Annotated in this window: 188 protein-coding genes, 1 tRNA gene and 1 other RNA gene (1 of these 190 only partly in view); 31 read left to right on the top strand and 159 right to left on the bottom strand. The window is 45.0% G+C overall.

Features of this window, described 5'->3' with window-relative positions:
* The 8 genes from BW952_RS06705 to BW952_RS06670 all read right to left on the bottom strand — a co-directional run.
* Positions 1 to 617: aldehyde dehydrogenase family protein (locus tag BW952_RS06705; RefSeq protein ID WP_420809995.1), on the bottom strand; the 617-nt coding region annotated here is incomplete at its 3' end.
* A gap of 17 nt (positions 618 to 634) precedes the next feature.
* Positions 635 to 1,660, bottom strand: coding sequence for an inositol 2-dehydrogenase (iolG, locus tag BW952_RS06700; RefSeq protein ID WP_175607567.1), 1,026 nt, complete (start codon positions 1,658 to 1,660; stop codon positions 635 to 637).
* Positions 1,661 to 1,749: 89 nt separating this feature from the next.
* Complete coding sequence (locus tag BW952_RS06695) at positions 1,750 to 2,760, bottom strand: LacI family DNA-binding transcriptional regulator (protein WP_045850457.1); 1,011 nt, start codon at positions 2,758 to 2,760, stop codon at positions 1,750 to 1,752.
* A 71-nt stretch (positions 2,761 to 2,831) separates the two neighbouring features.
* Complete coding sequence (locus tag BW952_RS06690) at positions 2,832 to 3,797, bottom strand: sugar ABC transporter substrate-binding protein (protein ID WP_045850456.1); 966 nt, start codon at positions 3,795 to 3,797, stop codon at positions 2,832 to 2,834.
* A gap of 57 nt (positions 3,798 to 3,854) precedes the next feature.
* Positions 3,855 to 4,847 carry an ABC transporter permease gene (locus BW952_RS06685; protein ID WP_045850455.1) on the bottom strand — a complete coding sequence of 331 codons (993 nt, stop codon included), beginning with the start codon at positions 4,845 to 4,847 and terminating at the stop codon, positions 3,855 to 3,857.
* A gap of 5 nt (positions 4,848 to 4,852) precedes the next feature.
* Positions 4,853 to 6,403: a sugar ABC transporter ATP-binding protein gene (locus BW952_RS06680; RefSeq protein WP_045850454.1), complete on the bottom strand. Its 1,551-nt coding sequence runs from the start codon at positions 6,401 to 6,403 to the stop codon at positions 4,853 to 4,855.
* A 142-nt stretch (positions 6,404 to 6,545) separates the two neighbouring features.
* Positions 6,546 to 7,562 (bottom strand): inositol 2-dehydrogenase, encoded by a 1,017-nt coding sequence (gene iolG / locus BW952_RS06675; RefSeq protein WP_045850453.1) that lies wholly within the window; start codon positions 7,560 to 7,562, stop codon positions 6,546 to 6,548.
* Between the two features lie 98 nt (positions 7,563 to 7,660).
* Positions 7,661 to 8,656, bottom strand: a complete 996-nt coding sequence (locus tag BW952_RS06670; protein WP_045850452.1) for a LacI family DNA-binding transcriptional regulator — start codon at positions 8,654 to 8,656, stop codon at positions 7,661 to 7,663.
* A 132-nt stretch (positions 8,657 to 8,788) separates the two neighbouring features.
* On the opposite strand from BW952_RS06670, the gene BW952_RS06665 reads away from it, so the two are divergent.
* From BW952_RS06665 to BW952_RS06655, 3 genes are all read left to right on the top strand, one after another.
* Positions 8,789 to 9,247, top strand: a complete 459-nt coding sequence (locus BW952_RS06665) for a hypothetical protein (RefSeq protein ID WP_045850451.1) — start codon at positions 8,789 to 8,791, stop codon at positions 9,245 to 9,247.
* Between the two features lie 69 nt (positions 9,248 to 9,316).
* Entirely contained in the window at positions 9,317 to 10,006 is a 690-nt protein-coding gene (locus BW952_RS06660; RefSeq protein ID WP_045850450.1) for a response regulator transcription factor, read from the top strand.
* A complete protein-coding gene (locus BW952_RS06655; RefSeq protein ID WP_045850449.1) occupies positions 9,993 to 11,438 on the top strand; it encodes a sensor histidine kinase in 1,446 nt (481 codons plus the stop codon). Before BW952_RS06660 ends, BW952_RS06655 begins: the two co-directional genes overlap by 14 nt.
* Before the next feature lie 16 nt (positions 11,439 to 11,454).
* On the opposite strand, the gene BW952_RS06650 is transcribed toward BW952_RS06655, so the two are convergent.
* From BW952_RS06650 to BW952_RS06625, 6 genes are all read right to left on the bottom strand, one after another.
* The gene (locus BW952_RS06650; protein WP_045850448.1) at positions 11,455 to 12,417 is read right to left on the bottom strand and encodes a siderophore ABC transporter substrate-binding protein; all 963 of its coding nucleotides are present in this window, start codon (positions 12,415 to 12,417) and stop codon (positions 11,455 to 11,457) included.
* A 15-nt stretch (positions 12,418 to 12,432) separates the two neighbouring features.
* Complete coding sequence (locus BW952_RS06645; RefSeq protein WP_045850447.1) at positions 12,433 to 13,191, bottom strand: iron ABC transporter ATP-binding protein; 759 nt, start codon at positions 13,189 to 13,191, stop codon at positions 12,433 to 12,435.
* Positions 13,191 to 14,138, bottom strand: coding sequence for an iron chelate uptake ABC transporter family permease subunit (locus tag BW952_RS06640; RefSeq protein ID WP_045850446.1), 948 nt, complete (start codon positions 14,136 to 14,138; stop codon positions 13,191 to 13,193). Before BW952_RS06640 ends, BW952_RS06645 begins: the two co-directional genes overlap by 1 nt.
* Positions 14,131 to 15,081, bottom strand: coding sequence for an ABC transporter permease (locus BW952_RS06635; protein WP_045850445.1), 951 nt, complete (start codon positions 15,079 to 15,081; stop codon positions 14,131 to 14,133). The genes BW952_RS06640 and BW952_RS06635 overlap by 8 nt, the downstream gene beginning before the upstream one ends.
* Positions 15,082 to 15,179: 98 nt before the next feature.
* Positions 15,180 to 15,608 (bottom strand): MarR family winged helix-turn-helix transcriptional regulator, encoded by a 429-nt coding sequence (locus BW952_RS06630; RefSeq protein ID WP_045850444.1) that lies wholly within the window; start codon positions 15,606 to 15,608, stop codon positions 15,180 to 15,182.
* Positions 15,609 to 15,680: 72 nt separating this feature from the next.
* Positions 15,681 to 15,992: an antibiotic biosynthesis monooxygenase family protein gene (locus tag BW952_RS06625; RefSeq protein WP_045850443.1), complete on the bottom strand. Its 312-nt coding sequence runs from the start codon at positions 15,990 to 15,992 to the stop codon at positions 15,681 to 15,683.
* A gap of 190 nt (positions 15,993 to 16,182) precedes the next feature.
* Between BW952_RS06625 and BW952_RS06620 the strand changes: the two genes are divergently transcribed.
* Positions 16,183 to 18,309 (top strand): MMPL family transporter, encoded by a 2,127-nt coding sequence (locus BW952_RS06620; protein ID WP_414735791.1) that lies wholly within the window; start codon positions 16,183 to 16,185, stop codon positions 18,307 to 18,309.
* Between the two features lie 184 nt (positions 18,310 to 18,493).
* Here BW952_RS06620 and hflX read toward each other — a convergent pair whose 3' ends face one another.
* From hflX to nirB, 8 genes are all read right to left on the bottom strand, one after another.
* Positions 18,494 to 19,759 carry a GTPase HflX gene (hflX, locus tag BW952_RS06615; RefSeq protein WP_045850442.1) on the bottom strand — a complete coding sequence of 422 codons (1,266 nt, stop codon included), beginning with the start codon at positions 19,757 to 19,759 and terminating at the stop codon, positions 18,494 to 18,496.
* An 87-nt stretch (positions 19,760 to 19,846) separates the two neighbouring features.
* Positions 19,847 to 20,233 carry a DUF302 domain-containing protein gene (locus tag BW952_RS06610; RefSeq protein WP_045850441.1) on the bottom strand — a complete coding sequence of 129 codons (387 nt, stop codon included), beginning with the start codon at positions 20,231 to 20,233 and terminating at the stop codon, positions 19,847 to 19,849.
* Positions 20,234 to 20,390: 157 nt separating this feature from the next.
* Positions 20,391 to 21,212: an undecaprenyl-diphosphate phosphatase gene (locus BW952_RS06605; RefSeq protein ID WP_045850440.1), complete on the bottom strand. Its 822-nt coding sequence runs from the start codon at positions 21,210 to 21,212 to the stop codon at positions 20,391 to 20,393.
* Between the two features lie 65 nt (positions 21,213 to 21,277).
* Positions 21,278 to 21,559 carry an AbrB/MazE/SpoVT family DNA-binding domain-containing protein gene (locus BW952_RS06600; RefSeq protein ID WP_045850439.1) on the bottom strand — a complete coding sequence of 94 codons (282 nt, stop codon included), beginning with the start codon at positions 21,557 to 21,559 and terminating at the stop codon, positions 21,278 to 21,280.
* Between the two features lie 114 nt (positions 21,560 to 21,673).
* The gene (locus tag BW952_RS06595; RefSeq protein ID WP_045850438.1) at positions 21,674 to 22,276 is read right to left on the bottom strand and encodes an alpha/beta hydrolase; all 603 of its coding nucleotides are present in this window, start codon (positions 22,274 to 22,276) and stop codon (positions 21,674 to 21,676) included.
* A 78-nt stretch (positions 22,277 to 22,354) separates the two neighbouring features.
* Positions 22,355 to 23,104, bottom strand: a complete 750-nt coding sequence (gene cobA / locus BW952_RS06590) for a uroporphyrinogen-III C-methyltransferase (protein ID WP_045850437.1) — start codon at positions 23,102 to 23,104, stop codon at positions 22,355 to 22,357.
* 19 nt (positions 23,105 to 23,123) lie between these two features.
* The gene (gene nirD, locus BW952_RS06585) at positions 23,124 to 23,441 is read right to left on the bottom strand and encodes a nitrite reductase small subunit NirD (protein WP_045850436.1); all 318 of its coding nucleotides are present in this window, start codon (positions 23,439 to 23,441) and stop codon (positions 23,124 to 23,126) included.
* A 15-nt stretch (positions 23,442 to 23,456) separates the two neighbouring features.
* On the bottom strand, positions 23,457 to 25,868 hold the full coding sequence (gene nirB, locus BW952_RS06580; RefSeq protein ID WP_045850435.1) for a nitrite reductase large subunit NirB: 2,412 nt from the start codon (positions 25,866 to 25,868) through the stop codon (positions 23,457 to 23,459).
* A 182-nt stretch (positions 25,869 to 26,050) separates the two neighbouring features.
* Here nirB and BW952_RS06575 point away from each other — a divergent pair, with 182 nt between their 5' ends.
* The 3 genes from BW952_RS06575 to BW952_RS06565 all read left to right on the top strand — a co-directional run bounded on the left by BW952_RS06575 (position 26,051) and on the right by BW952_RS06565 (position 28,709).
* On the top strand, positions 26,051 to 26,377 hold the full coding sequence (locus BW952_RS06575) for a MerR family transcriptional regulator (protein WP_045850434.1): 327 nt from the start codon (positions 26,051 to 26,053) through the stop codon (positions 26,375 to 26,377).
* Between the two features lie 405 nt (positions 26,378 to 26,782).
* On the top strand, positions 26,783 to 27,985 hold the full coding sequence (locus tag BW952_RS06570; RefSeq protein WP_169714087.1) for a sensor domain-containing diguanylate cyclase: 1,203 nt from the start codon (positions 26,783 to 26,785) through the stop codon (positions 27,983 to 27,985).
* 184 nt (positions 27,986 to 28,169) lie between these two features.
* Positions 28,170 to 28,709, top strand: a complete 540-nt coding sequence (locus tag BW952_RS06565; RefSeq protein ID WP_045850432.1) for a tyrosine-type recombinase/integrase — start codon at positions 28,170 to 28,172, stop codon at positions 28,707 to 28,709.
* Between the two features lie 18 nt (positions 28,710 to 28,727).
* Here the strand turns inward: BW952_RS06565 and BW952_RS06560 are convergent, their stop codons facing one another.
* Positions 28,728 to 29,429: a universal stress protein gene (locus BW952_RS06560; RefSeq protein WP_045850431.1), complete on the bottom strand. Its 702-nt coding sequence runs from the start codon at positions 29,427 to 29,429 to the stop codon at positions 28,728 to 28,730.
* Positions 29,430 to 29,619: 190 nt separating this feature from the next.
* Here BW952_RS06560 and BW952_RS06555 point away from each other — a divergent pair, with 190 nt between their 5' ends.
* Genes BW952_RS06555 through mnhG form a run of 7 tightly spaced genes read left to right on the top strand, consistent with a single transcriptional unit; the run spans position 29,620 to position 35,337 of the window.
* On the top strand, positions 29,620 to 32,034 hold the full coding sequence (locus BW952_RS06555; RefSeq protein ID WP_045850430.1) for a Na+/H+ antiporter subunit A: 2,415 nt from the start codon (positions 29,620 to 29,622) through the stop codon (positions 32,032 to 32,034).
* On the top strand, positions 32,021 to 32,443 hold the full coding sequence (locus BW952_RS06550) for a Na(+)/H(+) antiporter subunit B (RefSeq protein WP_045850429.1): 423 nt from the start codon (positions 32,021 to 32,023) through the stop codon (positions 32,441 to 32,443). Before BW952_RS06555 ends, BW952_RS06550 begins: the two co-directional genes overlap by 14 nt.
* Position 32,444: 1 nt before the next feature.
* Positions 32,445 to 32,783 (top strand): Na(+)/H(+) antiporter subunit C, encoded by a 339-nt coding sequence (locus tag BW952_RS06545; RefSeq protein ID WP_045850428.1) that lies wholly within the window; start codon positions 32,445 to 32,447, stop codon positions 32,781 to 32,783.
* Entirely contained in the window at positions 32,776 to 34,260 is a 1,485-nt protein-coding gene (locus BW952_RS06540) for a Na+/H+ antiporter subunit D (protein ID WP_045850427.1), read from the top strand. The genes BW952_RS06545 and BW952_RS06540 overlap by 8 nt, the downstream gene beginning before the upstream one ends.
* A gap of 15 nt (positions 34,261 to 34,275) precedes the next feature.
* Complete coding sequence (locus tag BW952_RS06535) at positions 34,276 to 34,761, top strand: Na+/H+ antiporter subunit E (RefSeq protein WP_045850426.1); 486 nt, start codon at positions 34,276 to 34,278, stop codon at positions 34,759 to 34,761.
* Positions 34,758 to 35,042, top strand: coding sequence for a Na(+)/H(+) antiporter subunit F1 (locus BW952_RS06530; protein WP_045850425.1), 285 nt, complete (start codon positions 34,758 to 34,760; stop codon positions 35,040 to 35,042). The genes BW952_RS06535 and BW952_RS06530 overlap by 4 nt, the downstream gene beginning before the upstream one ends.
* Positions 35,043 to 35,058: 16 nt before the next feature.
* Positions 35,059 to 35,337 carry a monovalent cation/H(+) antiporter subunit G gene (mnhG, locus tag BW952_RS06525; protein WP_414735794.1) on the top strand — a complete coding sequence of 93 codons (279 nt, stop codon included), beginning with the start codon at positions 35,059 to 35,061 and terminating at the stop codon, positions 35,335 to 35,337.
* Positions 35,338 to 35,577: 240 nt separating this feature from the next.
* Here mnhG and BW952_RS06520 read toward each other — a convergent pair whose 3' ends face one another.
* Entirely contained in the window at positions 35,578 to 37,797 is a 2,220-nt protein-coding gene (locus BW952_RS06520; protein WP_052698403.1) for a Piwi domain-containing protein, read from the bottom strand.
* 284 nt (positions 37,798 to 38,081) lie between these two features.
* Here BW952_RS06520 and BW952_RS06515 point away from each other — a divergent pair, with 284 nt between their 5' ends.
* Complete coding sequence (locus BW952_RS06515) at positions 38,082 to 39,128, top strand: Rpn family recombination-promoting nuclease/putative transposase (protein WP_094031948.1); 1,047 nt, start codon at positions 38,082 to 38,084, stop codon at positions 39,126 to 39,128.
* 39 nt (positions 39,129 to 39,167) lie between these two features.
* Here the strand turns inward: BW952_RS06515 and BW952_RS06510 are convergent, their stop codons facing one another.
* From BW952_RS06510 to clpP, 18 genes are all read right to left on the bottom strand, one after another.
* Positions 39,168 to 39,557, bottom strand: a complete 390-nt coding sequence (locus BW952_RS06510) for a hypothetical protein (RefSeq protein ID WP_045850423.1) — start codon at positions 39,555 to 39,557, stop codon at positions 39,168 to 39,170.
* A 52-nt stretch (positions 39,558 to 39,609) separates the two neighbouring features.
* Positions 39,610 to 39,801 carry a hypothetical protein gene (locus tag BW952_RS19865; protein WP_414735793.1) on the bottom strand — a complete coding sequence of 64 codons (192 nt, stop codon included), beginning with the start codon at positions 39,799 to 39,801 and terminating at the stop codon, positions 39,610 to 39,612.
* 93 nt (positions 39,802 to 39,894) lie between these two features.
* Positions 39,895 to 40,188, bottom strand: a complete 294-nt coding sequence (locus BW952_RS06500) for a hypothetical protein (RefSeq protein ID WP_052698402.1) — start codon at positions 40,186 to 40,188, stop codon at positions 39,895 to 39,897.
* On the bottom strand, positions 40,175 to 40,348 hold the full coding sequence (locus BW952_RS19350; RefSeq protein WP_156149410.1) for a hypothetical protein: 174 nt from the start codon (positions 40,346 to 40,348) through the stop codon (positions 40,175 to 40,177). The genes BW952_RS06500 and BW952_RS19350 overlap by 14 nt, the downstream gene beginning before the upstream one ends.
* Positions 40,349 to 40,613: 265 nt before the next feature.
* Positions 40,614 to 40,980, bottom strand: a transfer-messenger RNA (tmRNA) gene (gene ssrA, locus BW952_RS06495).
* A gap of 78 nt (positions 40,981 to 41,058) precedes the next feature.
* Complete coding sequence (smpB, locus tag BW952_RS06490; protein ID WP_045850422.1) at positions 41,059 to 41,526, bottom strand: SsrA-binding protein SmpB; 468 nt, start codon at positions 41,524 to 41,526, stop codon at positions 41,059 to 41,061.
* A gap of 18 nt (positions 41,527 to 41,544) precedes the next feature.
* A complete protein-coding gene (gene rnr, locus BW952_RS06485) occupies positions 41,545 to 43,908 on the bottom strand; it encodes a ribonuclease R (RefSeq protein ID WP_045850421.1) in 2,364 nt (787 codons plus the stop codon).
* Between the two features lie 27 nt (positions 43,909 to 43,935).
* A complete protein-coding gene (locus tag BW952_RS06480; protein ID WP_045850420.1) occupies positions 43,936 to 44,682 on the bottom strand; it encodes an alpha/beta hydrolase in 747 nt (248 codons plus the stop codon).
* 64 nt (positions 44,683 to 44,746) lie between these two features.
* Positions 44,747 to 44,980 (bottom strand): preprotein translocase subunit SecG, encoded by a 234-nt coding sequence (gene secG / locus BW952_RS06475; RefSeq protein ID WP_045850462.1) that lies wholly within the window; start codon positions 44,978 to 44,980, stop codon positions 44,747 to 44,749.
* 189 nt (positions 44,981 to 45,169) lie between these two features.
* A complete protein-coding gene (eno, locus tag BW952_RS06470) occupies positions 45,170 to 46,465 on the bottom strand; it encodes a phosphopyruvate hydratase (RefSeq protein ID WP_045850419.1) in 1,296 nt (431 codons plus the stop codon).
* A gap of 15 nt (positions 46,466 to 46,480) precedes the next feature.
* A complete protein-coding gene (gpmI, locus tag BW952_RS06465; RefSeq protein ID WP_045850418.1) occupies positions 46,481 to 48,016 on the bottom strand; it encodes a 2,3-bisphosphoglycerate-independent phosphoglycerate mutase in 1,536 nt (511 codons plus the stop codon).
* Entirely contained in the window at positions 48,009 to 48,770 is a 762-nt protein-coding gene (gene tpiA / locus BW952_RS06460) for a triose-phosphate isomerase (protein WP_045850417.1), read from the bottom strand. Before tpiA ends, gpmI begins: the two co-directional genes overlap by 8 nt.
* A 27-nt stretch (positions 48,771 to 48,797) precedes the next feature.
* Positions 48,798 to 49,979, bottom strand: a complete 1,182-nt coding sequence (locus BW952_RS06455; protein ID WP_045850416.1) for a phosphoglycerate kinase — start codon at positions 49,977 to 49,979, stop codon at positions 48,798 to 48,800.
* Positions 49,980 to 50,118: 139 nt separating this feature from the next.
* Positions 50,119 to 51,126, bottom strand: a complete 1,008-nt coding sequence (gene gap, locus BW952_RS06450; RefSeq protein WP_045850415.1) for a type I glyceraldehyde-3-phosphate dehydrogenase — start codon at positions 51,124 to 51,126, stop codon at positions 50,119 to 50,121.
* A 71-nt stretch (positions 51,127 to 51,197) separates the two neighbouring features.
* Positions 51,198 to 52,226: a sugar-binding transcriptional regulator gene (locus tag BW952_RS06445; RefSeq protein ID WP_045850414.1), complete on the bottom strand. Its 1,029-nt coding sequence runs from the start codon at positions 52,224 to 52,226 to the stop codon at positions 51,198 to 51,200.
* Between the two features lie 153 nt (positions 52,227 to 52,379).
* On the bottom strand, positions 52,380 to 52,625 hold the full coding sequence (locus BW952_RS06440; protein ID WP_045850413.1) for a glutaredoxin family protein: 246 nt from the start codon (positions 52,623 to 52,625) through the stop codon (positions 52,380 to 52,382).
* A gap of 10 nt (positions 52,626 to 52,635) precedes the next feature.
* On the bottom strand, positions 52,636 to 53,964 hold the full coding sequence (rpoN, locus tag BW952_RS06435; protein WP_231581360.1) for an RNA polymerase factor sigma-54: 1,329 nt from the start codon (positions 53,962 to 53,964) through the stop codon (positions 52,636 to 52,638).
* Between the two features lie 78 nt (positions 53,965 to 54,042).
* Positions 54,043 to 54,648, bottom strand: a complete 606-nt coding sequence (gene clpP / locus BW952_RS06430) for an ATP-dependent Clp endopeptidase proteolytic subunit ClpP (protein WP_045850412.1) — start codon at positions 54,646 to 54,648, stop codon at positions 54,043 to 54,045.
* A 221-nt stretch (positions 54,649 to 54,869) separates the two neighbouring features.
* On the opposite strand from clpP, the gene BW952_RS06425 reads away from it, so the two are divergent.
* A tRNA-Arg gene (locus tag BW952_RS06425) sits at positions 54,870 to 54,941 on the top strand.
* Between the two features lie 248 nt (positions 54,942 to 55,189).
* Here BW952_RS06425 and BW952_RS06420 read toward each other — a convergent pair.
* From BW952_RS06420 to dcuS, 19 genes are all read right to left on the bottom strand, one after another.
* Positions 55,190 to 55,453, bottom strand: coding sequence for an HPr family phosphocarrier protein (locus tag BW952_RS06420; RefSeq protein WP_045850411.1), 264 nt, complete (start codon positions 55,451 to 55,453; stop codon positions 55,190 to 55,192).
* Positions 55,454 to 55,470: 17 nt separating this feature from the next.
* Complete coding sequence (whiA, locus tag BW952_RS06415) at positions 55,471 to 56,421, bottom strand: DNA-binding protein WhiA (protein WP_045850410.1); 951 nt, start codon at positions 56,419 to 56,421, stop codon at positions 55,471 to 55,473.
* A gap of 28 nt (positions 56,422 to 56,449) precedes the next feature.
* The gene (locus BW952_RS06410; RefSeq protein WP_045850409.1) at positions 56,450 to 57,412 is read right to left on the bottom strand and encodes a gluconeogenesis factor YvcK family protein; all 963 of its coding nucleotides are present in this window, start codon (positions 57,410 to 57,412) and stop codon (positions 56,450 to 56,452) included.
* Positions 57,409 to 58,290: an RNase adapter RapZ gene (rapZ, locus tag BW952_RS06405; protein ID WP_045850408.1), complete on the bottom strand. Its 882-nt coding sequence runs from the start codon at positions 58,288 to 58,290 to the stop codon at positions 57,409 to 57,411. Before rapZ ends, BW952_RS06410 begins: the two co-directional genes overlap by 4 nt.
* Before the next feature lie 22 nt (positions 58,291 to 58,312).
* Positions 58,313 to 58,771 (bottom strand): NUDIX hydrolase, encoded by a 459-nt coding sequence (locus BW952_RS06400; RefSeq protein WP_045850460.1) that lies wholly within the window; start codon positions 58,769 to 58,771, stop codon positions 58,313 to 58,315.
* 243 nt (positions 58,772 to 59,014) lie between these two features.
* Entirely contained in the window at positions 59,015 to 59,968 is a 954-nt protein-coding gene (gene trxB, locus BW952_RS06395; protein ID WP_045850407.1) for a thioredoxin-disulfide reductase, read from the bottom strand.
* 100 nt (positions 59,969 to 60,068) lie between these two features.
* Entirely contained in the window at positions 60,069 to 61,580 is a 1,512-nt protein-coding gene (locus BW952_RS06390) for a tetratricopeptide repeat protein (protein ID WP_045850406.1), read from the bottom strand.
* Positions 61,581 to 62,282: 702 nt separating this feature from the next.
* The gene (hisIE, locus tag BW952_RS06385) at positions 62,283 to 62,912 is read right to left on the bottom strand and encodes a bifunctional phosphoribosyl-AMP cyclohydrolase/phosphoribosyl-ATP diphosphatase HisIE (protein WP_045851554.1); all 630 of its coding nucleotides are present in this window, start codon (positions 62,910 to 62,912) and stop codon (positions 62,283 to 62,285) included.
* Positions 62,909 to 63,667 carry an imidazole glycerol phosphate synthase subunit HisF gene (gene hisF / locus BW952_RS06380; RefSeq protein ID WP_045851555.1) on the bottom strand — a complete coding sequence of 253 codons (759 nt, stop codon included), beginning with the start codon at positions 63,665 to 63,667 and terminating at the stop codon, positions 62,909 to 62,911. Before hisF ends, hisIE begins: the two co-directional genes overlap by 4 nt.
* Positions 63,664 to 64,395, bottom strand: a complete 732-nt coding sequence (gene hisA / locus BW952_RS06375) for a 1-(5-phosphoribosyl)-5-[(5-phosphoribosylamino)methylideneamino]imidazole-4-carboxamide isomerase (protein WP_045851556.1) — start codon at positions 64,393 to 64,395, stop codon at positions 63,664 to 63,666. Before hisA ends, hisF begins: the two co-directional genes overlap by 4 nt.
* The gene (hisH, locus tag BW952_RS06370; protein WP_045851557.1) at positions 64,392 to 65,030 is read right to left on the bottom strand and encodes an imidazole glycerol phosphate synthase subunit HisH; all 639 of its coding nucleotides are present in this window, start codon (positions 65,028 to 65,030) and stop codon (positions 64,392 to 64,394) included. Before hisH ends, hisA begins: the two co-directional genes overlap by 4 nt.
* Entirely contained in the window at positions 65,031 to 65,624 is a 594-nt protein-coding gene (gene hisB / locus BW952_RS06365; RefSeq protein ID WP_045851558.1) for an imidazoleglycerol-phosphate dehydratase HisB, read from the bottom strand.
* A gap of 18 nt (positions 65,625 to 65,642) precedes the next feature.
* Positions 65,643 to 66,908, bottom strand: a complete 1,266-nt coding sequence (gene hisD, locus BW952_RS06360) for a histidinol dehydrogenase (RefSeq protein ID WP_045851562.1) — start codon at positions 66,906 to 66,908, stop codon at positions 65,643 to 65,645.
* A 6-nt stretch (positions 66,909 to 66,914) separates the two neighbouring features.
* A complete protein-coding gene (gene hisG, locus BW952_RS06355; RefSeq protein ID WP_045851559.1) occupies positions 66,915 to 67,553 on the bottom strand; it encodes an ATP phosphoribosyltransferase in 639 nt (212 codons plus the stop codon).
* Positions 67,553 to 68,734, bottom strand: a complete 1,182-nt coding sequence (locus BW952_RS06350) for an ATP phosphoribosyltransferase regulatory subunit (RefSeq protein ID WP_045851560.1) — start codon at positions 68,732 to 68,734, stop codon at positions 67,553 to 67,555. Before BW952_RS06350 ends, hisG begins: the two co-directional genes overlap by 1 nt.
* A gap of 124 nt (positions 68,735 to 68,858) precedes the next feature.
* Positions 68,859 to 69,773, bottom strand: coding sequence for a DUF4003 family protein (locus tag BW952_RS06345; RefSeq protein WP_045851561.1), 915 nt, complete (start codon positions 69,771 to 69,773; stop codon positions 68,859 to 68,861).
* A gap of 663 nt (positions 69,774 to 70,436) precedes the next feature.
* Positions 70,437 to 72,080 (bottom strand): SLC13 family permease, encoded by a 1,644-nt coding sequence (locus BW952_RS06340; RefSeq protein ID WP_045850839.1) that lies wholly within the window; start codon positions 72,078 to 72,080, stop codon positions 70,437 to 70,439.
* A 207-nt stretch (positions 72,081 to 72,287) separates the two neighbouring features.
* Complete coding sequence (locus tag BW952_RS06335) at positions 72,288 to 72,995, bottom strand: response regulator (protein WP_045850838.1); 708 nt, start codon at positions 72,993 to 72,995, stop codon at positions 72,288 to 72,290.
* Between the two features lie 5 nt (positions 72,996 to 73,000).
* Positions 73,001 to 74,578 (bottom strand): DcuS/MalK family sensor histidine kinase, encoded by a 1,578-nt coding sequence (dcuS, locus tag BW952_RS06330; protein ID WP_045850837.1) that lies wholly within the window; start codon positions 74,576 to 74,578, stop codon positions 73,001 to 73,003.
* A 473-nt stretch (positions 74,579 to 75,051) separates the two neighbouring features.
* On the opposite strand from dcuS, the gene BW952_RS06325 reads away from it, so the two are divergent.
* Complete coding sequence (locus tag BW952_RS06325) at positions 75,052 to 76,440, top strand: right-handed parallel beta-helix repeat-containing protein (protein ID WP_139325424.1); 1,389 nt, start codon at positions 75,052 to 75,054, stop codon at positions 76,438 to 76,440.
* 69 nt (positions 76,441 to 76,509) lie between these two features.
* Here the strand turns inward: BW952_RS06325 and BW952_RS06320 are convergent, their stop codons facing one another.
* The 35 genes from BW952_RS06320 to BW952_RS06150 all read right to left on the bottom strand — a co-directional run bounded on the left by BW952_RS06320 (position 76,510) and on the right by BW952_RS06150 (position 109,927).
* Positions 76,510 to 78,624 (bottom strand): sensor histidine kinase, encoded by a 2,115-nt coding sequence (locus tag BW952_RS06320; RefSeq protein WP_052698442.1) that lies wholly within the window; start codon positions 78,622 to 78,624, stop codon positions 76,510 to 76,512.
* Between the two features lie 9 nt (positions 78,625 to 78,633).
* The gene (locus BW952_RS06315; RefSeq protein ID WP_045850835.1) at positions 78,634 to 79,719 is read right to left on the bottom strand and encodes an HD domain-containing phosphohydrolase; all 1,086 of its coding nucleotides are present in this window, start codon (positions 79,717 to 79,719) and stop codon (positions 78,634 to 78,636) included.
* Positions 79,720 to 79,849: 130 nt separating this feature from the next.
* Positions 79,850 to 81,283 (bottom strand): carbon starvation CstA family protein, encoded by a 1,434-nt coding sequence (locus tag BW952_RS06310; protein ID WP_045850834.1) that lies wholly within the window; start codon positions 81,281 to 81,283, stop codon positions 79,850 to 79,852.
* A 152-nt stretch (positions 81,284 to 81,435) separates the two neighbouring features.
* Complete coding sequence (locus BW952_RS06305) at positions 81,436 to 81,930, bottom strand: acyltransferase (protein ID WP_045850833.1); 495 nt, start codon at positions 81,928 to 81,930, stop codon at positions 81,436 to 81,438.
* Positions 81,927 to 82,583: a pyrophosphatase PpaX gene (gene ppaX, locus BW952_RS06300; protein ID WP_045850832.1), complete on the bottom strand. Its 657-nt coding sequence runs from the start codon at positions 82,581 to 82,583 to the stop codon at positions 81,927 to 81,929. Before ppaX ends, BW952_RS06305 begins: the two co-directional genes overlap by 4 nt.
* Positions 82,580 to 83,482, bottom strand: coding sequence for a nucleoside recognition domain-containing protein (locus BW952_RS06295; protein WP_045850841.1), 903 nt, complete (start codon positions 83,480 to 83,482; stop codon positions 82,580 to 82,582). The genes ppaX and BW952_RS06295 overlap by 4 nt, the downstream gene beginning before the upstream one ends.
* A 35-nt stretch (positions 83,483 to 83,517) precedes the next feature.
* Entirely contained in the window at positions 83,518 to 84,342 is an 825-nt protein-coding gene (gene lgt / locus BW952_RS06290) for a prolipoprotein diacylglyceryl transferase (protein ID WP_045850831.1), read from the bottom strand.
* A gap of 17 nt (positions 84,343 to 84,359) precedes the next feature.
* Positions 84,360 to 85,298 (bottom strand): HPr(Ser) kinase/phosphatase, encoded by a 939-nt coding sequence (gene hprK / locus BW952_RS06285; protein ID WP_045850830.1) that lies wholly within the window; start codon positions 85,296 to 85,298, stop codon positions 84,360 to 84,362.
* 173 nt (positions 85,299 to 85,471) lie between these two features.
* The gene (locus BW952_RS06280; RefSeq protein ID WP_045850829.1) at positions 85,472 to 85,819 is read right to left on the bottom strand and encodes a phage holin family protein; all 348 of its coding nucleotides are present in this window, start codon (positions 85,817 to 85,819) and stop codon (positions 85,472 to 85,474) included.
* Positions 85,820 to 85,844: 25 nt separating this feature from the next.
* Positions 85,845 to 87,044, bottom strand: coding sequence for a DUF4097 family beta strand repeat-containing protein (locus BW952_RS06275; RefSeq protein WP_045850828.1), 1,200 nt, complete (start codon positions 87,042 to 87,044; stop codon positions 85,845 to 85,847).
* A 66-nt stretch (positions 87,045 to 87,110) separates the two neighbouring features.
* A complete protein-coding gene (gene uvrA, locus BW952_RS06270) occupies positions 87,111 to 89,963 on the bottom strand; it encodes an excinuclease ABC subunit UvrA (protein WP_045850827.1) in 2,853 nt (950 codons plus the stop codon).
* Positions 89,964 to 89,973: 10 nt separating this feature from the next.
* Positions 89,974 to 91,950 (bottom strand): excinuclease ABC subunit UvrB, encoded by a 1,977-nt coding sequence (uvrB, locus tag BW952_RS06265; RefSeq protein ID WP_045850826.1) that lies wholly within the window; start codon positions 91,948 to 91,950, stop codon positions 89,974 to 89,976.
* 121 nt (positions 91,951 to 92,071) lie between these two features.
* Positions 92,072 to 92,857, bottom strand: coding sequence for a sulfite exporter TauE/SafE family protein (locus tag BW952_RS06260; RefSeq protein WP_045850825.1), 786 nt, complete (start codon positions 92,855 to 92,857; stop codon positions 92,072 to 92,074).
* Between the two features lie 20 nt (positions 92,858 to 92,877).
* Positions 92,878 to 93,231 (bottom strand): rhodanese-like domain-containing protein, encoded by a 354-nt coding sequence (locus tag BW952_RS06255; protein WP_045850824.1) that lies wholly within the window; start codon positions 93,229 to 93,231, stop codon positions 92,878 to 92,880.
* Positions 93,232 to 93,280: 49 nt separating this feature from the next.
* On the bottom strand, positions 93,281 to 93,541 hold the full coding sequence (locus BW952_RS06250) for a metal-sensitive transcriptional regulator (RefSeq protein ID WP_045850823.1): 261 nt from the start codon (positions 93,539 to 93,541) through the stop codon (positions 93,281 to 93,283).
* A gap of 108 nt (positions 93,542 to 93,649) precedes the next feature.
* Positions 93,650 to 93,886 carry a CsbA family protein gene (locus tag BW952_RS06245; RefSeq protein ID WP_045850822.1) on the bottom strand — a complete coding sequence of 79 codons (237 nt, stop codon included), beginning with the start codon at positions 93,884 to 93,886 and terminating at the stop codon, positions 93,650 to 93,652.
* A gap of 68 nt (positions 93,887 to 93,954) precedes the next feature.
* Positions 93,955 to 94,593, bottom strand: coding sequence for a YfbR-like 5'-deoxynucleotidase (locus BW952_RS06240; protein WP_045850821.1), 639 nt, complete (start codon positions 94,591 to 94,593; stop codon positions 93,955 to 93,957).
* A 168-nt stretch (positions 94,594 to 94,761) separates the two neighbouring features.
* Positions 94,762 to 94,890 carry a protein YhfH gene (gene yhfH / locus BW952_RS06235; RefSeq protein WP_076496227.1) on the bottom strand — a complete coding sequence of 43 codons (129 nt, stop codon included), beginning with the start codon at positions 94,888 to 94,890 and terminating at the stop codon, positions 94,762 to 94,764.
* Between the two features lie 371 nt (positions 94,891 to 95,261).
* The gene (locus BW952_RS06230) at positions 95,262 to 96,455 is read right to left on the bottom strand and encodes a PDZ domain-containing protein (RefSeq protein WP_045850820.1); all 1,194 of its coding nucleotides are present in this window, start codon (positions 96,453 to 96,455) and stop codon (positions 95,262 to 95,264) included.
* 91 nt (positions 96,456 to 96,546) lie between these two features.
* Complete coding sequence (locus BW952_RS06225) at positions 96,547 to 97,677, bottom strand: trans-sulfuration enzyme family protein (RefSeq protein WP_045850819.1); 1,131 nt, start codon at positions 97,675 to 97,677, stop codon at positions 96,547 to 96,549.
* A gap of 89 nt (positions 97,678 to 97,766) precedes the next feature.
* On the bottom strand, positions 97,767 to 98,306 hold the full coding sequence (locus tag BW952_RS06220) for a redoxin domain-containing protein (RefSeq protein WP_045850818.1): 540 nt from the start codon (positions 98,304 to 98,306) through the stop codon (positions 97,767 to 97,769).
* A complete protein-coding gene (locus BW952_RS06215; protein WP_139325423.1) occupies positions 98,303 to 98,872 on the bottom strand; it encodes a hypothetical protein in 570 nt (189 codons plus the stop codon). The genes BW952_RS06220 and BW952_RS06215 overlap by 4 nt, the downstream gene beginning before the upstream one ends.
* Before the next feature lie 133 nt (positions 98,873 to 99,005).
* Complete coding sequence (locus BW952_RS06210; RefSeq protein WP_076496225.1) at positions 99,006 to 99,113, bottom strand: YjcZ family sporulation protein; 108 nt, start codon at positions 99,111 to 99,113, stop codon at positions 99,006 to 99,008.
* 119 nt (positions 99,114 to 99,232) lie between these two features.
* On the bottom strand, positions 99,233 to 100,597 hold the full coding sequence (locus BW952_RS06205; protein WP_082084603.1) for a murein hydrolase activator EnvC family protein: 1,365 nt from the start codon (positions 100,595 to 100,597) through the stop codon (positions 99,233 to 99,235).
* A 36-nt stretch (positions 100,598 to 100,633) separates the two neighbouring features.
* The gene (gene ftsX, locus BW952_RS06200) at positions 100,634 to 101,518 is read right to left on the bottom strand and encodes a permease-like cell division protein FtsX (protein WP_045850815.1); all 885 of its coding nucleotides are present in this window, start codon (positions 101,516 to 101,518) and stop codon (positions 100,634 to 100,636) included.
* A complete protein-coding gene (gene ftsE / locus BW952_RS06195; protein ID WP_045850814.1) occupies positions 101,508 to 102,194 on the bottom strand; it encodes a cell division ATP-binding protein FtsE in 687 nt (228 codons plus the stop codon). Before ftsE ends, ftsX begins: the two co-directional genes overlap by 11 nt.
* Before the next feature lie 173 nt (positions 102,195 to 102,367).
* A complete protein-coding gene (locus tag BW952_RS06190; RefSeq protein WP_052698441.1) occupies positions 102,368 to 103,459 on the bottom strand; it encodes a Ger(x)C family spore germination protein in 1,092 nt (363 codons plus the stop codon).
* Positions 103,456 to 104,541, bottom strand: a complete 1,086-nt coding sequence (locus BW952_RS06185; protein ID WP_045850813.1) for a GerAB/ArcD/ProY family transporter — start codon at positions 104,539 to 104,541, stop codon at positions 103,456 to 103,458. The genes BW952_RS06190 and BW952_RS06185 overlap by 4 nt, the downstream gene beginning before the upstream one ends.
* A complete protein-coding gene (locus tag BW952_RS06180; protein WP_045850812.1) occupies positions 104,538 to 106,013 on the bottom strand; it encodes a spore germination protein in 1,476 nt (491 codons plus the stop codon). Before BW952_RS06180 ends, BW952_RS06185 begins: the two co-directional genes overlap by 4 nt.
* A 590-nt stretch (positions 106,014 to 106,603) precedes the next feature.
* Entirely contained in the window at positions 106,604 to 106,978 is a 375-nt protein-coding gene (gene cccB / locus BW952_RS06175) for a cytochrome c551 (protein ID WP_045849730.1), read from the bottom strand.
* 147 nt (positions 106,979 to 107,125) lie between these two features.
* Positions 107,126 to 107,995 (bottom strand): DUF421 domain-containing protein, encoded by an 870-nt coding sequence (locus BW952_RS06170; protein ID WP_169714085.1) that lies wholly within the window; start codon positions 107,993 to 107,995, stop codon positions 107,126 to 107,128.
* An 11-nt stretch (positions 107,996 to 108,006) separates the two neighbouring features.
* A complete protein-coding gene (locus tag BW952_RS06165; protein ID WP_045849728.1) occupies positions 108,007 to 108,213 on the bottom strand; it encodes a DUF1657 domain-containing protein in 207 nt (68 codons plus the stop codon).
* Entirely contained in the window at positions 108,210 to 109,229 is a 1,020-nt protein-coding gene (spoVAD, locus tag BW952_RS06160; RefSeq protein ID WP_045849727.1) for a stage V sporulation protein AD, read from the bottom strand. The genes BW952_RS06165 and spoVAD overlap by 4 nt, the downstream gene beginning before the upstream one ends.
* Positions 109,229 to 109,708 (bottom strand): stage V sporulation protein AC, encoded by a 480-nt coding sequence (spoVAC, locus tag BW952_RS06155; RefSeq protein ID WP_045849726.1) that lies wholly within the window; start codon positions 109,706 to 109,708, stop codon positions 109,229 to 109,231. The genes spoVAD and spoVAC overlap by 1 nt, the downstream gene beginning before the upstream one ends.
* A gap of 12 nt (positions 109,709 to 109,720) precedes the next feature.
* Positions 109,721 to 109,927 carry a DUF1657 domain-containing protein gene (locus BW952_RS06150; protein WP_045849725.1) on the bottom strand — a complete coding sequence of 69 codons (207 nt, stop codon included), beginning with the start codon at positions 109,925 to 109,927 and terminating at the stop codon, positions 109,721 to 109,723.
* 136 nt (positions 109,928 to 110,063) lie between these two features.
* On the opposite strand from BW952_RS06150, the gene BW952_RS06145 reads away from it, so the two are divergent.
* On the top strand, positions 110,064 to 111,038 hold the full coding sequence (locus BW952_RS06145) for a M23 family metallopeptidase (protein WP_052698376.1): 975 nt from the start codon (positions 110,064 to 110,066) through the stop codon (positions 111,036 to 111,038).
* Between the two features lie 36 nt (positions 111,039 to 111,074).
* On the opposite strand, the gene prfB is transcribed toward BW952_RS06145, so the two are convergent.
* From prfB to flaG, 8 genes are all read right to left on the bottom strand, one after another.
* Positions 111,075 to 112,173, bottom strand: a protein-coding gene (gene prfB / locus BW952_RS06140; RefSeq protein ID WP_139325422.1) for a peptide chain release factor 2 whose coding sequence is annotated in 2 segments (ribosomal slippage) — positions 111,075 to 112,100 and positions 112,102 to 112,173 — 1,098 coding nt in all. Because the reading frame shifts where the segments join, the coding sequence is not laid out codon by codon here.
* Between the two features lie 64 nt (positions 112,174 to 112,237).
* Positions 112,238 to 114,748, bottom strand: a complete 2,511-nt coding sequence (secA, locus tag BW952_RS06135; protein ID WP_045849724.1) for a preprotein translocase subunit SecA — start codon at positions 114,746 to 114,748, stop codon at positions 112,238 to 112,240.
* Between the two features lie 96 nt (positions 114,749 to 114,844).
* Entirely contained in the window at positions 114,845 to 115,894 is a 1,050-nt protein-coding gene (locus BW952_RS06130; RefSeq protein ID WP_045849723.1) for an SEC-C metal-binding domain-containing protein, read from the bottom strand.
* A 103-nt stretch (positions 115,895 to 115,997) separates the two neighbouring features.
* Positions 115,998 to 116,549: a ribosome hibernation-promoting factor, HPF/YfiA family gene (gene hpf, locus BW952_RS06125; RefSeq protein WP_045849722.1), complete on the bottom strand. Its 552-nt coding sequence runs from the start codon at positions 116,547 to 116,549 to the stop codon at positions 115,998 to 116,000.
* Positions 116,550 to 116,696: 147 nt separating this feature from the next.
* Positions 116,697 to 117,041 carry a flagellar protein FliT gene (gene fliT, locus BW952_RS06120; protein ID WP_045849721.1) on the bottom strand — a complete coding sequence of 115 codons (345 nt, stop codon included), beginning with the start codon at positions 117,039 to 117,041 and terminating at the stop codon, positions 116,697 to 116,699.
* Complete coding sequence (gene fliS, locus BW952_RS06115) at positions 117,041 to 117,445, bottom strand: flagellar export chaperone FliS (RefSeq protein WP_045849720.1); 405 nt, start codon at positions 117,443 to 117,445, stop codon at positions 117,041 to 117,043. Before fliS ends, fliT begins: the two co-directional genes overlap by 1 nt.
* A 22-nt stretch (positions 117,446 to 117,467) precedes the next feature.
* Positions 117,468 to 119,321, bottom strand: a complete 1,854-nt coding sequence (gene fliD / locus BW952_RS06110) for a flagellar filament capping protein FliD (RefSeq protein WP_045849719.1) — start codon at positions 119,319 to 119,321, stop codon at positions 117,468 to 117,470.
* A gap of 16 nt (positions 119,322 to 119,337) precedes the next feature.
* Positions 119,338 to 119,712 carry a flagellar protein FlaG gene (flaG, locus tag BW952_RS06105; protein ID WP_045849718.1) on the bottom strand — a complete coding sequence of 125 codons (375 nt, stop codon included), beginning with the start codon at positions 119,710 to 119,712 and terminating at the stop codon, positions 119,338 to 119,340.
* A 169-nt stretch (positions 119,713 to 119,881) separates the two neighbouring features.
* On the opposite strand from flaG, the gene BW952_RS06100 reads away from it, so the two are divergent.
* Complete coding sequence (locus BW952_RS06100) at positions 119,882 to 121,993, top strand: choice-of-anchor I family protein (RefSeq protein WP_076496222.1); 2,112 nt, start codon at positions 119,882 to 119,884, stop codon at positions 121,991 to 121,993.
* Positions 121,994 to 122,110: 117 nt separating this feature from the next.
* Here the strand turns inward: BW952_RS06100 and BW952_RS06095 are convergent, their stop codons facing one another.
* From BW952_RS06095 to recQ, 17 genes are all read right to left on the bottom strand, one after another.
* Positions 122,111 to 123,082 (bottom strand): ring-cleaving dioxygenase, encoded by a 972-nt coding sequence (locus tag BW952_RS06095; protein WP_045849717.1) that lies wholly within the window; start codon positions 123,080 to 123,082, stop codon positions 122,111 to 122,113.
* 13 nt (positions 123,083 to 123,095) lie between these two features.
* The gene (locus BW952_RS06090) at positions 123,096 to 123,512 is read right to left on the bottom strand and encodes a MarR family winged helix-turn-helix transcriptional regulator (RefSeq protein ID WP_045849716.1); all 417 of its coding nucleotides are present in this window, start codon (positions 123,510 to 123,512) and stop codon (positions 123,096 to 123,098) included.
* Positions 123,513 to 123,605: 93 nt separating this feature from the next.
* A complete protein-coding gene (larC, locus tag BW952_RS06085; protein WP_045849715.1) occupies positions 123,606 to 124,433 on the bottom strand; it encodes a nickel pincer cofactor biosynthesis protein LarC in 828 nt (275 codons plus the stop codon).
* Complete coding sequence (gene larB, locus BW952_RS06080; RefSeq protein WP_045849714.1) at positions 124,430 to 125,176, bottom strand: nickel pincer cofactor biosynthesis protein LarB; 747 nt, start codon at positions 125,174 to 125,176, stop codon at positions 124,430 to 124,432. The genes larC and larB overlap by 4 nt, the downstream gene beginning before the upstream one ends.
* Before the next feature lie 255 nt (positions 125,177 to 125,431).
* Positions 125,432 to 126,247, bottom strand: a complete 816-nt coding sequence (larE, locus tag BW952_RS06075) for an ATP-dependent sacrificial sulfur transferase LarE (protein WP_414735777.1) — start codon at positions 126,245 to 126,247, stop codon at positions 125,432 to 125,434.
* An 85-nt stretch (positions 126,248 to 126,332) separates the two neighbouring features.
* A complete protein-coding gene (locus BW952_RS06070) occupies positions 126,333 to 126,974 on the bottom strand; it encodes a YitT family protein (RefSeq protein WP_045849712.1) in 642 nt (213 codons plus the stop codon).
* Positions 126,975 to 127,221: 247 nt separating this feature from the next.
* A complete protein-coding gene (gene pdxA / locus BW952_RS06065; protein ID WP_045849711.1) occupies positions 127,222 to 128,226 on the bottom strand; it encodes a 4-hydroxythreonine-4-phosphate dehydrogenase PdxA in 1,005 nt (334 codons plus the stop codon).
* A gap of 20 nt (positions 128,227 to 128,246) precedes the next feature.
* Entirely contained in the window at positions 128,247 to 129,452 is a 1,206-nt protein-coding gene (locus tag BW952_RS06060) for a hydroxyacid-oxoacid transhydrogenase (RefSeq protein WP_045849710.1), read from the bottom strand.
* 12 nt (positions 129,453 to 129,464) lie between these two features.
* On the bottom strand, positions 129,465 to 130,898 hold the full coding sequence (locus tag BW952_RS06055; protein ID WP_045849709.1) for an aldehyde dehydrogenase family protein: 1,434 nt from the start codon (positions 130,896 to 130,898) through the stop codon (positions 129,465 to 129,467).
* Between the two features lie 19 nt (positions 130,899 to 130,917).
* On the bottom strand, positions 130,918 to 132,183 hold the full coding sequence (locus BW952_RS06050; protein WP_045849708.1) for a nickel pincer cofactor-dependent isomerase, group 22: 1,266 nt from the start codon (positions 132,181 to 132,183) through the stop codon (positions 130,918 to 130,920).
* Between the two features lie 30 nt (positions 132,184 to 132,213).
* Positions 132,214 to 133,491 (bottom strand): TRAP transporter large permease, encoded by a 1,278-nt coding sequence (locus BW952_RS06045; protein ID WP_045849707.1) that lies wholly within the window; start codon positions 133,489 to 133,491, stop codon positions 132,214 to 132,216.
* A gap of 2 nt (positions 133,492 to 133,493) precedes the next feature.
* Positions 133,494 to 134,009, bottom strand: a complete 516-nt coding sequence (locus BW952_RS06040) for a TRAP transporter small permease (RefSeq protein ID WP_045849706.1) — start codon at positions 134,007 to 134,009, stop codon at positions 133,494 to 133,496.
* Between the two features lie 60 nt (positions 134,010 to 134,069).
* Positions 134,070 to 135,092 (bottom strand): TRAP transporter substrate-binding protein, encoded by a 1,023-nt coding sequence (locus BW952_RS06035; protein ID WP_045849705.1) that lies wholly within the window; start codon positions 135,090 to 135,092, stop codon positions 134,070 to 134,072.
* A 13-nt stretch (positions 135,093 to 135,105) separates the two neighbouring features.
* Entirely contained in the window at positions 135,106 to 136,410 is a 1,305-nt protein-coding gene (locus tag BW952_RS06030) for a four-carbon acid sugar kinase family protein (RefSeq protein WP_231581290.1), read from the bottom strand.
* Positions 136,411 to 136,577: 167 nt separating this feature from the next.
* Positions 136,578 to 138,464 (bottom strand): sigma-54-dependent Fis family transcriptional regulator, encoded by a 1,887-nt coding sequence (locus tag BW952_RS06025; protein ID WP_045849703.1) that lies wholly within the window; start codon positions 138,462 to 138,464, stop codon positions 136,578 to 136,580.
* A 197-nt stretch (positions 138,465 to 138,661) separates the two neighbouring features.
* A complete protein-coding gene (locus tag BW952_RS06020) occupies positions 138,662 to 139,606 on the bottom strand; it encodes a RecB family exonuclease (protein ID WP_052698375.1) in 945 nt (314 codons plus the stop codon).
* The gene (gene recQ, locus BW952_RS06015; RefSeq protein WP_045849702.1) at positions 139,599 to 141,686 is read right to left on the bottom strand and encodes a DNA helicase RecQ; all 2,088 of its coding nucleotides are present in this window, start codon (positions 141,684 to 141,686) and stop codon (positions 139,599 to 139,601) included. The genes BW952_RS06020 and recQ overlap by 8 nt, the downstream gene beginning before the upstream one ends.
* 235 nt (positions 141,687 to 141,921) lie before the next feature.
* Here recQ and BW952_RS06010 point away from each other — a divergent pair, with 235 nt between their 5' ends.
* The 5 genes from BW952_RS06010 (at position 141,922) to BW952_RS05990 (ending at position 147,722) form a co-directional block, all read left to right on the top strand.
* On the top strand, positions 141,922 to 142,839 hold the full coding sequence (locus tag BW952_RS06010; RefSeq protein ID WP_045849701.1) for a proline dehydrogenase family protein: 918 nt from the start codon (positions 141,922 to 141,924) through the stop codon (positions 142,837 to 142,839).
* Between the two features lie 12 nt (positions 142,840 to 142,851).
* Positions 142,852 to 144,396, top strand: a complete 1,545-nt coding sequence (gene pruA / locus BW952_RS06005) for an L-glutamate gamma-semialdehyde dehydrogenase (RefSeq protein ID WP_045849700.1) — start codon at positions 142,852 to 142,854, stop codon at positions 144,394 to 144,396.
* A gap of 126 nt (positions 144,397 to 144,522) precedes the next feature.
* Entirely contained in the window at positions 144,523 to 145,986 is a 1,464-nt protein-coding gene (putP, locus tag BW952_RS06000) for a sodium/proline symporter PutP (protein ID WP_045849699.1), read from the top strand.
* 14 nt (positions 145,987 to 146,000) lie between these two features.
* Complete coding sequence (locus tag BW952_RS05995) at positions 146,001 to 147,230, top strand: PucR family transcriptional regulator (RefSeq protein WP_045849698.1); 1,230 nt, start codon at positions 146,001 to 146,003, stop codon at positions 147,228 to 147,230.
* Between the two features lie 30 nt (positions 147,231 to 147,260).
* On the top strand, positions 147,261 to 147,722 hold the full coding sequence (locus tag BW952_RS05990; protein WP_045849697.1) for a low molecular weight protein-tyrosine-phosphatase: 462 nt from the start codon (positions 147,261 to 147,263) through the stop codon (positions 147,720 to 147,722).
* A 193-nt stretch (positions 147,723 to 147,915) separates the two neighbouring features.
* Here the strand turns inward: BW952_RS05990 and BW952_RS05985 are convergent, their stop codons facing one another.
* Entirely contained in the window at positions 147,916 to 150,012 is a 2,097-nt protein-coding gene (locus BW952_RS05985; RefSeq protein ID WP_045849696.1) for a methyl-accepting chemotaxis protein, read from the bottom strand.
* Positions 150,013 to 150,197: 185 nt separating this feature from the next.
* On the opposite strand from BW952_RS05985, the gene BW952_RS05980 reads away from it, so the two are divergent.
* Together BW952_RS05980 and mmuM are read left to right on the top strand one after the other, a co-directional pair.
* Positions 150,198 to 151,031 carry a basic amino acid ABC transporter substrate-binding protein gene (locus BW952_RS05980; protein WP_082084553.1) on the top strand — a complete coding sequence of 278 codons (834 nt, stop codon included), beginning with the start codon at positions 150,198 to 150,200 and terminating at the stop codon, positions 151,029 to 151,031.
* Positions 151,031 to 151,972, top strand: coding sequence for a homocysteine S-methyltransferase (gene mmuM, locus BW952_RS05975; protein WP_045849695.1), 942 nt, complete (start codon positions 151,031 to 151,033; stop codon positions 151,970 to 151,972). The genes BW952_RS05980 and mmuM overlap by 1 nt, the downstream gene beginning before the upstream one ends.
* A gap of 665 nt (positions 151,973 to 152,637) precedes the next feature.
* Here mmuM and BW952_RS05970 read toward each other — a convergent pair.
* The gene (locus tag BW952_RS05970) at positions 152,638 to 153,255 is read right to left on the bottom strand and encodes a histidine phosphatase family protein (protein ID WP_045849694.1); all 618 of its coding nucleotides are present in this window, start codon (positions 153,253 to 153,255) and stop codon (positions 152,638 to 152,640) included.
* 18 nt (positions 153,256 to 153,273) lie between these two features.
* Complete coding sequence (allB, locus tag BW952_RS05965) at positions 153,274 to 154,623, bottom strand: allantoinase AllB (RefSeq protein WP_045849693.1); 1,350 nt, start codon at positions 154,621 to 154,623, stop codon at positions 153,274 to 153,276.
* A 135-nt stretch (positions 154,624 to 154,758) separates the two neighbouring features.
* On the opposite strand from allB, the gene BW952_RS05960 reads away from it, so the two are divergent.
* Entirely contained in the window at positions 154,759 to 155,232 is a 474-nt protein-coding gene (locus tag BW952_RS05960) for a hypothetical protein (RefSeq protein ID WP_076496221.1), read from the top strand.
* Positions 155,233 to 155,307: 75 nt separating this feature from the next.
* Here BW952_RS05960 and BW952_RS05955 read toward each other — a convergent pair whose 3' ends face one another.
* Positions 155,308 to 155,808 (bottom strand): DoxX family protein, encoded by a 501-nt coding sequence (locus BW952_RS05955; protein WP_045849692.1) that lies wholly within the window; start codon positions 155,806 to 155,808, stop codon positions 155,308 to 155,310.
* 382 nt (positions 155,809 to 156,190) lie between these two features.
* Between BW952_RS05955 and istA the strand changes: the two genes are divergently transcribed.
* The 4 genes from istA (at position 156,191) to BW952_RS05935 (ending at position 159,526) form a co-directional block, all read left to right on the top strand.
* The gene (gene istA / locus BW952_RS05950) at positions 156,191 to 157,741 is read left to right on the top strand and encodes an IS21 family transposase (protein ID WP_045849691.1); all 1,551 of its coding nucleotides are present in this window, start codon (positions 156,191 to 156,193) and stop codon (positions 157,739 to 157,741) included.
* Positions 157,738 to 158,496, top strand: coding sequence for an IS21-like element helper ATPase IstB (gene istB / locus BW952_RS05945; protein WP_045849690.1), 759 nt, complete (start codon positions 157,738 to 157,740; stop codon positions 158,494 to 158,496). The genes istA and istB overlap by 4 nt, the downstream gene beginning before the upstream one ends.
* Before the next feature lies 1 nt (position 158,497).
* A complete protein-coding gene (locus BW952_RS05940) occupies positions 158,498 to 158,710 on the top strand; it encodes a hypothetical protein (RefSeq protein WP_045849689.1) in 213 nt (70 codons plus the stop codon).
* Positions 158,711 to 158,911: 201 nt separating this feature from the next.
* Entirely contained in the window at positions 158,912 to 159,526 is a 615-nt protein-coding gene (locus tag BW952_RS05935) for a hypothetical protein (protein ID WP_231581288.1), read from the top strand.
* Between the two features lie 197 nt (positions 159,527 to 159,723).
* Here BW952_RS05935 and pseC read toward each other — a convergent pair whose 3' ends face one another.
* The 34 genes from pseC to BW952_RS05765 all read right to left on the bottom strand — a co-directional run.
* A complete protein-coding gene (gene pseC, locus BW952_RS05930; RefSeq protein WP_045849688.1) occupies positions 159,724 to 160,869 on the bottom strand; it encodes a UDP-4-amino-4,6-dideoxy-N-acetyl-beta-L-altrosamine transaminase in 1,146 nt (381 codons plus the stop codon).
* The gene (gene pseI / locus BW952_RS05925) at positions 160,869 to 161,915 is read right to left on the bottom strand and encodes a pseudaminic acid synthase (RefSeq protein WP_045849687.1); all 1,047 of its coding nucleotides are present in this window, start codon (positions 161,913 to 161,915) and stop codon (positions 160,869 to 160,871) included. The genes pseC and pseI overlap by 1 nt, the downstream gene beginning before the upstream one ends.
* Positions 161,912 to 162,895 carry a UDP-2,4-diacetamido-2,4,6-trideoxy-beta-L-altropyranose hydrolase gene (gene pseG / locus BW952_RS05920; RefSeq protein ID WP_045849686.1) on the bottom strand — a complete coding sequence of 328 codons (984 nt, stop codon included), beginning with the start codon at positions 162,893 to 162,895 and terminating at the stop codon, positions 161,912 to 161,914. Before pseG ends, pseI begins: the two co-directional genes overlap by 4 nt.
* The gene (locus BW952_RS05915; RefSeq protein WP_045849685.1) at positions 162,896 to 163,618 is read right to left on the bottom strand and encodes a cytidylyltransferase domain-containing protein; all 723 of its coding nucleotides are present in this window, start codon (positions 163,616 to 163,618) and stop codon (positions 162,896 to 162,898) included. It abuts the gene before it with no gap.
* Complete coding sequence (gene pseH, locus BW952_RS05910; RefSeq protein ID WP_045849684.1) at positions 163,615 to 164,151, bottom strand: UDP-4-amino-4,6-dideoxy-N-acetyl-beta-L-altrosamine N-acetyltransferase; 537 nt, start codon at positions 164,149 to 164,151, stop codon at positions 163,615 to 163,617. Before pseH ends, BW952_RS05915 begins: the two co-directional genes overlap by 4 nt.
* Positions 164,148 to 165,353 carry an acyl-CoA reductase gene (locus BW952_RS05905; protein WP_045849683.1) on the bottom strand — a complete coding sequence of 402 codons (1,206 nt, stop codon included), beginning with the start codon at positions 165,351 to 165,353 and terminating at the stop codon, positions 164,148 to 164,150. Before BW952_RS05905 ends, pseH begins: the two co-directional genes overlap by 4 nt.
* Positions 165,354 to 165,357: 4 nt before the next feature.
* Positions 165,358 to 166,422, bottom strand: a complete 1,065-nt coding sequence (locus tag BW952_RS05900) for a LuxE/PaaK family acyltransferase (protein ID WP_045849682.1) — start codon at positions 166,420 to 166,422, stop codon at positions 165,358 to 165,360.
* Complete coding sequence (locus BW952_RS05895) at positions 166,419 to 167,783, bottom strand: AMP-binding protein (protein WP_045849681.1); 1,365 nt, start codon at positions 167,781 to 167,783, stop codon at positions 166,419 to 166,421. Before BW952_RS05895 ends, BW952_RS05900 begins: the two co-directional genes overlap by 4 nt.
* Positions 167,784 to 167,825: 42 nt before the next feature.
* Positions 167,826 to 168,569, bottom strand: a complete 744-nt coding sequence (locus tag BW952_RS05890; protein WP_052698373.1) for an SDR family NAD(P)-dependent oxidoreductase — start codon at positions 168,567 to 168,569, stop codon at positions 167,826 to 167,828.
* Positions 168,570 to 168,580: 11 nt separating this feature from the next.
* Positions 168,581 to 168,829: an acyl carrier protein gene (locus BW952_RS05885; RefSeq protein ID WP_231581293.1), complete on the bottom strand. Its 249-nt coding sequence runs from the start codon at positions 168,827 to 168,829 to the stop codon at positions 168,581 to 168,583.
* 4 nt (positions 168,830 to 168,833) lie between these two features.
* Positions 168,834 to 170,015 carry a glycosyltransferase family 2 protein gene (locus BW952_RS05880; RefSeq protein WP_045849678.1) on the bottom strand — a complete coding sequence of 394 codons (1,182 nt, stop codon included), beginning with the start codon at positions 170,013 to 170,015 and terminating at the stop codon, positions 168,834 to 168,836.
* 105 nt (positions 170,016 to 170,120) lie between these two features.
* Positions 170,121 to 171,221, bottom strand: a complete 1,101-nt coding sequence (locus BW952_RS05875) for a glycosyltransferase family 2 protein (RefSeq protein WP_045849677.1) — start codon at positions 171,219 to 171,221, stop codon at positions 170,121 to 170,123.
* A 6-nt stretch (positions 171,222 to 171,227) separates the two neighbouring features.
* The gene (locus BW952_RS05870; RefSeq protein WP_045849676.1) at positions 171,228 to 172,343 is read right to left on the bottom strand and encodes a DegT/DnrJ/EryC1/StrS family aminotransferase; all 1,116 of its coding nucleotides are present in this window, start codon (positions 172,341 to 172,343) and stop codon (positions 171,228 to 171,230) included.
* A 7-nt stretch (positions 172,344 to 172,350) separates the two neighbouring features.
* A complete protein-coding gene (locus tag BW952_RS05865) occupies positions 172,351 to 172,932 on the bottom strand; it encodes a GNAT family N-acetyltransferase (protein WP_045849675.1) in 582 nt (193 codons plus the stop codon).
* On the bottom strand, positions 172,925 to 173,341 hold the full coding sequence (locus BW952_RS05860; protein WP_045849674.1) for a sugar 3,4-ketoisomerase: 417 nt from the start codon (positions 173,339 to 173,341) through the stop codon (positions 172,925 to 172,927). The genes BW952_RS05865 and BW952_RS05860 overlap by 8 nt, the downstream gene beginning before the upstream one ends.
* Positions 173,342 to 173,373: 32 nt before the next feature.
* Positions 173,374 to 174,375 (bottom strand): dTDP-glucose 4,6-dehydratase, encoded by a 1,002-nt coding sequence (gene rfbB, locus BW952_RS05855; RefSeq protein WP_045849673.1) that lies wholly within the window; start codon positions 174,373 to 174,375, stop codon positions 173,374 to 173,376.
* A gap of 19 nt (positions 174,376 to 174,394) precedes the next feature.
* A complete protein-coding gene (locus BW952_RS05850) occupies positions 174,395 to 175,129 on the bottom strand; it encodes a sugar phosphate nucleotidyltransferase (RefSeq protein WP_045849672.1) in 735 nt (244 codons plus the stop codon).
* Between the two features lie 237 nt (positions 175,130 to 175,366).
* Positions 175,367 to 177,136 (bottom strand): hypothetical protein, encoded by a 1,770-nt coding sequence (locus BW952_RS05845; protein WP_045849671.1) that lies wholly within the window; start codon positions 177,134 to 177,136, stop codon positions 175,367 to 175,369.
* A gap of 175 nt (positions 177,137 to 177,311) precedes the next feature.
* Positions 177,312 to 177,617 (bottom strand): acyltransferase, encoded by a 306-nt coding sequence (locus tag BW952_RS19790; protein ID WP_269430722.1) that lies wholly within the window; start codon positions 177,615 to 177,617, stop codon positions 177,312 to 177,314.
* A gap of 244 nt (positions 177,618 to 177,861) precedes the next feature.
* On the bottom strand, positions 177,862 to 178,686 hold the full coding sequence (locus BW952_RS05835; protein ID WP_045849670.1) for an SDR family oxidoreductase: 825 nt from the start codon (positions 178,684 to 178,686) through the stop codon (positions 177,862 to 177,864).
* A complete protein-coding gene (locus tag BW952_RS05830) occupies positions 178,683 to 179,390 on the bottom strand; it encodes an acylneuraminate cytidylyltransferase family protein (RefSeq protein ID WP_045849669.1) in 708 nt (235 codons plus the stop codon). Before BW952_RS05830 ends, BW952_RS05835 begins: the two co-directional genes overlap by 4 nt.
* Positions 179,383 to 180,291: a Gfo/Idh/MocA family protein gene (locus tag BW952_RS05825; protein WP_045849668.1), complete on the bottom strand. Its 909-nt coding sequence runs from the start codon at positions 180,289 to 180,291 to the stop codon at positions 179,383 to 179,385. The genes BW952_RS05830 and BW952_RS05825 overlap by 8 nt, the downstream gene beginning before the upstream one ends.
* 37 nt (positions 180,292 to 180,328) lie before the next feature.
* Entirely contained in the window at positions 180,329 to 181,279 is a 951-nt protein-coding gene (locus BW952_RS05820) for a Gfo/Idh/MocA family oxidoreductase (RefSeq protein ID WP_045849667.1), read from the bottom strand.
* Entirely contained in the window at positions 181,279 to 182,223 is a 945-nt protein-coding gene (locus BW952_RS05815; protein ID WP_045849666.1) for a Gfo/Idh/MocA family oxidoreductase, read from the bottom strand. Before BW952_RS05815 ends, BW952_RS05820 begins: the two co-directional genes overlap by 1 nt.
* Complete coding sequence (locus BW952_RS05810; RefSeq protein ID WP_045849665.1) at positions 182,216 to 183,286, bottom strand: nucleotidyltransferase family protein; 1,071 nt, start codon at positions 183,284 to 183,286, stop codon at positions 182,216 to 182,218. The genes BW952_RS05815 and BW952_RS05810 overlap by 8 nt, the downstream gene beginning before the upstream one ends.
* Entirely contained in the window at positions 183,262 to 183,912 is a 651-nt protein-coding gene (locus BW952_RS05805) for an acetyltransferase (protein ID WP_045849664.1), read from the bottom strand. Before BW952_RS05805 ends, BW952_RS05810 begins: the two co-directional genes overlap by 25 nt.
* Complete coding sequence (neuB, locus tag BW952_RS05800; RefSeq protein WP_045849663.1) at positions 183,905 to 184,978, bottom strand: N-acetylneuraminate synthase; 1,074 nt, start codon at positions 184,976 to 184,978, stop codon at positions 183,905 to 183,907. Before neuB ends, BW952_RS05805 begins: the two co-directional genes overlap by 8 nt.
* The gene (locus tag BW952_RS05795) at positions 184,979 to 185,650 is read right to left on the bottom strand and encodes a PIG-L deacetylase family protein (protein WP_045849662.1); all 672 of its coding nucleotides are present in this window, start codon (positions 185,648 to 185,650) and stop codon (positions 184,979 to 184,981) included.
* Positions 185,647 to 186,534, bottom strand: a complete 888-nt coding sequence (locus BW952_RS05790; RefSeq protein WP_045849661.1) for a methionyl-tRNA formyltransferase — start codon at positions 186,532 to 186,534, stop codon at positions 185,647 to 185,649. Before BW952_RS05790 ends, BW952_RS05795 begins: the two co-directional genes overlap by 4 nt.
* The gene (neuC, locus tag BW952_RS05785; protein WP_045849660.1) at positions 186,535 to 187,701 is read right to left on the bottom strand and encodes a UDP-N-acetylglucosamine 2-epimerase; all 1,167 of its coding nucleotides are present in this window, start codon (positions 187,699 to 187,701) and stop codon (positions 186,535 to 186,537) included. It abuts the gene before it with no gap.
* Positions 187,694 to 188,863 carry a LegC family aminotransferase gene (locus tag BW952_RS05780; RefSeq protein WP_045849659.1) on the bottom strand — a complete coding sequence of 390 codons (1,170 nt, stop codon included), beginning with the start codon at positions 188,861 to 188,863 and terminating at the stop codon, positions 187,694 to 187,696. Before BW952_RS05780 ends, neuC begins: the two co-directional genes overlap by 8 nt.
* Entirely contained in the window at positions 188,860 to 189,855 is a 996-nt protein-coding gene (locus BW952_RS05775) for an NAD-dependent 4,6-dehydratase LegB (protein WP_045849658.1), read from the bottom strand. The genes BW952_RS05780 and BW952_RS05775 overlap by 4 nt, the downstream gene beginning before the upstream one ends.
* Before the next feature lie 73 nt (positions 189,856 to 189,928).
* Complete coding sequence (locus BW952_RS05770; RefSeq protein ID WP_045849657.1) at positions 189,929 to 190,984, bottom strand: SGNH/GDSL hydrolase family protein; 1,056 nt, start codon at positions 190,982 to 190,984, stop codon at positions 189,929 to 189,931.
* 14 nt (positions 190,985 to 190,998) lie between these two features.
* Positions 190,999 to 192,154 carry the final stretch of a 6-hydroxymethylpterin diphosphokinase MptE-like protein gene (locus BW952_RS05765; RefSeq protein WP_052698372.1) on the bottom strand. The gene runs 1,700 nt beyond the window's last position, so only the last 1,156 of its 2,856 coding nucleotides appear in the window; the start codon falls outside the window, past its right edge; the stop codon is at positions 190,999 to 191,001.

The following is a 192,154-nucleotide window of genomic DNA, read 5'->3' as shown; positions in this document are numbered from 1 at the left end:
AGCACGCCGTCAGGAAGACCGGCTTCTTTAAACAAGTCGACCAATTTTGCCGCGAGCAACGGTGTACGCTCGGATGGCTTCAAAACAAATGTATTTCCGCATGCAATCGCCAGCGGGTACATCCAGCATGGCACCATCATCGGAAAGTTGAACGGGGTGATCCCGCCAACAACACCCACCGGATAGCGGTACATGCCGGACTCAATGTTCGTGGCGATATCCGGAAGCTGGCTGCCCATCATGAGCGTCGGCGCCCCAGCGGCAAACTCGACGCATTCAATGCCGCGCTGCACCTCGCCCATTGCTTCCGACAGGCTTTTGCCGTTTTCAATCGTAATCAGCTTCGCCAGCTCTTCCCAGTTGTCGACGAGCAGCTGCTGGTACTTGAACAGGATGCGGGCACGCTTTGGTACAGCCGTTTGCGACCAGGATTGAAACGCTTTCTCAGCCGCTTCGACTGCCCGGATGACGTCCTCTTTTGACGATAGTGGCACCTGCGCAATCTCTTCACCGGTTGCCGGGTTCACGACCGTTTCGAATTCACCTGATACCGAGTCCACCCATTCACCATTAATATAATTTTTTAGTTTTTCTACATTTGCTTGAATCATGTTCATTTCCCCTTTCGGATAAGTTATTGGAGCACTGATGATGCGTCTGAATAAAGCTTAACAGGCATGCCTTTTTCGAATGATTCCTTCGCTGCCCGGGCAATCCGCTCAGCTTGAAGACCGTCAAAACCACTACAGCTTACTTCTTTATTTTCTGAACACGCTTTCGCAAATTCAATAACTTCATCTATATACGCTTGTGTGTAACGCTCCAGGAAGAAATAAAGCGGTTTCTCTTTTGTTACGTGATCGGCTGTTGAGACTTCGACACTCGTCGGACGGTTGTTGTCTGCCTGAGCAGCTCCCTTATTCCCGAATACTTCAAGCCGCTGATCATATCCATAAACAGCTTGCCGGCTATTATCGATAACCCCTAGCGCACCGTTAGCGAACTTTAATGTAACAATCGCCGTATCAATATCGCCTGCCTGGCCAATTGCTTCATCAATCAATACAGTCCCGGCTGCAGATACTTCGACCACCTCACTGTCCATAATGTAGCGGGCCATATCAAAGTCATGAATCATCATATCCATAAACAGTCCGCCTGATGATTTAATGTAGTCAACGCCTGGCGGCTGCGGGTCGCGTGACGTGATGCGGATAATATGCGGCTGGCCGATGTCACCGTTCTGGACAACGGAGCGGACCTTGCGGAAATTCGGATCGAAGCGGCGGTTAAAGCCGACTTGAAGTTTTACACCTGCTTTTTCTACTTCCTTCAGTGCTGCTTCTGTTTCTTCCACTGAAAAGCTGACTGGTTTTTCACAGAAAATGTGCTTGCCGGCGGCGGCGGCTTCTTTAATGATCGATGCATGTGTTGTTGTCGGAGAGCAAATGAAAATCGCATTGATTTCTGGATCGTTAAGCAGGTCGCGGTAATCTGTCGTTAATGTCTCAATGCCTTTTGATTCGGCCCATTCTTTTAAATGATCGATTACGACATCGGACACACTTTTCACTCGAATTTGCGGAATAAGCTTTAAATTATCTACGTGCAACTGTCCGATTCTTCCTGCACCAATCATTCCTACTGTTACTGTCATAATGATTCCTCCTCAATTACTATACCAATATATTTTTAAGATTAAGCGCTTAACTAACTACTGTAAAATAAAACCCGTGCTGGCTACGGGCTTTATTTAGTATTTGAAAGATCTAGGACAGAAGCCCGCTCGATCAGCTCTGGAGAAAGCATAATGCGGTGTCCGGCCATCGTCGACCGTTCGATAGACTGCAAAAGCTGATGAAACGCGTAGCTTGCCAGCTCCTCGATCGGCTGAGCAATCGTAGTAAGCCCTGGATCGACAATTTCAGCATGAATGGTATTGTCAAATCCGATAACGGAAAGGTCTTCTGGAATTCTCAATCCTGCCTTTCTTGCTTCATTTATTAAGATAACAGCGATTAAATCGTTTGCTGTAAAAACAGCTGTCGGCTTTTCATCCAATGATAAAAGGTGCTGGGCCGCCTGACGTGCCTCCGTGATCGTAGAGCGAGTGTCTATTATAAATCTTTCCTCAAGATCTATCCCTTCTTCGGCCAGCGCCTGCTGAAACCCGGACAATCGCGCCCGGCCTGACTGACGTTTTCGTTCGACAATCATGCCCAGCCTGCGATGCCCTTTTTTCACCAAATATTGTCCGGCGATATACCCGCCCCGCACATTGTCAGTTGTGACAACGTTTGAAGCAACCGACAACTGATCTACAGAAAACAGCAGCAAAGGAACCTGGCGCTCGCTCAATTTTCGAAACGGCTCCAGATCGTTCGGCTCTGTCGCCATAATCACGCCATCCACCTGCTTTTTTAACAGCAGGTCCAAGTATTCCCGTTCACGCTCACTTTTGTAGTCCGTCGCGCACAAAATAATCGCATAGCCCATTTCTCTTGCTTTATTTTCAAGAGCGCGTGCAACCTCCGCAAAAAATGTATTCGCAATATCTGGAACGAGAACGCCAATCGTAAACGTTTTCTTTCCTGTTAAGGCAGCAGCCACACCGCTCGGATGGTAATCCATCCGGTTAATAATCTCCAACACTTTTTTTCGTGTTTTTTCACTAATTCTGCCGGTGTTATTTAAAACCTTTGAAACAGTGGCGATCGATACTCCCGCTTCTTTGGCAACGTCATAGATCGTCGGCTTCATTTCCTATCATACTCCTCTGGCTATTCCTTTCTTCTAGCTTACCATGAAAACAGCCAGAGCAAGAAATCTTCTTATTTCGAAATGCTCTTTACAAAATCAAGCTGCTCCTGGGCATTTTCTTCTGTAATAATATCGATGCCGCTGTCAATGCGCTCTTCCACTGTTTCACCGTTAATCGCTTTCAACGCATTTTCTACTCCCTGATAGCCCATATTATAAGGACTTTGAGCAATCGTTCCAGCGAGCCCTCCACCTAGAATAGATTCAACGGCTTCCTCTGTACCATCTGTTCCAATTACTTTTGTGTCCATGCCCTTTGCTTCTACTGCACGTAGAACGCCAAGAGCCATGTCGTCAGTGGCTGCGAATACACCTTTTACATCCCCATCTTTCTCCATTATGTTTTCCATAACCGACATGGCTTTCGTTTTGTCACTGTCTCCAGGTTGCTCTGCTACGACGTCCATTCCAGCTTCTTCAAGTGCTTCTTTTGCCCCTTTAATTCGGTCATCTGTTGCTGGGTTTCCAAGGGCCCCTGCAATCAAGGCTACTTTATCTCCTTTTTGAAGCATGGAAGCGAGCAATTTCCCGCCTTCCTGACCCGCTGTGAAGTTCTCTGTACCAATAAAAGTCGTTTTGCCTTCAAATTCGGCGTCAGAGTCAATTAATAAAACTGGAAGATCGGTTTGAGCGGCCTGCTCTAATACCGGAACAACGGTATCAGGCTGTGATGGAGACACAACGATAGCTCCTGGCGACTGGCTGACTTGATCCTCGAGCATATTCACCTGCTCAATCACTTGAGATTCTGCTGATGGACCAACAACTGTCACATCGACACCTAATTCTTCACCTGCCGCCAGAGCTCCCGCTTCAACGTATTTCCAATAAGGACTGGAGAGCGTTTTCAAAACGACGGATACGCTTTCATTTCCACCACTGCCTGAATCCGCCTCTCCACTATCGCTACAGCCTGCTGTGAAGGCTAGACAAGAAAGAATAGCTGCTGTCCCAAATACTTTGAATGGTTTTTTCATAATGATTGTTCCCCCTGTATTATAAAATAGGTTAAGCGCTTTATCAAGTGGCAAATTTTAATTTTTCTTACTGTTTCTTTGACGAAGAACGTCAACATACACAGCTGCAATGATAACGATCCCGATAACGGCCATTTGAAAATCGGCTGATACATTCAACAAGTTTAAGCCATTTCGCAGCACCGCTATGATCATAGCACCAATTAATGTACCCCAAACTGTTCCGACTCCGCCGAAAAAGCTGGCGCCGCCGATAATAACCGCCGCAATCGCATCCAGCTCATAGGATAAGCCTGCCAGCGGAAAAGCTGAATTGACACGTCCAACCATGACAAGCCCTGCAAGACCGGCCATCAAACCGCTAATGGTATACACAATAATTAATACGCGGTCGACATTAATACCGGATAAGTGCGCTGCTTCTTTATTGCCGCCAATCGCATAAATGTAGCGCCCGGTCTGTGTTCTTGTTAAGAAAATATGAAAGACAATATAAACCCCGATGACAAGAAGGAAGCTGACCGGAATAGGTCCGACAAACTCACGTCCTAAAAATTGAATCAAATAGGGGAATCCGGCAATTGGCGCTGCAGCTGTAATAATCAATGCAATTCCACGTGCGATGTTCATCGTTCCAAGCGTCGAGATGAATGGGTGCGGCAAACGAAGCTTCGTCAGCAGTAAGCCATTTAATAAGCCAAAAGCCGCTCCAACAGCCAGACAGACGATAATGCCAAGCACAGGGCTCATGCCCATATTCACAGACACAATCCCCATCGTCATGATGGAAATGGCTAAAATGGATCCTACTGATAAATCAATACCTGCTGTTAAAATCGGCAACAGCATACCGATGGCCAAAAGCGCATTAATCGAAGACTGGCGGGCAATATTCATCAAGTTGTTCACAGTTAGAAATTTATCAGACAAAAAGGTTAAAACGACCGTTAAAATAATTAATCCAATTAAAGCGCCAAACTTGCCAAGAAAATGCTTAAAGGATTTTTTCTCGCCTACTGGCTTTTCTTTTTCTATCACTGCTTCGCTCATTTTCTTTACCCTCCCGTAGCTGCTATTAATGGTTTTTCAGCTGCATCCGCTGTCCCTGTAGCCGCTTTCATAATTCGTTCCTGTGTTGCTTCGTTGCGAGGAAGATCAGCGGTAATCCTTCCTTCACTCATGACAAGCACTCTGTCGCACATACCAAGGATCTCAGGAAGATCAGATGAAATCATCAGCACAATGGCACCGTTATCCACAAGCTGGTTCATTAGCCGGTACACTTCAACTTTGGCTCCAACATCAATTCCCCTGGTTGGCTCATCGAATATAAAGACCTTCGCATTCGTGCAAAGCCATTTGGCAATGACCACCTTTTGCTGATTGCCGCCGCTTAGTTTCCGTGCATGCAAATCAATATCGCTTGGGCGAACTTTGAGCTCCTTCACATAGTTGTCTGCTTCATCACGGATACCTTTTAAATTCACTAAATTGGACTTATTTTTGAATTTCTTCATATTAGCAAGGCCAATGTTAAAGTCCAGCGGCTGGTCAAGAAGAAGCCCTTCGCTTTTTCGGTCTTCCGTAATAAACGCCATTCCCGCTTTAATCGCATCCTTCGGTGATTTTATCTTCACCTGTTTTCCATCAATAAATAGGTTTCCGTGTTCACGTTTATCGGCGCCGAAAATGGCTCTGGCCAGTTCCGTTCTTCCCGCACCAACTAACCCAGAAATCCCGACAATTTCACCGTAGTGAATTGAAAAATCAACAGGTGCCTCAGTCCCTGCTACTTTTAAATTTTCAACACGAAATCCTTCACGGCCAGGCTCAAACGATTTTTTCGGGTACTTCTCATCTAACGACCGTCCGACCATCAGTTCAATCCAGTGATCAGTTTCGGTTGTTTTTACGGGCAGCGTCTCAATTTTATAGCCGTCGCGCAGAACGGTAATGCGGTCACCCATTCTTCTGATTTCGTCGAGTCTGTGTGAAATAAAGACGATAGCAATGCCTCTTTCAGTCAACTGCTCTACACAATCGTACAGCTGCTCCACCTCTGATCCACTTAAGCTGGCCGTCGGTTCATCCATAATGATCAGTTTCGCATCTAGGGTAAGCGCTTTAGCAATTTCCACAAGCTGTTGCTGGCCGATGCCAAGCTCCCCGAGAATTTGATCCGCAATCTTCGGATCCTGCCCGAGCATACCAAGAGCACGTTCCGCTTCCTTTTTCATTTTTTTATGGTCAATCATCGACATTTTGCCGCCCTTTTTAATTTCACGGCCCAAGAAAATGTTTTCATATACCTTCAGTTCCGGGATCACGTTTAGCTCTTGATAAATCGTCGCGATCCCAAGGTTCATTGCATCAACAGGGTTGTTTACCTGAACCTGTTTCCCTTCCCAGTACACTTCCCCTGCATCCTTTTGATATGCGCCTGTCATAATTTTGATGAGTGTTGATTTTCCAGCGCCATTTTCGCCAAGCAATACATGAACTTCTCCAGCGGTCACTTCAAGGTCGATCCCCTTAAGCACATGATTTTGATTAAAGCTCTTTTTGATTCCCTTCAATTCAAGAAGACTGCCAGCATGAACTGCCATTAAAAGACCCCTTTCCAGCATATTTCGCTTCAAAATTAAAGAAAGCGTTTTCTCAACTTATTTGAATTATAAGTTGAGACTTGTATTATTTCAACTATTATTTTGAATTTTTTGATTTTCCTTGCTCTTTAGTCCATTTTCATTAGTGGATTGTCAGCTTGTCAAACACCTTAACTTTTTCTCCTGTCTGAAACGACTGCTTCGCCGCCAATGCAATTTCCAGCGCCCGGACGCCATCCTTTGCTGATACAGGAGATGTTTCATTTTCACGCACACGTTGAATAAAAGCATCCATTTCGATTGTATAGGCATCTGAGAAACGAACAGGAAAACTCGGCAGCAGGTCGTGCGTTTTTCCAGATTTCGTTAGTATATGCACATGATGCTGCTGCAGGTCACCGATAAAAAGCGTTCCTTCCGTTCCAATCACCTCGGCTCGAATATCATACCCGTAATGCGCATTCCGACTGGCTTCCACATCGCCGGCTGCTCCTGTATTGAATTCCAGATATGTTAAGGATTGATCGACATCGCCGTACTTTTCCATAAACGGATATTTCAAAATCCGTCCGTGTGCCGAAACAGCTGTTACCTCAGCATTCATTAAATAACGAGCAGCATCAAAATCGTGAATAGCCATATCGACAAATATGCCGCCGCTATTCGGGATAAATGATTCATGCGGCGCATCGGGGTCGCGGGAAATTCCACGGTAATAAATAGGCTGACCAATATCGCCCGCGTCAATCCGTCGCTTTGCTTCTACATAGGCTGGGTCAAACCGTCTCATAAAGCCAACCTGGCAAAACAAATTTGTTTCCTGTATCCGCTTTTCAATGGCATATGCTTCTTCTAGATTAATCGTCAGTGGTTTTTCTACGAAGACTGCTTTTCCGGACTGTGCGGCTTTTTGGAGCAGGTCATAGTGTGTACTCGTTGGAGAAGCGATTATAATCGCTTCGACTGCTTCATTTTGAAACACCTCATCAGGATTCACAGTAAAAGACGGCACCTCCAATTCCTGCGCCACTTTTGCTGCCATATCTTTGTTTTGATCGCAGACAATGTGCAGCTCCGCGCCACGAATTTTTGATACATTGACAGCATGCCAGTAACCAAGGCGGCCAAGTCCAATTACAGCTGTTTTTACCTTTTTCATTTTTTCTCCTCCAATTTTATAAGAGTTGATTAATCGATTAATCAAAAGTGAAGCGCTTTCCTAAATGGATCATAGCGCATATTATTCTTTTTTTCAATTTATTTTTTTCTTTTTTGCGCAGAAACTCTTTCAACAAGTGCCGGAGGATACACAGCCGCTTTCCTCACATCTCTCCCGCTCTTCATTTTGTCAATGAGCAAATCAATCCCTTTATAGCTGATTTTTTTTACCGGCATTGAAATGGCGGTTACCTGAGGTGACACAATTTCACACAAAAACGTATTATCAAGACCGATGACGGACAGCTCAGCCGGAATGGACAGGTTTAACTCTCTGGCTGCTTGAATTATGCCGACAGCAATCACATCATTCCCTCCAAAAAGAGCGGTCGGCTTTTTTTCTCGAATGACCTCTTTGGCCACTTTTTTTGCCCGTTCAATGGATGCTTCTGCAAAAAAAACAGGCGGTGCATTTTTGCCCAATTCCTGAAATCTCTTTTGAAAACCTGTTATACGGCCAGGGCTGCTGAGCGAGTCTTTTTCAGCGATCATGGCCACGTTTATGTGGTTTAGTGATACTAAGTAATCCGCTGCCATCTGCCCTGCCTGCTCATCGTCCCCTGTTACACTGTCAAATTGAAATTCATTCCGCTCATGGGCCAGACAAAGTGACGGAAATCCCTCCTGTTCCAACTCTTGTAACAGCTGCTCATTTTGAAATTTTGATGTAATAATAAAACCATCTACATTTTTTTGACGGAGGATGTCAGCCTGCACACGTTCTTTTTGAGGGTCATTTTCTGTGCTGCACATAATAATGCTAAATCCGCATGCCTGGGCTCTTTCTTCCGCATACTTCACGTATTCCATATAAATCGGGTTCAGCATATCCGGCACAAAAAAACCGATTGTTCGTGCCGGTTTTCCCTTAAGGACGGATGCTGCTAGATTAGGACGATAGTGAAGCTCATCCATCACCTTTACTACTTTTTTTCGGGTTTCTTCCCCCACCCGCCCCCGGCTGTTTACAACATTTGAAACGGTCGCCGCTGAGACACCGGCTTTTTGTGCAATATCATAAATTGTTGGCTTCATAAGCCGATCCATCCTTTTTTCTTTTCATTATAACAAGAAAAAACAAAAAATTTACTCGATTGACATGTACTTGACATAATTCTCGGGTACAATGAAATCATTAAGTAAAGGAATTGTACAGGAGGAAGAATGATGAAGAAGAAAACAATGTCATATGTGATGACGGGCGCGCTCTCCATCACCATTTTAAGCGGCGTTCCCTCTTCTCCAGCTCAAGCCGCTTCCCCTCAGTTAATTAAAGAACAAGCGGCACCGGCCGTTACACGATCTGGAACAAAAAGCTTTGCGGAGGTCATTGCGGATCAAGCAGCGGCACTTGGCATTCATATTGAAGGCGATGATTTAGAGACAGCGGCGAAAAAGGTTCGGCTGGCTAAGCTTCAAAAGCAAGCGGACTACTACGGCATTGAAACAGAGAACAAAGAAGAAAAAGCGCTGCGCCTCCAAATTAAAAGAGCGCACGAAGTAGATGTACATAACATGGCGGATTATTTCGGCATTGAAACAGAAGGACAGCGTGTAAAAGAAATTATTGCGTCTATTGCAGATGTAAACCCGGAAGCGGCACAGCAATTAAATGGATTTTATTAAAACCGGCCAACCTTGGTCGGTTTTTTCTCACAATGAAGCCCATGTTTCAGCAGAAAGGAAAGATGAACGATGCAAACGATTTTAATAGCAGAAGATGAACCCGCCATCAGCCAGGTACTGAAGGTGTATTTAGCGAAAGCCGGCTTTCAGGTGATTCAAGCGTTTAACGGGACAGAAGCTGTAAAGCAATTCCACCAGGTGTCTCCTGCTCTTGTCCTTCTCGATGTCATGATGCCTGGCAAAGACGGCTGGGCGGTATTAAAAGAAATTCGAGCGTCCGGAAGCTGTCCGGTTATTATGCTGACGGCGCTGAATGATGTGAATTACCGACTGGACGGCTTAAACAGCGGGGCGGATGATTATATTTCCAAGCCTTTTATCGCAGACGAGGTCGTGGCGCGTGTCAGGGCGGTACTGCGCCGGTCGGAGGAAGCACCAGTCCGGACAAATGATCAAGTGCATCAGTACGGAAGCTTAACGATTGACTTTACAGCGCACCGTGTTACTTTGGCCCAAAAAGAGATCGCGCTGACGCCACGCGACTTGTCGCTTCTCCTATTTCTAGCTTCGTCACCGAACCGGACATTCACACGTGACCAGCTGCTGGATGAAGTATGGGGGCACGATTATGATGGCAGTGACCGCGCTGTTGATTTATCAGTGAAACGCATTCGCAAAGCGCTGGCGAAATGGCCTTCATCTGAAGGGGAAATTAAAACATTGCGCGGATTGGGGTATCAATTTGTTGTTGACGAGTAAAAAACGGCGCATTTCGCTGCTGCGTTATTGGACAACAAGATATGCAATTACATTAGCCATCGGTCTCCTTGTCCTCGCCATGCTGTCTGTTGTCTGGATTCGGCACACGACGCTTGAAAACCGTCTCGATGTCTCCGAGTTTTTGGCAGCGGAATTAGCGGGGCGGATTGCGGGCAGCCAGCAGGGCAGTGAAGGACGCACAAGCGCGGCCTACCTCGATCAGGACATGCTCGACGCACGGGATGAGCTGATGAAGATGGAGTCTCCCCCGTCTATCTTTATTACCGATGCAGGCGGCACGATTTTGTCAGAAGGCGAACAGGATTTGTATGAAGAAAACGCGTTTCCTTCCTCCGTGTTGGAAAAAAACAGTGATGTTCAAACGTTTTCCGGCTTGAAGAACGATATGCTCGTTTATTTAATCAAAAAACCAATAGTCGTCGATGATGTTACGTTCGGGTGGGTAGTGATGCTTCAGCCGGAAGACGAATTTGCGGATCTGAATGACGAATACCGGCTGCTTGCTCTTCTCATTATCGGCAGCGGGCTGCTTGGATGGGCGGCCATTTACATTTTATCGCGCCGCCTTTCCCGGCCGATTAGTGCCGCCGCTGCAGCCGCAAAAGAAATCCGCAACGGCAATTACGGCGTCTCCCTCATTCCGTCCAAAGCGAAGGAGCAGGAAGTGTATGACCTCGTAACCTCCTTTAATGATATGGCCGTACGGCTTGAACAGCTTGAAGCGATCCGCGCTGAACTGCTGGCCGGTGTCACACATGAGCTGAAAACACCCGTTACGTCAATCAGCGGACTGCTTCAAGCGGTAAAAGATGATGTGGTGACGGGCGATGAAGCCAAGGAATTTATCAGGATTTCATTAAGCGAAACGGAACGGATGCAAACGATGATCAATGACTTGCTTGAATTTAATACATTTGCAGCGAACGCCTTGCCCGTTTCAACGGCCCCGCACGAATTAAATGAGTTAACGAAAAGGATTGTACACGAATGGAATCTGGCCCGTAACCCAGAGGGGATTCCCGTTCATTTCCAGGCGTACCTGCACGATTTGCTTGTCCTGATGGACCCCGACCGCTTTCGCCAGATTATGATGAACCTGCTCAACAACGCGGCTCATGCCATTGAAGAAAAGGGACAGATGACGATTACGGTTCGAAATGAAGACCCATGTGCCCTTGTTGACGTATCCGACACGGGAATCGGCATCCCGGATTCCGAGCAAACGCTTATATTTGAACGTTTTTACCGGGGTGAAAACAAGAAATACAAAGTGCGCGGCCTCGGACTTGGCCTGCCATTCAGCCAGCTGCTGGCCCGAGCGATGGGCGGCGACCTGGAGCTAAAAGAAACATCCCCGCTCGGCACCACCTTTACACTGAAAATGAAAAAACAAAACCGGCCCCCTAAATAGGAGCCGGTTTCTTTTTTTACTCTGAAATGCCCTGTTCGATTTCATCTGCCTGTGCCATCACAGACTGAAGTCCGCCGCCTGACAAGTACCAGATGTTCGGATCAAGGTAAACGACATTGTCGTTTGATACGGCTTTTGTTCCCTTCACAAGGTCGTTTTCCACCACCTGCTTCACGGACGATTCTCCTTCTGTCACAACCGCACCACGGTCTACAACAAACAAGTAATCCGGATCGGTTTCAACAAGGTATTCAAACGAAATACTTTGTCCGTGTGTGGATACTTCCAGGTTCTCATCGGCTGCTTTTACACCGAACACATCATGAATGATGCCAAAGCGTGAAGCCGGGCCATACGCACTGATCTTGCCTTCATTCGCCAAAATCACAAGACCGTTTCCTTGTAACGCCGATGCTTTCTCATGAAGCGCTGCTACTTTTTCATCAATAGCAGAAAGCTTTTCTTCTACTTCTGCCTCCTGATCAAAAATCTGGCCAACCGTTGTTGCGTTTTTCTTAAAGGATTCCATGTAGTTCGCCGTGTCCACTCCCAAATAAATGGTTGGGGCAATTTCAGCAAACTGGTCGTACAGATCCATTTGACGGCCGGAAATAATAATTAAATCCGGGGCCAGCTCATTGATTTTCTCAAAATCAGGCTCTTTCAGGCTGCCCGCATTTTCATACTTTTCATCTTCAAACTGTGACAAGTAATCCGGAATGTTTTCTTGTGGGAGGGCAACCGGCTCAATGCCAAGCTCCGCCATTGTATCCAGTGTACCAAAGTCAAAGACAACAACTTTTTCCGGATTCACGGGTACTGTCGTTTCGCCAAGCTCATGCTTTACCGTTACTTCTGATGGTGCTTCATCGCTTTCTGCCGGCTCCGCTGCTCCTTCTTCACCTGAAGTGGATGAGCCGCACGCTGCTGCAACCATTGCAAAAAGAGCCATTACGAGTAATAAAAGATATTTTTTCATTGGTTTCTCCTTTAATTAGCTGAAATACACGCATATTTTTTGATTATTGATTTCCTGAATGGGCATTTCCATTCCATACACTTGCTTTAATACCAGGCTTGTCATAATGTCATTGACCGTTCCCTGCGCTTCGATTTTGCCGTCCTTCAGCGCCACGATGTAATCGGAATAAACCGAGGCAAAGTTAATGTCATGGATGACGATCAGCACCGTTTTGCCCAGCTCATTTGCCAGTCTGCGCAGCACCTTCATAATTTGAACGGAATGCTTCATGTCCAGATTATTCAGCGGCTCATCGAGTAAGATGTAGTCCGTATCCTGCGCAATCGTCATCGCAATAAACGCGCGCTGCTTCTGGCCGCCGGACAGCTGGTCCAAATACCGGTCCTGCATATCTTCGAGCTCCATATAGCGAATCGCTTCATCGATATACACTTGATCTTCCTTCGTCAGCTTTCCTTGCGAATACGGAAAACGGCCGAATGACACAAGGTCGCGGACCGACAAGCGCAGGCTCAAATGATTCGACTGCTTCAAAATGGCGATTTTTTTCGCCAGCTCCCGGCTTTTCGTTTCATTCACCTTTTGCCCATCAATAAGCACTTCGCCCGTGTCCGCATTCATTAAGCGGCTAATAATGGACAAAAGCGTACTTTTCCCGGCGCCGTTCGGACCGATAAACGAAGTGATTTTGCCCTTTTGAATCGACACAGAGACATCATCCACTACTGCTTTTAATCCGTAAGATTTCGAGATTGATTTCACTTCTACCATTATGATTTGCTCTCCCTTAACAATAAGTATATGAAGTAAATGCCACCGACAAAGTTAATGATGACACTGAGCTGTGTTGAAAACGTAAACACATGCTCGACAAGCACTTGTCCAGCCGAAAGGGCGACAATCGAGACGAGGGCGGAAGCGAAGATAAGCACCGAATGCTTATATGTTTTAAACATTTCATACGCCACGTTCACAACGAGCAGCCCAAGAAACGTAATCGGTCCAACGAGTGCCGTTGCCACGGAAATGAGCACGGCCACGATCACGAGCAGACGCTTGACGGTATAGTCATAATCCACTCCCAGGTTCACGGCTGTTTCTTTCCCGAGCGATAAGACGTCCAAATACTTCACAAATTTCATCATGTACAAGAGAACCACCGCTGTGATCACACTGGCCATGACCAGCACGTCTGTCTGGATGTTATTAAAGCTCGCAAACATCCGGTCTAGAATAATTTGAAATTCATTCGGATCAATCAGCACCTGCATAAACGAGGTGAAACTGCCGAAAAACGTTCCGACAATCAAGCCAAGCAGCAGCAAAAAGTAAATGTTCTGCCCTTCCCGTTTAAACAGAATGCGGTATAAAACAAGAGCGAAAACGATCATAAAGCCTAGCGAAATCGCAAAATTCACCTGCTTGTTCATCACCGTCAAGCTAGTTGAGCCGAGAAAGAACACAAGCGTTGTTTGCACGAGCATATAAAGCGAATCAAGCCCAATAATGCTCGGCGTTAAAATCCGGTTGTTCGTAATCGTTTGAAACAGGAGCGTCGCAATGGCAATAACTGTTCCGGTGAGAACAATCGCCGCCATTTTCTCTGCGCGTCTTGGCAGTGCATAGTCCCAGTTCGCTCCGAGTTCAATAAACATAAAGCCTGTAATCGAGACAGCCGCCAGCACAATTAACAGTATCAGTTTCCCTTTTTCACGCATAATCCCGTCTCCTCATCAGCAAGTAAATAAAGATGCCGCTCCCGATCACGCCAACCGTTAAGCCGATTGGAATTTCGTACGGGAAGATGATGATTCGTCCGAGAATATCGCAAAACAAGATAAAGACGGCTCCAAGCAGCGCTGTGTCAAACAAGCTGTTTTTCAGATTATCGCCCCGGTAAAGAGAGACAATGTTCGGAACGACAAGGCCAAGAAATGGGATCAGTCCGACCGTCAGTACAACAAGTGTCGTTGACAGGGCGACGATGATCAGCCCAACATTCACCGCCTGCTTATAATTTAATCCCAGGTTTTTCGCAAAATCTTCGCCGAGGCCGGCAATCGTGAACCGGTCAGCAAATATGTACGCAATCATCACAAGCGGAATGCTGATGTACAGCATTTCGTAACGGCCGGCCGTAATCATCGAAAAATCTCCCTGCAGCCAGGCTGACATGTTTTGAATTAAGTCATGCTTGTACGCAAAAAAAGTCGTAATCGAGCTGATGATGTTCCCGAACATGAGCCCGACGAGCGGAATGAAGATCGGGTCTTTCATTTTGATCCGGTCAAGAATTTTCATAAACAAAAATGTACCGACTAATGAAAACACAAAGGCAACGATCATTTTTTCAAACGGGCTTGCCGATGTAAACACAATAAGCGCGATTAAGATCCCAAAACGGGCCGAGTCCATCGTGCCCGCCGTTGTCGGCGAAACGAATTTATTGCGGCTCAGCTGCTGCATAATAAACCCGCTGATGCTTAGCGTCACACCTGCAATTAAAATACTGATCAGCCGCGGCACCCGGCTTTGCCAGAAGATTTGTGTTTGATGATCGTCAAACCGGAATAAATCCAGCGGTGAAATGCGGGTGACACCTACGAATAACGATGTACATGATAGTGCAATGAGCAAGAAAACCAAATAACGTTTTTTCATAATTTGTCCTAACCTTTATATTGCCGAAAAGAGTGATAGAGATATTCATTCTCAATTGACTACAAAAATATAAATGCCGATTATAAACCGGCACGCGTTCAAGACAAGTTGCGGCGAATCTGATCCAACGTCCTCAGACATTCTGCAAACACATCCGGATCAATACCGGAAGAGGCATCTTGAATCGTCTGCTCGGCAATGGCTGTGTATTCATCTTGAAGCCGTTTGCTTTGTTCCGATAAAAACACAAGATTGATCCGCTTGTCAGTCGGATGAGGCCGTCTTTCAATCAGTCCGCTCCGTTCCATGTTCGCAACAAGTCGCGATACACTCGGTTCATCCCGCTCATTTAACGAAGCGAGCGACTGCTGCGTTTGTCCGTCCCGATCAAATAATCGGCTGAGCACCTGCCATTGTTCATGTGTAATCGGGTAGCCCTTTAAACGGAAATACTGGTTCAGCCTATTCGTCATCAGCCGTGAGCCTTGAAACAATTTATACCCAAGTGATTCATCGAGCTTGTACATCACCATTCTCCTCTAACAGCTTTTCCACTTTATTGTAAAGGAAAGAACTTGTCGGCGCAAGTACATATCCGACTAAACAGACAGGTTTGATGAAACTTCTGTGAACGTCTCATTCGTAAAGTCCACGATATATGCCGGTTTTTCTTTTTTCTGACGGTGACCGGCTACATGAATCGGACTTTTCTTCCAGCCTTTATACGCTTCTTCCGTTTCCCAGCGAATCGTTACAATCACTTTTTCCTCTTCTTTGTTTCGTGTACGGACAAGAATGCGCTTGTCAACAGAGCCGTCCATCTCCGCCATCGCATTTTTCCCCTGAAAATCTTCAACAATTAAATGCCCGGTTCCAGGCTTGACCGTAATAGTTTTCATTTCAACAAACATTGAGCTCCTCCTTGCTTTTTAAATGAGAATAATTATCACCTCTTTATTATATTGATAATGATTTTCACTGTCAATGATTTTCCGCATATCGACGGAAAAACGATTCCAGCCTCCACAACAGCTCTGCGTTTTCAAAAAAGCAGATAATCGATTAAGATAGATTCATAGACTTAAAAAAGGAGACATTGATTTGACTAACAAGCCGTTTTTTATTCGATCGTGGAAAATGATTTTAATCGTGTGGCTGATTGCTGCTGTTGTGTTCGGCTTTTTCGCTGCGTCGCTCCCCTCCAAGCTTGAAGGCGACGGCTTTCGTACAGATGGGGATTATGAAACCGTGCAGAAAGAACTTTATGATACATTCGATTTCCCTGAAAACACTCTGCTTGTCCTGTTTGAGAAGGAGGAGGGTGAATCGGCGGATGACTTTCATTCAACAATCGATTCTGTGTTAAACAAGATCGAGAATGACGTTTCTCCTTCTGCTGTTGATTCGCCGCTTTTAAAAGAGGAGTGGCTGAAGGAAGAGGTTGCGTACGCGGCTGTGCACTTTGACGATGAATCCATTCAAATGGACCCTGTTATCGAGGACGTCCGATCTATTCTTGCACTGGAGGAAGGCGTTTCGTTAACCGGCGGACCGGTGATTTCCAAAGATATTAATCAGGCGAGTCAGGACGATTTAAAGCGGGCGGAGTTAATCGGACTGCCTGTAGCGCTTATTGTGCTAGTGCTTGCGCTAGGCTCCGTGGTGGCGTCCATCCTGCCGCTTGTGATCGGCGGTTTAACGATCGTCATTGGCTTTGGCGTGTTATCGTTCGTCGCTGACTATATGGACCTGGCCATCTTTATTTTAAACATTGCCCCAATGCTTGGTCTTGCACTTTCGATTGATTTTTCGCTTTTGTACATTAACCGCTTTAAAGAAGAGCGCGCGAATGGACGGACGATTGACGAAGCGCTGAGCATTGCGCAGTCTAAAGCCGGTCATTCCATTTTGTTCTCGGCTCTTTGTGTGTTTATCGGCCTCGGGTCTGTCCTGTTGATTGACATTGATATATTCAAAAACGTCGCCATTGGCGGCATGACGGTTATTGCGATTGCGGTTATCGCGTCGATGACACTGCTTCCGGCTTTATTGAAGCTGCTCGGTGACAGGATTAACAAATGGCAGCTCATCCGTCCAAATCCCGAAGCGTCCAATCGCTGGCGCACGTTTGCCGGGTTTGTCATGAAGCGGCCGGTGATCATTGCCCTGCTTGCGCTGCTGCTTCTTGGTGCCGGTATGATCCCGGTGAAAAATATGAATCTGGCCATACCAGCAGCTGAATCTCTTCCAACTACGTTTGAATCACGGACGGCGTTCGATACGATCGAGAAGGAATTCATGCAGGATGCCGCTTCAACTGTTTATGCCGTGGCAGAGCGTGAAGACGGCTGGCTTGATGCAGAAGGTCTCGCTGTGATGAAGGAGCTGCAGGGCCAGCTTGAACAAGAAGAAACGGTAACCGGCGCTGAAACGCTTTTCACAGTCAGCGGCCAAACCGATCCGGAGCAGCTTGCTGCACTGCTTCAAGCACCAGAGGCAGCCGCACAGCTTCAGCCTGCTGTTGACGGGTTTGTCAAAGAGAACCAGCTTTTGATTCCTGTTTCTCTTGATGCTGAAGCCGATTCAGATGAAGCACAAACCGCGGTTCGGGACTGGAGCGAGGCGGAATGGCCGGTTGACGTCACATTTGGCGGCCAGCCGAAATTTAACCAGGAGCTGTATGATGAAATCTTCAGTAAAATCGTGCCGGTTCTGTCCGTTATTTTAATTTCCACCTTTTTTATTTTAATGATCGCCTTTCGTTCCATTATCATACCGCTTAAAGCGATTTTGATGAACGTGATCAGTTTAGCCGCGACATTTGGCATTCTCGTCTGGCTGTTCCAGGGCGGCCACTTCGGAATGGATCAAGCGGATATTTCCCTTATTTTGCCCGTCCTTGTCTTCAGCCTCGTGTTCGGCCTGAGCATGGATTATGAAGTGTTTTTGATTTCGCGGATACGGGAGTATTACCTGGAAACACGTGATAATACGTATGCGACGGTGGAAGGGCTGGCCAGCACGAGTAAGATCATCACATCCGCTGCCTTGATTATGATTGTGATTACCGGTGCGTTTGCCTTTACAGGCGTCGTGCCTGTGAAACAGATCGGCATTGGTATTGCCATCGCTATTGCGATTGACGCCACCATCGTCCGGCTGCTGCTCGTTCCAAGCTTGATGAAGCTGCTTGGCACAGCCAACTGGTGGATGCCATTCCGGCGGTAACCGTACTGACTTGAAGATGATGTATCGCTGGTATATTTTGTTGAGCGCCGATATAACGTGAGCGATCGCCGATATGTTCATATATCGGCGATCAGCACGTACTTATCAGCGGTCTCCTCCATATACCGGCGTTACACGCAAAAGGCCGAACGACTGTGATCGTTCGGCTTTTTGGGCTGGTCTATTATAAAACAAACCGCTTGTATTTTTCGTAGTCAGCCTTGCTGCACTCCACAATAAGCTTTGTGCCGTTTTCCTCGTATTCCGTTTGCATCACAGCGGCATGCTCGTTTAAATACGAGACGACTTCGCCATCGTCAAACGGGATCAGCATCGTACAGCGGATGTAATCCTTAAACAGGTGGCGCTTCAGTACGTCTGTCAGCTCCAGAATACCGGCTCGTTCCTTTGCCGATAAATAAATGGATTCTCCTGCTGCCCTCGGATAATCGACACCAGCAAGGTCTGCTTTGTTGTAGGCATAAAGCACAGGTACATCAGCTGCCCCGATATCCGCCAGCGTTTTATCTGTAATATCCATCATCGTTTCAAATTGCGGACTCGACACATCAATCACATGAATCAGCACATCCGCCTCTGCCGCTTCTTCGAGTGTTGAACGAAATGCTTTGACGAGATGATGAGGAAGCTTATTGACAAATCCAACGGTATCTGCGAGCAAAAATGTTTTTTTATCCGGCAGCTCGATGCTCCGGACCGATGTATCCAGCGTCGCAAACAGCATATCCTTTTCAAACACTTCCGCTCCGTCACCGTTATACGTTTGAAGCATCGCATTCATAACGGTTGATTTGCCTGCATTTGTATAGCCGACCAGTGCCGCTATCGGCATATTGTTTTTTTGCCGCTGCTTGCGCTGCACCGTGCGCTGCTCGGAAATTTTGGCAAGCTCCTTCCGCAAATAGGCGATTTTCGACTCGATTTTCCGGCGGTCGAGCTCAAGCTTTGTTTCACCCGCTCCCCGGTTTTTGAAGCCGGAGCCGCCTCCCTGCCTGCCCAGTGCTACATAGGTGCCGACAAGCCTCGGAAGCATGTATTGAAGCCTCGCCATTTCCACCTGCAGCTGCGCTTCCTTCGTTTTTGCACGCCGTCCGAAAATATCCAAAATCAGCATCGTCCGGTCAATTACTTCACAATCAAGCTCTTTTTCAAGGTTGCGGATTTGCGAGGGCGACAGCTCACTGTCAAAAATGACAACATCCGCTTCCATTTGCTCTGCCAGGTTTTTTAATTCCTCTGCTTTTCCCGTCCCCATGTAAAGAGCCGGGTGAACGCGGGGCAGGTTTTGTGTCAGCTCTCCCCTCACGTCAATGCCGCACGCTTCCGCCAGGTTTTTCAGCTCTTCCATTGAATAAAGAAAATCTTCGCCGCTGTCTGTATTTACACCGGCCGTAATCCCTTTTAACTGCTCTGTTTTCGTTTCATTCATTGACTGTCCTCCATTATAAAAAAACCGCAGACGGCTGCCTGCGGGATCAATTCGTGCTGTTATTTTATCATGTGCGGACTTCGTAAATCAAACGCGGTCAATAGCCGCCTTCATGTTCGCTTCCACATTTTCCGCAATCGTTTTTAAGGTGTCATCCGCTGAGTCCACTTGTGTAATGAGCATGGTTGGGCGCGGCATGCCAACCTTCACCTGTCCATTTTCTTCGTAAACCGTGATTTTACAAGGTAAAAAATAACCGGCGAGTGGATTCTCAGTTAACACTTTTTTCGCTTCCCCCGGGTTGCACACCTCTAGAATTTTGAAGGATTGATCAAAATCGAGCCCTTTTTCATTTAATTTTTCTTTTACATCAAAGGACCAGAGCACGCCGAATTTTTCCTTTTGAAGCTCTTCTTCAATACGCTTCGCCGCTTCGTCTACCGTTCCGCTTACCTCTTTTGTATAGTGAAACATGTTATCGCTCCTTTCGATTCTTCCTTCCTATTGTACCCGGCATGGTACTGATTAAACAAAATGTGCTGGCGCGGTTTATCATTTATCCGCTTGTATCAAGCCGTTGCCAGACAACTGAAAAAAATCCGAACAGAGACATGTCCGGATTTTTCATTTTTTATAGAAAAACAAAGTAAATCACAGCAGCGAGCACAATCCGGTAAAGGGCAAATGGAATGAGCTTCACGCGGTTAATAAGCTTTAAGAAAAATTTAATCGACAGGAGTGCAAATACAAAAGCACTGATAAAGCCAACGGCGAAAAACGGCATGGCGTCTGCAGTGAAATACTGCCAGTTTTTCAAAAGGGACAAAAAGCTTGCTCCTGCCATGATCGGCACAGCCATAATAAACGTGAAGTCAGCCGCAGCCCTGTGGCTCATGCCAAGCAGCACACCGCCTGAAATCGTCGAGCCGGAGCGGGAAAAGCCTGGCCATAAAGACAAGCATTGAATCAGCCCGACCGTCAGCGCCTGTTTGTATGTAATCTGATCCACCGTTTCAATCGTCCGCTTATGGCCGCCGAACAAGTCAGCCGCAATCATGAGAAACGCACCTACCACAAGCCCGATCAGCACCGTTTCTGTTGAAAACAAATGCTCATCAATGTAATCCTCAAACAACACACCTAAAATTCCCGCTGGCAGCAAGCCAACAATAACATGCGTTAAACGAAGCCGGCCGCCCTGGCCGCGTGTTTCTTTTTTTAATCCGAGCAGATCAATAAACCGATCTTTGAACACAACGACAACCGCTAAAATTGAACCGAGCTGAATGACAATCTTAAACGTATTTGCTGCATACTTTCCGAGAAATTCATGTGACTGCAGCCACATATCATCGACAATAATCATATGTCCCGTAGACGAGACCGGTGCAAATTCCGTCAGCCCTTCGACAAGGCCAAGGATCACCGCTTTTAACAGAGTGATAAAATCCATTTTCGTTCTCCTTCATTAGATTTCCACTCTTTAAAGTAGCACACTTTCAACTGTACGCCAATCGTTTACTGTTTAGACCTGTATTCTTTCAAAAGCAGCATGGCCGCTTCTTCACTTAAATCAATCCCACCGCTAAAGGGCTGGCATTTTGTTGATTCAATCCCTGTCACATAGCACATTTTCATTTCCCCTGCGTGATCCGGCCATTTTTCGATCATCATTTCTCCATGACGCACCGTAATCAGAACCCGGTCATCGGGGTGAATATCCATTTTTCTTCGGACTGACTTTGGCAGCACTACTCTCCCCTGCCCATCTACTATGCGCTTTGACATCAATTGAATCATATTCCACCTCTTTCAACAGGATAATTCCACTATTTCACATTCCCTTTTCATTGTCAAAACACGATAATTCAACAAAAAAACCAGAAAGAAGACACGCTTCTCTCTGATTCCTGTTTAACCGATATGTTCTTTATACCATTTTGCTGCAGCCTGCACTTCTGTACCGGACAGCATATGGCCGTTCGTTTCCCAATGAACCGACACAGCTGCGCCTGCACCCTCGAGCAGCTGTGCCAGATCCTCCGTTTCTGATGCCGGACAAATCGGGTCGTTTTTCCCAGCCGTAATAAAGACAGGAAGCGACTTCGAATCTGGAAGATCAATGCCTCTTCTCGGCACCATCGGATGATGCAAAATAGCCCCTTTCAACGAATGCTCAAAGTGAAAAAGCAGGCTTGCGGCAATGTTCGCCCCGTTTGAATAGCCGACTGCCACTACTTCGTTTCGGTTGAACCCATACTCAGCCGCCGCATCATCTAAAAAGGCGTTCAGCTCCTTGGTGCGAAAAATTAGATCCTTTTCATCGAATACCCCTTCAGCCAGCCTTTTGAAAAAACGCGGCATTCCATTCTCCAGCACATTTCCGCGCACACTTAAAACGGAGGCGGCTGGATCAATTATTTCAGCGAGCGGCAGCAAATCCCGCTCTGTTCCACCCGTTCCATGCAGCAGCAGCAGAACACGGCTGCCCGTTCCTTGTTGAAAAAGATGCTTCATCTCTTTTTCCACCCTTCATTATCTCGAATTAAAGATAATGGTACAGGACGAAGAAAAGAGAGTCAACCGTTTGGTGTTTTAAAAAGCAGCCGCTGCCATTTCACGCTGCAGCTGTGCACGGCAGTTTACAACGTCTCCGACGACAATAACGGCCGGATTGCCGATCGCCTGCTTTTTGGCTTCGGCAGCGATTTGACTGAGCGGCGCTGTGACCACGCGCTGAGCCGCCAGCGTTCCCTGCTCGATGACCGCCGCCATCGTTTCACTGTTCCGCCCATGCTGAATGAGCGCTTCAGCGATGCCAGCCAGGTTTTTCATACCCATATAAATAACGAGTGTATCCACCGAGACCGCTAGTCCGGACCAATCCGTTTCCTGCTTTCCTTCCATCTGATGGCCGGTTACGACAGCAAACGAATTGCCATATTCCCGGTGCGTCACTGGAATGTCCGCATACGCAGGGGCAGCGATTCCTGCTGTGATGCCCGGCACGATTTGTACAGGAATGCCGAACTTCCTGACATATGCCGCTTCCTCACCGCCGCGTCCAAAGACGAATGGATCGCCTCCTTTTAACCGGACCACACATTTCCCTTTTGAAGCGAATTTAACAAGCAGCCGATTAATCCGGTCCTGTGTCATAATATGATTGCCCGGGAACTTGCCGCAAAAAACGCGGACGGCCGATGGCTTTGCTTCATTCAATAACTCTTCGTTTACGAGCCGGTCATAAAGAATAACGTCAGCTTGTTGAATCGCCTTTAATGCCTTCACCGTCACCAGCTCCGGATCTCCTGGTCCTGCTCCTACAATATATACCTCACCCATCGTCGTCCGCCTCCTTTTCTTAAAGATATAAATAAACGTCGTCGTTTTCGATGACCGCTTTGTATGAGGAAACGCAGCCTTCATCCGGCGCCTGCACCTTGCCGTCTGTTGTGCAGATTTTCCAGTCGTGCATCGGGCAGAAAACGTGCTCGCCGCTGACGATCCCTTCCGCAAGTACACCGCCCTTATGCGGGCAGCGGTTTTCAATCGCAGTCACTTTTCCATTTCCTAATTTAAAAACAGCCAGCTCCAGCTCCCCGATCCGGACCGTCTTGCCCATTTTCTCAGGCAGATCATGAATCGATGCGATTTTTACCTTTTCCAATGTTTTTTCCATGTGTACGGCCCCCTTTTAATTGGTTGTGCTGACGAGTTCTGTTTCAAACAATTCTTTTTTCGTTTTTTTGCTTTCAATGATTTCTTTCCACGGATCCTTCGTCACAGACAATGCCTCGTCAATGCGTGCGTTGAATGCATCACGAGTGGCTTGATCAGCCAGCACTTCTTTAATGTGGTCAAGACCTACACGCTCCACCCAGACAGATGTACGTTCGAGATAAGCAGCATCCTCGCGGTAATATTGCATAAACGCGCCGATCATTTCCATGACTTCTTCATTTGTTTTCACTTTGCAGAATAGGTCTGCGGCACGCAAATGTGTTCCGCCGTTGCCGCCTACATAAATTTCCCATGCCCCGTCTACACCGACTACGCCGATATCCTTGATGCCTGACTCTGCACAGTTTCGCGGGCAGGCAGATACAGCCATTTTCACTTTATGCGGTGTACCGATCCGTTCGAATTTTTTCTCCATCATGATGCCCATGCTCATGGAATCCTGCGTACCGAAACGGCAGAAGCTTTCTCCTACACATGTCTTTACCGTACGGAGCGTTTTGCCGTATGCATAGCCAGACGGCATATCCAGGTCCGCCCACATGCCTGGCAGATCCTCTTTCTTTACACCAAACAAATCAATCCGCTGGCCGCCGGTTACTTTAATAAGCGGCACACTGTACTTGTCTGCCACGTCCGCAATTTTGCGAAGGTCTTCTGCTGAGGTTACACCGCCGTACATCCGCGGCACGACCGAATATGTGCCGTCCTTTTGAATGTTGCCGTGCATGCGCTCATTAACGAAGCGTGACTCTTTTTCATCTTCGTATTCTTTCGGCTTCAGCATACCAAGGTAATAGTTAAGCGCCGGGCGGCATTTCGAGCAGCCCCCGTCTGTGTTCCAGCCAAGAACATTCATTACTTCACGTGTATGAGACAGGCCTTTTTCGCGAATCGCTTCGACGACCTCGTCCCGTGAAAGCGTTGTACAACCGCAAACCGCCTCTTTCTGATTCCCTTTTTCAAACTGGTCGCCAAGCGTGTGAGCCAGCAAGTCAACTACAAGCGGTTTACAGCCGCCGCATGACCTCGAAGCGCTCGTGCAGGCTTTTACTTCATCTGCTGTCGTTAAGCCGTTTTCTTTAATCGCACAGACGATGTCGCCTTTTGATACCCCGTTACAGCCGCAAATCAGCTCACTATCCTCCATGGATGCCACCAGGCTTGCGCCGCCAGCCGCTTCCTCCGGTGCTCCGAGGTATTCCTCTACGTCCGACTTCTTATTAATAAGACGAAGCAGCTTATTGCCTTCACTCGTATCACCGAACAGCACCGCACCGGCCATCTTCCCGTCGCGAATCAATACCTTTTTATACGTACCCTTCCAGTCATCAAACATCTTGATCGTTTTTGTTTCATCGTCTTCCACAATTTCGCCGACTGAGAATACGTCTACACCTGATACCTTCAACTGTGTTGATAAAACCGATCCCTCGTAACCGGCTGCGGGCTCTTCGCATATGTGTGCAGCCATTGCTTTTCCTTGCTCATAAAGCGGTGCGACCAGTCCGTAAACGACTTCACGGTGTTCTGCACATTCACCTACTGCATAAACGTCTGGAATATTCGTTTCCATATAATCGTTGACAAGAATGCCGCGGTTTACAGCAATGCCGCTGTCCTTCGCCAGTGCAGTGTTCGGACGGATGCCGACGGCCATGACGACAAGATCGGTTTCAATTTCTTCTCCGTCATTAAACCGGATGCCTTCCACGCGTCCATCCCCAGTGATTTCCGCTGTCTGCTTTTGCATCAGGAAATTCACGCCTTGCTTTTCCAGCTCTTTTTGAAGCATTTTCCCGGCTGTTTCATCCAATTGGCGCTCCATTAAAAAATCAGCCAGGTGAATCACATTGACCTCCATGCCTAGGTTCAAAAGACCTCGGGCTGCTTCTAATCCGAGAAGTCCTCCGCCAATGACGGATGCTTTTTTATATTCCTTTGATGCATTAATCATCTTTTCACAGTCTTTAATGTCGCGAAATGCCGTTACGCCTTCTTTTTCATGACCTGGAACCGGGATAATAAATGGAAGAGAGCCTGTCGCAATAATCAGTTTGTCATATGCTACTTTCCGATCCTTCGAAGTGTATACCGCTTTTTCCTCCGTATCGATGCGCGCGACTTTTTCCCCCGGGTACAGCTGAATATTGTGGTCCTCATACCAGTTCCAGTCATTTAGTGTAATGTCTGCAATTGTCGTATCTCCTTGAAGCACCTTTGACAATTGAATCCGGTTGTAGTTCGGATACGGCTCTTCGCCAAAGATTGTAATATGAAAACGATCCGGATCGATTTTTAATAATTCTTCAATGGACCGGACACCGGCCATTCCATTTCCAATTAAAATGATTTTTTCTTTTGTCATCTGAACATCCTCCTTGGTGGCTGTTGATAGTCTTGATTATAAAAAATTTAAAAGAAGTAGTCACAATAAATGTTATATAATCTTACATAGAAATTGATGAGTAAGAAAATATAACATAAATTTGTTACATAATTTATACATTTCATTTATAATAAAGAAGTATCCCATTTTGAGGTGATTCCATGACAGAAGATGAGAAAAGCTACAAAACGAAAAAAGTCATTACCATCGGCATCGTCAGCGAACTGACCGGTCTGTCAGAACGTCAAATTCGCTATTATGAAGAACGCCAGTTGATTTTCCCCGACCGCTCTCAGCGCGGAACGAGAAAGTATTCTTTCGGCGACGTAGAGACATTAATGGATATCGCCAATCAGATGGAAGACGGTGTGCGGACGTTTGAGATCAGACAGGAAATGAAGAAAAAGCCGGATGAGGAAAAGCTGAAGCGAAGCATGATCAAAGGTCAGCTGAATGCACGCTTTGGCATTCAAAACAAATTCAAATGAAAAAAACACTCGGAATAAAAAAATTCCGAGTGTTTTTTTATATGCGCTGCACTCTTCAGCCAGACGAATAAATTCTATAGATCGCCTTTTAAAGATGTGCTACTATTTAGATAAAAAAGGAACAGTTATATGAAGAAAAATAAAATAGCAGCTTTCTCCCCTCCCTTTTTTTCTGCACAGCAGGGCGACAATCATCATGCTTTTCATCAACAGCTAGGACTGCTTCTCTTTTCTCGGCTCCGCCTCGTTTGTTTGATCGCTGTATGTTCTTATCCGTTTTATTTGACTTTAGACGTCTACTTTCTGCGAGTAGGAGATAACCAATTCAATTGGGCAATCCTGTCGTTCATGCATTTTATTTCATTTTTCGTATCCTTGCTGTTTTTGGTTTTTCGGTCCTCTTTAATGAATCGGTCAAAAACAAATAGTCAACATCTGCTCAAGTATGTTTATTTCTTCTTTGGTTTTTATATTTTAATCGGCGCTTCCGGGTCGCTTAACAGTCAGTTTCTTACAGACAACATTTATTCTTATTTAATTTTATTAATGGCTACAGCGATTATTTTTCCGATTCCTCCCGAACAATCAGCTGTCATCATAGGAGCTATTCATTGCTTTTTCTTAGCTGGATTGTTTATGATTGAAGGCTTTTCACTTCCAGCCATCGTGGATATGATCAATTCATCTGCAGCAGCCGGCATTTCACTTTTTCTTTCTTCCACCTTTTATTTCTACCGAAAAAAAGAAAGCGAAAACCATCTTCAATTGTTCGAAAATGAAAAAACATTTCGCCGCTTGTTTGATATGAACCCGCACCCACTCATTTTAGCCAGACTTTCTGACCATCAGGTTGTCCTATTAAACCAGCGTGCGTCTGACTATTATGAGGGAACCGGTCTTTCCGAAAAAGGAATCGATCTCTTTTTTAAAGATTCACATGAGCTGCGTACGATCGTCGATGTTCTAAAAGAGAAAAACAGCATAAAAGGCTATTTAACGCCGCATTTTGATCCTCTGAAGCCAAATATCTGGATTATGTTAAACTTTGAAATCGTCGATCATTTCCAAGAGCCCTGTTTGTTGATCGGCACCACAGATGTAACCACATTTAAGGCAGAAGAAGAAAAGCTATCGGCTCATGCCTTTGTTGATGAGTTAACGGGCACCATGAGCAGAAGAAAAGGTCTGAATATCCTCTCAAGCCTGATGAACAGCAGGCACTCGCAGTCTTTCACCATTTGTTACATTGATATCGATCATTTGAAAAAGGTAAATGATCAGCACGGTCATAACAAAGGCGATCAGCTAATTAAGACCATCTCAGGAATAATCCAAAAGAAAATCAACGACGACGACATCCTTTTCCGCATGGGTGGTGATGAATTTGTCATCATATTCCCCGGACAGACCCCTTGTAAAGCAAATCAAGTCTGGTCGGCGATTCAGAAAGAATTCAAGCGCATGAATCAGACCTCGCAGGAACCATTTACACTATCCGCAAGCCACGGCACCTGCTATTATCAGTCGGGGATGAATGTCTCCGTAGAAGAGCTGCTCGAAATGGCCGACCAGCAAATGTACAACGAAAAAAGAGAGAGTAGACAATAACGTCCGCTTCACAAGCAGGCGAACCATTTAATTTGACTAAAACGGGTGCTTTTCAGCCCGTTTTTTTATCGTTTCATGACCTTTCACCTGATGAGAAAAAGGAGTCTGGACAGCTGCTCCTCATTTGCAATGTTACATAAATACATGTTAGGCTTATATTATGTAACATGAAGGAGCGGGAAAAGTGGAGTATGTAAATCCGATTAAAAGCATCCGAAAAATCAACTCGATTAAAAAAAATTTAAAGGAACGGTCAAGCCGGGATTACGTTTTGTTTGTTTTAGGCATTAACACCGGCCTCAAGGTGAGCACTCTGCTTTCACTAAAAATCAGCCAGCTTGTGAAGGAAGATGGGGCAATTGAATCGTTTTTGCTGATCGATGACCAGAAGATCTATATTAACGACCAGGTCAAAGCGGCCCTCGGCTTCCACCTGCACCATACATCCCCGCCGCACGACAGCTACTTGTTTCAATCGCCGAAAAGCGGCCTGCCGATTACGCGTCAGCAGGCGTACCGGGTCATTAATGAAGCGGCGCGAAAAGCAGGCATTAACGATCAAATCGGCACCCACACATTGCGGAAGACATTCGGCTATCACGCGTATAAAAAGGGCATTGCCATCTCTCTGATTCAGGCTCGCTTTCATCAGCAAAGCCCTTCAGATACGCTGCGCTACATCGGAATGGATGATACGGATCAGCGAATTGACGTGAATCTCTAAAAAAAGAACCGCCAGATCTTACTCTGAGGGTTCTTCATCGTCAAACTTTTCTTCTTTAATCGCAGAATGAATGGTTGTCGGCTCTGTAATTTTTTCATCGGTGACATGCAGCTGGCACGTCCGGTTTTCTTTCATAAATTTAAACACACCATTATTAAAATCCGTACCGGTTTCCTTGTAGAAAATCCCTTCAAACAGGACATCATCTGAATAGGCAAATTCGATGCGATGCCCATCATCTGCTTTAACAAGATACGCTCTTGTCCCGTTATCAAACAGGTTGTCATCATCTTCAACGGAACGGTCAATCGACACGATATGGAAGTCGACGAACGATATTTCCCGCATTAGCGTGTTAACAAATGAGCCTTTTTTAATTTCTTCCCACCGGCTTTGCGGAGACTGGCCCAAAATAATTTGTGTAATGTCCCGTTCACGCGCCACTTCTGCAATGACTTTGGCAGGCGGCCGTTTTTCATGATCCCGCAGAATAAATTCTTCTGCGCCGCACTCTTCCGCAAGGGCTTTCCATAAGTCGATGTATCCTGCTTTGTCCGCGCTTAAATCTCTTTGCGCCGCAGACTCTACGTTCAAAATGTAGAGCGGGCAGTCCAGCATGTTCGCAAGCTTGGCTCCTCTTTTGATGAGCCGTTCACCGTTAGGACCATAATATGCACAAACTAATATGCTTTCGTCCATCCGTGCCCGCAGTTTTTTCACTATTCTTCACCTCTGTATAATGATCTTCTATGCATCTATTGTACAGCTTTCATTCGATCAAAGCGAAAGCGTTTCTTTTTTATCCCGACTGTTAGATTAAAGGTCACCGCGCAAAATTTCAACCTTTATTTTTGATTGAACCAAAATTGACCAAAACCAACCCGATAGTCAGAACAAAGGAGGGAATCCAATGACGCTTATTCATTACCTTATTCTTATGCCCATTCTAGCTGCTGCTTTCATTCCGCTGCTTGGCGTAGGGGCGCCGAAGCTCCACCTTGGCTGGGGAGCGATCACCGTACCGATTTTATTGTTCAGCTTTTTTGTTTCATATGTACCAGCCATTGCAAGCGGCGATGTTTTCTCAGCCTCTGTTGCCTGGATGCAGGCGCTGGACCTTCATTTCGCCATTCATTTAGATGGGTTAAGTCTCATTTTTACATTGCTGATCACCGGAATCGGCAGCCTCGTCGTGCTGTATTCTATCTTTTACATGTCAAAGGAAAGAGAATCACTTGCTCACTTTTACGCCTACTTGCTCCTGTTTATGGGCGCAATGCTTGGCGTTGTCCTGTCAGACAATTTAATGGTTTTATACCTTTTTTGGGAATTAACCAGTGTTTCTTCTTTTTTGCTGATCGCCTTCTGGTTCCGTCGCAAAAATTCGCGTTACGGTGCACAAAAATCATTTCTTATTACAGTCGGCGGCGGTATTTCGATGCTTGTCGGGTTCATCATGCTCCACGTGATGAGCGGGACAAACAGCATTCAGGAAATCATTGCGATGAGAGACACGCTTCATGAGCACTCGTTATTCGTTCCTGCTCTCGTATTGATTTTAATTGGTGCCTTTACGAAATCCGCTCAATTCCCCTTTCATATTTGGCTTCCTGATGCAATGGAAGCACCGACTCCTGTGAGCGCTTATTTGCACTCAGCAACGATGGTGAAGGCCGGCTTGTTTCTTGTCGCCCGCTTTACACCCGTTTTTGGCGGTGAAGCCACCTGGTTCTGGCTTGTCAGCGGCGTCGGCATTTTCACTATGTTCTGGGGGTCATTCTCGGCAGTAAAGCAAAAAGACTTAAAAGCGCTGCTCGCGTACTCGACCATCAGCCAGCTCGGATTGATTATGTCCTTGTTCGGTCTTGGATCTGCTGCGCTTCAGGGCGGCGCTTCAACCGAATCGGTTCTTTATACAAAAGCTATTTTCGCCGCACTTTTTCACCTGGTGAATCATTCGACTTTTAAAGGTGCGCTGTTTATGATCGTCGGCATTGTCGATCACGAAGTTGGGACGCGTGATCTCCGCAAGCTCGGCGGGTTGATTGCCTTTATGCCGGTCACATTTTCACTTGCCGTGATCAGCAGTTTTTCCATGGCCGGCCTGCCGCCCTTCAACGGCTTTTTAAGTAAAGAAATGTTCTTCACTGCTGTACTGAACGCCAATCAGATGACCCTTTTTTCGATGGAGACGTGGGGTCTTCTGTTCCCAATCGTTGCGTGGATTGGCAGTGTTTTCACGTTTGCTTACTCGATGATTCTCGTTTTCCGGACATTCCTTGGTCCATACCGTCGCGAAAAATTGGAGAAAACACCGCATGAGGCACCGATCGGCATGCTGATTTCACCAATCATTTTATGCGGACTGATTGTTCTGGTCTTTTTCATGCCCAATCAGCTGAGTCATTACCTGCTTTCTCCTGCCATGAACAGTATCCTGCCGACGTATGCCAATATGGATGGGCTTATTCCACACATCTCCGCCTGGCACGGATTTAACCTGGAGCTGCTTATGACTATTGGTGTGGCGGTGATCGGGGCGGTCGCTGTGAAAACATTGCGCTATTGGTACCTTGTGTATGACTTTTTCCCGGAGCACCGCAGCATCGACAGCGGCTACCGGTGGATGCTTTCGGCCGGAGAGAGATTATCTCATCAGGCAACCAGCCGATATATGACCGGCTTTCTGCGCCATTATTTGTATTACATTTATGGTTTCCTGCTGCTTATCACCGGCGGCACACTCTTGTTGTCCGGCAGCATCATCATTGATCCTTCCGGTGATGCCCCTGTGGCTGTTTACGAGGTTATTATTGTCCTCGTGATGGCGGCGGCGGCCATCGGCATACCCTTTACGAAGTCGCGCATGACCGCTGCTTTATTAAATGGGGTGCTTGGCTATTCGATTGCAATCTTCTTCGTTCTCTTCCGGGCACCGGATTTGGCTTTAACGCAGCTTGTCGTCGAAACGGTCACAACCGTGCTGTTTCTGCTTTGCTTTCACCATCTTCCTGAATGGTCGAGGGAAGAGCGCTCGCTCAAGGTCCGGCTGCCGAAGCTTCTAGTCTCCATTGGAATGGGCGCTTTAACGGTTTTGATCGCTCTTTCCGTTCAAGGAAACCGGCTGTTCGATTCTATTTCAAGCTACTTTGAAGATTCCTATGATCTTGCCGGCGGACGAAACATCGTCAATTCCATTTTAGGAGATTTCCGGGCATTTGATACGATGCTCGAAGTTGTTGTTTTGTTTATTGCCGGTATTGGCGTTTACACGCTCGTTACATTAAAAGCACCGAAAGGAGAGGACGAACGTGAGAGAGAATGATGTCATTTTGCAAACTGTATCCAAAATCGCCGTTTTTATTATATTAACATTCGGCGTGTACTTGTTTTTAGCCGGCCATCACCATCCAGGCGGCGGCTTCATCGGCGGGCTGACTCTTTCCTCCGCTTTCGTTCTATTATATTTGTCCTTTGATGTGGAAACAGTTAATGCCGGCATTCCGCTTGACTACCGGAAGCTGGCTGCGACCGGCGTTCTCATTTCCGTTTGCACCGGCATGGGCTCTCTTCTGTTTGGAAGTGCTTTTTTAAGCCAGACGTTTGCTTATTTTAATCTGCCGCTGTTCGGCAAAACTGAGCTCGCCACGGTTGTCCTGTTTGAAGCCGGGGTCGCCCTCGGTGTGATTGGCGTCGTCGTCACGATTATTACAAGCATTAGCGGGGAGGTATAGGATGGAAACGATCATTATTTTATTAGTAGGCGTTCTCGTCTCTGTCGCCACTTACTTATTGCTTTCAAAAAATGTAATACGCGTTGTGCTTGGAACCGCGCTCCTGTCCCACGCTGTTCATTTGCTGCTCCTGACAATGGGCGGACTGAAAAGGGGCAGTGTACCGATTTTGGGTGATCAGCCGGAAACGTACACCGATGCTCTTCCGCAGGCGCTTATTTTAACAGCCATTGTCATCAGCTTTGCAGTGACTGCTTTTTTTCTGGTGCTTGTTTTCAGGACGTATCAGCAGACGAACACGGACAACCTGCATGAATTAAAGGGGGCAGATAATGAATAACATTCTCGTTTTCCCAATGATTCTGCCTATTGTTGCAGGTGTTGGCCTCTTGTTTTTCCGGACAAGCCGAAGCATTCAGCGCTGGGGAAGCATCGCCGCCATGACAGCTGTTTTTTCGATCAGTCTCTTTATTTTGACCACCGTTTTATCGGACGGCATTATGCGCCTGGACTTCGGCGAATGGCTGCCTCCATTTGGCATTACCTTTGTCGCGGATGCGTTTGCGATGCTGCTCGTTTCTGCAGCTTCACTCGTATCGATTTTGTGCTTGCTGTATGCGGCTTTTGCCAGAGACGAACAGCGGGAGCATTTCTTTTTATATCCCTTTCTCCTGCTGCTGACTGCCGGTGTTAACGGTTCGTTTTTGACCGGGGACCTGTTTAACTTATTTGTATGCTTTGAAGTTATGCTTCTTGCCTCTTACGTCCTTATGACGCTCGGCGGAGAACGGCGGCAGCTCGTTGAAGGGGTGAAATACATTTTAATCAATATTTTATCCTCCTGGCTTTTCCTGCTCGGCATCGCCTATATATACGGGACGCTTGGAACGCTGAATATGGCTCATTTGTCCCTTCGAATTGCGGAAGCCGGCCAGCCGCCGCTTTTGACTACAATCAGCATTTTGTTTCTAGTCGTTTTTTCATTAAAAGCAGGTCTTGTTCTTTATTTTTGGCTACCCGGATCGTATGGAGCCTTGCCCACTGCTGTGTCCGCTTTGTTTGCAGCACTGCTCACCAAGGTAGGTGTTTATGCGCTATTCCGGACATTTACGCTGCTGTTTTACCATGAGCCGAACATTACCCACACGATCATCGGCTGGATGGCGGTCGCCACAATGATTGGCGGAAGCATCGGTGCCATTGCCTATAAAGATATTCGCAAAATCGCTTCCTATAATGTAGTGATTGCGGTCGGTTTTATGCTCGCTGGCCTTGCTGCTTTTAATCTGGAAGCCATTGAAGGTGCGATTTACTATTTACTGCATGATATTCTCGTGAAGGGGCTGCTCTTTCTTTCTATTGGCTCTATTATTTATGCGACTGGCAAAACGAGGTTTGATGAAGTAAGCGGCTTGATTGTCAATTACCCGCTGTTCGGCTGGATGTTCTTTGTCACCATTTTATCATTGGGCGGCATTCCCCCATTCAGCGGCTTCCCGGGTAAAATTCTGATTGGCCAGGGCTCGATTGCCGCCGGAGAATATGTGCTCGCCGCCGTCGCCTTCGCCTCAAGCCTGGCAGTGCTTTACTCCTTAATCCGCATCTTTTTATCGATGTTCTGGGGAGAGATGTCCATCCGACGCAAGGACCAGGTGCCGCTGACAAAAGGCCGACTGGCTCCAATTCTCATTTTGACACTGCTGACCGCCGGGCTCGGACTTGGAATGAATCTGCTTTCTCCCTACGTATCTGAAGCGGCGAACGTGCTCATGAATCCTGAGCTGTACATTAATAAAGCATTGAATAAGCCATTTTAAAAAGGAGGGACGCCATTGCCTGTTCAATTTCTCTTAAACTTGTTAATTGCTGTGTTATGGGTGTTTTTAAAAGATGCGGATACATTTGAATTTCCTGATTTCGTGACTGGCTTTTTAATTGGAATCGTCATTATTTTCTTTATGCACCGCTTTTTCGGCACTCCCTTTTACCTCATCCGAGCTTTTGCGATGGTCAGGCTTCTCTGGATTTTCAATTACGAGCTCTGGACATCGAGTCTGCTGATCATGAAGCAAATTCTTTTGCCGAATACCTCTTTTGAACCAGGTGTCTTCACGTACGAAACAAAGCTGAAAACCGACTGGGAGATTACCGCGCTTGCCCTGCTGCTTATGCTGACGCCGGGCTCTGTTGTGCTCCGCATTTCGCCCAGCGGCAACGAATTTCTCATTCATGCGATGGACGTCAAAGAAACAAAGCCGCTCGTTCTTAAATCCATTCAAGTATATGAAAGCATCATTCTGGAGGTGACAAGACCTTGACTCAGCTTTTTTTCAATGCGGGAATCGTTTTATTCGGCACCGCCATTGCCCTGTCACTTGTTCGTGTTTTCAAAGGACCGACATTGCCGGACCGCGTCGTAGCGTTTGATGTGATTGGCGTCAACCTGATCTCGATCGCTGCCGTGCTCAGTGTCATTCTTCGCACAAAAGCCTTTCTGGAGGTCATTTTAATCATTGCCATTTTGGCCTTTATTAGCACCGTGGCATTCTCGAAGTACATTGAAAGGGGCGTTATCATTGACCGAAAACGAAATCGTTGAGCTGCTGGCTGCGTTCATGGTCCTCTTAGGCGGAATCGTTGCCATCATAAGCGCTTATGGCATTATCACGCTGCCTGATGTTTATACACGTTCCCATGCCGGAACAAAAAGCTCCACCCTCGCCGTTTTACTGGCGCTGACCGGCGTCTTTATTTACTTTTGGTCTGCCGAGAACTATATTAGCATCCGCCTCGTCCTCGGCATTGTGTTTCTTTATTTAACCGCTCCGGTCGCTGGGCATCTTATTTGCCGGGCTGCCTATCATTCGGAAGAAACGAAGGACCCTGAGCAATAAACTAAAAAAAGCGATTCATCAGCTAGCTGACGAATCGCTTTTTTATCTTTTTTTCCACCTTAACATGCTCATTTTCTTAATAATGAGTATGTTTATGGAGTAAAATACATACTGATCATAAGCTAAACATACTCATTTCGCAATAATATGAGTATGTTTAACACGAAACCGGTTGTACATAATAATAAAAATAAACAGCCCACTTCCACTCGAATTCCGAATGGAAATGGACCATTGATTTCAAACAAACGGCAAGTGTGTCCCATTCGTTGTCCTCGGCGCTACCTGGCCGCGCTGATAAGCGGTCGAACTTAAATCCGCATAATGAATAGTCGCCGGAAGACGCATTTTGTTTACAGCGTGAATGTGCATGAAGGACAGGTCGTAGCAGTCCTGAATGATCTGCTTAAATGGCAGCGTATTTGTCAGCTGTACGATTTTCACCGGCTGGGCCATGCCAATCGTTTCGCGCGGGTTCGTGGAACATAAAAAGGCTTCCTGATTCCGGACATAGCAGACCCCTTGCTTCGTTTCAAATTTCCCCGTTTCATTATTGTAAAAAGCCATGCGCCGATTTGGCTTTTTTATGACTTCCACGATATCATACGCTACATTCCGATCTTTGAACAAACGCCCGACAAGTTCGCTGCTTTCGCGCCACTTGCCGTCGCGGTGGATCGTCACATGCTTCGGAAAATGACCGAATTGCTTTTGATACGAATAAAGCACTTCTGTTATGATTTCGTTTAACGTCGGCTCATCTATTTTCTCTCCCGCCAGCACCCCGTTGAGCGCTGATTGCTTGATCAAATGCCCATTGCTGCCAATGACATTCATAATGCCGGCGGCGCTTTTTCCGTCCTCATGGCTGACATCAAGGCCGATAAAGCAATCTGAATGCGCCCGCTCTGCCAGCACCCACGGCTGCATGCCACTTTTCACATAAATCCCTAACAAAATATTAAATACCGGATAAGACAAGCTGTCGTTTTTCACGATGTCAGCTACTCTCTCACACTCTTTTTCATCATTCACATTAAAATCCGTTAATTGGTGTCTTGTTAATGCATATTGAAACGTTTTGAGAACTTTTTCAGTGATGATCTGCGATGAGATGTCCCATTTCCCGCCAAACTGACGCTTAAATTCGTTGTACAGCTTGTTTGGAAGCTTCGTTAAATGTTCTTCTGTCATCAGCGCCAGAACCGTTGTGTCCGTAAACACGTTTTCTAACTCGCGTATCTCCCACGAAAAGTGCTGGAAAAAGGATTCATTCAGCTTTCCTTTAATGTGCTTTGTTTCGTGGCTGATCTTCATTATTACACCGTTTTGTTCCGCTATTTTCTGAAGTACCTTCACAAATTGAAAGACCAGCTTTTTCGACAAGCCAAGAGACGACTCTATTGCTTCATCGAAAAAAATGGACAGCGTGACCGTACCGCCCTTGAACAAAGGTCCGTTTTTCAATCCATAAATCGGCTTGTTGAATCGTTTGTTCGTGAATACAGCCGGCTCGGACAAGGTCATTAGTTCATATTGATTTGCTTGAAGAAGAAAGGGACGCTTCTCAAACTGTAAATAAGAAAATACACTCAGCAACTTTTTCGCCTGCTCCAGCTGCTTTCGCATGCGCTCATCCGGCTTGAGCTTTAACACATCCATAATCTTTTTCGCTTCAAACGGCTTCATCGTTTCAAATGAGCAGAGGGGTTTTAACACACTTGCCGCATAGCTAAGGCTGTCACCATGCAAAGGCTTTGCGTAAATCACCTTTACATTCTCGTGCAGCGTATCGGCCATTTTCTGATTGCCTTTATCCACATAATACTGATGAATGGGCTTTTTCAGCTTCGGACACATATCCATAACCGAATACGGTGCGATCTGCTCCACTTCATACGTATAATTGTTCCACACATCGCTGTGCACGACCTTCAACCCCTCTTCAACCACTTCGCCCTGCTCCAGCATTTGCTGAAGGGTCACTTCATATTCAAATTTATGCGTCATCGCAAAGCCAATATGAACACGGTTGTTCAAGACATTCACATGAAATGAAAGTGCAGGATAAATTAAAATTCTTCCCACTCTTTTCGGCTCCCATTCCTGCAAATCGGCTCCGACTCTTTTTAACTTCAGCTTTTGCTGTCCCGCTGTCAGCAGCCCTTCCTTCAACAAACGCTCAAGCAGTGATCGCTCAAACGGATTATCGGGATCAATCGGTTTTTCCTGATACGATAACGGCTCAAATCCGGCATAATTCACTACCGGCTCAAGAGTCGCAATTGTGCTTTGATTGTAGGCAACCGCCATATAGCCATTGGCTCGTTTCCATTCCCGGCAAATATCAGAAACCCCTTCATACTTTTTCAAAGGATTGTCTACTGGAAATTCGTACACGTGCAGATGGATGTCGCTGGCTAGCCCAATCGCCGTTGCTTCGGTTATATATGGTTCCAAATTTAATCACTCCTCCGGAACATGTAAATGTCCTTTACCAACATTATACAATCAAGCAATATAATAATTGTTAATTTTATCTAAATTTTTGTATGGATTTGGGATATAAATAGGGGATTACGACTTCATTTTTAACCTCATGTAAACTTTCATTATTCAAAAAAAAAATTAGAACATACATTCCAAGAGTGTGATACAATAAATGCGAACATGCGATCTTTATTCAATAGTATTTTTCGTCTGATAAAACTGCCATTCAAAAATCAAGTAGAGGGTGAATATTAATGAAAACGAACGTGCTGAAACGAATCCCGCTAAACCGTCTGATGGATTTGAAAATTGACTATGCTTTTAAACAGCTGTTCGGCCAAGAGAAAAACAAGGATATTACGATTGTTTTTTTAAATGCCATTTTAAAGCGAACAGGATCAGCACGAATTCGTGATCTGTCATTGCAAAACACAGAAGCAGGCGGTGAGTATGAAGAAGACAAGCAGTCACGTCTTGATTTACTAGCAGTCACAAATGCGAATGAGTGGGTTAACATTGAAATTCAGTTTACAAACAAGTACGATATGGTTAAAAGATCCCTCTACTACTGGTCTGGCGTCTACCGCTCGCAGCTAAAAAAACGGATGGGCTACAGAGAGCTGCGACCCGTCATTGCGATAAATATTTTAAACTTTGACATGCTTGAGCACACAAAGCGGTTCCACACAACATTCCATTTACATGAGGACGAAGAATTATTTAAACTGACAGACACACTAGAACTTCACTTCATTGAAATGGAAAAACTGATGCGAGATTGGAAAGAAAGTCGACTGAATCCACGTGACGATGTAATGGCACGCTGGCTTCTGCTGCTGGGTATGGTGGATCACCGGAATGACCACATCTATAATGATATCTTCAATGAACTGGAGGCAATTGCGATGAAGGACGATACATTGCACAATGCATTCGAAAACTGGGAGCGCCTTAGTCTGACACAGGAAGAAATGCTTGCGTATGAAGCCCGCTTAAAACGGGTCCTAGACGAAGAAGCCGCTGTGCGAGAAGCAGAGCTTCGTGAACAGGAAGCAAGAGAACGGGCCCTTCAGGAAGGTATGGAAGAAGGACGAAAAAAAGGCCTTGAACTGGGACGTGAACGAGGACTCAAACAAGGACTTGAACAAGGGCTTGAACAAGGGCTTGAACAAGGGCGTCAACAAGAAAAAGAAGCTACGGCACGCCTTCTTCTCGCAGAGGGGTTTGATGTGTCAACGGCTGCCAGGCTTTCACGACTGAAAGAAGAAGACGTGCTGCGGATTCAAAGAGATGAAAAATGAAGGAAACAAAGCCTGCTTGTGATATGCAGGCTTTTTTCTTCATTTTTTTGTTCGTATTCGATAAACTTGAGCAATAACCTCTTTTACACTATTCAGTTTTTCTTTTGTATCTATCACTTCCAGCGGGATCACGACTTCATTGTTTTTCACTTTAAAGCGCCGCATTTCCTTTAAATTGAAGAAAAGCAGTTCCTCGACTTTCCTTTGCATCTCGATACCAAGTGTGCTGGTATTGTCTTTGGGCGCCACGTACAGAATAAGACACTGATAGCTTTTTGCTCCGTGCAAGGCTGCAAACCTCGGCTGAATACCGTAAGCAAAGGAGCGCGGCTGATAGCTTAAGATCAGGCTTTTGGCAGCCATCGTGTACGTGATATCGAAGGAAGACAAGTATTGATGAAGGTCGTTAAATGGGATCAAATTGTTCATTTCTTTCTCCTCTCTTTTTAGAAAACGATCACTTTAAGAGGTGAATGCTACATCAATTCATTTTTACAAGAGTCTCTTTGAAAAGCTTTTCTAGCATTCTTTGGTTATAAACCGATTGAATCATGGCATTCATATACTGTTCTTTTTTCATTTCATTGCACTTCCACGAAAATCCTCTAACAGAAGCAAATGCGTGGGTAAATAAACGAATCGTACGCCCATTTCCTTCTCTAAAAGGGTGAATAATATTTAATTCACTTTTAAAATAAGCTAATCGGTCGGCAGCCTCTTCAATGCTTTACCAATGCTGTTCGATCATCAAATCCCTAAGTAAGCGCTAATATTCGCTTGTGATATATTGAGCCTGACAAAACCTTGTACTCCCTTTCATCAGTTGCACATCTCGGATCTTCCCTGCGAATGTGTATATATCTTGAAATAAATGACCATGTAAAGAAAGCAAGGATGGCAAATCAAAGTTTAGTAATCTAAACTCACCTTTCTCAAACTGCAAACTTCTAACAGTAAATGCATATTGCTCAGCTATTTCAAGTTCATCAGCATTTTTAATTCCTAACTTATTCTGCTGTAATAAATACTCTTCATTTTCACCAACATTATTTTTGCCCAAGCTTGATCACTTCTTTAATCATAGCTGGTGTTATGTTTTTTCCGCTATTTACCGCGTCAATAGCACGTAATTCCACCTTTTCATTTATGGTGAAGTTTTCTAATTTTAAATTTTTTTCAACACGCTTATACATATCAGAATTAAGGCTGATCTTATCCAAGTAGAACCCTCCCATATTAATGATCGAATTCAATTTTCTCTTCCTTATATTATATCATGCATGAGTCACTTTATCCTTCTTTCTCCAAAGTGAGAAACGGTGTCCATCCCCAGCCCATACTAAAGCATTAAAGAAAAACAGCACTTCGTCATGTAGAAGCGCTGTTTTACCATACTTTATCCCTTCACCGTGCGACACTTTAGCGGAGCGGGGGACTGACACCACAAAAAAAGCCCCACCTATACAGGCAGGGCTTTTCGTTAAAATATGGAGACGGCGGGAGTCGAACCCGCGTCCAAAGGCAACGGCACTTAAGCGTCTACGGGCGTAGCTGCACTACTTAAGTCTCGCCGGATGAACTGCCGTACAGCAGGCGTTTCAACCGGCCAGCCTGATTGGTCTCTTCTCTCATCCCCAGGCGGAGGAATCAAGCGTAGTCCGTTAAGAGTGAGCCCCGTACCCGACTGCACGGACAACAGCGGAGGGAGCACAGGCTAACCTAAATTTAATTAGGCAGCTTGTAGTTGTGGTTGTTGTTTGCCAGTTATTATAGGCAAGTGCGTTTTGACAGAGCCGACCCTCTGGCCCGCAGCCTAAGCTCGAACTACCCCTGTCGAATCCGTAACGTCCCCTTGTTAAAAGGGTGTCCGTCCGGAGCGTGGTGCTCAGTTTTTAGACAAGATTTATTATAACGCAATTTGCAGAAAGACTCAACCCTTTTGCCTGTCGCGGAATGCGCGTTCAATGTCCCGCTTTGCTTCCTTCTGCTTCAAGTCTTCACGCTTGTCATATTTCTTTTTCCCACGAGCGAGACCGATTAACAGCTTGGCGTAGCCATCCTTTAAATAGAGCTTCAGCGGCACGATCGAATAGCCTGTTTCTTTTGTGTCGCCGATCAGTGAATTAATTTGCTTCCGGTGCAGCAGCAATTTTCTTGTCCGCAGCGGCTCGTGGTTGTGAATGTTTCCTTGCTCATACGGGCTGATGTGCATGTTATGGACGAATAATTCACCATTCCGGATGCGGGCGAATGAATCTTTTAAATTCACTCGTCCCGCACGGATTGCTTTAATTTCCGTGCCTAGCAGCACAAGGCCCGCTTCATACGTTTCTTCGATAAAGTAGTCGTGGCGCGCTTTTTTATTTTGCGCAAGCACTTTTCCTTCTCCTTTTGGCATGGGCGGCTCCTCACTTTCTTACTTGCGTTTCTTTTTCTTTGGAATGCCTTCGTAAAACTTCCGCTTTTTCTTTTTCTTCGGCGGCTGGTTGGACCATTCGCCGCCTGTCTCCTTTAAATCCGGACGGGCAGGCTTTTTGACGGGTTTTTCTTCTTTTTTCATGATTTGCGCTTTTTTGCCTCGGCTGCGCGGTTTTTTGTCTGCCTTCACGTCATTGCGATTTGCTCGTGTGCGCTGCTTTTTCATGCCGACAATTTCAAAGTCAACGGACTGCTCTTCTTTGTTGACGTCGCGGACACGAACGGTAATTTCATCGCCAATGCGGTAAACACTTCCCGTCCGCTCACCGATCATCGCAAAATGCCGCTCATCGTACCGGTAATAATCATCGGTTAAATACGAAACGTGCACAAGGCCTTCGATCGTATTTTCAAGCGCCACAAACATACCGAAATTCGTGACCGAACTGATGACTCCATCGTACTCTTCACCGATTTTGTCAAGCATATACTCGGCTTTTTTCAGTTCATCTGTATCCCGTTCAGCATCAACGGCGCGTCGTTCCATGCTCGACGTATGATCGGCAATTTCCGGAAGGCGGGCATCCCACTTAGCCTGTGTCGGCTGTGACAGATCACCGTTAATTAAATACGTGCGGATGAGGCGGTGCACAATTAAATCCGGGTAGCGGCGGATCGGCGACGTAAAGTGTGTGTAGAACTCAGCCGCAAGACCAAAGTGACCAAGGTTGTCAGCGTTGTATTTCGCCTGCTGCATCGACCGGAGCATAACTGTTGAAATAACACCCTCCTCCGGTGTCCCTTTTACGCGTTCAATGATTTCCTGAAGCGCCCGTGGATGAACAGAGTTGGCTGTGCCTTTCACGTTCAAGCCAAAGTTGGTCAGAAATTCAAAAAAACGCTGGAGCTTGTCTTCCTTCGGGTCTTCGTGAATCCGGTAAATGAACGGGACATCCATCCAGTGAAAATGCTCCGCCACCGTTTCATTGGCTGCCAGCATAAATTCCTCGATCAGCTTTTCCCCGACCGAGCGTTCCCGAATCACGACGTCTGTCGGGTGTCCGTCTTCATCGACAAGTACCTTCGCTTCTTTGAAGTCAAAGTCCACAGCACCGCGCTCCGTCCTTTTTTGGCGCAGGATGGCTGCCAGCTCTTCCATTCGTTCAAATAAGGGAACGAGCGGCTCGTATTTCGTGCGCAATTCCTCATCCTGTTCCGCCAGTATGCGGTTGACATCTGAATACGTCATTCGTTCCGTTGTACGGATGACACTGTCAAAAATTTCGTGGCTGACTATTTCACCGTTCGGGCTGATTTCCATTTCACACGACATCGTCAAGCGGTCTACTTTCGGATTTAATGAACAGATGCCGTTTGAGAGTCGGTGAGGGATCATCGGAATTACCCGGTCAACAAGATACACACTTGTGCCCCGCTCATATGCTTCCTGATCAATCGGTGAATTTTCCGTCACATAGTGGCTGACGTCGGCAATATGAACACCGAGCTTGTAGTTGCCGTTATCGAGCTTTGTGACGGTTACAGCGTCATCAAGGTCCTTAGCATCAGCGCCGTCTATTGTGACAATCACTTCATCACGGAGATCGCGGCGGTTCTGAATGTCTTTCGGATCAATTTCATCAGGGACGGCATTTGCCTGCTCCAATACAGCATCGGGAAATTCCTGCGGCAGCCCGTGCTTGTAAATAATCGACATAATGTCCACGCCGGGATCATTTTTATGGCCGATAATCTCTTTTACTTCGCCTTCTGCCGCCTGTCTTCCTTCCGGCCAGCGGGTGATGTGAACAACGACCTTGTGCCCATCAATCGCACCAGCCGTTTTTTCTTGCGGAATAAAGATGTCGGCGGTGAACTTTTTATCATCTGTTTCCACAAATCCGAAGCTTTTTTTGTCAACGAACGTGCCGACAATATCCGTCTGGCCACGCTCTAAAATGCGGACGACCGTTCCTTCACGCCGTGTCCCGCTCGGATCTTCTTTTGTTACCCGAGCAAGAGCCGTATCGCCATTAAGCGCCCCGTTTGTTTCATGCGGCGGAATAAAAACATCATCCATTCCCTTTTCTTCCGGAAGCAGAAACGCAAATCCTTTTGCGTGTCCGGAAATTTTCCCGCGCACGAGATTCATTTTTTCCGGCAGTCCGTAGCGATTCGCACGGGTGCGGACCACGAGACCCCGCTCCTCCATATAAACGAGCGATTTTACAAAGTCTCGAAACCCTTCCGATCCTTCAATGCCTAAAACTTCTTCGAGCTCCTGAACGGTCATCGGCTTGTATGATTCTTCCTTCATGTATGTCAATAACCGGTCAACAATTTTTTCTATGTGCTGATCCATGCGAATCCGCCTCCTCTGTGGCTCCGTTTACACTGTCCAGTCAAGCTGTTCAAGAAATTCGAGTATGTCCTTATGAAGCTGCTCTTTTTCCTTATCAAGTGTAATGACGTGGCCGGATTGTTCATACCACTTCAGCTGCTTCTCATCAGTTTCGACGCCTTCATAAATAATGTTGGCGCTGTTTGTATCGATCATCTGATCCTGCCGTGCCTGCACAACGAGAACAGGAGCGTATATGTGATCAATATGGTTTCTAACATCTTGAACAAGGTCACGAAGCGCGTTTAATGTATTCATCGGTGTTTGCTTAAATGCCTTTATTTCTTCTTCAATAATGTCAGCGGATTTTCCTTCAAACTTTTTAAATCCCCGCGCGTATTCCACCACTCCATTGTACATCGTTTGTTCGTCTTTCATCGTCATTGGTGCACACATTGGAACAATACCCTTTACAGGCTTAGTATAACCGAGTTTCAAGCTAAAAACACCACCGAGCGACAGGCCGCAAACGGCGATTTCTTCATACCCGAGATCAACAAGATGCTGGTAGCCATTCAAGGCGTCCTCCCACCAGTCTTCAGGCCCTGTTTTCACAAGCTCCTCCGGCGGCACAGCATGTCCTTTGTAATGAGGTGCGTGTGACGTGTAGCCATTTTTCTCAAGGAAACGGCCAATCATGCGCACGTCCGATGAATTTCCCGTAAATCCGTGCAGCAGCAAGACAGCACGTTTTCCTGCTTCAAAAGTAAACGGTTCTGGCAATGTTAATTTCATTTTTATCGTTCCTTTCGTTATATCTCCATACAAAAAAGGCGATTCAGCCGAATCGCCTTTTTAATTACAAACCAAAGTAAGCAAGCGCAATGGTTAAAACGAAAAACAAGACAGACAACACGACGGTTAAGCGATGCAGCACAAGATCAAGACCCCGCGCTTTCTGTTTTCCGAATAACTGCTCTGCACCACCGGAAATCGCACCGGAAAGCCCTGCGCTTTTTCCTGATTGCAGCAAAACAACCGCGATGAGCGAAATCGCTACAATCACGAGCAGTACAATAAGCACTGTATGCAACATAATGTTACCCTCCATTAAAGACGAACTCATAGTTAAGAACATTGTACCATATGAGGAACACATACGCAAAAAAGCCCGGCGGCGACCGGGCTTTTTTCTAGCTTCCGCAAGGCAAGATGCAGCAGGCAACCCCCTTAAGATCACCTGTCTGCATGCTGCCGCTGCTTTTCTTTATGTTAGAAGCAATTATTTTTTCAAGTTGTAGAACGTGTCATTTCCAAGGTACTGTGCAAGTTCAGCCAGGTTATCTTCAATGCGAAGAAGCTGGTTGTATTTCGCTACACGGTCTGTACGAGACGGTGCACCTGTTTTAATTTGGCCAGCGTTTGTTGCAACAGCGATATCCGCAATTGTTGCATCTTCTGTTTCACCAGAACGGTGAGAGATAACCGCTGTGTAGCCTGCACGTTTTGCCATTTCGATTGCATCAAATGTTTCAGTCAATGTACCGATTTGGTTTACTTTGATGAGGATTGAGTTGCCTACCCCGTTTTTAATGCCTTCAGACAATTTCTTCGTGTTTGTCACGAACAAGTCATCTCCAACAAGCTGAACACGGTCGCCAAGGCGCTCTGTCAATAGCTTGTGGCCATCCCAGTCGTTTTCGTCCAAACCGTCTTCGATTGAAACGATTGGGTATTTGTTTGCCATTTCTTCGTACCAGTCAACCATTTCAGCCGATGTTTTCACAACGCCCTCACCTGAAAGATGGTATTTGCCGTCTTCTTTGTTGTAGAACTCAGAAGAAGCAGCATCCATAGCCAATTTGATTTCTTCGCCTGGCTTATAGCCTGCTTTTTCAATTGCTTCAATGATCGTTTGAAGAGCTTCTTCATTTGAACCAAGGTTTGGTGCAAATCCGCCTTCATCTCCAACCGCTGTGTTCAAGCCTTTTTCATGAAGAACGGCTTTCAGGTTGTGGAAGATTTCTGCGCCCATACGAAGCGCTTCTTTAAATGTAGGCGCGCCTACAGGCATGATCATAAATTCTTGAATGTCAACGTTGTTATCTGCATGCTCGCCGCCGTTTACGATGTTCATCATCGGAACTGGAAGCTGCTTGCCGTTTACGCCGCCAAGATATTCATAAAGGTAAACGCCGTGGTAGTCTGCCGCTGCATGAGCAACTGCCATCGATACACCAAGAATGGCGTTGGCGCCAAGCTTGCCTTTGTTTTCTGTACCGTCAAGCTCAATCATTGCTTTATCGATGCCGATTTGATCTGTCACAACAAAGCTGCCCACGATTTCTGGTGCAATCACTTCATTTACATTTTTAACAGCCTGCTCAACACCTTTGCCAAGGTAGCGGCCTTTATCGCCGTCACGAAGTTCTACTGCTTCGTATTCACCTGTAGAGGCACCTGATGGAACAAGTGCGCGGCCGAATGCGCCTGATTCTGTGTATACTTCTACTTCAATCGTTGGATTGCCGCGTGAGTCAAGTACTTCGCGTGCATAAACGTCTGTAATTACTGGCATGGTTTAGTCTCTCCCTTATTTTTGGATTAATGATGTTCCAGTCATTTCAACTGGCTGTTCCACGTTCAATAAATCAAGCATTGTTGGAGCCAAATCGCCCAGGATTCCTCCATCGCGCAGTGTTACGCCCTCTTTTGTGACTATCACTGGCACCGGATTCGTCGTATGAGCGGTCATTGGGTTTCCATCAACCGTGATCACTTCATCGGCATTGCCATGGTCAGCTGTAATAATCGCTGTGCCGCCCTTTGCCAAGATTAAGTCTACCACTCGCCCTAAGCATTCATCAACTGTTTCCACCGCTTTAATAGTCGGTTCAAGCATTCCAGAATGCCCAACCATATCCGGGTTGGCAAAGTTTAAGATGATCGCATCCTGCTTATCGCCTTCAATTTGAGCAAGCAACGCGTCCGTCACTTCATAAGCGCTCATTTCTGGCTGCAGGTCGTATGTTGCGACTTTCGGTGAGTTCACTAAAATGCGTGTCTCGCCCGGAAATTCTCCTTCACGCCCACCGCTCATAAAGAACGTAACGTGCGGATATTTTTCCGTTTCTGCAATACGGAGCTGACGGAGATTATGATTTGAAAGCACTTCTCCAACCGTATTCGTTAAATCCGTTTTGTTGTACGCAATCACGCCTTTTACAGTTCCTGAATAAGGCGTCATGCACACGAAGAACAAGTTTTTCGGAAGGAACTCTCCACGGTCGAAGCCTTGAAATTCTTCATTTGTAAAGACATTCGCCAATTGGATCGCGCGGTCCGGACGGAAGTTAAATAAAATAACAGCGTCGTTATTCTGCACTTTCGCTACAGGCTGGCCTTCCTTATCCGTGATCACCGTCGGAACGAAAAATTCATCTGCTACACCTGCCGCATAAGAAGCTTCCAGCGCTTCTAGCGGATCATGAAACTTCGGTGCATCGTTTTGCGCAATCGCATCGTATGCTTTTTGCACACGATCCCAGCGGTTGTCGCGGTCCATTGCGTAATAACGCCCTGAAATGGTCGCAAACTGCCCAACACCCAGCTCGTCCATTTTCGACTGTACGTCTTCAATATACCCTTTGGCTGTTTTCGGACCTACATCCCGTCCGTCTAAGAAAGCGTGAACGTATACTTTTTCAAGGTTTTGCTGTTTCGCAAATTCAAGAAGTGCTTTTAAATGGTCAATATGGCTATGTACACCGCCATCAGAAAGCAAGCCGAACAAATGTAGGGCTGTGCCGTTTTCTTTCGCATAAGCTGCCGCTTTTAAAAACTGCTCATTTTGAAAAAACTCTCCATCGCGAATCGCAATGTTGATGCGCGTTAAGCTCTGGTACACAACACGCCCTGCTCCAATGTTCATGTGGCCTACTTCTGAATTGCCCATTTGTCCGTCCGGAAGACCCACCGCTTCGCCGCTTGCTGTTAGCTGTGCATGAGGGAATTGATTCCAGTAACGGTCGAAATTCGGCTTATTAGCCTGTGCGACCGCATTTCCGCTCGTTTCCGCCCGGCAGGCGAACCCGTCGAGAATAATGAGCGCAACCGGTCCTTTAGCCATTGTTTACAGCCTCCAGTAAAGCAAGGTATGAAGCCGCGTCCAGGCTCGCGCCGCCGACTAATGCGCCGTCGATGTCTGGCTGTGCCATATATTCAGCAATATTTTCAGGCTTTACACTGCCGCCGTATTGAATGCGGACTGCATCTGCCGCTTTATCTGAGTAAAGACCGCGAACGGTTTCACGGATTTCTTTGCACACTTCATTCGCATCAGCTGATGAGGATGATTTGCCTGTACCGATTGCCCAAATTGGCTCATAGGCGATAACAGATTCGCTCACTTGCTCTTCAGACAATCCGTCAAGCGCTGCTTTAATTTGGCCTGAAACAAATGCATTTGTTTCACCAGCTTCACGCTGTTCCAATGTTTCGCCGCAGCAGATAATTGGCGTCATGCCATGGTTAATAATCGCTTTTGCTTTTTTGTTTACTGATTCATCAGTTTCGGCAAATAGTTCACGGCGTTCTGAGTGGCCGATAATGACATACTCTACACCAAGGTCTTTTAATGCTTTCGGGCTTGTTTCGCCAGTGAATGCCCCATTGTCTTCAAAGTGAGCATTTTGCGCACTGATTTTCAGTTCTGTTCCTTTTGCTGCTTCTACAAGCTGACCAAGAAACAGCGCCGGAGAACCAATCACACTGTCTACTTTTTCTGAAGATGGTACTTTCCCTTTTACATCGTTTGCGAATTCAAGTGCTTCGCCAAGCGTTTTATTCATTTTCCAGTTTCCTGCAATAATTGGTTTACGCATGAATAAATCTCCCTCCAACTTTTAACATTACTTGTCGTCTAGTGCTGTTACGCCCGGAAGTTCTTTGCCTTCCATAAACTCTAATGATGCACCGCCGCCTGTTGAAATGTGGCTCATTTGATCAGCAAGATTGAATTTCTCAACTGCTGCTGCCGAATCACCGCCGCCGATCACGGAATAGGCATTAGACTGTGCCAGCGCTTCTGCCACGCCTTTTGTTCCTTTAGCGAATTTATCTAATTCAAATACGCCCATCGGTCCATTCCAGATGACAAGCTTCGAGTTCTTAATCGTTTCAGCATACAGTTCGATCGTTTTTGGACCGATGTCAAGTGCTTCCCAGTCAGCCGGGATTTCATCGATTGGTACGATTTTTGTGTTTGCGTGCTCACCAAAATCATCCGCTACCGTTACATCTACCGGCATTAAGAATTTAACACCTTTGTCCTCTGCTTTTTTCATAAACTGCTTTGCAAGATCGATTTTGTCTTCTTCAAGAAGAGACTTGCCGACTTCATGGCCAAGCGCCTTCACAAATGTGTAAGCAAGACCGCCGCCGATAATCAAGTTGTCGACTTTATCTAGAAGGTGATCAATGACACCGATTTTGTCTTTTACCTTTGCCCCGCCGATAATCGCTGTGAATGGGCGTTCCGGATCCGACAACGCTTTGCCGAGTACGTCCAATTCTTTTTGAACTAAAAGACCCGATGCAGACGGAAGGAATTTCGCAATGCCTTCTGTTGAAGCGTGCGCACGGTGAGCCGCACCAAATGCATCATTTACATACACATCAGCAAGTGCTGCGAATTCTTTCGCAAGCGCTTCGTCGTTTTTCTCTTCGCCAGGGTAGAAACGAACATTCTCAAGAAGTAAAACGCCGCCTTCATTCAACTCAGCAATCGCTGCCTGAACGCTTTCTCCGTATGCTTCGTCCACTTTCACGACAGGCTGGCCAAGCAATTCTTCCAAACGCTTGCCGGCAGCTGTCAGGCGCATTTCTTCATTGACTTCACCTTTTGGACGGCCAAGATGGCTCGCTAAAATGACTTTTGCACCTTGCTCAGATAAATATTGAATCGTCGGAAGTGCCGCACGAATGCGTGTATCATCTGTCACTTCTCCATCCTTCATCGGCACATTGAAATCAACACGGCAAAAAACGCGTTTGCCCTTCAGATCCAGATCTTTAATCGATTTTTTGTTCATTGAGAAGACCTCCATATCATTGGTTGACAGACAAAAAAAAGGGAGCGGGGATTGAATCCCGCTCCCCGTTTCACCTTTTCATTATAGATGGTGAACTGTTGATTTCCAAGCCGAAGCCTGAAAAACAGCGTGTTTTAAATTAAAGACCTTTTTTCGCGATGTAGTCAACAAGGTCAACAACGCGGTTTGAGTAGCCGTTCTCGTTATCGTACCAAGAAAGAACTTTAATCATGTTGCCTTCCATAACCATTGTTGAAAGAGCATCGATTGTTGAAGAAGCTGTTGAGCCATTGTAATCAGAAGATACAAGCGGAAGCTCAGTGTAAGCAAGAATGCCTTTCAAATCGCCTTCAGCTGCTTCTTGAAGCGCTGCATTTACTTCTTCAGCTGTTACATCTTTCTTCAATTCAGCAACAAGGTCAACAACAGATACGTTTGGAGTTGGAACACGCATTGCCATACCGTTTAGTTTGCCTTTCAATTCAGGAAGCACAAGAGAAACGGCTTTCGCTGCACCTGTAGATGTTGGGATCATGTTCTCAGCTGCTGCACGAGCACGACGGTAGTCAGAGTGCGGCAGGTCAAGAATTTGCTGGTCATTTGTGTAAGAGTGAACAGTCGTCATCATTCCGCGAACGATACCGAATTTTTCGTTCAATACTTTTGCAAATGGAGCCAGGCAGTTTGTCGTACAAGATGCATTTGAAATAACCTGGTGGTTAGCTGCATCGTATTTATCTTCGTTAACACCCATAACGATTGTGATATCTTCATCAGATGCCGGAGCAGAGATGATGACTTTTTTCGCTCCGCCTTCAAGGTGTTTCGCAGCGTCTGCACGCTTCGTGAAACGGCCAGTTGATTCTACAACAACTTCTGCGCCGTTTGCTCCCCAAGGAATTTGAGCTGGATCGCGTTCAGCTGTTACTTTTACGCGCTCGCCGTTTACAACGATTGTATCGCCATCAACTGTTACGTCTGCGTCAAGTGTGCCGTGAACTGTATCGTATTTCAATAGGTGTGCAAGCATATTTGCATCTGTAAGGTCGTTGATTGCTACTACATCAACTTCCGGATTTTTAAGTGCTGCGCGGAATACGTTACGTCCAATACGTCCAAAACCATTAATACCAATTTTTACTGCCATGAGTGTTTTCCTCCTCAAATTTGTTTATCAAACCGCCAGTCCATTTTGAACTGCCGGGTGTTCGCATTAAGTTATTCCTGGTCAAGCAATTCCCGTGCCGCTGCTTCATCCGTCACAAGAATATCAAGCTTCGGTGATCCGTTTAAATATGAACGAATCGCTTTTCCTTTTGATGCACCGCCTGCTGCCGCAATCACGACTTTTGCATGCTGTAAATCTTCGAGTTTCAAGCCGATTGTTGATAATTTTTGAATCACTTCGCCTTCCTTGTTGAAGTAGTAGCCAAATGCTTCTGCTACCGCTTCCTGACTTTCGAGCATTGACAGTTCAGCTTCCGGCGACTTCCGGCGTTTTGCCATTGAGATCGCATTGCCGATCCCATGAAGAACGATGTCGGCTGACTGAATCATGCTAACGGCTTCCTTGATGGCCGGCTCCTGCAGCAAGGACTCACGCACATCCGGGCTAATCCGCTCCGGGGCGTACAGAACACGGTGTGAACCGTTTGTACTTTGTGCCATTAATGCGGCGACGGTATTTGCTTCATTGCGGACATCATCGCCAATTCCGCCTCGTGCCGGCACAAATAATACGTTCTTTCCTTCTGCGAAATCCGGTTTCATCGTACGGGCCGCTTCAGCCATCGTTGAGCCTCCCGTTACAGCGATGATAGTCTTTCCGCTGAGACGGCTCTTTATACGGCTGACACATGCTTCACCGATGGATTTCTTCACGAATTCCGATTCGTCGCAATTGCCCGGCACAATAACAGCTTCTGATAGATGATAGCGGGATTTTAATTCTTCTGCCATAGAATCAATGCCTTTAAGCTCCAGCATCAGTTCTTCAAGCTCCCTCACAACATCCATACCCGATTCTGTTAATTTCATGCCAGATGCACTGAAATCGAGTAATCCGCGTTCTTTCAAAAACTCCGCTTCGCTTCTGACGACGCGTTCGGTCATACCGAGTGACTGGGCAAGCGTTCGCCGTCCCGCTGTCCCGGCAATCCGGACCGCCTGCAAAAGACGATAGCGTTTTTGCATAATGTCAAGCAGGTCCGGTACGAGCTGCTGTTGAATATTCAAAATTGGTTTCATATTCCGAGCTCCTCTTCGGTCTTTTGGGTTTCATTTCGTCCCAAGCAAAACACTAAGTGTCCCACTCGGCCAAAAAAAATTTCCCTGCTCACAACTTCATTGTAGCAGGGCAGTATTTAAAAATCAACGAAAACAGACCGTTATTTGTTTAAATTATTTGTTAATTTTTCGTTTCAGTTTCATGAAGGCATCGGCGTAATCGACGTGACCGTAAGCAATGATTTCTTCTTCTGCCTGCAAAACAGGAATCATTAATCCGTAGGCTTCCGTCCATTCGTCTTTTTCTTCAATGTTCTTTTCTTGTATGGAAAGGCCCAGGTCATCCGCAATCAGCTGAACGATGAGTTTCGCTTCCTCGCACAGGTGACAGCCCGGCCGTGTGTAAAAATCGATGTTCATAGTCGCTCCTTTATTCGTATCGCTTCCGCTTTGAGGAAGAGGGGATGTTTAATTGCTCCCGGTATTTTGCCACAGTGCGCCTTGAAACCACAAGCCCTTCTTCAAGCAGTGCGGAACAAATCACTTGATCCGATAAAGGCTTTCTCTTATCCTCCCCTGATACTAGTTCTTGAATGCGGACCTTTATTTGACTGGAGGAAGCTCCCTCCCCGTTTTCCTGCGATGCAGTCATCCCGGATGGAAAAAAAGCTTTTAATTCATATGTGCCATACGGCGTCTGCATGTATTTGCCACGGACCGTGCGGCTGACAGTCGATTCATGTATAGATAATTCGTCCGCTACTTCTTTCATCGTTAAAGACTGAAGCGATCCGGGACCTTCGAAAAAAAAGCGGCGCTGCTTTTCCACAATTTTTAATCCAACACGCTGAATCGTCTGCTGACGCTGTTCCAGACTTCTCATCAGCCACTGATAATCCTTTTCCTTTTCCCTCACGAACTGCTTCACTTCTTTGTCTGCATATGAAGCCATTTCATTAAAATATTCTTTTTCGAAAACGACCTTTGGCAAATCGTCATCAAGCAAATGCACGTCAATAACGTCACCTGACAGCGTGACAGAAAGATCCGGACGTACGTAAGAAGACGAACTTTGATGAAAAAGTGCTCCTGGCTTCGGGTTTAACGTTTTAATAAAGTCCGCTGCCTGCTGAATCTCTTTTAATTCCACACTCAGCGCTTTGGCGAGCGGCTTCCATGTTTTGTTCGCAAACGCTGTAAAGTGGTTGCGCAGGATCAATTCTGCCAGGAATGGTGCATCGAGACACCGCTCCGCCTGCAAAAGAAGACATTCCTGCAAATTCTGCGCGCCAATTCCGGCCGGCTCCATCTGCTTAATCTGCTCCATGACAGACCGGACAGCCTGCTCCTTTTCATTCAGCAGACGGGCTGCTTCTTTCTGGCTAATGGCTATATATCCGTTCTCATCCATGTTATCCAAAAGAAAGACAAGGATGCGTTTATCTGTATCAGGCAGGTCGATCAGTTGAAATTGTGTCTTCACGTAATCGGCGATTGTATAGGAGTCATCTGCAATATGCTCAATCCCGCTTTTTTGGGCCGGTTTTTGGGATGATTGAATACGCTCTTTTTTATAAAGCGCTTTCAAATCTGGTTCTTTCAGCTGGATAAATGGGTTCTCCACAGCCTTGACTTCTAAAAACTCCGCCAGTTCCTGCGCAGAGTACTGGAGCAGTGCAATTGCCTGAGTCAGCTCTTGTGTCATAGCAAGCTTCATCGACTGCTGCTGCCAGAGCCCCGGCTTCATCTGCATATTCATCGTATCACTCCCTCAATGTTATTATACAGTTTGGGTGTGTAAAAAAAAAGACCTGCCGCAGCAGGTCTCGCGCTAGCATTATTTGTCTTCTTTTTGAGTGGCTTCGCTGCGTGTAACGATATGATCAACAAGACCATATTCTTTTGCACGCTCAGCTGTCATAAAGTTATCGCGGTCTGTATCACGCGAAATGACTTCAAGCGGCTGGCCTGTGCGTTCTGACAGGATTCCGTTTAATTTTTCACGAAGGAACAAAATGCGTTTTGCTGCAATTTCAATTTCAGTCGCCTGTCCCTGCGCTCCGCCAAGCGGCTGGTGAATCATGACTTCACTGTTCGGAAGGGCATAGCGCTTGCCTTTCGTTCCAGCTGCCAAAAGGAAGGCACCCATTGACGCCGCCATACCGATGCAAATCGTTTGAACATCCGGCTTGATAAACTGCATTGTATCGTAAATCGCCATACCCGCTGTGATGCTTCCGCCCGGGCTGTTAATATAAATAGAAATGTCCTTCTCCGGATTTTCCGCTTCAAGGAACAAAAGCTGGGCTACGATTGAATTGGCTACATTATCATCAATGCCGCTTCCAAGCATAATGATGCGGTCCTTTAATAGTCGTGAATAAATGTCATACGCGCGCTCACCGCGATTTGTCTGTTCAATAACTGTAGGAATTAAGTTCATACTGTGGTTCCTCCTTATGAATAACTGTATTGTTTCACCATCATACAATTCAAGGTCAATGAAGGTCAAACATTATGCTTTCTTCTTTGTACGTTTTCTTCTTTTCCCTTCGAAAATCCTGCTAAACAAGCGTTTTTTTCTTTCTGTGAATATTTTTTCAACTGACTATTGCTTTTCTACAGGGCTTCCTCTATAATCTTAAATTGTACTACAAAACACATGTCCTCGTGGTGCAACGGATAGCACGCAAGCCTCCGAAGCTTGAAATATAGGTTCGATTCCTATCGAGGACGTACCAAAAACCCGCCGTCTTTTTGAAAAGCTGGCGGGTTTTTTCTATGTACGGATAGTTCCTTTATGACCGGTAAAGACGAAGATGTGACTGATAAACGAATTGATCTGACCGGTAAAAGTGTTTTACCGGTCAGATCAGGGCAATTATCGGTCACTTCAGCTGTTATTTGGACTCGATTCTTCCTACCATCTCGTCGCTGCTATACACAAAGAGTCCTGCCTCATTTGGCAGGACTCTTCATTTTTGTTACATCCACTCTTCCCGCTCAACCAGCGCGGCCATCGTATTGACCGCTTCCTCACTGTCACGGCCTTCTGCGCTGATGGTGACTTCTTCGCCATTGCTCAGCGCCAGGCTCATGATGCCCATAATGCTTTTTGCATTGATTTTCTTTCCGTCTTTTTCAAGAAAAATCTCGGCGTTAAACCGGTTGGCTTCTTGAACGAATAGGGCAGCAGGTCTCGCCTGCAAGCCGGATTTCAATTGAACCTGTACTGTTTTTTCTGCCATGCGCGCCACGTCCTTTTTTATTTTTCCAATGCCACTTCACCGGCTCGGATTTTGTCCGCGATTTCATCTATTTTGCGAAGGCGGTGATTGATGCCTGATTTGCTGATGGCAGACCCGGACACCATTTCACCCAATTCCTTTAATGTCACATCCTGATGAAGCACCCTCAGCTCTGCTATTTCACGCAAACGGTCAGGCAAAATGCCGAGTCCGACGGTTTGATCAATAAACTTTATATTTTCGACCTGGCGTAATGCCGCACCGATCGTTTTATTCAAATTGGCAGTTTCACAGTTCACCAGCCGGTTCACTGAGTTTCTCATATCCCGGACGATGCGGACGTCTTCAAAGCGCATAAGTGCACTGTGCGCTCCTGTGATGCTAAAGAAATCGGATATTTTTTCTGCTTCCTTCAAATACGTAATAAACCCTTTTTTGCGTTCGAGCGTTTTGGCGTTTAAGCCGAATGTATTCATAAGCGAGCAAAGTGCTTCATTATGCTCTTCGTACATCGAAAACACTTCGAGATGATAAGAAGAGGTTTCCGGATTATTCACCGATCCTCCTGCCAGGAAGGCTCCTCTTAAATAAGCCCGCCGGCAGCAATCCTTCGCTGTAATCCGGTCAGAAATCTGATAAACAAAGGCAAAACCATCTTCTACAATACCGAGGTCTTCGAGGATGTGCTTTGCTTTTTCTTTTAACCGGACAATATATACATTATTTTTTTTCAAGCGCATTTTCTTTCGGACGAGCAGTTCAACCTGTGCTTCGTAATTCCGTTTAATGAGTACGTAAATACGGCGGGCAATGGCCGCATTTTCCGTTTGAATATTGACGACAAGCTGTCGATTTGAAAAGGAAAGAGAGCCATTCATCCGAATTAATGCGGACAGCTCGGCTTTCGTGCAGCACCCGCTCGTTTCAATCGTCGTCAGTTCCTTTTTTGTTTCTGATGCAAAAGACATCATTATCTACTCCTCTCATGATGTCCGTTTACCGTTTCGGGATGAGGCGCACCAGTATGTCAGCGACTTTCGCCGTATCGTGTCGAATCGCTGAATGCTCAAACGTGAGAATATCATCAAAGATGGCATTCAAGCCAAGCTCCTTCAGCCGATCCACATCGTAAATGACGGGCTTCGCCATTTCTTCTTTGTAAAGCTCTTGTATATCAGCCGGCACCGGCTCTTTGTTCACCAAAATGGTATCCATAAACGCACATTTCATGTGGTCATAAATCGCCCGAACGTGATCAGAGGCGGTGAAATCCAGCGTTTCCCCTGCCTGGGTCATCAAGTTGCAAATGTACACCTTCTTTGCGGTTGATGCACATACTTCTTCTCCAATGCCCGGAACGAGCAAATTGGGAAGAATGCTTGTGTACAAGCTTCCTGGTCCCAATATAATCATATCTGCTTCGCGAATCGACCGAATGGTTTCTGGAAGCGGTTCAATTTTCTCCGGCGTTAAAAACACATGCCGGATTTTTTTGCCGGAGTACGGAATTTTCGATTCGCCTGACACGATCGTGCCATCTTCCATTTCGGCATGAAGCACGACACTTTGATTCGCAGCAGGCAGCACCTTGCCGCGGACATTCAGCACGCGGCTCATTTCCTGAATTGCATGGCCAAAATCGCCTGTAATGGACGACATAGCGGCAATCATTAAGTTGCCTAGCGCATGGCCGGATAATTCGTTATTGGCTGAAAAGCGGTGCTGAAACAGCGATTCAACAAGCGGCTCTACATCTGAAAGCGCCGCGAGAACATTGCGAATATCGCCAGGCGGCGGAATATTCAGCTCGGTGCGGAGCCTGCCTGAGCTTCCTCCATCATCTGCAACGGTGACAATGGCCGTTAAATCGATCGGATGGCGCTTTAAGCCCCTCAGCAGGACAGAAAGACCTGTCCCGCCTCCGATGATCACGACCTTTGGCTGTGGCGTCTCTGTCATGCCTTTGCAGCCTTTCGCTTATCGATATCACGGTGTGTCACCCGCGTTTTGAAGTCATCCTTAAAGTAGTTCGCCAGATACTCAGACAGTGCAACAGAACGGTGCTGTCCGCCTGTACAGCCGATGGCGATCACGAGCTGTGCTTTTCCTTCCATTTTATAATGAGGAATCATGAACGTCAGCAAATCGGTCACTTTTTCTAAAAATTTCTGCGTATCGTTCCACTTCATTACATACTCCGCTACATCCGCTTCAAGACCCGTTCTCGGCCGCATATGCTCAATATAATGCGGATTGGGCAAAAACCGCACGTCAAACACGAGATCTGCGTCAATGGGAAGACCGTGCTTAAAGCCAAACGACATGACATTCACCGTAAACGACGCCTGTTTATTCGGTGAAAATTCCCGCATAATATTTTCACGTAAATCCTTTGGCTTTAGCTTAGACGTATTAACAATCATATTGGCCCGTCCACGCAGATCATTCAGCAGTTCCCGTTCCTGATGAATACCGTCAAGCGGCCGGTCATCACGGGAAAGTGGATGTGTCCGGCGCGTTTCTTTATACCGGCGCACGAGCACTTCGTCTTCAGCATCTAAAAAAAGCACCCGCGGGGCGGCATTCAGTGTTTCCGCCGCTTCGTCAAGGGCGGTTTGCAGGTGGTCGAAAAACTCACGGCCCCGCATGTCCATCACAATCGCTACTTTTTTCAGCTTTTGACCCGAATCCTTCATGAGCGTCAAAAATGGCTGCAGCAGCGTGGGCGGCAGGTTATCCATGCAATAAAAGCCGAGATCCTCAAAGCTTTGCACCGCGACCGTTTTCCCGGCACCGGACATACCTGTTATAATCACAAGCTGCACATCATTCTCCATATTCATTCCCCTTTCTTCACATTCAACTTGGGTCTAAACGATAAGATATTAATTCAAATTCCGGTGTATACGTAAAAGCGCCATATAAAAGACCCGTTCCGTGCACCATGTATTCGAGCAAATGACGATCTCCCTCCGCCATCGGAAGCTCCTTTAATTCTTCAATCGGCTTCCAGTATAAATCCCCTTCTCTTGTCACCGTGAGAGGGCTGCCGTCTGCCTGATCAGCGAAAAAAGTAAACATCATCCATTCGTCCATTACTTTTTCGCCATCTTTAATAATAAAGGTGAAGATTCCCTTCACATTCGGATTTCGCAAATAAAGGCCGGTTTCTTCACGGTATTCTCGAATCACCGCATCACGCACGGATTCACCCGGCTCCATTTTCCCCCCTGGCGCTACCCACCAGTTGCGGCGCGGCTTTTGCATTAAAAGCACTTGTCCGTCTCTCATTAGAACACAATTTGTGACACGCTGCACAATAACACCCCCATCAAACTGCCAACAGATATTTCCTTTATTATAAAGGTAGAGGTGAAGATCCGCAACGGTGCCGGGTGTTCTTTTCGAAAAGCATTCTTCGTTCTCTTTATTCGCGCACAAAAAAGGGACTGCCTCATGCTGAGACAGTCCTGTGTAAAAAAGCTGCAGGGGGCAGTTTGATTACTCTCTTACTATACCACCCGCATATGTCAAAATGATGACGAGAACGTAAAAAGTTGATTACGCTTTGACACCCAGCTCTTCTTTTAATTCTTCAATGAAATGCTGAGCTGCCTGTGCCGCAATACTGCCGTCGCCTGTTGCCGTAACAATCTGACGAAGCATTTTTTCGCGAACGTCACCCGCGGCATATATACCAGGAATTTTGGTTTCCATTTTTTCGTTCGTTACGATATAGCCTTCATCATTCGTGATGCCAAGATCCAAAAATGGCTTCGTTAATGGCACCATTCCGATGTAAATAAACACTCCATCAGCAGGGAATTCGCGCTCTTCGCCGTTTTCCGTTGAAACAAGCGTCACGCCGCCGACTTTGCCGTCTTTTTCGTTGATTTCCTTTACGGTATGGCTCCAGATAAAGTCTACCTTTTCATTGGCAAATGCGCGGTCCTGTAAAATCTTTTGCGCACGAAGCTCATCACGCCGATGCACGATCGTTACTTTTTTAGCGAATCGTGTTAAATAAACGCCTTCCTCCACGGCAGAATCGCCGCCGCCGACGACAACAAGGTCTTTTTCTTTAAAGAATGCCCCGTCACATACCGCACAGTAGGATACACCGCGGCCGCCGAGTTCATTTTCACCGGGCACGCCGATTTTCTTGTACTGGGCACCGGTCGTAATAATGATCGCACGCGCCTTGTACTGTTTAGACCCGGCATTAATGGTTTTGTATTCTTTGCCGTCCGTGATGGATTTAATATCACCATACGCATATTCTGCGCCGAATTTTTTTGAGTGGTCGAACATTTTTGTTGATAGCTCAGGGCCCAAGATGTGATCATAACCCGGATAGTTTTCCACTTCTTCCGTATTGGCCATTTGTCCGCCCGGAACGCCGCGCTCAATCATTAATGTAGACAGATTCGCACGCGATGTATACACAGCAGCGGTCATTCCTGCAGGACCCGCGCCGATAATGATAACGTCATATACTTTTTCTTCAGCTGTCATAATGAACTCTCCTTTATGGTCAAAATAAATACCCTTATTCGTATTTATGAGTTGATACTTTTATCGTACTGAATTTCATTCACTTCGTCTATCATTCTGCTCAAAGAAGGTGTTCTCGAATAAATTTCGCGTATTTTTGCACAGTCGAAACCGATACGCTATATTTTTCCCCGGCTTCCGCCTGGCTAAACGGCTCACCGCGAAGTTTTCGCCAGACGTATTCAACTGCTGCAGCGAGTCCGGCCGGTTTTGACATGTTCACCTTTTGATACTGCAGCTCCAGAAAAATCGAAAACCACATGAGCAGCAGGCCCGCTTCTTCCTTTCGAAGCGGACGAAAGTGCCTGTACAAAATCAAAGCCGTTTCGTGCGCAAGTCTCGTGTTCATTTCAACGAGCAGCGAGTCATCAACCGGCATGCCCAGACTATTCGCCATGTATATCTTTTCATGCGGCTGCAATTCGTCAATATCACAAAAGTCCGGATGCGTCATTACTTCCTTTTGGTCAGCTGACAGCGACAGCAAAAAAAGACCAAAAAGCCGTTCTTCCTCCCGCTCCCCGTTTAAATACGAAACGATTTCTGTCACATTCCGTTCGATTTCATCTGCGCTGCCGGAGGTGCTCCACGGCTCAAGACCTTCTTTTTCAGGGCTGTTGCGGATGACCTTTTCCCAGGCAGACTTTGCGGTTTGCGGATGATTGGTGTGATGTGCGGCATAAGCAAGCCAGTAATAAAACCCCGCTTCTCCTTCAAACCCATTTCGCTGAAGCTTTTTCAGCCAGCGGAACGCATCGTCATACCGGCCGATCAGCGCAAAGGTAGCACCAATTTTAAATTGCTGGTCTGGAATGAGCGGCTGGATTTTCACCAATTGATCCGCTAAATCGTCCAGCTGCTCCTGCTTTTTTTCGTAAAAATAAAACACAATCTTGTTGCAGATCGCATGCAGGTTTCCTGGATTTCGCTCCAGCACATCCTCCAGCACACCGTGCGCTTTTTCAGACTGACCCAGATAAAAATATGCGAGTGCCAAATTGTTGTAGGCCGCCCAGAAATCCGGATATTTCTGCACAGCCTCCTCCAAATGCGCGGCTGCTTTAGCGAAATGCCCGCTTTCAAGCAAATACCTCGACTCCTCCTGCAGCTCCATCATATCGTCCTGCTCAGATAAATCTTCAAACGCCTCATCGCTGTCGAGTGTAATTAAATCCAGCAAATCCTCCGCGTCTTCCTTGTACTCTCCCTGCTTGTCGAGATCAAGATACATTTGAGCGTGCCGGTATGCTTCCTTGAACGAACCGATATGCGCGTAATTATTAGCAAGAAAGTAATGGCACTCCGTCATATGCGGATCAAGGTCTTCTAACACAAAATGGAGCAAGCCGTTTGACTGCTCATAATGACCAAGCTCTGTTTCCACAATGGCGAGCTGGCAGGCAATAACCGGCTCCAGCGGCTCGAGGTCCATTGCCCGTGAAAGATACTTTTTCGCTTTTGGCAAGTCCCTTTTTTCAAGCGACTTCATTCCTTTTATATAATAAAACTCTCCTGTCGGAAAAAACGAGACAACATTCTCTTTTTGATTCCGGCGAATTGAGTCATTCTCCATGAAAATCCTCCGTACGTTCTATATGATTAACTTATGTAGTATATCATACGTACGTTGAGAAAAGTAGGCGCATTTGAATACAAAAAAAGGCTGAAGCATAACAGGGAGGTCAGCCCTTGAATTCGTACGATCTGGTAACTGAAAGCCTTGATTCTTCTTTTTTCTGGAAAAGCACACACAGGGGCTCCGGGCTGCCGGCTCCGCTTTTCTATGTGGCGAACGCTGAACCAGCCCAAAGTGCGTGGCTGTTTCAGCCTGTCCGCTCGTCACATGGAAGTCTCCGCCGGCCCCCCTGCGCCCGTTGCGGTTCTGATAAAACAGGGAGGATATAAAGCTTGAGAACGGCTTGTTTTCAATGTCTAACAAGTGGTTATATAAGAAGACCCTTTTCTTTTTTCACACGAATAATTGAGAGTGGTTTGTTGTTTCGCATTTAGAAAGCTTAATTTTAGGTTCTACCAGCTGCTTGTCCTCCACACTAAGGGCGGCTGGCGCAGGACGGAGACTCGGGAGGGATCAGCGGGGAAGGTGAGATCCACTTTTGGAGCGTCGTGCTCCAAAAGTTAGCTCACCGCCCGGACTTTGCTCGTGCAAGCACGGTAGCTTTGAAAAAGTGGATTTTCACCTGTTTTTCACTGACAAATTCTTTTTTAACATCATGAAAAGCCGGTCTTGGACAAGACCGGCTTTTCTTTCAAGCTGTTATTCTTTATCTTTGCCTTCGTGGCGGCGGGCGAGGACGGATAGGACGTCGTCGAGTGCCAGGTCCTGCTCACGAAGCAGAACGAGCAAGTGGTACAGCAAGTCCGCTGCTTCCCATTGCAATTCTTCCTTGTCGCGGTTTTTGGCCGCAATAATAACCTCGGCTGCTTCTTCCCCGACCTTCTTTAAAATCTTATCGACGCCTTTTTCAAACAAGTACGTCGTATACGCGCCTTCCGGACGGTTTTTCTCGCGGTCTGCGATCACCTGCTCCAGCTGCTGCAAAATGGAGTATGGAAGAGAGACATTGTCATCTCCGTAAAAAGGGGCTTCAAAGCAGCTTGTCGTGCCTTTATGGCAGGCAGGTCCAGCTGGTTCCACTTTTACGACAATCGCGTCCTTATCGCAGTCAAACTGCATAGACACCACTTTTTGCGTGTTTCCGCTTGTCGCGCCCTTGTTCCACAGCTCTTGTCGCGAACGGCTCCAGAACCACGTTTCGCCCGTTTCCATCGTTTTTTGAAGAGAGTCTTTATTCATATATGCAAGTGTCAGCACTTCATACGTTGTTGCATCCTGCACGATCGCAGGGACGAGCCCTTTTTCATCAAATTTCACTTCGTCCATCATCGGACATTCACCTCTGCATTTCGCAAAAATTGTTTGACTTCTCCAACGCCTGTTTCTTTATAGTGGAAAATAGAAGCCGCAAGCGCTGCATCAGCCTTTGCTTCTGTAAACACATCCAAAAAGTGCTGTGCGTTCCCGGCACCGCCTGAGGCGATCACCGGAACCGATACGGCATCACCAACTGCTTTGGTCAGCGCAAGATCGAACCCTGCTTTGCTGCCGTCTTCATCCATGCTCGTCAGCAAAATTTCGCCGGCGCCCCGCTCCACTGCTTCCTCGGCCCAGTCCAGCACAGTACGTTCTGTCGGTGTCCGGCCGCCGTGCGTATACACGCGCCACGTACCGATCGATTCATCATACTTGGCGTCAATCGCAATGACAATACACTGCGAGCCGAAAAACGCGGCACCTTCATTAATTAAAGCCGGATTGTTTACAGCCGCTGTGTTTAATGATACTTTATCCGCGCCCGCACGTAAAATCCGTTTCATGTCGTCGAGTGCGTTAATGCCGCCGCCGACAGTAAATGGAATCGCCAGCTCCGATGCCACCGCCTGCACAACATCGACCATCGTTTTGCGCCCTTCTACTGACGCTGAAATATCGAGGAAAACAAGTTCATCTGCACCCTGCTCATCATACACACGAGCAAGCTCGACCGGATCACCGGCATCGCGAAGCTCGACAAACTGAACGCCTTTTACAACGCGTCCTTCCTTTACATCAAGGCATGGGATGATCCGTTTCGTCATCATTCGCCAGCCACCTCGAGCGCTTCCTTCACTGTAAAACGGCCTGTATAAATCGACTTTCCGCAAATAGCGCCTGACAAGCCCTCTTTCTTAAAGGCCGCCAACGCGCGCAGATCATCCAGTGAGCTGACGCCGCCTGATGCAATCACGCTTTTGCCCGTTTCACGCGCCAGTTCAGCTGTTGCTTCTGTATTCGGTCCCGACAGCATGCCATCGTTCGCAATGTCTGTGAAAATAAAGGTCTCAGCGCCCGCTTCAGCAAATTCTTTTGCCAGGTCAACCGCTTTAACACTGGATGTTTCCAGCCAGCCGTGTGTCGCGACGAAGCCGTCCTTTGCATCGAGGCCAATCGCGATTTTATCTCCATATGTACGAAGCCATTCTTTCACAAGGTCCGGCTCTTTTACCGCAAGGCTTCCGATAATGACACGGTCTACGCCATTATTCAAATAATGAAGGACGTCTTCTTCTGTGCGGATGCCGCCGCCGATCTGTACTTTGGCGTTAAGCTTTTGTGCTGCTTCAATGACAAATGTATCGTTTACGCGCTGGCCATCCTTTGCTCCATCTAAATCAACCATATGAATCCATTCGGCACCCTGCTCCACAAACGATTTCGCCATATCAAACGGTGAGTCGCCGTATACAGTTTCCTGATCATAATCGCCCTGCACGAGGCGGACACACTTGCCGCCGCGCATGTCGATTGCCGGGTAAATAACAAAACTCATAGTAGTTCCTCCGATCGTTCCATCGCTTTCGCAAAATTCGTTAACAGCTGCATGCCGGTTGCGCTGCTTTTTTCCGGGTGAAACTGCATACCGGATACATTTCCCTGCCCGACAACAGCCGGTACCTGCACCCCATATTCCGCACTCGCGAGCAGCGCTTGTTCATCGATGCCGTCCGCATAATAAGAATGTACAAAGTACACATAGCCGTCCTGAATGTCATGAAGAACCGGTGCCTCCTGATGGAAATGAAGCTTGTTCCAGCCCATGTGCGGCACCTTCAGGCGTTCTCCGTTTTGATCACGGTCCGGAATGCGTACAATCCGTCCCTTCAGCAGTCCCAGCCCTTGAAAGCGTCCGTTTTCTTCGCTTTCTTCAAACAGAAGCTGCATGCCGAGGCAAATGCCCAAAAGCGGGCGTCCGCTGTCGACATATTGATGAATAAACTGGTCCAGTTCTTTTTCCTGAAGCCGGGCCATCGCATCTTTAAAGGCACCTACACCGGGCAAAATAACCCCTTTTGTTTTGTTCAGCTCTTCCGGGGAATCGCTGATTATATACGGGACGCCAATCCGCTCCAGTGCCTTTGATACACTGAACAGGTTGCCCATGCCATAATCAATAATGCCGATCATTTACAACATCCCTTTCGTTGACGGTACGCCTTTCACACGCGGGTCAATCGTCACCGCTTCGTCAATCGCACGCGCCATCGCTTTAAAGACCGCTTCAATCATATGATGCGTATTTGTTCCGTAGTGGATAATGACATGAAGATTCATTCGTGCTTCCAGCGCAAATTTCCATAAAAATTCATGCACAAGCTCGGTATCAAATGTGCCGACCTTTTGAGATGGAAAATCAGCTCCGCGAATTTCAAAATGCGGCCGGTTGCTTAAATCGACGACCACCTGCGCAAGCGTGTCATCCATTGGGACGAAAAAATTTCCGTAGCGCTTAATGCCTTTTTTGTCGCCAAGCGCTTCCTTCAGCGCCATGCCAAGCACGATGCCAATGTCCTCTGTTGTATGATGATCATCTACCTCCACATCGCCATCCGCCTTCACCGTCAAATCAAAATGACCGTGGCGTGTAAACAAATCCAGCATATGGTCCATAAACGGGACGCCTGTTTGAATATCCGATTTTCCTTCGCCGTCCACTTCAAAGGCTAAATCAATTTTTGTTTCACCTGTATAGCGTTTCAGTTCCGCATTCCGATTTCCCATTTTCTCCGCCTTCTCTCTTTATTCGTTACGCGCTTCAATGGCGCGGGCATGTCCTTCTAATCCTTCAAGCCGTGCGAAAGCAGCGATTTTCGCCCCGTGCTTGTCAAACGATTCCTTGCTGTACATAATGATGCTTGATTTTTTCATAAAGTCATCGACGCTTAAAGGACTAGAAAACCGGGCTGTTCCGTTTGTCGGCAGCACGTGGTTCGGTCCGGCGAAATAATCGCCTACCGGCTCTGATGAAAAACGTCCGACAAAAATGGCGCCGGCATGCTTAATGTCTTTTACATAGTCAAGCGCATTTTCAGTTATCACTTCAAGGTGCTCCGGTGCGATCTCATTAATCGTTTGAATCGCTTCTTTCATTGAGGAAGCAATATAAATCGCTCCGTGCTGTTCAATCGATGGACGTGCAATGTCCGCTCTTGGCAATGTTGCAAGCTGCTTTTCAATCTCATCCGCAACACCCTGTGCCAGGCTTTCAGACGTAGTCACTAAAACGGCTGACGCGCGCGTATCATGCTCAGCCTGGGACAGCATATCAGCCGCCACTTCTTTTGCAGAAGCTGTTTCATCTGCCAGAACGGCAATTTCACTCGGACCGGCAATCATATCAATGTCCACATCACCGAACACGTCTCTTTTCGCCAGCGCGACAAAGATGTTGCCCGGCCCGGTAATTTTGTCCACTGCTTTGATCGATTCCGTCCCGTAGGCAAGCGCCGCCACTGCCTGTGCACCGCCCACTTTAAAAATGTCCTTCACACCTGCAATGTCTGCGGCGACCAGCACGCCAGCCGGCAGCCGCCCGTCTTTTCCAGGAGGAGAAACCATCACAATGCGCTCCACGCCTGCCGTTTTAGCTGGCATGACATTCATTAAAACAGAAGAAGGATATGCAGCGGTTCCGCCCGGCACGTATACACCGGCTGAATCAAGCGGCGTCATCTTCTGGCCGAAAACAGAGCCGTCTGCATTTGTATACAGCCACGTTTCACGCTTTTGCTTTGCATGAAAGTCCGCGATGTTCTGTGCGGCTTCGCGAATGATTTTAATCATCTGGTCATCAAGCGCTTCGTACGCTTCATTGATTTCTTCCTGCGTCACCTTTAAGCTGTACAATTTCGCGCCATCGAACTTTTCGGTATACGCGAAAAGTGCCCGGTCTCCGTTATGACGAACGTCCTGGACGATATCCCGTACGATGCGCTGCTGCTCGTCTGTGCCGGCATCAACCGAACGTTTAATAGAAAGTCCTGTTGTTACTTGTTCGATTTTGATCATCGCTTATTGCACCGCCTTTTCTTCAATCGTCTCGGTTAAACGGCTGACGAACGTTGAAATCTCCTTGTTTTTCATCCGGTAGCTCACAGGATTCACAACGAGGCGTGACGTGATCTCTACAATCGTTTCGTATTCAACAAGCCCGTTTTCACGAAGCGTTTGACCCGTTGACACAATATCCACGATTCGGTCTGACAAGCCGATTAACGGCGCCAGCTCAATGGAACCATTCAGCTTAATGATTTCCACCTGCTCGCCTATTTCACGGAAATATGCAGATGCAACAGTTGGATATTTCGTCGCAATTTTCGGCGCTACTTCATTTAAAGATGTATCCGGAAGCCCTGCCACGGCGAGGTAGCAAGGACTGATTTTCAAATCAAGCAGCTCGTACACATCGCGTTCTTCTTCCAGTAACACATCCTTGCCGGCAATGCCGACATCAGCAACACCGTGCTCAACATAAGTGGCAACATCCATCGGCTTCGCTAGGAAAAAGCGCATGTTTTCTTCCGGTACTTCAATAATCAGTTTGCGCGACTCGTCCAGCTCAAGAGGAAGCTTGTAGCCGGCTTCCCGCATGAGCGCTGCCGCTTCTTCAAAAATCCGGCCTTTCGGCATCGCAATTGTTAGCATTGACATTATTCGGTCCCCCCTGTTGATTTACCGACAAAAAACGTCACACTTTTGCACGTTTGGGTAAAGGTATCAACATCTTCTACACCCGCCACGTCTTGAAGAAGAACGTCTTCTCCTGCTGCGCGGCGTTTTTGCGCTTCCTGGATCGCTTCGACGCGCCGCTCATTGCTGAATAAAACACAATGAACACCCGCTTCTTCTTCAAGCTGCTCCAGTGCTTCCAATAAGAAATCCACGCGAAGGCCAAACCCTGTTGCTCCCGCAGGACGTCCAAACTTCTCAAGAAGGTCATTGTAGCGACCACCATTGCCAACCGGCGCCCCGACACCATCAGCATACACTTCAAATACAAGACCCGTGTAGTAGCTCATATGGCTGACAAGGGGCAGATCGAACGTCACATACTCATCAACGCCGAACTCCTGCAGGCGGCTGTAGACGGTTTTTAACTCATCCAGCGCTTCAATGCCTGCCGTTCCTTCGATCAATTTCACTGCTTCATCGAGACAGTCCAGGCCGCCTGACAGATTTAAAAATTGAAGCAGCCGCTGCTTGTCAATCGATGACAGCGCCAGGCTTTTCACATGCTCACGGTAGCCGACATAATTTTTTTCGTATAAAAAGCGGCGCAGCTGTTCGGCACGATCTTCTGTCCCGAGAATTTGGCGGAATAGCTCGTCTGTGAAGCGAATATGGCCGAGTGACAGCTGAAACCGCTCAAGTCCCGCTTCCTTCATGACAGAAACAAGCAGAGCGATCACTTCCGCGTCCGCACTGATCGTGTCATCTCCAATCATTTCAACGCCGATTTGTTCAAATTCAGCTGCCCGTCCGCCTTCACGCTGCTGAGCGCGGTAGACGCTCGCTGAATACGCGAGACGAAGCGGTACACGCTCCTTAAGCAATTTCGCCGCTGCTACCCGCGCAATAGGCGCCGTCATATCCGGACGCAATACGAGTGTATTTCCCTGCTGGTCAAGCAGCTTAAACAGCTGGCGATCCAAAATCGCAGACGCATCGCCCACTGTTTCGTAATATTCAAGTGCAGGTGTTTCGATGAAACGGTAGCCCCAGCTTCTCATTGCACGCTCAGCTGCCTCTTTTACCTTGCGTTTCGTTTCATAAATGTGCGGAAGCGTATCGCGCATCCCCACCGGCTTTTCAAACATTAACAGCTTTGACATCTATTTTATCACCCGATCGTTTGTATTTTACTTTAGTTCGCTAATGTACTAAAGGTTTATTAAATGTAGTTTAACGGTTCTGACAATTCACGTCAACCCCTTACCGTGCTCAAATTAAAAAGGGTTAGCTGCCTGTAGAAGAGGACGCCGCTACTGCACTGGCAGTGGATGCCGCCAGGACGGCCTGCTGGGACTGAATCATCGCCTGAACAGCGGCGGTTAAACCGGCTGCTGATTCGATCATCGCCTGTGAAGCGAAAATCGAAGCAAGAGTAACAGCCATCTCCTTTGACCATTTGAGTGCAGGAGAATGCCGCAGAGCAAGCGCCGTTTGAACACATTCCTCGATATCGTCGGACAAAGCCATCATGCCAACCGCAGGATAGTGCATTCCTTTTATTTTCAAGCCGTTTTTTTCAAACTCCTGCTTCACGTTTAACACGGCTTCAGCCGTTTTTTCGTTATACAGGCCATTGGCAGCCAGCATGTTTGCTAAAAACTGAAGATCATTTCCCTTCCAGAATCCATGGTTGTTGAAAAAACGATAATAAGCTTCCGACGCATCCACGAGGTCTGTCACGCTTTCAGATCGGTTGGCCATGACAACAGCGGCAGGATAGTCTTCATTAGAGGTTAAGAATACGTGGAACCTCTTCATTTCATTATAAATGTTTTTAATGCGCTCCGGGTGTGTGGATGAATCCAGCAAAAATGCCGCAATATATGTGTAAGGAGAGGATCGAAGCCCGGCTGATCGAAGTGTTTCATATCGCTTCTGTAAATGTGTGATCATTTCGTCAGGATCGCCTTCCTTTGACAGCAGCAGTCCCGCCATTGGAAAATGGATGGTGCGAAGCGGTGAAAAGAAGGAGCCTGCTTTTTTTAATTTAACAGAGAAATTCATATATTCTTGTCCGTTTATGAGCTCGTTTCTGGCCGCAAACTGGGCCGCTGTCAGCAGAACGAGCCGCTTGTCAACCCACTTCCCCGCTGTCTGGCGCAGCACTTCTGCATTTCGTTCCAACAACGTTATATCCATCTTGAACCCTCCCAAGTCGTTTCTTTTCATTACGAAAATAAACCTGAAAAGTTCCACAAAAAACCATCTTCTCTGAATCGAAGACGGTCTTTTGCTCTTGAAATAAGAATGTATCTATGAAAACCAGGTGACAGTTTCTCTTTTTCAAAGTTACTGCGCTTGAGCGAACACAGTTCGAGCGGCTTCTGCAGGACTTCGCGTTCGGAGGGGCGGGCGGTGAGCTAACTTTTGTCGCTTCGCTCCAAAAGTTAGCTCACCTGCCCCGCTGATCCCTCCCGAGTCTTCGTCCTGCGCCAGCCGCCCTGGTGGGAGGAAAGCATCGTCCGAAAATCAAAAAAGGAAAGGATCTGATCCAAAAGACAAAGAAAACCCACTTCAATGCATCCCGAAATAGAAAAAAGCATTTTGAAAGAATATCTGTCTTATCTATATAAATTGAACAATCGTTTTTCTATTTTGACCGATAAAATAAAGGAAGTGACTGATAAACACATCTATCTGACCGGAAAAAGTGCTTTATCGGTCAGATGATGAGGGTTACCGGTCACTTCCACCACTATACGCACCAAAATTCCTTAAAAAACAACTGTATTCCCTGGACACGTTAGTTTTTCAACAGCATGAGACCGTCTTCTCTAAATAGAAGACGGTCTCATTTAATGATTATTTAAAATCCGCCGGGAACATGGAAATGTCTACGCCGAACACAAGTGGCATAATCAAATACATGGCGCCGACAATCAGTACAATGGCGAACATATTAATCCAGAAGCCGGCTTTGACCATCTCTGGAATGGTAATTTTGCCGGTTGCGAAAATGATCGCATTTGGCGGTGTGCCGACTGGAAGCATGAACGCGCAGTTCGCTGCCATTGCAGCTGGCATCATTAAGATGAACGGGTGAACATTCAATGCTAAGGCGAGCGCAGCAAGAACCGGCATGATCATTGTCGCTGTCGCTGTATTGGATGTAATTTCTGTTAAGAATAAAACAAATGTCGTCACACATACAACAACAAGGAACATGGATAAGCCGTCTAATACTGTCAGCTGATCCCCGATCCATACGGCAAGACCTGTTTCACCAAAGCCCGCTGCTATGGCAAGACCGCCACCGAACAAAAGCAAAACGCCCCACGGCAGGTCACGTGATACCGACCAGTCTAACAATGCGCCGCCTTTGTTCTTCGATGGAAGAATAAACAGCAAAACCGCTGCTGTAATCGCAATCATCGCGTCACTAATACCTGGAATAATGTCGACCCAGAGGAATGTGCGCGTAATCCACATAAACGCTGCGAACAAGAAAACCGCCAGCACTAATCCTTCTTCAGAACTCATTTTCCCAAGCTTTTTCTTTTCCGAGCGGATCAGATCCATTCCGCCGGGAAGCTCTTTGAATTTAATTGGGAAGGCAATGTTAACCAGGTAAAGCCAGGAAACAATAAGTAAAACAAAGACGACTGGCGCCGCCACAAACATCCAGTCAGCAAACGAGATCGTGACGCCATACAAGCTGTTGATAGCTGCAGCCATAATAATGTTTGGCGGTGTTCCGATTAACGTTCCAAGTCCGCCGATCGTTCCAGCAAATCCGATACCAAAAATAATCGTTTTCTCAAAGCTGTGAATATCGATTGACTTGTCACCTGATTTTTTCACAATTTGAGCCGCTTGATACGTGATAGCGGTTCCAATCGGGATCATCATCATAACTGCTGCAGTGTTCGATACCCACATCGATAAAAAGCCGGTCGATATCATAAAACCGAGCACGATTTTTTTTGAGCCTGTTCCCATAACCGCAACAATGTTCATCGCGATCCGTTTGTGAAGATCCCATTTTTCCATGGCCATCGCAATCATAAAGCCGCCGAGGAATAAGAAAATAATCGGATCACCGTAAGCGGAAGCAGCTAAATCTCCATCCAGTGCTCCTGTTATCGGCAATAAGATAATCGGTAAGAGCGACGTAACCGGAATCGGAATCGCTTCTGTAATCCACCATACAGCTACCCAAACCGTTACAGCCAATACTGCTTTTGCTTCCGGGTTTAAGCCGGCTGGCGAAAAAAAGAATAAAATAGCGAAAAACAAGAGTGGACCAAGCAAAAAACCAACCCATTGTGACGGCTTCATATACCGCTTTTGTGGATCATTCGGACCGTTCGCTCCTGAATGAGCATCCTCATTACTTTCTTCCAATTTTGAATCCGCTTTCTTTGGCAATGCAAAAAACAAAAGCTGTTTTATTTTATCGTGTGCATTCCAGCATTCATTCCAGACTGTTGTCGCAAATTGCTGCATGTAAAACCCTCCCCCTTTTTGTTGTCACAGTTTGTTCATAACTGAAGTCTACTGGATAACAGGCTGGAAGAGAGATTAAAAAAGAAAAGAAAGCATTTTGTAAATAAAAAAAGCAAACGCTTACATAATGATTTTCTTATCCAACCGCAAAATTCATTACCGCAAAGGACAGTCTCCATCATAAAAGAAGACTGTCCCACCGTTTTCTTAAATATACTTTAACATGTGCTCCCGGCCCGCTTCATGAATTTGATAGCGGGATTGGGGCCGTCCGACAGAGCCGTACAAAACGTCGGAGGTGAGAACGCCCGCCTCCTGTAGAAACGACAAATATTTCCGGACAGAAACACGGGAAACCCCGGAGGCGAACGCAATGTCTTCCGCTGAAAAGTCTGCCTGCTCCGTTTCTTGAATCGCTGTCCAAACAATCGACAGGGTTTCTTTTGTCAGCCCTTTTGGCAATTCGTGCAGCGGAGCAGATTGTTCTGAACGAAAAAGCATGGCATCAATATCACTTTGCTTGAATTGGGCCGATTCGCTGAAAAAACGCCGCCGCTTTTCATATGACAGCAGCGCCTGCTGAAAGCGCTCGAACTGAAAAGGTTTAATGATATAATCCACCGCCCCAAGCTGCATGGCTTTTCGAACGCTGTCCATGTCGGTCGCGGCACTGATCAGGATCACATCTGCTCTGGAACCGGTCGCCCGCAGCTTTTCAAGCACTTCAAGCCCGGTCATTCCCGGCATGTAAATATCAAGCAAAATTAAATCCGGCTTTTCAACCGCCGCCCTCCTCAGCACGTCTTCAGGCTTTGATGCCACACCGATTGACTCAAATCCCGCCACTGATTCGACATAGCGGCGGTTTAACTCTGCGACCATCGGATCGTCTTCTGCAATTAATAACCGAATCATCTGCTTCACTCCTTTCGTTCAATGGGGATGACCACTTCAACGATGGTACCTTTTTGTTTTTCTGACATCACGTAAATCGTCCCATCCAGCTGCTTGACACTTTCCTGGACAAGGAAAAGTCCATAGCCCCGCCTGTTGCCTTTTTCCGAGCGCCCTTTGTCAAAAATGCCTTCTGTCGACTCCATTCCTTTCCCATGATCCTTGACCTCTATGGTTAACAGCCCTTCTTCAGCGTCCATAAAAACAGTAACCGGCCGCCCGTTCTGATCCGTTGCATCCAGCGCGTTATCAATTAAATTCCCTAATATCGTAATTAATTCATGGGATAAGCGGCTGTTTTTTTGATCAGGCAAAAACGATTCAGCTGCAAGCACAACCTCTTTTCCCTGCTCTGACGCAAAGCTCATTTTTGCCAGTAAAAAGCCGGCCACAACCGGGTCGTTAATTCGCTTGGACAAATACCCGATATTATCCTGATAACGGATATTAATCTCTTGTATATAAGCAGGGAGCGCATCAAATTGCTTAATATGAACCATCCCCATAATGACGTGCAGACGGTTCATAAATTCATGCGTCTGTGCCCGCAGCGCTTCTGCATACATTTCAGTCCCGCTCAAGCGCTCTGCCAGCTTTTTCATTTCCGTCCGGTCTCTCATTGTCGTGACAGCCCCAATCACTTTTCCCTTTAAAAGCAGCGGAGAGCTGTTAATAAAAAAGACGGTGCCGTTAATCTCCAGCTCTTCGTCCAGTAAGCGCTCGCCACGCTCCAGCACGTCTCGGAGCGGAACTTTCGGCATGATCGATTCGGCTTTTTGCCCCTCGAATGGCCCGAGTAGCCCTGTTTTTCGCAGCAGGGAGGCAGCTGCGTCGTTTAAAAGGGTAATCGAGCCCGTTTGATCCACTGCGAGAATGCCTTCGTGGGTTGATTCCAGCATCACACTTCGTTCTTCTAAAAGCTGGGCGATTTGCTCAGGCTCCATTCCAAACATCACCCTCCGAACCCGCTGACCTAAAAACAATGCGCCGGCCAATCCTACAGTCAAGCCGGCTGCAACGCCGGCATATATCATGCGCCGGCTGTCCACGACCGCTTCCTGGATTTTTTCCAGAGTGATGCCGACCGCTACAGCCCCAATCTGCTGGCCTTGTGCAGAATAAACAGGAGTGAAGTAGCGGACAGACAGCCCAAGGGACCCTTCCGCCGTTGAAAGATGCTCTTTTCCGTCAAGCACCGGTCCTTCATCGCCTCCCTGGAACGGCTGGCCGATTAAGCCCGGGTCCGGATGAGACAGGCGAACTCCGTTTTGATTGAACACGGTAATATAATCAGCGCCGATTTGCTTTCTCGTTTTTTCAGCAAATTGCTGGACAGCTTCCTCGTCGATGCCGTCAAGTCCTTTTTTAATAATAGAGGACTCCGCCAGCAGCCTGGACGATGTGCGAACCGTTTCAGTTAATTCCGCACGCTTTGATTCCGCCACATCGTGTGCAATCAGCCAGTTTGTCAGCCCTAACGCAAATGTGACGACCGAGATAACCAGCAGTACGATAGATGCTTGTAATGTTAATTTTCGAATCATGCTGCGTCCCCTCCCGCTTTCATAAGCGTCGCAGATTTTTGATTCGTCCGCAATACTTAATTTAGAAGGCGCTGGCTATTTTGTAGTCCGAACCTCCGTTTTTTAAAACAGGTCTTTTTGTTGCGTCAATTCGTGCTATGATGTTGAAGAAATGCTCTCCCTTGACAATTTCTGACCTCAAGTCACAGAAATTGACAGCTCAATGTCTTTGTTTTGGAAGAGAGAACAAAATGCAGAGAACGGATTAATTTTGCTATAGATGAGAGAGAAAAGTGCAGAAACAAAATCCAGACCGACCGGATGGATGCGATTCGAAATCGCTCACTCCCGGCCGGCTTTTTGTTTTGTCCTGTGGCGGACAAGTAGAGAACCGCTTCAAATCATTGCGCTCCAAGGCAGGCAAGTTTAATAGATGAGGAGGATTGAAGAAAAGCAAACGGCTTGATTTAAACTCTCGGAGGTATGTGAAGAAAATGAAGTATGCAAAAAAAATATGGGCTGCCGGCTTGCTGTCAGCTTCTATACTCGCCATGCCCTTTATGGCTGAACACACGGAAGCAGCCACAGTGAATGTGCTGCAATATGGCGCTAAAGCAAATGACAATGCCCTGGATACACCTGCTATCCAAAAAGCCATAGATGCTGCTGCCTCTGCCGGCGGCGGCATTGTCGACATTCCTGCCGGCACATTTGATTTAGCTGTTAATTCATCAGGAAACGGTCTTATGCTGAAAAGCAACGTGCATCTTCGGATGGACAGCGGAACCGTTTTGAAATTAAAAGCAAACAGCCTGCAAAACTACCGGTTGCTCAATGTCTCCAATGTGCAGAACGTTAAAATTACCGGCGGCACACTGATCGGCGACCGCGCCATTCATACCGGCAGCGGCGGCGAATGGGGACACGGTGTTCACATTATGGGCAGTGCCTCCTCTATTTACGTGTACGGCGTCACCGCTAAAAATTTTTGGGGTGACGGCTTTACCGTGGAGAACAATTTTGAAACGGTCAAAAAAGTACCGAACGATGTCGTCATTGACCGGGTAACAGCTGATCATAACCGTCGCCAGGGTCTGTCGATTGTCGCCGGCCGAAACATTACCGTCACAAACAGCCTCTTTAAAAATACGAATGGTACGCTGCCTTCTTCCGGCGTCGATCTTGAACGGGACCCGCCTTACAATCTGCCGCTTGAAGGAGTTTCCATCCGTCATAATATTATGGAGAACAACGCAGGCTACGGCTTGATGTTCGCATACGCAGACGGAAGCAGGGCAGAATACAACATTATCCGCAACAATAAAATGGGCGGTGTGCTGCTTGGCCACTCCCATGGCAACACGGTTGCCGGAAACACAATCGCCAACAACGGCGGTGATGTATCTGAATCCTACTACAGCAACGGCGTGCTCATTAATTACGGGCAAAACAATGCTGTGCATAACAACATCATTTCCGGAAGCATCAAACGGGGCGTATACGCGTTAAATGGCGTAAACGGAAATAAGATTACCGCCAATAAACTGACAAGTAATCAATCTGTTGGCATTGAAACATACGGCGGGACAGGGATGACTATTACCAATAACCACCTGTCGTCTAACAACGGGACCACACGAATCAGCAACGCAGCCGCGTCTACTGTATCGAACAACGGCTCTTCCGTTGCCTTTACAGCGCCAGCTCAAACACCAGGACCGATTGCCGCGTCAACTGCACCAGCAGGCGGTGCGTCTGAGCAGAGAACAGCATCTGCTGTTGAGACTGCTTCTACACGGCTCGAGCTGAAAGCAGCGCTTGCTGAAACAGACCTTTCCCCAACTGTAAAACGGGCGATTTTACTTTATCGTTTTTCTAAATAAGTTGACAAGCTTTCAACCGCCTGATTTTAAAAACAGCACGGGTTTCTTTTCAGAAGCCCGTGCTGTTTTTTATGCTTTTGGAAGAATAATATGGAAGGTGCTGCCTTTCCCTTCGCTGCTTTCCACTTTAATCTGTCCATTCATTAATCCGACAAGCTGTTTTGTGACCGCAAGACCTATGCCGGTCCCTTCAACAACACTCTGTCCTTCATTCATTCGACGGAACGGCTCGAAAATAGTTTCAAGCTGCTCAGCCGCAATTCCTTTTCCGGTGTCCTTTACGGAGAAGATGATGGTTTGCTCATCCGCCCGGCACCTGACTGTGATGGTTCCGCCTTCCCGATTATACTTAATTGCATTCGACAGCAGATTTAGCATAATCTGTTTTAACTTCATTCGATCTGTCAGCACATAAACCTGCTGGCAGCTCTCGCATTCACAGAGCAGTAAAAGATTCGACGCACCTGCTAACGGCCTGACAAGATTCTCTACCTCTTTCCATACCTCATTTACTAAAACGGGTTCCATGAAAATCGGCATTTGACCGGCCTCAATGCGCGCCAGATCCAGCACTTCATTAATCAGATCAAGTAAATGGCCGCCAGCTTTAATAATTTCCCCTACATTTTCTTTCTGCGAATCACTCAGTGGCTCAGCAGGGTCAAGCTCCAGCAGCTGCGCAAATCCTAAAATAGCATTCATTGGCGTTCTCAGCTCATGGCTCATGCTGGACAAAAATTCTGACTTGGCATTACTCGCTTTTTCTGCTTCTTTTTTAGCCGCAACGAGCCGTTCATTTGTTTCTCCAAGACGCCGGCCCATCGCCAGAAGCTCCTCAGCCGTATGATCCAGCTCCAGCACCCGAAATTCCTGCTTTGGCTGCCGGTATACGCCTTCGCCAATTCGCTTAACCATATGACTGATATCTTCAAGCGGCTGTGACACCTTCCGGCTCATTCTGCGGGAATTCCGGTATAAAAGAAGGAAAAACAGTAAATAAAACAAAATGAGCCCGGCAATCATGTACACACCGATCGAATTTAGCCGGCTGCTCGTATCGTCAATTTTCGAAAAAACAGCTTCCTCATCGACGACAATAAACAGTTTCCAGCCTGTTTCTGGAATGGTCGCCCATGACATGTACTGTGTCTCACCATTGAGCTGAACATCCGAGACCCCTTCTTCGCGGTCTTCCACAAGACGGCTAACCTCCTCCAGGTCATTCCGTTTATGCACGTTGAACTGTTCCGGCTTAAATGTATCCTCCCGAACAGCACTTTCATACGTATACTCTTTTAACTCCTCAAGCCCCCATGTCTCTTCCCCCGCTTCAGGCAGAGCAAGAATGGTTCCGTCCTCGCTGACGAGAACCCCGTACCCGTTCCACGGCAAATTCAAATTTAATACTTCTTTTGTAATCGTATCAATCGTTACGTCAATGCCGACTACGCCCTCTAAAAAATCACCCTGATACACCGGCGCAAGTGATGAAGCCATCCACCCGTTTCCAGCCGGATCCAAATAAGCATCTGTCCAGACGACTTTGCGCTCCGGATTGTTTTTTACATCCGCTTCATAATAAAAATTATAGGAGGCAATGTCCATTTTCGGCGGATACTGCGTCAGCACATCAAAATACGGATAAATAATATTAAGCGAGTCGTATGAATTAAAGTACACAGCGGCCGCAAGCGGCTGTGACTGCTGCAGCTGCTTCATAAACTGCTGAACGTCCGGCGCTGCGAGCTTTGCAGCTTTTTCTCTTTCTTCCTTTCCTATCGGAGCAAATCCACTGTAAAAAAGAGCCGCTCCCCCATCCAAACGGTCACGGGTCGAATAATAGACACCATCCTCCGAATAAGCAAGCCGGCTTCTGTCTTCTAGATCGATTCGGTCATCTGATAAAAAAGCAGCTTGCATGTGCTGACGGTACAGATCTGTTGCATGCCCGATTCCCTGAAGCTTCGTTTGAATGTTTGCTGCTTCCTGCACAGCCCGGTGGGACAATTCATCTTTTGTGCTGTCTTTCAGGAAATCAACCGTTACCTCCTTCGACCACGTATTCGCTGTAAAATAAATACCGATAAACACCAGTTCAATTGCAATGAGCGGAATCAAAGCTGTTTTTAAAAAAGAACGCCAAATCCACTGCATTAACGAATATTTCTCTATTGGCTTTTTCATGCTCGCAGCCTACTTTCGTAATGATTCCACTGAAAAATCGTCTATAGCTGGCCGTTGTTCAGCATATTGGCTGAAAATCATCCGGATATCCGGCAGAGCCTGTTCAAACGCCCGTACCACCTCCGGCTGAAAGTGAAGACCGGATGCCTCCTGAATATGAGCGGCCGCTTTTTCGAATGACCACGGCTCCTTATATGGTCTTGCCGAGGTAAGCGCATCAAACACGTCAGCTACTGCCGTAATACAGCCTGAAAGCGGAATCTCCCTTTCCTTTTTGCCATATGGATAGCCGGTGCCATCCCATTTCTCATGATGAGTCAGTGCAATTTCTGCTGCCAATTGAAGAAGATTCGACGAGCTTCCTTCTAAAATGCGGGCACCGATGACCGTGTGCGTTTTCATCACCGCCCACTCCTCTTCTGTTAGTGGACCGCTTTTCAATAAAATCAAATCTGGTATCGCAATTTTCCCTACATCATGCATGGTGCTCGCAAATTGAAGCAGCTCTGCTTCTTTTTGATTGTACCCAAGCTGCAGCGCAATTTCTTTCGTATATAAGCTCATGCGAATAATGTGATCGCCTGTTTCATTGTCACGGGAATCGACCGCTTTCCCTAGCCGGTGAATAAGTTCTATCTGTAAATTCGCTAGCTCTTTTGTGCGCGCCGCGACTAGTTTTTCTAGCTCTGCATTTCGATTTTTTTGCTTTTTCCGCAAGACAGTTAATTCCAGTGTATTATGAATACGCATAACGATTTCTTCCGGATCGAAAGGCTTTGTAATAAAATCTCGCGCTCCAAGCTTGAGTGCTTTCCGTTTGCTGTCTGGATCATGCTGTGCTGTAATCACAATCACGGGAAAGCCCTCTTTATGAATGCTGTTCTGAAGCTGTTCGAGAATTTCAAATCCATCTATATAAGGCATCCGTAAATCGAGCAGCACCAGATCCGGCTGTTGTGTTTCAATGATGTCCATCACGACACGTGAATCAACTGTGGAAGTTAAGTTTTCAAACCCGTTCATCCTTAATATTTTTTCTAAAAGCAAAACATTTGGCGGAGTGTCATCAACAATTAAAATCTTCTGCGTAAGCATGCACAGCGCTCCTTTTATATATATACTACTTTTGTACTATGCATTTCTTCTTTTGTCGATGAGAAATATCACTTTTCGACAAAACGAAAGGCATTCTGCATTTGCAGAATGCCTTACTAATTTAAGTGATTTAAGAGGCGGATACCGAGAGTTCAGACTCCATTCGTTTAAAACGAACAATTTGCCTTGCGTACAGCGCAATAACGATAGCGGCAAGTGTAAAGCCAATGGCCATCGATACTCCGTAAGCAAGTCCGAATCCTTCCGGCGCGTAAAAGATATACGTGCAGACAACGCCAGTCATGAACATCGCAGGCACACCGGCAATCCAGTGATTCTTCCCTTCCTTCAGCAAGTAGGAAACAGCGGTCCACAGCATGACTGTCGCAACGACCTGATTGGTCCAGCCGACATACCGCCATAAAAAGGAATAGTCAATGGTTGACAAGTAAAATGCAGGGACACTGACAACGATCGTCATGAAAAGCGGCATCCCTTTACGGTCCATGTTCACAAAGCCTGACAGCCAGTCCGACAAAATCATACGAGATGAACGAAGAGCCGTATCGCCCGTTGTGATAGGCAGGATGATGACACCCAGAATGGCTAAAATCCCGCCGAACGTACCAAGAAGAGAAGTCGAGATTTCATTCACCACGCCGGAAGGCCCCCCGGCAGCAAGCGCCTCTCCAAGACCTGCTGTCCCGCCAAAAAACGTCATGCCGGCAGCCGCCCAGATTAACGCGATTACGCCTTCGCCAATCATCGCGCCGTAAAAGACTTTTCGCCCTTCCGACTCTTTCTTCAGTGTGCGTGAGACAATCGGGCTTTGCGTCGAGTGAAAGCCGGAAATCGCACCGCACGAGATCGTCACCATAATCAGCGGCCAAACCGGCATATCGCCCGGATGAAGGTTCGCCAGTGTCAGCTCCGGAATTGGCTTGCCGCCAAACAAAAGCGCTACGCCAATCGCTACGGCCATTACCACCAAAATCACACCGAAAATCGGGTACACTTTTCCGATCACTTGATTCACCGGCAAAATCGCCGCCAGCAAAAAGTAAGTGAAAACGAGAATGAGTGCAGCCATAAAACTGAGCGGTGTCAGCTGTGCAATGAGTTGTGCCGGACCTGCTGTAAACGCAGCCGCCACCAGCACCATTAAAACAAGTGAAAAAACATTAACCGCCGATTTGACGGCATTTCCTAAATACTTGGCTACAAGTGCAGGAAACTGCGCGCCACCATGCCGCAGTGACAGCATGCCTGAAAAGTAATCATGAACAGCTCCGGCAAAAATACAGCCTGCCACAATCCAAATAAAAGCAACCGGGCCATATAAGGCGCCTGCAACCGCTCCAAAGATCGGACCAAGACCCGCAATGTTCAGAAGCTGAATAAACCAGCCCTTCCACCACGGCATTGGCACATAATCCAATCCGTCAGTTTTCTCATAAGCTGGCGTGGGCTGGTCATCGTTAATGACAAACACACGCTCAACGAATTTCGCATAAAATAAATACCCGCATAAAAGAAGAGCAATTGCTGATAGAAAAGTAAACATAGATGAAACCCCCTGATGTAAAAGAACTGTTTCACTATTTTATATTCTGAAAAATTAAAAAACAACCTATTTTTTAAAAAATCTGTTTATTTATGCGCTTTTTTTATTTACAAAATTATTGTTGTATTTTATTTCGCCATAATAAAACGGCCTCAGCTGTCAGCTGAGGCCGTTTTGATCATCATTGGATTCCCCCGGGCGAACGCACCGGGCGGAACATCTTTATTCACGAGCGTCATGGCGGATACGACCGCACCGTCGCCGATTTTGACACCAGGCAAGATCGTTGTATTTGCACCGATCATCACACGGTCACCGATTACAACCGGGCCAATCCGATATTCATCGGTTAAATATTCATGCGCCAAAATGGTTGTATTGTAGCCGATAATCGTATTGTGTCCAATTGAAATCTGCTCCGGGAACATAATATCCGGCACGACTTTATAAGCCAGGGCTGTGCCATCGCCAATCTTCATGCCAAGCAAACGACGGTACAAAGCGTTTTTCAGCCGTACAAATGGAATATAGCGCCCCGCTTCGATGACCAGTGTATTTTTAAACGTTTTCCAGAACGAAACGGTTTGATAAATGTGAAAAAGCGGATTGGCTCCGTCCTTTAGCTTATACCGTTTCGTCCGTCTCATTTCTGGTTTGCTCCGACCTGCAAAATATCGAGCAAGTCGGCCATAGATTCCAGCATATAATCCGGGTTGTACGTATTTAAAAAGTCACGGCCTTTTAATGACCACGCCACACCCGCTGTTTTCACACCGGCGTTTTGTCCGCCTTCAATGTCATGATAGTTGTCGCCAATCATCAGCGCTTCCTCCGGCGATGCCCCGAGTGCAGCAAGCGCTTTTTGAACAGGCTCCGGATGCGGCTTTGCGTGCTTGACGTCATCGAGCCCGACAACCACATCGAAAAACGACTCCATGTTCGTCAGCTTTAATCCTTTTAAAATCGTTTCATGAATCTTCGTCGACACGATCGCCATTTTAAAGCCGTTTTCATGCAGCGTCCGGATGGTTTCGTAAACACCTTGAAACTCCGTAACGAGTGCATCGTGTTTTTCATGGTTAAATGCCCGGTAGTGCGCGACCATTTCCATCGTCCGTTCTTTATCAAGCGCTTCAAATGTGTCAATAAGCGGCGGTCCCATAAACGGATACACATCCTCCCGTTCATATTGCCCTGGAAAATAATGATTTAATGTGTGAAGAAACGACTCCACAATTAATTCGTTTGTATTAATTAATGTGCCGTCTAAATCAAACAGCAACGCGTTTAGTTTACTCATAAATGGACAGCTTCCTTTCTACTTTCCTGTTGAGGGCGCCCCCAAAGCCGCGCGACAACCATCGTTAGCACAACAGCCGTCACAATGCGAATGAGGAACAGCGGCCAAACAGGTATACCGAGTGGGATAAAAATAAGCGTATCTTCAATGACCGCGTGACAGGCGACAAGAAAGATGAATGCAAGCGTCACATCACGCCTGCTGACCCCATCCTCTTCCACCGCCTGAATCATAACAGCTGAGCCCATCGCAAGCCCAATTAGCAGACCCGATGCAAGCGTCATCGATGTATTTTCCTTCATACCAAGAAAGCGTGTCGCAGGTGCGACCGCTCGTGAAAAAGCGTCCAGCCATTTTAAATCCTTTGCGAACTGAATCATGACCATAAGCGGAATCACGATCATCGCCAGCTGCAAAACACCAAATGTGGCTTTTTGCAAACCAAGCAAGCCAATGCCCGCCCATGTAGTTGGCTCAGCGGCTGCTTCCGGCACCATCCCATACTGGGCGATTTCGCCGCCTCCCTGCCAGACGAGGTTAATCACGATCCCCGCTGTAATAGCAAGGCCGAGACGAACAGCTAAAATCACCCACATTTTCACGCCAACCTTTGTCGCCACAATCGATTCCACAAACAAATTGTGGGAAAATGACAGCATCATGGCAAGAATAAACACTTCCTTCACTGTCAGCTCCAGCGATAAAATCGCGCCGATCGCTGCGTACAGGTTCAAGACATTGCCGATGACGAGCGGAATCGCTGCATCACCAGACAAGCCAAAAATACCCATAATCGGACTAATAAGGGCAATCACCCACGGTAAAACCGGTGTGAATTGCAAAATAGTCACAACGAGCGTGATCGGGAAAATGACTTTCCCGAGTGTCCACGTCGTCATTAAGCCCGTTTTCAAGCCTTTAGCCAGCGTTCCTTTCACGGTGCGATCGTCCCTTCATTCGTCTGATCCGCATAACGTGGCAATGCGTACTTTATCCGGCGGAAAACAAGAATGAACGCAGCCACAACGATGAGCGTTAGTGACAGCACCTGGGCAATCCGCAGCAAGTCAGCCACCATTAAGCTGTCCGTGCGCATCCCCTCAATAAAGAAACGGCCAATCGAATACCAGATCACATACGATAAGAACAATTCCCCACGCTTCGGATTCACTTTGCGAAGCAAGAGCAGCAGCGCAAAGCCAATTATATTCCAGACCGACTCATAGAAAAAGGTCGGATGATAATATGTACCCTCTATGTACATTTGATTCACAATAAAATCGGGTAAATACAGCCCTTCCAAAAACGAGCGGGTTACCTCTTCGCCGTGCGCTTCTTGATTGATGAAGTTGCCCCAGCGGCCAATCGCCTGACCTAGAATAATCGAAGGGGCTGCAATATCAGCCAGCTTCCAAAAGGAAATATTCTTCTTTCTTGAAAAAACAATAGCGGTTATCACTGAGCCGATCAAGGCGCCATGGATGGCAATGCCTCCATTCCAAATCTGAATAATCGCACCCGGATTTTGAGAATAATAATCCCATTCAAACAGCACATAATACGCACGCGCTGAAATGAGCGCAATCGGAATCGCCCAAATAAGCAAATCAGAAAAGGTTTCCTGTGGAAGACCAAGCCTGTCCCCTTCTTTTGACGCCAAATAAAAACCGAGCGCAATGCCGATTCCGATAATAATCCCGTACCAGTGAACTTGAAAACTGCCGAGTTCAAAGGCAATCGGATTTAATGGATAATCCAAAGTTCTCCCACTCCTTATTACTGCTTATTGTCAATGCCGGCATCATTAATCGCGCCAGCCAGTTTATCTGTAAATTCCTGCGCCGCATTCACGCCCATCTGCTTCAAGCGGAAGTTCATGGCCGCTACTTCAATGATGACAGCTAGATTTCGGCCTGGGCGAACAGGCAGTGTGATTTTGGTAATTTCCGAGTCCAAAATTGGCAGCTTGTCTTCTTCAATGCCAAGTCGATCATACTGTTTGTCTGGATCCCAGAGCTCAAGGTTTACATTTAACGTGATGATTTTATGGGAACGGACCGCCCCTGCTCCAAACAAGGTCATCACATTAATAATGCCAAGTCCGCGAATTTCAAGCAAATGCTCGATTAATTCGGGGGATGTCCCGACGAGACGCCCAATATCCTCCTGGCGAATTTCCACGCAGTCATCGGCCACAAGGCGGTGTCCACGTTTTACAAGCTCCAGCGCTGTTTCACTTTTACCGACGCCGCTTTGTCCGGTGATGAGCACACCGATCCCATTAATATCAACGAGAACACCATGAATAGCGGTTGTCGGTGCCAGCATCGATTCCAGGTAATTGGTCAGCTGACTTGAAAATTTGGTGGTTGTCATTTTTGAACGCATAACTGGCACAGAATAAGCCTCTGACGCTTCAATCAGCTCAACCGGCACACTGAGATTTCTTGAAACGATGATCGCCGGCGTTTCATAATCGCACAGCTTATCCATCCGTTCCTTTTTTTCAGCCGGACTGAGGCGCTGAAAAAAAGACAGCTCCGTCATGCCGATTAATTGAACCCGCTCCGCCGGATAGTAATCAAAAAAACCGGCAATCTCCAACCCTGGACGAGACAGATCACTTAACTTGATTGGGCGGTGCAGCCCTTCTTCCCCACTGACAAGCTCTAAACTAAATTTCTCCAAAAGATCAACTGCGCGCACTTTTGGCATTTTATTCCCTCCTATCCCATAAAACGAATTGACTCCATTGTACCATGTTTCGATCTAAAAACTGATGATTCAATTTCACCTTCCGCCGGTTTCTTGCTGTTCATCACGCAAAAAAACCGAACGATTGCGGTATTCCGCAAGATCGTTCGGTTATCTCGATGGACCTTCATCATTTATCGTCTTCTTAAAATAGTCGCATACAGCACCATATTGACCAGCGCCATTAAAACAGCAATGACCAGTGCCAGGCCGAAGCTTTCAATTTCAAACGCATAGCCCATAATGCTGTCTGTCATTAACAGGGTGGCTGCGTTGATCACGAAAAGAAACAGCCCGAGTGAAATCATCGTGATCGGCAATGTCAGCAAAACGAGAATCGGCCGGACAATGCCGTTTAAAACGGATAAAACAAGGCTGGCAATCACGGCGTGGAAAAAACTGTCCACATGCAGTCCGGGAAAATAACCAGCCAGCGCCACAAATAAGATGGCATTAATGAGGACGCCTACCAACCAGCCCATTGTAAAAACTCCCTTGCTTTTTAAATTAAATACCTGCTCCGAATGAATCATCCGAATGGTCCGGTCCTGGCGGCGGTGTTTGACGCAAGGAAGACATGCGCAGTGTGACAGATCCTGTTTTGGTTTCAGCATCAATCGTCAGCTGGCGCCCGTCTAGCAGATTATCACTTTCAAATTTCAGTGATTTTTGAATACGTTCATCTTTTTCCGTCACATTCGCCATACCTGTTTCCGGAACAGTGAGGCGACCGGCTGTTGTCCGCATCTCCCCCTTTACGGCCAAATCCTGCGGAACGTACAGTTCAACGTTGCCCGTCATCGACTCGGCGCGGACGGCTTCTGCTTGATCCGTTTTTGCATCGTACAGGACATTCCCGTTAAACGTCTGCAGGTCAGCGAAGCGGTACGTCCCAACCATATGAATCGCGCCATTAAATGTGTTCAGCTCAGCCCGTTCCCCTTCGCAGTCAATTAATCGAATCGGCCCGTTGCCTGTTTCTGCTTCAATCACCGAAATGCGGCTGCTTTTCAATTCAATCTTTCCGTTTCCAGAACGGACTTCGAGCTTATCTGCTTTCACATCACGCATGTCGAATGCTCCATTAAACAGTTTCACAGAGACATCCTCCAGCTCGCTAGACGGAATATAAAGCGTAACATCCGTTTTCATCAGCTTAAGTCCAACAGAAAAAGAAAGCTTATCTTCCCGTGCATAAAAAATACTGTTTTTCAAAAACGATTCTCTCGCTTCTTCTTCTGTGGCGGCTCCGTACACCTTCACATGGCATTCAGCTTTTACGCCTTCTCCATCCCACGGACGAATTGTAACAGCGCCATTGGCCGTTTCAAGCTTTAAGCGATGCGGCTTTGCATCCTGCTCATGAAAAACATGCGTAAATTCAGCACCTTTACCAACGAATGGAACTTCCACATCTTTTAAACGCTGCATAGCAGACTGCATGAATTCAAAGATCTTTTCTTTTGACTGGGTGACGGTTTCTGTTTTCGGACGCTGGCCGCTCATTTTTTGACCGAATTTCTCCAGCTCTTCAAAAATACTGCCGAGTCCTTTTGAGCTTTCCGCTGACTTTGTGGATGAGTAACGCGTATCTGTTTTGGAAGAGGCATTGTTTTTCTCCAACGCTTCAATCAACTTTACTGCTTCATCCGCTGAAATAATTCCCGACTCCAACATTTTCAAAATTCGCAGTTTTTCTTCGCTCATTCGTTGTAAACCTCCCGTTTTTTGTACCTGTTCGTTTATACGAATCTGCCGTCAAAAGGTTTCATTTTATTTTGCTTGTACCGCCATTCGTTCCCGGTCACGTTCTAGAATTTTCTTTAAATAGTATCCTGTATGGGATTCCTTCACTGCCGCTATGTCTTCCGGTGTACCGGATGCGACGATGGTGCCGCCTTTATCGCCGCCTTCAGGTCCAAGGTCCACAAGGTAATCTGCTGCTTTAATGACATCAAGGTTATGCTCAATGACGAGCACCGTGTCCCCGTTTTCCACAAGGCGCTGAAGAACGTCAAGAAGCCGGGCAATGTCGTCTGTATGAAGACCGGTCGTCGGCTCATCCAAAATGTAAAATGAACGGCCGTTCGAGCGCCGGTGCAGCTCAGATGCAAGCTTGACACGCTGCGCTTCTCCTCCTGATAAGGTAGTCGCAGGCTGGCCGAGCGTAATGTATCCGAGCCCTACATCAACGATCGTTTGGAGCTTCCGGCTGATTTTCGGGATGTTTTCAAAAAACAGAAGCGCATCGTCTACGGTCATTTCTAAGACATCCGAAATGTTTTGGCTCTTGTATTTCACTTCAAGCGTTTCCCGGTTGTACCGTTTTCCATGGCACACCTCGCACGGCACATAAACATCCGGCAGGAAGTGCATTTCAATCTTGATAATTCCATCGCCACGGCACGCTTCACAGCGGCCGCCTTTCACATTAAAGCTAAACCGGCCTTTTTTATAGCCGCGCACCTTCGCTTCATTTGTTTGCGCAAACACGTCCCGGATATCGTCAAACACGCCTGTATACGTGGCCGGATTCGAACGTGGTGTTCTTCCGATTGGCGACTGGTCAATATCAATGACCTTTTCTAACTGGTCAATCCCCTTCACTTCTTTATGGGCCCCTGGACGCGCCTTTGCTCTGTTCAGTGACTGGGCCAGCTTTTTATACAAAATTTCATTGATTAACGTACTTTTGCCGGAGCCTGACACGCCTGTAACGGCCGTAAACAAACCGAGCGGGAATTTCGCTTTTACGTTTTTTAAGTTATTTTCCTTCGCTCCTGTGACCTCGATCCAGCGGCCGTCCGGCTTGCGGCGTTCTCCCGGCAGTGGAATAAACTTCTCGCCGGATAAGTATTGGCCGGTGAGCGATTTTTTATTGTCCATTACTTCCTTCGGTGTACCGGCGGCAATGACTTCACCGCCATGTACGCCTGCTCCCGGTCCAATATCGATTAAATAATCCGCAGCCATCATCGTGTCTTCATCGTGTTCAACGACGATCAGTGTGTTGCCGATATCACGCATATTCTGCATCGTTCGAATTAACCGGTCATTGTCCCGCTGATGAAGCCCAATCGATGGTTCATCAAGAATATAAAGGACGCCCGTCAAACGAGAGCCGATCTGCGTCGCGAGGCGAATCCGCTGTGCTTCTCCACCCGACAGCGTTCCAGCCGCACGGCTCAGCGTTAAATAATCAAGACCGACATCAATTAAAAAGCCGAGACGCTCACAGATTTCCCTTAGTACAAGACGGGCAATCTGCATCTCCTTTTCTGTAAGCACGATGTCTTTAAAGAAAGCGGCTGCTTCTTGAATCGAAAAATCCGCTACTTCTGAAATGGTTAAACCATCAATTTTTACAGCGAGCGTTTCTTTTTTCAAGCGCTGGCCTTTACATGTTGGACACTTGGATTCTCCCATATACTTTTCCATCTGGTCACGAATGTAATCAGAGCTTGTTTCTTTGTAGCGCCGTTCAACGTTGCTCAGCACCCCTTCAAACTGAATGCTGTTGTCACGGATTTGGCCGAAATCATTTTCATAGCGAAAACGGATTTTATCTCCTCCAGAACCGTTTAAAAGCGTATCCGTTTGATCAGCAGGCAAGTCTTTCCACGGTGTATCCATATCAATATTGTAGTGCTGGCAAACGGCCTTCAGCAGCTGCGGATAATATTGAGAGCTCACCGGTTCCCACGGGGCAATCGCGTTTTCATTTAATGTACGGTCTTTATCTGGAATGACGAGATCAACATCCACTTTTTTCTTCATACCCAACCCATCACAGGACGGGCAGGCACCGAACGGGCTGTTAAACGAGAACATTCTCGGCTCCAGCTCGCCGACTGAAAAGCCACAGTGCGGGCAGGCATGGTGCTCACTGAACAGCAGCTCCTCTTCACCGATGACATCAATGATGACGTTGCCTTCACCGAGACGCAGGGCTGTTTCAATTGAATCAGCCAGGCGCGCCTCCACCCCTTCCTTCACGACGATCCGGTCAATGATCACTTCGATAGAGTGTTTTTTGTTTTTCTCCAGTTCAATCTCTTCCTCCAGGTCGCGCATTTCACCGTCAACGCGAACACGCACGTACCCCTGGCGCTTCACATCCTCGAACACTTTTGCGTGTGTGCCCTTTCGTCCGGAAACCGCCGGTGCGAGAACTTGAATTTTCGTCCGTTCACTGAGCTCCATGACACGGTCCACCATCTGTCCAATGGTCTGAGACGTAATTTCAATCCCATGAATAGGGCAAATCGGACGTCCGACTCTCGCATACAAAAGACGCAAATAGTCATAGATTTCAGTCACGGTTCCCACGGTCGAACGCGGATTACGGCTCGTGGTCTTCTGATCAATTGAAATCGCCGGTGACAGACCTTCAATAGAATCAACGTCCGGTTTATCCATTTGCCCTAAGAATTGGCGTGCATAAGCGGACAGCGACTCCACGTAACGCCGCTGCCCCTCTGCATAAATCGTATCAAACGCAAGCGAGGACTTTCCTGAGCCCGACAGACCCGTCAACACGACAAGCTGGTCGCGGGGAATGGTAATATCGATGTTCTTTAAATTATGGGCACGGGCCCCTTTTACTGCTATATGATCAATGGCCATGTAAGCACCTCTATTCTGATTTAAGCTCAAATAATGCATCGCGAAGCTCTGCTGCCCGCTCGAAATCGAGTGATTTGGCCGCTTCCTTCATTTCTGCTTCGAGATTCATAATGAGTTTTTGACGTTCCTGCTTGGACATTTTTTTGCCCTTTGTTTTGGATGCGTACGTTTCTGTATCTTCCGCTGCCTGTGTCGCACGGATCACATTCCGAATATCTTTTTGAATCGTCATCGGTGTCACGCCATGCCGTTCGTTGTGCTCCTCTTGAATTTCACGACGCCGTTTTGTTTCACTGATCGCCTTGGTCATGGAATCCGTCATTTTATCTGCATACATAATGACTTTTCCTTCCGAGTTACGGGCAGCCCGGCCAATCGTTTGAATGAGAGAACGCTCCGAACGGAGAAACCCTTCTTTATCCGCATCCAAAATCGTGACAAGGGACACTTCCGGAATATCAAGTCCTTCACGAAGAAGATTGATGCCGATCAGTACGTCATATTTACCAAGACGCAGGTCTCGGATAATTTCAATCCGTTCCAGTGTTTTGATTTCTGAATGAAGGTATTGCACTTTGATGCCAAGCTCTTTTAAATAGTCCGTTAAATCTTCAGACATTTTTTTCGTTAGCGTCGTGACGAGCACCCGTTCATTTTTTTCGATCCGTTCATTGATTTCACCGATTAAATCGTCAATTTGTCCTTCAATCGGGCGCACTTCAATCTTTGGATCAAGCAGCCCAGTCGGCCGGATAATTTGCTGTGTCATTTCCGGCGTATGCTCCAGCTCATACGGGCCTGGCGTCGCTGATACGTATATAATTTGATTGATGTGATCTTCAAACTCCGTAAACGTTAAAGGGCGGTTGTCTTTCGCAGACGGCAGGCGGAAGCCATGGTCAACCAGCACCTGCTTACGCGCCTGATCCCCGTTATACATACCGCGAACCTGTGGCAACGTTACGTGCGACTCATCAATCACCATCAAAAAATCGTCCGGAAAATAATCCAGCAATGTGTAAGGTGTGGAGCCTGGCGGGCGCAGCGTCAAATGGCGCGAGTAGTTCTCAATCCCAGAACAAAAGCCCATTTCCCGCATCATTTCCAAATCGTATCGTGTCCGCTGCTCCAGACGCTGTGCTTCTAGCAGCTTTTCTTCCGAGCGAAGCACCGCAAGACGCTCTTCAAGCTCCTGCTCAATGTTTCCAATCGCAATATTCATTTTTTCTTCCCGCGTAACAAAGTGGCTTGCCGGGAAAATGGCGACATGTTCGCGGTCGCCCATAATTTCACCCGTTAATGCATCCACTTCCCGAATCCGGTCAATGTCATCACCAAAAAATTCAACCCGGATACACTTTTCGTCTCGTGACGCAGGGAATATTTCAACGACGTCACCACGCACCCTGAATGTACCACGCTTGAAATCAATATCATTTCGTTCATATTGAATGTCGACCAAACGGCGAAGCAAGTCATTTCGGGCGATCTCCATGCCGTTTCGAAGTGAAATCACCATTTCTTTATATTCTTCCGGCGAACCGAGGCCGTATATGCACGAAACAGACGCAATGATAATCACATCATCGCGTTCAAATAAAGAAGACGTGGCCGAATGACGAAGCTTATCAATCTCATCATTGATGCTGGCGTCTTTTTCAATAAAGGTATCCGTCTGCGGGACATATGCTTCCGGCTGATAGTAATCGTAGTAGCTGACAAAATACTCTACCGCATTGTCTGGAAAAAATTCTTTAAATTCACTGTACAGTTGTCCGGCGAGTGTTTTGTTATGTGCAATCACAAGCGTTGGCTTTTTAATTTCCTGTATGACGTTTGAGATCGTAAATGTTTTTCCTGTGCCGGTCGCACCGAGCAATGTCTGGTGCTTTTTGCCACTGCGAATTCCTTCTGATAATTCCTTGATCGCAGCTGGCTGATCTCCTTCCGGCTTGTATTTAGAAACTAACTGAAATGGCTGAGCCAACGTACAGGCCTCCTGTCTTAAACCGTTCTTTTCTTTATATAGTTCCCATTTTACCATGATCAAAACAAAAAAAGCCAGCAAAAAGCACACACTTGTTCGGAGTGTGTGCTTTTGCCGCTTTTCATCCTAAAATATCGATCCAGATTTTAATGGCTGTCCCAGCGATTAAAACCGCTAACAGCCACTGCAAGACTTTTACATTCATTTTTTGCCCGGCTTTGGCTCCAATAGGCGCTGCAAGAAGACTGGCGATGACCATAATCACGGCAGGCCAGAGCATGACCTGTCCTGTCATCAGCTTTCCGGCAGTTGAGCCGATGGATGAGATAAACGTAATCGCAAGTGACGTAGCAATCGTCATGCGGGTCGGGATTTTCAGCACCGTAAGCATGACTGGCACCAGTAAGAAGGCACCGGCCGCACCCACAATTCCAGATCCGATCCCGACAATAAAGGCGAGTCCTGCTGCCAGCCATTTATTGAACTGCAGCTGGTCAAGAGGACGATCATCTAAATTTTTCTTTGGAATAAACATCATGATCGCTGCAAGAGCCGCTAAAATGCCATAAACGAGATTCACGGATTGCTCGGACATCCCGCTTGAGCCGAAGCCGCCAATAAAGCTTCCTGCCAGGATAGCCGCACCCATATGGATAATGAGTGTTTTATTTAAATAAGGACTTCCTTTATAGGCCCATACACCGGCTATAGTAGCGAAAAAGACTTGTACAGCGCTTATGCCCGATACTTCATGTGCGGAGAACGCGGCAAATCCGAGAAAGGGCGGGATAAACAAAAGCATCGGGTATTTAATGATTGAACCGCCGATCCCGACCATACCGGATAAAAAGGAACCGACAAAGCCAATTAAAAAGATGGTAATGATAAAACCTGCTGACCAATCCATGATGGTCCTCCTTCATTCATTTACTGTGCACCCATGCCGCCAGACACATTGGATACCGTAAATCCTTTTTTCTTTAACAATGCAGCTGCTTTAGCGCTGCGCATGCCACTCTGGCAAATAACGGTCACTTCCCGCTGTGGATCAAGCTCGCCTAGCCTGCTGCTCAGCTGCTGCAGAGGAATATTTTTAAATGGCTTTAAATGGCGCCCGCCATATTCCGCAGGTGTTCTCACATCAATAAACTGCCTGCTTTTGTCAGTGAATTCTTTTTTTAAATCAGCCGGCGCAATTTGTCTGATGCCCTTTGCCGGCATCATTGTTTTTACAGCCCGATATACGACAAAAGCAAGGATCGCATAAAATAAAATGTCCATTTTATCTCCTCCCAAATACTTAACGGGGTATTTTTGTATTCAAAAAAAATTATCGGCTTTTCACTAGCAGGTCGACTGCGTCTTTCACGACACTGTTTGTTTCTTCCCCATTTACAATACTAGTACGGACGCACTGCTCCAGGTTTTCACTGACAATAAGTCCAATGGTCCGGTCAATGGCGCCCTGCACAGCACTAAGCTGGGTCACAACGTCCCGGCACTCCTTGTCTTCCTCCATCAGCCGCATAACACCACGCAATTGTCCTTCAAGCCGTTTCATTCTGTTTTGAATGCTTCTTGAATATTCCATGTTCATCCCTCCGCTTATTTTACCACAAGGGGTATTAACTTATTTTCTATAATACCCTATACCCTATATAAAAGCAAACAAAAAAACACACTGATTTTTTTCAGTGTGTTAATTCAGCTTTACCTTCAGGCTTTTCATCATCCGGTTGGACATCCAGAGACCGGCAGTTAAAGAAAAAGCATCAATGACGATTAAATCCCACGTGTGGGTATATCCTTTGTAGGCGGATGCGGCAATAAGCGCGACTGTTAAAATGAGACCGAGAAACTGGTTGTATGTCACGCGCGAAAACAATATGACGAGCAGGGCGGGCATAAACAGGGCCAGAATCATTTTATCAACCATCAGATCCTCCTAAGCATAAGCGTTTTCTTTTATCATAACGGATTTTGCGTTATTCGAAAAGACCTGTTTCATTCCGAGCGGCTGATAATGCGCTCGGTTAAATCCCGAAGCTCGCTGTGCGGCATAAACTTCTCCGCCAGCATATCAGGCATAATCTGCTCAATAAAATAGGTAACACAATGCAAATCCTGAAAACGCAAAATCGTATTGAGCGCTTCTTCATAAATTTCGAAAAAAAGCGGATCGGGATTCCGTTTTAATATTTCGCCGTACGCTTCATACAGTAAATCCACTTTATCCGCTACAGACAAAATCCGGCCTTCAAGGGTTTGATCCTTCCCTTCTTTTAACCGTCGAAAATAGGCTTCATGAAATTCAGCCGGAAATTCCGCTTCGATAAAACGGCGGGCCATTTGTTCTTCCACTTGTGAAAAAAGTTCTTTTAATTCCGCCGTTGCATACTTAACGGGCGTTTTAATGTCGCCGGTGAATAACTCTGCATAGTCATGATTCAAGGCTTTCTCGTAAAGTGAGCGCCAATCGACCGTTTCGCCATTCATTTCTTCGACGGTTCCTAAAAACTGCGCAATTTTTGTCACTTTAAATGAATGGGCCGCCACCGTATGAGATTGGAACTTAAATTTTCCCGGCAGCCGGTATAAATGTTCAAGATCTGACAATGTCTTAAAATATGTGTGAACCCCCATGACACCACTCCTTTACGAAGAGTCTTCTGCCGTCTATGCGAAGAAGAGCAATTCTTCTGTTTACGCTATTGTATCGACAAATTGGCAGAAAAAAAAGAAAAATCCACACTGTTATATGACAAACAGGCGGATTTTTCAAATGAATTCGGTTACATGTTTCAATATCAATTATTCCTCCACTTTGCTCAAGCAGCGCTCGCACTCTGTATGATACGACTCGTGCTGCTCCATCATCTGTGCACCGCACTGGCAGCACTCTTTCCCTGGAATGTTACGGTAAAATTCTAATGGCATCATGATGATGTCCCCCTTTAATTTTAATTGGTCTTGCTGTTGAATTCATTGTATTATAACAGAATAAATAAGTCAACATCTGTTATATAATAATTTTCAAAAAAGAAGGATTTTCTGCGACCATATCAACGGTAACTGTTTGTTAACGCTGATATAAAGGGTAGAACGCCGATATGGTAGTGATATCAGCGATAAACTGATGAATATCAGCGTTATTCTCGTTTTATCGGCGATCGTCTCTCCTGTCGGGATACAAACTTGTACACAGCCAGGCTGCGGATCAAAAAGAAAAGCCGAACGACTGCGATGTTTTCGCAAAATCGTCCGGCTTGTTCTTTTATTGAAAATTCTTTATTGCTGTTTACGTTCACTCATTAATCGGTAAAAACCGAATCATCCATGTACTCTTTTTCTTCCGGTGCAAACAGCAGACCGAGCTCATGGTGTTCATTTTCATAAATAGAACCTTGCACAAAACGGAGCTGGCCGTTGTTCCCAATCACTTCGAGACGGCAGTACGCCGCATTTTTCTGCAGGGCTTTATAAAATTCCGGCTCTGATTGGATCGGCACATCATTCACCTTTGTAATCACCTCTCCGATATCAAGACCCATTTTCCGCGCAGGTGTAGCCGGCAGGACACCAACAATCATGATGCCCTTTGATTGAGTCGTAAAAAAGTACGGACGGTGTTTTTCGTAGCTGTAATGCCGGCGGGAAATGGCGATGCGGATCATAATGGCAAATGCGATGGACACCGCTGACAGCGGCCAGAGCCAATACGACCCTGCGGCAAGCAGAAGTGCCACGATTCCTGCTCCCGTCACACTTCTTCCGGTTGACTGAACAGCAAGTGCAGGCAGCGTACTGCGAACCGTCATGGAAAAGCCGATTAAAAAAGGAAACAGCACAAGGTAATAATTCTCTGCCCCGATTGGCAAGACCGGCCACCAGTCCGCAAAGGATTCGAGCGGGCGGCTTCCCGGCACTGGCAAGAAAACGGGGACAAGCCAGAGACGGCGTGCCAGATGGACTGCCGCCCTTTGCCCTCTCTTGCTGACTTCTGTACGGGGCGATGTCCCCTGGTAGCCCCGTTTGCGTATAAGGACTCCTTCCGCGATCATAAGAAGCGCCGTTAATACCGACAGGATGGTTAAAATGGGATGAAGCTGAAGCGGCTCGAATGAAATAAAGGCATACCCAAGCTGCTCCGAAAAAAAGAAAATAATATAAGCGGCTGATAATGTCCAGGCCGGCGACAGCAGAAAAAATCCACCCATGCTAAAAATGATAAACAGAGCGGCTATAAAACTCAGTAAGTCTGCTGGAAGCGCCAGCCCCAGTCCCAGTGCAGTGACGGAGACAATGGCACCGACCGCCAGACTGGACGGCAAAATAAACCGTATTTCCTGATAGATATCATATACGCGTGTATCAAAATCTTTGCGTTCGCGTGCGACACGGAACATGCCGATGATAAACGCAAGGATAAACGAAAAATAAAAGATGGGATGAAGCAATAATCGTCCTGTAGCAGCCAACAGCTGCATAAGCCAGTCTAAAGCCATAAAAGTCCCTCCAGAGCGTTGCACAAAAGTCTTTCTCTCTATTGTATCAGAAAGCCTGTGCAATCGTTAACAGACTTATGGCGCTTTTTCATCAAGCCTTGTTTAACGCTCCTTCAAGCTGGGCGATTATGTCTTCTGCTTCCTCAATGCCAATTGAAATCCGAACGGTTTTTTCAGAGACACCGACTGCTGCTTTTTCCTCTGCCGTTAAGGAACGGTGAGACGTGCCGAATGGCCACGAAACGGAGGTTTCAACCCCTGCCAAGGACGGCACAATTTGAATCCAGCCAAGTGAGCGGAAGAAAGCTGATTCATCCGCTTGATCCGCCAGGTGAATAGTGACAATGGCGCCATTTCCTTTTTCCGACACCGCTTTTGGATAAAAGACTTCCTTTACCTTTTCCTGCGTGCTCAGCCAGTCTGCTACTTTCTTTGCATTTGATGACTGGCGTTCCATGCGGAGCCCGAGCGTTTTAGCTCCACGGCAGGCAAGCCATGATTCAAACGGGCTGAGATTCAAGCCGATATTGATCACCCGTTTTTGCGCTTCTGCTATGTATTCTTCCTTGCCGACAACCACACCCGCTGATACATCGCTATGGCCGCCGATGTATTTTGTCGCTGAATGGACAACAAGATCCGCGCCCAGTTCAAACGGCTTCACAAGGTACGGTGTAGCGAATGTATTGTCTACCATAAACACGAGATTGTTTTTCTTCGCAAGAGTAGACATCGCGTTCAAATCTTCCACACGCAAAAATGGATTGGCAATCGATTCCGTGTACAAAATGACCGTTTCCGGACGAATTGCCGCTTGAATCGCTGCCTGATCTTCAAAGTCGACAAATGACGCTTGAATGCCCATTCGTGCCAATTCTTCCTTCAGCATATAAAAGGTCCCGCCGTACACGTCGTGCGCTGCAACGATGTGATCGCCATTTTTCGCTACCGCAAGAATGGCCGCCATAATAGCGCCCAGTCCGCTTGAAGCTGCCACACCAGAAGGCGCTCCCTCAAGACGTGCGGTAACAGCCGCCAGTTCATCTGAATTCGGATTGCCGCATCTCGTATATAAATAAGAGCCGTCGCCGTTATAATGTGCTTCCATGTCTTCCAGGCTATCAAATGTAAAAACCGATGTTTGATAAATGGGGGTAATCTTGCTTTTTATCGTGCCCGGCACCTTCTCGCCGTGCACCGCTTTTGTATTAAATGAATCCATCATTTCCACTCCTTTTCACTCACCTGTTCATTATATTCCGAAAATTGAACAAAAACAAATCCCCCTTCTTCAGAGGGGGATCGAGCTGATTACTTGATTAACTCCTGCATCATCGGCTCATCCATCGGCCCGACAATTTTTTGATGAACCGTCCCATCTTCGTTCAGTACATACGTAGTCGGAATCGTGTACACTTCATATGTCTCCGCAACCGTACCGTCCGCATCCATCAAAATGGGAAAGGTTAACTCGTACTGCTTGGCGAAGTCAGCAGCTTTTTCTGTGCTTTCTTCTAAATTCACAGCCAGTATCTCGACGTCCTCCGGCTGCTCCTCATAAAACGCCTGCATATGAGGCATTTCTGCTTTACACGGCGGGCACCACGTCGCCCAGAAATTTAAAAACACCTTTTTCCCTTTGTAATCGGAAAGATTCACCTCTTCACCATCCATCGTCTGCAGCTTGAAATCCGGCGCTCTGTCGCCAAGGGCAATACCCGTTTGATCATCACTAACAGCAATGCCGGTTGAATCAATTTCTGTTACTTCCTTGCGGTCATTGTACAAATTAAAGCCGGCAATGCCGATCAGCAGCACAATTAAAAGCACACCAAACCATTTTTTGTTCATGTTTTCTTCCTCCAAACGATCAAATAAGCTGTTACGATTATGTATGCAAGGGCGGTGACGCTTATGAGCTGATCCTCTGCTGAGAAAAACAGCAGCTGCCAGAAAAGCAGCAGCACGAGCGCACGCTCAATTCCTTCCTTCACCACAAAGAAAAAAAGAAGACTTCCCGCCGCTTGAACGGCGTGCCAATACGTCCATTCACTGCTTAAAAAAGCAAGGGCAAGCGGATAAAGGATCATCACAACGGCCCAAACGAGCAGCGATTTATGAGTGGACATCTTTTTCCTCCACATATAGGCAAGCGCAGCGGCAAGACCGAGAACAAAGCCCTTTGTTCCTCCATTAAAATAAAGCAGCGACAGCGGAGCTTCTATGACCAGCTCCAATTGAAACAACACAACACTTACTTTCCAAACAGCAATAAACAGGAAAAATGCGTTGCTTATGTGCTCAGAAAACGATTTTCCGAGCTTCATGCGGGCATACAGCCACGAGCCGAACAGCGCAATCGCTGCTGCCGGCTGTACAGCAGGAAGTGTTACATTCCCAATTTGAACAATATCCATTTTCACGATCCTTTCCATCATAGCATACGATGATTCTCTCTTCATTATATACATATACCCGTATGAAAAAGTGTCGATTCTCCGATAATCCCAGCAAAAAGAGGCTGCTTTTCCGCAGCCTCTCACCCCTTAATTAGCTTCCCCAGCCAATATACGCGGCACCGACAATAATAAGCAAAATAAACAACACGACTACCAAAGCAAAGCCGCTTCCGTATCCGTTATCTTTATGTTCACCCATGTTTATTCCACCTCCTTCTCCACTACACTTACATCGTATGCGCAGAGGAAAAAGTTGAACGGGCTCGGCACCCATCTATGCAAAAAAGGACCTGTCTCCGAATAGGAGACAGGCACCTGTTAAAAATTAATGTATTGAGCGGGGTCAACCGCATTTTCTTTTCCAACCGTCCATGGACCTTTATGAATTTCAAAATGCAAATGCTGGCCGTATGAACGTCCTGTGTTCCCCATGTAGCCAATCGTCTGGCCCTTGGATACACTGCCGCCATTCACCAGGCGCTCAGACAGATGAGCGTAAACGGTTGTGTATACTTGTCCGTTAATCGAATGGGAAATCAAAATCGCATTTCCATAAGTATCCGAATAATACGAACGGCTGACAACACCGTCTGCGGCTGCAACAATCGGTACACCGCTTCCGGCTTGAGCAATATCCACACCTTTATGATCCCCTAACGAACGCTGGCCATAACCTGATGTGAACGTTCCCTGTGCCGGTCGCATAAACATGCCGCCCGAATCTGCAGGTGCTGCCTGAACAACGGGTTCCGCTTCAGGCTCTGGCTCTGAGGCGGCTGCTTGTGGGACAGAAGCTGATGCGGCTGATGCGGAAGCCTTCGCTTTTGCTTTTGCTGCTGCGGCTGCGGCAGCTTCTTGCTCCGCTTTCTTTTTAGCCGCTGCAGCAGCTGCTGCGGCACGCTCTTGTTCAGCGATGCGCTCTTTTTCGGCTTGAATAGCGGCTTGAATGGACGCCTGCTGTGAATCCAGCAGCTCTTGTTCTTCTTCAAGGTTCAGCTTATGATCATGAGCCTCGTGTTCATCTGCAACGAGCCCCTTCATCACATTGTCTTTCTCTGTCCGCTGCTTTTGAAGCTCCGCATTCATTTTTTCAAGCTCCGCCAGCATCTCTTCCAAACTGGCAAGCTGTTCTTTTACTTTCCGTTCGCTTTCTTCCAGCTGCTTTTTATCGTTTTCCTGCTGCTGCAAAATATCCTTGTCTGCATTGACAAGCGTCGTAACGGCTGTTGCCCGGTTGACGAAATCGCTGAAGCTTTCCGCTCCTAAAAGGACGTCAATGTAATTAGCCGAGCCGCCGCTTTGCTGAATCGAGCGGGCACGGTCTTCTAGTACAACCGTACGCTCAGCAATGCGAATCTTCAACTCTTCAATTTCTGCTCGAAGCCGCTCGATCTCTGCTTTTGTATCGGCAATCTCTTGCTCCTTTGCCCGAATCTTTGATTCTGACTCTGTAATCTTGCTGTCTAATTGACGAATTTGGGCGGTTACGCTGTCCTGCTCCTTTTGAAGCTCTGTAATCGTTTGTTCTTTTTGTGTAATGCTGTTTTGAATATCAGATTTCTGTGATTCAATTTGCTGCTGACGCTTTTGAAGATCTGATAAGCTCTCAGCAGAAGCCCCCCCTGCAAGGCTGAATCCGAGTGACGCTGCAACTGCAAACGCCGTAAATGAACGTCTTTTCAACTGATTGACCCCTCTCATCCCTGTACGTTTTTTTCTTTATACATTCAAAAAGCGTCTGACTGAAATAAAGCTGCCCCAAATGCCGATAAATACGGCAATGGCGAGCATAAGTGCGGTTACTGGCACGACGAGCGGAATATAGCCGAGAAACTCAATAAAATGAGCAGCCAGCTTGGCCGAAATCGCCTGTTCCGCATAATAATATCCAACGGCTACAGCTGCAATTGGAATAATAGAGCCAAGCAGACCAATCCACAATCCTTCTAGCAAAAACGGCCAGCGGATAAACCAGTTTGTTGCGCCGACGAGCTTCATAATCTCAATTTCTTTGCGACGGGCAAAAATGGTGATTTTAATTGTATTGGAGATAAGGAACATCGCGGTAAACAGAAGGCCTGCTACGAGGACAATGCCGACGTTTCGTGCGGTTTTCATAAAGCTGAATAAATTTTCAACCTTTTCTTCTCCAAAGACTGCTGTTTCCGTTTGTTCAAATTGCTTAATTTTCCGCGCTGCGTCCGGTGTATCCTGTGGACGCGCTGTTTTCACGATAAATACATCATATAGCGGATTGCTTTGCTCAAACAAGGTAAAGTCGCTGCCCATATCATTAATTATGTTCTGCAGCTCCTCTTCCTTGGATGAATACGCGACGCTTTCCACTTCCGGAAGTCCTTCTATCTGGGTTCTCAGCTGCTCTTTATCGGCTTCTGTTGCATCAAGTTTAACGTGAACACGGACTTCGACATCATTTTCAATGTCAGTTCCGATTTTATTCAGGTTTAGCATGATGACCAGGAAGATACCGGTCAGCAGCAACGTCACCGTGACAGCTGAAACAGCCGCAAATGTCATCCAGCCGTTGCGGCGCAGGTTTTTAAAACTTTCTCTAAAATGACGACGGAATGTTCTAGGCTTCATAGCCGTAATCACCCCGCTGTTCATCCCGGGCAATGCGCCCATTTTCGATCGCAATGACGCGGCGGCGAATCGTATTGACGATGTCCTTGTTATGGGTCGCCATCACAATTGTCGTCCCGCGCTCATTGATCGTTTCAAATAATTTCATAATATCCCATGACGTATCCGGGTCCAGATTCCCTGTCGGCTCATCCGCAATTACGACTTTCGGATTGTTGACAATTGAACGGGCAATCGCGATCCGCTGCTGCTCACCGCCGGATAATTCTGTCGGCAGCATACGGGCTTTATGCTTCAAACCGACTAAATCCAGTACTTCCATGACGCGCTTTCGGATCACAGCCGGCTCTTCCTCTATCACTTCAAGCGCAAACGCCACATTTTCATACACATTTAGAAGCGGCAAAAGCTTAAAGTCCTGGAAGACGACGCCCACTTTTCGGCGAAGCGCCGGAATCGACCGAGCCTTTAATGTTGCTGTATTAATACCGCCTATCACCACCGTACCGCTTGATGGTCTTTCTTCACGGTATACTAATTTAATAAATGTCGACTTCCCGGCACCGCTCGGACCGACAATATAAACGAATTCCCCTTGCTTTATCGTGACGTCAATCCCTGAGAGTGCAGTGACTCCATTCGGGTATTTTTTTGTCACGTCCTTCATTTCGATCATTGAATCACCTTGTTTCGTTAATTCGGGCGGTTCTATACCCTGATTCGCTGCCCAAAAAACATTATAGCACTCTTTCTTTTGTCACAATGAAAAGAATGTGTTACAGATTCATTTCATCACGTAACAAAAATCGACAATATTCAACAAAAAAAAGAACGTCCAATAAATGGACGCTACAAAATAATGCCATTGCCAATAATTTCGACGTTTACTTTTACGTTTATGTCAGACTCTGGATACGCATTCGACCAATCCATCTTTTCGAATTGGTCTGGATCTTTTGCAATGATTCTTCTGCCGATGCCCATCGCATCACAATTGGCCTCCTGCAGTTTACGGACCGTCCGCCCCATCAGCCGCTCAAGCTCCTTTTCTGTTGTTTCATTAAGAGTTTTTATTTTTTCCTCTTGATCTAAATTATCTGGCGGGTATTCTAATACACTGATCTGCACATTCATGTCGATATCCGTTTTCACTTTTTGATCAGCTGCTACATCGACCTTCAGTTTTGTTTTTACTTTTTTAACTTCAACGGTCATATGGTCTTGTTCCCCTGCCGGCAGTGTGAAGCTCAGTTCTTTTTGTTTTTTATTCATCATCATTAAAAGAGCAGATGTTTCATTGGCCGAAATTTCACCTGTCATCTTCCGGTCATGAAACAGGGCGGTTCCTTTTATTTTAGCCGACTGATCGTTTTCTTCATACGCAATGATGGGGAGCATTGCATCTGTTCCTTTATCAAATAACGGAGAACAGACCAGCTGCAAATTAGTCAACGGAATAATAGAGCGGTCTTCTCCGCTTTCAATCAGTTGCCTGTAATAACGGCTGAACAGTTCTTCTCCCTTAATTTCATGCTGAAAGTAAGAGGATGCTTCTCCTTCCGTAACCACCACTTTGGCATTTAATGGACTGGACGGATTTCTGTACAATGCATCTAACAAGGGATAAATATCCTGTTTGGCGGTTTCTGAGCCGATCATCAGCACGCGAAGCTTCGACATGTCCAGCCCGCCGCCAATTTTTTTATCGACTGAAGCTGCACTTTGTCTGAACGTGTGACCGGATCCTGTTAAAACCTGCTTTGTTGTCGCAGGCGTCATTTCCGTACCCGCTTCTGGAAACGCCATCGTTACGTCCACTTTCCCCTCTTTCGGAACATCAACGCCCGTCGCAAATGTTAAATGGGCATCCTTCAGCTGGCGTTCATCCCAACACCCAGCTGTTAAAAGCAGCAAGGGCAGCATAAGCAGTAATCCTTTCAACTTGTTTCCTCCTTTTTCTTTCGAAGCAGGGCTACGACCCAGATGACAAAAGGAATGGCGAATAAAAACACCGGTGACGCCAGATTGATTTTTCCTCCGTAGGCGTCCAAATCAAGAGGGCTTTTGATCAGCAATGCTGCTGGAATCGATAGCACAGCCAGTGTATAAACCGAGGACCTGTGATTGGATGCTTTCACCAAAATAGCTGCTCCAGATGCAGCCATATATAAATAGCTCATAAAAGAAGTGATAGCGAACACGGCCCATAACGACAAAAAGACGAGATCAATCCGTTCAATAATGGTTAGCTCAACGGCTTTCACCATATAAATAACCGGCTCAGGGACAATTTTCAGCTCTTCGTCACTAAAAAACGCATACGAGAACAGAGCAAGCGCTGTGTATATAATGGTTGAAAAAAGACTTGCACCCGCCGCTATCTTCCATTTTGTTTTAACAGGCGCCTTCGTTAACGGAAACAGCCACAGCAAAAACTCAAACCCTGACAGAGAAAATAACGCCTGCCCGGACCCTTTCAAGATCGCTTTTGCACCCTCTGATCCAACCGGCAGGATATTGTACCAGTTCAAATATTGCACCATAAACACAAACACCATTAAAATACCGACAAGCAAAAAGGAAGCGAGTACATAAAAACGGGCAATAACCTGTATGTTTTCACGGATAAGATAGACCGTAATGCCCGCGGTTATAACGGCAAAGACAAGCGGAGGTGTCCTCGGGAACACCCAAATAGACGTAAAGATTAAAAAATTGGATAAAACCTGAATAGACGTGAAAAAAAAGAAAAGAGTAAACAAAACAATCATCAAACGGCTTAGCCATTTTCCAATCACAATCGGCATGTAATCATACAGCGTTTTATCCGGGAAGCGGGCAGCAAGCGCGACCATGACAAGCGTTCCGATTTGAACGAAAAGGCCTGCGAGTAATATAGACAGCCAGCCGTCCTTCCCGGCTATTTCATGAACGACAAAAGGCAGAGACAGGATGCCAATGCCGATTTGCGTTTGAACAATTATGAAAAACAGCTGATGCGGTTCAATCATGCGTGTTTTCATTTGTCTGCCCACTCCCGCGAATCATTTTCCTTTACGTTTTCCTGGGCAGAAACGTCTACAGGACGGGTATTTTGTCGCCATACAGACCGGCGGATGAGTGTATCCTTCAAATCGGCCACCCGCAACGGCGCTGCCGGCGAGAAATAGGGCTTGCCTAGAGATTCTAGCTTGCACAAGTGGATAAACAAGATCATGAAGCCAAAGACAAGGCCGTAAAATCCGAAAATCGATGTGGCAACCATGAGCGGAAACCGAAGCAGGCGCAGTGATGTATTCATTTCACTAGAAGGCACAACAAAGGAGGCAACAGCCGTTAACGCGACTACAATAATCGTAATATTCGAAACGAGTCCCGCACTTACAACCGCATCTCCAATGACCAGCCCGCCTACAATCCCAATGGTTTGGCCGATTGGTGTCGGAAGGCGGATACCGGCTTCCCGAATCAGCTCAATCGTCAGCTCCATAAAGAGTGCTTCTAAAAGCGGCGGGTATGGAAGCTCTTCAATCGACCCTTTCATTTGAAGAACGAGTCCGCCCGGCACTACTTCAAGGTGAAAGCTCACAACCGCAATGTACAAAGCAGGCAGCGCCACCGCGATCATAAAGGCAAACAGACGAAGCAGCCGATAAAAGGAGCCGGCAATGGACCGGCTGTTATAATCATCCGGCGACTGATAAAAAGAAAAAAACGTGACCGGCAAAATGAGACACGTTGGACTCCCATCGCCAAAAAGCAAAATACGCCCCTCCAGCAAATTTGCCACTGCCCGGTCCGGCCGCTCTGTATTCAGCAGTTGAGGAAAAGGAGATAACGATGAATCCTCCACCATCTCCTCCACATATCCGGGGCTAAAAGCCATATCAAGGTCGATACACGAAATACGCCGCTTCATTTCCTTCACCAGCTCCGGGTCTGCGATGTCTTTCTGGTACGCAATCGCCATCTTTGTATTTGATTTTTTTCCTTCTATCGTGTATTCGATTACCAGCTCCTTTGTCTCCACACGCCGCCGAAGCAAGTATATGTTTGTACTTAAATTTTCGACAAAACCGTCGTGAGCGCCCCGGACGACCTTTTCGTTCATCGGTTCGGTAATCGCCCGCAGCGCCACTTTCTCGGAACCGCATACGCGGCACGTCCGGTCGCCCTCGAAAAACACCAATACCTTTCCTTGAAGCAAGGCTTGAGCTGCTTTATCATGATTCTGCGCTTCTGTGAATTCCAGAACGGTTAACGCATCAGACGGCTCTTTATAAGAATGGACGGACAGCGGACGCAATATGTGCTCTTCCACACGGGTCGCATCAACGAGTGTTTCAATATAAACGAGAACACCCGATGTCTTTCCGAATGTAAAGGGTCGATTTTTCAGATCACTTGACTGGCTGAATAAATGTGTAAACTGATCGGCGTTCTCCGCTGGATGCTCAGAGAAAGGGCCTGGAGCCTCTCGTTTCCGCCAGGACATCGTCTTTTCCCCCTTTTTTTAGTAGGGTGCGGAAAAAACAGCCTTTTTATGCACAAAAAAGAACCGGCAGTGGACCGGTTCTCATAGTGTTGAAAAAAACTGGTCAAGAGGAACCAGATGTTTTTTCGAGATTGTTTCCTTTTTCTTAGCAAGGAATAGGCTGTTTTTCTCAAAAAGAACATTCAGGGGCTCCGGGCTGCCGGCTATTCTTGAAAACATGTGACATCGAGAAGGAATCCCGCTTTTCCTATATGATGGAAATCAGGAGGTTCTCATCGCTTTCTTTCCACTCAGAACCATTTCCATTTTTAATTTTGCAATCTGCTCTTCCTCCCCACCAGGGCGGCTGGCGCAGGACGAAGACTCGGGAGGGATCAAGCGGGTCAGGTGAGATCCACTTTTGGAGCGTAGCGACAAAAGTTAGCTCACCGCCCGCCCCTCCGAACGCGCAGTCCTGTAGAAGCCGCCCCGACTATGTTCGCGCAAGCACAGTAACTTTGAAAAAGAGAGAACGTCCCCTGCTTTTCATTAACACATTCTTTTTTGAACAGGAAAAGAACCGGCACAGGGCCGGTTCTTCTTTAGGTTTCTTATTTTTTTTCTGACAGCCAGGCTGCAACGGCCTGTGCGTCTTCGCCTTCTACAACGTTCGGCGGCATTTGCCCTTGTCCGTTTTCAATGACGCTTAAAATGTCTTCCTCGCTCATTTTTGATCCAATTGTGTCAAGTGCCGGTCCGAATCCGCCTTCCAGATTGCCGCCATGACAGCTTAAGCAGCTCTGCTTATATACTTCTTCGCCAGCGGAAGCAGTTGTTTCTTCTGCACCCTCATCTGTTGCCGGCGCTTCTGTTTCGGTCTGTGGCTCTGTTTCCTCAACCGCCGCATCCTCTTCTCCGCCTCCGCACGCTGCAAGCGCAACGGACGAGCCAAGTATAAGTGCCAACACTGATTTTTTCCATTCCATTTTACATGTCCCCCTCATGAACTGGTTTTAACTCCTTTGTTAGTATACCAAACATACCCATTTGCGTAGACGGTCATACGTGACGAAAAAGGCAAGATTGACTTCTACCTTTTTCATTCCCTTGCCGCCTGAAAAGAAAACGCCCCCTCACCCTTTTAACAGGGGATCGAGCTTTTTCAGGACCTGCTGCAGACGTTCGCTATGTAACGAGTACATGGCCTTCGCGTCTGCTGCTTCCGTCGCGAGCGCAAAGGATTCCAAATCGGCCTGGCACTTTTTCAGCGACGCTAAAAGCATTTCCTTCTCCTGTGGAGGCGGAACATCCAGCTTGTCATCAAACACATCCACCGTCAGCTGCCCGGAGGAATCCACCTGCGCCAGAAAAATGTTATCAACGGTCAGCCCCAGCTTATCGATTTCCCCCATCAGCCAGCCGCGGTTTAAATTGATCGTGGCCAATGGTTCATCGAGAATTTTCCCATCCATAATAACGGTTTGCGGCTCCTTCACAGGCGGGACCTTTATTCCGAGCATATTTAATGTAATCGGCTGGTTTTCCTTTTTTAAGAGAACGCTTAAATCACCTGACGCCTCCAGCACCGCAAACTCCACGTCCGCTACTTGAAACACATCCTTTTGACGCAGCAGCTCGAGCAGCTCATCTGTTGAATACCGTTCCTTTTTCAGGTTTTCTTCCATAACCTTGCCGTTTTTAATGAAGACAACCCCTTTTCCTTCGACAAGTGTACGGAACTTCTTGCTTTTCATTGATAGAAGTCCGACGAGAAAAGGGACGAATGTAAACACAACGACACCGACGATTCCGTGGAAAATATTCCGGTCAAGACCTGTGACGACCTCCGCCCCGATACTTCCGACGGTAATGCCTGTTACGTATTCAAAAAAAGACAGCTGTGACAGCTGCTTTTTCCCGAGAAGCTTGGTCATAACAAACAACACTAGTAAAAACAGCAGCCCGCGCAGACCGACTTCCACCCATTCTGGCACGGCACCCACCTCCTGGCCTTTTAAAATCCTTTGTACTCCGCCTCCTGCCGTTCAAGCTCCCCGACTCTGCTTTTCACATCTTCAACAGTATCACTTACTGTCATCATCGCTTCGTGAAGAGTTTGCCTGGACTCATCATCCTGCGCAAGAAGCGCCATCGTCGAAAGACCGGCTTCGATGTTTTTCAAGCTCGCTAAACACTGTTTCACCTCTGCTGCAACGGTCATGATCCCCTCTCCTTCACCATTTCAATGGACACGGCATGGGCAATACACGGAATAGACTCTCCCTGCTGATATGTTAGCGGGGACAGGAGGGCGCCTGTCGCAACGACAAGCAGCCGCTTCAACTCGCCCCTTTTCATCCGGTTCAGCAAGTGCCCGTATACGACGACCGCCGAGCAGCCAGGGCCGCTCGCCCCCGAGAACACAGGCTGGCCCTTCCTGTAAATCATCATTCCGCAGTCCTTATACTGATTTTCCTGAATCGGCGTACCGTGCTTTTCAAACAGTCGAAGGGACACTGTATGTCCGATTTCTCCTAAATCGCCCGTGACAATCAAGTCGTAATAAGAAGCATCAATTCCCCGGTCTCTTAAATGGGATTCGATCGTTTCAACCGCAGCCGGTGCCATCGCCCCGCCCATATTAAACGGATCAGACAGCCCCATATCGATGACCCGCCCAATCGTCGCCGATGTGACTCGCGGTCCATCGCCTTCTCCCGCCAATAAAGCGGCGCCCGCTCCGGTCACGGTCCATTGCGAGGTGGGCGGCTTTTGGCCGCCATATTCAGTCGGATAACGAAACTGCTTTTCCACAGCAGCGTTGTGACTCGATGCACCGGTTAAAAGATAATCCGCCCCTCGGCCATTCATAATCATCGCTCCGAGCGCAAGGCCCTCCATCGAGGTGGAGCAGGCCCCGAACAGTCCGATGTAGGGGGCACCAAGCGTCCGGCAGGCCAGGCTCGTCGGCGTGATCTGATTAATGAGATCCCCTCCTAATATAAACTGAACCTGTTCCTTTCGGAGACCGCCTTTTTCCATCGCTTTTTGACAGGCTTCTTCAAACAGGAGCCTGTGCGCTTTTTCATACGATTCCTGCCCGATCCATAAATCCTCGTGCAGCAAGTCAAAGTCCTCCGCAAGCTCTCCGTTTGCTTCAAAAGGACCGCCAACCGTACCTGTTGCGAGAATAACAGGCTTCCGGTCGAATTCCCACGTTTGATGACCCTTCAGCATTACAGCCCACCCCATTGTGTTAACAGTGTTTTAATCGTCGCTACAATAAACGCGGAAAACACACCGAACAAAATCACCGAGCCGGCCAGCTTAAACATGTTTCCGCCAACACCGAGCACGAAGCCTTCCGTCCGGTGCTCAATCGCAGCGGAAATCACCGCATTGCCAAAGCCCGTGAGCGGAACAGCGGAGCCTGCTCCCGCAAACTGGGCAATCCGATCATAAACGCCCGCACCCGTTAAAATCATCGCAATAAAAATCATCGTACCGGCTGTCGGATTGCCCGCCGTCTGCTCGGTGAAATCAAAAAAGAAAATAAAAAAGTATTGAACGGCCTGGCCAATCGCACAAATCAAGCCGCCCACCAGAAATGCATTCACACAGTTTCGAAGCACCGGCCGCTTTACTTCAACCTGCTTTTGCAGCGCCTGGTATTCCTGCTGGACCGGCGTCAGCATCTTTTTTTCATTATCCGCCATGATACTTCCCCTTTACGATTGCCGGTATTGCGGCTCTTCCTGCATCATTTGCTCAATGCGCGGTCCGAATTGATCAATGATTCCTTGCGTTTGCTTTGCCGCCTCTTCATAGAGTGTTTTCGCCTGCTGATTATCGGTGCTGAGCGAAAAGGTTTCAAAGCTTGCCTGCACCGTTTTAAGGCCGGCCATTGTTGTTTTTACATCATTTATTACGGTCATTGTGATCTTCCTCCTTTTTCATCTGAACAGTGATAGCGTGGCAAAAAAAAGGGCTGTTTATTCAACCAATAAGTAACAGGCCATTTTACGGGCAGGATGGGTACACTACTTTTCGTAAACGAACGGAGGGGTATGAATGGCAACTCGGAGATGGCTGATCGGGGCAGGCTTTGTGTTTTATTCCTTTTTTGCCCTGCCTGCTTCCGCAGAGGAACGGCTAACAGAACGAATGGCATTTTACGAAAAAGTGGAAAAAACCATGCTGATTCCATGGTATTACATGGCCGCCGTTGATCAATATGAACGCAATATCCAGGCGGTTCGAGATGATATTCCGGATAAAGACGGCCCCGCTGCTATCCACTTTTCACGCTCGTTCTGGTCCGGAAAGCTAAACCCGGTCAAAGAAAACACCTCACCAGCCCTTCTTTCTTTTTTTGGCGGAAAAGGAGCGGATGGCAACGCCGACGGAAAAGCCGATCCAAATGATCCAGATGATATCTTTGCGACAATGGCGCACGTGCTGACGAAAAATGGCTACAGCGAAAAGGACATCAAAAAATCGTTAAAAAGCTATTACAAAAAAGATGAAACGGTCAATCAGATTTTGACCATTGCCGCTCTTTATGAGCACTTCGATACGATTCAGCTTGATGATCACTCGTTTCCACTGCCGCTCGGGCACGATTATAGCTACCGGAGCACGTGGGGAGACAATCGCGGCTGGGGCGGACGGCGTATTCATGAAGGAACTGATTTGTTTGCCTCTTATGGTGTCCCGGTGCAGGCTACCACATACGGCATCATCGAGGTGAAAGGTTGGAATGAATACGGTGGCTGGCGAATCGGGCTGCGGGATGCACAAAACGTGTATCATTACTATGCTCACCTGTCCGGCTTCGCTGAAAACATGAAGGAAGGCATGATTGTAAAGCCTGGAACTGTCCTCGGCTACGTCGGCAGCTCCGGCTATGGAAAGCAAGGAACATCCGGCTTGTTTCCGCCTCATCTTCATTACGGTATGTATAAATACAACGGCCGGACCGAATGGGCATTTGACCCGTATCCATCGCTTTCTCACTGGGAGCAGACAGACCGGCAAAAGAAATAAAAAAAAGCTGCCTCGGCTGAGACAGCTTTTTTTTGCTTATAGACGTGATCGGAGGTAGGCGTTGATAAACGCACTGATGTCGCCATCCATAACGGCCTGGATATTCCCCGTTTCTTCGTTTGTCCGATGATCCTTCACCATGGAGTATGGATGGAACACGTATGAACGAATCTGGCTTCCCCAGCCGATTTCCTTTTGTTCGCCGCGGATTTCAAGAAGCTCGGCTTCCTGCTCCTCCAGGCGGCGCTGATACAATTTCCCTTTAAGCATTTTCATCGCATGCTCACGGTTTTTAATCTGTGAACGCTCGGTCTGGCAGGTCACGACGACTCCTGTCGGAATATGGGTAATCCGAACAGCTGAATCGGTCGTATTGATGTGCTGCCCGCCGGCGCCGCTTGCACGGTACGTATCCACTTTTAAATCTTCCGTGCGGATATCAATTTCAATTTCCTCATTGAATTCGGGCATCACTTCACACGATACGAAAGACGTGTGGCGGCGGCCTGATGAATCAAATGGTGAAATCCGGACAAGACGGTGAACGCCTTTTTCCGCTTTTAAATAGCCGTATGCATTATGTCCCTTGATCAAAAGCGTCACGCTTTTCACACCGGCTTCGTCGCCTGGCAGATAATCGATCGTTTCCACTTTAAAGCCGCGTTTTTCCGCCCAGCGCGTGTACATCCGAAGCAGCAATGACGCCCAGTCCTGGGACTCCGTGCCGCCTGCGCCAGGATGCAGCTCAAGGATCGCATTATTTTTATCGTGCTGCTCACTAAGAAGCATTTGAAGCTCATACTGCTCAAGCCGCGCACTGAATTGTTTCATTTCCTCAATAAGTTCCACATGCAAATCTTCATCGTTTTCTTCTTTTAGCAATTCATGCGTCATCTCAAGGTTTTCTTGTGTTTCGACAAGGTCTTTGTATTCATTAACCATCTCTTTTAGCGCATTTGATTCGTTGATAACCGTTTGTGCGCTATTTTGATCGTTCCAAAACTCAGGGTCAAGCATGCGGTCTTCAAGCTCCGCCATTCGTGCCTCTTTGTTTTCTAAGTCAAAGAGACCCCCTGAAGTCCGCCAATTTTTCGGCTGAATTGTCTAGCGTATTGCGAATTTCAAATAGTTCCATCTGTTCCACCTCGGGTTAAATTTAAAGTTTGTCGAACGTGCCTGCATGTTGTCCTGGCGAGGTATTATTCCTCCGCACCGTGACAGTTTTTATATTTTTTGCCGCTGCCGCACGGGCATAGCTCGTTGCGTCCGATTTCCGGCGCTTTGCGAAGCGGTTTTTTCTTTTTGACGCCTTCGTCTTCTTTTGGATTTACCGCCTGGCCCTTTGCGACTTCCTGCCGCTCCAGGTTGCTGCGGATTTCCGCTTTCATCACATATTTGGATGCTTCTTCATTGATGGCTGTAATCATTTGCTCAAACATCGCAAAGCCTTCATTTTGATACTCGCGAAGCGGATCAATCTGGCCGTAAGCACGCAAATGAATTCCCTGGCGCAGCTGGTCCATGGCATCGATATGGTTAATCCATTTCGAGTCAACCGCACGAAGCAAGACCACCTTTTCAAATTCACGCATTTGTTCCGCGCCAAGCTGCTCTTCACGCGCATTGTAGCGGGCCATTACTTTGTCCGTAATGATGCTGCTGATGCCATCAAGATCCTTGCCGCGCAGCTCGTCAGCCGTTACCGCATTTTCCTCAAGTAAATTGGCGTTCACCGCGTCCGCAATGCCTTCTGCGTTGAATGGCTCCCCGGCTTCATCATCATTTGCATGAGCCGCAATCGTGGCTGCGATCGCTTTAATGACCATGTCTTCCAAAATCGCACGCAAGTTTTCTGACTCAAGCACTTCATCACGCTGCTTATAAATAATTTCACGCTGCTGGCGCAATACATCATCATATTCAAGAAGACGTTTCCGTGCGTCAAAGTTGTTGCCTTCTACCCGCTTCTGGGCAGACTCCACAGCACGGGACACCATTTTGCTTTGAATCGGCTGCGTGTCGTCCATGCCAAGCTTCGACATCATCGACTTCATATTGTCCGAGCCAAAACGGCGCATTAATTCATCTTCCATTGATAAGTAAAACTGTGTGACACCCGGGTCGCCCTGGCGTCCAGAACGTCCGCGAAGCTGATTATCAATCCGGCGTGACTCGTGGCGCTCGGTCCCGATAACCGCTAAGCCGCCGAGTTCCTTTACGCCCTCGCCAAGCTTAATATCCGTTCCGCGTCCGGCCATGTTCGTGGCAATCGTCACAACGCCAGGCTGACCGGCATTTAAAATGATTTCCGCTTCACTTTCATGGTTTTTCGCATTCAATACGTTATGCGGAACGCCTTTTTTCTTTAAGTGGGCAGAAATGAGCTCGGATGTTTCAATCGCAACGGTGCCGACTAAAACGGGCTGCTTTTTCTGGTAGCGCTCATAAATGTCTTCCACAACCGCCATAAATTTGCCGTTCATCGTCGCGTAAATCAAATCCGCACGGTCATCACGGGCAACAGGACGGTTTGTCGGAATCGCAATCACGCGCATGTTGTAAATATTGCGGAACTCTTCTTCTTCCGTTTTCGCCGTTCCGGTCATACCGGAAAGCTTTTCATACATACGGAAGAAGTTCTGGAAGGTGATGGTCGCCATTGTCATGCTTTCATTTTGAATGTTGACGCCTTCTTTTGCCTCAATGGCCTGGTGAAGCCCATCCGAGTAACGGCGTCCTTTCATTAAACGGCCGGTAAACTGGTCGACAATCACGACTTCGCCGTCCTGCACAACATAATCAACGTCACGGTGCATCGTGACACGGGCTTTTAGCGCCTGTGTAATGTGATGATTCAAGCCGACGTGTTTTAAATCGAATAAATTCTCAATGCCGAATGCTTTTTCCGCTTTCGTCATCCCTTCTTCTGTTAACAAAACGCTTTTCGTTTTAATATCAACAGTGAAGTCTTCGTCTTCCTTGAGCGTACGTACAAAAGCAAACGCATGAATGTACAGCTGTGTGGACTTTGCGGCCTGGCCAGAGATGATAAGCGGTGTCCGCGCTTCATCCACCAGGATGGAATCGACTTCATCGATAACGGCATAATGAAGCGGGCGCTGAACTTTATGCTCCTTGTAAACGACCATGTTATCGCGCAAATAGTCAAAGCCGAATTCGTTGTTTGTTCCGTACGTAATATCAGCTTCGTACGCTTCTTTTTTCTGTTCCTTCGACAGGCTGTTTAAGTTCAAGCCCACTGTCAGGCCAAGAAATTCGTAAAGGCGGCCCATCTCTTCTGCATCACGCGACGCCAAGTATTCGTTGACTGTGATGACATGAACCCCTTTGCCGGAAATCGCATTTAAATAAACCGGCATTGTCGCCGTCAGCGTTTTCCCTTCACCGGTTTTCATCTCGGAGATATTGCCTTCATGAAGGGCGATCCCCCCCATAAGCTGAACACGGTACGGATAAAGACCGAGCACCCGTTTTGCTGCTTCACGGACAACCGCAAATGCTTCCGTCAGGAGCTTATCCAGGGATTCGCCTTTTTGATACCGCTCTTTGAACTCTTCTGTTTTTGCTTTTAGGGCCAGATCAGAGAGCGCTGCCGTTTCGTCAGCCAGCGCTTCCACTTTTTCTGCCATTTTCTCAAGCTTTTTAACTTCTTTTTTATTTGCATCAAATACTTTATTTAATAAACCCATTTAAAACGCTCCTTTTCAGGTTCAACAGGGCGAAACCTTCGCATTTTTCCTATTTAATAGTACCATGTCTAAGGATGCGCGTACACTCATACGGTTTTATTTTTGGCTGTTCACTGCTGCCTGAAGCTTTTCCTCCAGAACAGCCTCCATCTCTTTTTGCCGCTTTGAAAGTGTAGAAGCAGAAATGGCATAGCGGCCGGCAATGGCTGCTTTGGATTCTTTTTGTTCCACTAATCCGTGCGCCTGCAGCAGTCCGATTAAAGCGGCCGTAAAGACTTCCGGCTTCCGGACCGCTGGATCTTCCTTCACGCAGTAGTAATTCCAGAGCAGTACAGCCATTTGTGTAACCGGCTGGCCCAGCTGTTCGTTTTGGAAGGATGATTCAATGTGTTCTGCCGTCTCGCGATGGGCATCCTTTTCCCATGTCAGTGTTGTTAAATCAACTGCTGAATGATCCTGTTCATACACCTCAAACAACGTGTTCATCACACCTACAAAGTCTTGCGTGTAAAACGCCTGTGAGTCATCAAACGGTGACTCCTCGAATTTCGCTTGAACCGCTTTCGTCATGGCTTCCGCATGTGCTGCTTCAAAATGAAAATCGGTCATGAAGAAGGTATGATCTCCTTCGTGAGGCAATAAAGCCCCCGTCACAAACGCGCCGACTAAATCAACACTCCGCAGCGCACGAATCGAGTGTGTTTCATTTGTTAGAATATCCCGGACCTGATAAACCGGACCGTCACAGGCTTCAATGACACCCGCTATAAAGCGGTAATCAAGCCAGGATGAGATGATTTCCGCTGTGCGCTGGCGCGGGATAGTGGGGACGCGCTTTTTCACAAACTTTGTTAAAATCGTTTCATTCTCTTTGATTGTCCGCGTTAAAATCGCCCAGATTTCAAACGTCACTAAAAACACCTGTTCATTTTGCCGAAGCGTTTCATTTGACTGAAGCAGCGGCTGAAATTCTTTTTTCAGCATGGCCGAATGGTTTTCCATCGCATAATCGATGAGTTCCCGCTGCATTTCACTCGTTTCTTCGACGAGCACCTGCACAATCGCCGCTCCTTCTGTTTTTCCACAGCACTTTTTATATTTTTTCCCGCTGCCGCACAGGCATGGGTCGTTTCGTCCAATTGACATTGATTGTTTCCTCCTCGTGCAAAATCACGCTCTCTATCATACCACGAATTGTGAACACAAAAAAGAAGCCCCCGAAAGACGCAGGGCTTCTTGTATGTTTTCGTTAGTTTGTTTCAATCAGTCCGTACTTGCCATCGCTTCGTTTATACACGATGTTCGTGCCGTTGGTTTCCGCATCTGTGTAAATAAAGAAGCTGTGTCCAAGAAGGTTCATTTGAAGAACGGCTTCTTCTGAATCCATTGGCTTCAGATCAAATTGCTTTGTGCGGACTACTTGCATATCATCATTTTCTTCTTCCGCTGCTCCATTTTCAGCCTGCACCGCGAAATAATCCTGCGGCTCGCCTTTTTCACGGAACTTGCGGTTCACTTTTGTTTTATGCTTGCGGATTTGGCGCTCCAATTTATCCGTAATCAAATCAACAGCTGCATACAAATCCGGGTTGCGCTCTTCTGCGCGAAGAACAAGATTTTTCATTGGAATGGTTACTTCCACTTTTGCATTTGTATTATTGTACGTTTTTAAATTGACATGCACATTCGCATTAGGAGTTTCGGTGAAATAACGCTCCAGCTTGCTGATTTTCTTTTCTACGTGCTCACGGATTGCCGGAGTCACTTCAATATTTTCACCACGAATGTTATAGTTCATCATGCTAGAACTCCTCCTTCAACTAATTGCTATACTCTTAATATTCTTTACATACCCTTCATAATCCTTCTTAATCCTTAAAAAAATTTGTCGAATTTTCAAATTATTTTTTGTATAAAAAGAACCGGGCTTATTCAGCACCGGATCTCATTAATTTCGTTTATCGTAAAACACACCATCCGGCTGCAACGCCTCATACGGATTCGAGTACTTGCCCATTGATTGCTTTTTCACGTTCACTTCACGCAGATCCATTTGAACCGAGCGGCTTAATTGCTGAAGGCGCGCTTCAATTTCCTGATTCATTAAATTAATTTCGCTTCCAAGCTGCTTTTCTTCTGCGGTAAATGGAGGCTGAATCGAAGGCAAAATCGTCTCGCGCTGATCTAAAAGCTCTTCTACCTCTTCAATTTGACTGTCACGATCCTGCGCGGCTGCCTCAAGCAAATCGAGTAGCCGCTTCGTCATTTTGTGACAGTCATGAACGGGCGTCATTACACCCGGCCGCCGGCGCCCACTTGCTGGATGCGGCGGTTTTCTTGAATGACCTGCTTCCACGTATCACGGAATTCCGTCACAAACTCTTCCACTTCTTTTAAAATCGCCGGATCATTTTTAATGTTCGCTTCCACCAGGCGCTCATGCATAAACTCATAAAGAGCCAGCATGTTTTTGCCAAGATCGGTGTCCGCTTTAAGCGTAATGCTCAACTCACGAATAATTGCCTGCGCTTTTTGGACATGCAGATTTTTTTGTTCAATATTATTTTCAATCATTGCTTTCTCTGCATAACGGATAAACTTAATACATCCGTTATAAAGCATTAGTGTTAATTCACCAGGGGACGCAGTGTTGACTGAGTTGTTAGCATATGCTTGCTGTGGATTATTCATAGCCAAAATAAAGACACTCCTTTTTTCATTAGAACGAGCTAAATTGTTGCATCAAGTAAGAGGACTGAGAATTTGCTTGCTGAATCGCTTTCTCCATCGCGGTAAACTGGCGCCAATAGCGGTCTTCCACTTGCGTCAGACGGTCTTCGAAGCTATTTATTCGATTGTCAAAATCAGAAAGCTGACGCCCCAATGTGAATTGTTGATTAGTAGAACCCGCTATCCCTGCTTTATCCTTCAATTGATTAAAAGATTTTATTACTGTATCGGATAACCGACGAATAATTCCTTGCTCACTGACAGGTGATGTACTCGCCCCTCCAATGAACAAAGCTTCAACGGCTTCCGGATTATCTGCAATCGCTTTTTTTAATTCTGATTCGTTAATTTCAAGCTTCCCGCCAGCTAAATAATCTTTGGTAGTTTTAATCCCAATTTCTGAAATTTGATTATAGTCAGAATTGGTCTCACTGTTTGTAACAGTTTGTGAAAAACTAAGCCGCATTGATGACAAAAGGCTGGACAAAACCGAATCTCGTCTCAATAAGCCGCTTTTCGCTTTTATTTCCCATTGTTCCTGTTGCTTTTCACTTAATTGCTCTTTTTGTTCATCTGTTAAAGGCGTGTAAGATCGATGCCGTTCTTCAGATAGCTTAGATTGAATGGAAGCAATCATTGCGTTATACTTTTCAACAAAATCTTTAATATTATTGAAAATTGCATCCGTGTCTCGATTGACAGAAAGCGTCGCGGTCCCTCCAGTACCTGCTTGTTTTAAGGTAACTGTCACACCATTTATTTCAAATGTATTGGTAGATCGATTTGTATCTAAACCATTGATTTTAAATACGGAATTCTCGCCTAATACTGCAGGTGTACCACTTGTATCTAGCTTCAATGCAGAAGTTACAAAGTTATTTGACGCCTCGCTTATGCCGTCTGCATCTTGATCATAATTTCCATTTGAAATTGTAATGTTGTTTCCAGAATTAAAATCACCAGTTTCTTTTTGCATCACTGACAACTGGTTTGTTGCCGTATCGAAGAACATAGAAACGCCTGCATCCGATTTATTAACTTTCGAAATAAGCTGATTGAATGTTTCCGTGGACTGAACAAGGAACTTTTCAGTAACATCCTGAGAAGACCCTTTAGTTGTGATAGCAAAATCCACGTATTTATCATCGGCTGTGCCCTTGGCAATATAGTTAATTTCTACTGATGCACCAGAAACTACTGTTTTGCTAAAGGTAATTTTTCCATTCGCATCGATAGAGGCTTGATTTTGAGCTGGATCCAATGCCCCGCTGACTAACTGATATGCTGTTCCATTTACTTTAACGGACATTTTGTTATATTCGCTAGATTGGATGGAATTAGGCGTTACTTCCAGTTGAAGATCATTGTCTCCCTCCCCACTGAGCACAGCAGAACCCACCTTTCCATCACTCCAAGTCCATGTTCCATCAAATGAGCTTTCAAGATCTTTTAGTGATTTAGATGTATCAAAGTTAGATTCACCGGCTTTTTTCAATGACCCTGACGACACCCACGTTTCTGCTTTCGCCAAACTCGTCACGTCTGATATTGAATAAGATCCTTGTGAAGCTGAAGTTGATGCTGTGGCGGTTGCCAGAGCTTCATTAGAAGATGACACTGAACTTGCCCGATATTTTGATGTCTGGAGCATACCAGTTATCGATGTTAAATTTTTAAAATCATTCAAAAGAATATTCATTTCTCTATACTGATCACGCTGCCATTCAACAATTTGTTTGCTTTGTTTTATTTTATCAAGTGGTAAGCGTTGAGCTTTCATCATATCGTTTACAATTGCCTCAATATCCATTCCGCTTGCCATTCCGCCTACTCGCATTACCATAATAATGTCCTCCCGGTTACGCTTTTTTATCGAATAAAAGCCCAATAAATTCGTTCATAGCTGCATACATATCCATTAATTTCTTAGACGGTACTTCCCGTATAACTTCTTTGGATTCATCGTCTACAACGACTACATAATATTCTTTCAAATCATCGTGGTATTCAAATTGAACGTGTCTCTTTGATGGAATAAGAACTTCATTGACATCTTCAACAAATCGCTGCATGTCTTCTTCTTTTATTGCATACATTTCTTCTTGCAAATTTTGAACTTCCTGTTCAGAACCCACATTTTTTTCTTTTTCAGCTTTTGATAACTCCTGTACTTCCTTTAGCTGTATTGATTTCTCAATTGTATTTGCAACGCTCCCACCTACACGTTCAATCATCGTCTTGCCTCCTCGATGCACCTTTTTTCTTTTCTTTATATCGGTTTATTTTCTCGTTTGTTAAGCAAATTCTGGACAATTCATCTGATTTTACAAAACGTTTACATTGAATTCATACGAATCTCATAGGAGAACGGTATGCTAAAAAGAAAAAAGTGAGGGAATTCGATTGAAAAACTGGATCAAATGGACAGCCCCTGCTGTTTTAACAGCGTCAATTTTAACACCTCTATCAGCTGATGCCGCCTACAAAAACGACATCACGGTCAAAAAAATTGCTTCGTACACATCAGGCACTGCAGATGAAGACGGCGGCGTGGCGGAAATTGTGAAATACCATGCCGGCTCTAATTCGTTTTACGTCATCAACGGCAAGAACCAGAAGATTGATATTGTGTCGCTCCAAAAAGGAACGATGGAGAAAAAGAAAGAAATCAGCATACCGGAAATCGTCAATTCTGATACGTTCGTTTATGGAGATGTCACGAGCATTTCCATCTATGAAAATCATATTGCCGCAGCAGTCCAGCATGAAGACTATACGAAAAATGGCAAAATCATCGTCATGGACCTGGATGGAAATGTGCTTCATTCCTATGAAGCTGGCATTCAGCCGGATATGGTGACGTTTACCGACAATGGAGACTACATATTGAGTGCAAATGAGGGCGAGCCGCGTCTTGGCCTTCAAAACGGCGTTGATCCGGCAGGTTCGATTACGATTGTGAAAACAGCCGATCACTCAGTCAAGCAGGTGGCCTTCACAGATGAATCCGTCATTGCAGACGACGTTCACATTCGAGCCGGCTCTGCTGCGACCGACCTCGAGCCGGAATACATTGCTTTATCGAGCAATGGAGAAACAGCTTACGTAACACTGCAGGAAAACAATGCGGTCGCAGCTGTTGACGTAGAAAACGGCACTGTAAAATCGGTTCGCTCTCTTGGCTATAAAGACCATGCCAAGGAGGAAAATGCACTCGATGCAGCACGTAATGGGGAAATAAACATTGAAGCGCTGCCGGTACTTGGAGCATATATGCCGGATGCGATTTCCACGATTACCGTCAACGGAGAAGATTACTTGCTGACTGCGAATGAAGGCGATGCAACTGAATGGGAAGAGTTTGTGAACGTCGCAGACTTTGGCGACTGGAAAGAACAAGTGCCGGACAGCCTGCTTGCTAAAACCGATCAATATGACAAACTGGAAGTACTGACGGACCGTGGCACGGACGCCGTTTACACCCTTGGCAGCCGTTCGTTCTCCATCTGGAAAGCGGACACGATGGAGCAGGTGTTTGACAGCGGCAGCGATTTTGAAACGATCACAGCTGAGCGTTTGCCAGACTACTTTAACTGGTCGAATGATGACGACGAAATGGACAAGCGCAGCGCCAAAAAAGGACCGGAGCCGGAAGAAATTAAAACGGGGATTGTAAACGGCAAGCTCGTAGCGATGATCGGCCTGGAGCGTATTGGCGGCGTGATGACCTATAACATTTCCGATCCGGAAAACCCGACCTTTTTAAACTATACGAATACACGTGATTTCAGTGATAAAATCGCCGGTGATGTAGCGCCGGAAGGCTTTGACTTTATCCCGGCTGAACAAAGCCCGACGAAAAAGCCGATTCTGCTTGTTGGAAACGAAGTGAGCGGTACGGTTTCTGCACTCGAATACCGCGGTGCATCGTCCATCGGCAAGAACGCCTACATTAATGGTTTTACCGACGGAACATTTCGTCCGGACCAGCCGGTTACCCGTGGTGAATTAACGGCTTTTCTAGCAGAAAATCTTGCTATTACCGGCTCCGGTTCACCGTTTAAGGATGTGCCGGCAGGAAGCCGCTTCGCCGATTCTATTGCAGCTGTGTCCGCAGAAGGCTTGATCAGCGGCAAATCCAACGGCACATTCGGTTCAGCCGACCCACTAACACGTGCTCAGTTTGCGGCGATTGTGAGCCGCTATATGGATTCGGTTTGTGAGGATGCATCCTTTGCTTCATATTGCGCTGCCGTACCATCTACATTGGACTATACAGATATGACAGACGATCACTGGGCTGACGAGGCCATTTACAACGTATCGATTGCTGAACTCATGAACGGCTACAGCAACGGCGAATTCCGTCCGGAAAAAACCGTGACGCGTGCGGAAGCTGTTAAGGTTCTTCATCAATTGTTCCAGCGTGAAGCACTCAACGACAACGAAGCAACCTTCTCAGATGTGCCGGTCGACCACTGGGCTTTTGATGAAATTGAATCAGCTGTAAAATAATCATTCAAAAAAATCCGAACGAAGGCGAAGTTACAGCCTTTCGTTCGGATTTTTTACTTTTTCAGCCCTCGTCGCGATTTTCCTCGACAACGATCCTGATCGAGCGGATTATTCACATTATTTTTTAGTCGGCAGCGGCTTCAGCTTCGCTTCAATCTGCTCACGCTTCGGCTCCAAAAACGGCGGCAGGGCCAGTGATTCCCCAAGATGCTCTATATCCTCATCGGTATCAAAGCCCGGTCCGTCTGTTGCCACTTCAAACAGAATGCCATTTGCTTCACGGAAATAAAGCGATTTAAAGTAAAAGCGGTCGACAAAGCCTGAGTTGCCAATTCTTGCTTCCCGCAGCCGCGTAATCCATTTCCGCAGTTCTTCTTCATCCTCCACTCGGAAAGCGACGTGATGCACACCACCGCGGCCTGGACGTTCAGGCGGCAGATCGGTTCGTTCTTCCACGTGCACTTCAGCCCCAGTACCTCCTTCTCCTGTTTCAAACACAACGACATCCGGCTGTCCTTCTGCCGGCGATGGATAACGGTTCACTTCACGAAAGCCCATCAGCTGTGTTAACACAACAGCCGTTGGTTCAGCAGACGGAACCGTTAAATGAATCGGCCCCAGGCCAACGACAGCTGCTTCGCTCGGCACCGGACTTTTCGCCCAAGGTGTGCCGCCTTTCACGCCTTGATCATGTTCATCAGAAACAAGAAAAAAGCGCTGTCCTTCAAAATCCTGAAACGGCAATGCTTTGCGCCCACCCTGGTCGATCACATCCTGATGCGCGACATCGAATTCATCAAAGCGTTTTTGCCAGTAAAGAAGCGCTGCGTCATCCGGTACTCTCAGTGAAGTAGCGGAAATCGAATTGTTGCCGTTATGGTTCTTGGCGGCCATGGGAATTTCGAAAAAAGTCAGCTCGGTGCCCGGATTTCCTTTTTCATCTCCGTAAAACAGATGGTAAACCGATGTATCGTCCTGATTCACGGTTTTTTTGATGAGACGCATGCCCAAAACGTCCGTATAAAACGTCACATTTTTCGCCGCATTGGCGGTAATAGCTGATACGTGATGAATCCCTTTGAATTCCATTCGTAGTCTCTCCTTATGATTCCAATTTTTTGAGCAGCTCATGCAGCTGCTTTTTTTCATCAAACGAAAGGTTCTTAAACTGATCGGCTTGAAATTGCTCCTGCGCTGGCAAAACATCCTCCAGCATTCTTTTTCCTTTTGGTGTGAGGGTGATGTATTTTGTCTTCCACTCCCGCTCCCGCTTCACCCAGCCGAGCTGCTCCATTTTGGCCAGCATGTGTGTCACATTTCCTTTTGTGACGAGCAGCTTTTCAGCAAGCTCCTGCTGGGAAATGGGCTCGCTTGCCCCAACCTGCGCCAGCACATCAAACTGCGAAATGGTTAAATCCCATTTTTTCAAATGCTGATTGGACCTGCGGATGCTTTCATGATAAAAACGGGACAGCCGAAACCAGGCCAGAATACTGATCATGCGCTCCCGCTTCTGCATCTGGCTCACTTCCTTTTAATTTATACAATCAGTTTAATATTAAACTGATAAATAGGCAATAAAAAAAGCTCGCTTTTTTATAAGCGAGACTTGTTACGTATCTGTTCCGATCACAACTCTTAACACATTCGGATGGTCTTTAAATGTTTTCGTGCCTGCGCCGTAGCCGATTTTTTCTACCGTCATGGATGGCATCGTGCCGAATGAATGGGCCAGAACTGCCGCGATAGCAGCCCCCGTAGGCGTCGCAAGCTCGCCTTTAATGGATGTCCGGGCAACCGGCACTCCTTTTAAGATTTCTAGCGTAGCAGGCGCCGGCACTGGATATGTTCCGTGGTCAATGTGAATATGCCCGCTGCCGGTTGGGATCGGGGAGCAGTAGATTTTTTCAATCCCAAGCTGGTCAATCAAAATCGCCGCTCCGATAATATCGACGATTGAGTCAACGGCACCCACTTCGTGAAAATAGACGCGCTCAAGCGGCAGCCCATGAATCTTTCCTTCCGCTTCGCCAATTTTTTTGAATATAGCGAGCGACATTTTTGTCACCGCTTCATTAAAGCCAGCTGCTTCGATCATTTCTGTAATTTGTTTATAGGCTCTATGATCATGATGGTGATGATGATCGTGTGAATGACTGTGTCCATGGCCGTGGTCATGATCATCGTGAGAATGCGCGTGGTCGTGTGCATAACTATGATGATGCTCATGCGCTTCTTCATTATGAAAATCTACATCAAATTTAACGGCCGTAATGCCGTTTTTGTTTACGCTTTTTTTCGAAAGTGTATATTCGCTTTCGATGTTCAGCTTTTTTAGCTCTTCTTCCATCCTGGCAAGATCCGCTCCGGCGTCAAGCAACGCGCCGATCACCATATCGCCGCTAATGCCGGAAAAGCAGTCAAAATATAATGTTGTCATGTTGTCTCTCCTTTATAGGCAAGGCGGTGAATGAGCACCGCGTTATAAGCTGCGCCAAATCCGTTGTCGATGTTCACGACGCTGACGCCGGACGCACATGAGTTGAGCATCGACAACAGGGCGGATAAGCCGTTAAAGTTGGCTCCGTAGCCGATGCTGGTCGGCACGGCGATAATCGGATTTTCGACAAGTCCGCCGAGTACGCTCGGCAGCGCACCTTCCATACCGGCGACACATACCGAAACATCCGCTCCACGAATCTCCTCAATGTTATCAAGCAGACGGTGAAGACCCGCCACGCCGACATCATAAAAACGGCGCACCGGGACACCGAGTGTTTCCGCTGTAACGGCTGCTTCTTCTGCAACCGGCAAATCGGACGTGCCGGCGCAGACGATCGCAATATATCCTTCTCCTGATGGTTTTCTCGTCACAAATGATAAAGTGCGGGCGATCTCGTTATATGTAAGTTCCGGCAGTTCCTTTAAAATAAACGCCGCTTTTTCAGTAGAAATACGCGTTGCCAGCACTTCATGACCGCGTGTTTTCAATGATTTAATAATGACCAAAATCTGCTCGGCTGTTTTTCCTTCACCAAATATAATCTCTGGGACACCCTGCCTCTTATGCCGGTGGTGATCAATTTTCACGAAACCGAGATCTTCATATGAAGCCAGTTTTTCTTTTGCCTCGGCCGCGGTTAACGTACCGTTTTCAATACGCGCTAATATGTCATCAATCATATTTTTTTACCTGCCTTTATTCAAAAAATTTTGCTGTATCCGCCGCCAGATGGACACATTTTTTATAATGTCTGATCATCCCTATCGTGTCCCATATCAGAATCCGCAACACTGCCAGGCGGAACTTTTTCTTTCATCTCTTCAAATGATGTATCTAACTGATTGGTTTCTGTGGTGGCTGCTGCTTCTCCCAGCGGACTAAATACAACGGCTCTCACACTGGCTGTGCGATATTACGTCCTGTTATATACTCTTTTAGCTGTACTGGATATCCCTTTCCAGCGACTTATTCATGCTGCCACTTTTGTAGCCTGCAAGATCAAGTGAAACATATTTATAGCCAAACTGCTTCAGTCGTTTGTCAATTGCTGCGTGATACTCCAGCACAAGCGCCATATCGTCAGGCTCCACTTCAATTCGGGCTGTATCGCCATGCGTTCGGACACGTACTTGGCGAACGGAAAGTGATTTTATATATGCCTCTGCTTTTTCCACTTTTGTTAACTTTTCTTTCGTAATCGTTTCTCCGTACGCAATGCGTGAAGACAAGCAGGCAAAGGAGGGTTTATCCCATGTTGACAGATGAAATTGACGGGATAGCATCCGAATTTCTTCTTTAAATAAGTTGGCTTCCTGCAACGGTCCGCGAATGCCTTTTTCTTTTGCTGCTTTCATGCCCGGCCGGAATTCATTCATGTCATCGGCAATGACTCCATACACAACATTTTGAAAGCCATGCTCGTTCAAAATCGGTATTAAATGATCAAACAAGCTGCTTTTGCAGAAATAACAGCGGTTTTTGTCATTTTCCGTATAGCCCGGAATGGCGAGTTCTGACGTTTCAATGACGATGTGGCGGACGCCGATCTGCTCGGCAAGAACGCGCGCTTCTTCCAGCTCACTTGACGGATATGTTTCTGAGTCTGCCGTCACCGCTAAGACATGCTCTGCTCCAAGTGTGTCAACAGCCGCTTTCAGCAAAAATGTGCTGTCCACCCCACCGGAAAAAGCGACAACAACCGATTTTATTTCTCGTAAAATGGACTGTAGCTTCTGATACTTTAGTTCCATTATCTTTTTCTCCCTCTTTTTAAATATTTATGAACTAATTCTATTTAACAGTGGCATACAATGTTTTTGTCCTGCGGAATATACGTTAGACTACTTCTTTATTTATTGTTGGTTTTTTTGATACCAGATAAATACCAAAGGCACTGAAAAATGTAAGCACCAATGAGAAAATCGTTTCTGTAACGCCAATTAAAAATAATGACAATGGATAAACAGAAGCATCAATAAAAAAAATGGATTTAGTCAGAGAAACACCATATTGGTCATGAAGCATTTTCCCAAGCATGGATCCGCCGCCGAGGCTGGCGTTCATGCTGGCTAAAATGCCAAGGGCAACACCCATCCATAATCCCCCAACAACGCTTCCTACCCAAATATTCACAACACCATACGCAAGAAGCGGCTCCTGCAGAAATCCTATTAGCAAAGAAACAGTTAACATGGAGATAGCAGACTTGTAAAACAATTCCTTATAAAATATAAAAGCCGTAATAAATAATGGTGTATTGAAAAGAAAAATACCGAGCCCTATGTTAAATTCATATAAATAATATCCCATTTGACTTAATCCGGTCATGCCGCCGTTCATAATTTGATTCGGAACAGCAAATAAAATATTTCCAATAGCAAAAAATAAAATCGTCAAAAAAATGAAAAAAGATTGCTTTATATTTACGTGATTGAAATGCCCAGCCAAACGACCGTTCTTCCTTTTGTTTTCACTCATGATATAAGCTCTCTTCCCTGCACAATTTAAGTGATTTTCACTTCAAAAGGCAGCACTGTATTTTCCATTCCGGCAATCAGTAAGGCATTGGCAGCTCCTCGTAATCCCACATGTAAATCTCTCCATGTTCTTTTAACCGTTCAAGCGCCTGGTCCGGTATCTTTCTCGTCACAACAATTTTACGTTGATTCATGCTATCCCTCCTAAAATGAAGAGGAACAGCAAATGTGCTGTTCCTTCGTGAAATTTATATAGTGCGCTTCGGTGCAAGTTCAATTCCTTGTCGAATTGCTTCTTTTAAACTTAGTTCATCCGCAATTCCTTTTCCAGCAATATCAAAAGCAGTGCCATGGTCTACGCTTGTTCGAATAATCGGCAAGCCTACCGTTATATTTACGCCTGACTCAAGACCAAGTACTTTGACAGGACCATGCCCTTGATCATGATACATGGCAACCACAATATCAAAATCCCCGCGAACCGTTCGGAAAAATAATGTATCCGCTGGCAACGGCCCGACAACTTTAATTCCTTCTTTTTGTGCCTTTTCTACTGCAGGAATCACTTTTTCCTCTTCTTCACCGTAGCCGAACAGGCCATTTTCTCCGGCATGTGGATTAATCCCGCAAACGGCAATGCGCGGTTCTTTGTAGCCCGCTTTAATAAGCGTATCGTGCGCGAGCTTAATAACCGTATACACGCGAGAAGGATTGATTTTCTTTACAGCATCTATAATACCAACATGAGTCGTCACATGAATGACTTTTAAATTCGGTGCAGACAGCATCATTGAAAAATCTTCTGTATTTGTCAGTGCAGCAAGAATTTCCGTATGACCTGGGTACATATGTCCGCCCTTATGCAGTGCCTCTTTATTTAAAGGCGCTGTACAAATCCCATCAATTTCCCCTTCATTGGCTAACTCAATCGCTCTTTCAAGATAACGAAATGCTGCATTGCCTGCTTCAGCGGAAATTTGTCCGAATGGCAAATCATCAGGCAGCAAATTTAAATCAACACACTCGACTACACCATATTTAAATGTCGCTTGATCAGGGGAAGAAATACGTTTTACTTGTGCATGATTATTAACAATTTTTCCGGCTCTCTCCAGCATTTTTGCATCGCCAATAACAAATGGTGCACAGGAATCATACACTCTCTCATCTTTCAGGGCTTTCATAATAATTTCAGGCCCTACACCCGCACCATCACCCATTGTAATACCCATTATCGGCTTATTCATTGACATACCATCATCTCCTTTGTCTTTTAAAAAGCGCTTTGCAAGAGTTCTTCAAATCCTTTTTGTGTTGGAACCCGCGGATTATTGCGAACTAACCGAGCAATATCTAATGCTTTTTCTGCAATGGACGGAATGTCCTCTTCTTTTATACCGATTTGTGATAAATGAGTCGGCAAGCCAATTTCTTCTAATAACCGCAATACTGCATCTCCAGCAGCATATGCTTTTTCTTTTGCATTGAGCCCTTCAGCATCTACACCGAAAGCGTCTGCGATATTGACCATTTTTTCCGTTTCAATTGCCCCATTAAATTTCATTACATATGGCAGTAAGAGCCCTGTTACTTCTCCATGAGGTGATTTTACCAATCCGCCGATTGGATAGGCGAGCGCATGCGCAGCAGCAGTTCCAGCATTCGAAAATGCCATGCCGGCAAGCAAGCTGCCAGCGAGCATATTTCCTCTCGCTTCTACATTGCTTCCCTGCTGTACAGCAAGCGTCAAGTTGCTGGCGATCAGCTTAATCGCATGCAGAGCAAGTGCATCACTAATTGGAAGTGAGCCTTGGAATAAAATATTTCCTTCTGCTTGAATGTACTGTGATTTTTTCGCTGTGTACGCCTCTACTGCATGAGACAATGCATCGATCCCTGAGCATGCCGTCACGTATGACGGGAGGCCAAGTGTCAATTCTGGATCAAGCAGTGCTACCGCCGGACGCAAATAATTATCAGAAATACCAGCTTTAATATTGTTTTCTGTATCTGTTAAAACAGCTACAGATGTTACTTCAGAACCTGTACCTGCTGTTGTTGGAATCGCAATAAGCGGGGCAATTGGTCCAGGAATCTGGTTTTCCCCGCCGTAATAATCGAGCGGGTGTCCACCATATTTAATAAGCAACGCAGCGATTTTCGCCATATCGATACTGCTGCCGCCGCCAAGTCCGATAATCGCATCTGTTTCCATTTGTGATTTCGCAAATTCATAACATTCAATTGCACTCGAAACAGGCGGTTCCGGAACTACTTTATCATACACAACAACGTTATACTCAGCGTCTTTCAGAAGGGCAATAATCTGATCCGCAATGCCTGCGTTGACGATCCCAGGATCTGTGACCAATAAGACATTTTTAGCATTTAATCGTTTTAAAATAGAATCAAGCTGCTTTACCGCTCCATTGCCAAATACAATTCTCTCTGTCGAGAAAAATTCCCAAATATTCCTCATTTTTAATTCTCCTTATAAATTAATTACAACGATTTTTTCGTCTGTCATTTCTTCTACAGCATAGCGAGGACCTTCTTTACCAAAGCCGCTGTCTTTTACACCGCCATACGGCATAACATCTGCCCGGTACGTAGATACATCATTAATGATGACTCCGCCAAATTCCAGCTCGAGTGCAGCACGCATAGCTAATTGAATATTTGATGTGAAAAAGCCAGCTTGCAGTCCAAAATGGCTGTCATTTGCTTGATCAAATGCATCTTGAATATCTGAAAAAGGAATAATATTAATAACCGGGGCAAATACTTCCTGGCATACAACTTTCATATCCGGCTTCACGTCCGCCATAATTGTTGGATCAAGGATACTGCCATTTCGTTGCCCGCCGACGAGAACTTTCGCTCCTTGTTGTTCCGCTTCACGAATCCATTCTTCTGCACGTATTGCTTCTTTTTCAGATATCATCGGCCCGATATCCGTTTCTGGATCTTCCGGATTGCCTACACGCAATGACTGAGCAACCTTCACAGCTTTCTCTACGAACGATTCATATACATCCTCATGAACATACACACGCTGTACAGAAATACAAGCTTGTCCGGCGTTGGAATATCCTCGTGTTACGCATAGTTCTGCTGCTGTATCCAGATCTGGGACATCATTATGTACAATGTTTGGTGAGTTGTTCCCAAGTTCCAACGTCAAGCGGCGCAGTCCTGTCGTGCTCTTAATATGACGGCCTACCCCTGGGCTTCCTGTAAAAGTGAAATGGGCAATTCTTTCGTCCTCCAGCAAATATTGGCCTGTTTCACGGCCAAGGCCATTAACGACGTTAAGGAACCCTGCCGGCAAGCCCGCTTCTGTTAAAATTTCTGTCATTTTGCAGGCAATAATTGGCGTTACCTCAGCTGGTTTTAAAACGATTGTATTTCCAGCCGCAATAGCTGGTCCGATTTTATGAACAGTAAGATTAAACGGGAAATTAAATGGTGTAATCGCTGCAACAACGCCAACCGGGACACGCACAGTAAAAGCAAGCTTCCCATCGTTGCCAGGCTGTCCAAGCGGAATTCCAGTGCCAGCGATTCGTTTCGCTTCTTCTGCCGATGCAATAAACGTTTGGATGCCGCGGTCGATTTCAGCGCGCGCATCTTTCAACACTTTCCCGACTTCCCGAACAAGAATAAGCGCAAGCTCCTCTTTGCGTTCTTTGAAAATGTCAGCAGCCCGCATTAAAATTTCATATCTCTCATAAGGACTCAGCTTTTTCGTGCGAAATGTTTCAAGTGCATTCGTTACCGCTTGATCCACTTCTTCACGTGATGCTTTTCCAATATGTGCATATTCCTCTCCTGTAAATTTATTGATCACAGGGAGTGTTTCTTGTGACATATGCCATTCTCCATTAATATATTGACCGTATGTGCTCACTTTTGAATGACTCATTTATATCGTCCCTCCATTTTTATTCATGACTCCATTTTGGAAAATACCCATTTTCATCAAAAACGATTTCTTCTGGCTCACCTATAATTTCAATGTGGTCTAAGTTAGCGATCTCAGGCAGCAATGTTTCTGAGACATATAAATATTCGAGATGAAGCGTATTTGGAATGCGCATAAATCGCATATTTTCCGATTCAGTTCCCCAATTGGCGCGGGCTGCTGCCGTTATCGCTTCACGATCATTTTCCATAACAATTGGTATCATTGCCCGACTGAGAAAGGTACTTGTGATCACATTTTCATTCATTTTCTGATGATTTACTTGCTCAAACAGCCGCTTTGTCGTTAAATCAGCGAGGCCAATGCCGAGTGCATTTCCATGTGATTCCTCACTAACATTGCTAGCTACAATGTATTTAATCCGAGGCGATGCCGGCTCCTCAACCCCAAGAATGCGAATTCGGCCGATAATATTTGTATCCATCCCGGTTCCGCTGTAGTTTTTGCCGATTTCGTCTACAACGAGAACATCAATGTCCTCTACCGGAAGCCTCGGCATAAGCGCTGCTGATTCTTCCAGCAGTTCCGCTTCCCTTTTCTGAATGGACTCCGTGGGGATCGCTTCCAAAATGGCTGTCTGCTCAAATGCATTTTCTAAAATCGCGATCCCGCATAAAATCTTTGTTTTCTCGAATAATACTTTTGCCACTTCCGGCATAATATCCCGAATCCCGTGCACACCATAACTATGGATAAGCAATGCCTGCTTATGTTTGCCAAGACCAATTGCAGCCATTTTCATTAAGCCGCTTTCAATGCCAATAGGAGATTTAAAATCGGTGTGTACTTTGACACGTCCCATTAAAATAATCCCGTCTGCTTCCCATGCATTTTGATCGATGTGCACAGGCATGCCGTCCGGTGTATCACCTACATGCACCACATCCATCGAGGAAAGAATCGGTGCCCCACAAAAGTCTTCTGTAATGCCCAGGCTGTTCAGTACTTCAACCTGTCCTTCTGCTGTAGCGCCGCCGTGACTGCCCATCGTCGGCACGATAAATGGGTCTGCCCCCAATTGTTTCAGTTCATTTACACAAGCCCGGATAATCTCTGCTATATTTGCAATACCGCGGCTCCCTGCTGTAATTGCAATTCTCATTCCTGGTTTTACTTTTTGATCAAGTGCCACACGGGCAAGCTGCTTTGCGATTTCCGCATCAATGTTTTCAACAACAGGACCTTGAAAATGCTGCTTGACTTTAACGATACGAGGAAATTTCATTTCATGGCTCCTCCTTTATTTTTTCATTCCTTACTGTTTCAAGAGAGCTGGAAGCCATGTGGAAATGGCCGGAATATAGGTGATAATTAGTATATTTGCAACAAGAACAATAAAGAAAGGGACTAGCGCTTTTGTTAGACGCTCCAGTTTTATATTGGCAACTTGACACGCGACAAATAAGTTAACCCCTACTGGCGGCGTTACCATTCCCATTGCAAGGTTGACAATCACGATCATCCCAAAGTGGATAGGATCAATCCCCAACGTTATTGCAATTGGCGTTAATAACGGGGCAAGAATAATAATTGCTGCCGATGTTTCAAAGAACATTCCGACAAATAAAAGCAAGACATTTATAAGCGCCAGGAAAACAACTGGACTATCTGAGAAAGAAGTAAAGAAAGCGGCTACTTTTTGCGGCACTTGTTCCCTTGTTAAAATCCATCCAAACATTCCTGCGTTTGCAATAATAATCATAATAATCGACGTCGTAATGGCCGACTTCGAAAAAATTTCCACTAAATTTCTCCATGTTATTTCACGATAAACAAAAACACCTACAACGAACGCATAGAAAACGGCAACGACTGCTGCTTCTGTCGGTGTGAAAAGACCGCTGTAAATACCACCAAGAATAATGACCGGCATCATAAGCGCTAAAAAAGCTTCTTTAAATGCTGTTACCCGCATTGCCCATGTAATATTTTTTTCACCTTCATATCCTCGTTTTTTCGACAAAAGCCATACGAGGAGAATTAAAGAACCGCCAATGAGGATACCTGGCAAGAATCCGGCAATAAAGAGATCTGTCATAGAGACACCTGCTGAAATGCCAAAAATGATCATGGGAATAGACGGGGGAATAATAACTCCCAATTCTCCTGAAACAGCGGTTGTCGCGCCAGCAAATCCGACATCATACTTTTTCTTCACCATTGCCGGAATAAGAATGGAACCAATCGCAGCGGTCGTCGCTGCACTCGATCCGGAAATAGCAGAGAAAAACATCGCAGTTACTACGGTTACTACAGCAAGACCTCCGCTCATTCTCCCAACAAGAGCATTTGCAAAGTTTACTAATCTTCTTGAAATACCACCGGTTTCCATGAGCGCTCCGGCCAAAATAAAGAATGGAATGGCCATTAATGGAAACAAATCAAGTGCAGCAAACATTCGCTGAATAACGACGCTCAGCGGCATCGTGCCGTCACCGATTAGTGCTATACTTGAAGCAAGGCCAAGTGATAAAGCAACCGGGACACTTAAAAACAATAAAACGAGTAATGAGATAAACATTAAACCGGCCATACTTATTCACTCCCTTTAAAAAATTCCCGATCTGCTTCCCCTTTTAAGGTCAGCATTAGCACGGCAATTGAATTGATTAGCATAAAAAACCCGCCAACCGGAATGGAGGCATAAGGAATAGACATTGGCAATTTCGCCCCAGGCGACAGCTGTGCTCCTACATGGCCCAGCATTTCAAAACCATAAATAACCATAATAAGGAAAAAGAACATCGAGATTATAATCGTAACCACTCTCAATATCTTTTGTGCTTTAGGAGAAAGCCGCTCAGCAATGGCCTCCATTCCAATTAACGCACTGTACCTGACGGCTAAGGCCGCACCGAGAAGAACGAGCCAAATCATTGAATAGCGTGCAATTTCTTCTGTCCACCTTGGCAAATCTACATTTATGTAACGAGAAGAAAAACGAATCACAACTTGATATATAATAAGTCCACTCATTAACATGAGTAATGCGGCCAGCACATAGCGGATAAAGAGGTTCACTTTATCAACCAAATTTAAATACATTTGCATGTTTACTCACCCCTCAGGATAAATGAAGCGGATAGAAGTAGATCTATCCGCTCCTTTCTTTTATTGTGTATTACGAATTTCATCAATCAATTCTTTTCCAAATTGAGGCTCGTATTTTTCATAAACAGACTGTACTGCTGCTTTAAATGGTTCTAAATCAGGGTTTTCAATGACTTGCATACCATTACCTTTGAGTTCTTCAATATATTGCTTTTCCATGTCCTGAACAACTTGACGCTCGTATACGCCCGCTTCTTTTGCCGCTTCTTCAATCGCTGTCTGCTGTTCTGGTGTCAATGCATCAAATTTGCTTTGAGACATCAACAAAAGTGAAGGATTATAGAAGTGACGTGTCATGGTCAAATGATCTTGAACTTCATAAAAACGAGATGTCATAATAACTGGAACTGGGTTTTCTTCTGCATCAATTGTCCCTTGCTGCAACGCTGTAAATAGCTCTGTGAAAGCCATTGGAGTTGGCTGCGCGCCCATTGCACTAAATGAATCCATGTGGATATCGCTTTCCATCGTACGAATTTTAATGCCTTTTAAATCTTCCGGCTTTTCAATAGCTGTGCTTGCTGTTGTGACATTACGGAAGCCATTTTCCCACCATGCAAGTGTTTTCACGCCCATTGTGTCTTCTACTTTCTTACCTAGTTCTGTTCCAATTTCTCCATCAAGCACTTTATGCGCATGCTCTTCATCTCTAAATAGGAACGGTAAATCTACAACCGTCACTTCTGGAACGAAGCCGCTCATTGGGCCAGTAGACGTCAAGACCATATCAACACTTCCTACACCCAGCCCTTCAATCATGTCTCGCTCTCCACCTAGTGAACCGTTCGGAAAGACTTCGATTTCAACAGAGCCGCCTGTTTTTTCAGTAACAAGCTCTTGAAATTTCACCATACCTTCCTGGTAGTGAGAAGTATCTGCTAACGTATGCCCCACCTTCAATGTTACCGTTTCGCCGCTTCCGCCGCCTTCCGCTGCATTTTCGGAACTTGTCGAACCACCACCGCTACAAGCTGATAACAAAACCATTGATGATACTGCCATTACACCTAAAAACTTTTTCATTTCTTTGACCTCCCTATAATAAATCTTTCATTTTATTCATCGCATTCACTAAGGAGTGCGGATTTCCAAATGCTCCTGCCTTCGTGACAACAGGCAAGCCTTTTAGTATCCCATCTGCTATTTCGCAAAATGGAATTCCTTCTTCTACCTCATCAACAATTCGAAGACTCTCCACACCTAGCTGTTCAAATGTACGGTATGCGATATCGCCGCCAGTAAGTATAAGGCCTGAAACATCATAAGCCGCTATAACGGAAGCCGCAATTTGACCGAGAGATACAGCAATCATATTCCCGATTTCCATGCCATTTTTCCCATTCCACTTTTGAAGCTGCTGCCTTGTTTCCTCTGAATCATTTGTTGTTAAAACAGGGGCATATCCCTTTTTCAATACATCTATAATCTCAACGATTATTCGTTTTATCTCTTTTTCTCGAAGTTCATTGTTTACTAAATTTAGAGGCTCAGCTACAACAATCTGTACACGATCTTGAGATGCAAGAGACTGAATTTGACCCCTAGTGACAGCGCTTACACTTCCCGCAATCGTCAAAACAGGCAATATTTCTTTCGCCTTTCTATTTAATTTTCCTTGTATGTAACTCGGTTTTTGTTCAAATGTTCCCGCAAAGCTTTCGGCTAAACCAGCAGAGCCCACCCAAAGGACACTCAAGCCACTTTTCACCACGGAATTTGTAACCGTTGTCAAATCAGATTGTAAAAAACCGTCACACACGATAATCTGTTCATTTTGCTGAAGGCTTATTTCTATTTGCTCAACAATTTGGTTTTTTCTAATTTGATTAATGTCTATATGACCGATTTTTCTGCTGCTCTGACTGCCAATCAATGTCGGGATATGCGACTCAGCTACAGGACTCTTAGGGTCTTTCGCTATTTCTGAATCCTCAAGCAGACAATTGTTGACGATATGATAGCCGCCAATCGTTACCCGTCCATTCTTCGGATAAGCAGGAAGGACAATAGCCACATCAAACAAGTTACTGTCCAATAATGCATCAATTTCTGCCCCAATGTTCCCTCGCAATGTTGAATCAATTTTCTTATATACATGAGGAAATGGATAGACGGTCAAATATTCCGAAACCTTTTTTATTTTCCGAAAAGCTTCTTCTGCATTCAATGATCTAGTTTCTGCATTCATGACGACGATGTCTGCTTCATTTTGCTTTTCCATTCGCTCTGCCTTTAATAGAGAAAGCGTGCGGAAGCCTTTTTTTGAAAACTGGACACCTGTATCATTAGCTCCGGTCAAATCATCTGCAATAATTATTAATCTGCTCAATTCATTTATCACCTACCAATTTTTAAAACGCTTTCATTAATTTCTGTGTTCATCATATATCACTCTGTTGCATATTACAATGTTTTTTTAAAAAAAAAATTAAAAAACGTTTAATTTTAATACATTTTTGTTCCTCCCTGCTTTTCTGTTTTATTTAGAAACAAAAAAATAACGAATGATTATTCGTTATTTATTGTTGCTTCTTTAATTTTCCGCCATAAAGTCGATCGGTTAATTCCAAGCCTTTTTGCTGCGCGGGATTGTTTAAACCCTTCTTCTTCCATAACTTGATTGATAATTTCTTTTTCAAGTTCGCCTAATGTTTTATTATCTATGTTAATAAAAGAGCTATTAAGGTCACTATTATCATTTTTTAAAAATAACTCATCTAAAATGGTTCTCACATCGCTTTTTTCAATAAAAGAGCCTGTGGTTTCCATACACATTCTTTCTATAATATTTTTTAATTGCTGAATATTCCCTGGCCATTTTGCTTGTTTTAACTGATTCATTACCTCTGGGCGGACCCCGACAATCTGTTTTCCGAGCCTCGCATTGAAAGATGCGATGAACCAGAGAACTAGTTCAGACATATCCTCAGGCCGATACCGGAGCGCTGGAATCGATAATGTTGCTTCATTGATAAGATGAAATAAGTCTTCGCGGAATTTCTCTGTTTCTAATTGGCTATTCAAGTTAGAAGAATTAGCAGAAATAATGCGGACATTTACCGGAATAGCATGTGTTCCATTGATGCGCGTCACTTTATTTTCTGTGAGTACATTTATTAACTTTGCCTGGATCGACAGTGGGAGCTGGCCAATGGCATCAATAAAAAGTGTTCCATTATGCGCCGCTTCAAATACCCCCTGCTTCTGCTCATCCCCCTCGAAACCGAAAATTTCTTTTTCAAGCTGCTGTTCTGAATACGCTTCACAATTCAAAAAAACAAAAGGAAAATCTTTCTGGACACTTTCGTTGTGAATGGCTTGTGCAAGACTTTGCTTTCCAGTCCCCGGCTCACCGTATATAAGAATTCGAGTTTTCACTTTGCTGAGTTCATTAGCTGCGCTGATTTGCCGCTTCATTTCTTTATTTATGGCTACTAAATTGTTAAAGTGCATTTTAGGCTGTGCAGAATTAGTAAATAAACTGCGCCTAATTCGACTTTCAATCCTTTGAATCTCTTTCGTTTCTTCCAAAATCAAAATATCCCCTAAAATATTCCTGTTTCGTTTCAGCGGAAGTCTTTTAAGAACATATTGTTCTCCTCCAAGTATACAAATTGTCTCAGAGGGCTCCAGATTCGATCTAAACAAATCCTCTATATATAGCTGTGGTATAACCTTAATTAACTTTTGTCCCGTTATCTCCGATTCCTTTAAGCCCATAAACTTCTCTGCTTTATCATTAAGCAATTGAATATTACCCTGGCGATCAATACCAATAAGACCTTCCGGATATCCTTTTATGATACTTTCAAAAAATTCACGGTTCACTTTTTCTTTTTTTGTATAAAATTCTATTTGTTCTGCTTCATAGATAGAATCCTCTACTGCTTCTCGACCTGATGCAATAAGAATGGCATTTAATCCAAATGAAGTAGCAACAGAAGTCGTAATAACGTCACCGATAATAACTTGAACGTCTTCTTTGAGTGCTTTTTTGATACCAATTTCAATTTCACTTTCTTCGTTAATTGGAAAGAAGGATAAATTCATTTCCAGCAGTGTTCCAATGACATCTGCTCCTTGAATCGTATTAAAATAGCTCATTAAGCCTATTTTCCCTGAATAACCTCTTAAAAGAGTCAATGTTCTGAGAATGTCGTAACCAGTAATTTTTACTTCAACGACAGGCAGGGAACAATGTTTTCGAAGCAGATGAGCCGTTGCGCCTCGGCTTATGATGACATCATACCCTTTATCCTCCAGCTCTTTTGCAATTGACAACCCTTTATAAAGGTCACCGACCTCTACATGTACCTCCTTTTTTAACTCATTTGTCACTTCAAGAAATAAATCCTTCAACCCTTCATAAGGAGCAACTACTAAAATTCTTGCCATACATACGCCTCTTTTCCAAAAGCTATATAACTGTTGCATTTTGCTACACTTATTGTATATTGAAAATTATAAAAATACAACTTTGTTTAATATTTACAATCTTTTTTTTGAATAAAAGAAAGTTTTTAGCTCTGAGATTTTATTTCACTCTATATAAGTTGACCAATCCATCCGTCCAGAAAGAAAAAAGACTGACACTAGTTATGTTGTGACAGTTCGAGACAAATCTCTTTATAATTACACGTCTCACAGCGCCGCTCCTGCTCCGTCTGCGGAAACTCGCTCAGCTCGACCGGTTCATTGGAAATCATATCGAGCTGGTAGCGGCGCATGTAATGAATGCTTTGCTTCATCTTCTGGAGCATCAGGTCAATGTCTGCTTCACTCAGCTGATACGTTTTCTGCACGCCGGTCAGCACATATTCATTGCGAATTTCGATTTCATCCACGCCGGCTCCATGTTTTTGCATGATGTAATACGCATAGAGTGCGAGCTGACTCCGGTCATCATCTGCTTCCTTGCCGGTTTTCCAGTCGACAATGATCCATTTTCCTGTTTCTAAATCGCGGTAAAGCAAATCCATCACGACAAAAATTTTCACACCGTCCACGGTCATAAACCGGAATTCCTCGGCCTGCTCAAAGTGCATCGTCTGCGGGCGCTCGGTGATATCGCGGTACGAGCGGCTGGCAAGCAAATGCTGAAAAACGACTGGCAGGCGCCGCCGGTATTCCTCCGCTTCCATCCGGTTTAATTCTCCGGTGTAATACATATCATATAACATGTGAAAACGAGCCGGCTTCTGCAGCCACTGTTGCTTTCGGTCGCGCGAATGAAGATACGCCTCGTTCATCATACTGCGCGCTTCTTCGATCAGTTCGGATTCCGTCACTTGATGGCCATGAGCCAAAAACATCCGCACCGCTCTTTCCGCCAGCTCATGCACAATCTGCCCAAAGGCAATCGGCACGTTTTTCAGCTTTTTCAGCCGGTATACATGCTTCACGGATTCGTCTGCTTCATACAGCCACCCGTTGTGGCCGGCGTAATAATCGTATCCATACTTTCTTGCGCACGTCATAAGCGTTTTATGGCGCGAAAATGACCAGGAAAACTCAGGAAATGGCTTTACTTCAAACATGATTCCGTCTCCGCATTTCTAAAAACACTTTAATCATCCCGTACGTGACATCTTCCGGCACAAGCTCCTTGATCGGCTTTAGCTGCTCTGCACCGGCTTCCTCCACCGCTTTTTCAATTTTTTCACGGTGGGCGGGCGGCACGAGCAGGTCCAGGTTCACATCAAGCCCTTCTTCCATACACTGAAGCAAGTGGTTTTCCACCGTGCCGACGGTCAGCTCCCGTTCTGCTGCAATCGCAGCCGGCGCCAGCCCTTTTTGATGCAGCTCCAGCGTGTCCAAGTAGGAATGAACAGATTTTTTCTTCGGCTCTTTTTTCACTTCACTAAACGCACGAATTTCTTCTAAAAAGGCCGCACCATACTTTTGCAGCTTGCTTTCACCGACACCGCTGACCTGGAGGAAGCTTTGTTCATCCATCGGCAGCCTGTCGCACATATCCTGGAGCGTTTTATCGGAAAAAATAACAAACGGCGGCACGCCTGCATCTTCGGCAAGCTCTTTCCGAAGAGCCCGGAGTGCATCAAACAGCGGATCGTCCGTGGCAATTTTCTTGGTCCGGACGGCTACTTTGCGCATCACCATTTCCTTGCCAAGCAGCACGTCTCGGCCCTGTTCGGTCACAAAAATGGTCGGAAACTGTGACGGCTCCACACCGATCAGCTCCTGTGAAATTAAAAACTCAATAAAATTGCTGACATCCTTCACGCTCTGCTTTTTTAAAATGCCGTACGTCGACAGATCGTCAAAGCCGAACTCCAGCAGCTTTTTATTTTTCGACCCGGTCAGCACCTGTGCCGTCATCGCCTTTCCAAACCGCTGTCCCATTCGGATCACACAGGAAAGCACCATTTGCGCTTCTTTGGTTATGTCTACACTGTCCCGCGAATCAGTACAGTTGCCGCAGCGGCCGCACGGCTTCGGATACGGCTCGCCAAAGTACGCCACAATAAACTGCTGCAAGCACCGTTCTGTGTGGCAGTAGTCTACCATGCCTTGAAGCTTTTCGAGCTCCTGCGGAATCCGGTCTCGCTCGAGTGCCTGGTCAATTAAAAAGCGCTGCGTCTGCACATCCTGCGATGAATACAAAACGATGCATTCACTGTCGAGCCCATCCCGCCCGGCGCGCCCCGCTTCCTGATAGTAGCTTTCCATGTTTTTCGGCAGCTGATAGTGAATCACGTAGCGAATATTGGATTTATCAATGCCCATTCCAAAGGCGTTCGTCGCGACCATCACCGTTGCTTCATCAGCTAAAAACCGGTCCTGCTCCTTGATGCGGTCCACGTCACTCATGCCGCCATGATAGCGTGCTGCTGATATGCCGCTTCTTTGAAGGCGCTCATACAGCTGGTCCACCGTTTTCCGCGTCGCCGCATAAATAATGCCGGATTCTTTTGCGTTTTTCGTTAAATAGTCTTTTAAAAAACCATTCCGGTCCTGTCCTTGAATCACAGAAAACGATAAGTTTTTCCGCTCAAAGCCGGTAATGACGGTTTTTTCTTCTTCTATTGAAAGCAGGCGGCAAATGTCTTCCCGCACGTTTGGTGTCGCGGTTGCCGTCAGTGCCAGCACGGTCGGATCCCCTGCAAAAAGCTCAGTCATACGCTGAATGTGACGGTAGCTTGGCCGGAAATCGTGCCCCCACTGGGAAATACAGTGCGCCTCGTCGACCGCAATGAGCGGAACCGTCAGCTGCTTCAGCCGTTCAACGAATGAATACGATTCAAGCCGTTCCGGTGCAATATACAATAGCTTGTATTCACCTCTTCGCGCCGCCTGCATCGTTTCGGACAGTTCGGCACTGCTGAGCGAGCTGTTTATGTAAGCAGCGGGAATACCTGCCGCCAGCAAACCGTCCACCTGATCCTTCATCAAGGAAATAAGCGGTGACACGACAATCGTCGTTCCTTCAAGCACAAGCGCTGGAATTTGATAGCAGATCGATTTTCCGCCTCCTGTCGGCATGACACATATTGTATTTTCGCCGCTGAGCACTTGTGAAATCGCCTGTTCCTGGCCGGTCCGGAATGAATCATAACCGAAGTGCGACTGCAAAAAGCCGCGCGCCTGATCCAGCATGCAAACACCTCTTCGCTTTTTTCTTTTATTTTAACATAAATCGTTTGCCTGTAGATTCTGAATCTTCGTGGATTCACCTTGATCGGCTTACCCCTAAAAAAGAAAGAATAAACAAAAAATCATTGTCACTTAAAGACAATAAAACGCTTACATTTTTAGTTTCGGGGAACATTGTATATAAACGGAAACGGGCGTACAGTGAACGTATAATCAATCCATCAAGGAGGCGCTTTGTATGGAAGCGGTGACGAGGGATTTTTTCTTATATTTGTCGAAAAACAAAAGGCTCAATCAGCTGGCGAAGGGCAGAGGCAGTCATTTAGCGGCAGGAAAAATCATCGGCGGGATCGATTTTGAAAGCTCGATTGCGTGTATCAGGGCATTAAACGCACATGGCTTATCCGTTACTGTGGATCATCTTGGCGAATTCGTTGATTCAAAAGAGGTCGCAGCTGAACGAACAGAGGAATGCATCGGTACGATTCAGCGGATTCACCGAGAAAAGCTTGATTCACATGTTTCCTTGAAATTGACGTCGCTCGGTCTTGATATTGACCGGGATCTCGTCCGGCAGAACATGACGCGCATTCTTCAAACAGCAGACAATTTAGGCATTATGGTCACGATTGATATGGAGGATGCGTCGCGCTGCGGCGCAACACTTGAGCTGTTCAAGGAATTCAAGCAGCAGTATGAGCATGTGAGCACAGTGCTGCAGGCGTATTTATACCGGACCGAAGCGGATCTGGCGGATTTAATGCCCCTGAAGCCGTTTTTACGGCTCGTCAAAGGCGCCTACAAGGAAGGTCCGGAGCACGCGTTTCCGAACAAAGCAGATGTCGATACAAATTACATGAAGCTGATTGAACAAAGCCTACTAGCCGGCCACTACACAGGCATTGCGACACATGATGCCAACATCGTTGAATTCACAAAGGCATTTCAGCGCAAGCACCGAATTCCGATGAACGAGTTTGAATTTCAAATGCTGTACGGCATGAGAACCCAGCTGCAGCAGGAGCTGATCGCGCAGGGCTACCGCGTCCGCGTGTATGTCCCATACGGCATGGACTGGTACGGCTATTTTATGAGACGGCTGGCAGAGCGTCCGGCGAACATTTCATTTGCGCTTAAAGGCATTGTCCAAAAATAACGAGGAGGCATTATGATGATTCCATACAAACATGAACCGTTTACCGATTTTTCAAAAGAAGCGAATGCGTCAGCCTACAAAGAAGCGATTAAAAATGTAACGGACAGTCTCGGCAAGCATTACCCTCTCGTTATTGGCGGGAAACACATTATTACCGAGGATAAAATAGTTTCCTTCAATCCGGCAAATAGGAGTGAAGTCATCGGCTCTGTTTCCAAAGCGGATCAAGCGCTGGCCGAAAAAGCGATGCAGGCAGCCGCCCATGCGTTCCAAACGTGGAAAAAGGTATCACCGGAGATCCGGGCAGATGTGCTGTTTAAAGCCGCCGCCATCGTGCGCCGGCGCCGGCACGAATTTTCCGCCCTGCTGACGAAAGAAGCGGGCAAGCCGTGGCGGGAAGCGGATATTGATACAGCGGAAGCAATCGATTTTATGGAATATTACGCGCGGCAAATGCTCGAGCTGAAAAACGGCGCCCCGGTGCTGAGCCGTCCGGGTGAATTCAACCGGTACAGCTACATTCCCCTCGGCGTCGGCATTGTCATCTCGCCGTGGAACTTCCCGTTTGCGATTATGGCCGGCACAACCGTTGCGTCCATCGTGACCGGCAATACAGTGTTGTTAAAGCCTGCCTCCACTACGCCGATCGTCGCCGCCCGTTTTATCGAAGTGTTAGAGGAAGCCGGGCTGCCGCCGGGCGTCGTGAACTTTATCCCCGGCAGCGGTGCCGAGGTTGGCGACTATTTAGTGGATCATCCGCAAACCCGCTTTATTACGTTTACCGGCTCGCGTGACGTCGGTCTGCGCATTTTCGAACGGTCCTCAAAAGTGCAAAACGGCCAGAAATGGATGAAGCGCCTCATTGCCGAAATGGGCGGCAAAGACACCATTGTTGTGGACAAGGAAGCAGATCTTGATCTGGCTGCCCAGTCAATCGTGCAGTCGGCCTTTGGCTTTGCCGGTCAAAAGTGCTCTGCCTGCTCCCGCGCAGTGATCGTCGAGGACGTGTACGACGAAGTGCTTGAAAAGGCAATTGCGCTGACGAAGGAGCTGACGGTTGGCGATCCGGTAGACAATCATTTTGTCGGCCCGGTAATCGATCAATCGGCATATGACAAAATAATGAGCTATGTTAAAATAGGGGAAGAAGAAGGGCGTATTGCCGCAGGCGGAACCGGAGACGATCAAACCGGCTACTTTATCCAGCCGACGATTGTCGCAGATGCTGCTCCGGATGCGCGCATCATGCAGGAAGAAATTTTCGGCCCTGTCGTCGCATTTGCCAGAGCAAAGGATTTTGATGAAGCGATTCAGATTGCCAACAACACGGATTACGGCTTGACAGGAGCTGTTATTACAACGAACCGCTTCCATATGGAAAAAGCGCGCGAGGAATTCCATGTCGGCAATTTATACTTTAACCGCGGCTGCACCGGCGCGATTGTCGGCTACCAGCCATTTGGCGGTTTTAATATGTCCGGCACCGACTCCAAAGCGGGCGGACCGGATTACCTGCAGCTTCACATGCAGGCAAAAACAACTTCAGAAATGCTGTAACACAAAGCTGCCTCTTACACTGACCGACCACTGTAAGAGGCAGCTTTTGTTCAGGACATGATGCCGCTTCATGTACGCCTGCTCCTTGCTTCCTTCTTCTGAAACCAATTGAAAAGAGGAATTTTTATGTCATTAGCCATCTCTGTTGCCGCTTATATGGTCCTGATGCTGCTTATCGGCTACTTCGCGTTTAAACGCACGTCTAATTTATCCGACTATATGCTCGGCGGCCGAACACTCGGTCCAGCTGTTACGGCACTTTCTGCAGGCGCCTCTGATATGAGCGGCTGGCTGCTGCTCGGTTTGCCCGGCGCCATGTTCGCAAGCGGCATCAGCTCGGCATGGATTGTGATCGGGCTGACACTCGGTGCATGGGCCAACTGGCTATACGTGGCACCACGCCTTCGCACGTATACGGAAATTGCGGAGGATTCTATTACGATCCCGGGCTTTTTGGAAAACCGGTTTTATGACCGCTCCAAGGTGCTCCGTCTCGTGTCCGGACTTGTTATTATTATCTTTTTTACGTTTTATGTTTCATCCGGCATGGTATCCGGCGGAGTTCTCTTCGAAAGTACATTTGGCCTTGAGTATCATACCGGTCTTTGGATTGTTACCGGAGTTGTCGTCGCCTATACGCTATTCGGCGGCTTTTTAGCTGTCAGCTGGACAGACTTTGTACAGGGCATCATTATGGTCGTTGCGCTTATTCTCGTGCCGATTGTCGCCTTAATGAACGTTGGTGGCATCGGGCCTTCCATTGAAACCGTTCGCTCGATTAATGACAGCTACTTGAATATTTTCACCGGCACGAGCTTGCTCGGCATTGTGTCTCTGTTTGCCTGGGGGCTCGGCTACTTTGGCCAGCCGCACATTATCGTCCGCTTTATGGCGATCAGCTCGATTAAAGAAATCAAAAAAGCCCGCCGTATCGGCATGAGCTGGATGATCTTCTCAAGTATTGGGGCGATGGTGACCGGCTTTGTCGGCCTGGCTTATTTCACGGACAATAATCTCGAGCTGGCAGATCCGGAAACCATTTTCATTGAGCTTGGCACCATCCTGTTTCATCCGATCATTACCGGCTTTTTGATTTCCGCCATTTTAGCGGCCGTCATGAGCACCATTTCCTCTCAACTGCTTGTCACATCCAGCTCGCTGACGGAGGATTTATACAAAACCTTTTTCCGGCGGAATGCGACCGACCGCGAGCTTGTTTTTCTCGGACGGCTCGCTGTGCTGCTCGTCTCGATTATCGCGCTTCTTCTGTCATGGGAACAAAACGACACGATTTTAAATTTAGTCGGCTACGCCTGGGCCGGCTTTGGCTCCGCATTTGGTCCCGTCGTTCTTCTTAGTTTATACTGGAAGCGAATGACACGATGGGGCGCCCTGGCCGGGATGGTTGCCGGTGCCCTCACCGTCATGATCTGGGCAAACACACCGCTTTCCAACACGGTGTACGAAATGATTCCGGGCTTTGCGGCGAGCCTGGCAGCGGTGATCATCGTCAGCTCTCTCACAACGCCCGCAGCCGAAACAATGCGGCGGTTCGAAGAGTTTGAGCGTGTCTTAAACGAAACGAAATAAGGGGGATTTTCTTTATGGATGGAAGCCGGCCACTTGAAAAAATTCTTTCATTGAATGAAATAAACGAAATAACGGATGCAATCAGCCGTGTGCTGAAAAAACCGGTTGTGGTTGAAAATGAGCAATTTTCTTTGCTCGCTTACAGCTCGTATTACATCGAACAATTTGATGAAGCCAACCAGCAGACGATTTTTTCAAAAAGCTGGACGACCTCTATTTTGAAAAAATTCATGGATGAAGGCATAATGGACCAGCTGAAATCGGTAGAGAAACCCTTTCGCGTAAAAGAAATGAAAGACATTGGCTTAAACAAGCGCGTGGTCGTCAGCGCAAAATATGGCGGCACTGTTTTCGGCTATATTTGGATACAGGAAACCGATCCTCCTTTAACCGAACGAGAGCTCAGCTTTTTAAACGAGCTTTCCGTTCACATCGGCAAGGTGCTGCACACGAAAAATCAGCTGGCGCACAGAAGCGGCGAAAAGAAACAGGATTTTTTCAAAAAGCTGATTCACCATTCGTACCGGACCGACAGTGAAGTGAAATGGGAAGCAGCGCAGTTGAACATTGCGCTGCCTTCTTCGTTTATCGTAGCCGTCTTTATGCTCGATGCAGCCGAAGAAGAATGGTTCGATCCCCTCCACGAAACCGTTGGGCTTTTCGCCAATACACTGGATCAGCCCGCCATTATTTTAACGGACCCACTGCAGATTACCGTGATACTCGGCGGAGTTGAAGATGAGCTGCCGGCCAGTGCACGAGTGCTGGTGCGCACCGTTAAAAGCCAGTTTCAGGATCTTCGTTTGTCCGCAGGTATTGGCAGCAGCTACTCCTCGATGCCGATGCTTCGCAAAAGCTATTTAGAAGCGATGGAGGTATGCCGGACCGCGCAATTTTTGAATGGGCATGACAAAATGCCGATCGAATACAGCCGCCTCGGCCTGCTGCGCTATATGGAGACGATTGCTCATTATCACCTGGAGACCCATTATGTGAATGAAGATTTATTGAAGCTGCACCAGAAAGACGCAGACGGCCATTCCGAGCTGGTCCGGACGCTTGATCTTTTTTTGCAAAACAACTGCCGGATCAAGCCGACAGCGGAAGCGTTATTTATTCATACAAATACATTGAAATACCGGCTGAAGCAGATGGGTGAGCTGACGTCGATCAACTTTGACGACTTCCATACGCGCTGCCAGCTGTACATCGACCTGCAGCTTATGAAACGGGAGCGGCCATAATGCTATACTAGGGTCGAAGGAGGAGATTACATGATTCATGTGTTATTTGTCTGCCTCGGCAACATTTGCCGCTCGCCGATGGCAGAGGCGATGTTCCGCGATCTGATCCAGAAAGAAAATTTGGACGGCCAGGTGACCGTTGACTCGGCCGCCACAAGCTCATGGCATATCGGCTCGCCGCCGCACAAAGGTACACTGGCGAAGCTGAAGGAATACAGCATCTCGTCAGAAGGCATGGCCGGACGCCAGCTCGATGCTGCGGATTTCGAAAAGTTCGACTATATCATTGGCATGGATGAAAGCAACATCTCGAACATCCGCGAGATGCTCGGCCAGCCGGACCACCCGAAAATCATCCGTTTTCTCGATTTAACGGACCATCAAAAAGACGTGCCGGACCCGTATTACACCGGTGATTTCCAGGAAACGTACGACCTCGTCAAAGATGGCTGCGATGCTCTTTTAGCCAAGATTCGGTCGGAACACTTTTAAGCTTCCTCCCTCTGTTTTGGCGCATTTCCCGGATTTACGGCGCATTTCCCCGGATTAACGCGCAATTACACCTCTTTTGCGCCGTACCAGGAGGAATTGCGCCGTATTTCGCATAATTGTGCCATAGTAAGGATGATTGCGCCAAAAACGTGAAAAAGACCTGCCAGCAGCCAGCTGGACAGGTCTTTTCTGTTTATACACGGAAGCGGTCAACGGCTTGCTGCAGCTCGCCGGCAATCCGGTTCATGTTTTCGGTTGCTTCAGCGACACGCTGCAGCTCGTTTTGCTGCTCGGCGGCGGATGCACTGACCTGCTCAGCCGACGCGGCGGTTTCTTCTGAAATGGCCGACACGCTTTGAATCGACAGAAGCGCCTGCTCTTTTTGGCCGACCATTTCGCCCAATTTCTCTGTCAGCTCCTGCACCGTTTCGGTAATGCGCCCGGCGATCTCCGCCTGCATTTCAAAGGCAGACTGCGTATCGGAAACCGACTCGTTCTGCCCTTCCATAAGCGAGAGATTTTCCTCTACCACGACGGACGTTTGAGTCGATGCCTGCAAAATATCTCGCACCGTTTTTTGAATAACCTCTGTTTCGCGGCGTGACTGCTCGGCCAGCTTCCGCACTTCTTCTGCGACGACCGCAAAGCCTTTGCCGTGCTCACCGGCCCGCGCAGCTTCAATTGATGCGTTTAACGCCAGTAAATTCGTTTGAGCCGTGATGCCGTGAATCGACTCAATGACCGCCTCGATTTCGCCAATCTTTTTAGCCAGTCCCTGCATTTGATCCTTTACCCGGCTGTTCATTTCATTCGCCGCTGTGTTTCGTTCACGAAGCTGCTCCACCTGCACCATGCCACCCTGGGCCCGTTCACCCGCCTGCTGGGACAATTCGTTCATTTGCTCAGACAGCTCGGACAACGCATCGATCCGGTCGGACAAGTGCGCCATCTGGTTACCCGTATCTTCTGTATCCTCTGACTGCTTGGAAGCCCCCTGCGCAATTTCGTCAACCGCTACAGACACCTCATTGCTCGATGCCACTACCTCTTCAAAAATCTGGTGGACGTGATTCGAGGACTCGTTTAAATGACCCGTTGAGGAACGAACCGTCCGAACGGTGTCGCTCACCCGGTCGAGCATGTTGTTAAACGCAAAAGCCACCGCGCCAATTTCATCGTGACGAAGTCTTTTTTCATCGATCTTTTCCGTTAAATCACCCGTTGCCGCCGTTTCGATTGACGACCGTAAAAGGGCAAGCGGCTTCAGCTGACGGTGAATAAATAAAACCGTCGCAAGTGTCATAATCAAAATCATGACAATCGCTGCAATAATCGTAAACAGCAGTGTCTGATTAAACGTTTCTAAAATACTCGATTTCGGAATGACGGTTTGCACGGACCATGTTTCGTCGATGCCTTCCACCAGCACAGGCGCGAACACATTAAAGGAGCTTTCGCCAAGCAGCTGGGAGTCCGCATACAGTGTCCATTCCTGTCCCTTGTCGATTTCCGGCTTAATCGAACCCCAGTCACGCGAGTCCGCGATATTGTTGCCGATCTGCTTAGGATCGATGCTATCGGCTACGATAATCCCTTCCTCGGTGATGATGCGGTCAAAGCCATCTGCCGGCGCGCTTTCTGCGGCAAGCTCCGCCATGAAGTCGATGGAAAAGTCAGCCGTCAATACGCCGATAAACGCACCGCTGTCGTCCAAAAGCGGCACAGCCAGCGTCGACATGAGCACGGTCTGCCCGCCTGATTCATATTCATACGGCTCGGTTAAAATCGGCCGCAGCTCCGTTTTCGGAATCTGGTACCAGTCGCCGCCTTCTTCTTCATACCCGGTCAACGTCTCTGTTGCCAGGCCGCTTTCGTTTTTGTACACATACGGCACAAAACGCTGATCTTCATCCAGCAGCGCCCGGTCTGTCGCTTCTCCAATGACCGCTTCCCCGCTTTCCAAAACAGCAGCTACACCGAATAAATGCTCATTTTCAGTTAAATTCCCTTGAATAAGCCGCAGCGTATCTTCCGCTGTCAGCCGGTCGGCCACATGAAGAGATTCCAGCGCCGTTTTTGTCGTCCGAAGCATTTCCGCTGTTTCGTCCACCCGGTCACTTATTTTGGAAGCGGACAGCTGGGCAGCTCGAACCGCGTAGCCCTCGGAATCTTCCAGGCTTTTGTTGTACAGCATCACATTCGTGATCACCGCGTAAATCGCAAATAGCAGCAAAAACAGCCCGATAATAAGAGCCGACAGCCGCCATGCAATGCTTTTCGTTTTTTTCATCTTCATCACTCCAATCCGTTATTCCCTGTACCGTATATATCGACGTAATTCGACAAACTTCAAGAGAACAAGCGCACTTCTTTTACCCTCTCCAGTCAAAAAAACGTTTTGTCAAATCAACATTCTTTCTGTATGATAAAACTTATGTGAAAATTTACACAACAGTGATAATGGAGGAATGTCGGATGAAGAAATGGACATCAAAAGGAGCAGCGGCGATCGGCTTAACCGCTCTTTTAGCGTTAACCTCTGCCTGCGGCCAGGAAGAAGAAAGCGGAAGCGGCGGCACCGAAAAGAAAACACTCATCGTTGGAACCGATGCAGCGTACGCTCCGTTCACCTATTTAGATAAAGGCGAGATCGTCGGGTTTGATATTGACGTGGTGGACGCTGTCATGGAAGAAGCAGGCTACGATTATGAAATGAAAAATATGGGCTGGGACGGTCTTTTTGAAAGCACACGCCAGGCGCAGCTGGACCTCGCTGTTTGTGCGATTACGATCAGCGATGACCGGAAGCAGACATTTGATTTCTCGTCTCCTTATTACCAGTCGACGCATATGATCATGACGAGAGAAGACACAACCGTTGACAGCGCGGCTGATTTAAAAGGCATGACCGTTGGTGTACTGAACGCATCGACCGGCCAGATTGCCGCTGAAAAAGTCATGGGGCAAAACAGTGCGGATCTGAAAAAATATGAAAGTGACGCCGTTTCCATTATGTCTCTTCAAAATGGAGCCGTCGAAGCGGTCGTGGCAGATAACACGGTCATCAATGAATATTTGAAAAACAACCCGGATCAAACCTACAATACGCTCGTTGATTCAGACACATTTGATTCCGAATTTTACGGCCTGATGTTCCCGAAAGACAGTGAAGTGGCAGAAGAACTGGATGCTGCTTTGAAAACGATCATTGAAAACGGCACATATGCGGAGATTTATGAAAAATGGATCGGCCCGGAGCCGGATACAGCGGTTCTTCAAGCGGCAGCGGCTGAGCTGGAGGGCAACTGATGCCAAATCCGATTCAAACGATTTTATCCACTTTTCCCGTCATCGTACTGGACGGAGCCATGGCAACCGAGCTTGAACGCCATGGCTGCCAGCTGAACGACAGCCTTTGGTCGGCCCGTATTTTAATGGAAACACCCGAGGCAATCAAGCAGGTGCACACCGATTACTTTCAAGCAGGCGCAGACTGTGCGATTACAGCCAGCTACCAGGCGACGATTGACGGTTTTGCGAAGCATGGATTGAGTGCAGAGCAGACCATTGACATTATTCAAGCGTCTGTCCAAATTGCCGCTGAAGCGCGGGATGAATTCTGGCAGGCCGTTGAAGACAAAACAAACCGGCCTAAGCCGCTCGTCGCCGCTTCCGTCGGTCCGTACGGCGCATTTCTCGCAGACGGCTCCGAATACCGGGGCGACTACACACTAACAGAAGCAGAATTGATCGACTTTCACCGGCCGCGTGTGAAAGCACTCATTGAAGCAGGCGCTGACCTTTTGGCGTGTGAAACCATTCCAAATGCCGTCGAAGCGCAGGCACTCGCTCGTCTTTTAAAGGAAGAATTCCCGCACGCATACGCGTGGATCAGCTTCAGCGCAAAAGACGGCCAGCACATTAGCAGCGGCGAACGAATCGCCGACTGCGCGAAAACATTGAACGCCTTTGAGCAAATTGCTGCGATTGGCGTCAACTGCACAGCGCCAGAATACATTCCTGAATTGATTCAAGAACTCAAGCGCGAAACCGACAAGCCTATTGTCGTGTATCCGAATCTCGGTGAAGTGTACGATGCCGAAACGAAAACATGGTCCGGTGCACCGGACCTGGCCGCCTACAGCGAGCATACCCGCCACTGGTTTGAATGCGGCGCCCAGCTCATCGGCGGGTGCTGCCGCACGAAGCCGTCGGATATTCAGACGATTGCCGAATGGGCTAGAGCCTAATGAAAAACGACCGGGAATTAACATTTCCCCCGGTCGTTTTTTCTAGTGTTGAAAACAAACGTGTCAAAGGAATACAGGTGTTTTTAAGACATTTTCCTTTTCTTAAGCAAAATAAAGGTTACTATCATTTTTAGAAAAGAAGATTCAGGGCCTCCGGGCTGCCGATAGTGGTTCTAGAGGAGCAGCGACTCTAGAAGAATTCTAGTGCAGATAGTAGCAGAAGTGACCGGTAACCGTCATTATCTGAACGATAAAAAGCCTTTTCCGGTCAGATCGGCATGTTTATCAGCCACTTCTTTTATTTTATCAGTCAAATCGGGATGGATCTCACCGCAGAGTGAAAAGCGACCGGAGGAACTTGTCTCCGGTCGCTTTTTGGTTTATCGATACGTTTCCCCGCCGCCCCAAAGCTCGCGGCCGCCAGTATGGCCTGTTTCGTGATGTGTTTCCTGCTCAACCACCTGCCCAGCCTGCGCCTTTCCCCGTTATCCGACCAATTCCCATATGTATATACTCCCTGTCTTTATCACTAAAATAATACCACATTTATCCTTATCGAAGTAGATTATCAGGACAGAAATAAAAGTCCCTTTCAGCTATTCATTTGGAAATCAGCTTTGAATTGACGCAAAAAAATCCCGCTGCCTCAAAGCAGCGGGACGATTTTAGCCTTCAAATGTATCGTTAACGCTTATCAAATGCGGTGTTTCATTTACTGAGACAACCCACAGCTTTTCTCCGTTCCACGACAGTTTCGTAATAGACGTGTTATCAATTTTCCCAATTCCGGTGCCGCTTTCGCCATTGGACAGCTTATGAATAAGCGCGTTTACTGCACCACCGTGCGTCACGATCAGCACTGGAGCCCCATTCGTTTCTTCGGCAATTGAGGTCAGCACCTTCACCATCCGCTCCTGCATGTCTTCAATCGATTCCATCCCGTGCGTCATCGGCTCCCCAAGATTATTCGCGTAATCCGGCACCGTTTTCACAATATCCGTCAGCAGCTGTCCCTGCAGCTCGCCGTAAAACCGTTCCCGAAGCAGCCGGCTCGCTGTAATGGATTCAACATTCATTTTGGCGCAGGCAAGCTTGGCGGTTTGAAACGCCCGGTCCAGGTCACTCGAAAACACGTAGTCAAACACAATGCCGTCGCGGTCAAAATAATCCCCCAAAAGCGCCGCCTGCTCCCGGCCTTCTTTACTGAGTCCAATGTCCATCTGCCCTTGCAGCCGTCCAAGCGCATTCCATTCTGATTCGCCGTGGCGAACAACATACATCATGTGATCAAATCCTTTTTCTTACAAGCATATCATACGTCCGGCTTTTTCATCAGACGGCCCTGTATCCGCCGCAAACACTTCCCGTCCGCGAACGTAGGTAGCCTTGACGGAAGCCGGGAACGTTTCGTTCATATATACACTGACGGGGTGCTTTGCCCAAAAGTTCGACGGCGTCACCGTATGGCTTTGCCCGATCGACACCAATGCAAAATCCGCATCCATTCCCGGTGCAATCTGTCCTTTTTTATGCCCAAGGCCGAAACGCTCCGCCGGCTTTTCCGCTGTCCATTTCGCGACTTGCGCCAGCGGCACGTTCTCTTCCTTCGCATACCGGATCGCCGCCAGCAGCGTCAGACCGCCCCCACTGATGCCACCCCATGCATCCAGCACATTCCCATTCTCCATTTGCTTCAGCTCAGGTGTGCAGGGCGAATGATCCGACGTTAAAAAATCTATCCGGTCTGCGTTCATTTCTGCCCGAAGCTTTAGCTGATCCGTCTTGTTACGAAGCGGTGGTGCACATTTGGCAACCGCTCCTTTTTCTTTTAGCGTATCATGCGTGAGGAGTAAATAGTGCGGACACGTTTCAAGGGTCACATTCATGCCGGATGCCCGCGCGCTCTGGATGACTGCCACCGCTTCTGCACTGCTAATATGAACAAAATGAAGCGGGCAGCCGGTTAAGGACGCATAATACAGCGCCCGCTCCACCGCCTCTACCTCCGCTGAAATCGGACGCGTGGCCAAATAATCATCGGCACCGACAAGCCCCTCTCTGCGCTTTTGCTCCGTTAAAAACGACGTCACCGGACCGCTTTCCGCGTGAAGCGCCAGCACCTTGCCAAGCTCCGCAATCCGCTTCATGCCTTCCAGCAGATCCACATCCCCCACCGCTTCAAAATCATCATTACCCGTTGGCGACATAAAGGCTTTAAACGCCATCGCGCCGGCATCTGCCAGCCCCTTCAGCTCATTCAGATTACCGGGAACGAGCCCGCCCCAGAGCGCAAAATCGACGACCGACTTTTCCTCGCCAACGTTCGCTTTTTGCCGAAGCGCGGCTGCATCAACGGTTGACGGAATGCCATTCAGCGGCATATCCGCAAACGTTGTGATACCGCCGGCTGCCAGCATTCTTGAACCAGTTCGGAATCCTTCCCACTCCGACCGGCCCGGATCGCTGAAATGAACGTGGATATCGACAGCACCCGGGAAAATGTGCAGACCGGACGCATCGATTTCTTTTTCCAATGCGCCGGAAATCGATGAGGCTACCTCCTCCACTACACCTTTCCGGACAGCCACATCCGCTTTTCGCTCTCCACTAGCTGTTACGATCGTTCCATTTCGAATGATGACATCATACATAGCTCCCTGCCCCCATCTTTTGCTTTTTCATAAGTGTATCCTTTCTTTTCAATGATTTATTTTTTCATGCAAGAAAATCTCACAATCAATTCTGAAATAAGGATGGTATAATACAAAAAGAGCGGAGGTGAAAACATGAGCGAAGCATTGCTGGAGAAAATTTTAACCGAAGTAACAGGCATTAGACACGATATAGTTGAATTAAGATCAGATGTAGCCACGTTGAAAACAGATATAGCTGAATTAAAATCGGATGTAGCCACACTAAAAACAGATGTAGCTGAGTTGAAATCAGATGTAACCATGCTAAAAACAGATGTAACTGAATTGAAATCAGATGTAACCATGCTAAAAACAGATGTAACTGAATTGAAATCAGATGTAACCATGCTAAAAACAGATGTAACTGAATTGAAGAGTGATATGAAATTCGTAAAAACAGAGTTATCGATTTTAAAATCAGATTTGGACACCGCCAACTACAGGCTTGAGCGCATCGAAAACGTACAAGCCGAAATGAAAAAAAGCATGCTAGACCAAAAAGAAATCATTAGCATCTTATCCGCACGTTCCATCGAGCACGAAGCCGCATTAAAACGCATCAACTAACCTTCCTCTTCCTCATAAGCAAAGCCCGAGCACATGGCCCGGGCTTTTTTCTTTATTCCTCACTTTCCTACTCGATTAAGCACTTTTCGGCATCGGCTTTCGTGGATGCTGCTGCTTCCACTCTGCCCATTTTTTCGCCAGTACCGGCACAAGGTACCGGTCGCCGCCGTAATACATCGCGCCTTTTGCCGCAAACAGCAGAACAACCGCGGCGAGAAGCAGTGTCGGATTTGTACTGATCGTACCCGCCCAAAGGAAGTTCAAGTTCATGAATGCGCCGGCGATTAAAGCAGGAACTGTCAACACGCCCGCGATCAAGGCAATGCCGACGAGCAGTTCGCCCCACGGAATCAATACGTTAATCACCTGCACGTTCGGGAGTGCCGCGTTTTCCAAAAAGCCCGCGTACCAGCTGCTGACCGCCGGCATATCACCCGTTGATTTCTCAATCGCTCCGTATAAAAAGCCCGATGCATCAAATCCGTCCACGACCTTATGCCAGCCTGCCTGAATCCATTGCACCCCGAGCCACACCCGAAGCACTGTCCACAACGCCGCCATCCATTTGCTGTTCATTCCAACCACTCCTTTGATTTTCGTGAACCACTTCACGTCAAAGCCATTGCCGTTTCTGTTTTGTGAAATAATTCACATTTAATTTATACTCTTATCATACGCCATCCTTCTGAAATGATCTACACTTTGCTCAATATTTCACAAATACTTCGTAATTGGAAAACTCCCCATTTCTCGGCTTAACGATCCATGAAAAGGGAAAGACATGAAGGAGAAAGAAAGGATGATTACGGCCAATGAAATGTACCACCATTGACATTATTTTTACCGCAAAATGACAAAGATTGTACCAGTGAATGACAGGTTTTTTACCAATTTGCCTTCTGTATAATGATTGAGCATACCTTCAGGTATGCCAATATTATGCAGGAGGTTTTTTTGTATGATTCGCTATCGAAAGATTTTGGAATTACAGGATGAGGGGATCAGTCTGAGAGGCATTGCCGCCAGCACAGGCCACTCTCGTCAAAAAGTAACGGAGGTCATCGGCCTGGCAGAAAGGAAAGGGCTGGTCTGTCCGTTGGGAGAAGAAATGACAGATCAATGGATTGAGGACTTTCTCTTTCCGGAGAGAACGCTGGAGGCCTCTGGTCGTCAGCCATTGAATTTTGATTACATTCATGAGGAGCTGGCAAAGCCCAATGTGACGCTTTCTCTCCTTCATCATGAATATGAGGCGGAATGTCGGGCAAAGCAAAAAATCCCGTACTCTTATCGCAGTTTTTTGCGCCATTACAGCACGTATGCAGACAAATATAAAGCCACTTTGCGTATCCGCAGAAAACCAGGCGAAATCTTGGAAGTGGACTGGGCGGGTACCACTGCCTTCATCATTGATAGAGATACTGGCGAGAAAGTAAAGGCATATGTCTTCGTTGCAACACTGCCGTGCAGTCAATTCTCGTATGCAGAAGCGTCTTTATCAATGGATTCTCATTCGTGGATTACAGCCCACAATCACGCTTATGAGTATTTTGGCGGCTCTACCCAGATTGTTGTGCCGGACAATCTGAAAACGAGCGTGACTAAGCATACTACACGAGAATTAATCTTAAATCCAACGTACAGAGAAATGGCAGACTACTACAACACGGTGGTGATGCCTGCGAGGGTTCGCACTCCAAAAGACAAGGCAAGTGTGGAAGGTTCCGTTGGTGTGATTTCTACATGGATTATCGCGGCATTGAGAAATACACATTGCTTCAGTATCGATGAATTGAATAAGGAAGTGTGGCAGAAGTTAGATGAATTCAATAACCGCCCTTTCACCCGAAAAAAAGGGTGCCGTTTCTCAGCATTTGAAGAAGAGGAGAAATTTGCGCTTTCTCCTCTTCCAGGCGCACCTTACAAAATGTCTGAATGGAAAACGGCAAAAGTACGGCCTGACTATCACCTTTCTGTCGAAAGCATGTTTTATTCTGTTCCCTACGAATACATCAATCGACAAGTCGAGGTGAAACTGTCAGAGAACCTCGTCGAACTCTTTTTTAACCATATGAGAATCGCTTCTCACAAACGATTATATGGGAAGTTTGGACAGTTCTCCACTATCCGTGACCATATGCCAGACAATCATAAACTATTTGTAGACCAAACGCCAGAAGCTGCGATTGAATGGGCTGAAGGGATTGGTTCATTCACGTTGAACGTCGTTCAATATCTTCTTGGCACTTCACAGACAGAAAAACAGGCGCTTCAGTCCATCTTTTCATTGAAAAAAGCCGAGCGCCAATACACAAAATATGAAATTGAACGTGCGTGTAAAATGATTGTTTCCATGACGAAAAGACCGACGGTCAAAAGCATTCAAACGATGTTGAAGAACAACAAAAAGAATGATGCCCAGCAGGAACTGAAACGCAAAACAGACAGCAGCACAAACGAGTACGGCTTCACACGCGGAGCTTCTTATTATGGGGGAACGGATAAATGAGGAATGAACATACATTGACGAAACTGCACGAAATGAAATTGAGTGGTATGGCGGAAGCCTATAAGGAGCAAGCATTAAACAAGGAATTTCAGAAGATGAGTTTCGAAGACCGTTTCAATTTACTCGTCGATTTAGAACATTCCCGCCGTAAGAGCAATAAGCTTCAGCGCTTGATCAAACAAGCTGCTTTTTTGAATTCCAATGCATGTATTGAAGACATGGAATACCATGAAGACCGCAGGCTGGATAAAGGCTTGATTTTAAAATTGGCTAGCGGCACCTATATCCAGGACAGCCACAATATCATTTTAAAAGGACCCACTGGTTCAGGAAAATCATTCTTGGCTACAGCCTTCGGTGTATCTGCCTGCCGCCAGTTTTATCAGGTCAAATACATTCGCCTGCCTGAACTGATTGATGAACTGATGCTTGCGAAATTGGCTGCAGACGGAAGCTATCGGAAATCCATCAAGAAATACACGAAAGTGGAGCTGCTCATACTGGACGAGTGGCTGCTCACTGATTTATCAACAGATGAAGCAGCCATTCTGTTGGAAATCACAGAAGCCCGCCATAAAATTGCGTCCACTATTTTCTGCTCACAGATTGATCCTAGTGGATGGCATGTGAAATTAGGAAATGAAACGATTGCGGAAGCGATCTTAGACCGCATTATCCATGATTCCTATCAAATTTTAATAGACGGAGATATTTCCATGCGCGAGCGTCATGGATTAGGCGGAGAAGCAAGATAAAATGGCCATTCTGACAAGAAAGCGCCTGCAGGAAATCGAAGATTACTATTACTGGACCGGCTACAAATCCTGGCACCCATTCCCTAAAGAACTGAAGGTAAAGCTTTTGGATGTCTATGGAAAGGAACCCTCTCCTTATAGCTGGACTGATCAGGATATTGACGAAGGATCCAGAAAAATGATTACCGATTACTTCGATACAAAACCGACCTAACTAGCTGAGACAAGAAGCCCTGCAGATCTATCTGTTGATCTGCAGGGCTTCTTTATCAAGTGGTAAATACACTGGCATTGTGTGGTACATTCCTTGGCATACGCTGGTAAAAAACATGGCAAGGGTGGTACATTTCGTTGGCTGTACTCAAAGGAGATCCAATGGACACGATTTTCTTCACCTTATTCGCTTTTGCTTACCTTGTTCTATTTATTTTTTGCGGTTCGTCTTTTTAAAAATAAGCGCACGGGCTCTGTTCTTTTTTTGCTGCCGGTGATCGCTGGACTTGTCTATGATAACGGCATTCTTGCAGCCGGTCGCTTCATCGGGGAAGGCCCCATCCTGGAATCACTCAACTACGCACGCTTTTGGATTCATGCCTTCCTCACGCCGCTCCTTGTCCTATTTGCCTGGAAAACGCTGCAGCAAGCGGGGGTTCAATGGGCACAAAAAACGTGGGCCCGCATCACTGCCTTTCTTTTGACGACTTCTCTTATTGGGCTGGAGCTTTTCACAGAAGTGTTTGGGCTTGTTATTCAGCCGGAGCAGTCATACGGCGTGCTCAGCTACGGCAAAGTAGAATCCGCCAGCGGTCCACCTGTTATGGTGCTAATCGTTTCGGTTGTTTTGCTTGGGGCATCTATTCTGATCTGGCGAAAGCAAGGCTGGCTCTGGTTTTTTGTTGGATCGTTTGTGATGATTGTGGGAAGTGCGGTTCAGCTGCCAGTCAAAAGCGGTGCGGTCACGAATTTGTTTGAGCTGGTACCGCTTTCTTCCCTTGTGGCGACCGCTCGATTCCAATCCACGTGGAAATAAAACAGGCCTGCACGATGGCGTACAGACTTGTTTCTTCATTCGGCTAGTGAAAGAATTTTGATGCCGTCTAAGTTGTGTTAAAACCTCACTTTCCAATACGAGCATTATCACTAGTCTCATAAATTTTTTCAAGTTCATTCTTCTTTAACAATCATCTGAATTCTCGTGTTTTCTTGAGACGTAGGATCTATTTCCTTCTATAATAATGCATGCTTTAAAGTATTCACTACTTGCTTCACATCACCCATCTCCATACCTGGGAATATAGGCAGCGTTAATGCTTGTTCGTACCACTTTTCCGCTTTCGGACAAATTTCTTTTTCGTAGCCCAACTTCTGATAATAAGGATGCCAGTAAACAGGAATATAATGAACATGAACTCCAATATTCATCTCGCGCATTGCGTTGAAAATTTGCTTACGTGGCTTTTTCACTATATTTCGATCCAACTGTATCATGTATAAATGCCAGCCAGATGCCGTATTTTCTAGCTGTTTTGGCAAAATAACGCCTGGGATATCCGCTAGCAGCTCATAATACAATGCCGCGATGTCACGACGGCGCTTTACAAATTGATCCAGCTTCTTCATTTGCGAAACACCTAGAGCAGCCTGAATATCAGTCATCCGATAATTGTAGCCAAGCTCTGTCATTTCGTAATACCACATGCCCTGTTCTTCAGCATGTGGGGTTTTGAAAATTCCATGGGAACGAAACGACAGCAGCTTTTTATAATACTCTTCAGAATTCGTTGTAATAATGCCGCCTTCTCCTGTCGTCACCGGCTTGACAGGATGAAAGCTGAATATCGTCATATCTGCAATAGCCCCAACTTTTCGTCCTTTATAGTCTGCTCCAAGCGAATGAGCACCATCTTCAATGACCACTAAACCATGTTCAGCAGCAATATTCATAATTGCATCAAGATCCACAGGCTGGCCCGTAAAGTCGACCGGCATAATTGCTTTTGTTTTCGGTGTGATTTTTTCGGGGATTTTTTCTGGATCGATGTTATATGTATGCTCGTCTATATCTGCAAATACAGGTTTTCCTCCACAATATAAAACTGCATTGGCGGTCGCCACAAAGGTGATAGGCGTTGTAATCACTTCGTCCCCCAGCGTGATTCCAGCTGCTTGACAGGCTCCGTGAAGTGCAGCAGTCCCGTTTGAAAAAGCTACCGCATATCGAGCTCCTACATAATCCGCAACCGAACGCTCAAATTCCTCTATTTTTGGTCCTTGAGTTAAAAAAGAAGAGCGGAGTGTTTCCACTACCGCTTCAACATCTTCTTCATCGATCGATTGTCTGCCATAAGACAAAAAATCATCTCTTTTTTTCATCACAGCAGCAGCTCCCAATCTAGCGGTGTTCCTTTTGCCGCGTCTTTCTTCACCGTTTTTCCAAGTACAAGTTCAAAATATTTCGGCTCAAGTCCGTGACCAGGTCTGATAATCCGAATATTTTCTTTTGTCAAAATATCGCCTGCTTTTACATCCTCTCCAATATAAAGTGAACGTCTGTGCTCAAGAGAAGGCTTTTCTGTGTCAGATGGACCATATTGAATACGACCAAGACTGCGCCATGCCCGGTCTGTTTCTTCCACCAGCAACCTTAACTCGTGCGGCTCTAATGAAAAAGTAGCATCCACACCGCCTTCAGCCCGAGAAATCGTAAAATGCTTCTCGATAACAGTAGCACCAAGTGCCACTGCTGCGACTGCTGTCCCTATCCCCATCGTATGATCTGAGAGCCCAACTTCGGTATTGAATACTTCTCGTAAATGAGGAATCGTTGTGATGTTCGAACGTTCCGGGGCTGCTGGGTATGTGCTCGTACACTTTAATAGCACGATCTGATTGTTTCCTTGTGAGCGTACAGCCCGGACTGCTTCATCAATCTCGGCAATTGTCGCCATACCGGTTGAAATAATAACCGGCTTTCCCGTAGCTGCCACCTTTTTAATTAACGGAATATCGATATTTTCAAACGACGCAATTTTATAAGCCGGTACATTGAGCATTTCTAAAAAGTCAACTGCTGTCTCATCAAATGGCGAGCTGAATGCGATCATCCCATGCTCCTGGCAACGTTCAAAAATGGCTTTATGCCATTCCCAGGGCGTGTAGGCTTCTTTATACAAGTTGTAAAGAGAATTCCCTTTCCACAAATTTGTGTCGCTTTCAATTAAAAACTCGCCTGTATGAATATCAAGCGTCATCGTATCTGGCGTATACGTCTGCAATTTCAACGCATCTGCTCCCGCCTCCGCAGCCAAATCTACAATCTTCAGCGCTCTTTTCAGCGACTGGTTATGATTCCCAGACATTTCCGCAATAATAAATGGCTTTTCTGTCCGGCCGATGTTTTTTCCACCAATGGTGATCATTTTTCCACCTCTGTTATATAATCAATCCAAGTATTAGCGCCATTTGGCTGCTCAGTCAGTTCTAGTCCCGACATGCTCAGTTGTTTAATTTCCTCTATTTTGTTTGGCAGTGATAAAATAATTTGTTCATACGTATATCCTGTTACCTGTTCATGCCAGCCAATGTTCCAAACAGCACCAAGCGAGGCAGCTGTTTGAGTAGCTTCACTTTGGTTTTCTGCGACGATTGTGCTTGAAGACGGCAAGCCAACATAACACCGCTCCCACGTAGCGCTCCCGCCTGCTCCAATTGAAAAATCAGCTCGCGCCATTAAAGATGCCATATATTCGATCTGGTAATGGTAATGAAAGCCTTGCTCCTCACATAACTGCTTAATATAGCTGCGATCTGGATTTCCAATGCCAACTACTACATCAATATGCGAAATACGATGTTCAATCCCTTGTAGTGCCTGAAGAACTTTCAACGTTTCGCCGCTCGGGTCACTGCCCCCCATAAAAATAAGCAGCCTGTTTACTTCACCTGTGCGCGGTGAAATTGTGGTTCGCTCCTTTGTAAACTCATCACGCACGATTAAATATTTCGGTCCAAGCAGCGTTACACAATGGTCAGGAACAAGATCAGCATACCGATTTTTAAAATTCGGCACAATATTTTGATCAATCAGCACATCGCAGTCATGAGGACGATTAGCCAAGTCATCAATGACCACTATTTTTTTTACAAAAGAACGAATCGATGTTTCTTGCCTTTGGTCCATTTGATAATGATCTACAATACATATATCGGCCGATTGCCACGTATTTGTAAGGGAAAAACCGTTTTCTTGAACTAACTCTATTAAATTGCCTGGCAGCTCTTTCATAAAAAAAGTGACGCGATGTCCTTTTTTTCGCAATGCTCTTGCGATTGTTAGGCACCGCATCACATGTCCGCTTCCTATCGTAACAGACGCGTCTGTGCGAATTAGTATTTCCATTTAGACCACCGACTTTTGTTCAATATGCGCATTTAACTTTGCCACTTCTGGGTGTTCAAGTAAGTATTTTATAACCTCTGAACTAGATACAAGCGGGTCTTTAAGATGCTCCGCTACTGCCTGGCAAAGAGCATAATCTTCTTCTGTATCTAACGTAATTCTTAATGAACCGTGCCTGCGGTTTTCTGGCACTTCATAAGTAGCACGGCTAAATTCATCTCGATGTTCATAAGCGTAATATGTGACATGCTCCCGGTGGCGCGATTCTTTTCCTTTTTGATGGATGGACAAAAGCACCTTGTATGAAATCAGCTCTACCGCAAGACCGCGCGGAAGTTCTCCTGCTTTATCTATAATATCTACGCGTTCCTTACCCATTAACGCTATAACTTCATCGGCCATTTCATAATCAACAAACGGGCAGTCTGACGTCACTCGCATTATATAATCCGGCTCATATGCTTTTGCACATTGCACATAACGGTCCAGTACATCGTCTTCAGATCCTCTAAAATAAGCGACATCCCGTTCTTTACACCAATTTTCCACCGCATCATCCTGCGGCAAAACAGATGTTGCCACGATTACCTCACTGACACCCTTAATTTTTTTACATCGATCCGTCACGTAGGTTAAAACATCCGAGCCACCCAGCGGTTTCAAAATTTTACCTGGCAGGCGAGAGGAACCCATGCGCGCCTGAATAATAGCAATTGTCTTCATTCCATCACGTCCGGTATATTTTTTTTGAATTTTACTCCTTGCTCTGCCCAGCGTTCTTTCGCCATTTCAAATACGTATATATCATGCCAACGATCATGTTTTAAAATATGCTTTTCAAAAAAACCAACTTCTCTCGCACCCTGCTTGGCATGCAACTTTCTAACCGATTCATTTTCAGCCATTACCTCGCCCATTAGCTTTTCAAGTCCTAGTGTTCCGAAAGCATAATTATACATATAAGCACCGAGAAAGCCAGCAATCATTGCATATTTGACATTCCCGATATAAAAGTTCCAATATCCTCTTTTATGTTTCCAGTCAATGTCCGTAATTGAAATATATCCGAGCAATTCTTCCCGATACGACATGATCCAATAGCGGCCATTGGAATCCTGACGAATGGCCTCAAGCCATTTCTTTTGCCCTTCCAAATCGTATGCAATATCCGTATACATATACTTCGTTACAAAATCGCTTGTTCGCCAATCCAAAATTTGCTGCAAATGTTCTTCTTCAATGTTTAGCCATTTCATCCAATCACCACAATCTCTCTCATAAAAGAACGCAGGAAATTTTGCCCATCCCATGTTCCACTAAATTCAAGTGCTTGCCCAACAGGTACAATCCGGTCAATCCCACGTGTGGAAATACAGTCAGCAAATGCAATCAGCTCCTGCTTTGAAAAACCGAAATAAGCAAGCGTTTGGTCTTTATCTGTCAGAATGCTAGCTGCTTCCTGCAGTTCAGAAGCCGAATATTCATAAAACAACCCGGCTCCGCAATGACGTTCACGGACATCAGCAGTAACTTGATCTACCCCGACGCGTGAATATTCATTTGTTCTGATAACGTGTGTGGCTTCCGGTTCTGACGCAAGCCACAAGCTGGTTGCGAATTTTTGAACCTGGGTTGCGGCCATCAATTCATATTCTTTCTGCTGGATCACTTTTTGCAAATCCGTCCAAAACTCATTTTGCGCTGCTTCTATTTCTTCTTTTTCCCCAATCCAAATCACCACACGTGGTGACGAACAAGCCATTTGGTCAAACCAAAATGAATCGTTATAAAATTGCTGAGAAAACCGGCTTTTTTCCTCACCTTGGGTACCCAAAACCGCTTTTGCATTCAAAACAGCCAGTGAAAAACGATCTGGAAACACCAATTCATTTGCCATCGGCGCCAATGAAATGCTTCGAACTTTCTTGACGGTCTCGTCTCCTCCCCATACGACGCGTGTATGGCAATATGCTGATAAATAAGCTGTAACAGCGTCATTATGGTCGTATGTGCACAGCACCGTTCTTTCAGCTACAGCAGAAAAAGCTGGATCCTGCAATAATTCAAGCACGGGTGAAAGCAATCTATTTGTCTGCGGCTGTTCTTTAGCAGATATACGAATAATATTGCGGTTTCCGGCTAAAAGAGAGAGCATCCACGAGTAAACAAAAATCGTGTCTACATTCGACGGGGCAATATGAAAAGCCGTTCCGCGTGCTTTTACTACCCGGTCAAGTGTGTCAGCTTGCCACGCTTCTTTCATTTCATGTATATGGGCTTTACGAAGCCAATAGCCAAGTGATACAAGTTCCGGCTCCTGACGGAATTTGATCAGGCGCTTCGACAATGCCTGTGTAAATGATAATACGTCTGGATGAAACGGCGGCAATACAGGCCGCTGCCTGAGCTTTTCAAGTTCTTCTTTCCACCCAATCGTTTTAGGCCAAAACAGCTTCATAACTCTATCTTCCTTTCCGGTCAAATGCGAATGTATCACTGCATCCGCGCAACTCTGCTTTAGGAATACGGCCGGATACGCTAAAATACTTTCCTTTCCACCCGCATAAACAATCATCTTCCCCTAAGATCGTGCCTAAATCTTCTGTTAATAAACTGTGGCCTGGATAACTTTTCGGCAGTTCACTCATGACTTGAATCAATCCTTGCTGTCCTTGTGGAAGCGGCTGAAAGGTAATCGGGTCACGGATCATAATGTCCGCATAACTTGGCGTGTGCAAATGTCCATAAGAACATTCCACAAAAATAGATCCAACCTGCTCTACCATTCCATAATAATTGTGTACACGTCTAATGCCCAGCTGTCGATGAAGTTCTTCTTTAAATGTATCGGCGCTTACGGCTTCGTCCTGAAGTTTCTTCCACCCGCCGCCATGAATAAGAACACTGTCACCAAAATCAAATGTTTGTCCACTTTTTACCGCTTCTTGATAAACATACTTCCAAACCATGAATGTAAAACCAAAAAGCAAAATTTTGCTGCCAGTATGTTGGGCTAAAAATTGCTCAATCCCCTGCCAATCTATTGTCATATCATCATTCAAGGCATAAAAATGCTTTCGGCCAAAAGTAGAAAAACCTAATATTCCCGCTCCCCTCGCACTGAATGAACGCCTGTCTTTTAAAACGGATTTTGTATCTAAAATGATCATCGGCATCCGTTTTGCGCCTAATATCGGCTTCATCACATCCACTAGCACTTTTGTCTGGGCAGCAGCTGTTTCTTTATCCAAATAAATTTTAGAGACTTGCTGTCCTGTAGTTCCGCTTGATGTCAGAACTTTTACCACTTTTTCCGATTCAACAGATTTCAGCTCCATCAGCTTAAATAATTGAACCGGCAAGTAAGGAATATCTTCAAGTAAAGAAGGCTGATTAAAACCACCACTTTTGTCGATCATTGCCCGGTATGGTGCACTATTTTCCATATGGTAGTCGGTTAGTTCCGTTAAGCTTTTAAGCAGCTTTTCTTGTTTTTCTTGTTTCGTTAAATGATAGGGCTGAATCATTGGAATCCGTCCTTTATAGCCATGTAATCGGTTTTTCCATTAGACATTCGTGGAATAGAATCAACCGTATGGATACGATAAGCAGATTTATGCAGCTTATATGTGTCTTCTATATAGTGTTTAACCATGTTATTTACTTTTTCCAGCTCTGTTTCTATTACAATAATCATTTTATCATCTGTCCCGCTGCAGGCAACAGGCAAATGGATTTCCTGCTCAAGTCGTTTTTCCACTTCATCTAAATTGATTCGAAGTCCAAACAATTTAACAAACCGCTTTGTCCGGCCCGTAATCGTATAAAAACCGCCAGCATCCTTTTCAGCCGTATCACCGGTGTAAAGAACTCCATTTAGCTCATCACCTTTTGCCAGATCTTCTATACATTCTGCATACCCCATCATCACGTTCGGTCCTTTGTAAAGAAGTTCATTTGTTTCCCGATCAATCGCCAGTTCACCGCCTGGAATGGGGATGCCAATCGTTCCTGCTTTTTCGATGACTTTTTCGGCTGGAATATAAGCCATGCGCGGAGAAGCCTCTGTCTGCCCATACATCACATAAAAACGTTTTTTATGCTTTATCGCGTAATCTCCAAATTGTTTCACCAAGCGCTCATCAAGCCGCCCGCCCGCTTGGGTAAACTGGCGTAAATACGGCAGTTCCATTTTAAAAAATCCGATTCGTTGAAGCATTTGATAAGTGAAAGGAACGCCTGCGAATGAAGTCGCTCTCTGTTCCTGGAAAAATGCCCAAAATGATTTCGATATAATGCTTTCATTTGTTAATAAAACAGTGGCTCCTGCTTGTAGATGGCTATTCACAATAGATAAGCCATAGGAGTAAGACAATGGCAGGTTTGCCACCCCGCGCTCACTGCTGTCAATTTGCAGGTACTCGGCAATGGACTCAGCATTTGATTGGATATTTTGATAAGAAAGCCGGACAAATTTCCGGCTACCTGTTGTACCGGATGTACTTAGCAGCAAAGCCAAATTCGGATGAACAGCTGCCTGTATTTGGCTTTCTCTTTTCCACAATAGGCCGTCCTGTTGATCATACCCTGGAAAAGGTCCTTCTCCATACATCCAGCAGGGCTTATAGTTATGGATAATTTCCTTCAACAAATCTTCATTTAAATCATGATTCAACAACATAACCGCATGACCCGCTTGTAGAGCGGCAAGATAGGCAACCATGACATCATACCGGCTCTCGCATAAGATTAGGACGAACTGCTTTTCATCCGAGTGATAATTCTTTTTCCTTTCTTGGATCGCTTCGCTCAATTCCAGATATGTATACGTGTGTTCCTCTGTAACAACAGCAGGAGCAGCCGAAGACCTAACGTTCCAAAAATTCATTTTATCTCTCCCCTTCCTTATTCGGTCATAAAAAAAACATGGTTAAATAACCATGCCTCCGTCCACGCCAATTACTTGTCCTGTTACATAAGAAGACAAACCAGACAGTAAAAATAAAATAACATCAGCTACTTCATCTGCTCGTCCAAATCGGTTCATTTTTACAGATTTTAAAATGTCTTCTTTTTTCTCTGCTCTATAATGAGACGTTAAATCGGTCTCAATAAACCCAGGGGCCACTGCATTCACACGAATGCCTACTCCTGCCCACTCTTTGGAAGCGGAAAGTGTCGCGCCTATTACTGCCGCTTTACTCGCAGAATAAGCAGCGCTCCCTTCAATACCGCGGACGCCAATAATGGAACTTACATTTACAATCGAGCCGCTTTTCTGCTTCATCATTAACCGGGATGCGATTTGCATATGTTGAAGAACAGCAGTCACATTAATATCCAGCATTTCCTGCAAATCATCTGTTTTGAGCATGCCAAGCAGGCTTTCTTTCATAATACCCGCATTATTTACTAGGCCGTCTAAACGACCGAAAGCTCTCTTAATTGCTTGAAATGCCCGTTTCATCTCTGCCTGGTCACGCACATCATATAAAACAGAAAACGGTTCTAAACCGCCCTCAGAAATAATTTTTGACTTCGTTTCCTTAAGGCTTTCTTCTGAACGTCCGTGAATCACTAACTGTGCACCGGCAGCTGCTAAACAGGTAGCGATGGCTTGCCCGATTCCCCGCGAAGCACCGGTTACAAAAATAACTTTATTTTGAAGCAGCATCAAACCATTCCTTACTCGAACGTAATATCATACTTCGTCAAAATCTCTTTTGCTTTTGAAAATGAACTCATATCAAGAACATCATCGGTATCCAGCATAATATCAAATTGGTCATCGATTTCTGCTACCAATGCCATATGGGCTATAGAGTCCCACTCAGCAATAGAATTATAAGCAAGTTCGTCATTAATTATTTCCGGATCAATTTCTAATGCTTCTGAAAAGATTAATTTTAATTTTTGCTCGTTCAATTTTACCACACCTTTACACAATATAATTTTCTCTATGAATTAAAGATTTGCCTAAAATTCTTTCAGTTAATTTCAAATCTTCAATATTATAGTTACTTTCTAGTATTCTCTTGTTTTTTTGAGCATCTAAATAGTTCGACTGTATCCTAATACATTTTGCAATATGAGCATTACTTTTCTCAAAATCCGCATCTACTTTTGTATACAGTACGGCGAGATTATTAAGTAAAGCAGGATCTTGATGATTATACTCAGATGCTTTCTCAAAAGCATTTAAGCTCTTTTTTAAATCATTTTTGATATATAGAGCAACACCTAAATAAAAGTATAGCTCAAATAAGAGTGCACTCGATAGATCAATCTCTTCTTCTATTAGTTTAAGACTTCCCTGCAGGTAGTTTAAGCCCTCATTAACATTGCCTCTAAAAAGATTAAAAGTCCCCAGAGCCACTTCAATATTTATTAAGTCGAAGCCACGCTTTTGTAAATTCGAGTGAATCTTTTCACTAGCTATTCGATTAAGTGCTTTTTTCGTATTGCTATAAAGAGCAGCTTTATTATTGCTTACACTATTTGAATGGATACGATAGTTAAGAAGAGGTTCTCTTATCACACCGATGTCATAACCCGCTATAATATACTCTATGCTAAGTTCATAGTCATCTGCATATTCTAGAATATCTTTCTTATTTAAAATTCCCTTATCATTCTTAATTGCAATTGTTGCTCCTAAACAATAGTTTCTCTTCATTTGTTCAATGGCAAGATTATGAACGTCGATATAATTAGGGATACGATAAAATTCATTTGTTGGTTCAGAGATTTCATTTATGATTACAGCTTCAGATATAACCATTCCAATTTTCGAGTCTGATTCAAAAGTTTGCAAACATCTTCTAGCTCTATGAGAAAAAGAAACATCATCAGCAGCAGTAAATAAAATATATTTCCCTAGACATTGTTTTAAACTAGTTTTTAAAGCCTTAGCCGGACCTAAGTTAGAAGGATGGGAAAATATCTTGATTTTATTGCTAATCAAAGCATATTTTCTAGCTATTTCAAGAGAATTATCTGTACTTCCATCATCAACTAAAATTAGCTCGAATTCCTGAACAGAAGATTTCAATACACTTTTAATTGCTTCTTCCAAATATTTTTCGTTATTATAAAATGGCATAACAAAGGAAAATAACATTATTAATGAACCTTTCTTGAAAATGGTTTTCTTTATTATCTAAACCAGTCTCTTTTTATTAATCATCAAGTTAATAATCGTTTCCTTATTTCAATGTAAAGAAGATTAATAAAAATGTTCTTTATATTGAAATCCCTTATCATTTAACCATTCAAATATTTCATCATAAAAACTGCTGAAAATAATTATAAAGATATCCTCTTTCTGTTCTATCAGTAACTGCTCAATCGGATGTATCTTTTTACCGTCTAAATCCAAGTCATATTTAGTTGGATTGGAATCTACAAAATAGTGAATATCAAATGGAAATATTTCTTTGTGCTTCTGATAGTAACTCCCTGTACCCCAGCCTATAATTTTTCTTCCTTCTATTTCAGCTAATTTTGAGTAGTCACCTTCTGACAGAACTCTCTCAGTCCAATTTATTAATTTTATAAACTTTTTACGATGGTCTTCTTTTTCAAAAAAATTAGCTTCATCGTATTTTTCTAGCATTCTATTAAAAGTTGTTAGCATTACATTTGGGTTTAAACCAGTATTTTCTCCATGAATTCTATGAATTGCTAGAAGCTCATCAATATATTTAAACTTATATTTCTTAGAAAATCTTAAATAAAGATCCATATCTTCACAAGTTAGATTTTCATCATAAAAACCTAACTCATTAAAACAAGATTTTCTAAATAAAACTGTCCATGTGGACATATGTGGTAATATATCGTATAAATATTCATGAATATCACCTGACTTAAAAGAAACAATACTAGAAAAACGTTGTTCTTCTTTTAAATCTTTTTCCCCTATCTCGATTTTCTTTGAGTCTACATGATAACCATCGCCATAGGCTATGTCATAATTATGATTATTGCTTAAAAAATCCACAAGGTTTTCAACTGCGTTTGGCATTAATATATCATCCGATGCAAAAGTTTTAATATAATCTCCCTTTGACATCCTAATTCCTAAATTGAAATTTTTACTTATTCCTTCATTTTCCTTATTATAATACTCCACACGCTGGAAACGATTCTTCATTGGTTCCATAATAGAAAGAATTTTATTATGGGTACCATCCGTTGAGCCGTCGTTAAAAAGCAATAGTTCAATATTTTCATACGTTTGATTCATCATACTTTCTAAACATGGAATCACATATTTCTCATGATTATAGGCTGAAATTATTATTGAAACTAGCGGTTTTCTCATACATCATTATCCTTCATAACGATTTATTTGGTTAACTATATATTCAATCTCATCGCTTTTTAAAATGGGGCTGATTGGTATACTCAAAACTTCTGAGTGAATCATTTCCGTGTTATTCAAAACTAAATGTTGGTACTCTTGATATGCTTTTTGTTTATGTGGGGCAATTGGATAATGGATTAATGTGTTAATCCCTTTTAGCCGCAAGTAAGACTGAAAGTCATCTCTTTTGCGTGTTCGAATAACAAACAAATGCCATACATGTGATAATGAATCCTCATTTTTGATTTTTGGTAATGATATCAAGGAGTTGTTGATGTTTTCTAAATAGTAGTTAGCCACATCTCTTCTTTTTTGATTGTCATCATCTAAATATTTTAGTTTAATGCGTAAAACAGCAGCTTGAAGTTCATCAAGCCTAGAATTGACTCCTTTTACATCATTCACATACTTGACGTGTGATCCATAGTTTCTGTATGCTCTTAGCTTAACTGCAAGTTCATCATTATTTGTTGTGATCGCCCCTGCATCTCCTAAAGCCCCTAGATTTTTGCCTGGAAAAAAACTAAAGCCTGCTGCATCTCCTAAACTCCCTACCAGTTGTCCATAATACAAAGCTCCATGTGCTTGAGCGGCATCTTCAATTATCTTTAATCCATATTTCTTTGCAATCTCTTGAATGGGTTTCATATCGGCCGTTTGGCCATATAGATGAACAACCATAATTGCCTTCGTCTTTTCAGTAATACACGCTTCAATTAATGCAGGATTTATATTGTAATTTTCTATATCAGACTCAACCAAAACCGGCTTTAAATGATTAGAAGAAATAGACAATATTGTAGCGATATATGTATTAGCTGGAGCAATAATTTCTGATCCTTCTTCAAATTCCATTGCTTTTAAAATAAGCGTCAGTGCATCTAAGCCGTTTCCAACTGTAACGCAGTGCTGGACTCCACAATACTTAGCAAATTCATTTTCAAAAGCTTCTACTTCCTTACCGAGTACATACCAGCCGCTGTCCAATACCCTATTAATTGCTTCATTTATTTCTAAACGATAGCGTTCATTCATTTGGAAGAGGTCTAAAAAAGGAATTTCACGCCGCCCTATTTCCATAGATGAATTACTCCCCTCTTTTTAACCAGTGTGATAATATCTTTTCAAATGGTTTTGAATTGAAGTTTTCTTGCTCCAAAACAAAATCATTGTATTGCACACCTCTTATATCATGAAAACCATACTGGACAAATCCTAGTCTTTTATTAATAGATTCCATTTTCCCATTATCATATCGTGTTGAAGTAATAATTTTTTTTAGTTGAAGTTTCTCAAAAGCTACTTTAATAATCATAATTTCAGCTTCAAGAACGTATGGTTTACAGGAGGCTACTTTTTCGTCAATAACCAATCTACCCTTTTCACACTGTAAATGGGTGATTTCATACAATGAAGTACTTCCTATGATTTGTTTTGTTTCATTGCATTGAATAACCCAGTAAATATCATTTGTTTTTTCAATATACTCTCTTGTCCAGGCCATTTGTGTTTCAACTGTAGCTTCGAATCCCTGATGAAGATAATATCTTGCACGATCTGTATTACGTAATTTGACTATGTCTGCTGCATATTCGTTGCTATAAGGAATAAGTGTTATAAAAGACCCTCTTTGTATTAAATTTTTCAAAGAAGTTATGAGATTATGCATTATGTCTTACCTCTTTGACAAACTCATCGTAGTTTCTAATATAATCATTATCATTATAGTAATCACTAGCTAGAACTAACAGGATACAATCTTCTGAAAATTTATGCATCTCACGCCAATTCATTTTAGGGACATATATACCTTCTGAAGGATTGTCCAAAACAAAAGATTCCTTATATTCCCCATTATCAACTATTACTTCACATCTGCCTTTCAGACATATCATAACTTGTTCTAAGTTCTTATGGGCATGGAACCCACGAGGCAACAATTCATTTACATTATAAATATAGTAAACACGCCTAATAGTAAAAGGAATTTCACCTTTTTCTAAAGGCACTAATGAACCACGTTCATCGGATATTTCATTAAATTTCACTATTGTACTTTTAGAAGGATTTAATTCCATTTTTTCTCTCCTAGTAATTTATGCCCCGAAATTTATAAATAAAAGTGCCTGTTATTGATATACCAATCCACAGTTTTATCGAGTGCATCTTCAAATTTGGCTCTCGGCCGCCATTTCAACTCTCTTTGTATTTTAGAAGAATCTATAGCGTATCTTCGGTCATGACCTTGTCGATCATTTACGTATTCAATAAATTTAGTTTCATCATTTTTTTGGGTTTCAAAATTTGATAATTCATCATCCAATCGAGATAATAATTGCTTGATTAACGTAAAATTAGTCCACTCATTATTTCCACCTATATTATATATTTGTTTATTTTCAGAATGGTGTAAAATTAAATCAATCGCTTCACAATGATCATCAACATATAACCAATCTCTCACATTTCCGCCATCACCATAAAGAGGCACCTTTTCTCCTCTTAAAATATTTAATATAGCTTTAGGAATTAACTTTTCCGGAAATTGATAAGGACCGAAATTATTTGAACAGCGACTAATAGTAAAAGGGAGATTGTATGTATTACCATACGATTTACACAATAAATCTGCAGCACACTTAGAAGCAGAATAAGGCGAACTAGGGTCTACTGGAGTTTCTTCAGTAAAATAGCCATCATTCTCAAGGGAACCATAAACTTCATCAGTTGAAACTTGATGAAATCTTTTCACCCCATATTTTAAACATAGGTCCATCAGTACTTGAGTTCCATAAATATTACTTGTTAAAAATACTTTAGGATCTTGAATACTTCGATCAACATGTGTTTCAGCGGCAAAATTAACAACATAGTCCGGTCTATATTTTTTAAAAAGAAGATCCATGGATTCGTTATCAGTTATATCTACATGCTCAAAAAAGTAATTTACGCCATTTAAGTTTTCAGGAAGTATATTTAAATTTTGATTGTTGGCAGCATAGGTTAGTTTGTCAATGTTAACTATTTTTATTTTAGAACCATATTTATTAAACATATAATAAATAAAATTTGAGCCAATAAATCCCGAACCACCTGTTACAAAGTATTTCATTTAAAAAATCCCTTTCATTTTAGGTGTTTTCAATTAACTGATTTTTAACATTCATTAGAATATTATTTGCTTGTTGGTAGGATTCAAAAGTTCCCGCATCTGTCCAATTCCCCTGCAGGATGCTATATTCAAGCCTCTCTCTTTCAATATATATATTATTTACACTCGTAATTTCATACTCTCCACGATTCGAAGGATTTATCATTTTAATATAGTCAAAAACCTTAGAATCATACATATAGAAACCTATTACTGCGTATTCAGATTTAGGTTGAGACGGTTTTTCTTCTATATTAATGATTTTCTTTTCGTCAATTGCAGCAACCCCATACCGCTCAGGATCACCAACTTCTTTTAGAAGGACACGTGCCCCTTGTTTCTGTCTTTTAAAAAGTTCAACATGTGGCCTAATTGAAGTGTCAGCAATATTATCACCTAAAATGACCACTATTTTGTCGTTCCCAGCAAAATTTCTTGCTAACATTAATGCATCAGCTATTCCCAATGCATCATCTTGTACCTTATATGTAAATTGACAGCCCAGGCTTTTCCCACTTCCCAACAGATTGACCATAGCACCCATATGTTCAGTACTTGTAATGATTAAAATATTAGTTATTCCGCAAGAAATCAACTGTTTAACTGGATTGAAAATCATTGGCTCTTTTCCTACTGGAAGCAAATGTTTATTTGTAATCTTTGTTAAAGGATATAGGCGCGTTCCTTTTCCACCAGCTAATATTACACCTTTCAACCTAATGTCACTCCCTTTTAAATTAATTTCATCCTTACTTATATGATGTTTTTAAGTAACCAGCCTGCCTGATAGAAAACTCAGTTAAACAAGTTAGATGTATCTTTTTTGCAAATCATCTTTCATTCTATTTTATTTATCGGCCTTACCTCTTAGTTCTTTTACTTAATTACAAAATAAACTTTTTATCTTTTTCAGAAATATAAATTTAATTTAGTTCTCAATGTATAAAAATTGTCAGACTAAAATGTCCATAAGATACTCTTTATACTTTACAGATGATGAAATTTTATCTACAGCAAATACATTGCGATTTTCCGCTTCTGCTACAGACATGTAATGATAAAAAAAAGCAGGTATATTTTTTAATTTCACTAACCTTTTCAAAATTTCTTGTGAGGTATAGAAAGTTGCTAGCGGGTTTTTTGTAATCTGAGATTGTTCCTTATCTTTTTTGTAAATAAAGCAAGGTACGTAATGGTGTGTTAATTCGTAAAAAACAGTGGAGTTACTCATTATTGCGAAATCAATATTGTCAGCTATCTCTTGAAAAGTTGAATGCTCGGATATTACTTTAAAATTATTCGTTAAAAGAGATTGATATTGATTGATATCCGCTTCCTCAGGGTGAAATTTTATTAAACAATTTAAATGCATTTGTTCTGCTATAGACTTGCATAACTCTATTAAAAATTTATTTAATTCAAAATCAATAGTTAAAAACAATCCCATAGATTGCTGGTTACCGAAATTTCTTCTTTCATTCTTTAGCAACTGCATGTCATCAACAGTCATACAATATCTAGGATTCCCCAAAATTTTAATACTTTCTTCAGAAATACCCCAAGTTAAAAGCATGTTTTTGGAACTTTCTCCCCAAACAATCCGATTAGTGGAAGGATAATGACAATGGTAAATTCTATTCCACTGACTATCTAATTCGGTATTATATTCCAAATAGAAACCATGCTGAATTGTAAATGTTTTCAATCCTTTTCTTTTACTTAAAGTTGAAATAATATATTCTTCCCGATAATAATCAAATAGGAACAACGATGCCTTGAAATTTTCCTTGTTCATAAAATTTTCAAAAAAGTCGGTCGTCATCTTTGTAAGAATAACATGATGCCCCAGCCACTTTTTTTCCTCCTTTGATAGGGGAAAAGGCAATAAATCAATGATAGAACAAACCCTTTTATACCACGGGTCTTTTATTATATCTTCATCTAAGCATGTAAAGCCTATAACTTGTTGACCTTCTGCCGGACTGCCATGCAGTTTAATATAATCATCTTTATGATAAATCCTCGTTACATATTTATTATCTAATTCAGCAACCGCCGATTCCATTAATTTCGTCTGATCTAACCGGTTGTAGAGCAATGAACATGCAAGGAGCGGACCTGTTCCCTTTACCACAAACCGATAATCCGTTCCATGACCATACAATAAAACGCTTTTATTCGGCTCTTTTAAATAAGAACTTAAATGATGAAATTCAATTTTCATTACTTCATTAATAGGGATTCCTTTGTAAACTAAATTTTTAAATGCACTCATTAATTCATTGAAAATGAATTCTTGACTATTCATTTTGTTGTTTTCTATACTAATTAATCTCTGCTTTCTTTGATAACTTTTTTTGAACCATGTTAAAACACCTTCGCCATCCTTCTCAAGTAGACTATCTAGTTCTGATAATAATAAAAAATTTGAAAATCCTTTTCGCTCTAAATCTTTTTTTATATCTTGTTCATACGAACTGAATATAATAATAAACAGTTTGTCTGTATCCTCACTTATTAATGATTCAGGTTCTTTAACTTCATGAGCAAACGTTGTTGTTGTGCCCCACTTATCACTATTTCTATCTATGATATAAGAAATGAAATTAATATTTATATATTGCGAGAAAAACGACATCTTATCTAGATATGCTTTACTGGAACCCCATCCAATAACCTTAAATAGAGACAAATCTGGAAAGCTCAATTTCAAACGGTTCATATGATTGCTCCTTTGTTTATTGCATACAGTTAATTGTTTAAACTCGCGCTTATAATTCATTTTCTCTAATAGTTTTTTCCGTTCATAGAAATCGTAGATTGAATAGTGAATGGTCACTCTATTTCACATCTATAATTACAATTTTTTCATTTTTCTAGCATTTAGTTTTACAGATTCAATCCAGAATTCTTATAATTTTAGTTGGATTCCCTCCAACTAATGTAAAATCCTGTACGTCCTTCGTTACAATACTCCCAGCAGCCACTACTGCATTAAGACCAATCGTTACACCCGGTAAAATAATAGCGTTAGCTCCGAGCCAGCTACCTTCTTTGATCAAGACGGATTTTTCTTCTGAGTGGCCCTGATAATAAATAGCCAAAGATAAATCATCAAATTTGTGATTTGATACATAGATATGAACTCCAGAACCTACTAATACATCTTTTTCTATCTTAATCTGACCATTTTTTGTAGCCATCAAAATACTCCCTGGTCGTATAATAACTTTATCGCCTAAGCTAATATTAGAACAGGTAACAGCGTAAGCACCCATTCTAAATTCTGCATTCTTTCCAAAAAGCAAGAATTTTTCCCGACATATTTTTTTCTGTAAAGAAGGAATATAGAATTGAAAATGCGTTGCCAACATATCTGGACCAAGTCTATCTGCCTCTCTTGACCATTTCCATCTTTATTTAAATTATTTTACAAGGTCCGCCATATTACCAAGCACTCAATCCACCATCCACGATAATATTTTGCCCTGTTATATATGTAGAAGCATCCGAAGAAAGAAAAATTAGAGCACCAACCATTTCATGAGGAAGAGCCATTCTCCCTAAAGGAATTCGATGGCTATATTTTTGCTTAAATGTTTCATTTTGCCCACTCTCTACTCCTCCTGGAGTAATGGCATTTACACGTATCCCTTCTTTGGACCAATAGGTAGCTAAATATTTTGTTAACCCAATGACTCCTGCTTTAGAAGCTGAATAAATAGCAGGTGTATTAATTTCATGGTCTAAGTAATAGGAGCCTTCATATATACGAGGGTCGGGAGCCAAAACACCGTATATCGAAGAAGTCTGAATAATGGAACCTCCTTTTCCTTGTTTTTTCATTAAGCCGCCTACATGTTTTGCCACAAGAAACATCCCATCCAAATTAGTATTCATGATTTCTTTCCACTGGCTTAGTTCATAATGCTCAAATTCCGTAAAAAAAGCGTTAAGGTTACTGGACTTCCCAGCTGCATTGTTATGCAGAATATTTATTTCACCGAAAACACTTTTAACTTCATTAACCATTTGCTCTACTGATTGTTCATTTGCAACATCACATTGAATCGCAATTGCATGACCTTGATAAAATTCGTTAATTTCAGAAGCAACTAGTTCCGCAGACTCTATGTTCACATCTACAACTGCCACATTAGCTCCTGCTTCTGCAAGACCTGAGCAAAAATGCTTTCCTAAAATGCCACCCCCACCAGTAACTATAGCCGTTTTACCATTCAGTTTAAATTGATTTAAATAAGAATGAATCATAGCAATATCCCTCTTTTCCCTGCTAAAAAGGAAACGAATTCAAAATCTAATTCGGAATCTATATCAACCGATCGTTCTTCTGGCATTTCAAATAATATTGTTTTATCTTGGAAAATAGAATTGGAATTAATTAGTGCCTCTCTTTTCCAAATATAAATAGAAGCATTCATATCATAGCATTTTGGAGAATCCTGCCTGCGAATAATTTTATGATCTATTTTTTTTGATAAATCCACATATCCACTCTCATTTATTTCCACCAAATTAAAGTATGGGCTTCTTCGCGCTGGAGCACCTGTAATCAAATTAGACGCTTTTTCATTACATTCTAGATATGCCATCGATTTCATAATATCCTCTATAGACCTAAGTGGTGAAGTAGCATCCATATCAAGAATATAATCAAATCTTTTTGCAGTCATTTCTTCAGCATTTTGCATACAATGTTGAATAACAGGAAGTTTGGCGGCATAATCCGTAGCTAATTCTGCTGGACGCTTGATAATGAGGCTCGCCCCAAATTCTTCAGCCACTTTTAAAATTTCTTCACTGTCACTGCTGACCGCAATGTGATCAAACAAACCAGTTTCTTTCGCTTGATTAATCGTATGGGCTATAAGCGGCTTTTCAAGTAAGAGACGAATATTTTTATTTTCCACACCTTTTGAACCGCCTCTCGCACAAATCGTACATAATCTATTCATTGTACAGCCACACTTTCTCTTTAGAAGCTTTCTCACAAGCTTCAATCATTTTAACAACTCGTAAACCTTCTTCATATGTACAAAGGAATTCCCTTTCTCCATTTAACACAGCTACATGCTGCGCTCGATATGTATCATCACGATTAACGTAAAATTTTTGAATCTGTTCATTTTTTTTGAGCGTGTTATTAACCAAATCCGCTTTATACGTGTGTTTATCCGTGTTTACAATTACGAAACGTTGTGTAATGAAATCTAAATAATTTACTTGAACAGAAATGAGAGGAACCTTACTTGTTCTATATAGAACAGAAAAATGATCATCTGACTCAATCTTCAGATCACTAAATTTCCCCCCTGATGCCGTAAGTTCATTCCATTCACCAAATAAAAACTGCAAATAATCAAGTTCGTGACTTAAATCTCGAAGAACTCCCCCTCCCTTATCAACAGAGGCTGAATAAGATTTCGTGTAATCCGAACCTGGACGCCATGAAGGCAGATATTGGCCGACGTATGCCTGTACAGATATTACCGGCTCATTTAAAAGCTGATGATGTAAAGCTTGAATGACCGGATGGAAGCGAAGATTATAACCTACGTATAAATTCGGAAAATAGAGTTCTCGTTGAGGCAAGTGAGAAAAAATAGGCTTCTCGACCAAAATTTTTTTATTCTGTTGATTTACTAAATAGTTCAGTGTTTCTTCATGATCTTTAGTTTCATTAGCAATAATTAAATAATCATAATTCCCATTCCTTAATGCTTCATGTATATTTTCATGAAATATTCCATTGTTTTTTTTATGCCTAGAAACAACTTCTGTAAAACACCCTAAAAGTCTTAAAATTGATTCATGACGCTTTCCAATGGAACCATATCCAATTACCAAAACATTCAAAAATATCACTTACCTTTTAGAAGCTTATTTTAAAGAATCACTTTGAAAATCCATTTATTTGTTCATAAAATTTCATGTTTTCTAAACCATCATGAACAGTTAAGAGTCTATCCTTCATTTCATCTCCAAATAAAAAGGTTTTTGTCTGTTTAAATAAACCGGGTTTAAAGATTTTATCAATTTCATTTTCTATAAATACTTGTTCTACAACCACTGATCCAGCCTTTTGGACATGCAGCTTTTCAAACGGCCTAAATATAAATCTGTTTTTTGTTGTCAACAATTCTAGTTTCCAACTTCCCGGAGCCTGCCAGTTTGCATGATAAGAGAATAAAATATCCCTTTCTGTTATACCTGATCCGACATAAACACTTCCTTTTGGATGCCAACTTAAAGAACTGGTTGCTTGAGCAGCTACTTCTTTTGGCTTCCCCCCAAAATAAAAAGCAGTATCAAGCACATGTGTAGAATTTCCAATAAACCAATTATTTAATTGAAAGTCTGTTTTATTTAAACCATCCACGAGGTGGCTCCACTCTGTAAATTCAAATAAGAACGAACTTAGGCCCCCATCCTCATTAATTCTTTTTTCTGCAGCAAGCACTGAGGAATAGAAACGACGATTGTAGGCAATATAAACTTGCGACTTTTTCTTATTCGCTAATTCAGATATTTGTTGCATTCCCATTGAAGAAACCGAGGCTGGTTTTTCAACTAAAATAAACTTTACTGCTTTATTTAACAAAAAGAGGGTATTCTCCTCCAGACTTTCTAATGTTGATGCAATAATAGCATGAGTAGGAACAACGTCGAGTCGATGAAAAACATTTTCTAATCCACCTGTCAAAACTTTTTTTTCTGTTTTACGGTAAAATTGTGTTGCACTTTCTTCTCCACGGCCTACAATTGTATAGTCTACATTTAACTCATCCAATACTCTGCTGTATTCATAAGCCATATAACCGGTTCCAACGAGTAAAATATGCATTATGTAATCATCCCCCCTTTCTTCCCTAAGAATTTGTTAAATGCCTCCAAAACTTTCACGTGTAAAAAAGCTGATTCTTTAAATGAAGTGAGTGAACAGCATCCGAATTCTTTCAGCTGCTCAAATACCATATTTGTAACTTCACTCTGATAATAAACTTTAAATGGACTTTCAATTTTTTTATCTTGTTTATAGAATATAACCTGTTGTTGTGTTTCGTTGATTGTATATTTTCGTTCATTTGACTTAATTGTAATTGTTAAAGGCGCATCACTACATTTAGATGACGTTAGGTTCAAAATAGTATTACAATTTATTCGTCCGATTAATGTTCCAGCTAATTCAATATATCCTCTTCTTTTATTCGTTAATATTTCTGTAAGTGCGCTGCTATCCAAATTAATTTCTGTCTCATTTGTCAAATAATTAAACAAATCTAGAAAATGAATAGTATTGCTGGCCAATCCCCAATTTGCACCTTCTACCGTCACAGAAATATTAGTGTCCTGAGAAAGTTCTTGTTTTATTTCTTGATAATTAGGCCACATTCTTCTTGTACAATTAACATACACAGATACACAGTGGTTCTCTATTAAATGAAATGCTTTTGAATAATCATTTACTTCAGGAAATAAAAACTTTTCCAAAAGCAAATAATCTACTTTACAGTTGCTAAGCAATTGTTCCATTATATTTAATCGTGGTACTGAATTAGTTGAAACAACTACAAATTTTAATGCTGAAGGTAATCTGGTTATTTCTTTAAAGGCTTTTATTGTTTTGTTTTTATATTGGTCCACTTCTTCAAACCGGTTGACTGCAGTATTTATCGAATCCTCAGAGGGGTCGATAATGTAAATATTTATGGGGTCTTTATAAAGTGTCATAGCTTGAAGATGGCGGCTTCCAAGTTGACCTGCTCCAATAATTGCAATATTATCCACACTCTTCTCCTTCCGATAAGAAATTTCCCATATAATCTTTGTCTGCTTTCTCATAGTCGGCTGTATGTCCTATATCCAGCCAATATTCTCTTAAAGGAAATGCGGCAGCTTCTTTTCCTGTTCCGATCAATATTTTGAATAGATCAGGCATATCAAAAAATTGATCATGTGGTACATATGCCAGCGATTCAGGATTAAGGACATAGATACCAGCATTAACAAAAGTTTTATGCACAGGCTTTTCCACAATAGACATCAGCTTTTGCTGATCAGTTTCAATCACACCAAATGGAATTTGGTATTCATATTCACGGACACATATAGTCGCTTCTGCTTGCGATTCTAAATGAAAATCCAGCAATTGTTCAAAATTAATTTTTGTTAATAGATCCCCGTTCATAACAAAAAAAGGTGCCGCCGGTTTTTCATTTAATAAAGATAACGCACCTGCTGTACCAAGACGCTTTGTTTCTTCGATATACTTTATTTCGACTCCCAAAAGTGTTCCATCTTGAAAATAATCTTGAATCAATTCTTTTTTATAGTTAACACACAAAATAAATTTCTTGAAACCGAAACTTTTAAAGCTTTCAATAATTGTCTCTAAAATAGGCTTATCTCCAACTTTTAACATTGGCTTTGGGATGTTATTTGTTAATGGACGGAGACGTGTACCAAGCCCTCCTGCCATCAGTACTACTATATTCTCTTTTTGAAGTACTTGATCTACATCATCAGTAAACATAATACGAGCGATTTTATAAGAGTCATCTACAATCGGCAGCTGCTTCAGCTTCCTTTTTTTCATTACTTTTTTATAATAAAGTGATTCCTGACCTATTTTTTCTAAAATTGGTGAAGTATTCATTACTTCTTTAATTGGACTATCCAGAGAAACCCCCCTTAATATTCCACGTCGAATATCTCCATCCGTTACAGTTCCCAGCAAATGATCTTCCTTATCCACCACTGCTGCAAACTGTAGAGTTGATTTATCAATGACCTTCATAGTTTCGAGAAGGGACTCATTGGGAGAAATCAAAATTTGTTTCCAGCGTTCCATTGTGTCACTTCCTTTGCAGGCACGCCATATACTGTTTTGCCGTCTGCTACCTGTCTTCTTACTAATGCGCCAGCACCGACTAAGACATTCTTCCCTATAGTGAGTCCTTGAATAACGGTAGCTCCGGTGCCAATATGTGAACCTTCTTCCACTTGTACGTTGCCAGATAAGACCACTCCAGGAGCAATATGGCAATGACGTTTGATTTGACAGTCATGGTCGATACTTGCTGATGTATTGATAATAGTATTATCGGCAATTCTGGCAAAAGGTTGAATAATTGATCCTGCCATTATGTGGACACCTTCGCCAATTTCCGCATGAGGAGAAATAATAGCTGATGGGTGAATGACGGTAGCGAACGAATAGCCTTTCCTTTTCATTCGATTAAAGATTACTGCTCGTTTCGGTGAGACACAGACTGAACCTATTGCAAGAATAAGTTCAATTTCATTCGGAGAGTACAAATCGATTTGTTCATCTGTTCCCAGATAAGAGAGCCCAAACCGATTAATCTCTTCACGTGTTCCTGTAAAGCCAAGAATATTTTGCTTTTGCTGGAGTAATATCTCCGTTAGCACAGTGGCATGCCCCCCATTACCTATTAAGATTACCGGCTTACTCATCAATTAATTCCTCAGGTTCATAGTCTTTAGAAGCTTCTTTTCCGAGTAATGTCCAATAAAGGGATGGTTCCATTCCACTGCCAGGACGCTTAATCAAAAGGTTCTCTTTTGAAAATACCTCTCCTTTTTTGATAGGATGGGCGGCGATTAAACTTTTTCGAACAGCAACACGATTTTTCTGTTCGCTTTTCGTCGGTATCTTTTCTGTTTGGCCAAGTGATTCCTCTACATTCCTTATTGCTTTTACCATTTCTGTCAGTTCGTCTGGTTCTAATGATGCACGATGATCTGGACCAGGAAGCAGGCGGCTAATAGTAAAGTGTTTTTCAATCACGCTTGCCCCTCTTGCTACGGCAGCAACCGGCACGTAAATGCCTGCAGAGTGATCTGAAAAACCTACTGTCACCTGCAATTCGTTCTTTAAATAATCTATCGCCCGCAAATTCACTTCTTCAAGTGGTGTCGGGTATTCTGTCGTGCAGTGCAAAACCGTTACGTACTGTTGCAGAACACTTTTTGCCTCTTTAGTTTTATAAAATGCCTGCACGTCTTTCGGATTAATATTTTTTTGAGGAAAAGCAAGACCATATGCTATGAATGAAAGTGATTCATGAATATCTTTCATATCCGCCATACCAGTTGAGAGAATAATCGGCTTTTGCTTTGTTGCAATGTAATGAATAAATGGTGTATTCGTCAGCTCACCAGACGGAATTTTCACTTTCTCTATATGCAGCTCATCTAACAAAAAATCGACACTCTCCTTGTCAAAAGGTGTCGATAGAAAATCAATTTCTTGATGATCACAGTATTCTTTCAGGCGGATAAACTCATCAAATGACAATTCCAGATTTTTCAGCATATGAAATTGGGACATTTCCTTCCCGATGTTCACCACCTGATAACCTGCTTGCTTTGCACTTTTTGTAACAAGGTTTTCTGCCTTAAATGTCTGAAACTTAACAGCTTCTGCACCGGCAGCTTTAGCCGCATCAACTAATACACAGGCTAAATCAAATGAGCCGTTATGGTTTACTCCCGCTTCAGCGATAATATATGCCTTCATCTATAAAACACGCTCCTTTACAAGCATGAAAGCTTCTGCCGCTGTGACGCCTGCAGCCGCTCCACGTAATGTAGCCAATGCCCGGATGGTCTTTTCACTTCTAGGAAACGGATGATCAGAAATTTCCGACTCATATATTTTCATGATTTCAATTTTTTTGTTAAGGTACTGTGTAATATCAATAAATACATTAGGGCGAAAACCATTAGCATCAGTATTCATGATGAAATCTGTTTCAGATAGTGTTTCATACACTAACACTTTCTCAACGCTAGGATATCGGAACCATTTTGTGCATGCCATCGTCGCATCATAAACTACTTTATGGTCGCTATGAGCATCTGAACGATAAGGTGCATAGACTATTTCCGGATGAATGATTTGAAATTCCTTACTAATTGCTTCGACAAGAGTTCCGACCGACACTGTATCAAGCTCCGCAGCGAAAAAAGGAAGTTCAACAACGTTTGTAAATTGGTATTCTTGGTTTACCTGTTCAATTTCACGCTGACGTTTTTGCACTTGTTTTTTATCGAAAATTTGATCATTCATTTTTGTAACGATAAGCCAGTGGACTTTGTTTCCTTTAGCTATTTCTTTTAAAATTGTTCCGCCGCAGCCTAATGTTTCATCATCTGGATGGGGGGTGACGATCATGATGTTCTTGCTCATAAATATTCTCCTATTTTAGGTAGTTCGCTCCACTCATGTTCCTGAATAACAACTAGGCCGTCCCCAGTTTTCACAGTAAAAGTATTTTTATTTGCATCAATGACTTTTCCTGGTTCGTAATTTGTATAATGATCTGGATTTAAAGTAGACACTTCTGCTTTCCAAATGATAGAATCTGCTCCTTTATACACAGCGTGAGCCCCAACGTAGGGTTTTGTCAGCGCTCGTATTAGCTGAATAATCGCTTTTGTGGACATTCTCCAGTCGATTTCTCCATCTCTCTTTGTACGCTTTCTCCAATAATTTGCTTTCAAATGATCTTGAGGTGTAGCTTCAATTCTTGCATCTATAAACTGTTTTGTCATTTCCACGACTTGTTCTTCTCCAGCTTTGAGTATCTTGTTATACAGGGAACGTGCATCTTCGTCATGTTCAATCTGAATAATTCTTTGATTTAAAATATCACCAGCGTCTGCTTCTTTTGTTAAATAAAAGAAAGTTGATCCCGTTTTTTTGAGTCCAAGTGCCAATGCCCAGATAATAGGATGTCTTCCCCTGTTAGCCGGCAATAGTGCCGGGTGATATCCTACAATGCCCCACTTAGGAATGTCCAATACGTCACTGGAAAGCAAATGAGACCAGCCAAAACAATAAATTATATCAGGTTGTCTTTCTTTAATCCATTCAATCATTGAGTCTTTATCTTGATAATCTAGCCAGTCAATTTTTTTTTCCGTGGCGAACTGCTCAAGAGATACGTGATCGGAATTAAAATGCGATATCGCCTTTGTCACAATACCAGCAATATGCGCATCCGTTTCTTTATAGATAGCCTGAAGAAACCTCGAACTTGACTCTACACATCCAATGTAAACGAGTTTCATTTATTCCCCACCTATTTCGTAGAATTGCTTTTTAATGATTGAATCAAGTGGTATTTGTTTTAGAATAGCTACGATTTCTTCCGATGTTTTTCCTTCACCGTATGGAAGTTTCATGTTCCTAATTTGTCTTTGAAAAGAAGATGAAAGTGCTTTTTCTATTGCCATACGAACTTTATTCTTATCAAACTCACAGTCAATCACTGAATCCGCTTTAAGACGTCCTCTTTGCCTGTCCCCAATATTGACAGTGGGTTTATAAAAAAAAGGTGCTTCAATTAAACCGCTTGAAGAATTTCCTATGACCGCTTCACAGTGCGATAATGCACTTAAATATTTGATCTGTCCCATCGAATCATAAATCCGTGTTTTTTCTTGGTTTTTTTGCACATATTCTTCGATTTTTTGATTGATAATTCGCCCTTCAGTATCGGCATTTGTTTTAGTGAAAATAACTTGATGGTCTTGGAAACTGTTTAATACATTTAATAATAAATCAATATGTACAGCGCTAGTGTGCTTTTCCAATGTAGTTGGATGAAGCGTAACAAGAAAAAAATTATCCAGATCAAAGTGAATTGCTTTAGAAAGATTCTGTTTGGATAATAGTGTGACTTTCTTTATCCCATCTATTCCCGGAGCTCCGACGTTAAATACACTTTCAGGCTGCTCTCCCATCTGTATAATACGCTTGCGGTATGGTTCTGCTGCAGCAAAATGAATATGAGACATTTTTGTAATTGAGTGCCGAATCGGATCATCAATCAGCCCTTCTGTCAGTTCACCGCCGTGTATATGCGCAATAGGTATGCGTTGTATCATAGCTGTTTGAGCAACTGCAAGTGCCTCAAACCGGTCGCCTAGAATGACAATTAAGTCGGGCTGCAATCGCATAAACGAATCAGCTAAACCAATTATCCCAAGTCCAAGTGATTTTGAAATTGCAGACGGGGTATCCGACGATAAAAGCATTTCAATCTTCTCATCAATAACAAACCCATCTGCTTCAATTTGTTTATACGTCAGGCCAAATTCAGAAGACAAATGCATACTGGTCACTACAAGTTGCAGTTCCAGTTCGTCATCTTCCTGAATTTTCTTCATTAGCCAATAGAGAAGACCATATTCTGCTCTTGTACCTGTAACCACACAAATTTTACGTTTAGTCATAATTGTCTCCTTTCAAAGGAGTGGAAGGAATATTAATAATATGCTTTTTATAATGTTCCGTGACCGTCAAATCAGCAGATGGACATTCTTGGAAAGGTTTCAGTTCATTCATTGGTGTCCAAATTGGCCGAGCCATTGCCCCCTGCTCATTTAGTTGTTCCAATACTGTATCACGGTTATACAGATTGTCATCAAGAATAATCGCCTGAAGCCAGTAATTGCTTATTGAAAAAGAAGACTCTTCAAATAATGATACACCGTTGATATCTTTAAATAATTGTTTGTACTGCGAAGTCAAAGTGCGTTTCGAAGCTAAAAAAGCATCTAGCTTTTCCAGTTGCGCGCAGCCAAGCGCCGCATTAAGGTTCGGCATTCTGTAGTTATATCCAATCTCGTCATGCTGGTATTCCCAACGATGAGGAATTTTCGCTGTTGTTGTGATATGTTTAGCATAGTCAGCCAGTTTGTCATCGTTTGTTAAAATAGCACCGCCGCCGCCGGTTGTGATGATTTTGTTGCCGTTAAAGCTAAGAGCTCCAACCCTTCCAAAACCTCCGGTATGCTTTCCTTTATAATAGGAACCGAGTGATTCCGCGGCATCTTCTACAAGAACAAGATGATAACGCTCGCACACTTCGATCAGCGGATCAAGGTCGACCGGGTGGCCGAATGTATGCATAGGAACAACAGCACGAATGATCCGATTTGTTTGTTTATTGATTAAATTACCGTTTTTCATCTCACCGATCTCTTTAATGTGTTCTTCCAACTTAATTGGATTAAGACCGAGTGTTTGGTTGGATACATCCACAAAATGAGGAACAGCATGTAAGTAAGATACAGCATTTGCCGTCGCAATAAATGTCAGAGCCGGCATAAATATTTCATCTTCAGCCTTCACACCGGCGACTTTTAACGCAATATGAAGGGCAGCGGTTCCATTGACAACTGCTATCGCTCTTTTGACACCTGTATATTCCGCCAAATCTTGCTCAAATTGGTCAACATATTTACCGACCGACGATACCCATCCGCTCTGAATGCAGTCAGTGACGTATTCTATTTCCGTTTCTGTAAAAGAAGGCTCATGAAGCGGCACGAAATCTTTGTTTCCGTGAATCGCTTTAATTTGCTGCGCTATATCTTTCCAATTGGTACTCATATGTTATACACATCTGCCTTATACTGAGATAGATTAATCGGATCAGAAAACCAATCGGCAGTTTCTTTCATTCCACGTTTAAAGCCTTCAATTCCCCCGTACGCTGGTGTCCAGCCGATCAGTTCTTTCGCTTTGGTATTGTCCGCCCATAAGCGCTCTACTTCACTCTTTTCAGGACGGAGACGAACTTCATCTGTTTCAATTTCAATTTGCATGCCCATCACTTCAGTAATGACTTTTGCCGTGTCACCAATGGAAATTTCATAGTTGCTGCCGATGTTGATCACTTCACCAATTGACTTTTCGCTGTTCATAATCGAAATAAAGCCACTGACCGTATCTTTTACATAATTGAAATCACGTGTCGGGCTTAATGCGCCAAGCTTTATTTTTTCTTTACCAGAAGCCAGCTGCGTTATAATAGTTGGAATAACAGCACGGGCAGACTGCCGCGGACCATATGTATTAAACGGACGGATAACAGCCACCGGTGTTTCAAAAGAACGGTGAAACGATAGTGCCATTTGATCCGCTCCTATTTTAGAAGCAGAATATGGCGATTGCCCTTGCATTGGATGATCTTCATTAATCGGCACATATAAAGCCGTGCCATAAACTTCACTTGTTGACGTATGGACAACTTTTGATACACCGAGCTCACGTGCCGCTTGTAATACATTAAGTGTTCCTTTAATATTTGTATCAACATACGTATCCGGTGAATGATAAGAATACGGAATTGCTATTAAAGAAGCCAAATGCAGAACAACATCGCAGCCCTTCATTGCTTCCTTTACACCATGTGGATCTCGAATATCACCTGCAAACACATCAAGACTTTGCTTAATATCTGCTGGAAACGAATCAAGCCAGCCCCATGAATTAAATGAATTATAGTAAACAAAAGATCTTACATCATATCCCAATCGAATTAATTGTTCTAAAAGATGGGAACCGATGAATCCATCGGCTCCTGTTATTAAGATTTTCATAGATTTCTCCATCAAGTATTTTTTTTACACGACTCTTTAAAATTGCAAAATCATATGCACAATAAACAATAACTTATGCTTCTACCATTCTATAAAAATCAATCAACCTTAATTTTTTCTTTTCTGAATATGTCATTATCTTTCCTTCATCAATATTCAGTAAAGAGAGTTCTTCAAGCATCTCATCTTTATAAAATTTAGAGGCTACTATTATTTTGTCTGCGTCAATTACTTCTTGGGTTATATTTTGAACTGAAAAAATTGGTACTCCAATTAATTCTCTCTTCCTGCTTTGATCAATAAAGGCAGAAATGTGAATCTCTTCACTTAATAAATATTCACCTATTTTTTTACCTAACTCTCCTGCGCCATAGATCACTACTTTTTCTTCTGGCATAAATTTATCCAGTTCAAAAAAGTACAGTATATCTATTAACATATCATCACTATTCATTTCAATCATCAAATTCTCGTGTGTAACATTCTCTGTAAAACTTTTAATTTTAGAAATATTTTCGATTATTAAACTCGCTATAAGTTTATTTCCTTCAGCGTTTAAATGCTGATGATCTTTCATTATATACTCTTCTAAACACTCAGTTCTTAAAAATGTTGAAATGTCTACATATATTGCTTGATCATTTAAATTACATATATTTTTTATGATTTTATTATAGATGTTTATTTTATTTAAAAGACCTGGAAAACGCTTTTCCATCTTCCTTGAAGTGTTTGCAATCCCTATACAAATTACTTTCGTATTAGGTAATACTTTTAATAATTTAAGGATTTTTATATAGTAGTATGCAAATTCACATTCACTTAAGTATCCTAGACCGTTTAATTCAGTTCTCGGCCACAGGTCTACTATTCCTACATGGATAACAATAACATCTGGTTTTGTTAAAAATATATGATCCATGCGATCTCTTTCATATATACTTTTAATAGTTGAAGCTCTAACTGCTCGATTAATAACATAAAAATTCGTAAGGTTTTCTTGAAGCAGATAAGGATAAGTTTGATTAAATTCAACACCAAGTTCTAAATCTTCTTTTGGATTAAACGTTTTAAAGTTTCCCGGTCTTGGCAGAGATAAAGAATCACCTAAAATCATAACTTTTTTCATTGTATTGTTCATTCCTAATCTAAAATGATAGCTAATGGTAAAAAGCCAATTGTGTCAAGTACATTTGACTCAGTTCCAATAGATTTATAATCTGAAATGTCTTTTTCTTCATAATTGCCTCTCAAAAGAATATGTAATGCCTTCGTTATCGGATGACATGCCAAATGTTCATTTTGCCAAGATAAGTGCTGGATAAAAAACAGCAAATCTTTTCCCTTAATATAATTATCCCAATCATTATCTGTATCTGTGTTAGACAAACTCCCTCCAGTCATTAATCCTATTTGAATATTTGGATATTTACTGAAAAATACTTTTCTTGATATAATTCCTGATTTGTAGAGTGTAGACCAAGAAATACAGTTTTGGATATTCCGATCTGCAATAAGTTTCTTCTCTCCTCGGGCATCATCAACCATAATAAAGTAGAAATCACCGTCTGGCTCGGCCGAGGCTTCTACTGGCAAGTGATTTCCTGATTCGTTGCCAAGCCCAGTAAATTCGCCTACAGTATCGTATGAGGCTGTATAGTGACAACGCATACGCTTACCTACTTCAAGTTCAGAAATGGATGTAACTTCATGAATATGATAGGCGCGTTCGTTTTTTTCAATTTCTGCAGCATGAAAAAGAAAATTTGGATTCTCTGATAAGACTTCAATCGTAACTTGGTGCATACCGGGCTTTAAAATCGTCGTTTTATAAAATTCTTTACGTAGTAATACACCATAAAAATCTTCATCCACGCTTTTTTCAATCTTCAACGTAGTTATTTTATTATCAACCATGATTCTAAGCTTTATTGTTTCATCCGATTGGTTTTTTCCATATAGCGCCAATTTCGTGCCGCTGAAACGAAACTTAAATTTAGCATTTTTTTGTTTTGTTTCAACAGAGAGCATTCGGATTGAAACTTTATCTTCTTTTTTATCTTTTTCTTCTATCTCTTGCTCTTGTCCATCTTCTTTTTTTTCTACCTCTTCTATTTTCTCTGTATCTTCTTCAGCACTATCATAAAGCTGTTTTCCCCACTCACCTTCATAGTAGAAGACACCACTTGTGGAAATATATTCTTTCCAATCAGTATGTGGCAACAATGCCGGGAAAACAAACGACTGGATGATTGGTGCAACTTCTTTGTACACGTTTTGGCAAATATTTAAATAATGC

The organism is Domibacillus enclensis (genome assembly GCF_900156125.1).
GTDB classification, from domain to species: Bacteria; Bacillota; Bacilli; order Bacillales; family Domibacillaceae; genus Domibacillus; species Domibacillus enclensis.
This window is presented reverse-complemented; position numbering and strand designations above follow the sequence as displayed.

Excerpts from the sequence above, each read along its gene's own strand:
- hprK (WP_045850830.1), bottom strand. The coding sequence starts at position 85,298 with ATGCCAAAAGTGCGCGCAGTTGATCTTTTGGAGAAATTTAGTTTAGAG.
- BW952_RS06095 (WP_045849717.1), bottom strand. The coding sequence starts at position 123,082 with ATGGAATTCAAAGGGATTCATCACGTATCAGCTATTACCGCCAATGCG.
- BW952_RS06650 (WP_045850448.1), bottom strand. The coding sequence starts at position 12,417 with ATGAAAAAATATCTTTTATTACTCGTAATGGCTCTTTTTGCAATGGTT.
- BW952_RS05980 (WP_082084553.1), top strand. The coding sequence starts at position 150,198 with ATGAAGAAATGGACATCAAAAGGAGCAGCGGCGATCGGCTTAACCGCT.
- BW952_RS05835 (WP_045849670.1), bottom strand. The coding sequence starts at position 178,686 with ATGATTCATTCTTATTTAAATCAATTTAAACTGAATGGTAAAACGGCT.
- BW952_RS06305 (WP_045850833.1), bottom strand. The coding sequence starts at position 81,930 with ATGAGACGGACGAAACGGTATAAGCTAAAGGACGGAGCCAATCCGCTT.
- BW952_RS06640 (WP_045850446.1), bottom strand. The coding sequence starts at position 14,138 with ATGCGTGAAAAAGGGAAACTGATACTGTTAATTGTGCTGGCGGCTGTC.
- BW952_RS06555 (WP_045850430.1), top strand. The coding sequence starts at position 29,620 with ATGACGCTTATTCATTACCTTATTCTTATGCCCATTCTAGCTGCTGCT.
- BW952_RS05820 (WP_045849667.1), bottom strand. The coding sequence starts at position 181,279 with ATGCATATTTTACTCGTTGGAACCGGTTATATGGCTTATGAATACAGC.
- BW952_RS06040 (WP_045849706.1), bottom strand. The coding sequence starts at position 134,009 with ATGCAAATGTATTTAAATTTGGTTGATAAAGTGAACCTCTTTATCCGC.
- BW952_RS05810 (WP_045849665.1), bottom strand. The coding sequence starts at position 183,286 with ATGGAACGCTGGAAACAAATTTTGATTTCTCCCAATGAGTCCCTTCTC.
- tpiA (WP_045850417.1), bottom strand. The coding sequence starts at position 48,770 with ATGCGTAAACCAATTATTGCAGGAAACTGGAAAATGAATAAAACGCTT.
- allB (WP_045849693.1), bottom strand. The coding sequence starts at position 154,623 with ATGTATGATGTCATCATTCGAAATGGAACGATCGTAACAGCTAGTGGA.
- BW952_RS06240 (WP_045850821.1), bottom strand. The coding sequence starts at position 94,593 with ATGGGGGTTCACACATATTTTAAGACATTGTCAGATCTTGAACATTTA.
- pseG (WP_045849686.1), bottom strand. The coding sequence starts at position 162,895 with ATGGAAATACTAATTCGCACAGACGCGTCTGTTACGATAGGAAGCGGA.
- BW952_RS05860 (WP_045849674.1), bottom strand. The coding sequence starts at position 173,341 with ATGGAATTAAATCCTTCTAAAAGTACAATAGTGAAATTTAATGAAATA.
- cobA (WP_045850437.1), bottom strand. The coding sequence starts at position 23,104 with ATGGGTGAGGTATATATTGTAGGAGCAGGACCAGGAGATCCGGAGCTG.
- BW952_RS06605 (WP_045850440.1), bottom strand. The coding sequence starts at position 21,212 with ATGGATTTTATCACTCTGTTAAAAGCGGTGATCCTTGGCCTTGTCGAA.
- hflX (WP_045850442.1), bottom strand. The coding sequence starts at position 19,759 with ATGAATGAAACGAAAACAGAGCAGTTAAAAGGGATTACGGCCGGTGTA.
- BW952_RS06275 (WP_045850828.1), bottom strand. The coding sequence starts at position 87,044 with ATGAGCGAAGAAAAACTGCGAATTTTGAAAATGTTGGAGTCGGGAATT.
- BW952_RS06335 (WP_045850838.1), bottom strand. The coding sequence starts at position 72,995 with ATGATTCGGTTATTAATTGCAGAAGACGATCCGATGGTCGCAGAGTTA.
- nirB (WP_045850435.1), bottom strand. The coding sequence starts at position 25,868 with ATGACAAAAGAAAAAATCATTTTAATTGGAAATGGAATGGCCGGTGTC.
- pdxA (WP_045849711.1), bottom strand. The coding sequence starts at position 128,226 with ATGTCAATGAATAAGCCGATAATGGGTATTACAATGGGTGATGGTGCG.
- BW952_RS06210 (WP_076496225.1), bottom strand. The coding sequence starts at position 99,113 with ATGGGTGAACATAAAGATAACGGATACGGAAGCGGCTTTGCTTTGGTA.
- BW952_RS05845 (WP_045849671.1), bottom strand. The coding sequence starts at position 177,136 with ATGAACCGTTTGAAATTGAGCTTTCCAGATTTGTCTCTATTTAAGGTT.
- BW952_RS05780 (WP_045849659.1), bottom strand. The coding sequence starts at position 188,863 with ATGAGTACCAATTGGAAAGATATAGCGCAGCAAATTAAAGCGATTCAC.
- BW952_RS06260 (WP_045850825.1), bottom strand. The coding sequence starts at position 92,857 with ATGGATTGGTCAGCAGGTTTTATCATTACCATCTTTTTAATTGGCTTT.
- BW952_RS06685 (WP_045850455.1), bottom strand. The coding sequence starts at position 4,847 with ATGAGCGAAGCAGTGATAGAAAAAGAAAAGCCAGTAGGCGAGAAAAAA.
- gpmI (WP_045850418.1), bottom strand. The coding sequence starts at position 48,016 with ATGGCTAAAGGACCGGTTGCGCTCATTATTCTCGACGGGTTCGCCTGC.
- BW952_RS06130 (WP_045849723.1), bottom strand. The coding sequence starts at position 115,894 with ATGTCAATTGGACGAAACGACCCATGCCTGTGCGGCAGCGGGAAAAAA.
- smpB (WP_045850422.1), bottom strand. The coding sequence starts at position 41,526 with ATGCCAAAAGGAGAAGGAAAAGTGCTTGCGCAAAATAAAAAAGCGCGC.
- BW952_RS05985 (WP_045849696.1), bottom strand. The coding sequence starts at position 150,012 with ATGAAAAAAACGAAAAGCATTGCATGGCGGCTGTCGGCTCTTATTATC.
- BW952_RS05775 (WP_045849658.1), bottom strand. The coding sequence starts at position 189,855 with ATGAAAATCTTAATAACAGGAGCCGATGGATTCATCGGTTCCCATCTT.
- istA (WP_045849691.1), top strand. The coding sequence starts at position 156,191 with ATGATTCGCTATCGAAAGATTTTGGAATTACAGGATGAGGGGATCAGT.
- BW952_RS05880 (WP_045849678.1), bottom strand. The coding sequence starts at position 170,015 with ATGTTATTTTCCTTTGTTATGCCATTTTATAATAACGAAAAATATTTG.
- BW952_RS06635 (WP_045850445.1), bottom strand. The coding sequence starts at position 15,081 with ATGAAAAAACGTTATTTGGTTTTCTTGCTCATTGCACTATCATGTACA.
- BW952_RS05900 (WP_045849682.1), bottom strand. The coding sequence starts at position 166,422 with ATGATTCAGCCCTATCATTTAACGAAACAAGAAAAACAAGAAAAGCTG.
- BW952_RS05790 (WP_045849661.1), bottom strand. The coding sequence starts at position 186,534 with ATGAAACTCGTTTACATTGGATGTGTAGAGTCAAGTTCGAGGTTTCTT.
- BW952_RS06350 (WP_045851560.1), bottom strand. The coding sequence starts at position 68,734 with ATGTCAAAGCTGTTAATGTTTGAAAAGCCGGTGGGGATGCGCGATACG.
- BW952_RS06610 (WP_045850441.1), bottom strand. The coding sequence starts at position 20,233 with ATGTTTCACTATACAAAAGAGGTAAGCGGAACGGTAGACGAAGCGGCG.
- BW952_RS06185 (WP_045850813.1), bottom strand. The coding sequence starts at position 104,541 with ATGAAAACACGCATGATTGAACCGCATCAGCTGTTTTTCATAATTGTT.
- BW952_RS05875 (WP_045849677.1), bottom strand. The coding sequence starts at position 171,221 with ATGAGAAAACCGCTAGTTTCAATAATAATTTCAGCCTATAATCATGAG.
- larB (WP_045849714.1), bottom strand. The coding sequence starts at position 125,176 with ATGATTGATGACATATTAGCGCGTATTGAAAACGGTACGTTAACCGCG.
- BW952_RS06220 (WP_045850818.1), bottom strand. The coding sequence starts at position 98,306 with ATGAACAAAAAATGGTTTGGTGTGCTTTTAATTGTGCTGCTGATCGGC.
- nirD (WP_045850436.1), bottom strand. The coding sequence starts at position 23,441 with ATGGAAAAAACATTGGAAAAGGTAAAAATCGCATCGATTCATGATCTG.
- BW952_RS06055 (WP_045849709.1), bottom strand. The coding sequence starts at position 130,898 with ATGAGTCATTCAAAAGTGAGCACATACGGTCAATATATTAATGGAGAA.
- BW952_RS06245 (WP_045850822.1), bottom strand. The coding sequence starts at position 93,886 with ATGGTTGATAAAATGATTCTGGCCCTGTTTATGCCCGCCCTGCTCGTC.
- BW952_RS06060 (WP_045849710.1), bottom strand. The coding sequence starts at position 129,452 with ATGAGGAATATTTGGGAATTTTTCTCGACAGAGAGAATTGTATTTGGC.
- BW952_RS05960 (WP_076496221.1), top strand. The coding sequence starts at position 154,759 with ATGAGCGAAGCATTGCTGGAGAAAATTTTAACCGAAGTAACAGGCATT.
- BW952_RS06165 (WP_045849728.1), bottom strand. The coding sequence starts at position 108,213 with ATGACCGTTGCAGCAGAGGTGAAACAGTGTTTAGCGAGCTTGAAAAAC.
- BW952_RS05795 (WP_045849662.1), bottom strand. The coding sequence starts at position 185,650 with ATGAGCAAGAACATCATGATCGTCACCCCCCATCCAGATGATGAAACA.
- rnr (WP_045850421.1), bottom strand. The coding sequence starts at position 43,908 with ATGGATCAGCACATAGAAAAAATTGTTGACCGGTTATTGACATACATG.
- clpP (WP_045850412.1), bottom strand. The coding sequence starts at position 54,648 with ATGAACTTAATTCCTACAGTTATTGAACAGACAAATCGCGGTGAGCGC.
- BW952_RS06510 (WP_045850423.1), bottom strand. The coding sequence starts at position 39,557 with ATGAACAATTTGATCCCATTTAACGACCTTCATCAATACTTGTCTTCC.
- hisG (WP_045851559.1), bottom strand. The coding sequence starts at position 67,553 with ATGTCAATGCTAACAATTGCGATGCCGAAAGGCCGGATTTTTGAAGAA.
- hisB (WP_045851558.1), bottom strand. The coding sequence starts at position 65,624 with ATGGGAAATCGGAATGCGGAACTGAAACGCTATACAGGTGAAACAAAA.
- larC (WP_045849715.1), bottom strand. The coding sequence starts at position 124,433 with ATGACAACATTATATTTTGACTGCTTTTCCGGCATTAGCGGCGATATG.
- BW952_RS06050 (WP_045849708.1), bottom strand. The coding sequence starts at position 132,183 with ATGAAATTTCCTCGTATCGTTAAAGTCAAGCAGCATTTTCAAGGTCCT.
- BW952_RS06255 (WP_045850824.1), bottom strand. The coding sequence starts at position 93,231 with ATGGACATTTTATTTTATGCGATCCTTGCTTTTGTCGTATATCGGGCT.
- BW952_RS06545 (WP_045850428.1), top strand. The coding sequence starts at position 32,445 with ATGGAAACGATCATTATTTTATTAGTAGGCGTTCTCGTCTCTGTCGCC.
- BW952_RS06325 (WP_139325424.1), top strand. The coding sequence starts at position 75,052 with ATGAAGTATGCAAAAAAAATATGGGCTGCCGGCTTGCTGTCAGCTTCT.
- BW952_RS06690 (WP_045850456.1), bottom strand. The coding sequence starts at position 3,797 with ATGAAAAAACCATTCAAAGTATTTGGGACAGCAGCTATTCTTTCTTGT.
- BW952_RS06320 (WP_052698442.1), bottom strand. The coding sequence starts at position 78,624 with ATGAAAAAGCCAATAGAGAAATATTCGTTAATGCAGTGGATTTGGCGT.
- BW952_RS06630 (WP_045850444.1), bottom strand. The coding sequence starts at position 15,608 with ATGTACAAGCTCGATGAATCACTTGGGTATAAATTGTTTCAAGGCTCA.
- recQ (WP_045849702.1), bottom strand. The coding sequence starts at position 141,686 with ATGCTGGATCAGGCGCGCGGCTTTTTGCAGTCGCACTTCGGTTATGAT.
- larE (WP_414735777.1), bottom strand. The coding sequence starts at position 126,247 with ATGGAACTAAAGTATCAGAAGCTACAGTCCATTTTACGAGAAATAAAA.
- BW952_RS06515 (WP_094031948.1), top strand. The coding sequence starts at position 38,082 with ATGAAAACGAACGTGCTGAAACGAATCCCGCTAAACCGTCTGATGGAT.
- gap (WP_045850415.1), bottom strand. The coding sequence starts at position 51,126 with ATGGCAGTAAAAATTGGTATTAATGGTTTTGGACGTATTGGACGTAAC.
- rapZ (WP_045850408.1), bottom strand. The coding sequence starts at position 58,290 with ATGGAGAATGATGTGCAGCTTGTGATTATAACAGGTATGTCCGGTGCC.
- cccB (WP_045849730.1), bottom strand. The coding sequence starts at position 106,978 with ATGGAATGGAAAAAATCAGTGTTGGCACTTATACTTGGCTCGTCCGTT.
- yhfH (WP_076496227.1), bottom strand. The coding sequence starts at position 94,890 with ATGATGCCATTAGAATTTTACCGTAACATTCCAGGGAAAGAGTGCTGC.
- hisA (WP_045851556.1), bottom strand. The coding sequence starts at position 64,395 with ATGAGTTTTGTTATTTACCCGGCAATCGACATGCGCGGCGGCAAGTGT.
- BW952_RS05830 (WP_045849669.1), bottom strand. The coding sequence starts at position 179,390 with ATGAATAGATTATGTACGATTTGTGCGAGAGGCGGTTCAAAAGGTGTG.
- BW952_RS06310 (WP_045850834.1), bottom strand. The coding sequence starts at position 81,283 with ATGTTTACTTTTCTATCAGCAATTGCTCTTCTTTTATGCGGGTATTTA.
- hisF (WP_045851555.1), bottom strand. The coding sequence starts at position 63,667 with ATGATGACGAAACGGATCATCCCATGCCTTGATGTAAAGGAAGGACGC.
- BW952_RS05970 (WP_045849694.1), bottom strand. The coding sequence starts at position 153,255 with ATGATGTATGTTGTTCGCCACGGCGAATCAGAATGGAATGCGCTTGGA.
- BW952_RS05905 (WP_045849683.1), bottom strand. The coding sequence starts at position 165,353 with ATGAAGCTGTTTTGGCCTAAAACGATTGGGTGGAAAGAAGAACTTGAA.
- BW952_RS05890 (WP_052698373.1), bottom strand. The coding sequence starts at position 168,569 with ATGCTGCTTCAAAATAAAGTTATTTTTGTAACCGGTGCTTCGCGGGGA.
- BW952_RS06045 (WP_045849707.1), bottom strand. The coding sequence starts at position 133,491 with ATGGCCGGTTTAATGTTTATCTCATTACTCGTTTTATTGTTTTTAAGT.
- BW952_RS06625 (WP_045850443.1), bottom strand. The coding sequence starts at position 15,992 with ATGTTTGTTGAAATGAAAACTATTACGGTCAAGCCTGGAACCGGGCAT.
- trxB (WP_045850407.1), bottom strand. The coding sequence starts at position 59,968 with ATGACAGCTGAAGAAAAAGTATATGACGTTATCATTATCGGCGCGGGT.
- spoVAD (WP_045849727.1), bottom strand. The coding sequence starts at position 109,229 with ATGCTGAAGGGTCATCAAACGTGGGAATTCGACCGGAAGCCTGTTATT.
- BW952_RS06595 (WP_045850438.1), bottom strand. The coding sequence starts at position 22,276 with ATGAAGCATCTTTTTCAACAAGGAACGGGCAGCCGTGTTCTGCTGCTG.
- fliT (WP_045849721.1), bottom strand. The coding sequence starts at position 117,041 with ATGACGCCCGTTCATGACTGTCACAAAATGACGAAGCGGCTACTCGAT.
- BW952_RS06150 (WP_045849725.1), bottom strand. The coding sequence starts at position 109,927 with ATGACCGTAATAAATGATGTAAAAACAACAATGGCCGGCCTTAAAACG.
- BW952_RS06670 (WP_045850452.1), bottom strand. The coding sequence starts at position 8,656 with ATGAAGCCAACAATTTATGATATTGCACAAAAAGCCGGTGTCTCAGCG.
- BW952_RS05770 (WP_045849657.1), bottom strand. The coding sequence starts at position 190,984 with ATGAAAAAAGTTATGATTTTAGGTGATTCTTTATCTCTGCCAAGACCG.
- BW952_RS06070 (WP_045849712.1), bottom strand. The coding sequence starts at position 126,974 with ATGAGTGAAAACAAAAGGAAGAACGGTCGTTTGGCTGGGCATTTCAAT.
- fliD (WP_045849719.1), bottom strand. The coding sequence starts at position 119,321 with ATGGTAATGCGAGTAGGCGGAATGGCAAGCGGAATGGATATTGAGGCA.
- mmuM (WP_045849695.1), top strand. The coding sequence starts at position 151,031 with ATGCCAAATCCGATTCAAACGATTTTATCCACTTTTCCCGTCATCGTA.
- flaG (WP_045849718.1), bottom strand. The coding sequence starts at position 119,712 with ATGATTGAACGTGTAGGTGGGAGCGTTGCAAATACAATTGAGAAATCA.
- rfbB (WP_045849673.1), bottom strand. The coding sequence starts at position 174,375 with ATGAAATACTTTGTAACAGGTGGTTCGGGATTTATTGGCTCAAATTTT.
- BW952_RS06280 (WP_045850829.1), bottom strand. The coding sequence starts at position 85,819 with ATGGGCTGGTTGGTAGGCGTCCTCATTAATGCCATCTTATTTGTGGCG.
- BW952_RS06145 (WP_052698376.1), top strand. The coding sequence starts at position 110,064 with ATGGCAACTCGGAGATGGCTGATCGGGGCAGGCTTTGTGTTTTATTCC.
- BW952_RS06410 (WP_045850409.1), bottom strand. The coding sequence starts at position 57,412 with ATGACAGAGACGCCACAGCCAAAGGTCGTGATCATCGGAGGCGGGACA.
- BW952_RS06695 (WP_045850457.1), bottom strand. The coding sequence starts at position 2,760 with ATGAAGCCGACGATCTATGACGTTGCCAAAGAAGCGGGAGTATCGATC.
- BW952_RS06225 (WP_045850819.1), bottom strand. The coding sequence starts at position 97,677 with ATGGATTCATTTAATACAAAAGCGGTGCACGGCGAGAAGGTGCCGGGC.
- BW952_RS06455 (WP_045850416.1), bottom strand. The coding sequence starts at position 49,979 with ATGAACAAAAAATCGATTAAAGATCTGGATCTGAAGGGCAAACGCGTT.
- BW952_RS06230 (WP_045850820.1), bottom strand. The coding sequence starts at position 96,455 with ATGGCTTTAGACTGGCTTATGCAGCTGTTGGCTGCTACAGGACGATTA.
- BW952_RS06680 (WP_045850454.1), bottom strand. The coding sequence starts at position 6,403 with ATGGCAGTTCATGCTGGCAGTCTTCTTGAATTGAAGGGAATCAAAAAG.
- BW952_RS05955 (WP_045849692.1), bottom strand. The coding sequence starts at position 155,808 with ATGAACAGCAAATGGATGGCGGCGTTGTGGACAGTGCTTCGGGTGTGG.
- BW952_RS05940 (WP_045849689.1), top strand. The coding sequence starts at position 158,498 with ATGGCCATTCTGACAAGAAAGCGCCTGCAGGAAATCGAAGATTACTAT.
- BW952_RS06390 (WP_045850406.1), bottom strand. The coding sequence starts at position 61,580 with ATGGAGAATGACTCAATTCGCCGGAATCAAAAAGAGAATGTTGTCTCG.
- BW952_RS06440 (WP_045850413.1), bottom strand. The coding sequence starts at position 52,625 with ATGAACATCGATTTTTACACACGGCCGGGCTGTCACCTGTGCGAGGAA.
- pseC (WP_045849688.1), bottom strand. The coding sequence starts at position 160,869 with ATGAAAAAAAGAGATGATTTTTTGTCTTATGGCAGACAATCGATCGAT.
- BW952_RS06575 (WP_045850434.1), top strand. The coding sequence starts at position 26,051 with ATGACAGAAGATGAGAAAAGCTACAAAACGAAAAAAGTCATTACCATC.
- BW952_RS19790 (WP_269430722.1), bottom strand. The coding sequence starts at position 177,617 with ATGGCTACAAAAAATGGTCAGATTAAGATAGAAAAAGATGTATTAGTA.
- ftsX (WP_045850815.1), bottom strand. The coding sequence starts at position 101,518 with ATGAAGCCTAGAACATTCCGTCGTCATTTTAGAGAAAGTTTTAAAAAC.
- pseI (WP_045849687.1), bottom strand. The coding sequence starts at position 161,915 with ATGATCACCATTGGTGGAAAAAACATCGGCCGGACAGAAAAGCCATTT.
- BW952_RS06445 (WP_045850414.1), bottom strand. The coding sequence starts at position 52,226 with ATGAAACCAATTTTGAATATTCAACAGCAGCTCGTACCGGACCTGCTT.
- secA (WP_045849724.1), bottom strand. The coding sequence starts at position 114,748 with ATGGGTTTATTAAATAAAGTATTTGATGCAAATAAAAAAGAAGTTAAA.
- BW952_RS06020 (WP_052698375.1), bottom strand. The coding sequence starts at position 139,606 with ATGTTTGAAGTAAAGCCATTTCCTGAGTTTTCCTGGTCATTTTCGCGC.
- BW952_RS06480 (WP_045850420.1), bottom strand. The coding sequence starts at position 44,682 with ATGAAATTAACATTGCCAGAACCGTTTACTTTTGAAGCAGGAAAACGT.
- BW952_RS06600 (WP_045850439.1), bottom strand. The coding sequence starts at position 21,559 with ATGATTCAATTGATGTCAAAGCGCATAGTAGATGGGCAGGGGAGAGTA.
- eno (WP_045850419.1), bottom strand. The coding sequence starts at position 46,465 with ATGCCAGTAATTACAGACGTTTATGCACGCGAAGTACTTGACTCACGC.
- BW952_RS05915 (WP_045849685.1), bottom strand. The coding sequence starts at position 163,618 with ATGAAGACAATTGCTATTATTCAGGCGCGCATGGGTTCCTCTCGCCTG.
- BW952_RS05990 (WP_045849697.1), top strand. The coding sequence starts at position 147,261 with ATGATTCATGTGTTATTTGTCTGCCTCGGCAACATTTGCCGCTCGCCG.
- BW952_RS06090 (WP_045849716.1), bottom strand. The coding sequence starts at position 123,512 with ATGCAGAAGCGGGAGCGCATGATCAGTATTCTGGCCTGGTTTCGGCTG.
- hisIE (WP_045851554.1), bottom strand. The coding sequence starts at position 62,912 with ATGATGGACGAAGTGAAATTTGATGAAAAAGGGCTCGTCCCTGCGATC.
- BW952_RS06660 (WP_045850450.1), top strand. The coding sequence starts at position 9,317 with ATGCAAACGATTTTAATAGCAGAAGATGAACCCGCCATCAGCCAGGTA.
- istB (WP_045849690.1), top strand. The coding sequence starts at position 157,738 with ATGAGGAATGAACATACATTGACGAAACTGCACGAAATGAAATTGAGT.
- BW952_RS06035 (WP_045849705.1), bottom strand. The coding sequence starts at position 135,092 with ATGAAAAAGTTTTTAGGTGTAATGGCAGTATCATCAATGGTTTTGTTA.
- spoVAC (WP_045849726.1), bottom strand. The coding sequence starts at position 109,708 with ATGGCGGATAATGAAAAAAAGATGCTGACGCCGGTCCAGCAGGAATAC.
- BW952_RS05895 (WP_045849681.1), bottom strand. The coding sequence starts at position 167,783 with ATGAATTTTTGGAACGTTAGGTCTTCGGCTGCTCCTGCTGTTGTTACA.
- BW952_RS06570 (WP_169714087.1), top strand. The coding sequence starts at position 26,783 with ATGAATCGGTCAAAAACAAATAGTCAACATCTGCTCAAGTATGTTTAT.
- whiA (WP_045850410.1), bottom strand. The coding sequence starts at position 56,421 with ATGTCTTTTGCATCAGAAACAAAAAAGGAACTGACGACGATTGAAACG.
- BW952_RS05865 (WP_045849675.1), bottom strand. The coding sequence starts at position 172,932 with ATGCATAATCTCATAACTTCTTTGAAAAATTTAATACAAAGAGGGTCT.
- ppaX (WP_045850832.1), bottom strand. The coding sequence starts at position 82,583 with ATGAGTAAACTAAACGCGTTGCTGTTTGATTTAGACGGCACATTAATT.
- BW952_RS05805 (WP_045849664.1), bottom strand. The coding sequence starts at position 183,912 with ATGAGTAAGCCGGTAATCTTAATAGGTAATGGGGGGCATGCCACTGTG.
- BW952_RS05995 (WP_045849698.1), top strand. The coding sequence starts at position 146,001 with ATGGATGGAAGCCGGCCACTTGAAAAAATTCTTTCATTGAATGAAATA.
- BW952_RS06420 (WP_045850411.1), bottom strand. The coding sequence starts at position 55,453 with ATGGCAGAAAAAACAGTACAGGTTCAATTGAAATCCGGCTTGCAGGCG.
- BW952_RS06010 (WP_045849701.1), top strand. The coding sequence starts at position 141,922 with ATGGAAGCGGTGACGAGGGATTTTTTCTTATATTTGTCGAAAAACAAA.
- BW952_RS06295 (WP_045850841.1), bottom strand. The coding sequence starts at position 83,482 with ATGACGACGTGGACACTCGGGAAAGTCATTTTCCCGATCACGCTCGTT.
- mnhG (WP_414735794.1), top strand. The coding sequence starts at position 35,059 with ATGGTCCTCTTAGGCGGAATCGTTGCCATCATAAGCGCTTATGGCATT.
- BW952_RS06315 (WP_045850835.1), bottom strand. The coding sequence starts at position 79,719 with ATGCTTACGCAGAAGATTTTAATTGTTGATGACACTCCGCCAAATGTT.
- uvrA (WP_045850827.1), bottom strand. The coding sequence starts at position 89,963 with ATGGCCATTGATCATATAGCAGTAAAAGGGGCCCGTGCCCATAATTTA.
- hisH (WP_045851557.1), bottom strand. The coding sequence starts at position 65,030 with ATGATCGGCATTATTGATTATGGCATGGGCAACCTGTTCAGTGTATCA.
- BW952_RS06180 (WP_045850812.1), bottom strand. The coding sequence starts at position 106,013 with ATGTCCTGGCGGAAACGAGAGGCTCCAGGCCCTTTCTCTGAGCATCCA.
- ftsE (WP_045850814.1), bottom strand. The coding sequence starts at position 102,194 with ATGATCGAAATGAAGGACGTGACAAAAAAATACCCGAATGGAGTCACT.
- BW952_RS06250 (WP_045850823.1), bottom strand. The coding sequence starts at position 93,541 with ATGGAATATTCAAGAAGCATTCAAAACAGAATGAAACGGCTTGAAGGA.
- hpf (WP_045849722.1), bottom strand. The coding sequence starts at position 116,549 with ATGATGAACTATAACATTCGTGGTGAAAATATTGAAGTGACTCCGGCA.
- BW952_RS06215 (WP_139325423.1), bottom strand. The coding sequence starts at position 98,872 with ATGGATATTGTTCAAATTGGGAATGTAACACTTCCTGCTGTACAGCCG.
- putP (WP_045849699.1), top strand. The coding sequence starts at position 144,523 with ATGTCATTAGCCATCTCTGTTGCCGCTTATATGGTCCTGATGCTGCTT.
- pruA (WP_045849700.1), top strand. The coding sequence starts at position 142,852 with ATGATGATTCCATACAAACATGAACCGTTTACCGATTTTTCAAAAGAA.
- BW952_RS05870 (WP_045849676.1), bottom strand. The coding sequence starts at position 172,343 with ATGGAAATAGGGCGGCGTGAAATTCCTTTTTTAGACCTCTTCCAAATG.
- BW952_RS06540 (WP_045850427.1), top strand. The coding sequence starts at position 32,776 with ATGAATAACATTCTCGTTTTCCCAATGATTCTGCCTATTGTTGCAGGT.
- BW952_RS06345 (WP_045851561.1), bottom strand. The coding sequence starts at position 69,773 with ATGGATATAACGTTGTTGGAACGAAATGCAGAAGTGCTGCGCCAGACA.
- BW952_RS06340 (WP_045850839.1), bottom strand. The coding sequence starts at position 72,080 with ATGCAGCAATTTGCGACAACAGTCTGGAATGAATGCTGGAATGCACAC.
- dcuS (WP_045850837.1), bottom strand. The coding sequence starts at position 74,578 with ATGATTCGAAAATTAACATTACAAGCATCTATCGTACTGCTGGTTATC.
- neuC (WP_045849660.1), bottom strand. The coding sequence starts at position 187,701 with ATGACTAAACGTAAAATTTGTGTGGTTACAGGTACAAGAGCAGAATAT.
- rpoN (WP_231581360.1), bottom strand. The coding sequence starts at position 53,964 with ATGAATATGCAGATGAAGCCGGGGCTCTGGCAGCAGCAGTCGATGAAG.
- BW952_RS06665 (WP_045850451.1), top strand. The coding sequence starts at position 8,789 with ATGAAGAAGAAAACAATGTCATATGTGATGACGGGCGCGCTCTCCATC.
- pseH (WP_045849684.1), bottom strand. The coding sequence starts at position 164,151 with ATGAAATGGCTAAACATTGAAGAAGAACATTTGCAGCAAATTTTGGAT.
- iolG (WP_045850453.1), bottom strand. The coding sequence starts at position 7,562 with ATGAAAAAGGTAAAAACAGCTGTAATTGGACTTGGCCGCCTTGGTTAC.
- neuB (WP_045849663.1), bottom strand. The coding sequence starts at position 184,978 with ATGAAGGCATATATTATCGCTGAAGCGGGAGTAAACCATAACGGCTCA.
- BW952_RS06645 (WP_045850447.1), bottom strand. The coding sequence starts at position 13,191 with ATGGTAGAAGTGAAATCAATCTCGAAATCTTACGGATTAAAAGCAGTA.
- BW952_RS06025 (WP_045849703.1), bottom strand. The coding sequence starts at position 138,464 with ATGGCAAGAATTTTAGTAGTTGCTCCTTATGAAGGGTTGAAGGATTTA.